Source organism: Psychroserpens luteolus (assembly GCF_021032705.1).
GTDB classification, from domain to species: Bacteria; Bacteroidota; Bacteroidia; order Flavobacteriales; family Flavobacteriaceae; genus Psychroserpens; species Psychroserpens luteolus.
This window is the reverse complement of record NZ_JAHVXI010000003.1, coordinates 57672-288357: the sequence shown is the minus strand read 5'-3', so window position 1 is coordinate 288357 and position 230686 is coordinate 57672. Positions and strand designations below refer to the sequence as shown.

Below are 230686 nucleotides of genomic sequence, written 5' to 3'. Positions count from 1 at the left end.
AACAATTTTGAAAAAGCAGTAGAGTTAAATTATGAAGTGGAAGCTATTTCCAAGTTAGAATATTCAGCGGCTAAAAATCAAGTTTTACAGATTCAGAATAAATTTTTGCAATCAAAAAGTGAATATGTTATTGCTTTACAACAATTAAACTTGTGGTTGGTTTCAGATGAATTTTATACGGTTTCCGATGAAATTATCATAGAAAGTGAATTAAGTGAAAAATTCTTTAGTTTAGAAGCACACCCTTTATATACTTTTTCTCAACTTCAACTCGCAGAAGCAGAAGCAAACTTTAAAGCTGCCAAAGCTGAAAATTTGCCAAAGTTAAACCTTCAAGGTGGTTTGCAAAAAGTAAACGGAAATTCAGGGTTTTATACCTATCAAGCTGGTATTTCCATACCGTTTTTATCTGGTACAACAAAAGCACAAGTTAGAACTGCAAAAATTGATAGACAAATTGCCGAATCAAATATGCAATTTAAGCAAATGGAAGTGCAATCTAAATTTAATCAAGCAAAAGAAAATTACCAAAAATGGAAAACAACTTGGCTGTTCTATAAGGATGAAGTATTACCACTTATTAAAGAACAAAAAACTGGTGCTTTGTTTGCTTATAGAGAAGGAGAGATTGATTACACAGCGTTTACACAACTTATAAAAGAAGCTATTCAATCAGAACTGGAAGCACAAACAGCTTTAGTAAACTATTTAGAAAGTACATTTCAACTACAATATTTTAAACAATAAGACAATGAAAACCCATAATGGGCATTTGGCAAATAATGGTCAATACACATACTAAATTTTAGACAATGAAAAATATAACAAATAAATTCCTCATACTTTTTATAGTATCAATTGTAGCAACTGCTTGCGGAAATAAAGAAAGCCATAAAAAAGGTGATGGTCATTCCCATAACGAAGAACAAAAGATTGAAAAAAACGATGACCATAGCGAAGGCGAAGAAGTGATGCTTTCACAACAACAGTTTGATGCCTTAAAAATGAAAACAGACACTATTTCATTGCGTAATATGAGTGGTTATGTAGAAGCAAATGGCACATTGGAAGTGCCACCACAAAGTGAAGCGGCTATTACGTCTGTTGTTGGTGCAAATGTAGTATCTATAAAAGTAATTGAAGGCGATAAAGTTAATAAAGGTCAAGTGGTTGCATATCTGTCACATCCAAATATTATTCAAATGCAAACCAATTATTTAAATGCGTATAGCGATAGTAATTTTTTAAAGAAGAACTATGAACGTCAGCAAAAATTATATGATGCAGGAGTTGGCTCTGGTGCAAATTTTCAAAAAGCCAAAGCCGAATATGATGCCTCTAAAGCTATGGTAAATGGATTGAAAGCTCAATTGAGACTATTAAACATAAACACGTCATCAGTACAAAAAGGAACAATTGCTCAAAGTATATCATTAAGCAGTCCTATTGAAGGCTATGTGCAAAAGGTAGAAGTAAAAACAGGACAGTATGTTGAACCACAAACTGAACTCTTTGAAATTGTAAACACACATCACGTTCACGCCGACTTAATGGTGTTTGAAAAAGATGTATATAAAGTAAAGAAAGGTCAAAAAGTAACCTTTAATGTGCAATCAATACAAGATGAAGAACTAACAGCAGAAATTTATTCAGTAAGTAAAACATTTGAAGATAATCCTAAAGCGGTACACGTACACGCAGAGATTGAAAACAAAAAAGGCAATTTAATTCCTGGAATGTATATCCAAGGAAAAATCCAAACAGAAAATACACAAACTATGGCATTGCCCGAAAGTGCGATAGTAAAAGAAGGTGATAGGTTTTTCGTGTTTTCAGCAGAAAGAAAAAATAACGATTGGAGTTTTAAGCCAGTTGAAGTGCTTTTAGGAGCAAAAGATGGCAATTGGGTAGCTGTTCAATTTGCAGAAGAACAAGATAAAACCACAAAATTTGCTTATAATAATGCATATTATTTAATTGCTGAAATGAAAAAAGGTGAAACAGAACACGAACATTAGATTATGCAAACAATAGAACAATTATTAGAGTCAAAAGATATTCGCATTACAGCAATGCGTTTGTTAATTTATAAGTTTCTTGCAGAAAAAGAAATTGTAGTAACATTAAGTGATATTGAAAATGCGTTTGAAAAAGCAGATAGAACAACGCTTTACAGAACTATAAAAACTTTTGAAGAAAAGGATATTGTACATCAAATAGATGATGGTACAGGTATTACCAAATACGCTTTGTGCGAACAAGGTTGTAGTTGTGATATAAAAACCGATTTACACTTACATTTCCATTGTAACAATTGCAATGAAACCATTTGCTTAACAGACCATAAAATACCTCAAATTAAAGTACCTGATGGCTTTGTTTCGGAAAATGTAAACTTGGTTGTAAAAGGTATTTGTGATAAGTGTAGTAGATAACAAATGCACTTCCATTGCACTTACTTTTAACTTACTTTTATCCAAAATTAGTGGATATGAAGTTTAATATTAAAATACCTAAACCTCTTAAACAGGCTTATATAGAAGAATTAAAACGATATAGTTTCTGTCTTGAAAATGAGCAGTTTGGTAGTGCTTGGTATCATTTAGAACGCAGTCATATCATAGGTCAATCTTACCCAATAGAACATACCTATTCACATTGGTTAATGCTAAAGTTTGGATTTAGGCAAAAAAATACTAAAGAAGTATTCGGTCAAATTATTAGGTTACTTGTTGGTGGTTGGAAATCATTTATTGACCACGTTTCACTTGGTAACACAGGTGGTGCAAACGTACCACCATTAAAATCTATGCCTATACCAAATGATATTAAAAATTTATTCAATTCAAAATGAAGAAAAAGAAAGTCAATTTAAGAGATATAAAACCAAATTTGGAAGTAGAACATAGTCATGATGATGGTCACGACCATAGTGGTAATTCCAGTAATATAAAAGCCTATATTCCAGCAATTATAAGTTTTACAATGCTAATTATAGGTATTGCATTAGATTATTTTGACGTTTCTTTTTTCAAGGATTGGGTTCGTATTGCTTGGTATAGCATTGCATATTTACCTGTTGGATTTCCTGTAGTAAAAGAAGGTTGGGAAAGCATCAAAAAAAGCGATGTGTTTACAGAGTTCTTTTTAATGTCTATAGCCACTATTGGAGCCTTTATTATTGGCGAATATCCTGAAGGTGTTGCAGTAATGTTATTTTACGCAGTTGGTGAATTATTCCAAAATGCAGCAGTAAATAAAGCAAAGGGCAATATTAAAGCTTTGCTCGATGTACGCCCTAATGAAGCTTTGGTATATCGCAACAATGATTATGTGTCTGTAAGTCCAGAAACGGTTGAAATTGGTGAAAAAGTGCAAATACGTGTTGGAGAAAAAATCCCTTTAGATGGTATTCTACTTTCCGACAAAGGTTCATTCAACACTGCAGCTTTAACAGGCGAAAGTAAACCCGATACAATTTTAAAAGGCGAAAAAGTATTTGCAGGCAGTATTAATATGGATGGTGTTATTGAAATTGAAACCACAAAAGAATTTAAAGATAGTTCCATTGCTCGGATTTTGGATATGGTACAGAACGCAACTGCTCGCAAATCTAAAACCGAATTATTCATCAGACAATTTGCTCGTATCTACACACCAATTGTAGTGTTTTTAGCTATTGGTGTTACTTTTATACCTTACTTTTTTGTAGATGATTATGTATTTAGAGATTGGTTATACAGAGCATTAATTTTCTTGGTAATATCTTGTCCTTGTGCGTTGGTAATTTCAATTCCATTAGGATATTTCGGTGGATTGGGAGCGGCTTCAAAAAATGGAATTTTATTTAAAGGAGCTTCCTTTTTAGATGCTATGACCAAGATAAATATGTTGGTAATGGATAAGACAGGAACGGTAACGAAAGGTGTCTTTAAAATTAAGGAGATTAAGGCAATTAATTGGGATGAAAAAGAATTTATGAAATATCTGATGGCTATTGAAGAACAATCCACACATCCAATCGCTAAAGCCATTTTGGAATATAAAGAAGAAGGTGCAGACTATGAGGCTTCCGAAGTATCTGAAATAGCAGGAAAAGGTTTAAAAGGTATTGTAAATGGTAAAACCGTTTTAGTTGGTAACAAAGCCCTAATGACTGCCAATAATATTAATGTTTTGGAGGAAACAGAAACTATTGTAGAATCTATAGTATTAGTATCTATAAACAATACATTTTCTGGTTATGTGGTGATAGCAGACGAATTAAAAGAAGATGCTAAAGAAACAATTACTGCATTGCATAAAGTAGGTGTCAAAAATATAATGATGCTTTCTGGCGATAAGGATTCCATTACTCAAAAAATAGCTTCCGAATTAAATATAGAAATAGCGAAGGGTGGCTTATTACCAGAAGATAAATTAAATGAAGTTGAAGCTTTAAAGCAAAACTCTGATAATAAGATAGCTTTTATAGGTGATGGTATTAATGATGCACCAGTTTTAGCAGCTAGTGATGTCGGCATCGCTATGGGTGGCTTAGGAAGTGATGTAGCTATTGAAACAGCAGATGTCATCATTCAAACAGACCAACCTTCTAAAGTTGTAAAAGCTATTAAAGTTAGTCGATCAACCCGAAAGATTGTGTGGCAAAATATTATATTAGCATTCGGTGTAAAAGTGATTGTACTAATATTAGGTGCAGGTGGTTTAGCAACTATGTGGGAAGCTGTTTTTGCAGATGTTGGAGTGGCTTTATTAGCCATTTTGAATGCAGTCAGGTTGCAGAAAATGGAATGGAGCTAATAAGCCTAAAAGCAAGACTATTGTCAACGATACTGTCAACCTAAAAATAAAACCCTTGTAAATCAAATGTTTACAAGGGTTTTTGCGGAGAAAGAGGGATTCGAACCCCCGGAGGTGTGACCCTCAACAGTTTTCAAGACTGCCGCATTCGACCACTCTGCCATTTCTCCAGTGTCTCATCAGGTATTCCCTGAATGCGGATGCAAATATAGAACCCTTTTTTATTTCTTTCAAATAAAAATTGGCTTTTTTTAAAGTATTTAATACAACTATAGATTTATTTTATTGTACAAAGGATGTTTAATGTTTATTCTCGCCTTATTTTTGCAGAAATATTTGTAATCAATGACTACTATAGATAAATTGAAATGGCGCTATGCCACAAAAAAGTTTGATTCTACTAAGATACTTACTGAAGACAAGCTCAATATATTAAAACAAGCTTTTAACCTTACAGCAACGTCTTATGGTTTACAAACGATTAGTTTGGTTGTTGTTGAAGATGAAGCTATTAGAGCAGATTTAGTAGAATATTCATACCATCAAAAGCAAGTTTTAGAAGCTTCACATTTATTAGTGATTTGTATTCAAGATGATATTTTAGCGCAGGATGTTGATGAACATTTTGATAATGTGAAAGACATTAGATCTACTCCAGAAACCGTTTTGGAACCGTATCGTAAAGATCTTAAACAGATGATCCAAAATATGACTATTAGCGAACGTCAGGAATGGTCGACTAAACAAGCCTATATTGCTTTAGGAAACTTAATGACGGTTTGTGCTATTGAGAACATTGATTCTTGTCCGATGGAAGGTTTTAGTCCGGCAGATTATGACAGCGTATTAAACTTAAAGGACAAAAACCTTAAATCGGTATTACTTTTACCAGTAGGTTATAGAGCTGACGATGATATGTTTGCAGATTTTAAAAAAGTGAGAAAACAAGTTAATAAAGCAGTTATAGAAATGTAATTAAAAGCTTTTAATGTGTTTTTGATTATGCTATATTTGTTTCAACTTTAATCGCGAAAAGATTCGCATGTATTAAAAATTGCTATGAAAAAAATACTATTTATCTTACTGGTTGCTTTCACAATTCAAGTGTCTGCACAAGATCAATCTAATTGGATCACAAATAACGAAGTCGCTCTTAAACAAGCCGAAACACAGAATAAGCCTATATTGGTTTTTGTGACTAATAACCAAAAAACAGAAGCTTCTGAGAAATTGAAAGCTAACTTTTTTAATGCTGATACCTTCAAGAAGTTTGCTTCAAAGTCAATTCTACTCAAATTAGATATTTCAGATAAAAACTCTACAAATGCACGTTTAGGGATTCACTATACGAAACAAAATGGGGCTCCTGGAGTTGCACTAATTGATAGCAATGGGAAAACAATTAAAGAACCTCTTGTAGTAGATTTTTCAGTGAAAAAAGTGAAGAAGTTTTTGACTTTGTGGAACGATACCTTATAATTAACACATGCCAGGATTTGAATTATTTGGTGACCTAGAGCGTAAAGAGGTTAACGACGTTTTAGATAATGGCGTATTAATGCGCTATGGTTTTGATGGTATGCGAAATGGTCATTGGAAAGCTAAAGCATTAGAAACAGAATTGTCAACAACATTTGATACGAAACACGTTCAACTTGTTTCTAGTGGAACTGCCGCTGTATCTGTTGCATTGGCATCTGCTGGTGTTGGAGCAGGTGATGAGGTAATCATGCCTACATTTACTTTTGTAGCGAGTTTCGAAGCCATTATGATGCTTGGCGCTATTCCTGTATTAGTTGATATTGATGATACGCTCACGTTAGACCCTAAAGCTGTTGAAGCTGCTATAACGCCTAAAACAAAAGCTGTTATGATGGTGCAAATGTGCGGTAGTATGGGAGATTTAGATGCTGTTCAGGCTATTTGTACAAAACACAGTCTCATTTTTGTTGAAGATGCCTGTCAAGCTATTGGAGGAACCTACAATGGAAAACCTCTTGGTAGTATTGGAGATTTAGGTTGTTTTTCTTTCGATTTTGTGAAAACAATCACTTGTGGAGAAGGTGGTGCTGTAATCACCAATAATAAAGACTATTATATCAATGCAGATCATTACAGTGATCATGGTCATGATCATGTTGGTAATGATAGAGGCGCAGAAACCCATCCTTTTTTGGGTTATAATTTTAGGATTTCAGAATTGAATGCGGCTGTCGGATTAGCACAAGTGAAGCGCTTGCCTGAGTTTATTGCTATTCAGAAAAGGAATTACACAATTCTTCGTGACGCTATTGCTCAAATCCCTGAAGTAACTTTTAGAACAGTACCAGAAGGAGGAGAAGAGAGCTATGCCTTTTTAAACTTCTTTTTACCAGATTTGGAGAGTGCAAGAAAGGTCTCAAAAGCATTTAAAGAGCATGGTATCGATGTTTGTTTTCATTATTATGATAATAATTGGCATTATGTAAGAAAATGGGAGCATCTTAAAACTCAAAAATCGTTGTTTCCTTTATCTTCGGAAATTAAAAAAGGACTAGAAAATCTTCAACATCAAACATTTGAGCAATCCGATCACTTTATAGGTCGAAATATCTCGTGTTTGATTAAAATGTCATGGACAGTTGATGAAGTCAACGAAAGAGCTTCTAAAATGGTAGATGCTATTAAAACGTCAATTTAGAAGTTTTAACACATTTCTCTATAGGTGTTGTGTTATTGTATAGGCTGAAAATTAGTACTTAGTGGCTACATTTCATAAATTTCAAAAAAAAATCTATGAAGTATTATTACTATGTCACATGTCTGTTTTTGTGTATGTCTCAGTTGTTGTTCTCGCAACAGATGCCCTTAGACTTTTCTGATACAAATGATGATTTTATTGCATTTGGCAATAGTGGTTTTTCATTTAATACAGATCCACAAGATGGCTCTAATGCCGTTGGGCAATTTTTTAATGATGGCTCAGATGCTTCACAAGGATTTTATATAGATTTAATTCAGCCAATAGACCTAGATGCTCAACAAACCATTAACGTATCATTTTACTCATTTGATCCCAATCAACATAATATATTGCTAAAATTAGAAAATGGCACAAACCCAGATGTTCAAGTTAAAGAAACATTTAATGTGCCTTCACCTTCTAATTGGATAACTATTACATTTGATTTTTCCAATGCACAGTATAGTTCAGATGGTTCAGGAGTTAATGCTTCAGGAATATACAATAGATTAACAATTTTTATTGATGAAGGAACACTTACTGCTGGAACTTACTTAATAGATGATATTGATGATGGTACCGAACCTGTAGACCCTAACGCTTTGGATATTATTTATACAGATTTAGTTTGGTTTGATGAATTTGATGTTAATGGTGCATTAGATTCTAATAAATGGTTTCATCAAACCCAATTGCCTGCAGGTGGCAACTGGTTTAATGGAGAAGAGCAACATTATACTAACCGAATAGAAAATTCATTTGTAGACAACGGATTTTTAAATATTGTAGCCATAAAGGAAAACTTTACAGACCAAGGCGAAACGAAAGCATATACTTCGGCACGACTTAATTCTAAATTTGCGTTTACTTATGGTCGCATTGATGTTCGTGCTAAATTACCTTTTGGTGATGGCACTTGGCCTGCCATTTGGACACTTGGAAAGAATATTAATGAGGCTGGTGCGTATTGGGAAACTCAAGGTTTTGGAACTACGTCTTGGCCAGATTGTGGTGAAATTGATGTCATGGAACACGGTTTGCATAGTATAAATGAAGTGAGTACAGCCATACATACACCATCTAGTTTTGGAAATACGGTAAACACTGCCACTCAAATGTTAGCTGATGTCGCCAATGATTTTCATGTATATTCTATGAATTGGTCTCCTAACCAAATTACATTTTTAATTGATGGTGTTGGATTTTATACGTATAATCCAGCTATCAAAAATACCAGTACATGGCCATTTGATGACGACCAATACCTACTTCTCAATATCGCAATGGGTGGAATTTCTGGAATGATTGATCCTAATTTTACGCAAAGTAGTATGGTTATTGATTACGTGAGAGTTTATCAAAACAGTTTGAGTGTTGATAATGAAATCGCCAATCAGTTTATAGTATCACCCAATCCAGCATCAGACTATATTAACATAGCTTCAAATACTGATATAGATCGTATTGAAATATATGATGTTTTAGGAAAGTTGGTCTTACAGAAAAAAGACGATGTAAAACGTCTTAATATTTCAGATATCGAATCTGGAATGTATATTTTAAAAATCTATTCTGGAAAGCGTATTGCTTCAAAAAAGATAGTTGTGAATTAATAGGTGACGTAATCTACAATTTCCAAACCATAGCCAATCATACCAACACGTTTAGTTTGCTGACTGTTAGAGATTAGTTTTAGTTTATGGATATTAAGATCGTGTAAGATTTGCGCACCAATTCCGAAGTCTTTAGAATCCATCGGAATTCTAGGTGCTTTCACAACTTTACCATCTTCTTGACTTTCTTTTAGAATACTCAAGCGTTTTAACAGATTCATAGATTGTGCTTGTTGATTGATAAAAATAATGGCACCTTTACCTTCAGTATTAATTACCTTAAACATGTCGTCTAACTTCTCATCGGCATTATTGGTCAAAGTTCCTAAGATGTCATTATTTACAAGTGTTGCATTTACACGCGTTAATACAGGTTCATCCTTTGTCCAAGTTCCTTTAGTTAAAGCAATATGAATTTGGTCATTGGTCGTTTGTTGATAGGCTCGCAATCTAAATTGTCCAAAGCGCGTCTCGATGTTGAAATCTTCTTTTTTATCAATTAAAGAATCATGCTCCATACGATAAGCAACCAATTCTTCAATAGAAATGAGCTTAAGGTCAAATTTTTTAGCCACCTCAATCAATTGAGGAAGTCGAGCCATTGTACCATCTTCATTTAATATTTCTACTAAAATACCAGCAGGTTGAAATCCAGCTAATCGTGCTAAATCTACAGCGGCTTCGGTATGACCAGTACGTCTCAATACACCACCATTTTTAGCTTTCAAAGGAAAAATATGTCCAGGGCGGCCTAAATCATGAGGTTTCGTCGTATCGTCTACGAGAGCTTTTATCGTTTTAGAACGATCATGCACAGAAATACCAGTCGTACAACCATGACCTATAAGATCAACAGATACGGTAAATTGTGTATGATGTAACACCGTATTGTTTTGAACCATCATGGTCAAATCAAGTTCTTCACATCTGTCTTCAGTAAGTGGAGCACAAATCAATCCACGACCATACATAGCCATAAAATTGATCATTTCGGGTGTAACGGCTTCAGCAGCAGCTATAAAATCACCTTCATTCTCTCTATTTTCATCATCAACTACAATAATTACCTTGCCTTGTTTGATATCTTCAATGGCTTCTTCTATAGTATTCAATTGTATGTTGGTTGTTCGCTGTGCTGTATTCGTTGTCATTGTATGCTATTTAGAAATGCAAAGATATGGCTTATTTTTTCTATGCTGAAAAGTCTTTAGCTATTTTATTTCGCCTTAAAATATACACATAAGGATAGACTACAAACCCAATAATGTTCCATAACATATGATTAGAACGGTTTAAGTGGTTTGTCAAATTATATAGTTTGCCAAAATTAATGTTAGACAGTACGGCATAGATAAGAAATAGAACACCAGAAACGATCGCTAATTCTTTTGAAGCAGAAGTAATAGCTACAAGATCACTTGATTTAAAGGCAAAATAGAGTATTAATAAAGTAAGACCAACACAGAAGAAAATTAATGCAAATTTCGAATAGGTTCTGTAGTCAGAACGTACAATTTCGAATGCTTCATTATCTACAATTGTGGTTTTACTAGCTTGTACTACCTTCTTTCCAGAATGTTCTTTTAGATCTTCGTTAATTCTTTTCTTTTGAAGGAAATAGAATAAGACATACATTGGCATTCCTAACAAGACAAACATGACTGCATTAGAGATGTTTTTTTTGTCTAGTTGCTTATATAGGTTGGAATGATCTATAAAAGATTTTATTAAAGCAAACAAATAAAATACACCAACGACTATACCAGTTATAAGCATAACTTGTCCTATTTGCGGATAGCCATTATTTCTCAATATAGCACCAGGAAGTGTTAGTATGAGTGTAATGATATAGAGTACAAATGCGAGCTTAGAATTTTCCTCGTAAGAGTATTTGAGTCTTAGAGATTCTTCATAATTATGATCGGTTAGATTACCTCCAAATTTTAGTTCTTGTTCTGTGATTCCTCTAGAGTTTAAAATCGAAAGCGCAGAGTTTTTATATTCAATACCATAGTCATATTGGCGATAATGCTTAACCACATCTATTAGTTTTTTGTCATTGTAACTATTGAGCGTGGTATAAGCATCAGAATCTATTGCTAAGAGCGTGGTATTATAGGTTAGTGTTTTACGTTTAATTCCAAAGAGTCGTTTTAAAGGCTCTAGAAGTCCTTCAGATTCAAATAGAGGTCTATCATTTGTTGCTCTTCGCGTTAAATAAATACTTAAAGGAAACATGATAGCAGTTGATAACCACGTAGCTAATACAGGATTTAACGAATCATCTAATGAACTGTTTTTAGCGAAAATTCCAATAAAGTGATAGGTTAAAAACAGTAAAATAGCAACAACTAACGGTAGACCAATCCCACCTTTTCTAATTAAGGCGCCCAAAGGTGCTCCAACAAAAAACAATATGATACAAGCTAAGCCTAATACATATTTTTCATGAAGCGATTGTACGTGTTTATTACGCCATTTCGTGTTGACCAAGAAATTTTGCTTATTAGTACTAATAATCTGCTTTGTGCTGTTTATAGTATTACCCGCCAAATTGAGCAATTGCATTTTTGTTTTGTCATTAAATAAATTCAAAATATCACCATTAAAGACAGAATCTTTTTTTGGAGACATATTGTTATTTAAGGTTGGAAAGGACGTTCTATTATACAATGTGTTCGCGAAATTTTTTAGACTTTCATCTCGCTTTAGATACAAGCTATCTATCGTGTGATTAAGCTCATTAACATCAAGCATATTATACCTATTCTCATAACTTTTATCGTTAATATCGACATCGTTTAAGCCTTCTAGGTCAACATTGATCGTATACTCTTCAAAGAAACTTTTGGCATGAGGTTTCTTTTGGGATTGTCTTGGGTTTCTTGTAAAGATCTCTTCGTAATAATTTCCGTTATATAAGATCAATTGCAATATATTAGAACCTTCACTACTTTTAAGTTCACCGCTTTCAGAGACGATTACGGTTTTGTTTTTTCCGTTTTTAGCTTTTTTATGAATAACCACATTGGTCAAAAATTGATCATTATCGCCACTTTTGTCCTGTACCTTAATATTGTAATTCCCAATTTCATTAAACTGTCCTTTAGTGATTGCTAAAGCAGGTTTTACCTGAGCGATATTCTTTCTAAGGTTATAGACTCTGTAATTAGCCCACGGAATAACATTGTTTGAAAAGATAAAGGTGGTCACACCTAGTAAAACAATAAAAATACTCAAACTTCTCATAGCACGTTGCAATGAGATTCCTGTAGATTTCATTGCGGCGAATTCATAGTTTTCGGCAAATTGCCCAAACACCATAATGGAAACCAATAAGATAGTAAGTGGTAAAATTAAAGGGATAAGTGTAGGAGTAATGTAAAGTAAAAGTTTAAGGATAACGAACGTATCTAGGTCTTTTCCAGCTAAGTCTCCTATATATAACCAGATTGCCTGTAAAACAAAAATGAACATGAGTATAATAAACACGCTCAAAAATGTCTTTAGGTAGGTCTTTAATATATACCTATCTAATATTTTCATAAAATGGTGGTTAACCTAATCTAGCTTATTGATATAATAATCTTTGTACTTACTTTCGTCAAAAGTAAATAAGGTTTTTGAAATCGGTTCGTTCGTTTTAAAAGAATTAACAGTTAAGGTCGTTTTTGTACCGTTTTTCCCAACTTCAATAAGTCTGTATATGTGCTTCGTTTTAGCATCAATACCAAGGAATACTTCTTTAATCTCAGAATTTGTATCTATAGGATAGAGCTTTACAAACTGAATTTTTCTTCCTCTAACATCTTGAATAATATCCATAGCATAGGTATATCCGTCTTTATAAAACGATAACATCATACTAGGTGTTATTGTATTTTCATCTTCAGAATTATCCGAAGAAATAGTCACTTCTTCATCTTCTGGACTAATGGTATAGAGTTTTTTGCCATCAAATAGCCTTGTGATGCCTAGAATATTAAGTAAATATTTGTCGCCTTCCATAACAACGTCACCTCGTGTCTCCTGTTTTATGTTTTCACTTGAGTTTTCTAAAACATATTTGAAATCTATTGAGATGTTATTATAAGTGTTTACCGTCTCATAGACTTCATTGAGCAAGGTTTCTGCTTTTTTTGAATCTTGAGAAAATCCAAAACCTCCAATTAATAATGCTAGTACTACAACTATCTGTTTCATGGTCTAATGTATTTTTTGCTTTTGCTAAATCTTTTTATGTTTCGTTTGTTAATAATTCATCTAGAGCTACTAAATCTGGAACTAAAACCTGTCGTGCTTTACTACCTTCAAAGCCACCAACAATTCCTGCGGCTTCTAATTGATCTATGAGGCGTCCGGCTCTATTGTAACCTAATTTTAGTTTCCGTTGTAATAAAGATGCTGAACCTTGTTGTGCTGTCACAATAATTTCAGCAGCTTCTCTAAATAGTTTATCTCTATCTTCAATATTATTATCAAGACTTGTGCCACTTTCTTCACCAACGTATTCTGGTAGTAAATGCGCTTCTGGATATGCTTTTTGTCCGCCAATAAATTCAGTGATTCTTTCTACTTCAGGCGTGTCAACAAATGCACATTGGATACGTGTTATATCATTTCCTTGGGTATATAACATATCACCACGACCAATCAATTGATCTGCTCCAGAACCATCCAAAATTGTACGAGAATCTATTTTAGAAGTTACTCTAAAGGCAATACGTGCAGGAAAATTGGCTTTAATGATACCAGTAATCACATTAACCGATGGACGTTGTGTAGCAATAATTAAGTGAATACCTATGGCACGAGCCAGTTGCGCTAAACGAGCAATAGGTGTTTCGACTTCTTTTCCAGCCGTCATAATTAAATCTGCAAATTCATCAACAACCAATACGATGTAAGGTAGAAATTGATGACCGTCATTTGGATTTAGTTTTCGAGCTTTAAATTTAGTATTGTATTCTTTAATGTTACGACACATCGCATTTTTTAGCATCTCGTAACGGTTATCCATCTCAATACAAAGTGAATTTAATGTGTTGATTACCTTTGTGTTATCTGTAATAATAGCATCTTCACTATCAGGTAGTTTTGCTAAGTAATGACGTTCGATCTTATTGAATAATGTTAATTCAACTTTTTTAGGATCAACCAAAACGAACTTAACTTCAGCAGGATGCTTTTTGTACAATAGTGAGGTCAATACGGCATTTAGTCCAACAGATTTACCTTGACCTGTGGCTCCAGCCATTAACATGTGAGGCATTTTGGCCAAATCGACCACAAACGTTTCGTTACTAATAGTTTTACCAAAGGCAATTGGTAATTCCATTTCAGATTTTTGAAATTTCTGAGACGCAATAACAGAGCGCATTGAAACAATAGTTGCATTTTTATTAGGCACTTCAATACCAATAGTTCCTTTTCCTGGAATAGGAGCAATGATACGTATTCCGAGGGCAGAAAGCGATAAGGCAATATCGTCTTCTAGGTTTTTAATTTTTGAAATTCTAACACCTGCTTCTGGAACAATTTCATATAAGGTGACCGTTGGACCAATAGTTGCTTTAATACTCGCAATTCCAATTTTATAGTTATTGAGTGTTTCTACAATTCGGTTTTTGTTTTCTTCAAGTTCCTCTTGATTTATGGTAATCCCTTCAGTATCATATTTCTTCAAAAGATCTAATGGAGGAAACTGAAATTTGCTCAATTCTAATGTAGGATCAAACTGACCAAAATCTTCAACAAGCTTATCAGAAAGATTATCTGTTTCAGAAACTTCTTCTTCTACCGTTTCAATTTGTATGTCTAACTCGGTATCGTTTTTGTCTTCTACTTTAACTTCAGTTTTTAATTGAGGTTCGAGTTCTTTTTTTAGCTCAGGCTCGGGTTTTGTAATTTTGTCTTCTGGAGGCTTTGTCTCTTCTACTGTAAGTTCAAAAGCAGATTTGATATCTTCAGCTTCAGCAGATAAATCATTATCTACAGCGAATGTTTGTTCATTATCAGATGTGTTTAATTCTTTTTTGATATCGCTCTTTGCACGTTTAAATAATTTCACAAACGACTCGCCATTAACGCCAAAACGAATAGCCATATAGGAGATAAGCACAAAAACTAATAATAGAGCGGTTCCTATTTTTCCAATGTAATCTTGAAAAAAAGAATTCATTTCAAAGCCTACTGTCCCTCCAAGGGTATCGTATTTATGAGAGAAAAAACCAAAAAATATAGATAGCCACACTACAATGAGTGTTCCCCAAACCCAATGGCGTCTCAAGCGAGACTTATTGATATCTAATGTTATGTAGATACCAGATAAAAAGACCAATCCAGAAAATATAAACGAAGCGATTCCAAATCCTTTATTAATGAATAAATCACTAATCCAAGCTCCTAATTTATTGAGCCAATTAGAGGCTTCTACCTCTCTAGAAGTGATTTCAGTGAGCGTGCTTTGATCTGCTTTTCCAGTAAAGAAAAAAGATAAAAACGCTATAAACATTAAAACACCGAGAATAATCAATAAACTACCAAAAATCAATTTTTGCTGACTTGATAACTTTAAATTTGGTTTTTTAAATTTAGGTTTGGTTTTAGCTTTGCTTTTAGTCTTGGTTTTTTTCTTCGCCATTGAAGGGTTATTAGTTAAAACAAAAATACAAATTACTAACGTTAAACCTAGAGAGATGTTTTAAATTTGACGCAACCTTTTTTGAAACTTCGCATCTTATAGATATAACTATTAAATTATGAGAAAGTTTATACTGAGTTTTGTTATTGTTTTATCGTTTGTTTTGGTTAGTGCTTGCTCAAGTGATGACGAGTGTTCTCCTGTAATTCTGGAGATTACGAGTCTTGAAGCCGAGTATTCTTGTATCAATACACCTTATCAAATGGATATAGACCTTTCAGAGGAGTTTGTCATCATTAGATCTCAATTTGTATTTGATAATTTAGTGACCGGAAGTTGCATGCCTCAAATTGATTTTGTTGCCTATGATCTCCTTATTGGTAAAAAAGCACTTACAAGTGGTATTGATAATATTGATTATGATGGTCTTGTGAAAAACTGCGAGAACGGTCAGTTTAGCCTCACTGTTACATTTGTGCAGAATGCCACAACAGAAGCTCCAAATTTAACCTATCATGTATTAGTGCCAAAGTTAGACGCCAACGATATTATAAACGTGAGTATTGTTACCATTAATTAATTTAGAAGATCTTAGGAAGATAAATAACTAAGGCAGCTACAGCGGCAGAAATAGCAGCAATAAAAACAGCTCCAGCAGCAATATCTTTTATTTTGCCAATAGTTTTATGTCTATCTGGATGAATAAAATCTGCAATATATTCAATAGCGGTATTCATGCCTTCAAGGCTCATCACTAAGCCGATAAATGCAATTTGAAAGAGCCATTCCGTTCTAGAAATATCAAAGTAGAATCCTGCAATGGTCACTACTATGGCACAGAACACTTGAATTTTTATACTTGCCTCTGTTTTGATTAGATAAACAGCACCTTTAAAAGCATAACCAATACTTTTAAGTCTGTTAATTAAAAAAGATTCTTTTTTTGACATTATTTCAAAGCCTCTAAAGCCGCTTTGTAATTAGGTTCGTCAGCAATCTCCGGAACTTGCTCTGTATAAGTTACAGTGCCTTGCGAATCTACTACAATAACACATCTGGATAAAAGCGCTTCAAAAGCACCATCTGTAAAGTCTAGCCCATAAGATTTTCCAAAGTCACCTGTTCTAAAGTCTGATAAACTCACAACATTATCTAAGCCTTCAGCACCACAAAAACGTGCCATTGCAAATGGAAGGTCTTTAGAGATACATAGTACTTTTGTATTATCTAAATTACTTGCTTCTTTATTGAATTCTCTTATAGATTGTGCACAAGTTTCAGTATCTACACTAGGAAAAACATTCAACACTAATTTATGACCAGCATAATCATTTAAAGATTTGGAAGATAGATCGGTTGCTGTTAATTTAAAATCAGGAGCTTTTGATCCAACGTTCGGTAATGTTCCTGATGTATGTACTGTATCTCCACCTAATGTAACTGTAGCCATTTTTTTGTTTTTTAATGAATGTTAAAATTAAGGATTATTTCAATCTTAGTTGCAAGGTCTTAATAATATTTTGCAATAGTTTAACAGATAAATTATATGATGCAGACTTGTCTAAAATGTACCAATAAGTCCAATCTTATTTGGGCTAAAACTCAAGTTCCAGGAAATTTGCTTTTTCTTTTTTGGATACTCATAAGCGTCTTCTTTAAATAGAAAGTTATCAATACAATCTACTACAATAACACTAATGGCTGCACTCATAGCAATATCGGTAATCCAATGTGAATTATCAATCATTCGAGATATTGGCGGAATTGATCCTACTGTATAAATCCCAATTTTCACCCAAGTATTGTCAAATTGCTTGGCGATAGAATGTGCCATAGTAATAGATAAAATGGTATGACCAGATGGAAATGAGCGAAACTCAGCATCATTAGCATAAGGTTTAAAGGTGAGGTGACCTGAACCAGAGCTTGGCCTGGCTCTACCAAATGCATTTTTACTAATGGTTTGAATTAATCCAGTAGTTATTGAGGAAGAAATAATCAGCACACTAGTTTTTCTAACCTTCTCGTTTTTGGTTAATAATCCAAAACCATATAAACCAGCATTCGCCATAAAGTAATTTTGAGGACTCCCAAAATACCAGCCAAAATCTCTAACAACTTTTGGAAAGTCTTCTTTTTGATTTTGAAAGAAATCACGCATTGGTCTATCTGCCAGTGTTAATGTCGCAGTACCAGCAACAAGAATTCCTAGTTTAGCAAAGTCTTTACCTTTCCAATGGAGTGGTCGTGTTAATGAATGACCAACACTTTTGTAGGTGTATTTAAAATCATACTTTGCTAATTGCCAAATTGATAAAGAATCTTGATGATGTGCGCTGTCAAAAGGTTGCGCAGATGATATATTACTGCAAAGAGAAAAAAGCGCAGTACATAGAATTAAAAATCGAATTTTCAAATTATTAGTGTTTTGAGAGAATATTCATATTGTTTGACAAATCTAATGAATGATTTTTATAATATAAATTATCATACTGATAAAAATCAATAGGCATTTTTGTCAAAATCATAAATCTTCCTGCTATCAGTTATTTATTAGATTATTTTCTGAACACGTTTTTTACATTTGAATATCAAAACTAAAGTTATGGGTAAAAAGTTAAATTTCATCGTGTTAACAGTGCTGGTCATTTTGGCCTTGCTATGTGGTACAGAGTATCAAATTTTGGAAAATGAAGCTAATATTGATTCAGGCGATACAGCTTGGATGATTGTTGCTTCTGCTTTAGTGTTTTTAATGACCCCTGGACTGGCGTTTTTTTACGGTGGTATGGTTAACAAAAAGAGCGTCATTTCTACCATGCTTCAAAGTTTTGTTGCTCTTGGTGTGATAAGTATTTTATGGGTTATAGTGGGTTTTAGTTTGGCTTTTGGTGATAGCTTTTATGGTATTATTGGAAATCCTATGACCTTCTTTTGTTTTAATGATGTTTCGGTGTCTCCAAATCCTAATTTTGCTGGATCAATTCCTTTTTTATTGTTTGCGTTATTTCAATTGAAGTTTGCAATCATCACACCTGCTTTGATTACAGGTAGTTTTGCAGAACGGATACGATTTAGGAGCTATATTTTTTTCATGGTTTTGTTTTCGATTTTTATTTATTCGCCATTGGCTCATATGACATGGCATCCTGATGGTTTATTGAGAAATTGGGATGTACTTGATTTCGCAGGAGGAACAGTCGTTCATATGTCGGCAGGCTTTGCTGCCTTAGCAGCGGCTCTTTATTTAGGTAAGCGTAGAATAAAGATTGAAAAGCCTGCAAATATTCCATTTGTAATTCTAGGTACTGGTTTATTGTGGTTTGGTTGGTTCGGATTTAATTCAGGATCGGCTCTAGGAGCAAATACTGATGCGGTGATTGCATTTGCCAATACTAATATCGCATCAGCCACAAGTATGATTACTTGGTTGTTTTTTGAACGATTTTATAATAGAAAAATGTCTTCGTTAGGCGCATGCATTGGGGCTATAGTTGGACTTGTAGCTATCACACCAGCAGCAGGATTCGTAACTATTGGTCACAGTATTTTTATTGGTTTTATAGCTGCTTTGGTGAGTAATATAGCGATTCAATTAAATAAGAAATCTAAAATAGATGATACTTTAGAGGTTTTTCCAAGTCACGGTGTAGGAGGTATAGTAGGTATGATTCTCACTGGTATTTTAGCAAAAGACGTTGGTCTTATTTATGGCGAATACACAACATTTACGCATCATCTCATTGCGCTAATAGCTGTAGCTTTATTTACATTTTTTGGAAGTCTATTACTATTAAAAATTGTTGATTTAGCCTTGCCATTGCGTGTAAGAGAGGATCAAGAACTTAGAGGGTTAGATCTTTCTCAGCATGGAGAAAATATTGAATAATTCGCAATTAAGATTATCTTAATTCTGCGCCAAGCTGCTTTTCAAAATTAGCTTGTAGTTTATTCATTATTTTATCGATTTGCTTGTCTGTTAGCGTTTTATTTTCATCTTGAATCACAAAACTTACAGCATAACTCTTCTTGCCTTTCGGAAGGTTCTTTCCTTGGTATACATCAAATAGATCAACATCTTTAAGCAATTGCTTTTCGGTTTGCATTGCTATTTTATCAATCTCTTCAAAGGTAGTATGCTCATCTAATAATAATGCAAAATCACGACGTACTTCAGGATATTTAGGAATAGCTTTAAACATAATACTATTATGTTTGGTCATACTGATAACATTATCCCAATTAAAATCGGCAAATAAAACTTCTTGAGAAATACCGAAATGCTTTAATATCTTTTTGCTAATGATACCAAATTCAACCAGTTTGGTTTTTCCTAAAGATAAACTAATGCCTTCGCTAAACATATCATTCTTGATAGGTGAGACTTTGAATTTAGAAATGCCTAAGCGCTCTAATGTACTATTTACTATACCTTTCAAATAAAAGAAATCACTTTTTTGTATGGGCGAATTCCAACGCAAATCACTTTTGTTTCCAGTTAAGAAAATGGACAAGTGTTTATATTCTTCGCGACCATTTTTATAGTTATGATAGGTTTTACCAAATTCATACAATTTTAAATTATCGCGTTTTCTGTTAATATTATAGCTAACGGATTCCAAACCAGAAAACAGTAAACTTTGGCGCATAACACCAAGATCATTACTCAACGGATTTAGCATTTCTACATTGTGTTCTTCTTTTAATTGAGCGCTAAGTTCAACATATTTTGGTGTTGTTAGCGAATTAGACAATATTTCGAAAAAGCCTTGAGCTGTCAATTGATTTCCTATAACATTTTGAAGTTTATAATCTTCAAATTTTGACGTATTAGAAATAGAAGCGTTTAATTTTTCCGTGGTCTTTATATTGTTATAACCATACACACGCAATATTTCTTCAATAACATCTGCTTCACGCTGCACATCGTTTCTATAAGCAGGAACAGTAAGTCCAAGACCAGCTTCAGTGACATTATTTACTTTAATGTCTAAAGATGTCAATATACTTTTAATTGTTTCTCTTGGAATCTCTTCTCCAATCAATTTCTTAGCATTATCAAAACTCAAACGCACTTGAAAGTCTTCAATTTTCTTCGGATAAAAATCCAAAGCATCACTAGAGATTTCTCCACCAGCAATATCTACGATCATAAGCGCTGCTCGTTTCAAGGCATAATCTGTAATGTTAGGATCGATACCTCTTTCAAATCTAAAAGATGCGTCTGTGTTTAAACCATGGCGTTTCGCAGTTTTTCTAATACTTACAGGGTTGAAGTAAGCACTTTCTAGAAAGATACTTGTAGTACCTTCTGAAACTCCAGAATGTACGCCTCCAAATACACCAGCAATACACATCGGTTTTTCAGCATCACAAATCATTAAATCTTCAGCACTTAACTCGCGTTCTACGTCGTCTAAGGTTGTGAATTTTGTGCCTTCAGGAAGCGTTTTTACGATAACTTTGTTTCCAATGATTTTTGCAGCATCAAAAGCGTGTAGCGGTTGCCCTAATTCATGTAAGACATAATTTGTAATATCTACTATGTTGTTCTTTGGTGTTAAACCAATAGCTTTTAAACGATTTTGTAACCAGATTGGTGAATCTTCAACTTTTAGACCTGTAATTGTTAGTCCGCAATAACGTGGTGCCAGCTCATAATCTTCAACATCGATATCAATCTTCAATGTTCTGCTATCCACGTGAAAAGAGCTTACTGAGGGTGTAATTAATTCTGTATTAATATCCTTTTGAAGTAAGCCAGCTTTTAGATCTCGAGCTGTTCCGTAATGGCTCATTGCATCGGCTCTATTTGGTGTTAGACCAATTTCAAAAACATGATCATTTTCAACATCAAAAATATCGGCAGCAGGAGTTCCAACTTTAATCTTTGGATCTAAAACCATAATACCATCATGCGATTTGCCAAGGCCTAATTCATCTTCAGCACAAATCATACCGTGACTTTCTTCTCCTCTTATCTTGCCTTTCTTGATTTTCCAGGCTTCACCAGTTTCAGTGTATAATGTAGTTCCAATTGTAGCTACAGGTACTTTTTGACCAGCAGCCACATTAGGAGCGCCACACACTATTTGTAATGGCTCATCAGTGCCAATCGCAACCGTTGTTAATTTTAATCGATCTGCATTTGGATGCTGTTCGCAAGTCAGTACTTCACCAACAACAATACCTTCTAAGCCACCTTTTACAGATTGGTAACTTTCTATACCTTCAATTTCTAATCCTAAATCGGTAAGTAATTCTCCAGTTTTTTCTGCAGACCAATCCGTTTTTAAAAATTGTTTTAACCAGTTATATGATATCTTCATTATCTTATTTTGTCAATGGGCAAAGATAATAATACTAATAATTTCAAGGCTTCGATTTGCATAAAAATTAAGTGATTGATTTATTTTTTTGCAGAAATGGAACTTTTATCAAACTCTTAACGATTGTCAGTAGATATTTAGATCATCTTTGTAAGAATTATATCTTTGTGGTGACTACACTATTTTAAATTGAAAACGATTATGCGAAAATTACTCTTCTTACCAATTTTATTCATTTTTTTAAGTTGTAATATGGATAGACCAGAAGCCTTAAAAGAAGGTGTTTGGCGTGCAGAATTGCAATTAACTGATACCGAAGTTTTGCCATTTAATTTTGAAGTGACATCGCGTGATGCGCTCAAGATATTTAATGCCGATGAGGTCATCATGGTTACAGATATTAATTATTCTAACGATTCGATTGTGTTTAGAACACCTGTTTTTGAAGGTTATATTGAAGCTGTAGTAAAAGAAGGTATATTGGAAGGTAATTTTATAAAAGAAAGTTTAGACCGTGTGGTGCCTTTTTCTGCGGAGTTTGGTGTTAAAACCCGATTTGATCTGGATAATGAAACGGGATCTGTTGATGCCACAGGAAACTGGGAGACCATATTTAGTCCAGATTCTGAAGATGATAAATACATTGCCAAAGGAATTTTTAAACAAGACGGTTCTAAGGTGACAGGAACCTTTAGAACAACCACTGGTGATTACAGATATTTAGAAGGAGTGATGGACGGTAATACCATGAAATTATCAACTTTTGATGGAGCTCATGCCTTTTTATTTACTGCTGTAGTTAGTGATAGTACAATGAATGGGATGTTTTATTCGGGAAACCATTGGGAAGAACCCTTTACTGCTAAACGAAATGAGACTTATGAATTGCCAGATGCTAATGACCTGACGTTTTTAAATGAAGGTTATGATGCTTTGGAGTTTACGTTCCCAGATTCTAATGGAAAGCAAGTATCTTTATCTGATAATCGATACAAAGACAAAGTAGTAGTGGTACAGGTTATGGGAACTTGGTGCCCAAATTGTTTGGATGAAAGTAAGTACTATTCAGAGTTTTATGATAATAATACCGAAAAGGATATTGAGTTTATTGCACTTGCCTTTGAATATGCGAAAACAGAAGCAAAGGCCTTTGAGAGTATCAAGCGACTAAAAGATGATGTAGGTATTGATTATCCTATTTTATTGGCACAATATGGGACGTCTAGCAAATCTAAGGCGCAAGAAAAATTACCAATGCTAAATCATGTCCTATCGTATCCTACTTCGATATTTATTGATAAAAAAGGGAAAGTACGTAAGATACACACAGGATTTAATGGTCCCGCTACAGGGGAAAAATTTACAGAATTTAAAACAGAATTTATTGGGTTTATTAATGCGTTGTTAGAGGAATAGATTTACCTTTTCAATACTCCATTAATTTTGCGTTTCAAACGGTTCATAATATTGAAACTCAAAACATCACTTACATATTGAAGTTTTCCTTTTTTGTCTAGAATTACATTGTAAGGGTAATGCGGAATTTTGAGGTCTCTAGCCAACACCCTTCCGTTTGGAATGATCGTGAAATCAAATGTGGTCGTTTCTAAAAACTTATCTAGTGACGCTTTACTATCTAGAGCTACAGCAAAGAAAACAACATCTTTATTTTTAAATTCAGCTTTTAATGTATTTAAATCAGGTATTTCAGCTACACAAGGTTTACAATGGATAAACCAGAAATTCATTACAACTACTTTTCCTTTTAAACTTTCGTAGGTATGTTTGTTGCCATTAATATCTTCAAAACTGAGTTCGGTTAATGTTGTACCTTCTAGCCCCTTTCTAGCAGCTTTGTCTTTTTTGTTTTTAGCTTTATAGTTGGCTTGAAATTCGGCCATCTCTTCTTTGGTGTATGTTTTTTTTGCTTTGGTCTGGCCAAAACTGAGATGTAGTGTAAAGCATAAAATGAACGCTAGAATGGCATGATGTTTCTTCATAAATTATCCGTGTATGGTTTCTGATTTTCCGTAGCTTTTAATAAGTTCACCTTCAAAGGCAACCAGTTCCTTCCATCGTTTATCAACGTCAATATCTTGTCCATATTTTCTAGCAAAGCCAATAAATGTTGTGTAATGTCCAGCTTCGCTTACCATAAGGTCATAATAAAACTTTGAGAGCTCTTTGTCTTTTATGCGCTGAGATAAAAGTTTAAAACGCTCGCAGCTTCTGGCTTCAATCATTGCCGAAAACAATAAACGATCTACCATGCTTTGGAGATGGCTTCCACCTTTATTCATAAACTTGTAGAGTTGATTGACGTAATGGTCTTTTCGCTCTCTACCTAAAGTGTAACCACGTTTTTTAATAATTTCATGTACCATTTGAAAGTGCTCAAGTTCTTCTTTAGCGAGTTCTAAGAGGTCAGTAACTAGGTCTTCATATTGCGAGTTATGGGTAATGATAGTGATGGCGTTAGTACATGCTTTTTGTTCACACCATGCATGGTCGGTTAAAATCTCTTCGATATTCTCTTCAGCAATTGTAGCCCAACGAGGATCTGTTTCTAGTTTTAGGTGAAGCATGCTCATAACGATTTGTTTTTTGTAAATATAGAGATAGTTAATTAGTATAAAGAAATGTTAATTAACATTAACACAAACCACTTTAACATGACTGTAACATGGCTATACTGCATTTGTTCATAACTTCAAATACAATTTTAACTAATACAATCAAAATCATGAAAAACAAGACAATTACTGGGCTATTTATGTGCTTGATGCTTTTTGTAAGCATTGACACATTTGCGCAATTAAACACACCGCGAGGCAGTCAGCAAGCAACTGTATCACAACGTATTGGTGTGTCAGATGTTTCTATTACCTATTCAAGACCAAGCGTAAATAATCGAGAGATTTGGGGAAAACTTGTGCCTTATGGCATGAATAATTTAGGCTTTGGAACTGCTACTGCAGCACCATGGCGAGCTGGAGCCAACGAAAATACTACAATTACATTTTCTCATGATGCAAAAGTGGAAGGGAAGTCTATAAAAGCTGGAACTTACGGTTTGCATTTAGAAGTTAAGGCAGATAATACAGCAACTTTAATATTATCAAAAGATGCCGATGCTTGGGGAAGTTATTTTTACGATAAAAAGAATGATGCTTTGAGAGCTACTATTACTACGACTTCTGTACCGCATCATGAGTTGCTTACTTATGCCTTTAATGACATCAAAACTAATTCTGCAACGGCATCCTTGGCTTGGGAGAAGAAAGCATTCCCTTTCGAAGTGTCTTTCGATGTGACTAATATTGTTTTAGACGATTTCAGACAAAAAGCTAAAGGACAAACAGGGTTTCAAAGACAAAACTGGGAGCAAGCTGCTAATTTTGCTTTAAATAACGGAGGTGATCTTAATGAAGCTTTGGGATGGATTGATAAAGCTATCTCTGGACAATTTTTTAGCCAGAAAACATTTAATAATATGGCTATTAAAGCACAGTTATTAAACAAATTGGGTAAGACAGAAGAGTTTGAAGCGGCATTAGATGAGGCTGCTAGTATGGCAAACTCTAACCAATTAAATAGAATGGGGTATCAAATGCTTAATTTGAAGGATAATGATAGAGCGATGAAGTATTTTAAAAAAGCTGTAGAGATCGATCCTGAAAACCCAAATGTATATGATAGTTTAGGAGAAGCATATAAAACAATAGGTGATAAGAAAAAAGCCATTAAGAATTTTAAAAAGGCATTATCTATGAATCCGCCTGCCAATGTGAAAGCAAATTCTGAAAAAAACTTAAAAGAATTAGGCGCATTATAAAGAATTCATCAATCAACTAAATCAATCAAAAACATGCCTTCATGTTTTCAAGCTCAACTTTTCATAAAGAAGTTGAGCTTTTTTTTGAATTAAGAAATATAATTCCAAATATTCTTATACTTACTCAGTTCGCGATAGGTTTTTAAAATAACACCATGTTCAGGAAAACCTAAAGAAGGGTCCTTATCTAGTATTCGTTTAGCATAAAAACGAGCACTTTGCAAAATATCTTTATCCTTAATGATATTAGCAATTTTTAAGTTTAGCACACCGCTTTGTTGGGTTCCCATGATATCTCCAGGGCCACGAAGTTTAAGATCTACTTCAGCAATTTCAAATCCGTCACTAGTTCGTGTCATGGTTTCCAGACGTGTTTTGCTGTCCTGACTCAGCTTGTGGCTGGTCATAAGAATGCAATAACTTTGCTCTGCACCACGCCCAACACGACCTCTCAGCTGATGGAGTTGTGCTAAACCAAATCGCTCGGCACTTTCAATGATCATAACTGAGGCATTGGGTACGTTTACTCCAACCTCAATTACTGTTGTTGCTACCATTATTTGTGTTTCGCCTTTGACAAAGCGTTGCATTTCAAAGTCTTTATCTGCTGGTTTCATTTTACCATGGACAATAGAAATTTGATAGTTTGGCTGTGGGAATTCCCGGACAATACTTTCGTAACCATCCATAAGGTCTTTATAGTCTAAAGCAGAACTTTCTTGGATTAATGGATAGACCACATAAATCTGTCTTCCTTTTTCAACTTCATCACGCATAAATCGCATGACTTTGAGTCTATTTTTATCGTATCTGTGAACCGTTTTTATGGACTGTCTTCCAGGTGGTAATTCGTCAATAATTGAGATGTCTAAATCACCATAAACTGACATCGCTAAAGTTCTCGGAATCGGTGTTGCAGTCATCACCAAAATATGTGGAGGAGAGGTGTTTTTTTTCCATAATTTGGAACGTTGTGCAACTCCAAATCGATGCTGTTCGTCAATAATTGCGAGGCCCAAATTTTTAAATTTAACCTTATCTTCGAGCAAAGCATGAGTCCCAATTAGAATCTGTAATTCACCATTTTCTAATGATTCGTGAATTTTTCTCCTTTCTAAAGTATTAGTTGAGCCTGTGAGTATTTTTATACTGATATTCAATTTGTTAGATAGCTTTTTAAATCCTTGGTAGTGTTGGACTGACAAAATTTCAGTTGGCGCCATTAAACAGGCTTGAAAGTCGTTGTCAAGTGCCATTAATATTGACATGAACGCAACTATAGTTTTTCCTGAACCAACATCACCTTGCAATAATCGATTCATCTGTGCATTGCTTCCAAGATCTTGTCTAATTTCTTTCAATACACGTTTTTGAGCATTGGTTAAATCGAACGGTAAATGCGCTTTATAAAAATTATTAAAATAGTCACCAACAGATTCGAAAGGGAATCCTTTAATTTTCGATTTGTGAATGAGATTTTTTAAAATTAATTGTAATTGAATGTAAAATAATTCTTCAAATTTTAATCTAAATTCTGCACCTGATAATAGCTCTTGATTTTTTGGAAAATGAACGTTAAAAAGCGCATCACTTTTTGGTAATAATTTGAGTTCGGAAATTAGGTGATCTGGTAGGGTTTCAGAAAAGCGTTCTTTGGTTTCTAAAAACAAACTTTGCATGATTTTTATCATCACGCGATTAGTGATGCCTTTATTGGATAATTTCTCTGTTGAAGGATATACAGCTTGCATTGATGATCGCAAATTGTTTTTATGCTCATTGAGTAATTCCAATTCTGGGTGTGGCATATTAAAGACGCCGTTGAACCAGTTGATTTTTCCGAAAATCACATAGGGTGTATTTAATTTTATGCTATCACGAATCCATTTTTGACCACGAAACCAAACGAGCTCTATTCTTCCTGTGTCATCTTGAAAAGTGCCTACTAGTCGTTTGCCACGTTTTTGTGCAACTTCCTTAAATCCTGTGACCTTTCCAATAATTTGAACTTCAGAGCTGTTGCGTTGCAATTCATTAATCTTGTAATACTTTGTGCGATCTAAATAACGATTAGGGAAGAGGTTGATCAGGTCTTGATATGTATGAATGCCTAGTTCGCTCCGAAGTAAATCAGCTCGATTAGGACCTACACCTTTAAGGTAGTCTATTGGAGTTTGTAAATTGGCACTCATTCAGTCAAAATTATCACTTTTTTCTAATGTATTATTATCAATTTTACTTTTTTGGAATTATTATAATCTATACATTGTAAGAAAAAATATTTTAAGCTTATGAAAACTGATTATTTCAGAAAATTTGTTGTCGTTTTTAGTGTCTTGCTGAGTCTTTTCTTTGTTTTTAATTGTAGTAGTGATAGTTCTGATGAAGGTTCTAATTCATCTAATATATTGATTACTGGGTCATTGAATTCTTTTGGAGAAGTTAATGTTGAAAGCAATTCTATTTCACAAAATATTCAAGTCAAAGGAGATAACTTAAATGCAAACTTATCAATTTCTTCAACAGCTAATTTTGAGGTCTCGTTAGATGACGTGAATTTTTCGAATCAGGTAACAATAAATAAAGATATTGTTAACGCAGGAAATCAAATACTGTATGTTAGATTTTCACCGTCGGCTAGTGCATTGGGTGTAATTTCTGGAGAACTGTCAATGCAAAGCAATTCTGCAACAACAAGAACGCTGAATGTAAGTGGTGTGGGTTTAAGTACGGCACCTGTAATTAGTATTAATGTATCTAGTTTTAATTTTCAAGATACACCAGTAGCTCAGCAGTCTGCATCTTCGACACTTTTTATTGATGGAAATAATCTTACATCTGCAATTGATTTAAATGTTACCGAAGGCTTTGAGATATCATTAGATGGTACACTGTTTTCTGATGTGCAGCAAATACCATCAGAATCAGTAAATGATCAAACAACACTATTCGTAAGATTTGCACCAACAGCTTTGGGTAATGCTACAGGAACGCTAAGCTTAATGAGTACTGGAGCAGAAACTGTAGAAATTGCTTTGTCTGGAATAGGAATCCCAGTTGTTTATAATTATCTCACATTTGATAAAGAACGTTTGGCTTTTGGTGGTGGATTTAATCAATCTGCAACTCAAACATTTAATTTGCATGATGATCTAACTAGTATTGAAACGATTAAGATGTATGTGAAACTTACTTGTCCTAATGAAGGTTGTGATGAATGGGATGTGTATGCTAATGTGAAGGTTAAGGATAATGATTCTGGTGAATTATATGAGTTAGGACGTTATATAACACCGTATTGGAACGATAACAGTCAATTAGAAAGAGGGTTTGAGTTTGATGTAACCGATTTTAAATCATTGTTAACAGGCTCGACAGAATTACGAATTAGAACCGAATGTTGGAATGCTAGAGGTTATGAGGTGACTGTGGATTTTGATTATATCGAAGGAACACCAGATTATCCATATTATGCGATATCTAGAGTTCTTGCTTACGATGACTGGTCTAGCTCTGGAGTGCCTTACGGGACAACACATAGTTTAGATTTAGATAAAATGGTTTCTATTCCTGCTAATGCAGAAAGCACGCATTTGAGAACGATTATTTCGGGTTGGGGACAGGCGTCTCCTGCGATTGCTGGACGAACGTGTGCCGAGTGGTGTTTTAGAACCCATGATGTAAAGATTAATGGTGTGAATACATTCCAGCATAATATGGATGCATTAGGTTGTGCGTCTAACCCTGTAAATAATCAAGAGCCAGGGAATTGGCAACCAGATAGAGCAGGTTGGTGTCCAGGGATGGTTGTGCCGTATCGTATTGATAGTTTTGCAACAAATATGGCTGGAAGTACGTTTGATTTTGAGTATCAATATCAAAGTGGCTGGACTAACGATGCTCAAAATGGAAATGCGTTTTATGCAACGTCTACATTTGTGGTTGTCAAAAGTAATACACCAATTAATAAACCTGTGGTAATCGATTAAGCTGGTCTCATTTTTGCAGCATCATACTTATGAAACAATTATGTCTACTTATCTGTTTTTCATTTTTCTTCGGAAATGTAACTGCTCAGCAAACTGAGTATGTTGATTTTAAAACGGTTAAGGTTAATTTGTATAGCGTTAATCATGATTTAGATGAGTTTGGCGGTGAGGCAAATTATAAGTTTGAGATACTAAAGGATGTAGATTCTATTTATCTTGATGCTAAGAATTTTCATCAACATGCTATTGCGTTGGATGGTAAAACGCAATTACATGATTATGATGGGGAGCATATTATTGTTAAGAATAAATTTAAAGCCAATACAATCTATGATTTGAAAATTAATTGGGTTGCTCATAAGCCTAAAAAAGCAATATATGCTTTAGGTGATCAAATCTGGACGCAAGGTCAAGGAAAATATACAAGTCATTGGTTGCCAAGTATTGATGACGTCAATGATAAAGTTGAATTTGATATCTCTATAACATTTGAGAATGGTTATGCGGTTTTGGCTAATGGGATGTTAGTAGAAAAAGTAGTGGGAGATGTTTCTACCAAATGGCAATACAATATGAAAAAGCCTATGCCAAGTTATCTTGTGGCTTTAGTCATTGGTAAGTATGATAAGAAAACAGAAACTTCAAAAAGTGGCGTTCCTTTAGAATATTACTATTATCCTGAAGACTCACAAAAAGTAGAGCCTACCTATCGCTATACCAAGCAAATGTTTGATTTTTTAGAAGAAGAAATCGGATTTCCATATCCATGGCAAAATTATAAGCAGGTTCCTGTGAAAGATTTCTTGTATTCTGGTATGGAAAATACAAGTCTTACGATCTTTTCAGACAGTTTTGTGGTGGATTCTACGGCATATAATGATAAAAATTATATCACAGTTAATGCGCACGAACTGGCACATCAGTGGTTTGGAGATTTGGTCACAGCAACATCTGGTGAACATCATTGGTTGCAGGAAGGTTTTGCAACGTATTATGCGTTATTAGCAGAGCGGGATGTTTTTGGAGATAACCATTACTATTGGCAGCTATTTGAAAATGCGCAAGAGCTTATTGCTCAAGAGACTGCTGGGCAAAGTACCTCATTGCTTAATCCTAAATCGAGTAGTACGACATTCTATAAGAAAGGCGCTTGGGCTTTACATGTGTTGCGAGAGCAGGTAGGAGATGTTGCTTTTAAAACTGCTGTAAAGGCGTATTTGGAAAAACATCAATTTGCGAATGTTGAGACCAACGATTTTATTTCTGAAGTAGAGGCTACTAGTGGTCAGGATTTAACTGGTTTTGTGAATGAATGGCTTCTGGAGTCTAAGCTTCCTGAGGATGCCATGGTCAAAAGCTTAAAGCAATCATCATTCATGCAGGAATATTTTATGGTCGACTGCGAAGCGTATACTTCTAAATGCAAAGACTATCTATCGTCTTATATTTCAGATAAAGCCAAAGTAAAGGTGATCAATCAGATTCCTGATAAAATTGAGGTTAGCGCATTTCAGAATAATTTAGAAGTACGACAGGCTATTGCAAAGTATGTTGGTGAGATTCCTATAGAGCTGAAATTGGCCTACGAATCGTTATTAGATGATAAATCTTATGCAACGATTGAAGCTGCATTGTATAATCTCTGGGCTAATTTCCCGGAAGATCGAATAAAATATTTACAGAAAACCAAAGATATTGTAGGGTTTAACGATTATAATGTGAGATTACTATGGTTAGCGTTACATTTAAATACGGTTGAATACCAACCCGAAAAAAAACAGGACGTTTTGGATGAGTTGATTAGTTATAGTTTGCCTGGTCAACATTTTGAATTGCGATTGAATGCCTTTAATTACCTGAAATTACTAGGAGGCTTCGAACGTAAGTCTATTACAAGTTTGTTGGAGGCAAGAAAGCATCATAACTGGCGTTTTTCAAAATATGCTAAGAACTTATTGGCAGAACTGGAAACAAATGACAATTATAAATCTTTAATAAATACATTAAAAAAGAACTAATTTGAGAGCATTAGTGATATCTGGAGGTGGAAGTAAAGGCGCTTTTGCTGGTGGTGTAGCGCAATATCTAATTGAAGCTGAAGGACGTGAGTATGATATGTTCTTAGGGACATCAACAGGAAGCTTACTAGTGCCGCATTTGGCGGTTAATGATATTGGAAAGCTCTATGATATTTTTACTAATGTGCAACAACATGATATTTTTAGTGTAAGCCCTTTTGTACAGCGTAAAAAAGGGGATAGGGAATATGTGTCGATAGATTTTTTAAATTCACTCTGGCAGTTTATACGAATGAAACGTACGTTTGGAGAGAGTAAGGCGTTGAAACGAAATATTAAACAAAATTTCACTAGAGATGAATATGAGAAGATAAGAAGTACCAAAGAAGATGTTGTAGTAACGGTCTCAAATTTGTCTATGAATCGTGTGGAATATAAATCTATTAAAGAGTGTACTTATGAAGAGTTTTGCAATTGGATATGGATTTCATGTAATTACATTCCGTTTATGTCTCTGGCTAAAGTTGATGGCTATGAATATGCAGATGGAGGCTTAGGTTGTGTGATTCCTATACGCGAGGCTATTTTACGTGGTGCTACTGAGGTGGATGCAGTTGTCTTAGAATCTGAGCAAATGGAACGCACTAAGGTGTTGGGGAAAAATCCATTTTCTTTAATGCTTAACTTGTTTGGGCACCTTTTAGATCAAGTGGAGAAGAATGATATTGTCATAGGAAAACTTGCGGCTAAAAACAGAGGCGTAAAACTCAATTTGTATTACACACCTACGAGTTTGACTGAAAACTCATTGATTTTCAGTAAACGTTTAATGGTAAAATGGTGGGCTCAAGGGTATGATTATGCGAAGCAAAAGCATGAAAACAAAATCACATCCGAATAAAAATTACCAGATATTAGAAACCTCTTCCTTGATAAAAGATAGAGCAGCATCACTTGGAGATCTTTTGTCGATCATGTCAGTTAGAAGTGCTTCCCTGAGTTTATCTGCTGAATCTATTTTTTCCGACAGATTAGCTTTTCTAATCATTTGAATGGTCGCATTTTTTGCAGTAGATGTAATGCTCCAACATTGGTCTGTAACATAGATTTGTTGTGCTAAATTATGATCGAATTCCTGTTCAATATTTGCTATAAGTAAAGATTCATAATCTTCTTTATTTGAGGATGTTGGATTAACTCTTACTAATAATTTTGATGGCTTTACCCTTTCTAAAAATAAAGATAAGCGTTCGTAGGCTTGAAGACGCATTGGTAGCGATTCTTTTTGCAGATCTTTTTGAATTAAAAAGTCACGACGTCTACTTTCATTTTCAACATGTTCTCTAAAAAATAGATAGGCAATTGCTCCAGTTATTAAGGCTGGAATTATAAACATTAATAGATTAACTAACTGTTGTTCCATAATTATAGTTGGTTGTTTTCTTTGAGTTGTAAACTTAATTCTTTTTAAATTATTGTTTTAGCATTTTCCACCTAAATACATGCAATCTTTTAAATCTTGCATAGAGGTATAAGGGACTTTGGTTTTATTGTACATATAAGTGCTAGATAATTCTTTGGATAGATTGTGGTCATCTACATTGACTTCTATATCATCCATAGTAAACTCACAAGGGTGTTCATAGCCAGCAGCATGAGTGATCTCTACAAGCTCTTTTCGAAATGTTTTAAAATACTGTGCCAGTCGTACCGATTTTAAAGTTGGGTCAATTCCATTCTGCAGCCATTTGCTTTGTGTTGCAACACCACTCGGACATTTATTTGTATGGCAAATTTGCGCTTGGATACAACCGATACTCATCATAGCTTCACGGGCAACATTGATACAGTCTACTCCCATAGCAAAGGCCATAGCTGCTTTAGCAGGAAAACCTAGCTTACCACTTCCTATAAAGACAATACGGTCAGATAATCCTTTCTTTTGAAATAATCTATACAAATCTCCAAATCCATAAACCCAAGGCAATGATACATGATCGGCAAAACTTGGAGGTGCAGCACCTGTACCACCTTCGCCACCATCAACAGTTATAAAGTCTGGACCTTTTCCAGTTTTAAGCATGATATCTGTAAGCTCTTCCCACTGGTCTAGTTTACCAATTGCAGCTTTGATACCAACAGGTAATCCTGTTTCCTCTGCGATAGTTTCTATAAAATCTACCATTTCTGGAACTGTAGAAAATGCTTTGTGATTTGGAGGAGAAAGCACAGTTTTGCCTTCTTCAACGCCTCTAATTTCTGCAATCTCTTTGGTGATTTTTGATCCTGGTAGTACACCACCTTTACCTGGTTTAGCGCCTTGAGATAATTTGACTTCAATGGCGCGAACAAAAGGGTTGTCTTCTACAAGTTTTTTCATTTTCTCCATTGAAAATCCGCCATCTTCTGCACGAACACCAAAGTATCCTGTTCCGAAGTGAAACACAACATCTCCACCGTTACTATGGTATGGTGATAAGCCTCCTTCACCAGTATTGTGATAGGCATGTGCCATTTCTACACCTTTATTCATAGATTCTACAGCTTTTGCAGAAAGTGAACCAAAGCTCATCGCAGAGACGTTTATCACTGAAGCGGGTCTGTATGGACGCTTACGTTTATTAAATTCTCCCATTACTTTTGCGCAAGGCAAAAATGATTTGTCAATGGTATTTGGATGGTCGTCACCAATCCTGAAAGGGAACATAGCGTTGTTCACAAAAATATGTTGATGCGCATATATATCTCGATCTGTACCAAAACCTTCGTAGTTATTCTCATTTTTTGAAGATGCATAGACCCAACCACGCTCAATACGATTGAAAGGCAATTCTTCTCTATTATTTGCTACAAAATACTGACGAATTTCTGGTCCAATGCTTTCAAACCAATAGCGAATATGTCCAATTAATGGAAAGTTATGCTGAATTGTATGCTTTTTTTGTAAAATATCACGAATGGCTATTACTACAAGCACAATGATAATCCACATCCACCATGAAATGCTTGATATAAAATTTAGAAAGGTATCCATAGAATTCAATTAAAGGGTAAAGATATTTATTTTAGTCCAAATAGGTGTCCAAAATGTTGATGTCGATAATATTTTTACCAACATAACTTGTTCTATGTTCTGTAGTCTTTATATCTTGAAATTTAAGTTCTCCAAAATCCTTCATTTGTATAAGAGCATGATCACTTTGATGTTGCGAATGCACAACATATACATTGAAAAAGCGTAATCGATCTGCCTTACTGGAATGTTTGTAAATGCCATTAAAAGTTGAAAGCCCACCATAGTCACTAATGTTTAGAAACTTTCCTCTATAAAAAATAAGTGAATCTTTTGGTTCTACAAATGTTGTTATTTTACTTCGAGGTCTCAAAAGAGCGCAATGATTATAGTTGTTTTTTCTAAACACAATTAATGATTTGTCTCTGTCTAAGTTTTCTATCGTGAGTTTATGTTGTGATGACGAACTTACTTCTGGAAATGATTTATAAAAAGGGAAAAATATAGAATTAGTGAGTTCACTATTGATGTCATATGGATATTTGTAAGCTTTCATTATGAGTTGACCTTCAATGTTTTTTAGTACACCATTGGCATCTCTTGTAATGTGTGGTCCATAAAGACTATTAAACGCTGTATAAAAATTATTAACATCTTTTAAAGAGTAAGGTTCAACCTGTTTCTTTTCGTTAAAATGATTAAAGATTGTTGCACCAACTACTGTTATTAATAAAACAGCAATGGTTAAAAGTAGTTGCATGCCCCACTCATTGGACGTTTTCTTGTCGAGAATAACACACGAAATATGATTGTTTATATGTGATTCCACATAACGGTTAATGGCCTCATTATCCAGTTTAGAATTATGAACGGCAATTAAACTCTTGTGATAATGGTCTGCTATTTTTGTTCTTGAATGTACTTTCTTTAATTGTTTAACCAGTATTTCAAGATACTCCTTCGTAACATCTAGTCCATTATTAGAAGCGCAATATGCAATTAAGGCACCAAAACTATTAGATTTAGTATACTTTATGGCTTTTATTTGTTGCTTTGTTTTTAACAGATGAATTGTTGTTACTATTTTATGTCGGAGTATGTTTTGACATTGAAACTTGATATCTTCTGAAAAGAGCCAGTCATTTTTAATTTTATCTAAAGCATAGAAGAACTGGTTAGAATTAATGGCATTTTTGAGTTTCGGAATTAAAATCGCGTTGAGGTAAGGATTTATAAATTTTCTAAAAGCGGTGTCGTCTATATTTAAGGAATCTATTACATCTCGGTCTATTGTTAACGTTTGAGACTCTAAAGGTTTGTCATTTGATAAAAACGACTTCAGCCTCGGGTGCTTTTCGATAATATAAATAAATTTTCGTTTCTCTGGATCCCTTAGGATATCAATAATACTGTGGTTCTCTTCATTTTTAAAATGAGCATCATTAAGCATCGTTTGAGACTTAACAATTTTTTCAAACCTGATAATTTTGATTTCATCAATGTCCAGCAAATCTTCAACAGAAATTTTCAGCTGGTCTACAATAGATTGGTACATAAATTAAAGAGATATTGCCTTTATTGATTTAAATAATCTAATGCCAAATGCGTCATGGTTTTTACACCAAGAAGTAAGCCTTTATCATCTATTTTAAAATCGGGTGTATGGTGAGGAAACGCTTCAGTATTTCCAGGTGTCATACCTCCTAAAAAGAAATAAAACCCAGGAACTATCTCTTGAAAATAGGAGAAATCCTCACCTCCAGTAGTTGCTTTTCTCAAACGTACATTTTTAGCTCCTGCAACCCGTTGCATTGTTGGTAGCATTTGATCAACCAAATCAAAGTCGTTGTATGTTATTGTCGTATTATTTTGAAATGTAATCGTAGCTTCACCACCATAAGCTTTTGCAATTGTTGAAGTCATTTCTTTCATTCGTCGTTCTATAAGTGCTTTCATATCGGGATCTAAAGTTCTAACAGTCCCAATTAACTCGGCACTTTCAGGAATGATATTGAAACGTGTACCAGCAGTTATTTTTCCAACGGTTATGACAGCTGCTTCATCTACTAATTTTGATTCTCTACTAATAATCGTTTGTAAACCGTCTATGATTTTAGCCGAAATTAAAATAGGATCGACACCTTGCCATGGTCGTCCACCATGAGTTTGCTTGCCTTTAACATGAATTACAAAACGCTCGACAGAAGCCATAATACCTCCTTTTTTATAGTGTATGGTTCCTACTTCATAATTAGAACGAATATGTAAACCGAAGATGGCGTCAACCTTTGGGTTATCTAAAACACCTTCCTTTATCATCAATTTTGCACCACCTTCTTCACCAGGAGGCGGTCCTTCTTCTGCTGGTTGAAATATAAACTTTACGGTTCCTTTAATTTTGTCTTTATGCTTTGATAGAATTTCAGCAACACCCATTAAAATAGCTGTATGTGTATCATGACCGCAAGCATGCATGACACCAGTTTTAGTTCCTAAGAATTCGGTTTGCACTTCACTCTTATAGGGTAGGTCATTACGTTCTGTTACTGGAAGGGCATCAATATCAGCTCTTAGCGCCACAACTTTTCCAGGTTGCTTCCCTTTTAAAATGCCTACAACACCTGTTTTTGCTATTCCAGTTTGAACTTCAATTCCTAGCGATTTGAGATGCGCAGCAATCTTTTCGGCAGTTTTATATTCTCGATTAGATAATTCGGGATTTTGATGAAAATGATGTCGCCACTCTATGACTTTAGATTCGATGTCTGAAAAATCATTGTCTAGGTTATTTTGTGAAAAAGAGGTTAAACTTCCAAGGAAAACACATAAAACAAAAAGGTGACGCATACTGAAATGGTTAAAGATTAAGTCTAAAGATATTCAAAAAATAGTTAAATAAATTTTAGATCTAAATTGTTTATAATTATTTACAAAAGCAATGGACAAAACCTAATACAAATAGCTATTTTTATGCTTTCAAAAAACTAATGAATTGGAGAAGTATTTAAGTCAGTTAAACGAGGCGCAATTAGCACCTACATTACAGAAGGATGGACCAATGATCGTCATTGCTGGTGCAGGTTCTGGGAAAACGCGTGTACTGACTTACCGCATTGCATATTTAATGCATCAAGGGGTTGATCCGTTTAATATTTTAGCATTGACCTTTACAAATAAAGCGGCTCGTGAAATGAAAGGGAGAATTGCTGATATTGTTGGAACCAGCGAAGCAAAAAACCTTTGGATGGGAACCTTTCACTCGGTGTTTGCAAAGATTTTGCGTTTTGAAGCTGACCGCCTTGGATTTCCAAGTAATTTTACGATTTATGATACGCAAGATTCTGATCGCTTAATTTCTTCTATTATTAAGGAAATGGGATTGGATAAAGATGTCTATAAATACAAACAAGTACGTTCTCGAATTTCATCGTATAAAAACAGTTTGATTACGGTAAAGGCGTATTTTCAAAACCCAGAACTTATTGAAGCTGATACAGCTGCAAGGCGTCCACGATTAGGTGATATTTATAAAAATTATGTGGATCGTTGCTTTAAAGCTGGTGCTATGGATTTTGATGATCTATTGCTAAAAACTAATGAGTTACTGACGCGTTTTCCAGATGTATTAGCGAAATACCAAGACCGATTTAGATATATTTTAGTTGATGAGTATCAAGATACTAATCACTCACAGTATTTGATTGTAAGAGCCTTGTCTGACCGATTTCAAAACATATGCGTTGTAGGTGATGATGCGCAGAGTATTTATGCATTTAGAGGTGCAAACATTAATAATATATTGAATTTTCAACGCGATTATGATGATGTAAAGGTATTTCGTTTAGAACAAAACTATCGTTCTACCAAGAACATTGTCAATGCTGCCAATTCTATTATTGATAAAAACAAAACTAAGCTCGATAAAATCGTATGGACTGCCAATGAGGAGGGTCCAAAAATAAAGGTGAATCGTCTCATGACCGATGGTGATGAAGGCCGTTTTGTAGCAAGTTCGATCTTTGAAAATAAAATGCAGCATCAACTCAAGGATAGTGATTTTGCAGTTTTGTACAGAACCAATGCGCAATCTCGTTCTATAGAAGATGCATTGCGAAAACGTGATATTCCATATCGTATTTATGGAGGTCTATCCTTCTATCAGCGTAAGGAAATTAAAGATGTGTTGTCGTATTTGCGTTTGGTGATCAATCCTGCAGATGAGGAAGCGTTGAAGCGTGTGATCAATTTTCCGAAGCGAAGTATAGGCCAAACTACTGTCGATAAACTCGTAGTTGCAGCTAATGGTTACAATCGTTCCATTTTTGAGGTGATGAAACATATTGATAAAACTGAAGTCAATGTGAATGCAGGAACCCGAACAAAGCTTAAGGATTTTGTTACTATGATTGAAAGCTTTCAAGTGATGAATCAAACAGCTAATGCTTTTGAATTGGCTGAACATGTTACTAAGACTACAGGTATTATTAGAGAATTTAATAAGGAAGGTACTCCAGAGGATGTGGCAAGGCTCGAAAATATTGAAGAGTTACTCAATGGTATCAAAGATTTTGTTGAAGGTCAAGTAGAAATAGCAGATGCTACAGGAAACATTGCAGAGTTTTTAGAAGATGTAGCTTTGGCAACCGATTTAGATAATGATAAGGGCGATGATGATCGTGTAGCTCTAATGACAATACATTTGGCTAAAGGTTTAGAATTTCCGTATGTATATATCGTTGGTATGGAAGAAGATTTGTTTCCAAGTGCGATGAGTATGAATACCAGGAGCGAACTAGAAGAGGAACGACGCTTATTTTATGTGGCTTTGACCAGAGCAGAAAAGCAAGCGTATCTTACTTATACCTTATCCCGTTATCGCTGGGGAAAATTAATTGATGCAGAACCAAGTCGTTTTATAGAGGAAATAGACGATCAATATTTAGACATTATAACACCAGTTCATGAACCAAGGCAAAACCCAATGTTAAGTGCCGATATTTTTGGTGATGTGGAGCCTAATCGTATTCGTTTTAAAAAACCTATTAAACGTAAATCTGAAACCAAAGCACCTAAGTTTGTTGCTCCTAAAAATTTAAAGCGTGTGTCAAAGAGTTCGCCTTCTGATAACACTAATTTATTTGATGGTAAATTGGCTGTTGGAAATATAGTAGAACATGCACGTTTTGGCAAAGGTGAGGTTGTTAAAATAGAAGGTAAGGGTGCAGATGTTAAAGCAGAAATTAATTTTGAAGTTGGCGGCATTAAAAAGTTATTACTTCGCTTTGCAAAGTTAGATGTACTCGGTTAAAAAAATCACATGAATTTAAAATATCTTTTAGTATTACTCGTATTGGGAAATAGTCTTGCCTACGCGCAACCATTTACCAAAAAATCACTTGAAGCTAGAATGGACGAGAATAAACTTTTTGGCGATTCGTTGAAAATTCCAGTGTATAGTAGTGACATTTGGGGATTTAAAGATGAAGGCTTTCATTTTATAAGCAAAGATGGGAAATGGGCATTAAAAAATACCAATAAGAATAAACTAATCATTCCGTACGATATAGATTCGGTATTAGTTCAATTTAATGCGCCAAATATTAAGAGTTACTCGATAAAACGAAATGGTGTCTGGGAAAGCTATACGTTTAATAAGAAGTATAAAATGAAAAAAGCAAATCCGTATAGTGGATTGGCGCTTTCAAATCGTATGAATGATGTCTACAAAGAAAAAGACTACCTAAGATTTGATGTTATTTATAATGGAAAACGCGGCATAATGAATTGTAAATACGAAACGATTGTGCCATTGCGATATGATTATATCCTCGAATTGTTTGATGCGCTTTCCGAACGTCATAAAGATACATTGTCTTATTTACTTTATAATAATGATAAGGTTGGTATGGTGACTAATAAAGTGATTATTCAACCCAAGTATGACGATATAGGTATTTTCGAATTTAGAGGTTATGATTATGTAGGAACGATGAAGTTAGATTATGAAAAGGATTATTTTGGGACTACCATTAACGGCAAAATGGGTATTATAGATTATAATGAAGAAATTCTAGTGCCACATATTTATGACAAAATAATTTATTGTAAGCCCTATCTTGAAAATGCAACTTTTCCTGACAAGTTTGTTGTTATACAAGGTAGGAAACAAGGTGTAGTTAATATTACTGGAAAGCTTTTATTACCAATGGAGTACGATACCATAGAGTTTGATGAAACTTTTGAAAAACTGGATCATTTTATCGTAAGTAAAAAAGGAAAGTATGGGGTTGTTAATTCATTAAATGAAATCGTAAAGCCACTTACGTTTAGTCGATCTGAAATAGATAAAGATTAATTATTTTACCATAAATACAGAATTGATATGACCTTTACCATCATATTCTTTTACTGGATTATCTGGATCTAAAATCCATTCACCATCAATAATAAATTTGTAGTAGTGTTTACCAGCTGGTAATGGCAATCTGTATTTCCAATACCCACTTTCTGTTCTCTCCATCAAAATAGCACTTTCATTCCAATCGTTAAAAGAACCAGCTAAAATCACACGTTCAGCATTATCGTAGCCTTTTAGTAGAAATGTCACATATTTACCAACATTTATAAGAGAGTTATATTCACCAAATTCATTTTCAACTTTGGAAGGGTTTGAAGGATCTTCTATCCAATGATGACCGTCAATAATAAAGCGATATTCATACTCACCAGGTTTAATGTCTAACTTAAGCTCCCAACCGTTTTCAATTTTATACATTTTAAAGTCACGCTCATTCCATCTGTTAAAAGAACCAGCTACAATAACCTTTTTAGCGTCTTCATAACCTCGTAGTCTAAACCTAACGTTTCCATTATCATCTGGAATAGCAGCTTGTGTAGACATTTTGAGGTTGTATACATTTAGATGCGTGCCTTTTTTTTGAGCTAATTCTATGTTTGCATCAAACTCTGACGGTTCTGCCCAATACTGATTGTTAACTATAAATTTAAATTCCCAGGTAAATTCATCTTTAAAGTCATTGATGTGTTTTCTAAGTTCATAAGTGGTTTCGTTGACTTTTTGCATTTTCCAGTCATACTTCGACCAGTTATTGAACTCTCCTGCAACTACCACATTATCTATTGTTAAATCTTCAAACTTAATTTTTAGTTTAGAGTCATCTTTTGAAAATTTCTCATAATCATGTTTATTAAAGGTAAATACAACATAATTACCATCAAAGCGATAGCCTTTATCTTCTTTTTGGGCAAAAGACAGATATGATACTAGTACTACTGCTAGAAGAATGATATGTCGTATTATTGTTTTCACTGTTTGTTTATAGGGAACTGTACAAAGTAAAGCTTTTCTTTTTTATAATTGATGATGGTACGTTGCTGCCTAAAAAACTCATAACCTAGAACACCATCTAATGAGGTGCCGAAAGCTTCATTCATTTGATTAAGGTTAGTCAACATCGTTTCCATAGGCGCAAAGAAAATCTTATCAGACAGTTTAACACGATACAACTTTCCTGCCAAAACTTCAATTTTCTTACCGCTCGCACCAACTAGCATTAAGCGTTTAGAAGGGTAGAAGTATTTTAAAACTTTTTTACTAATTCTTTTATTGAGTTGATTGTATTCTGCTCCAGTATCTAATCCAAATTTTAATTTTTGATCATTCACATAGGTTTCTAGTACAATGGTATGCTTTTTTAATTTGAAATTGATAGTATCTATAATGGTTTCTAGATATTTCCTATCGTCTAGTTTTTTTCCTTTCGAATCTACCCGAGATAAGGTAATCTGATTAAGATACATGTCAATAAATACCTCATAATCTTTCAAAATATCAAAACCTATGATACCTAGTAGATGTATTTTTTTACTGCTTTCAATATGAGACAAATCAATAACATCGGAGTTTTTATCTTCAACAATTAAATCTTTTATTATAAATTCACGGAGTCGTTTTTCTAAAGGGTTATCAATTATATCTATAACTCCTGATGTTTTTTTATCCTTACTATAAAATGGCTGTCGTGTTTTAAAATGAACTTTATTGAGGATTAATGTTTCAGATCCTGTGTCTATTATAAAATTACCTTTTCGGTCGAGAAGTTCGGCTTCGATCACAATAAGGTTATCAATAAGTTTAAATGGAATTCGTGTGGTATGCTCACTTAAAATTTCAGCTCTAGGAAATGTAATCACCTTAGGCTTTTCTTTTGCAAAGGATTGAAAAGAAAGAGAAAAAGTCAATATGAGAACAAGTACATTCCGCATACTATATAGACGAGTTTTTTTTTGAATTGTTACATGGATTTAGTCTAAATGTGTTTGTGTAAATGCTTTGAGTTTTGTCCATGTATCCAATAACTCTAACCCAACCCAACCATGGCCAGCATCTGGATATAATGTAAACTGATGTGTCACACCTAAGCTTGTTAATCGAGCTTCCATATCAACACCTTGACTCGTTGGGATGAGTGGATCTTGGCCACCATAAAATAAAGTAGTTGGAGGCGCTGAAGCTGTCACTTGGTGATACGGACTTACCTCTTCAAGGAAATTAATTGAAGTGTCAATTCCGAAGGTATCAATAAGCTCTTGTAGCACTGGGTTTTGATTGTTTAAGTATGCTGGATCTGTAAAGTTTGTTGGTCCAACGATACTAGCGACCATTTTGACATCATTTTCAGTATCAAACGCATAGCTCCAAAGCATTGATAGGTGAGCGCCAGCACTAGTTCCTAGAAATCCGATATCATTTGAAATCACATAATCATTTTGATTGGTTTTTAGTAGATTGACAATAGTTGTGATATCTTCAATTTGCATTGGGTATGGAGGATTGTTTTCATCTGCCAATCGGTAATTGATATTTACAATAGCAATATTTGGCAGGTCTTGGAGCATTAAATCTTTGAGCGGATTCATATCTGCTTTATCTCCTGAAGTCCATCCGCCACCATGAACTAAAATCATTACTTTCGTATTAATAGTTCTATTCGCAGGCAAATACAGATCGAAAACCTGATCACTATCAGTTCCGTAGGATACATTTAATTCTTGACGAAACGCTAAAGGCGTATCAATTTGTTCATTTGAAGAATTATCGTCCTCTGAACAAGAAATAAGACTTAAGGATACAAAAATGAATAGGAAAGTATATTTAATAGTCTTCATGATGAAATATTTAATTACTTTGTAAACGCATTTGTAAGATACATATTATGGCTGAATTAGTAAGAATTTATGAAGATAATCCTAACCCTAAGGAGATTATGAAAGTTATAGATGTACTTAAGCGAGGCGGGTTAATTATTTACCCAACAGACACCGTTTATGGTTTAGGTTGTGATATTACTAATATTAAAGCTCTTGAGAAAATTGCTAGAATAAAAGGGGTGAAGCTTGAGAAGTCAAACTTTTCCTTTATTTGTGAAGATTTGAGTAATCTGAGCGATTATGTAAAGCAAATAGATACCACAACGTTTAAAATTCTCAAACGTGCACTTCCTGGTCCTTATACGTTTATTTTGCCTGGATCTAAAAGCTTACCAAATCCGTTTAAGAAGAAAAAGACAGTAGGTATTCGTGTCCCAGACAATAATATCGCTTTGGAGATTGTTAGGCAATTGGGTAATCCTATTATATCCACCTCTATTCGTGATGAGGATTACGTCATCGAATACACTACAGATCCAGAGTTGATTCTTGAGAAATGGGACAATTTGGTTGATATTGTTATTGATGGTGGTTATGGTGGTAATGAGGCTTCGACTGTTATTGACCTGTCTCAAGATGAGCCTTTAATTATAAGAGAAGGCAAAGGAAGTTTAGAGATTTTTTAAGTTAGTCCAATGTATCAGAAAAAAAGCCCAATCTTTCGATTGAGCTTTATTAAATTTATGATAATCTGTGAATTACTCTTCAGCAGATAAGTTTTTCATTTCCTCTTCAATCATTTCATAGAATTGATCAATTTTTGGTAATACAACAACACGTGTACGTCTGTTTTTAGCTCTGTTTTCGGCAGTGTCATTTTCAGCTAAAGGCACATAACTACTACGTCCTGCAGCAATTAACTGACTAGGATTTACGCCTAATTCTTGTAGCACACGAATAATAGATGTTGAACGCTTTACACTCAAATCCCAGTTGTCTACTAACACACCTTTACTGTAAGTGCGACTATCTGTATGACCTTCGATCATTGCTTCAAAATCTGGCTTACTTTGAATGACTTTAGCCACTTTAGCTAAGACATCTTTGGCTTTAGTTGTTACATTATAACTACCACTTTTAAATAATAATTTGTCGGCAATAGAAATAAATACAACACCTTTCTCAACATTAACTTCTATATCTGGATCGTTGATGCCAACCGCTTTTTTCAAACTAGTTACAATAGCTAATGTCACACTGTCCTTTTTAGTTAACGCATCTTGTAAACGTGATATTTTAAGATCTTTTTCTTTTAAACTCTCTAGAGATTTTTCTAGGTTTTCTGCACCTTTTTGAGTTAAAGTTGTTAAGTTTCCTTTAGTATCTATCAAATCCTGATTTGCTTTACGTAAATCGGCTAGCTGTTCTTTCATGGCATCTACACGAGCCAATGCTGCGGCTTTATCAGATAAACAGCTGTTTAACTTTACGGTTGCAGTATTTAATAAGTCCTGAGTTTCTTTTTGCTTTTCTTCTAGTGCCATATATTCTTTCTTAGACACACATGAAGTCAAAATGAACATCCCAGCAACACTTAATAGCATTAATTTTTTCATAATAAAGTTTAATAATTAGTTGTTATTTAACGTATCAAAATTATACAAAAGAAAATACCCTTTGGTGCTCTTTAACTAAACTTTTAACACTTTTATGAACAATTAGAAAGTTAATCTCTTTTTAACAAAGTATGACCATACAATCGACGTTGTTTTGTAGTAGTTTTTTTTCTTCGGAAGTTGTTTGCGCTGTTTTAGGAGTCTTGGTAAGTGTCTGTAAAAGCTGAAATGTGCCTTTAAAACAGCCATGAAGTGTGCCCATTTATGACCAAATAAAAATTTAAGTCCTGCAATCCCATCTAATAGCAACCTCATGAATATAATGAAGAAAAGAGAACCATCTACGTTTTTTGTAATGGTAAACAAGCTGTTCCTGAAATTAAGGTAAGTTTTCTTTGGATTAACAGCGTTGAGTGTTGCACCACCAATATGAAAAACTGTTGAGGTGCCGATATATTTAGCAACATAACCAGCGTTGTATGCACGCCAACATAAATCGATTTCTTCGAAATGTGCAAAATACGTTTCATCAAAACCATTAAGCGCTTTAAAAGTAGATTGCCTTATAAAAAGACAAGCACCTGAAGCCCAAAAAATAGATGTCGTGTCATTATACTGGTCATGATCTTCTTCAATTGTATCAAAAATACGACCTCTACAATACGCATAACCATATTTATCGATAAAACCTCCTGCTGCACCAGCATACTCAAAGTGTGTCTTCTTTTTGTAATCCAAAATTTTAGGTTGGATGATAGCGGTTTTCGGATGACGTTCAAATTCTGTAATAATAGGAGTCAGCCAGTTAGGAGTAACTTCAATATCGCTGTTCAGCAAACAAAAAATATCTTCATTAACATATTTTAGTGCCTCATTATACCCTTTAGCATAACCACCATTAGTTGAATTTTGGATGATATTTACATTAGGAAATTGTTGCTTTAAAAATTGTATCGAATCATCAGTAGATGCATTATCGGCTACATATATTGCTGCATTTTCAGAGTGCTGCACGACCGATGGCAAAAACTGCTCTAGCAATTGCTTTCCATTCCAATTTAATATGACAACGGCTATTTTCATTTGTATGCTGGAATATCTTTCAAGAAATCATAACGCTCATTCTCAATATCCATTACACAATAATAATGATTAATTCCGTTAGTGACCATTAAATAGCTTGCATTTAAAGCTAAATTATAGCGAGCAATTTGATCAAAAGTTGATTGGTCAATCTTGACTTTATAAGACTTGCACTCGACGATGAGGTGGATACTACCATCAGAATTAAAGACAACGATGTCATAGCGCTTTGCTAATCCGTTTACCTTGAGTTCCTTTTCAACATTGATTAAAGATTTGGGGTAGTTTTTATGTTGAATTAGGTACTGAACGCAGTGCTGACGTACCCATTCTTCGGGTTGTAAAACAATAAATTTTTTACGAATCTCATCGAAAATAGAAACTTTATTTTCGTTATTTTTGAAACGGAATGAAAACTTCGGAAAATTGAGTTCTTGCATCAAGACGTATAGAGATTTTCCTCAAAGTTACTCTACTATAATCGAAAACCAAAGCCCATTTAGTTTTTTTGGAATTTGGAATTAATATTTGAAATTTTCACAGTTTGGATGACGTAAAGCAAATAGTTACAGATATTAAAAAAGGTAACATCAAACCCATTTACTTTTTAATGGGAGAGGAGCCTTATTATATTGATGCTATTTCAGAATATATTGAAAATAATATTCTTGCCGAAGAAGAAAAAGGCTTTAATCAGATGGTATTGTATGGTCGTGATGTGTCTGTAGATGATATTATAGGTAACGCCAAGCGCTACCCAATGATGGCAGAGCGTCAAGTGGTTATTGTTAAAGAAGCGCAAGATTTATCTCGTACTATTGAAAAACTATCTAATTATGCTGAAAATCCGCAACCTACAACGGTTTTGGTCATAAATTATAAGTACAAGAAGATAGATAAGCGAAAGGCTTTGTACAAAACCATTAAAAAATCAGGTGTTGTTTTTGAAAGTAAAAAGCTATATGAAAATCAGGTATCAGATTGGATTCGACGTGTCCTATCTGGACAGAAGTATACAATTTCACCTAAAGCATCGCAAATGCTTGTAGAGTTTTTAGGAACAGACCTTAGCAAGATTAATAATGAGTTAGAAAAGTTAAAGATTGTTCTTCCTGAAGGGACTCAAATCTCACCAGAGCATATTGAGGAGAACATTGGAATAAGTAAAGACTATAATAATTTTGAATTACGGAAAGCTATTGGCGAGCGCGATACTGTGAAGGCCTTTAAGATTATCAATTATTTTGCCGATAACCCAAAGGATAATCCAATGGTTGTTACGGTGTCTTTATTATTTAATTTCTTTTCCCAACTTTTACATTTCCATGGTTTGCATGACAAAAACCCAAGAAATGTAGCTTCGGCATTAAAGATCAATCCTTATTTTGTTAATGAGTATGTCTCTGCCGCACGTCATTTTCCTATGCGAAAAGTAAGTCACGTGGTGGCTACCTTACGAGAGTTTGATGTCAAAGGGAAAGGCGTAAATTCTAACGCTGTACCTCAAGGCGATTTATTAAAAGAATTGTTGGTCAGGATTTTTAGTTAAACCAAAACTTTACAATCACACAATCGGTATTGATAACGACTTATTTTACAGTTTTGACTTAATCGTTTTGTCCATAATTTTAAACATGTCTTTTGATTCTTGTGAATCTGTACCATCTTCGTTTTTGGAGTCCTGAAATGAGATAAAGTGCGTTTTTCCGTCGTTGGTATTCAATTCATAGATGTCGTAGCTAAGCTTTGTTCCTATTAAATTGATATCGATACGTTGCCCATCGAGTTTTAACTTTCCAAGTGTTGTACTTTTATCTGTTACTTTACAACTTTCTCTTCCAAATCGTTCAACCATGGCTTGTATAAAAAGATTTAGTGAGATATCGTCTTCATATTCAAAATACATGAATATAAAATCGTTACCGTCTAATGTCCAGTTTCTGTATCCTATATCTTTTTCAAACTCGTATGCGTAGTGTTTTGGATAGTCGAAAACTAGTGCTCCAAAATTGAAAGTGAGATAATCTGATGTTTTTGCCGTAATCGTTTTTCCATCCACTTTAATGGTGCCACCATCTTTAACTTGATATTTTTCTCCATTGACTTCAATATCAATTTTTATTGAAGGTGCTTTACTGTCTTGTGCTGTAATGCATAGGCTAAATGCCAAAATGCATATGATAGTCAACATGCTTTTGTTCATGAGTAAGTATTGAATTAGGTTATTGTCTTTAAAGTGGCAATATAGTGAATGTGAAATAATTTCGGCAGAGAAATGTGAAAGTGATAACTTTTAACCGTTTAGTTGTCTTCAATGTTTATAACAATTTGTCGTTTGTTATGAGTTCGAATACACGAGTTAATTTACTTTTTTAAACCACAAATTTCTAACGCGTCCAGCCGATACTCTAAACCCTGTGAGTTGGTCATTTGTATTTCTTTCAAATATAAAGCTATAACCTCCTGCCAAGAACAGATCATGCTTAGCGGCCGAAATACTAGTGTTACTTGCACGATGATGTGTAAACATGAGTTTTCCATCTTTTATAATAAGATTGTAAGTGGTTTGTAACTCCGGACTGTAGTATTCACCCGTAAATTGTTTAAGATCGGAAAGCTTATAATTTGGTGGTGTAAATTCATACGATAGAATAGGCGCATCATCATTTATTAAAACAGTCATTTTACGTTTTTTGTTTGATTCTGAAAACTTAACTCTTAAATCAACATTTACCCCTAACATTTTAAACTCGTTTGGTGAAATTGGAGCTAGAGCACTTTCGTTTCCTTCGCCTCTGAAATATCTAAGTGTATCGTTTTTCACATAAATTTTGCGCGCATATTTTTGATCTTCATTCCAAAAGTGACCATTGAATTTCTCTAATTCCTTAGATGATAATTTTATATAATCAACATCATCATCTTCTTCAGGTGTATCATCACTTGTACGAGTATCTTTTTCAATAAAATCCTCCAAATAAATATCTGCAACTTGAAGTGCTAAATTTCCCGGATTAGATTGAGCGAGATTACTAAAAACCATGACTGCAAAGTCTTGATCTGGAAATCGTCCCAAATAGCTACGATAACCAGCATCTGCGCCACCATGCTGAATTTGATTTAAGCCTCTATGCGTATTTACAAATTGACCATACGCACCACCAAAGGTTTCTCCATTATTAAGCACTGCTAAGGTGTTCATTTTCTCAATAATTGCTTTATCTCCAACGGTATGTGATGAGAAATTCATTGACCATAATGCGAGATCTTCAACCGTTGTGAATAAGCTTGTGGCGCCTACATTTGCAAAACTTAAAACACTTTTTTTAAATGTATTGTTATTAACATAGTAATAAGAGTAAGCTCTGTTTTTTACAATTTTCTCGTGATCATCATAGAACAATGTATTGGACATTTTTAATGGTTTAAAAATGCGCTCTTCAGTAAATTCGGCAAATGATTTACCTGAAACTCTGGCAACCACTTCTGCTAATAATGTAAACCCTGTATTACAATAGGTGTATTCTTCACCTGGATCAAAATTCAATTCCTTTTGTTGAGCCACTAGTTTTAATATATGTTCTTTAGTGATCACATCATCAAATCGCCATCCAGCTAAGCCTAATAAGGTCCATTGATCGCGCATTCCACTCGTATGTGATGCCAAATGTTTAAGAGTAATAGTTTTTCCAAAATCTGGAACTTCGGGAATATATGTTCTAATGTCATCATCAAAAGATAATTTGCCTTCTTTTTCTAACAGTAAAATAGCGAAGACTGTAAATTGTTTTGAAACCGATGCAATGTGAAAGATTGTAGACGGCGAATTAGGTATGCCATACTCTAAATTGGCACTGCCATAACCTTTTTTAAAAACGATCTTTTGATCTTTCACAACGGCAACAGTAGCTCCTGGTGCATTTGGGTCATCAAAGTTTTTGAAGATAGCGTCAATTTTTAATTCTATTTCACCAGAAACATCGTTTTGTGCTTCTAAGTGTTTTAATGGTACTAACAAAAATGTAAGGACTAATAAAGAACAACGTATTTTAATAGATGTCATGATACTGATGATTTTAGGTAGGTCAACTCAAATATATTTGAGGATTGTTCACTTTAATTTATAGAATTTCAGCAGAACACATTTAGCTGGTAACTAAGTTAGTAAAAGAAAATGAGCTACATAAAGATCTGTACGATTTTATATGCTACTAATTTCTGCATGCACATTCATGATGTTCATTGAGATATGCAATTGTTGCTTCGCACATTTTTTCTAAGGTCTCAATATTTATATCCGACAGTTTTTTTACATAGATACATGCTTTTCCCATTTTAAATGTCCCGAAGTTATCTAAGAGATGTTTGTTTTCTTCGGTAGGAGAGTATACATAAAGAGAGAATGCCGATTTCCGAGGAGAAAAACCCAAAAGAGGCGCATCACCTTCATGTCCGCTAGCATAGATGTAATGATAACTTCCAAAACCAATTATGGTTGGTCCCCACATTTTGGGTTCAAACCCAGACCATTTGCTTAGTAGTTTAATTAGCTGAAAACTATCTGCTTTCTTTTGCTCATTATCAACATATGAATTGATGAAATCGGTTACATTGACTTCTGTTTCGGTTGTTTTATTTTTTGCCATGCTTCGTTAGTTTTTATTTAACCTCAATATATTCTGATGTTCCACCAGATAGATCTCCGTTTAACCAATTCCAGTCGAATCTCAATTTCAATTTGCCATTTTGATCTTTCGAAATAGTGCCTTTAGATTCACCTACTTTTAACTCTCCTTCTTTAGTTAAGCATTGAAATAGGAGTTCGATTTTTGAAGTTTCGATTTGTTTTCCCACTATAAATCCCTCAGAAATAGCTCCTCCCTTATACGTTCCTGTGATAATATTTTCATTTTGAAAATAATGAAAAATCGTTTCATTTGATGATAAACCACTTTTGTTTTCAATGGTTAAAAATTTCTTGTCATTTAAATTCACTTAAGTTATTCTTTAATAAGTTATACCGAGTTTACAGGTGTTTAGTTGTAAGCACTAAGATAATAAAAAGGAGTTAGTCTTTAAGGTTTGATCTTAAAGACACAATCTATTGCGAGCGAAGACATAGTTGATAATTATCTATAATTTAAGCGATTAGTTATTTCCTATTTTTTCGAATAAGGTTAGCCATTTTTCAGCGGCTTGAGCAGAGTATATAAACTGACCGTTTATAATTAATTCATTAATCGTTGAATCTTGGTTTTTTTGTGACCATTGGTAGAGTTTCCCTATTGCCGTTCCTATTTCTTTTCCTGTTTTTTCAGATGGATAACCAATGATGTTTTTAATTTTTCCATTAGAAACAACAAAAATTGCTGGATCATGAACCAAATTGGTAATACCGACACCTCTAAACCAATCATTATTCTCAATTACTTTGCAGAATATAGTGTCTTCTTTTGAATTAATGGATTCTAATTTTAAATGACTATTTAAAGCAGCATCCCATTCCTCAAGTGCACGTATGTCCCTTTTTCCTTTTTTAGTCCAGACACCTTTTAACTCAAATATGATGCTTTCATCATAGAACTCCATGGTTTTTTCAATGTCATGATTGTTATGAGTAGCTATGTACGATTCGATTGTTTTTTGATGGGTTTCATTAGAACAAGACAATACTATAGTCAGACTTAAAATAAAGAGAATTTTCTTTTTCATGACTTACTGTTTGTATGTAAAGTACATTAGTTATTTGTAATAAAACAACTACAAGACTCTATTGCAATAAGTTACAAAATTAAAATGACCTAAAGAAGCGTTTTTAGTTTTTAAAATCACGACCTATTTTGCTTAAGTCCAATTATAGATGAACAAACAATTGTCTATTAGTGGTTATTGTATCTGTTTAGATGTTAAAACCGATATCCAATGCGCAAATGTAAATTTATGGCTGTTTCGTCTCTATTTTTTGTAAATCCAGAATTTTTGGCAAAGTAGTGGATGTAACCAACACCAATTCCAGCTTCATAGTTGAAATGTTGTCCAATATTTCTTCTCATGCCCCAAGTTGGAATAATTGCTAAATTGTCTACGATTCTTGCATCGTCGCCAAATTTTATAAGCAGATCATTAGAGTGAAAAGTTGCTTTCAACGCGAAGAAATTTCCACTATTGTTATCAATTCGTTTTGATTGGCTTAACCGCCTATCTAGATTATAATACCAACGAGGTTCTAATGTAATAGCTGTTGAGAATAGAAAACCTGCATCTGGGTAAAAATCATCATTGTCATATGCATTTAAGCCTAATTCGGCTCGCAGTACTATTTGATTTGAAAGTCTAAATTCATTATAAATCCAAAGTCCTGCATAACCTGTTTGAATTCCGAAGGTTGATTTTTCTACGTTTGATTTTTGCGATGTTTCAGTAATGTTTTGAGAGTTTGCGATACATGTAATTCCAAAAAGGAGTAGGGTCAATACGGTATTTTTCATGGCATTAAAATTTAAAAGATTGACCACAAATCAAAACATTTATCATGATTTAGATTGACCAATAGAAGCGTTGGTACGTTATCATATGTTAAAAAATGAGATACTTATTAAGACTTACTATTTTTATAGTTGGAAGGAGAGAGGCCAGTTTCTTTTTTGAATATTCTATTAAAACTAGTTCTTGATTTAAAACCACATTCGCATGCAATTCCAAAGAGACTATAGTTACTGTAGTGGTCTGATTTGATTTTTTTCTTCACAGCTTCAACACGATATGTATTGATTAAATCATAAAACGTTGTCTTCATATATTGATTCAACATTGTCGACAATGTCTTGTCGGTTGTTGAAATTTGCTGTGCTAATTTTCCGAGTGTTAGATCTTCATCCAAATAAGGATGGTTTGTGTTTAATGTAGAGATTAACTTGTGTTTTAAATGTTCGAATTCTTGTTTCTTTTCAGCTGAAAGCATCTTGTTTTCTGCTTTATTTGACTTCGGTTTTGTATCGTTCTGTAATAAAAAAGAGGGTAGTAATACTTTGGATTGATTGATACCATAAAACCCTAAATAGGATACTAGAATAATCATTGCCAGTACAGAAAGGAAATCAGCATTCCATGTAAAGTCACTAACAATAGATTCATATACTTTAATTGCGAGATCAAGACCTATGATACTAAGTGCAGATATGAGCATAACCTTTATCCAATTAAGATCATATTTGGATAGGTTTGAGTATTCATATTTAGATAATTTTTGATGTTTTAATAAAAATCGTAATGAGATCGTGAGATACAGTAAAAAGTATATATTTTCGGTTCTAATAATAAACCGTACTATGTTTGAATGCGTGTAAGCTAAAGCGTTGCTATGATAGCTATTGAATATCATTGTAGGAATAGTAATGCCCAAAGCAAATAAGACTGCAGGAGTGAAATGGTTTAAATGGTTTTTCACTAAACTCTTTTCTTCTAAAAACAAAGATTTCACATAAAGAAATAATAAAGGCGCCAAAGTAATAATTGTCACATCATTAGGCAGAAAGCATAGTTTAGCAAGCCAGATAATATTATGCAGAAGCGCATAAAAATATAAGGCCACACAAAACAGAAGAGAAAACAGAACAATCAGTATTTTTTGAGATAGTGCTTTTTTCTTTATTCTTAGCAGCTGCACCAAAATGATAGCGTTGATAACAATACCAGTTACTAAAAAGAAATCTAAAATTAAATTCATCAATTAAAGTTTAAATTTTTTTGATGAATTTCAAGTTAGTTTAACAGGATTTTATATTATTAAGCTGAAACTAAACGGAACTAAAAACTATGGATAGTTAATTTGAACACAACTGTTCGTTTAGTCACTTATGTGTTTTGCGTCAGATACGTTATTACTTTAAATTTAGTTGCCAAGACACACCAAATTGGTCTTCGATAAAAGCAAATTTTGTACTCCAGCCATAGTTGTCTAAGGGCATCAAAGCTTTGCCGTTTTCCGATAGTTTTGTAAAGAGCATTTCAATTTCATCATCTGTTTTGCATTCCACAAAATTTGAAACGCCTGGTGTAATCGTCCATTCGTGCTTGATATAACTATCACTGCACATAAACTTACTTCCGTTTAACTCAAATGTTGCAACCATAATTGTTCCTTCTTTGGCTGGACCGTCTTTACCATAGCGTTGCACATCAATAATTTTTGAATTTTCAAATAGTCCTACATAAAAGTTCATTGCTTCTTCTGCATTATTCTCTTGAAATGTCAAAAAAGTTGCAATTTGTTCTGTTTTATATTTTGACGCTTGGTCTTTAAACTTTTTTAAAACATCACGTTCAGCACGCAATGCACTTAGTTCATCATTAGTGTCATTGTTGCTTTTAGAGTTAGAACAACTAAAAAAAAGTAATATAATGCTGAGTAAAGTTATTGTCTTTTTCATATTCTTAGGTTTAATTTTACAGTGTTTCTACAATTTGAATGTTATTTCCACAGGTGTCATTGAAAACGGCAAATTTTACAGTTCCCATTTTAGTTGGTTTTACGCTAAACTCAACACCAAGTTTTATCAGCCTGTCATAATCGGCATCGACATTGTCAACATCAAATTGCGTATACGGAAATCCGGCTTCCATCAAGGCGTCTTGAAAAACTTTACAAGGTTCAAAATGGTTAGGAGCAGGTTCAAGTAAAAGTTCTGGTCCATCCTGCCATTCTGGCGAAACTAATGTTAGCCATCGATTGCCGCCTTCTAATGGGACGTCCTTCTTTTTTAGGAAACCTAATTTTTCAGTATAAAATTTTAAGGCTTTTTCTTGGTCTCTAACTGGAATGCTAATTAGTGTTACTTTCATCTTTTTGATTTGTTTTTAGTTATTTGCCAAAGTTCAGAACTCTAAATCTAATTTGCTTCTCGAAAGTTGCTCTTTTTGAAATGCACTTGGTGATTTTCCCGTTTTAGTTTTGAATAATTTACTAAAGGAGCCTAAACTTTCAAATCCTACAGCAAAACAGGTTTCAGTAACTGTCATTCCATTTTTTAAATTGTCTTTTGATTTCTCAATCCGTTTGTCTGTTAAATATTGTCTAGGTGTTTGTCCGTAGTATCTCTTAAAGAGTCTTAGTAGATGATATTTTGATGTAAATCGGATGTGTGATAAAAAATCCAATTTCAGGTTTTTATCATAATTATTGTCAATATAATTGCGTGTTGCGATTACAGTCTCTATCTGACTATCATTAGAATAACAGATCTTTCTTATGCGCTCTATTTCTGTTTGGTAAAATGTCATTTTACAAGTATAAAGCAAATTGAAAATCAATTCTTATTAGTCCAATTTGTAGCTTCCAAAATCTTATGAAAGATTTCAGTATTTTCATAAATACCAGCGAATGCCTCAGAACCTGGACCATAAGCAAATACCGGAATTAATGTGGCTGAATGCCCTTTTGTAGAAAACGTCCCAGCTACCTCACTATAATCACTATAGGTGCTGCCATCTTCTCTTGTTTTGGTAGAAGCCGATAAGGTAAAACCTCCAGTTTCATGATCTGCTGTTACTATTACTAAGGTGTTACCATCTTTCTCTGCAAAATCGAGAGCCTTTCCAATAGCATTGTCAAAATCAATAAGCTCTGCGATTAGATAGCTCGCATCATTAGCATGACCTCCCCAATCTATTTGCGATCCTTCTATCATGATAAAAAAGTTAGGATAATCTGGATCCTTACTAAGAAATTGCATCCCTAATTCGGTGGCTTTAGGTAAAAAATCACCACGTCCATTGCCACCTATAGAGTCCATGTGAGTCTTTGCTAATAAATACGCCATTTTGGAATAGTCTTTAATTCCTGAAAAGTCATCTAAAGCTGTGGTGTTTATACCAAACCCTTTTGCTTTCAAATCCTCTAATAAATTTTTCCCATCTTTTCGTTCATTAAAAAATCTCGTGCCACCTCCAGCAAAAAAATCAATATCAGATGCGACCATGTCTGCTGCAATATCTTCGTAAAGTCCTCTATTTATGGCATGAGCATAGAAACTAGCTGGTGTTGCATGTTGTATCGATGAGGTAGAAATAACCCCTGTTTTAATATTTTGGGGTGACACAATTTCTACCAAAGTCTTTACTTCGGTAGAATCATCGGCTACACCAATAGCGCCATTATAGGTCTTTACTCCAGAAGCAAAAGCTGTGGCACCTGCTGCAGAATCGGTCACATCTTGTCTTGACGACGAGGTTTTAATAAGTCCGATGGTTTTAAAACGTGCATAATTTGGACTGGTTTCCTTAAAATAAAATGCTGAGGATATTTGCGACAATCCTGTGCCATCACCAATTAATAGAATTACATTCTTTGCCTTAGTTGATGTTTCTTTTTTAACTACATCATTTGTTTTACAGTTAAATAATAGTAGTGATAGAATCAGATAAATTATGCTTTTATGTGTCATGAGTTTATGTTTTAATTGTTGCAAACGTCTTCATACATAGTGTTGGCAAGTGTTATTTTATTTTACTAGTTAATGCCATTTAGCATCTTTACTTCTGGTTATTAGTTGTTTTAAAACCTCTAGATCTATATCTTTCAACTTGTTGATATACAAACATCCTTTTCCCCATTTACATTTGCCTAGTTTTTTTAACAAATCCTCATGTTCGTTAATGTCAAGCGTTAGATACACTGTTAATTTTGTTTTTCTGGGAGCAAAACCTACGTTAAACCATTCAAATTCTTCTTTACCATTCTTTCTCTTATACTTATAATTACCAAATCCGATAATAAAGTTGTCACCCCAAATTTTTGGTTTATTACCTGTTATGTCTTCCATTATGGACAATAACTTTTTTGCATCTTCTTTTTTAGATTCACTTTCTATTTTATTAATAAAAAGAGATACACTTTTATTAGTTTCTTTAGTTGCGAGTCCAGCCATAAGTTTTCGGTTTCAGTTATTGTCAACGTGTTTATGTATGGTTTGTACGAATTAGAATCTGTAGAATTTTCATTCGTAGGAAATCAGTTGTTTAAAGATATAAATTTAAAATTTGGTAGGAGGTAAGTATAAATTATAGGTGTGGTTGTAGGCAGGCATTTATTTTAAGAATCTAATTTGAGGCCTATAAATCACGTCCTTTTCGTTACTAATTCGAATCGTGTTTAGCAGTATTGAAATCAAATTAATAGCATATAAAAGGCCAATAATAATAAAAAATGTGCTTAAAGTAATATGTTTTGCAAGTCCGATTTTTGATATGATAAACGCTACTAAGGGCGTGAAAAACAGAAGTATTGTCCATGTGATTTCAAAATTGATTAAATCTTTCCCTAATGTGTTGATGTTTTTAATCTTACCTTTTTTCGATGTCCAAAGAATAAAAGGAATTAAAATCCCTAGCAATGGAAAGAATAGAAAAGTTAAGGCAGATAGATTGAGGTAGTTTAAATATTTATTATCTTCAATTATCGCCCAATCAATCAACTCATCAAGGTTTACGTTTAATGCATCTGATAATCTTTTAAGAGACTCACCAGTTGGATTTGATTCGCCATTTTCAATCCTCTGAACAGTTCTTAAGCTTAAGCCTGATTCTTCTGCAAGAAACTCTTGAGACATTCCTTTTTGGTTTCTTAATTCTTTTAGTCTTTTAGCTAATTGGTTCCTATCCATTTTTTATAGTATTGTTTTTCAGTTTTAAAGCCTGTTTTTGTCTCATTATTGCAAAGGTAATAGAACCCACTAAAAACCCAGGTATTATTTGAATGAGTGAGCCATAGATTAATTGATTTAATGCTACTTGTCCGAAATTGTCGAAGTATAGTCCATAATGGGTTCCTAATTCCCATTTCGTATCAATCCACCAAGCTACTGCAACAGGAAATCTTGATATTGGGGAATATACTGTTAAGCTTAATAAAAGTAATAATAAGAATCGCTTTTTATCATGAAATTTTATAGACCAATATATAGAAACTCCAATGGTTAACCATAGTAAGCCAATAATAAAAATGTAGTTTTCATGAATACCTATTAGTTCAAGGGTATAGCGAATTGGTGTCAAGAAAAGAGCAATTATAATTGGTGTTCTTGCCAGGAGAAGTGCTTCTTGAAATAGTGTCTTTTGAACTGTGATTTTTTTTTGCTTTATCATCAATGTCTAAATGTTTAATTATATAAAGCAAAAGTAATTCGATTACTACGACATTGATGACGTCATGGTTATGACATCATTACGTCATCTATGCGTAACGCAGTATTTATCTATTTAATAGTGTTTTTATTCATCCTTTATTTTAAGCCATTGCTCATAGGTGACCACTCTTTTTTCTTCATCAGATTTAGGTGTTCCAGGTAAAATTCCAATAAATTCGAGCTCGTGACCATCTGGGTCACTAAAATATATAGATATTGCTGGCATCCAACAAAACACCATGGGTTTCTCTTTTTCATTGTCTAAAAAATTCCAGCATTTTAAATTCCTAGATTTTAAAAACTCGACCGATTCATTTAAAATCCATTCTGGCTCACATTCGAAAGCAAAATGACGAATATCAATGTTTTCTTTTGGTTTTTCCCATAAGCCGAGCATAAACTGCTTATCTTCTCCAATCCAAAAAAAGGCTGTTCTTCGTTCTGCACCATAACGGCATTGTTTCAACCCGAGTGTTTTTGAATAAAACTCAATCGAGCGCTCAAGATCCTCAACAAATAAATGTGTTTCATAGAGTCCTTTTATCATAAATTTATGGTTTTTTTTAAGACATATAATGATCTAGATGCGAAGCTGCATTGGCCATGTCTAAGGTAGTAAAAGAAAACGACCCAGAGGAAAACCTATTGTAATTTTGCATACAAATAAAACAGGTAATTGCTAATATTATATACTTTGTTGAGTTTTAGTCCTTTCTGCAAATTCTTTGAACTGGTTCATCCACTTTTGACTTTGTTGTTTGAATTTATTTGGAAATAGCTTAGCCATTAGCTTAATCATAAACCCGTTGAACTTTGTGTACTCGACATCTGAAGTGTATACTGTTTTGTTATTTCCTATGTCCTTAAAACGCGATGTTTGGGTATTTGTCATGTGGATATGCTCATACAATGCAATTTTTTCTTTTGGCAGATTGGATGAAATAATGGTTTCAATAAGTTCTATTTTTTGTTTTGCATTGATCGTGATTTTAGATTTTGCCCCATTAGTATTTGGCGTACCACTTAAATGTTTAATGCTCTGAAAACCATCTTGCCATTCTTTAAAATAGTGCTCATTGTTCCAAAGTTCAACAACTTTGTCAATGGGTAAGTTTATCTCTACACTACAAGTATATTTCATAAGAACTATTTCTTTTTTGTTGGTTTTGGTTTTAGACTAGATGTATAATTGAAGCTTTTTTCTAAGTATTTTGATAAGTTTTTAAGATCATTGAACAAGGTGTCGGGAACAGCAACATATTCCTTCATGACTCTTCCGTGTTGTACCATTAGTTCGGTGTCAAATGTTTGCAAAAAATCTTCTCTGTCATTTGCAGAAAGCCTTAATCCCATCTTACCATCTTTAGATAAAAAAGAGAACATATGTCCATTTACTGAGGTATAAGGCATTGTTTTTCCTTTTCTTTCAATTTTTGGATTAGATTCAATTAGCGAATCATATTGCTTTTGAGCGTCTTTCATTCTTTAATTTTTTGTACTAGTGAAAACCAATTTCCTGAGTCGTCTTTAAACATTGCTTCTATACCTGAAACACCAGGTTTAGGCTCTTTTATGAATTCAACCCCTTTTTGTTTTAATTCAGCATAAGTCGCATAAATGTCTGTGCATTCGAAAATCCCAAATCCAAATGCTCCTTTTTCAACCAATTGTGTAAGTTGAGAAGCGATTTCTCCAACAAACATTAAACCTGTATTAATAGGAATTAAGGTTATTTCTAGCTCTTTTTGATTTTGTGGTTGAACTGTTAACCAACTTCCTTTGTCACCAACTGGCACGTCCATTACGACATTGAAACCTAACTTGTTGACATAAAAATCACGAGCTCTTTTTTGATCAAGGACAAAAATACTACTGTGGGAAAGTTTGCTAATCATATGTGCTTATTTAAATCAAAGTAAATGACTTTACTTGGTTTTGAATTGTCGAATCTTGCTTTTCAGATTTTCCATCCCAAATATTGCGCATAATCGGATGGAATGAAGTTTAAAGGGTTTTGTTCTATCTGTTTTCTTTTAATTGTTCTCATTTTCGAAAACTCCAATGGCGTCATTAGTTCATTTTTCTTGAATAATTTAATAAATGAACTTGTACTTTCAAAACCAACAGAACTGCAAACTTCTTGTATCGAAATTCCTTTTGATAAAAGCGTTTTTGCTTTATTAAGTCTTAAATAAGTTAAGTATTCAAGAGGTGTTTTATTATAACACTCTTTAAATAACCTGTGAAAATGAAATTTAGAAAAACAGGCCTGATTTGCTATTAGCTCCAGATTAATTTTTTCATGAAAATTGTCATCTATAAACAACTTTGCTTCTATAATTTGCTTGTAAACATAAATCCTTGGAATGGGAGTGGAATTCATTTTGTTTTTTTAATTCAGATGCACAGATATTAAATTTAAGAATATTTTTTGATACATAACCCCTTAATTTTTTTATTGAATTACAAGCATCACATAAAATCAGGATTATTATCAAAGGAAGATTTTTCATAGTTTATAAGTTACTTATTGCCTCTGTGTATACGTTTCCATCTCTTATGAGCCTGTTCTAAATTTGCTTTTTCATTCGACTCCCAAACTTTCAAAAAATTATGCCCACTATTGTTGTAGAAAAGATATAGTTTATTGTTTATAATTTTAAAAGTTTTTGGATCAATTGGATATTTTCCTGGTGGATTTCCGTTTGAATCAGTATTCATTCCTATTCCGTAAGCACAGTAACCTCCAAATTGTGGTAAATATTTTTTAGGATGTTTTACGAATTTTGATTTATTCTTTTCGTTTAAGAAATAATAAATGATCCCTTGATAATTGTATTGATACTTCGCCAAACCTCTCAATGCGTTATTATTGAAATATTCGGTAACATCATATCCATTAACTGCTAAACTATCTTTACCAACATTATAGTATGGTGCTTCCAAATTTGCAAACGTTACTTTTTCTTTTTGTGCAAAATTAGCATTGGCGATAAGAAAAAAAACCAAAGTTACGTATAGACTTTTCATAATAGTTTTAAAAATTCATGAGACTTAAGTCATTAACCTTGTTCAAAATCATTGAGATTTAGACCAGTTGTTTGTAATAATGTGCTTCTTTCGTTCTCTAAAATATAAAAATAAAGGAAGCCCACCTGCAATTCCAAATGCAAAAGTATATATCCAAATAGGTATCATATTTTTGATATCATACTTTTTAGACTCTCTATAGGACCAAATTAAAAATAGAGCAACAATAAATAGTAAGTCTATAATAAATGCAGATGAAATATTATTTGCAAACATTCCATTAAATGTATCTAAAGGCTTGGTATATAGCAAGTAATTTTGGGTTTTGTAAGACTCTATGACGACAAAAATATTAGGAAGAATCGTTCCTAAAACAGACAAAGCCAGATATACTTTTTTCATGTTTATGATTTTAAAACAAAATTATAAATAGCTCAAGTTAAAGTCAATTGACGATTGTCAATAAATTTATCTAGACGTTATTCTTTTTCTAATTCTACTTAATGTTTCGGGAGTAACTCCAAGAAAAGTGGCTAAATGGTATTGAGGAATACGTTGCAGTAAATCTTTATCCCTTTTCATCAGATTTAGATATCTGTTTTCGGCGTTTGACGTGACAAAAGAAGCAATAATATCTTGACACATAATTAGTTCCTCTTCCATCATTATTCTTGCTAAAAACTCAAACTTAGGAAATAGTTCAAGCAGTTTATAAGCCACTTCAAATGAAATTATGGCGAGTGTTGTTTCTTCTAAGGTTTCTAAGTTATGTTTTGACTTACATTGTTTGGTGAAACTCTCATATGAGCTTACAAATGTGTTTTCAGTATAAAAATAAGCCGTTTTTTCTTCGAGACCTACATTATAATATAAGCGTACCAAACCATTAATTACGAAATAAAACTCATTAGAAACTTCATTTTCGGAGAGTAGTAAATAATTCTTGTTAAATGTTTTTACTGGAATATTGGCCTTTATATAATCTTTCTCTTCAGAATTTAAAGCTATATAGTGTTCAAAATGTTTTAAAAGCGTATCTATCATAATTATTCCCAACGCGTTCGTAAATAGCCATTAGGTTAACTAAGAACTAAGTTAGGAAATAAATAACTATTTTTAGATGCTTTCAGGAAAATGAGTATGCATTAATTGAGTTCCTTTACAACTAATTCAATTTGATTTTCAAAAAAAGCAAAACTATTAAAGCCATGTTCTTTAAGATTATCTAGCTGTTTTTTTAAATTTTTAGTTTTTAGTTCTAACGACACACAGTTCCCTTGTGTTCTTAATTGTTGAGCAGAAGAACAAAGCAGATTATAATTATCGTTGCGATTATATAAAATTGCAGTCTTGTTTTTTGTACTTGGTACTTTAAAGTTTTGGTCTTCCAGAATTGAGATTACTCTTTCAAAACCAATTGAAAATCCGCAAGCAGGTATGTCTTCATTTCCTTTGAGAAATTTTCCAATCATCCTATCATATCTACCACCACCAGCAATAGACGATCCAAAGCCATCGGCTTCAATCTCGAAAATTTGACCTGTATAATAACCCATGCCTCGAACAAGTGACAAGTCTAAAACTATTTTGTACTTATCATCAGCTTGTAATTTTACAGTCTCAATGACCCTAGATAAATCATCTAATACCTCTTGAGATATGTTAGGTAACATAGTTTTTAAACTATCTACTGTTATACCTGATTTTGTAGCTTCGGTTACTATAGCCATAAAAGAATTGATACAATCATTAGGAAAATTTGACTTTTCCAATTCTTGCTTTACACCATCAAGACCAATTTTGTCTATCTTGTCTAATATGATAAATACTTTAGTAAAGTCTGCGCTTTCAAATCCCGATTGTTTTGCAAGAGCTTCTAGAATTCGTCTATCATTGATGCGAACTTTAAAATTAGAGAATCCAATTTCTAATAAAGCTTCTGAAGTTGCTAAAATTAATTCGATTTCGGCCAGTATACTATTAAGACCGATTACATCAATATCACATTGAGTGAACTGTCGATATCTTCCTTTTTGAGGGCGTTCTGCTCTCCAAACACTTCCAGTTTGTATGACTTTAAATTCTTTAGGTAACTTTGATCTCTTATTTGCAAAAAACCTACAAAGCGGAACTGTCAAGTCATACCTCAAACCAAGGTCGACCAAATCGTTTTCTGATTGATCGTTAGAAATTTTTAGTTTTTGACCTCTCTTAAGAATCTTAAAAAGCATTTTTTCATTTTCACCACCATCACCACTACTTAATAATTCGATGTTTTCGGTACAAGGTGTTTCGATTTGATTAAACCCATATTTTTTATACACCTTTAGGATTTGACTTATAACATAGTTTCTTAATTCAACTTCTTTAGGAGATAAATCTCTCATTCCCTTGACAGGATTACTATTTATGATCACGTTCTTTTTGTTTTATCTTTTGAGACTACAAATTTAATTATCTTTTTTCTCGTTTAGATACTCAGATAGAAAAGTTTTTAAATCGGTCACAAGCGTTGGTTTTAAACTCATTTCTTCATAAAAATACACATTTGGGTTTTTAGTCCCATCGGCTTTAAAATACCAAAACATATAACCTTGATGCATCATAAACACAACATCTTTTTCGGTGAGGAATATTTCGGCATTATCTTCCTCTAGTAATTCTAAAGCCCATGCTTTTAATTCATGTTTATCGTGAAATAAATCGGTTCCAACCAGTGTTTTTGGGACAACTTTTAAGCATTCTAAGTAAAATGCTTTATAAATAGAAGGAAAGATTAGATGACCTTCTTTTTCCAGAGTGTCCAATTTTTTCATATGGTTTCTTTTTCCAAATTGCATACTAAACGTTTTAAACATTAGTTTTAATTTTGAGAATCAATACTTAATTCGTTGATAGACTCCTGCAATAAAGACTTGTACTTTTTGATATCCTTTTTACGAATGTTATTCCATGCTAAGTTTAGTCTTCTCAATCGTTCAAGACTAGCTATGCAAGTTGGAATTGACTTTAATGAATTTCCTTCTAACTCAAGTGTTTTTAGGGTTTTAAGCGCACAAACAATATCAATTGAGCTTATGTTGTTGTTATTCAACAACAGCCGCTTTAACCCCTTTAAATTCTGAATTTTTTCAGGAATTTCAAGTATATTATTACTGCTTAATTCCAAAAATTCAAGAGATTCTAAGCTTAAAATGACTTCTGGAAATCCTAAATTCTCACACCATCCAAGAGCTAGACTTTCTAGGGTTTGAAGTTTAGAAAACGAATTAGGAATTGAGGTGATTTTTTTACTGTTAGTCAATCTTAAATCTTTAATTGATTTTAAATCGCCTATACTATTTGGAAAAAGAGAGAACTCATAATTTCTAATAAGATTTAAAAAGATTAAATGATCTAGTTTACCAATAGACTCGGGTAAGGTGGTTAAGCCATTATCATATAAATCTAGCGTTTGAAGCATGGTAAGGTTACCTATATTCTCAGGAATTGTTACTAGTTTATTTGAGCCTAAATACAATGCTTTCAGTTCTGAAAGGGTACCAATTTCCATTGGAAGTTGTTCCAGTTTATTAGATCCTAACCACAATTCCTTTAGATTATTTAGAGTGCCTATTTCTTTGGGTAAAACAAGTAGTTCGTTTTTTTCTAATCGTAATTCATACAACCCATTTAAGTTTTCTATTTGAGAAGGTATCTCAGGTATAGAATTTCCATCTAAGGACAAATATTCTAAATTAACTAACTCTAGTATACTTTGCGGGAATGTATCCAAATTATTATTACTAGCATATAATGACGTAAGATGACTAAGTTTTTTTAGATTTTGAGGCAAATAATCTAAATCGTTATCACTAATATTTAGGTCTTTTAGCTTAGATAAGTTGCCAATAGTTTCAGGAATCTCATAGATCTCATTATTTTTTAAAATCAAGACTTCCAAGTTTTCTAATTGTCCAATCCAATCAGGAATAGTAACAATCTTATTTCTAGAAAGATTTAAAAATGTTAGGTTTTTGAATTTAATAAGTTCATCAGGGAATTCGGTTAAGTTTTTCCAACTGATTGATAAATTATAAACTTGTTCTGGGTTTTCTAAGGCTTCTTCAATTGATTTAAAATATCGGCCTTCTTGGGCATGAATTGTAATGCTTAAGAAAACGATTAGAACTGATAGTGAATATTTCATTTATGTTGGTTATTGAATTTGTGGAGTCTGTCGCAAAATTAGTGCCAATGCGTTCGAGTAAGGTTTGTTTTATAATTCTATTATTTTTTTTCTTAGACCAATTCGACTGCTTCCGTCAGAATACCAATTTTCCATTTCTGTAAATGGCTTGTAGCCATGTCTGTCATAAAATCTTAATGTAGGCACTCCTGAGGTCCAGAGCCAAATGTTTTGAACTCCTATCGTTTTTGTCTTTTCTTCTAATGCTTTTAAGAGGTCAGACCCTAGGCCTTGATCGCGATAGTCCTTCTCAACAAATAGATCGGTCAGGTAGAACCAACCAGAATAAGTCTCTCCATTTTTATGGGCCAAACCAGAAGAACAACCAATAAGTCTGTTTTCTTTCAATGCCACAAAGCTTATTTTTTCAGTACTTTCTATGTCTATACCTTCTTCTATTGAAAGGTCATCAAACCCAGAGTTGACAAGTTCAATTTCTTCAGAGGTCAATTCTCTATTTACAATATTTATAGCGTTCATTACTTTTCATTGATCATTTGACTTTTAATATTTATAGTATTCCAATTTTCTTTATTATTCCTTTCAGAATCTAACGGATACACAATATCCTGTGCTTCTCCTAAAAAATCTTTAATTTCAATTCGAATTCGATTTTTTTTACTCTTAATTTTTCGTTTTAAAATTTTGAATTCAAATCCTTCATAAGGCGCTATGCTTTCTTGAAAAGACATATTCTCATTGTGATTTACTATTTCAACATTATTTGAAATCCAATCTTTATTATTGCCCCAATCCCAAGTTGGAATGGTATCATTCCAGTGATCACCTAACAAGCGTTCGCCAAGTTGCATTGATGCGTGTAAATTAATTGTTCCAATTGAATCATTATTTATATATAAGTCAATATATCTATTAATACTATCTGTATTTCTAATTCCTATAAATAGGTTGACTTCATCTTCTATATAAAATAATGTAGTTGAAGGCTTCAAAGTAATTATTTTGGAATCCTCCCAATCTTTTTCTCTCAAAAGACCATCTATCTGAATCTCAATATTAGATTTTAGAGGAATCTCATTAACATCATTGCATGACACTAATAGTATCAATAAAATTAGTGCTATGTATTTTTTGAAGATCTTCATAATTGTACCTAACGTAATTATACGTGGTGTATAATGTTCGAGAACTAAGTTAGCAAAAATGGAATGAAGGATGATTGGATTTCAATAGAAATCCGTAAACCATCATTAAACATTATTAATTATTTAGTTTTTAGATTCATATCATTTAATTTAGAGATTGCAAAATACTGAACACTAAGTGTTTGTGTTGGTCTTGTTGTGTTTTACTAAGATAATAAATTGCAATGACTTACGATTAGGATATGACTGAAACGAACCGGTTAGGGCTTTTTCCTACCTACTTTAAAATCGATATCCAATTCGCAAATGTAGGTTCACAGTTGTTTCACTTTCATTTTCAAGAAACCCGGCTTGTTTTGCAAAGACATATCTGTACCCAATTCCAATTCCGGTTTCGTAGGTGATATGTTTTCCAAGATTTCTTCTTATTCCCCAAGTAGGAATTATAGAAATATCACTTATGACATTAACATTGTCAGTATTTGAAATCACAAACCAATCTGGATGATAACTTGTTTTTAGTGAAATGAAATTTCCACTGTTTCCATCAATTCTTCTTGATTTGCTAACTCTTTTATTCAAATTATAATAGAGTCTGGGTTCGAGAGTAATTACAGGTGTCATTAAAAATCCCGTTCCGTCATAGAAATCACCTCCCCAAATTCCGCTGTCTAATCCAATTTCAGAACGCAATGCAATTGAATTTGTTAATTTCGTTTCGTTATGGGCCCAAATTCCTAAAAATCCAGTTTGTATGCCATACGTTGATTGTTCGATACTTGCATTTTGTGATTTTGCGATTAAAGTTAGTCCGCAGAAAGTTAAAGTGAGTAAAATTCTTTTCATCTGGTTTGTGTTGAATGATTAAAATATTGTAGAATTTATCAAGAATTATACCGTTTTAGAAAATCTAGTAAAACGTGTTTGTGCATCTTAAGTAGTATTGACGTAGTAAGTTAACATAGTAAAGCTGGCCAGAGGGAAATCCGAAGGGCTTTGCTTCCACCAGTTTGTTGCTCTCATGTTCAAATACACATAGAGCTATTGATTAACTATACACGTTTTTAGCTGTTCGTTGTTTTATTTAGTTTTTAGATTCCATATTTTTTTTCAATTTTATTACGTCTATTTTTATAATACTTTCATTTTTCACTTTGTGTTTTTTTTGTAAATATTTGTCTTGAATTGAAATGACTTCCAACTCAATTAATCTTTCTAATTGTTTTGATGATATTTTTAAACAAGCCCGAATAACGGATGATAATTTAAGATTAAAATCAAAAGGATATTTAATCTTAAAAGTGATGATTTCGATGTCAGAACTTAAAATATCTTCTAAAGTTATATTATCGTAGAGTATTTTATATTCAACACTTTTAAAATCTAATTGTATATTGTTTTTTTGTTTTATTTCATTAGAAAATGCATATCTCCAAGCTATTTGAGTCTGATTTTCAGAAAGTTGATTGTATAATTTTTTATTTATTGAACTTGGTTTGATTCTAGAAAATATTGTCATATTAGTTGTATTATCACATTTTTTGCATCTGTAAATCAACCATACGTCTATATTTTTCTTTTGAGCATTTAATCTAAATTTTTCGCTACAATAAAATCTATCATTATGACAATGACTGCATTTTTTTATTAAAAGGGGAGTACTTATCGCTTTTATTTCCCAGGTATATTCGTTTCTCACAATTTATAAATCTGCCTAACATTTTTTTGATTTTATGGACCATTTAATCATTGCTTTTTCAAAATTGAATTATCAAAACCGAAAAACATACGTGATTGCTTTTTATAGCAATGCGACAAAGAATAATTAAATGGAAAACCGATTCGAGTAGAAGATCACTCGAATAAAAAAGTTATTAACCTGTGGTTTCTAAGGTTAATCTTAAGCTAATATAAATTTAAGGGTGTTTCTCAAAATGTTATATGTTGAATATAATAACAAAAATACTATTTTTCTCTTTAGTAGGAAATATCCTGATTTTATCGTTTTTATACAATGGTAACCAATGTGACTAAGTAAAAATAGACCAAGCAATTGGCTATACACGTTGTTGTAACCAGTTTTTTTATTTTTCCCCAAGTCAATACTTTTACTCCTTTCGAGTAATGAATTATTCTTGGATTGTCATTTTTTTATGAATTCAGATTTTAAGTCTCTAAATATTATTATTCTTGGTTTTCCAAAAAACAATGGTCTGTTAAATTGAGTGTGAATACTACCATCGTTGTAATTAAATTCAATTTCTTTACCTTTTAGAACATATGTTCCTGTTCCCCAAGAATCGGATTGAAAAGTTCCGTCCTCGTTTAGAATAAGTTGGTCTCCATTGGAAACTCCAAAAGTTGCAAATTCATCTTCGATATTAGCAACGTACTTTCCTGTAATTAAAAATTTTGGAAAGTATGAGTTGTAAAATATTGTTCCAAGAATTAATACCGTAAGTATTATAAATGTAATTTTTCTGTAATTCATTGATGTTTCGATGTCCTTTTAAATTGGCTACAACGTGTTTGTGTATGGTTTACCTTCGGTGATTATTTTCGCAAGATTGTTTTTTTTCTTTTGCTTAACCAACTGAGCAATTAATTATGTACGTTGTTGTACGTAGTTTATTTATTAATTTGTTTTTTTATAAGTAAAATTTGTCCAAGATGATAGTAAGTATGTTCTATTATTACATCAATGTTTCTATAATAATTTCCATATTTCTTTTCAATAAAATCGCTCAATAGTTTTTCATTATCCATGTCTTTTACTAGTTCTATAAATCTTTCTGAATCAGAACAAAATTTATTTACTAGATTTTTCCAGTCTTGCTGTGATTTAATAGGAGGAGAGTCAAAACTAAATTTGTCTTTTATGTCAAGAGAGCCACCTTCAAGTACTTTTGCTACTCCTTCTATATAGTAATGAATATGAAAAGTGATGTCGGCAATAGTATTAAAATCATCTATTTTCTGAATGGCTTGGTTCCAATCTAAATCAAAGATTTGTTCTTTAAAATTTGTTCCTACAACCCATTTTCCTTCTGTAAGGATTTCTTTAAGCCGATTAACTAAGTATTCATTCAATTTCATTTCAATCAGTAAATTTATTTATTAAGTAGGTTTCTTAAATTACTTACAACGTGTTCGTGTATGGTTTACCTTCGGTGATTATATTCTTAGTACACATAAGCTAGGCAATTAGTTATACATATTGTTACGGCTAGTTAATCAATCTTTAATTTTAATTGAGACATATACCCTCCGTAAAACTCTTTTAATGCCACAATTTTATTAGTATCATTTTTTACAAAATGGATTCTATCAAAAGGCCACCTCTCGATCCAAAACTCACCGTTTCCTAAGTTGTACATTTTTTCCCCATTTTCTATAATTTTGTCAAAAGTATAATATAGATATTGATCTTGTTCATTATAAATTATAAATGCAGTTTTATTTTTTTTATCTCCAGGACTGAGATAACTTCCTGCTAGATTGGAGAGATCCTCATTCTTTAATGGCTTTAATTTATGGTTAGGTTTTTTCTTATCTAGCACAATTAATGCAACTTCAGAGAATATTTGCCTTGCATTGGAAGGTGTATTGTTAGTATTTACCATTGTGACAATAGTAGTTTTTACTTCGGGAAAATGAAACATCATACTGTAAGTTGTTTTATCTCCTCCAGAATGACCAAACATTTTAACTCCTTCAAAGCTTCCATTTTTCACACCCAAGCCATATTCAGAAGAAAATCCAGAACTTAGCTTTGTAGGGCTAATCATTTGTTTAAAAGAATTTTGTGATATAATAGAGCCATTCATCCATTTTTCAGGAAAATAAGCCAAATCAATTGCTGTATTAGTCATTCCGCCATCACCTTTAATCCAGGGCCAGTGTTTTCTTTTCCTAATTACGTCATCTATTAACTCAAAATGATTACTCATTTTTGGATTATCAATGTAAGATGAAATCAGCTCAATATTAAAACCTGAGGGTTCATTGATAATTCGATCAATACTATTTTGAAATGGCATTTTTGTAGCTCTTTCTACTATCATAGCCATTAGTACAAAACCAGAGTTCACGTACTTATAATATGCTCCAGGTTCGAATTCTAATTCTTGCGAATCAAAAAAGTTATAGTAGTCTTCTTTAGTCGGACTTTTACCTGTAGCGACATAAATACTATCGAGCGTTGACGCATACTCTTTAAGACCTGAAGTCATTGAGATTAAATGTCGGAGTTTTATTTTGCTTGCTTGTTCTTTATTTGGAAAATCTGGTAATACATCAGAGAGAGAATCATCCAAGTCCAAAATCCCTTCCTCAACAAGTTTCATAACTAGAGTGGATCCTACTAACTTAGAAATTGAAGCCATTAAAAAATAATGATCATTGTTAGTTGAAATTGTTTTTAACGAGTCAATAAATCCAAAACTGTTATTATATAGCGTTTTATTATCTTTTACAACAGCTATGGAAAAACCCATTACTTTTCCATCTCGGATAAATTTGTTTCCCACAGAATCTATTTTATCCACAATTAAAGTCGACTTTTGTACTAAAGGTTCTTTTTTCTTCTGTGAGCAGTCAAATAAAAGAAGGAAAAAAAGAGTAAATGCGAATATTATGTATTTTTTACTCATTTTCTTCTAATTAGACATAACGTGTTCGTGTAATCGTCAGTTATTGGGTTATATGTTGTTGGCACTTCGTTATCTTTCTCTATACTTCGTTTCATTTCAAATTCTCTTTTTCTTATGTACTACCAATCCTCAAGGGGTGGTTTATTATTTCTCCAGGACCATTCTACATCTTCCATAAACCAATGAAAAGCTTCAATATCAGTTACATTCCAATCTCTAAATCCTCGGACGTTTTCGAACAGTCTATTAGCATTTTCCGCAGTAGGTTGGTTTAAAACCTGATTCATTTCTTTGATCAGGTTTTTGGGTTTGTCATTACATTTTGACAAATATTCGTAAAACCACTTATGATATGGGAAAAACACACGATTGTATGTGAGAATCAACCTCCCGGCAAACAGCACAAGTTGTGATGCTGCGCGGCTTTTCGTATAAATGTTGCCATGTCGTTCTGCTTCACCCATTAGCCAATTCTGAATAAAGGTCATTGAATAGAATTTTCGCATTTTTTGATCACGATCGGCTTCAGGGTATTGTTGGATAGAATGGATGATACTAGCTAGGTCATCTACTTTTGAAAAGGCTATGATTGCGTGATCAAATGCCGATCGGGTGGGTTCATTTCCTCTGTCAACGACTTGCCTGAGGTAATGCATGTCGATGACTTTTCCATCCACAAAGCCACCTGGATAATCTGTTAAGTCTGTTCGGTTGATAAAAAAGTCTCCTGCTTTTTGTTGGTTTTTAAATTCTTCATCTGAGGCAACCACCATAAAATCAATATCTGAATCAGATCTCGCGTATCCTTTGGCAACTGAACCACCAATGATTAAAGCCTCAAACCGCTCATCGTCTTGATATTCTTTCACAAGGTTATTGATTGCACGTTGGTGATGAGGTAAGATATTCGTGTCCATAGTTTTTCAAATTTATATTGCTCAATTTTCTCTTGCTTGCGCTAGTTCGCTACGCTTGTATTCGAGTGCAAGTTGAATGAGCAATTGGCTATACACGTTGTTGTACACTTTTATTAGCTAGTTACTAAGTTCTTTTACATAACTTAACTTATAATTTTTTCTTTTATCTGTAAGAGTTAAGAATTCATTCAAAAGAGAGTTGTATTCTTTCAGTTTTCCTTTGTTTTTCATCCAACCCTTTGGAGTATCCATACCATTGAAATTATCTGTGTCATCATAAAACCAAACTAAAGTTATTTTTCCATATGCTCCAATAGCTCCTCTGCTCGTTTCAAGCGGAAAAGGGTAGTTGCTATCTTTGAGTAATTTTGAAAGTTGTCTTAAAACCTTATCAATCTTATTAAATGACTGTGAACTGATTTTAAATTCAATCATCTCGGCATAAGGAAATTCAGAAACTGACATTTCGGAAACTGTACTCCAAGGAAGAATCATTTCTTTTACATAGTTGAACTTGACATTGACATCAAGCATTGAAATTTCACTTATAGCTTTGTTAAATGCTTGACCAGAATTAGCTATTGTAAACACTTTTCGATAATCACTTAATGTTAGTATGCTTTTTAGGTCATCACTAAAATTAACAATCAAATATTCTCCCTTTTCTGTTTTATAAGTTAACCAATCATATTCATAATCAATTTTGAACTCTTTGGCTTTATCTGCAATTGTTTTTAAATGTTTTTTAAAATTTACATCATCCTCTTTGCTGACATTTAATAAAGTCAATTGAGTGCAAATCTCAATATCCTTTTGAGTTATTGAAGATTGACTAAACCCTAAGTTTGAAATTAGTAATATTAGTAGAAGATTTTTCATTCCTAATAATTGTGCTACAACGTGTTTGTGGATAACTCGTTGCGTTGGTTGGAACTAAGTTAGCAAAAGAAAACGAACCTGAGGAAAATCCGTAGGATTTTGCTTGCACCAGTTCGCTACGCTCGTGTCTGAGTGCAAGCAGGATTAGTAATTAATTATACACGTTGTTGACCATAGTTTTATTTTTTATTAAATTCTTTTAATTCAAAGTAGCACTCTTCACACACTAATTTAATTTTTGCGAATTTTTCAGATTCTTCATTCCAACCATCTTTTTCAACCCTTACTTTCTCACATTCATTACACCAAGCCGCGAAATCATCTTCTTCATCCAATTCCATTCCTCTATACGTTGTAAAAGATTCTTCAAAGCCATTAGCTTTTTTTAAGTTTAAATGTTGACATACGAAAGCAGGTCTTTTAAAACCATGATTTCCACAATCCACAGTTCTTTGTTTCATTTTTTTTACTGCGGTTGAATCTGTTTCTGAATATTCGTGGGTCAACAATTTATAGGTCAATAAATCCTTTGAGTCAGTACAGTATGCTCCCAAACTTTTTATAAATTTTTTAGCAATTGCAACAAATTCCCAGCACTCGTCTTTATCACATTCTATTAATCCTTTTGTGAGTTTTTGATAATTATGGATTTCTCCGAATGATTTTACCTGTAAAGTTTCGTTTTTGCTTTTTTCAATTGAATGCTCATTTTCCCAGCTCCACATCCAAGTATTGGATTTCAGCGAATAAGTCCCAACTGGTACGTATTTAAAGAATACTTCATCCTCATCACTATTGTATAGCCTTAACAGCTCAGATTCTTGATCATAAAACCAATAGGAATATGAATCCAAATCATATTCTGATTTAAAAACGTTTTGAGATTCGCACAATTTTTCAAATTCAATATTAGAAAATTCATCGTAATTTTTCATTCGTAATAATTATGACTAACGTGTTCGTGTATGGTTCAGTTGCGTTGGTTAGAACTAAGTTAGTAAAAAGGAACGAATCATTAGGAAAATCTGTAGGATTTTGCTTGCGCCAGTTCGCTACGCTCGTGTCCGAGTAGGCTATAACTAGCAATTAGTTATACACGTTGTTGGGAGTACGCGCAAATTTCATGTTCATTATATTTAATCATAAATAGATTTTAATCTATCTAAAAGCTGGTTTAGAATTTCTTTATTTAGTTCTAACTGAAAACTTTGAGCTACATTGCTTTGAAGTTTTATTGCATCCATTATGTAATCTTTTTGTTCATTGAAATTGAAGCGTTTCCAAGATTTGTTACTTTTTTTACCATTATGATATTTAAGCAATAATTGAATGTTATTTGGATGATGACTTCCTCGATTTTCAGGATTTAATAGTGCTTGAGCATGGTCAAGATCAAAGTCTAATCCAAAAAAATCCTTAAACGCCTTTTGAATATTTTTGAATTCATCAAATCGATAAATTTCTTGAATCTTTAATTTATCTTTTGCCTGATTAATTATTTCGAATCGAGTAATTGGCTCAATATCTTCACTTAATTCTTTCTCTTGATTACTCTGCTGTTCCTCCTTTGTCAAATATTTGACTTTTCTTGGTCGTTCGCTATCATCAATTACTACATTGTTAAAGTTTCCAGAGGATAATCTAGAAGATATTCTAGCAGCTATTTCGCGTAAACCTGTAGTATCTTGTTTTTGTGCTTGAGCTTCTTTTTCAGCCTTTTCCAATAGATTAGGATAAAGCTCACCAACTCTTTGAGCCCATTCATGAACTGTTGCAAAATCAGTAAATGATTTTAAAGCTTCGGTATATTTTTCATGTATTTTCATTCAAATAACTCTTATAACGTATTTCTTTGTTAGATTAGTAGGCATTACTCCCAACGGTCTCGTATATGAAAAGTAGCGGATTTTACTCATTAACTTTTCGGATTATATCTGACCTCTAATTTATTCATTTTCTTCCTTTAAGCGTTGGCATTTTCAGTCTGTTTGTTTAATTCCTTCTTCTTATTCTCAACGTGTAAGACTACATTTTTTATCACTAGTTTTTTAATTGCTGAAATTAGATTTTCCATTATTTCATAATCTGGTTTGCTATTTTTAGCAGGTAATTGAATGTATTTGTCTTTTGCTACATTCCAGCCTCCTAATTTATTTTTGTATGAATATATCGGTAAATCAGTAACCTTGTTAATGCATTGGACTGCAAACAAGTACTGATTTGGCTTTAATCCATCTTCATTAAAAACCCATTCAATTGCATAAGCATCAGACAAAACTGTAAATTCATTTGATTGGAAATAAGCTCGATAAACATCACTGTTTGAAGGTATAGAAATAACATTCTTCAGAACAGTTGCGCCTTCTCTTGGCGCATAATAGTTTAAACCTTGGTTATTGAAACTAGAGGTGAGACAAGGAAGTGAATGATTACCCGATTGTTGATTTGGTAAATCTTTGGCTTTATAAGGCAACTTAATAGTTTTTATTCTTTGGAAAAGAAAACTCATTTTAAATTCTCTCCACTCAATATTTTCATATTTATTTAAAGTTCTCTTTTCCAGTTCCGTTAAGTGACAATCACTTAACCCATTATCTGAAATATAGTTTTCTAACTTTAGGTTAGTTTTATTTTCTATTTCTGCCACAAAACGCCCCATAAAATCAAAGTCTATTTTGTCGTCTTTAGTAGGTAATTGAAAATAGACTTTCTTAGCTACGCTCCAATGCCTTGAATAGCCTTTGTCTGGAACACATTTTTTCCAAGACGATATGATAAAAAGTAATTCATTTTTTGAATAAGATGATAGAGGTTGTAATACCTTTACATTATCAGCTACACAAAAGTCTTGTATTGCTATATTGAAAGTACGAGTATGGTCTCCAAAAACAATATAGTATGGAATTTCAGAACTTATAATAAATTCAGCTTTCTTATCAGTATATCCAATTATTCCATTATTAGTAGACTCTGAGGAAAACACGGGAATTTTTGCATTACTTACTAAATCTGATTTTGAAAGTTTATTACTTACTTTACATATTTTGAATAATTTATCAAATTTATATTTTCCCCACTCAATGTTTTTCAATTTGTCATTGAGTGGGGTTAGTGCTTTCCCAATTCTTCATCTACTGTACTTTGTTTTAAGATAGTACCAATTTCCCACGCTAAGTAATCGCTTACGGTTTTATTAAAATCTTGCAAATTTGGTTTTGTATCAATCGGTGTTGATTGATTCCAGTCTGCACCATTTTTAGGGTCTATTGTATTTTCATAATATTCTTTTTCTGACAGAATATTTAATTTGCTTTTTCCAAAACGAACTAAGTCCACAATCTCTTGGTAACGTTCTTTTGCTTGGTCAGTATCTTTTAAATTGTTATTTGCTTTTTTTCGGTTTGCTCTAGTGTATCCATCATTAGAGAAGTCAATGAACTTAACCATTTCATCTTTATGATGTTTCTCATTTACTTTAAAAACGTAAATATTTGTCTGAACACTTGATTTGCCTATAAATAAATCAATTGGCATTTTGATACTTGCTAAAAGTGTATGCTTGGAAAGAATTCTTTTATTGTAATCAATTGCTTTACCTTTACCAGCTGAATTTTGAATAATAATTGCTGCATAACCTTTATTCATCATATCTAAAGCTTTCTCAACAAAATTCATCCCATTACCCGATGCTGAATAGGGCGGGTTTAATATAAAGGCATCAGCAGGGAATTTGGTGTCAGTTTTTCCAAATCCATATTTACCATCAAAATCTTTCATTGAGTCGGTGTTCAGAATATTTGAACTACCATCACCCATTAAAATCATATTGAGAATGGCTAACATATAAACACTCGAAAGTAATTCTAAACCGAGTAATTGTTCCGCTTTTATTTGAGCTTCTTTTGTGATAAGTTCATCTGGTGATTGGATAGAGTTTTTTGCATCTATCAACATTTCATTCATTGCAGCAACCAGCAATCCTGCAGAACCTGTAGCAAAATCCCAAACATAAGAGTCTTTGTTTACTCTTGCTAATTTGACTAAAAGTGTGGCAACGTAAGAAGGTGTTAATACAACGTCATTTAACTTGTCTTGTGAGAAACCTAGCCAACCGTACATTTCGTTAAATAACTTACCGGTGAAATCTGTTGTTAATCCAATTTTGTAATAGATACCTAGGTCATCTACAATTTTACAAAACACTCTTTTTAATTGACTTTCTCCATCTACAACTTTGTTTATGTTATTAGTTAAAAGTGTGTTAGATAATGTTCTGACAATAAGTTGCATTTTCTCTTCTGGAAGTTCTTTATGGCTCAAAAAAGATTCAATTTTTTTAATCATTAAATCGCCATCTCTATAACCTCTCTCGGTTGAAGATTTTAAATCTGATTTTTCTAGTGGTGAAACTTTACCTGGAATACCAAGCGTTGCAATAATTGAAGCAGCAACCAAATATACACGGTCATTTTCTCCTAAACCTTTTTCGTTCTGATAAATGTCGTTATTAAGTTTTACAAGACTTTGGTCAATTTCTCTTTCTCGTTGGTCTTTTAATTTGTCAAGTTCTTCCTGAGATATTTGAAGTGTTTTTACAGACTCAATAAAAGCATCAAAATTATTTGGTGCTAAAAATGAAAAGTCAGTATAATCGCCAATTTTTTGTCCTGCTCCTAAATTGTTTTTTGACACATAGTAAACACCAATTTCGTGATGGATTTTTCCTGTCTCATCCTTATGTCCTGTCATTCCGATAGCGATAATATCAGTGTAGCTTGTATGATGAAGCAAGGCGTTTGCGTAATGAACTGCCCCATTTACGGCATACGAGTTGATGTTTTTAAAGTGTGGTTCATTCTTAGAAGTTCTATTTTCAACTTGTCCGTCTTTATCAAGTTTTACGAGTTTATCTTTATATCCTTTGTATTCAATTAGAATAGGGAAGAAGTCTAGGTTTTTGTCTTGAAGTAAAACTTTGGCATCAGGTCTATTTGCTCCTGTTCCTCCATTTTTAGTGAAATAATCAGAAAGAGCTTTGTCAATCTCTGTATTTAAAGACTCTTGTTCAAGTTTGTAGTCTAGTTTATATGATTTTAGCCATCCGTTTGCTAAATCTGCAATATTTGGTTCTATTGATTGTATTTTTTTAGCCATTATTTTTTCTTTCAATTAGTAAGTCTTTGACTTCCACATTTAAGATTTCCGCAATCTTGTATAAGTCTTCCAAACTCGGTTGTCTTTTGTTTTGAGCATAAGAATGTACCATATTGTAACTCTTTCCCAATTGTTCAGCCAACCAAATTTGCTTTATTCCTTTTTGTTCTAAAACCTCTTTTATTCGGTTGATTTTGAATACTTTTATTCAGTCAACTAATGTAGTCAACAATTCTTAAATACTCACTAAATGAGTATAAAAATTATCATTCAATATCAATCAGCGTAGGGGAAAGGCAAGCTGTTTTTATTTTGTGAGGCACGAGAAAAATGAAATGTGCTTGACTGTGCGGTTGACTTTTCAGAGCTTGTGTACAACTAGTTATATAGAGATAAATATGCGCGTTTTTGGGGTCTATAGTCCCGTAAACGTGACCTTTTGTTCTCGATTACAAATTTTCAATCTCCTCTAATACAATCCTATAGTCGTATTGTAAATCTTCATGGAGGTTCACAATCTTTTTCTTTATCGCTTCTATATTGCGCTCATAAATATTGGTTAAGGTGGTATTGCGTGTTATCGACGGTCGCATGGTTTTGAGGGTCCTACAAAAATAGAGGAGGAGCTCTACTTCAGTTTCTTTATTTAACGAATACCTGATATACTTTTTAGTATGGCGTAAGATCTTACGAACACTTTTTTTAATATAGAAATAACTGTCAGTATTGATAAATTCAAATTGCTCGTCTATTTCGGCTTTAACGGTTTCAATATAACCAGCTTCACTGTCGGCTTCAAACAATAAATAGGTGAGGAGTTCCTTATTTTCTTTTTTAAAGCGTGACAAACGCAAACATAGTTCGGCTAATTCTTCATTGGATTTGTGCTTGAGTTCTTTTCGTATCGTTACTACAGAAACAGCTTTCATGATGTGAGTTTTGGCTTGTTGGTTTCTTTGGTCAAGATACTAAAAAAGGCTACCAAACTGGTAGCCTTTTTTACTTTATCTGTGAGATGTATCTATTTACAATCACCATATTCGTCAATAATGGTTTTTAAGTTGCTTAGATTGCTCAAATCAAACTCATTGTTCTTTAAATCGTCACCTAGTGCAGCACAGTTGTCAATAAACTTCGCTAAAGCTGCAGAGATCTTTTCGTTTTTACGCTCGTCAATCATAAAACCTACCTTCTTATCAGCAAACTTTAAAACGTAAGTATCGGCTTCTCCTGGTTTTGATAAGACCATATGACCTTTAGATTCATAAATTACCTCATAGAAATACGAGTTATCAAAGCCTAAATTCCCAGCGTTTGATAATTTTTTAAGTGCATTTCCTTTGGTTTTCATACCATAAAAACATTTCTCTTCATCGTCGTCTGTAGCACAAAATTTGATATTATTTCTAGCTGCAAATTTCTTAGTACGTGGTCGTCCTTTGTCATTTTTGTACTTTACACTTACAAACTTTCCAAATTTATCAATAGAGTTCATATCGTAGAGATCACTTTCTTGCTGAGCAGGATCAAGTTGTAGTTTTTCGAAGATGACATAAACGATTCCTGTATATGTTTTTCCGTCTTTATCGGTTACAGATCCCGGAACACCATAAAGGTTCACGCTATTTTCTTTAGCGACTTTCACCTTTTCTTTATGTAAACGTGCTTTATAGGCTTTGGCTTCACGTCCTAATTTATAGTCGCGTCCCAAGAGCTCCTCCACAAATAGTTGTCCGAACGATCTGGAAAAGCGTCCAGTCATCATGGTTCTTGAGCCATAGTCAAATTCAAATTCTTCATCGGTAAAGGTCTTGGCTTTTACGGTTGTGCAAGTCGAGCATCCCGTTGCTGTTCCAACGGTTATACCATCGAGATCAATAACACTGTAGGCATTATTTCCGTAGACCACACGACCCATAATTCTCGTGCCAGTAGAACCTCCAAAAACGATAGTCCCATCATCTTTTACAAACGCATTGTAACGACCAATTTTGGCTTTACGTTCGGCTTGATCGGCTTTGGCAGATACGACATTCTTCATGTATTTGTCGCTAAGTACTTCACGCTCTTGAGCAAAAAACTCGTCTACCTGTGCCATATCAATACCATCGGAAGTGATTAACCCATATTTAGCACTTAAGAGTTTGATGATGAGTTTTGTCGGACTAAAAGACGTCATTAACACCTCATAAGGAATTTCGGTTTTTTGTCCGCTAGCAGACGTTAATTCCAGCCATTGAAAGCCTTCGGTATTCGAAGCCGATAAGCCTTTAAACACAACATCAAAGGCCTTTTCTCCAGATAATGTTGAGAATAAGTAGTTGTCACGAAGCTCTGTATTTACTTTGGCAACAGCTTTACCATCAAAAGTTACAGTGCCTTTTTTTACTTTGATCTTTTGAGCAAAGCTTAGCATTGGAATGACCATCAAGGCTAATAGAATAATTTTTTTCATAATTTAAGATACATTGAATTTAGTACAGTTGTTTTCAATAGTTTAGAAAACACAGCAGACGAAAATACAATAATTACGCCACACTAAGATTTATACACTATTAATTACAAATTATAATGTTGTCGTATGGCTTTTCTCACTCTAAGTAACCTGTAGATGCCTATAAATAATAAAACGGCAGACACAATAATTAGTATGACACCATAAGATTTTAAATCTGAAAAAAACTCAAGTTTCAGAATCGTAACGCCTGTTCCCAAAAAGACTAGGAATGTTCTAAAATACGCCAAAAAAGTGCGTTCGTTGGCAAGTTTGGTTCGCTCTATGGCCAACCAATCTCTTGTAATAAGTGTGTTTTCTTTTTCCATTATTTTTTTAATCCGTCTAATGAGTACTTACCTGCGCCAGCCAAAAATAGCGCGATAAAGGCAAACAGGTATAATAATGCATGCTCTTTTGTTGCCAGATCATCTTTAGCGTGAACCACAAAAGCCGCAACCATCATGGTGAGTGCCGCTGGTATGGCAGCCCATTTGGTTTTAAAACCAACAATAAGAAGCAATGGTGCTATAACTTCACCAATTAAACATAACAGCAATGATAGGGTTGGTCCAAGATGAATGGGATCTGGGAATTCAGCAGGATTTGACAAATAATTAAATTTCGGAATACCATGGGTGAGCATAAATCCGCCAAAACCCAATCGCAATACCAATAATGCTAAATCTGTATAGTTTTTTTTCATGTCAGATAGAGTTAAGTTAGTTACCTTTTAAAAGATTGACACTTACGGTTGCCAAGTCATTATTTGGAAATTTAGAAAAATAATTCGGATCTGGAGGTAATCCGGCTTCTTTTGCAATCGCATTAAACACATCAACTTCCAAGATGTATTGATCGCTATAACCATGCGTGGCATCATACGCTGTTGCTGCGGTTTTACCAATATGCTTGGCGACCAAACTTGGTTTGACGGTATGCAATTCGATCATTAACAAGCCAAAGCGCTCCACATAAGGTTTCCATTTGGTCAAATGTTCTAAAAGTGAATATTCCACTTGGTTGTTATTAATGCGTTGCCCTAAGGTTGCATAAGCTCCAGTAGACTTACTAACTCGGTCTGTTACAGACTTTGGTGTTTCCCATATACGATTGTGATCTAAAAATGTACGCACATTGAGTAAGTCTTTTAAATCTATATTGTAATCTTCTTTTAAATCGCGAGCTAATATATCTGGCCGACCAATATCACCCCAAATTACTTTTGCCCAAATATCAGCTTTTATCAAATTGGCACGAGTCACTTTTAAGGCGGCTTGGTTAAAATCGGCTCCAACCAAAAGTAAAGGATACTCATCTAACATTTTTCCTCTTATCGTCTGATATTCTATAACATCGAAAATATGCTGAATAAACGCACCATTACCACAACCCATATCCAAAATTCCTTTAGGTTGTTCGTCTATAGGCTTGTTAAAGAGTTTGATGATGACTTCATCTATCACCTTAAAATAGGTCGAATGCGCGCCACCACTTCCCCAAACATTCATTTCACGATGTACGTGCTTTTCGGTATCATCTGGCGACTCAGTTTTCAAGATGTTTGCATTTCCGAAGATCAACTCATCCAAATGGATAAGCGTTGGTAAATAGGAAACTGTCACACCATAAGCGCTAGCACGTTTGGCATAGAACAAGCCTTCATCTGTAAATTGATAGGTATTTTTCTTTTTATTGAACCAACCTAAATGTGCAAAGAAATCGAGTATCTTTTTAAAGCTTTCAGGATCTTTATGATATTCTTCAGCAGTAAATGAAGCCTCCATAAAATATTTGTGAAATAAACCATTTACACCTAATAGTACAATAATTGGCCCAACGATACAGCCTTCGATATGCTTTAGGATTTGGTAGGCTACGGAAGTATCATCGGAACTATCTATATTGAATTTACGTTCATAGGATTGAAATACTTTTTCTAAGGCACTAAAGGCATCAGCACCAATACGTTCTTCTGGAAATCGAACAGAATAGCGCAACAAATTCACAGCTTCTTCATAATGTGGAACTAATTGAAAAGCTTGTGCGCTCAATGCATTTGTTTCATAAATGATCACATCACTTTTATTGTCGATGTGTTGTGTTAACCAGCCTTGAGATGCTAAAACTCGTAAAGCCACATTTAAATAGCCTTCATTAGTATTAAAATTTGAGGTTAATGTTGCGAGCTCAACCTTCTTGTGCTCTAACATATAATCAAGCACTCCTTTTTTGTGTAAGGCAAAAGCCGAAGTTGCAGTTACAATACCGTCAAGATGCCTAAAGATTGTACCTCGTAATTGTTCTTTATCTTGTTTTGAAAGCATGGGCTGATCTGTTTCGTATAAATATAAAAAATCCATCACTAGTGTGACGGATTTTTAAGACGAATTGTTCTGGTTTCTAATTCATTTGAGACTGCTTTCCCAATGGTGTATCAAAAACGGCCTCGTATTGTATGGTTTCTGGTTGATATTTAAAGGTTATTTGTCGGTTGTTCAGATGTTCTAATTCGAAAATAGAATCTCGATTGACGAATTTAAAGCTCACACTACTTTGGGCTGTTTGTTTGGTGATTGTTCCTTCATAAATGCCATCGTTGTCGGTATCGGTAAAGTAAATGGTGTCTTGCCAAGGATTCTCGGTAAAAGGCCCTCTAATACCCACTTTGTAGACATTATCAATTGCGGTCATGTCTACTTTGAAGTGTACTATTTTTAGATGTGTGTCTTGTACACAACCTAACATGAGACATCCAATAATTAAAAGCGTTATATATTTCATAATCTTAGAGTTTAGTATACGTATAGCGATTACGTACAAATTTTTCTGAACCATCGTTAAACTGTACCTCTTTAGTTACAGAGAAGTTATTGCCGTCATAGACATAAGTTTTATAAATTTTAGCAGGTTTGTTGGCGTCACGCCCTTCATAAAAGGTGGTGAGTGTTGTTTTTCCATCTTCGGAAATATGCTTCTTTATAATCTTTTCATTTCCAAAGTAGGCGCCATTCTTTTTCAGTTTGATGGTACTTTTTGAATTAGCTGAAGGTTCATTGTCGTATTGGGTACTCATCAAAATCTTATGGCCTTTGATCTGGATCTGCATTTTCGTCTTTAGGGTTACCTCACGACTGTCACTATAGTTGACATACATGAGCTCGCCTGTCCATTGTGTGTTATCTAATACGTTTAGCTCATCTATAGTTATTGAAGTTTTAGATTGTGCGCCAACTGTTAATGTGATTAATGTAATAGCAATCGTAATAATGTGTCTGTGTAAATGTGTCATGATGTGTTGTTTTTAATATTAGTTATTGTGTTTTAATGTTTTACTGATGAGATAGTCGAGTCCAAAACGTCCAGAGCCCAAATACAAGTGATAGATGCTAACCCAAAGGAATCCCATAGCTGGAAGCATTGCCCATGTGCCTTGTCCCCATTTTTGCATAAATATGGCAACAAGCATGGTACACATGATAAGAAAAGAAGCCAATCTGGTTTGCAAGCCAAAAGCCAAAAGCAAACCACCAACAGCTTCACTAAAAGCACCCATCCAAGCAAAAAATATCGGAGCTATAGCAAAAATTCCGCCGTAGCTCGCTACATCTTCTGGGAACCAAGCGGCGACTTCAAAAAGATCTAAGTGTTGTGATTCGTCTGTCCAAGGCATCCCAAATTTTGAAGCTCCGAAATCGAGAGCCAATAGCATTCCGCAAATAAAACGAATGCTAGCAAATAGCACATCTGCGAACCAATGCTTTTGCGTAAAAGGTGTTGTTAATAACGTAATAATTTTCATAATGCAACTTGTTTGTGTTTGTTGATACAAATGTGCAGCATTATGCGTCGCTGGGCGACTTATATGGTATTCTCAGGTCTTAAATACGATTTGAGACGTCTTAATTGAGTGAGGATTTCAAATATTCGGTAGGAGAGTAGTTGGTTAGTTTTTTAAATACACGATTAAAGGTCGCTTTACTATTAAAACCACATTCTTGTGCTATTCCAAGTAATGATAGCTGTTCGTGTTTATTGTCTTTAAGCATCGATTTAAATGCTTCTACGCGATAGCCATTTACAAAATCATTGAAGTTTTTATGAAATCCAGAATTTATGATTTCTGATAATTGTGCACGCGACATATGTGCTTGTTCGGCCAGATCAGAAAGGTTTAATTCTGGATTGAGATAAGCTTTATCTATTTCCATTAAAGCTTTTACAGTATCAATGTCTGTTTGAGAGATAGCTTTTTGTTCATTTGCTTCCGTCTTTTGCGGAATGGCATCACGATTGGGTGAAAAGCTAAAACTTAGTTTTTTCAGTTTGGTCGTGTCTGTGAAATAACCTCTTATTCCAACGTATAACGTGATGATTGCTACAAATAGATTGAGCCACCAACGATCATCATAACCCAAATCTATATATCTACCAACAACCGATTGAATCGTACTGTATAAGAATGCCAATGAAAATAGTACGAGGAAGCTTAAGATCCAATTCAGCTCTAGTTTATACGTATTTGAGAAAAATTGCATGATCTTTTTTCTATAATTATAGAACAACTGAAATGTGAATGCTAGGTAGAGTAACATATAAGGCGGACTAATATATCCAAGCGCTGTGAGTACAATAGGTTCGTCCAGACTTAATTTTAGAACGCCATTTTGTACAGCGTCAAAACCGGGTTGTAAAGCATCGTAGGTATAGATAGATAATCGGTATATAATGAATGTAAAAGCAGGAGCGAAGTGCCACCAATCCTTTTTGCTGAATTTAAATTTTGAGGTCGTTATCGATTTGACATAAAAGAAAATTAAAGGACCAAGCGCAAACGTGGTCTCTAATAAAAAGTAATTAATCTTAGTCGTTCTAAACTCATTATACCATCCCATAAAACCTACAGTATAACAGGTTTGACTGTAACAGGTTAATAATAAGATAAGACCAAGAAATAAATCTGAAACATTTCCTTTACGCTTATATTTTGAAAGTAACAGAATAGCAAATAGCAACCCTTGCAATACAAGAATTAATAAAGGTAAACTCCAACGGTTAAAATCTGGAAACACTATTGTACTAATTTAGAAAACTAAAATAGTATTATTATCGGAGTTTTGGAAAATCGATAGGGCTCATTTCGTGCATCACGTCATAAACTGCTTCAAAAATATCTTCTGCAGAAGGTTTTGAGAAGTAATCACCATCGGTTCCATAAGCAGGACGATGTGGCTGTGCTGCTAAGGTTTTTGGCTGGCTGTCTAAATACTGAAATGCATTTTGAGTATTTACAATTTCATTTAATATATAAGCTGAAGCACCACCAGGAACATCTTCATCGATTACCATTAAACGATTAGTTTTCGCAACACTTTTTACAATGTCGTGGTTAATGTCAAATGGTAATAATGATTGCACATCGATGACTTCGGCATCAATACCAACTTCTAGTAATTCTTTGGCCGTTTGTTCGACAATTCTAAGCGTAGATCCATAAGATACTAAGGTGATATCTGTACCTTCCTTTACAGTCTCTACTACACCAATTGGTGTTTTGAACTCACCAATATTATTTGGCATTTTTTCTTTTAAGCGATAACCATTCAGACATTCTATAATCAATGCTGGTTCATCACATTCTAAAAGTGTATTATAAAAACCAGCAGCTTTGGTCATATTTCTAGGTACGAGAACATGAATACCTCTTACTAGGTTTATAATACCACCTAGTTGTGAGCCAGAATGCCAAATACCTTCTAATCTATGACCACGAGTTCTAACAATTAAAGGTGCTTTTTGCTTTCCTTTTGTTCTGTATTGTAAGGTCGCAAGATCATCACTCATAATCTGAAGTGCATATAGGATGTAATCTAAGTACTGAATTTCGGCGATAGGTCTCAAACCTCTCATCGCCATACCAATCCCTTGTCCGAGAATAGTTGCTTCTCTAATACCAGCATCAGCAACTCTAAGTTCGCCATATTTCTCTTGTAAACCTTCAAGGCCTTGATTTACATCTCCAATATTACCCGAATCTTCACCAAATATCAAGGCTTCAGGATAGGTATTAAAAATGGCATCAAAGTTATTTCTCAAAATTAATCGTGCATCTACGAGTTCTGCATCACTATCATAGGCTGGCTCAACTTCCGAAGCATTTAGAACAGAAGAATCAGATTCACTGTGTAAATGCGAACTGTATTTAGGTTGCACCTCTTTAATATAACTGTTAATCCAATTTTGAAGAGCTTCTTTTTCGTTAGAATCTTCACCAACAAGGTAGCGCAATGTTTTACGAGCGGCAGACAAGACGTCTTTTCTACCAGGTTCTTTAATCTCTTTAAGATCATTACTAATTTTTGAGATAAACACTTTATTAGCACTAGACTCTGCTACTGTTTCTATTAAATTTATTGCTTGAGCTTGCTCTTCTAAAATAGGCTGTAAATATGCGTTCCATGCCGCCTTTTTACCATCTCTTACACTTTTCTTTATGTCTTTGTCTAAGGCATCTAATTCGTCTTCGGTAGCAATATTGTTATTAACCATCCATTGACGCATTTGCACGACACAATCATATTGCGCTTCCCACTCCAAACGTTCTTTGCTCTTATAACGTTCATGAGAACCCGAAGTAGAATGTCCCTGTGGTTGCGTTAATTCTACCACATGAATCATTACAGGTACATGTTCTTCACGAGCTATTTTTTCGGCTTTTTGGTAAGTGTCTATTAATGCAGAATAATCCCAACCATTAACCTTAAGAATTTCATAACCTTTATTATCATCGTCTCTTTGTAATCCTTTTAAGATTTCAGAGATATTTTCTTTTGTGGTTTGGTGTTTTGCGTGCACAGAAATGCCATACTCATCATCCCAAATACTAATTACCATTGGTACTTGTAAAACACCTGCAGCATTAATCGTTTCAAAGAATAAACCTTCACTTGTACTGGCATTACCAATAGTTCCCCATGCAATTTCATTGCCTTTAACCGAAAACTTTGTGGTATCTATGCCGTTGACATGCCTATAAATTTTTGAAGCTTGTGCTAAACCTAAAAGTCTAGGCATTTGACCAGCAGTAGGAGAGATGTCTGCACTAGAATTTTTTTGTTCTGTAAGGTTTTTCCATTCGCCATTGTCATCAAGACTATGTGTTCCAAAATGACCACCCATTTGTCGACCAGCACTCATTGGATCTGCTTCAATAGAGGTGTGTGCATACAAACCAGCAAAAAACTGTTGAATGTTTAGCTTATCTATAGCCATCATCAAAGTTTGATCACGATAGTATCCAGAACGGAAATCACCATTTTTGAATACTTTAGCCCATGCTAATTGAGGCACCTCTTTACCATCACCAAAAATTCCAAACTTTGCCTTACCTGTAAGCACCTCACGACGACCTAATAAACTGCACTCTCTACTCGTAGTTGCAATTTTATAATCATTTAAGACTTCGTTTTTAAAGTCTTCAAAGGTCATATCGGTAGTGGCTTTGGTTTTTGTGGACATAGTTGTGAATTATATGCTGCAAATTTAACCATTTTTTAGTTATGTTACAACGTTGAATATTGTTATATTATTAAGAATTCATCAAAAAAATAAGGTTTTTTTAGAGAAATTATCAAAAAAGTCAAAAAAAAGACATTTTGATTAAGAATATGTTAATACCATTTTCTTCGGAAAAGACCCAGTAAAGCTTGAGGGTCTACGGTGAATTTTATTCTTATTTTTTGGTCATAATTTGGCTGTCCGATTTCCCAACCTAAATTGGAATATATTGGAAAGTACAACTCAAAATAATCGGTAACCAGGTCTAATTTAAGTCCAGAGTCATAAACAAATGCAGGATTAAGGCCTTTATTTTTAACTAAACCAATATCACCATAAGCTTCGATATATTTCCAAATGGTGGTACTTACATTAGCTGTGGTCATCCATTGGTTTGCAAAGGGTGTTTCTAGTTTTGATTTAAAACCACCTTCAGCAATGATGATTTGCTGACTAAAAATTCCTGACGATTCTGAACGTCCCAAATAATTGTAATCGAAAAGATAATCTGTTGGTCTATCTAGAGCAAAACTGAAATAGTCTGAATCTGCTTCGGTTCTGTTATATAAAAAGGTTCCAGCGAACAAGCGCAAGTTGAACTGCCTATTTGATTCAGAAAGTTTACGATATTCGTAGTTCAAAGAAATTTTTCCAAATTTCTTTGCAAATTGAACATCATAATACCACTTGTTGAAGTTAACCAACCCTGGATTTGAGCTAATATACCTAATGTTAAACACACTGTAATCTGGCTCAAGTAAATCATCAATAATTGCATTTTCACCTACTTCCCTTGAGATACTGAGATAACGTAGGTTTAAAAACTTGGACTTATCAGATCTATAATCGTCCTTATCTCTGAAGAACAATGATAAACTTGGTGTTAGAATAGTTACAAAGGAATCTTCGGCAAATGAATTGTATTTGGCAAAGAGACCATAAGTGATGTTGAAGAGGTCTGTATCTTCAATAAAATGCGTGTAAAAAATATTACTACTTCCTGTTATGGATCTAGATTTTGTAGCATATACTGGTGAGATTTTATAATTCAGCTTTTTTCTTAGAACAGTTTTGTTGTAAAACTTAGCACCTAAGGTCAAGCCATCGTAAATATTTCTAAACTCCACCTGAGGCATTATAAACACTTGATTGTAATTTGGGTCTTCTACATCTTTAATGAGCCTAAATTGAAATGGTTTGTTATTCAAAAAGAAGCCATTTAGCGATCTATAATTATCTCTTAAGTTAAATTCTGGTATCGTATTATCGTAGTTAAGTACAAATTTATCTGTACTGTCTTTAGGAATAGTAAAGGTCTTTAAACCACTTACATTTTCAATCCACGACTTTGATGTGATAGAGTCATTACTTAATGAAAATAGCGAAACAGGCATGTTGTTTTTTCGCTTATTCTTAATTGTAATAGTTACTGAATCTTCGGTTTGTTCGATTTCTTTTATCTTAAAATCAATTTTAGTTCTCGAATCAACATAATCTTTAAAAAACCAGTTAATGTCTTTCGATGTTTTTGATTTTATAAGATTTTCGAAACGATCAGAACTAGTGATCTTTAACTGATTCGTTTTAAGATATTCTGAGATACTATTTTCCATAATATCTTCATTTATGAAATCGTCAAGATATCGTAAACCAATACCAGCCTTGTATTTTCCTGCAATATTGGCATTAAATTTCAATAGAGAATCTTTAGACATAGTTAATGGCTGATCACGATTTGTACGCGCCATTTGCATGAAAAATAAAGTAAACTGATCGTTGTAGCCTAAATCTGCTGCATGAAATGAACGCACACCCCAAACATTAGCTAATGTACCCAGTAGTTTTGTGTCTGGATAATAGATCTCAACATATTTCATTAAGAAATAGATTTGAATACCATCTCTCAACCAATAGTCTTTTCTAGGATTAATCAATAAGGTGTTTTCTAAATAATTGTTTAACGCGGTCTTTAAAAGTTTTAATTCATATTGAAAATTATCAGGAAAAGGTCTTATGAAATTCGGCAATTGATTTAAACCATATAATGGATCTTTCTTATAATCATTCTTGGTAATTAATAATCGCTCGTGAGGATATTCTCCTAAGTGTTCAGTAATAAAACGTGTAATCTTATCAGTAATTATAGCTTTTTCTTCAGCGGTCACACCTTCATTTGAAAGATCGGAAAAAATGGTAAAATTATCGGTTTGTACAAATTTGAAATTTGAAAACTTAGTCAGTATCAAATGGGTATTCACACGATTTTTTCCGTGTAAATAAAATGTTTGATTCTCCTTTGTTTGTTTGATATCAATAGTATTAAGCTCTGATATCAATTGGTAATTGAGAGGAAATTCAATTTGAAAAGTTAAATCGGCTTCCGGTATGTACAAATCATCTAAGTTTTTATTGCTATAGTATTGCCACTTTCCGTTATAAACAGAAGGCGTAATGTACCAATATTTGAGGTCGAAATCTTTTTCAGGAGTGATGCCGTAACCCGTAAAGCTATCGTCTGGAAGCACAAGGTTATAGCTTAGCGTAATATCATAAGATTCGTTAGGGAGCAATGGTTTTTTAAGATCTACTTTTATGATATCTGGATGCTCTTTTAAGGCAGAATGCTCAAGTTCATTATTCGCCTCGTCATACATCTTGGTAATCAAAGTAAAACCACGCTGTTCGCTTTTAGCAAAATGGAATTTATCGTTAAACTCTTCAGTAAAACGTTTGGCTAAAGGTGTCTTTTTTGTAGAGTAGGCATTATTCCAGTTACTTAGATAAATTGTGGTTAAGGTATCATTACTTTCATTTTGATAAACGATACGTTGATTAATCTTTATAGTCTTAGTATACACATCTACAGAAGCACTTAGGTCAATACTATTTTGACCAAAAACTAATGCACTCCATAAAAAGAGATTAATAAGTAAGACATAATTTAGTTTCAATGCGCAACTACAAATTTTAAGGGTTCAAACTGAAATTTAGAGCTCGTAATATAATAGATACCATTTGCAAATGAGGTAGCATCTACTGTTATTAACGAATTTTTAGCGTTAACAGTTTTTACAAGTTGTCCTAGACTATTATATATCGAAAGGGATATATTGTTTTCTAAACTAGGCTTCACTTTAAGTTTTAGAGTTTCATCAACAACGTTTGTGCCAATAATAGTGATTGCATCTTCAACCAAGATTTCATCAACACTTAATGATTGATTGGTTTGGAGTTCTAATGTAACGGGAAGATGGTCGCTAAAATTGTATAATGCGTCTCTAATGGCAAAGGAAAAGTCGGCTCCAGCACAGTCTGACGAATTAATTTCTTGGTTAAAACACTGAAAATTCTCGTTATTTCCGTAGACATCATAGCTATCTAGAACAAATGTCAATTCGGGATTTGAATTCATAAATGCTGATGTCATTATAAAGTCAAAACGATCATCAAAACCTCCAGTACTACCACCAAGCCCTGTTTGAGTACGTGTAGACTGGGTCATCACATCTATAAAATTTGAATTGGTATGCCAGCTTCCAATACGATCTGCAGGATCCTCAAATTTGATAACATTGTTGTTGGCTGTATCTATAAGCTCTTGAAATGCAGGTTCAGAACTTGTGTAAACATTAAAATCTCCTGCTAAGACAATATTACTATTCACAGGAAATGTATCAAGATAAGTAGTTAAATCATTAACCATTTGCAAACGTAAATTTTGGTTGGTAGTACCCTGTGAGGCTTTTAAATGGCAAACAATCACATCTAATATAACTGGATTCGTATTTTGATTTACAGAGTTAAGTCTTAGTCTGTAGTGATTAAAATCTCTAAAAATGGTTGTTACAATGTTTTGACTTTCTAAAATAAATTTAGAACTATCATAATATAGGAGTTGCTGTAGATCATTTTGATTGCTTCCACTATCGTCAGAGGTGTTAAGCTCAAATGTTGCACCTTGGTAGTCTGGATTTATGAATTGGAGAGAACTTAAAATGGTATTTGCTCCATTAACATTATTTAATTCACACACCATAAATAAATCAGGTCTATAATCATCCAATACCAATTCAAGGTATTGTAGACGATTAGGAACTGCATCTTCTAATGGAAAATTAAGTAAGTTATAAAACATAAGTTTAAAGTTTTCTTGCGCAGAAAGGGATTGAAACGTTAATGCGCACGCAAAAACTGTAAGACATAATTTCTTAATCATAGCGGCAATCTTGAAATTTGTTATTATTGTTTGCTTAGAAATTCGGACTTAATCCATATTCTTTATAGAATTTATCAAGTATAGTAATCACTTCCTCACCTGTATCTACAACGTGAATTAAATCTAAATCTTTAGCACTAATATTACTGTGAGCGTCAAGTAGAGTTTGTTTAATCCAATCCATTAAACCATCCCAGAATTCAGTTCCAACAAGGATAATTGGGAATTTTTCTATCTTATTGGTTTGGATTAATGTAATTGCTTCAAAAAGCTCATCAAGTGTTCCAAAACCTCCTGGCATCACAACAAAACCTTGCGAGTATTTCACAAACATGACCTTTCTTACGAAGAAATAATCAAAATCTAAACTTTTATCGTTATCAATATAAGGATTGTCATGTTGCTCAAACGGTAATTCGATATTAAGTCCAACCGATGTTCCTCCAGCAATATGAGCTCCTTTGTTACCAGCTTCCATAATACCTGGTCCACCACCAGTAATCACACCATATCCATGCTCTACTATTTTAGTAGCAACTTCTTCAGCTAGTTTATAATACTTATGATCAGGCTTTGTTCTTGCCGAACCAAAAATAGAGACACATGGTCCAATTTTACTTAGCTTTTCGTATCCATTTACGAATTCGCCCATGATTTTAAAAATTGCCCAAGAGTCGTTTGTTTTTATCTCATTCCAACCTTTGTGATGTTGTTCTTTTCTCATATATGTTTTGTCTTTATTTTAAATTTATGTCAACCTGCTAATTTAGTTCTTTTTTAAGAAACTTTGCAGTGTAACTCTTTTTATCTTTTATGATATCTTCGGGAGAGCCTTTAGCTACTACGTTTCCACCACCTTGACCGCCTTCATATCCAATATCAATAATATAGTCTGCCATTTTGATAACGTCAAGATTATGTTCAATAATTAGAACAGTATTACCTTTATCTACTAATTCGTTTAATACTAACATTAAGACTCTAATATCCTCAAAATGTAAACCTGTAGTGGGTTCGTCAAGAATATAAAACGTGTTTCCAGTATCGCGTTTGCTCAATTCGGTTGCAAGTTTAATACGTTGCGCTTCACCACCAGAAAGTGTTGTACTTTGTTGCCCAAGAGTAATGTAACCTAAGCCAACATCTTTTATAGTTTTAAGTTTTTTATAAATCTTAGGAATATGTTCAAAAAAGTCTACAGCTTCTGAAATGGTCATATCCAAAACATCACTTATCGATTTACCCTTGTAACGAATTTCTAAGGTCTCTCTATTAAAACGCTTGCCCTGGCAAGTTTCACATTCGACATAAACATCTGGAAGAAAATTCATTTCTATCACTCGTAATCCTCCTCCTTGACAAGTTTCACAGCGTCCTCCTTTGACATTAAAACTGAAACGTCCTGGTTTGTAACCACGTATCATGGCTTCAGGTATTTTAGCAAACAAACTTCTTATTTCACTAAATGTTCCAGTATAGGTTGCAGGATTGCTTCGCGGTGTTCTACCAATAGGAGATTGATTGATGTCAATGACTTTATCACAATGCTCTAACCCTTTAATGCTCTTATATGGCATTGGTTTCTTCACACCATTAAAGTAATAAGCATTCATAATTGGATATAGTGTTTCATTGATAAGTGTTGATTTTCCACTTCCTGAAACACCAGTAACACCTATCATTTTTCCTAAAGGGAATTCGACCGAAACGTTCTTTAAGTTATTACCTGTACAACCTTTAAGCTCTATTTTTTTACCATTTCCTTTTCGGCGCTTCTTCGGAACAGGAATCTCTTTCTTGCCATTTAGGTAATCTGCTGTTAGTGTATCATGGGTTAGAAGTTCTTCCGGATTTCCAATGCTTATGATTTCACCACCATATTTACCCGCTTTAGGTCCTATATCGATCACATAATCGGCACGCTCAATCATATCTTTATCGTGCTCTACTACAATAACTGAGTTTCCAATATCTCTAAGTGAAACTAGAGAGTTGATTAGTTTCTCATTGTCACGTTGGTGTAATCCAATACTTGGTTCGTCTAAAATATAGAGCACACCAACCAATTGTGATCCAATTTGAGTAGCCAACCTAATACGTTGTGCCTCGCCACCAGACAATGATTTTGAACTGCGATTGAGAGATAAGTAGTTGAGTCCAACATCTAATAAAAATTGTAATCGGGCTTTGATCTCTTTTATAATTTCTTCGGCAATTTTAAATTGCTTCTCACTAAGATTTTCATTGATAGCATCGAACCATTCCGCAAGATCAACAATATCTTTATGTGCAAGCTCAGCAATATTTAAACCATTAACCTTAAAGTATAACGATTCTTTTCTTAAGCGAGACCCTTCACACGTTGGACATTTCACTTTGTCCATATAATCTTTTGCCCATCGTTTTAAGGATGTGGTTTCGGCATTTTTGTACTGACTTTCAATAAAGTTTGCAACACCTTCAAAATCTATTTTGTATTCGCGAGTAACACCAAGTGTTTTACTTTCCACAGAAAATTTATCATTACCACCATACATAATCATTTGTTTAGCTTCTTCTGGAATGTCTTTGAAAGGGTCTGCTAAACTAAAATTGAAGCGCTGAGCAATGGTTTCAAACTGTTTGAAAATCCAACTATTCTTTTGTGGTCCATGAGGCACTAATGCTCCCGTTTTTATAGAAATCGTATCATCAGGAACTATTTTATTTTCGTTCACTTGATACAGCGTACCAATGCCATTACATGTAGGACAAGCACCTTTTGGTGAGTTAAATGAGAAATTATTTGGTTCTGGGTTTGGATATGAAATCCCAGAAGATGGACACATCAAATTTCTACTAAAATAACGTGTTTCTTCTGTGTCATGATCGAGTACCATAAGCACATCATCGCCATGATACATGGCTGTGTTAATGGTTTCTGAGAGACGTTTATCGTTATCGTCTGAGTCATCAATTTTTAAGCGATCAATAACAATTTCAATATCATGCGTTTTATAACGATCTAGCTTCATGCCTTTTTCAAGGTCACGAACCTCACCATCTGTTCTTACTTTTACAAATCCTTGCTTCGCAATTTGCTCAAATAGCTCACGATAATGGCCTTTACGAGAGCGCACAATAGGTGATAGCACATTGATGCGCTTTCCTTTGTAGCTTTCTTTAATGAGTTCTTTAATTTGCTCATCACTATAACTCACCATTTTTTCACCAGAATTATAACTGTAAGCATCACTAGCGCGTGCATAAAGTAAACGCAAGAAATCGTAAATCTCTGTAATGGTACCAACGGTAGATCGAGGTGATTTACTTGTTGTTTTTTGCTCTATGGCAATCACAGGAGAGAGTCCGTCAATTTTGTCTACATCTGGACGTTCTAATCCACCAAGAAACTGACGTGCATAAGCAGAAAAGGTTTCAATATAACGACGTTGTCCTTCTGCATAAATGGTATCAAACGCTAATGATGATTTACCGCTTCCAGACAAACCAGTAATCACTACCAATTGCTCTCGTGGAATAGTAACATCAATGTTTTTAAGGTTATGCACTCTGGCACCTTTTACCTCAATAGCGTCGTCAAATGTGCTCATATATGGTATTGAAATTATGTGATTAAATAGCAAAGTTGCAAAGGTACTGATTTTAAGCTTAAAATGTAAGCTTGATTCATTTAGGGTTATGTTAAAAGTTTGCTCTAATTTCCATCATGTTTGTCGTTAAAGCTTATTCGTTTTCCTTACCTTGTTTTCCAAAATTTTCATTAAAAACAACTATGGGATTATTCGATTTTTTTAACAAGAAAACTAATAAGAATGCACCAAAGGAACAGTCGTTGGAAACTTCAGAAAATGAACTTTTCAAAGCATTACAACCTTACTATGCTTATCTAATGTGTTATACAGGAATGCAACAGCAAGGTAATTATGCGCCTATTTCTGCTTATGAAAAACCAAATGGCGATATTATTGGCTTCTTATATGTTTTTGATGAAAGTGGTGCTTATTCATTAAATTCTGATACTGTTGTGGAACTTATGGAAGCACGTTTTGAAAAAGAGCTTGCAGTTAACGAGATTAAATCTTATGCGATATTATATCATTCAGAATTTAATGATTCTAATAAAAGTCATAAAGTGGCGCTTGAGGATGATGCATTTAAAGCTATTTCAATTGCTTATAATTTCAGTAATTTAGAGAAAGGACATATCGCTATGCCATATACTTTTGATGAAGAGGGTATTAATTATCATGGATTAACTGGTTACACCAATGAAGAGAATAATACAGTTTTCAAAACGCAATTAGAACACAAGGATTATTTTCAGGATAGAGCAACAATGGAAATTCCAACATGTACAAATGATATTGGACTCACTATAACCAAATCGAACACTCATGGTTTAAATAATACATGGAGTGGGATTTTTGGGTTTAACAGGTTTAATAACAAAGATGGAAGTCAAATTCTTAAAGACTATTTTGCAATGGCTATGACAAAAGCTGAAGGTGATCTAGATAAAGGTATTGTTACGTCTAGCATAGAATTTAAAGATGTTGATTTCAAAGGTGTTTTACAGCGAGGAGAACCAATGACTTTATTGCCAGTTGTTAAAACCAACTATGTGGTTGATGTTGAACATCGTGACATTCAAGAATGGGAAAATGTTGATAACTTAGAAGCCATTGTTTCGGGTAAAGCCAAAAATACCTTTGGTATTTGGTATTATGCAACCGACTATGCAAAGAACAGACAACGCTATCTCACTGAGAAAAAGTTGAATATACACGTTAGCGGAATTGCATTTGTATTAGACATTCATACCAAAGATGAGTCTAGTGAGGTTTCGTATAGTGATGAGTTTACTGCATATTTTCCTAGTAAGGACGTTCCAAATTTTGGCTGCTTTGATTTTATAGGAGAAGTGGAAGATTTCAGAGAAACGAGTTTATTAGATGATGATAGTTTAAAAGGCTATATCATGACTGTAAGATTGATTACCAATGAAGAGGTGAAAGATTTCTTTACAATAGATATCTACGTGACATCAGAGAACATGCGATTTGAAACCTTAACTAAAGGTTTAAAAGTTACAGGAATGTTCCAAATGCAAGGCTGTATTGCTAATTGATAGTTAATTAAACACAATCGGACTTGATGATTTTGTACAAGAATCATCGACGTGTGCCATTGGATTATTTAAAAAACTGATGGCCATTTGAAAGAAACAAGAATTCATGGGACAATGACCATCTGTTGGGAAAATCACATGACTTGAGTTTTTTAATGACTTTGCTGCTTTTTCTGCATTTGAAGGTGGTGTGATAGGATCCCATGCACCACTTACTAATAGTGTTGGAATATCAGAAACGACAACACTCATTTTAGTATTTGAATTGTTTTCAGAAGGCCATAGCTTTATAACCTCAGGATCTGAAGCAAATAAACTTATACCTTTAGCCAAACTCGGATGTTTTTTTTCATCCTTAGCTATGAATCTTTTATTTTTAAACGCGCCTTCGTCTTTAACGTTTACAGACCAATATGCTGCAACATTTATCACACCTAAACGTGATGCAAATGCTTGAATAGACTGAATCACAGACTGTGAATCGTTTGTTTTAAAAGCCATTATAAATGAAGGTACTTTAGCTATAGTTTGTCTATCGTATAATAGTTGTTGAATCAATAATAGAAAGTCTTGCTTATTTATAACAAGCTCGTCTCCATCAATCATAAACGATTGCCCTTTACGATCTAATTGCTTGCAAATGGTTTCAAAATTCTCCTTTAAATTTGGGTATTTACTTGAGCAATTGTCATCATTTTCACAAGTGTCAAATAGCTTTTCTAGTGAACGGTTCAAATTGGTGTAAATATTTTCATAGAGTCTTATTTCCAAAGGAAATAGGCCAGAGAGAATTGATGCTCTGATACTATTAGGATATAATTCCATGTATTTTAAACCCAAACGCGTACCATAAGAACCACCAAATAAATTAAGTTGCTTATAGCCCAAATGCTGTCGTAAAGCTTCTAGATCTTTAGCGCTTTGCGTTGTACCAAATGCTGTATTAAAGTTTGAATTGCTTAAGGATTTCATACACTCAGAACTAATGCTTAAAAGCGTTTCATCTTCGTTGTCTAAAGACAGGTCTGCAGTCATGACTTCTAGAAATGAAGCACTTAAATTTGGGCAGATCTCATTTGAAAATCCGATACCTCTTTGATCATACATGATAAAATCACGATCTGGATCAAGCGCCAGTCCACTAAACACATTAGCATAAGGCAATACACTACCTCCTGGACCACCTTGAATAAAAACGAGAGGATCATCTTTACGGTTTTCAGATTTTGATGCAATGACGATATATGCAATTTTTGTTGTACCATCCTTTTTGGCGTCCCAATTGTTAGGTACATCAACGTAACCACAACGATCATGTGTTATAGTGATTTGTTTTTCAAAAGGACATACATGTTGTTCTTCTTGAGACTGACAGTTAAGTGCAATAAAGCCAAATAGTGTAAAAAATAAATGTTTGAGTTGCATGGTTGTTAGGATTAAAAAACTTTTAGTTTTTGAGTTGGTGATGTTATAAAATTAGTAAATCTTAAGCTTTATTAGTATCATTGTTATGCAAAAATTAACATCAAAACAATAGACGACATATGCAATTATTAGGAATAGGTTCCAGAATTAACCACGGCGAATTTGGAAAAGGCGTTGTGACTAACGTAACTTCAAAGCATTATTGGGTAACCTTTATTGATAAAGGATTAGAAACTATAGATATTGATAGCGATTTTGAAGTGATTGAGGCTTGTGAAGATGATGTAGATACGGTAAGTTTTGCTGAAGTAGAAAGTAGCCTTGTTCATATTTTAAAGCGTTGGAGTGATGTTTCCGAAGTGATACCAATTGCAGATAAATGGAAAGGCGGAAAATTGGTTATGGAGCCAGGCGACACGAGTTTACAAGGAAAGGAATTACCGATTAATCAGTTCTTTCATAAGATTACGATGGTTAGAGATCGCTTGCGTGTGATGGAACAAAAAATTAATTCTAGTAAGAATTTAGATGAACAAGAAAAGATAGATCTGCAACAATATATCACACGTAGCTACGGAAGTCTAACAACGTTTAATGTATTGTTTAAACTGAAATCTCAGCAATTTGTTGGGCAGCGGAGTAAATAGATGTTATGTAGTTTTTCTAAAATAAGCTTTCTTAATTAGAAGTATATATATAACTAAAGGAACTAATACACAGAGCACTACTGACGAGGTTGTATAATTACTTCCAATACTATCAAAGCCTCTTAAAAACTCAGCAGAAGCATCGAATAGAGTATTAGAGAATTCTGAAAAATCTTTTATGAATAGTAATGCTAGCATTGTGATTAGTATAAAGCCTATCTTAAAAAAGTGTTTGCCTCTAATTTTGTCTATAAGGAAAGCCCATGATAATGGGATAATAATAAACCAGATGATGATATTGATCTCTTTATAGCTAAAGCCTGTGATTCTTGATAGAAACATTAAGAGTTTATATGTGAGGTCAAATATCTCTTTCATAAACTCTTTATTTTTTGGTTATTATCTTAGTTTGAAAAGGCAATGATTTTAATACTTTATATAATACAATAACTCGTCTTTAACCATATTAACTAATTCTTCAGAAAATTCATGCTTAACATCATTTAAAGCTATAGTGCCATGTTCACCAAGAGCAAGCGTATCTGTTGGTTTTGATTTATAGTTTATCAAAATTGAAAACCTTGCGTCCATAAAACGTCCATCTTCTTTAGTTGATTTTAACTCAGAAAACTTCTTTTTGAAGGTATTTAAAAAGTATCTATTTTTAATTGTCTTTTGAAACACATTTTCATCATGTTCGGCATACATATATCTTAATTGCATATCTTGAATTGAAATAGGACTGGATATTCCAGTTTTCATAAATACAACATCCATATTGGTGATGTCTCCATCCTTTAGTTCTAATTGTTCGGTTTTAATTCCTTCAATTTCCAATCCTAAAACCAATAACTTATGAAATGTAGGTAACTGCATTCCAGTTTCAGTTGTGGTCCAATCGCTCCATGAAGCTTCCAGTCCGTCAATAGGTAAAATATCTACCCACATTTGATAGCTTGTTGGTTTTCCATTATCATCAAAATGCCATAAATAAGAATCTCCAGGAGTAGAACCACCATTCGTATAGGTCACTAAAAGGGCATCTTTGCCATCTTCCGTTTTTACCAGTCGGCGTTCGACACCTTCATCGAACACTTTGTATGGCGCTACCAACCAAAACGTGTCATTATTAAAAAGATCTTCAGCCTTATGAATATAATCATGAACTTTCTCACCTGTATAGAGTTCTTCAGAAACATAAACCTCAGAATTATCATGATTGGTAAGATCGAGGTTAACTCTAATGTTTTTCCAGTAGACCTCACAAGTGTTTTCAGCTTTATTCCATTTAAAATGATGGCGCTTTTTAAACGTAAATTCAATATAATCGGTTGCTTTATATGCATCATGATTAAGTGCATTAAGCATTCGTACCGCTAATTTATCTGCTGCTAGGCTTTGCTCACCAGTAGGTAGGTCTTCATTGTATTTAAAATACATAAAAGCAAAGAATAGGAGCGAAGGCAGTGTAAAAAAGATGATCACACCTCCAATGATCTTGAGGATTTTTTTTGGTTTTGGCACTTTATATTTTTTTACAAATGTAGGTAATTAGCTTAATCTTTCTTTTATGCCTTTTGCCAACATAAGGGCTGCAGGTTTATAATGTCTAAACCACAATTCTGGTTCAATAAGTTCCAATTCTGAAAGTGCAATATTGCCTTCATTGTCCTCAAAAATATCAACTCTGGCATAGATAGGTAATTCGGCACAGGCTTTTACTGATGCCTCAGCAAAAGCAATTTCTTCATCTGTAGGTTTATAATTTTCAATACTTCCGCCAAAATCATCCTGAACTCTAAAATCACCAGCTTTTGCCTTTTTCAGAATGGCATGAGTAAACATACCATTGAAAACCATCATAGAAATCTCACCTTTGCTAACAATATTATATTGAAAAGGTTGCAACATCATTGCTTCATTAGCAATCAATTCTTGAAAAATAGCCTCATGCTCATTTAAATTATCAAGGTTTAATTTATACGTATGTCTGGCAGCACCAGATACACAGGGTTTGAGTACTGTTTCTTTCCAATTGAGAATATCATGAAGCTGCATTAGTGTTACTTGAGCACCTTTTTCAATGAAATGGCTTTCGGCAATATGAACACCATTACTTTGTAAATCTAAAAGGTAATGCTTATCAATATTCCAACGGATGATCGCTTCAGAGTTTAATAGTGTTGTTTGTTGGGAGACGATTTCTAGCCATTTTGAAAACTCATCGAAGCGATCAAAATAATCCCATGTTGTACGAAACAACACTGATTTGGTTGTAGACCAATCAAAAAACATATCATCCCAAGCGAGACGCAAAGTTTTCAATCCTACTTCTTCCAAAGCGTGATAAACCAAGCGATCTTCATAGTAGACATTGTGTTTATAGTCATCAGTTTTTGAATCGTTGAGGTAGCGGCTATCAGTGAGTATAACCACATCAAAAATTGTCTTCAAATTAGTTGTCGTTTTTATAACCTTTAGGACGCATAGATCTTATAGGTGCTGCAGGTTCAGGCTTTAATTCAAACTCATTATTTCGCAATGCTTTCATAGCTTCTTCGACAGCACGTTCTAATTGTGGGTCTTTTCCTTGAAGTACTAATTTAGGATGCTGAATCACTTCAATATCTGGAGCAATTCCTTCACCTTCAACAGCCCAATTTCCGTCGACATCATAAAATCCGCCACGAGGCGCAACCATACGTCCGCCATCAATAAAGCGAGGTGTATCCCAAGTTCCAACTAGTCCTCCCCACGTCCTTGTGCCGACTAAGGTTCCTATATCTGCCATTTTGAACATGTAAGGCAATAAGTCACCTCCAGAACCAGCACGTTCATTTATGATCATCACTTTTGGTCCCCAAATTCCTGCCATAGGAGTTGTCCATGGTCTATTACTTTCGGTCTTACTATTAAAATATCCGAAGAGCTTACGATTCATAATATCAATCATATAGTCGGCAGCAGAGCCACCTCCATTATTTCGTTCGTCAATAATAGCTCCTTTTTTATCTTGTTGCGAGAAATAGTAGCGATTAAATGACGTGAAACCACCACCACCAGTATTAGGCACATAGATATAGGCTAATTTGCCGTTAGAAAGTTCATCAACCTTACGACGATTGCCTTCAACCCAATCGACGTAACGAAGGTTACGCTCGCTTCTTACCGGTTTAATGAGATGGGTTTTTGCACCATCCATAGAAGGTTTGCTATTTATAGTGATATTAATTTCGCGACCAGCAGTTTGTTCAAGTAGTTGATACGGATTCACATTTGCAGATACATTAGTACCATTAATTGCTAAAATATAATCACCTTCATTGATATTCATTCCAGGTTGAGCGAGAGGCGCTTCGGTACCAGGATTCCAACGTTCGCCAGAATAAATTTTTGTGATTTGATAATAACCATTGGCTGCTTTTATATCTGCACCAATTAAACCAACAGGAACAAAATCTACATTTGGCATATCACCACCAGACACATACGAATGTCCGATAGCAACTTCACCACTCATGATATCGACAACATAATTCAAATCGGTTCTATGACGAACATGATCAATCCATGGCGAATACCATTTATACACATCGTCCCAAGGTGCACCATGTACATTATCTACATAGAGAAAGTCGCGCATATAACGCCAGCCTTCTTTAAAGATTTGTTTGTATTCCTCTTTAGGATTAACCTTAATTTTAAGGTTGGTAGCGATCTTGTCTTTTGAAACATTTGGTTTTCCTTTTGTTCCAGAAATAGCCCATTGTCCGCCTTTATTTATGAGTATAGAATTTCGATCTTCAGAAACAATCATTTGCTGAATACCATCTGCAAAATCTTCAGCTTTATCTTTTTCAGTATCGTAATTATGAATTTTCACACCGTTTCCACCATCAACAGCTTCGGCAACAAAGACATGACCTTTTGGTGCTTTAGCCAAAGCAACATAATTGCCATTAGGCAGACTTAGTGCAACAGCTCTATCAAATAAACCATTAGTATCAATAGTCACAGTTACACCAGTGGCTTTATCTTCTTTTTTATCTTCGGAAGCTTTATCATCTTTTTTCGTTTCTTTTTTTACGTCTTCTTCATCTGTTTTGATATGATTAGGTGCTTTATCAGAAGCACTTAATACGACTGCATATAAACTACGTGTTGTTTCTGGGTCGTACGAACTCATGTCTAACCAACCTGTGGCCAAACCGTAATTAGTACTTGCCAATGTATACAAATACTTTCCAGAAGCATCCCAAACAGGACTAATGGCGTCTGCAATAGGATCGGTAATAGGAATTATCTTTTTTGTATCGACGTTATAGGCATATATAGATTTAAAATTGCTGTTATTTTGTTTGGCATAAGCAATCCATTTACTATCTGGAGACCAAACAGGGTTCATTGAACGGTTAGGGTGAGCATAACCTTCAGTATCGGCCTTAACAGCTTTCTTAGCGTCTAAATTCATGACCCAAATATTGAAATCGGTATCTGTATAAGCAATGTATTTACCATCTGGAGACCAATCTGGTTGAAAGTAAAACGTATTATTTGGGAGTTTGATGCTCGATTGGTTTTGACCATCTTGATCTGCAATAATCATTTGATATTCTCCACTTTTATCAGAAAACCAGGCGATTTTATCCCCTTTAGGCGACCATATTGGAGCACGATCGGCAACTCCCGAAGAGTTCGTTAAGTTGCGCCATGTACCATTTTCTTTTGGTACTGTAAAAATATCACCACGATGCTCAAAGACTGCACGCTTTCCTTTAGGAGAAATGTTAGGATTTGTCAATTGTCTACCAGATACATTTTCCCATCGCGTACGAGAGAAGTTTAAATCGGCTTTAACATCAATGTTTAATGTTTGTGTTGTCCCATTTGAAGGGTTGAGTATATGCAGCATTCCACCTTGTTCATAAACGATCATACTGGAACTAGCATCTAAGCTTTTAACATCGAATTTTTTATGAAACGTTAGTTGTTTTTCGGTTTTTGTTTTTGGATCAAATGACCAAATATTACTGGTATAATCGCGTTCAGACAAATAGTAAACGATACCATTTAACCAAACAGGATACAAGTGACGTTCTTTATCTAATTGAGGTGTTGTTATGAGATCTTTGGTCTTTAGGTTGACGATCCAGATTGGCATGGCTTGACCACCACGATAATTACGCCATTCTGCATCCCAAGACGTGATTGGCGTGTATGCTATATGTTTTCCATCTGCTGAAATTTCACCAAAAGCTGCGCGAGGAATATCCATAGCTTTTGGCAATCCACCTTTGGTAGATACTGTGAAAAATTTATTGGTTTGTGTAGGGCGACCTTCACGATTAGAACGAAATAGAATATCGCCATTTGGTGTCCAGCCTTCAACAAAATCACCTGCAGAGTGGTAGGTAAGTCGTTTAGGCTCACCACCTTGACTTGGAATAATAAAGACATCGAAATTTCCGTCGTATTGCGCTGAGAAGGCAATCCATTTTCCATCGTTGGAGAAGTGCGGACTCAATTCATAACCATCATCACTTGTGAGTCTGATAGCTGTTCCTCCGGAAGTTGAAGCTTTCCATAGGTCATTAGCATAAATAAAGACCACATCGTTTCCATGTAATGTGGGTTGACGTAATAGTTTGGTTTGTGCAGAAGCTACAATAGTGCACATGCCTAAAAAGGCGATGAGTAATCGTTTCATGTTGTGGTTGGTTTTAACGGATGTTAATTATAAACCTAAAGATACGAAAATGAAAAGAGGGTTTTAGTTTGGAATTGTTAAAAAGCATATTAGGGCTGTAAAATCATTTTGCTCCAACTGTTCTGTTCTTTTGTGTATAATTCTCTGTAATGAAATCGATTGCTTTTGAATTCCATAAATTCAATATGCTTTGGATCTATATAAAAACCAGACCAATCATTTGGTTTGGGAATGTCGATATTTTTGAACTCTATTTTTTTCTGTTCAAATAAAGTGGTCAAATCAGCTATATTATCAATTTCAATGCCTTGCTGACAAATGTGACTCACTATCTGAGCCTCTTTATGTCGTCCTTTAAAGTAAGTATTGGCAAGCGCTTGATCAATTTGAGAAGCATCACCTTGAATTCTAATTTGTTGTTGTGTCTCTGGCCACCAAAATGTAAGAGATGCTTTAGGGTTGGCTAGTAATTCTATTCCTTTTCTAGAGGTAAGTGATCCTGTTATCACAAACGTATTCTCAATGATTTCTTTAAGAGATACAAATCTCGAGTTGGGATAGCCATCACTACCTATTGAGGTTAAGCAGCAGGCTGAAGGGAGTTTGGTAGCAGCTATTTTTGTATACGCCGTATGCCATTGTTTAAATTTCTTTAGTGGGTTCATTGTCATATACTTATTATTATATGTTATTTGGTTGATTTTTTCTCTAAACGCTTTCTGGTTCCAATGGCATATGCGATTGATTGGTATTAACAAATTTTTGTTGCATTTTAGACAGATTCACATTTTTTAATACGTTATACTTATTAGTTGGAATTCCTTTTAGATAATAACTGTATAGGTTCTCTAGTTCTCCAGCATTTAAAAACTCTTTATCATTGAACTTTATGTGTTCTGCTTATAGGTCACCAATATCTAAGTGCTTTACCATTTTCTAAATATTCTTTTAAGGATTCGTGAATGAGGTAGTTCCATCCTCCGACAAAATTGTCTCTTTTAAAATCAGGGTTTGTGAATGTTTCGATTCCTTCATGAATGAGCTTTACTTTGGTTTTTTTGCCAACAGATGATAATTCGAAGGTCACAAAAGATATTCCGGGATAGCCTTCATATGCCCATGAGTACTTGAGTTTTTTATTAGGAATAACTTCTAAAACCTCACATAAATGCATATATCGCTTATCTTCCTCGCCACCTTCAAAATGAAACTTACAGCCCACTTCTGGTTTGAAATCGGAGATATCAAAATACCATTGTTTCATTAATTCCTTTTCGGTGATGGCACGCCAAACAAGTTCTAATGGCGCATTGAATTCTTGTTCAATTATTAATGGTTTACTATCCATGATTGTTGTGTTTATAATTTGTCATTAGGTTTAGATTGCAAGTCGTCCAATACGATGTTAAGTTGATTAAATTTCGCTGTCCACATCTTTCTAAAAGGCTCGAGCCAATCGGCAATTTCTGTTAGTTTTTGAACGTCGAGGTTACAGTGACGTTCCCGACCTTCTTTTTTTATAGTGATGACACCACATTCTTGGAGATATTTAATATGTAATGATACTGCTTGTCTGGTCATATCAAACTTATTTGCCAATGCGTTGACATTTTGTGATTCATTTGTAAGCGACATAAGTATGCTTCTTCTTGTAGGATCTGCTATAGCATTGAAGACATCTCTTTTCATAATTTTTATTTAACACGCAAGTGATTACTTGCAAATATATATGAAAGTAATCACTTGCGCAATTATTTCATTAAAAAATGTATTTAAAGAGTAGGAGTATTGTCAATTTTTAAGAGTTGTAAATTACAATTTGAAAATGACTATAGCTTTATTTCTATGACATCATAAGACTACTGGTAGAGGATATACCTGGGTGGTTTTAATCCATTAAGCCGCATATAAACTAACATTTGACCTCTGTGATGCGTTATATGATCAGTTAGTAATAGTAAAATTTGCCTTTTTGTTCTATTTAAGCCTAAATAGTCTAATCTGTCTTTAAGTTTAGTGATGTCAAATTTTGTAATAAACTCTATCGTTTTATCGAAGGTTTTATCGATAGTAGCGATCATTTCTTTTTTAGATTTTTCGTCAACCTTAAGTTCGGTGTCAGTATTCCAATCTCTTGCTTCTCGGTCTCCTAATAGCGATTGGCAATGCCAATCCATAGCCCAGCCAATATGCATTAAATTTTCAGCAAAACTCATTGATTCTGGTGTTGCTTTAAAATTATATTTGTCCTCAGGCATAGTCTCTGCGACGAGAATTAAATATTTCCGGGAGTTTTCCAATCGTTCTAAATAGTCTGTGATAAACTCATTTTGCTGGGCATTAGCCGAAATTGAAAGCACTAGTGTTAAAAAAATAAGTCTGTACATATATGATTAGTATTGTTTGATTAATATTTCGTTGTTAACTCATCTGTAAATCAAAATCCTACAGCGGCATCATCGCCTCTGTAATCGGCACCGCCTTCTAAAGTACCATCATTCAAGATAAGAATGGCATCTACTTTCCCTATTACAGGTGTTCGTGTTTCATTTATTGTATAGCCTAAGTTCTTCAGTTGTTCTAAAAGTGTATCATCAAAACGATTAGGTTCCATTCGTATTTCTTCGGGTAGCCATTGGTGATGAAAACGTGGTGCATTTACGGCGTCATGCATGGTCATTCCAAATTCATGAACGTTGAGTATGGTTTGAAATACAGAGGTAATGATTGTTGAGCCTCCTGGTGTTCCTACAACCATGTAGAGTTCACCATTCTTTTCTACAATAGTCGGTGTCATAGCACTTAGCATTCGTTTTTGTGGTGCAATGGCATTGGCTTTTCCGCCTAGGAGCCCGTAAACATTAGGAACACCAGGTTTACTACTAAAATCATCCATTTCATTATTTAGGAAAAAGCCTAGATTTTCAGCATAGAGTTTTGAGCCATAGGCACCATTGAGCGTTGTGGTAACTGCCACTGCATTTCCAAACTGATCAACAATAGAATAATGCGTCGTTTCGTTGTGTTCTTGATACGAGATGTTGTCTTTTATTTCCATGGTATAGTTAGGCAGTGTTCCATAAGAAATTGAGTCTGAAGGCGTTGGTTTGTCAAACGAAAAATGCTGCATTCGATTGTTGAGATAGGTATGATCAAGAAGCTTGTCTACAGGGATATTTACAAAATCAGGATCACCTAAATAATAGCTGCGATCAGCATAGGCTTGTTTTTCGGCTTCAACCATAACTTGAATGGCTTCTAAGCTGTTTTGACCATATTGGCTTACATCAAAAGGCTCTGTCATTTTCATAATCTGTGCAAGGCAAAGTCCGCCACTCGAAGGCGGAGACATCGAAATGATAGTAAGATCGTCATAGGCAAATCGAATAGGATCGCGCCATTGAGCTTCGTATAGAGCAAGGTCTTCTGAGGTAATAATGCCGCCTTTCTCACTAAGAAATGCCACAAGTTGCTTTGCGGTTTCACCTTTATAGAACTCGTCACGACCATGCTTAGAGATACGTTTTAATGTTTCGGCCAATGCTACATTTTTAAATGTTGATTGTGCTGGCACATCTTTATTTACTAGTGTTGTTTTACCATTAACAGCTGTTATGATGCTATCATATTTCATAAAGCGCTTGTGTTGCTTTTTTGTGACTGTAAATCCATTTTCGGCCAATGCAATAACAGGTTTCAATAGGGTTTCTATGGGAAGACTTCCAAACCTCTCATGAGCCGTAAAAATACCTGCAATGGTTCCTGGAACACCAACAGCGTAAGCACCAACCGTACTTTTATTAGGAATCACATTTCCGAGAGAATCCAAATACATATCACGACTCGCTGCTAAAGGTGCTTTTTCACGATAGTCCAGAGCTCCAGTTTCACCTGTATTAAGACGATAGACCATAAAACCACCTCCTCCAAGATTTCCGGCATAAGGATAGGTGACGGCTAAAGCCATTTCCGTCGCAAACATCGCATCAAAAGCATTACCGCCTTGTTCGAGGATATCACTCCCTATTTTAGAAGCTTCGGCACGTGCAGACACCACCATAGCATTTTTAGTGATCAATCCACGCGTTATGGGAGCTTCCTTTTTACAAGAAAAGATGATACATAAAAATAATATAAAGTAAAGTTTAATTTTCATTTAATAATTGGATTTCGATGTCTTTTAAAGCTGCTTTGGCAAATGCTCTTAGTTCTTCAAAAAACGAGGTGAATTCGGTTTCAAATTCGGTATAAAATTCTTTGAGCTCTACTGTGGCTGTATGCATTCCCGATTTGTTCTGAGTTCTACGGTTCATTCCATCTAAAACCTTTTGAATACCTTCTATCTCAGCGTAACTAAGTAACCAATTGCCAGCAATCATATGCGGCATCATTTTTTGAATACGAGAAGGAAGAATATCAAAATGAATTCCCATAAGATCGTAGAATTTGTCTACGTAATCGGGTAATGGAATATCTGAATAAGAACTCCAATTCTTGGCCAAAAAGTGATCGTACAAGATATCGACGATGACACCACTGTAATGGCCATAATTTTTGTGCAGGCGTTTTGTACTCTGTCTTACTGTTGGGTGAGCATCAGTATATGTATCTATTTGACGATGTAGTAGGATGCCCTTTTGAATTCCTAAAGGAAATTTTTTATAGTGTTTTCCTCTAATACCATCAGCGATAAAATTACCAATAGTAATCAAGTCGTCATCTTGAGATAGATAAATATGGGCTAGAAAATTCATTCAATAAATATATGTATTTTTGAGTTCTAAATGTTTATACTTGGATAGATTACCAAATTTAGATCCCTTACGTTTTATCTTGGCTTCGTTGGTGATGATTTTTCATATTCCGCATCTAAGCAGAAATCAAGGACTTCCATATTTTTCAGATGCTCCCATATTTAATAGAGGGACTGAAGCTGTTTATGTATTCTTTGTTTTGAGTGGGTTTTTGATTATTAGATTGATTTACCGTTATAAGCAACGTGATGCGTTTTCTATTAAGAAGTTTTACATCCGACGCATGTTGAGAATATTCCCTTTGTATTACCTTATTGTTATTTTCGGTTTTTTATTTTATTGGCTCATTTTGCCTGCTTTGAATATGCCGTTTGAAAATAATTATAACCTGAGAGAAGGAATTCTATTGACTACATTTTTCTTACCTAATGTTTTCGGAAAACTATATGAGCCAGGTGGTATTCTAGAAGTGTTATGGTCTATTGGTATTGAAGAACAATTTTACCTTATGATTGCTCCTTTACTTTTCTTTATACGAAAAACCAAAATATTACTTGTATTATCTGTACTTACTATTGTCTATTTTATTGTATTTCATTTAGATGCTTTTCAATTCTTGTATACCTATAGATTTGTGTATTTCTTTTTATTTTCTGGAGGTGTAATCGCTATTTTGGAGGAGCAAAAGCAATTGGAGTTTTTAAAATACTCAATACTAATCCCGATTGTGATAGTAATTGCGATGCTTCTGTATTTTACAACAAATGTGTTTCAATTTGAAGCACGTTGGTTGACTCATCTTGTCACGATGGTTGTATTTTGCCTGTTTGTACACACCTTAGCACATAATAACTTTGGAATAACGATTAAAAATAAGTTGTGGAATCATTTAGGACATATGTCTTATGGCATTTATATGTTTCATGTCATCGCAATGAATATCGTTGTTTTTGTTATGCTGAAAGCTCGAGCTTATGAAATTTTTAATGATACTATAACAATACTTCTAATTAATATATTGACTTTTGTATTGACGATACTTTTTGCACATTTGTCGTATACATATTTTGAAACCTATTTTTTAAAACTGAAAACAAAGTTTAGATAATGACACTTATAAAATCAATCTCAGGAATACGAGGTACTATTGGCGGACAAGTTGGTGATAACCTCACACCAATTGATGCCGTAAAATTTGCTTCGGCTTATGGCACTTGGATCAAACAACAACGTCTTAAAGAAAACTATCGTGTTGTCGTTGGTAGAGATGCACGAATTTCTGGTGAAATGATTCAAAATCTAGTCATGAACACTTTGGTTGGTCTTGGTATTCATGTGATTGATCTTGGTTTATCGACAACACCAACTGTTGAAGTTGCCGTGCCAATGGAGCATGCCGATGGTGGAATTATTCTAACAGCAAGTCACAATCCAAAGCAATGGAATGCATTAAAGCTTTTAGATGCTAAAGGTGAATTTTTAAATGGAGAAGAAGGTGCAAAGATTCTGAAACTTGCCGAAGGAACCGATATGTCTTTTGCAGATGTTGATAGTTTAGGAGAGATTAGTGTAAATGATGCGTATATCGATATGCACATTGATGAAGTCTTAGCTATGGACCTGGTAAATAAAGAGGCTATAGAAAAAGCCAATTTCAAAGTAGTTGTAGATGGTGTGAATTCTACAGGAGGTATAGCTATTCCGTTGTTATTAGAGCGACTTGGAGTACATCCTATAAAGTTGTATTGTGAACCTAATGGTCATTTTCCGCATAACCCAGAACCTTTAAAAGAGCATTTAACAGATCTTTCTGAAGAAGTAGTGAAGGAAGGAGCTGATTTTGGTATTGTGGTGGATCCAGATGTTGATCGTTTAGCCTTTATGGATGAAAACGGAGAGATGTTTGGAGAAGAATATACATTGGTAGCTTGTGCAGATTATGTATTGAGCAAAACACCGGGAAATACTGTGAGTAACATGAGTTCTACAAGAGCTCTTCGTGATATAACCGAAAAGCATGGTGGTACCTATGAAGCCAGCGCAGTAGGTGAAGTTAATGTTGTTAATTTGATGAAGAAAAACAACGCTGTTATTGGTGGAGAAGGTAATGGAGGGATTATTTATCCAGAATTACACTACGGAAGAGACGCGCTTGTTGGTGTTGCACTATTCTTGAGCTTATTAGCCGAAGGAAATAGCTCTGTAAGTGAGTTACGAGCTTCTTATCCTAACTATTTTATGAGTAAGAAGAAGATTCAGTTAACACCTGATTTGGACGTAGACGGGTTATTGAAAACTATGGAAAACAAGTATGCTAATGAAAATCTAACCACTATTGATGGTGTGAAAATAGATTTTGCTAACTCTTGGGTACATTTGAGAAAAAGTAATACAGAACCAATTATTAGAATTTATACTGAAGCACCTACGCAGAAGGAAGCTGATGATTTAGCAGATCGTATTATATCTGAAATCAAGGTAATCGCAAATATTTAGTATCTTCGCAAAAAAGCTTTTTTCAAATGATTTCTACGGAAACTACAGCGTCTAAACCATCTGAACTTGAATTGTATTTCAATCAATTCAGACAACATATTATAGGTGTCAATCAGGAGTTTGAATCTCCTTTTGGAACACAAAAAATCATTTATACCGATTGGACTGCTTCTGGACGCTTGTATAGACCCATTGAAGAAAAGTTGTGTAACGAGTTTGGACCTTTTGTGGCAAATACGCATACCGAAACTACGGTTTCTGGAACAGCAATGACCAAAGCATATCATGAAGCCAAACATATTATTAAAAAGCACGTGAATTGCACAGATGATGATGTGCTCATCGTATCTGGAAATGGGATGACAGGTGTTGTCAATAAATTTCAAAGAATCTTGGGTTTAAAAGTCCCTGAGAACCTTAGAAAGTATACTACTGTTCCTGATGAGATTAGACCTGTAGTTTTTGTGACGCACATGGAGCATCATTCTAATCAAACCTCTTGGTTAGAAACTATTGCTAAGGTAGAAGTGATTCCACCTGATGCTGATGGTTTATTCAGTTTAGAGAATTTAGAAGTCTTACTAGATAAATATAAAGACTGTACATTAAAGATAGCTTCGGTAATTGGAGGTTCTAATGTGACTGGGATACAAACACCATATCATGATATTGCAGAATTAATGCATAAGCATGGCGGCGTGTGTTTTGTGGATTTTGCCTGTTCGGCACCTTATGTCGATATTGACATGCATCCAGAAAATGAACTTCAGAATTTGGATGCTATTTTCTTTTCACCACATAAATTTTTAGGTGGACCAGGGACTTCAGGTGTTTTAATTTTTAATAAGAAGTTATATAAAAACATGATTCCTGATTGTCCAGGAGGAGGAACCGTAAGTTGGACAAATCCTTGGGGAGAGCATAAGTATATAGATAACATAGAAGATAGGGAAGATGGTGGTACACCAGGATTTCTGCAAACTATAAAAACAGCCTTAGCAATAAAACTTAAGGAGCAAATGGGTGTTGCCAACATTCTAGAGCGTGAACATGAGTTGGTGAGTAAAGTATTTAGTGAGTTATCTTCTCAAGATAATTTGCATATTCTCGCAGGCCAACATCAAGATCGTTTGGGTGTGATTTCATTTTATATTGATGATTTGCATTATAACTTAGGTGTAAAACTACTAAATGACCGTTTCGGAATTCAAACGCGAGGCGGTTGTAGTTGTGCTGGGACCTATGGACACTTCTTGTTGCATGTAGATCAGCAAACTAGTAACGAATTGACTAATGAAATATCTATCGGAGATCTTGTGCGTAAACCGGGTTGGATTCGAATGTCCATACATCCAACGACAACTAATGAAGAAATGGCCTATGTTTGTGAGAGTATTAAATCATTAGCAAAACATCATAAAGATTGGTCAAAAGCTTATGAATATCAAGGCAAAACCAATGAGTTTATACATCAATCTTTGGCATCTCAAAAATCTTCTGATGATGAGGTGATTGACTCATGGTTTAAATTGTAAAAAACCATTTCTATAGACACTACAATATATTTCTTTCATAATAGTTTTTGAGTTCCTTACATTAAGAACATACTGTATTTAGTGTAATTGAAGCTTTTTTTTAACTATACCTAAAAGCAAAGTTGTTGTAGGAAAACATTACATCACCTATACATTACCACAACATTATTCTTTTTCACACTACATCGTTGTAGTTGTGCTTATTTTGTATTAATTAAAAAGCACTGAAAATCCTTGATTTTTAAGTATTTCGCAATATTATACATGTTTTTTTGAATTGTATGATTATTGTATAGGTTTTTTTTATTGAATTGCCAAATTCCCGCTGTAAGTTTACGTCATAACAATCAATTATATGACAACAAAACTCTTTTCACTAGTATTCTTACTATTTACAGCATTGACATTTAGTCAAAATGTTACAGTAAAAGGTACAGTTGTAGATCAAGCAACTGGACAACCTCTGCCAGGAGTTAATATTCTGGTCAAGAACACTGCCAAAGGTGCGTCAACAGATTTTGACGGTAATTTCACTATTTCTGATGTGTCTATCAACTCCACTCTAGTATTCACCTATTTAGGATATAAGGATCAGGAGTTCGTAGTTACAGACAGCAACCCAATAACCATACAACTTTTAGAAGACACAGAGTCTTTAGATGAAGTTGTGGTTATAGGTTATGGTACCCAGAAGAAAAAGGAAATAACTGGAGCTGTAGCTGTGGTGTCAAGTGAAACCATCGAAAACTTGAAACCAACACGTATTGAACAAGCACTGCAAGGTCAAGTGGCTGGTGTTAACATTACATCACAATCGGGTTCTCCTGGAGCCGCAGCAACTATTAGTATACGTGGTGTATCCACAAATGGAGATAACAGACCATTAATACTAGTTGATGGTAATGTAATTGAAGACTTGAGTGTTATCAATCCAAATGATATTGAGACGCTCAATGTATTAAAAGATGCTACTGCTGGAATTTATGGCGTAAGAGCTGCAAACGGTGTTATATTAATTACAACCAAGACAGGTAGAAAGAATAGACCTCTTAGTATTGAAATTAATACTTATGCTGGTTTTCAACAAACAACACGCGAGATTCCTTCTTTAAATGCTACCGAATACGCATTGTTAGTAAATGAAGCTTTTGCAGCAAATGGCGAAGATCTTGTTTTTCCCGATGTTTCAAACTTGGGGCAAGGCACAGACTGGCAAGACGAGGTATTTCAAAACGCAGCACAATATAATGTTAACGCAACATTATCTGGAGGAGGAGAAAAGTCATCGTATGCATATGCAGCATCATTTTTGTCTCAAGATGGTATTGTAGGAGGTAGTAAGTCAAACTTTTCAAGATATACACAACGTTTAAATTATGGTTTAGATTTTCTTGAAAATTTTAAATTGAACTCAGGGTTAATTTTTACACATACGAGCAGAAAAGCGCTTGCTGAAAATGGATTAGGTTCAGTATTATTTAACGCATTAAATATGGCACCTACCTTTTCAGTAAGAGATGAAAATGGGGCTTATACTATAGCCGAAGGCTTAGGCAATGAGGTTATCAATCCATTAGCGCAAATCGATAATACCTTCAATAGGTCTTTTGTGGATAAAATTGCAGGAAATATAAGCTTGTCTTATAATTTCTTAGAAAATTTTACTGCTCAAGCTAATTATCAGTTTAATTATTCAGAGGTCGAAAGCAATGTTTTCAATCCTATTGCTTTTTTCGGAAGTGGTAAAGTATTCAACAGAGATAGAAATGAAGTTGTGATCAATAACAATATTTTTAGAGACTATACTTTTGACGCCTTTTTAAAATATGAAAACAAATTTAATGATGTTCACAATTTAAGTCTGCTGGTTGGTACATCAGTATTTAAAACAGAAGGTTTCTTTAGTGGATTTGTTGGGTTTGATATTCCAGGCAACACTGTTGAGAACGCAACTCTCGATCAAGCTTCTGATATACAAAATATTTTCCCTAACGGAAATGCACAGTTTGATGCGAGACTACTCTCGTATTTTACTAGACTACAATATGACTATAAAGGAAAATATCTTCTTTCAGCTGTATTACGACGTGATGGTTCTACCAAGTTTGGACCAGAAAACAAATTTGGTTTCTTCCCATCAGCATCTGTAGGATGGATTATTTCAGATGAGGACTTTTTAAGTGATAGTAATACTATAAGCTTTCTAAAGTTAAGAGGTTCTTATGGTGTTCTAGGAAATGATAGAATACCAGATTTCAGATTTGTATCACTCTTAAATGGAGAAGGTACTTATGTGATAGACGATGAACTTGTATTTGGTACTGCTATTGGAGCTGTATCGAATCCAGAAATACGCTGGGAAAAACAAAAAACATTAGATATAGGAATTGATGCCAAATTATTTAATAACCAATTAGATATTACAGCAGATTATTATAAGAAAAGAACAGAGGACTTATTAATTGTTCCTCAAGTTTCGGGAATTTTAGGTGTTACTGCTCCTGGAGCTACGCCGCCAGTCGTTAATGCTGGTATTGTAGAAAATCAAGGTTTTGAATTTTCAGTAGGTTACAGTAAGGTTGTTAATGACGATTTTAACTATAGTATTAGATATAATATAGCCACTCTAGACAATACAGTTGTAGAAGTAAGCGCAGATGGAGATTTTCTATCTGGAGGTGCATTTGGTGTTGGTCAAGACCCACCAGCTAGAATGGAAGAAGGTTTTCCTATCGGGTATTTCAGAGGTTTTGTAACAGATGGGATATTTCAAAATCAAGGAGAGGTTGATGCTTATCCAACATTAAATGATGCTGTACAAGCAGGTGATTTACGATTTGTAGATATCAATAATGATGGCGTTATCGATGACAATGACAAAACGAACATTGGAGATCCATTACCTGATGCCACAATGGGATTGAATTTTAATTTCGAATATAAGAATTTCGATTTTCAAGCCTATGCATTTGCTTCAGTAGGAAATGATATTGTAAGAAATTATGAGAGAAACCAACCATTAACCAATCGTAGTGTTTATTATTTAGATCGATGGACTGGTGAAGGTACAAGTAACAGCTTTCCAAGAGTGACTTCAGGAGCAAACTCAAACGGTTTGTTTTCAGATTTCTTTGTTGAAGATGGAGACTTCATAAGATTGCAAAATGTACAGTTAGGGTATTCATTATCAGATGAGTTTTTAGAGGACTCAAAAATAACAAAATTGCGATTTTATATATCTGCTTCTAACTTACTTACACTTACAGAATATAGAGGCTATGATCCAACAGCTTCAACTGGAGAGGCTATAGGTGGTGGAATCGATTACGGTTTCTACCCAACTCCGAAAACATTTTTATTAGGTATGAACTTAAAATTTTAATTAAAGATGAAACTAACAAGAATAACATATATAGGTTTAGCACTACTCATTTTTACATCATGTAGTGACGATTTTGTCGATGTCGATTCGCAAGATCAAAATTCTGAAGACTTCTTTAATACTGAAGAAGATTACCAAAACGCATTAATTGGTGCATATGACCTATTGCAATCAACATACTTAAACGTTATGTTGGGAGAAATTGCGTCTGATAACACCTTAGCTGGAGGAGAAAGCGCAATTGATGTTCCAGGAATCCAAGAGGTTGATGACATGATTCATACGCCTATTAATCAGCAATTGAGAGACATTTGGGGATGGATGTACAGTGGTGTTAATCGCGCAAACTATATCATGGAATTTCAAGATAAAACTGATTTCGAAGGAAAAGCAGGTGTTTTGGCTCAAACACGATTCTTAAGAGCATATTATTATTTTGAATTGGTAAAATGGTTTGGAGACGTACCATTTGCTGTTGACAGAAGAATACTTTTTGGCGATCAGTTTTCTATTCCACGAACACCAAAGACAGAAATCTATGCACAAATGGAAGAAGATCTCATTTTTGCTGCTGATAATTTACCTTATGTTCAGGCAGAAACTGGTCGTGTTACTAAAGGAGCAGCCCAAGCTTTATTAGGAAAAGTGTATTTATACCAAGATAAGTTCTCAGAAGCAGCAAATGTTCTGGAAGACTTAATAAATAATGGTCCGCACGATCTCCTCACAGATTACAGTACTATGTTTGAAAATGATAATGAGAATAACATCGAATCTGTTTTTGAAGTACAGTATTCAGATCAAGAAGGTGCAGGTTTTGGATGTCTTCAATGTAGTGAAGGTAATGTAGCCGTTGGATTTAATGGTATAAGAAGTTATACAGGTCCAGTTTTTGAATCGGGATTTAGCTTTAATGTACCGACTCAAGAAGTTGTTGATGAGTTTGAACCAGGCGACAACCGATTTGAAACAGCAATTTTAGATATTGATACTTGGGCCAATGATACTGGCGCTACATTTTCAACCGGGTTTGAGCACACAGGGTATTATAATAGAAAGTATATAGCGCGTCAAGGTGATGCTAATACTGGGGATGCCAACTTAACAAATCCTAATAATTATAGATCTATTCGTTTTGCAGATGTCTTATTGATGGCTGCCGAGGCACTTAACAGAGGTGGAATAGATGATATGAGAGCACAGCAATATTTAAATAGAGTTAGAGAACGTGCTTTTGGAAATTCTGATAATAACGTGACTGCAACTGGAACAACATTAACTTCAGCAATATATCATGAAAGACGTGTAGAGCTTGTTGGAGAAGGACATCACTTTTTTGACTTAGTTAGAACTGGTAGAGCTGCAAGTGAGATAAATGGTTTTCAAGCTGGTAAGCATGAACTGTTTCCAATACCTTCTATTGAAATTCAATTAGCTGGAAATCAATGGGAACAAAATCCTGGATATTAAAAAAACAACTATAAAAAGACATATGATGAAGATTTTAAAATACGTACTGAGTATAGCATTACTTACTGCTATTATCTATGGCTGTACAGATGATGACAATGATACTAACTTTGTTAACAACCTGCCTGCACCATCAAATATTTCATTATTATCAGTGGTGACACCAGATAATTCGGGTTTAGTCACACTAACACCATCAGGTGAAGGTGCGGTAAAATTTGATTTAGAGTTTGGTGACAATTCGGGTTCTTCAGGAGAATTAAATCCTGGTGAAAGTGTACAACATACTTATGAGGAAGGTTCTTATGATGTAGTTGTCACGGCAACTGGTCTTAACGGAAAAGTGACTACAGTGACGCAAACAATAATCGTCGCATTTTTAGCTCCGCAAAATTTAATGGTTACCATTGAAAATGATACGGCAGTCTCAAGGCAAGTTAACGTAACTGCATCGGCTGAGTTTGCTATGAATTATGAAGTGAATTTTGGAGATCCTAACAATACTACTATGATGGCGAATATCGATGAGGGCGTTTCTTTTACGTACGATGAAGCCGGAACCTATACCATTACGGTAACAGCATTTAGCGCGGCAATTGAAACGACAACATATACTGAAGATTTCTTGGTAACAGAAATTTTACAGCCTTTGGCTGGTGCTCCTGTGCCGCCTAGTAGAGCAGATGAAGATGTGATTTCAATGTTTAGTAACACTTATACGCTTGATGTTAATGTGAGTTCTTGGCGATCAGATTGGAGTACAAGTACACTAACAGACTTGCAGATTGATGGTAACGACACTAAGTTTTATGCTGATGCTGATTTTGTTGGTGTAGAGTTTTATGGTGCTGATGCTGTTGATGCTACCGAAATGGAATTTTTTCACTTAGACTTCTGGTCAGTGAATGCAACGACATTTAGAATAAAACTAGTAGATCTTGGAGGTACAGCTACTGAAGCTGAAATCGTTTTTGATGATTTACCACAAAATGAATGGGTGTCCTTAGAGATTCCAATGAGTGATTTTACCGATGCAGGAATGACTTCTATCAGTTCTATACAACAGCTTATTTTTTCTGGTGTACCTGTAGGGACATTTGATTTCTTTATTGATAATGTTTATTTCTATAAATCACCATCTATGGCTCCGACAATTACTGGAACATGGAAAATGGCTCCTGAAGCCGGATCTCTAGGAGTAGGACCAAGTGTTGGAGATACACAGTGGTTCTCTTGTGATGATGTTTGTGTTACTGATAGAGCATGTTATTTTGATGACACGTATTTCTTCGGAATAGATGGATCATTTGTAAATGATTTAGGAGCTGAGTCATGGATCGAAGGATGGCAAGGAGGTAGTGATGGTTGTGGTACACCAGTTGCACCACATGATGGTTCTAATCCTGCCACATATACCTATGATGCAGGTGCTGGAACAATTACCTTAAATGGAACTGGAGCTTATATTGGCTTAGCTAAGGCAAATAATCAAGGTGAATTACCAAATGTTGCTGTTCCAAGTTCGATAACTTATAATGTGACTTTAGTTGATAATAATAATATGGATGTATATATCGAATCTGGATCTGGCGTATTTTGGCAGTACAGATTGGTTAAAGAATCTGAAGCGCCAAACCCATTAGCAGGAACATGGCAAATGGCTCCTGAAGCTGGATCGCTAGGAGTTGGACCAAGCGTTGGAGATACGCAGTGGTTCTCTTGTGATGCTGTTTGTGTTGCAGATAGAGCATGTTATTTTGATGATACTTATGTCTTTGGTGCAGACGGATCGTTTACCAATAATTTGGGATCTGAAAGCTGGATCGAAGGATGGCAAGGTGGATCTGATGGTTGTGGTACTCCAGTAGCTCCACATGACGGATCAAATCCAGCAACATATACGTATAATTCAAGCTCGGGAGAGTTAACTTTAAATGGAGTAGGCGCTTATATTGGCTTACCAAAAGCTAACAATCAAGGTGAATTACCAAATGTTGCTGTTCCAAGTTCAATTACTTATAATGTGACATTAGTAGACAGTAATACTATAGAAGTCTATGTCGAATCTGGTTCTGGTGTATTTTGGCAATATAAACTCGTAAAACTCTAAGCGTAAAAAGATCATGATGACAATAAAAAAAATATTCAATAGCGGCTTATCACTTTTAGTGATGATGACATTATTTACATGTCAAGACGAAGATCAGGAATTTGGTGAGATTACTACGCCAACTAATTTAGTACTTAACTTCGAAGTTATAGGACAGGATTTAATGAATCCTAATGGCGATGGCTCCGGATTTGTCACGTTTAGTGCAAGTGCAGATAATGCCATTACCTACAGATACGATTTTGGAGATAATACCAATGTTGAGGTCACGCCATCTGGTGAAATAACGCACAGATTTAACCTCACAGGACTTAACACCTATAACGTTACTGTAATTGCTTCTGGAACTGGAGGAGTCACGACAAGTACATCAGTTGCTGTTGATGTGTTTAGCGCATTTGATGATCAAGAAGCCAAAGACTTTTTGTCTGGAGGTGCAGGATCGTCTAAAATATGGTATTTAGCGGCTTCTCAACCTGGTCATTTAGGTGTAGGTGGTACGCCAGAAATTTCGGCAGATGCCTTTTGGTTTCCAAGTTTTTTCTCAGCGACACCATTTGAGAAGTGTAATGACGAGATTAGCGATTGTCTATGTGATGATGAATTAACCTTTTCATTAGATGTCGATAACCAATTAACATTTCAGTTAAATAATAACGGACAAACATTTTTTAATGCAGGTCATCAATCTGTAATTGGAGAAGATGCTGGAGAAGATGCTTGTTTTGATTTTGATACGTCAGGAGTTAGTAATGTGTCTTTAGCACCAACTTCTGTAGATTGGTCAGCTGTTCCAGATCCGGACTTTAATCCGAGAGGAACAGTCATGAATTTTACTAACGATGCATTTATGGGCTATTTTGTAAGCTCATCATCCTATGAGATTCTTTCAATAACAGAAAACACCTTATATGTACGAACAATAGATGGTTTAAACCCAGTATTAGCCTGGTATCATAGATATTCAACAGATCCGCCAGACTTAGATTAATTATTATAGTCTTCAGGATTCTTGTCTTTATGTTTCCAACGTTTATGTGTCCATAAGTAGTATTGTGGCGCTTCATAAATTTGTTGTTCGACAAGCTTTAAAAATTGATCCGTGATTTCATAATCTTTATAATCATTTGGATAGTCTGCTAACGTCTCAAATGTGGTTTCATAATATCCGCGTTTGAGGCGTTTTACGCTAAAGAATACAACAGACATATCCAGACGTTTTGCTAACATTTCGGCACCTGTGTGCACGGGCACTCTTATATTCATAAACTCGGTCCAATGAAATGCTTTTTGAGGTTTAGGTGTCTGGTCTGATACAAATCCGTTAATCGTAGAAACCCCTCTATTTTTTAGCCTAATTAATTCAGGAATGGTCTCTTTAGTCGTAATTAAATGGCTATTATATTTTGCTCTAATACGTTTAACTAATCGGTCAAAGTACTTATTTTGTATCCGCTTATAAATTGCATTTCCTCTAGATTTTACATAAGTTTGAAGAATAAATATCCACTCCCAGCTTCCGTAATGTGCGCACATGAGTACAATGCTTCTATCTTTAGCTTCTATACCTTGAATCAATTCGACATTGGTAAATGTGAATCGCTTCTTCATTTCAGCTTCTGAAATCGATAATGATTTGATAGCCTCAACTATCATATCACATAAGTGATGGTAGAATTGTTTTGTAATTAAATTGATCTCTTTAGATTCCTTTTCTGGAAAAACCAGTCTTAAATTATCCTGGACGGTTTTTTTTCTATAGCCAAAAATGCGATATATAAATAGGTATAATACATCTGAAAATGCGTATAGCAATCTAAACGGAAGAATAGATATTAACCATAAAAATGGATAAACTAAGATGTAGATAATAAATTGCATTTTTATATGTTAGATTTGCAGTGGCAAATATATGTAATTAAAGTCTATGGGTAGTTTAGGTGGTTTAAGTTTATTTACAATTATCATTATTGCAGCAAATGTAATAATATCATATAAAGGGTTTGAAGACTATGGTTTCTTCGAACGCTATAAATTTAACGTAGGAGGTGTCAGACGTGGTGAACAGTTTAGAATGTTTAGCTCTGGGTTTTTGCATGCAGATACGACGCATTTATTATTTAATATGATGACACTTTTCTTTTTTGCTAATGCTGTTATTGGCGATTTAGGAGAGCTCGGATTTTTAGTCGTATATGTAGGAAGCTTGGCTTTGGGTAGTTTATTGTCTCTTTACTTTCATAAAAATGAGTACCATTACAGCGCAGTAGGCGCAAGTGGTGCAGTAATGGGAATTCTATATGCGTCTATTTTGTTAGAGCCTCAACGTGGTATTTATATGTTCTTTATTCCATTTGAAATTCCTGGTTATATCTTCGGAATCATGTATCTCTTATATTCAATTTACGGCATGAAAAATCGTGTTGGTAATATTGGTCATGATGCTCATTTTGGAGGTGCCATTGGAGGTTATGTTATTACGCTTATTTTGCAGCCTTCGTTGTTTGAAACTGATCTGCTAATGGTTGGGTTACTGGCTGTACCTATTATTATCTTGTTTGTAATGCATAAATTAGGGAAGATATAAATAAAAAAAGCCTTCAGTCTTTTAAGAGAGAAGGCTTAAATTTTATTGGTGACAGCTATTAGTTAAGCAACTCAGCAATTTTTGCTTCAAGAGCAGGTCCCCTCAAATTTTTCGCTACAATCGTTCCATTTTCATCTAAAATAAATGTCGCAGGAATTGATCTAATATTATAGGCTCTAGCCACAGGGTCATTAAAATAGTTTAAACTTGAGACATGGTTCCAAGTCAGTTTATCTTGTTCGATAGCTTGTAACCAAGCCGCTTTTGGATCTTGTTGTCTTGTTGTACCATCTAGAGATACACCAATAATTTCTAACCCTTTAGAGTGATACTTATTATATACTTTAACAACATTAGGGTTTTCACGTCGGCATGGCCCACACCACGCAGCCCAAAAATCGATAATAGTCACTTTTCCCATAACATCTTTTAATGCCAACGGACTTCCATCAGGCTTAGTCGATGTGAAATCAGGTGCTGGTTTTCCAATTTCTGTGGCACTTAATAGTGCTCTTTGTTGTTGTAACCCAGTTATTTTTGCTTCAATGTTCTTACCAAGTTTAGTGCTTTTAATTGATGCATCCAAACCATCAAAAAGTGACGAAATATTGTCAAGGTCTGGTTGGTTCGTTTTAAATAAATTATCAATTACAACCAATGAGTATAAGCTGCTTTTGTTTTCTTTAGCATAAGCTATAGGCAAGGCTCTCATATCTCTTGTGAGTTGCGTGAACTCTTGAGCTAGCTGACTTTTTACATTCTTATCACTAGTCGCACGAATTTGTTCGTTTAGTTTAGTGGCTTTTGCATTGAGTTCTTCGACTTGTGCATTTAATGACATAAGGTCATCGTTTGCTTTTGTGCCTTTAATCTTTGATTTAGATAAATTAGTATTATCAACATCAATAGTTATGGCTTTGTTTTCAACAATTAGTGGAAGGTCTCCTTTAACACTATTGATATTCAAGTTCCACATTTGAGGTGTCTCAACTTTACCTTCAAATACAAAACGTTCATTCATGACGATAGCAGTATCTACATTAATTTTTCGACCACGTTGATCGGTGGTTTGTAGGTGTGCTCTAATGCCATTATAAACGCCAGGAGCTTCTCCAGTAATTAAATAGGTGTCTCTAACAACTTCTTCAGAACTGCCTTCAGTCTTACAGTTGAACAATAAAACACTTAAGCAAAAAATTGTAACTATCTTTTTCATCATGTAATAATTTTAGTAGTACAAATATAATAAGTTCAATAAAAGAAAATTAATCACATTTATTAATAAAAACTTAAAGAACTCTTCAAATTTATTTTATAAAGCTAAAATTGCAATACTTTTGTAAAAAATATATAGGATGACTCACCAAGATACAATTGTTGCATTAGCTACAGCTTCTGGAAGCGGAGCTATTGCTGTGATACGACTTTCGGGTAACGATGCGATCTCAATTGTTGACAACTGTTTTAAATCGGTTATTGATGGCAAGACTTTGGTAAATCAGGCAACACACACGATTCATTTAGGTCATATTATTGAAGATGGTCGTGTTTTTGATGAAGTTTTGGTTTCTGTGTTTAAAAACCCTAATTCTTACACAGGTGAAGATGTTGTCGAGATATCCTGTCATGGTAGTTTGTACATTCAACAAGAAATTATACAATTATTTCTTCGGAAAGGATGCCGAATGGCAAACGCAGGAGAATTTACCTTACGCGCCTTTTTAAATGGAAAATTAGATTTGTCGCAAGCTGAAGCTGTGGCCGATTTAATCGCTAGTGATAATGAAGCCTCACATCAAGTAGCTATGCAGCAAATGCGTGGTGGTTTTTCTTCGGAAATAGCTAAACTAAGAGAGGAACTACTCAATTTTGCCTCATTGATAGAATTAGAACTTGATTTTGCTGAAGAAGATGTTGAATTTGCTGATCGTTCGCAATTTAAAGAATTAGTGGACAGAATTACGTTCGTCCTCAAACGTCTTATAGATTCCTTTGCCGTTGGTAATGTCATCAAAAATGGAATTCCTGTAGCCATTGTTGGCGAACCAAATGTTGGAAAATCAACACTGCTCAATGCACTTTTAAATGAAGAACGTGCTATTGTATCAGAAATCGCAGGAACAACTAGAGATACTATTGAAGATGAAATCTCGATTGGAGGTATTGGGTTTCGGTTTATAGATACTGCTGGAATTAGAGATACTAAAGACGTGGTAGAAAGCATTGGTATCAAAAAAACGTTTGAGAAAATAGACCAAGCACAAGTGGTTATTTACCTGTTTGACAGCTCCAAGTCGATTTCAGATTTAAAAACAATTCAGGTTGAAATCGAAAAAATAAAAAATAAGTATCCACAAAAACCGCTGTTGATTATTGCTAATAAAATAGATCAGTTAGATGACTCACAATTGGCAGGTCTTCAATCTGAAATAGAAAATATCCAATTACTATCTGCTAAAACAGGATTTGGAGTAGAAGCGTTAACCAATTCGCTTTTGGAGTTAATTAACACTGGAGCACTACGGAATAATGAGACTATCGTGACTAACTCACGCCACTATGATGCCTTATTAAAGGCTTTTGAGGAAATTCAGAAAGTAAAACACGGGTTAGAAACTGGATTATCTGGAGACTTACTTGCGATAGATATTCGTCAAGCCTTATACCATTTTGGAGAAATCACAGGCGAGATTACCAACGATGATTTGTTAGGGAATATTTTTGCTAATTTCTGTATCGGGAAATAATTCTTACTATATCCGAATTCAAATCTTAAGGTAGGAGTTTATTGTTTTGCAAATGATTTAAAATGTGTTGGTGTTTAATAAAACATAAGTACCAGTACGTATAATATACGAGGCGATTCTTATTTAATATCCTTATCTTTTGTTGTAAATTTGTTAGCAATCAACTGTAAAAGTTGATTGTCAAAAATTAGCGCTAGAGATTGTTATGAATACTAAAAAGCACTACTTATATATATTAAAATTTATCGTTTGTTTATTCTTGTTTTCTTCTTCTTTGAGTTATTCTCAAAAACAACAAAAGGAATTAAATATTGATGATTTAAAGAATCATATTCACAATACTTCTGGTGTTCAAAAACTTAAATTATTAGATAGTTTATGCAGGATTACTAGAGATAGAATAGAACTTAAATACGATTCTATTGTTAAGGTAACAATAGAATATGCAATAGAGTTAGATTCATTTGATATTGCTAATAGGCAAGCGGCAAGATTCATTTGGTCTTTAACTAATAGATTAGGAAGACCCAATGAAGGCAAAACTTTTTTTGAAGAGTTTGACGCGCGACAATTGCCAGTAACAGATAATGCATTGCTAGCTAGATTTTATCTTAATGGAGGTGATAGTTATTACTTTTCTGAAGAGATAGAGAAGGCTATTGAAATATATAATTTAGCTTCAAAATATGCCATTAAATTAGAAGACTCAATATTGTACGGAACCTCAAAAAAGTACATTGCCGATGCTTATATACGTACTGGGAATCTTGTTGAGGCTTCTAAAATACTCAAGGAAGTTGAAGACATATATATTAAAACAAACGATACCATACGATTGGTAAATACTAAAAGTTCTAGAGCTGATTTATATAGTATGAATGGATTCTATGATGAAGCAAAATTAGAACGTGATGAAGCTATCGAGTTAGCAAAAATAGTACATTATGAATCAGGATTAATATCTACACTTTTAAATTCATCAATAGACAATAGTAATACAGATAATCATATACAAGCGATTATAAATTTGAACCTAGCTCTTGAATATGCAAAAAATTCAGATGAGGTTAAAAATAGATATGAACCTCATATACTTAATAAATTATTAGAAGAGTATTCTATAGCTGATAGTTTAGGAAAAGCAACCGAAATTCTTAAAGAGATACAACGTAATCCCGAACGTTATACAAAAGGCATTTTTGAGGACGAGCATATAAAAGGCTTATCGTATTATTTTTATGCAAAAAAAGACTTTCCAAAGGCATTAGATTATGCTCAAAAACATTACAATTATCAAATTAAAAATAATGTAATTGAAAATATCAAAGGTGTGCACTATTTACTTTATAGTATACATGAAGCCATGGGGAATTATAAGTTAGCTTTAGATCACTATGAAGAGGCTACAAATATTAATGATTCTATTCTTAGTTTAAAGCGGTCTAAAGCGCTTTCATATTATCAAACCTTATATGAAACCGAGAAACGAGATGCAGAAATTGTATCAAAAGAATCTGAAATTGAAATATTGGATTCAAAAAATAAAATAAAAACACAGTGGATGCTATTTGGAGGAATAGGCTTGTTGGCATTGTTCACAATATTGTATTTATTGCGTTCTCAAAAATATGCCGACTCTAAGCAAATATTGCAAGAGCAGTTTTCTCAAGATTTGATTAATGAACAAGAAAAGGAACGTACACGTTTGGCAAGAGAACTCCATGATAGTGTAGGGCAGAAGTTAATGTTACTCTCTAAACAGACCAAGAACTCTGGAGATTCTAATGTGGAAAATTTAGCGGATATAACTTTGGAAGAGATACGAAGTATCTCAAGAGGTTTGCACCCTTCCAATTTAGAGCGTTTGGGCCTAACGGAATCTATAAATGCATTAGTCTATAATATTAATGCCAATACAGATTTGTTTTTTACAGATGAAATAGACAATATTGACAATATCTTATCTAAAGATGCTGAACTACACACTTATCGAATTATTCAGGAGACGTTAAGCAATATTGTTAAGCACTCTGAAGCGAAAGCGGTAAAAATGAATATTAGTAAAACTGCAAATACTATTAATATTGAAGTAAGTGATAATGGTAAAGGATTTGATAGTGAAACAAAGTATAAGAATATAAGTTTAGGTTTAAAAACCTTATTTGAACGTGCTAAAATTATAGGGGCAGAAATATATCTAAATAGTCAAGTAAATGGTGGAGGCACTAAAGTAACTTTAAATATTCCCATATAGAATAACTAATATGAATGGTATGAGTAAGACTTTAAAGAGTTTATTTTTTATAGTAATTATTTTATGGTTTATACCCTATGAAGTAACAGCAAAAGTAGAGATCAATAAATTATCTAACCAAATATGGAATAAGAGTCAGGTAAAAGATATAGATACTACACGTGTTAAGTTAGAGCAAATGTTAAAGGACGCTACTGTAGATACTACTAAAGCACGGCTCATGTATAGGCTAGGTGTATATTTATGGGAAATAGACTCTTTTAAATCAGAGCACTATTTTATGGAAGCCGTTGAGACACTTAATAATGCTTCATCAGAACACTCAGAGTTATTAGGTGATACGTATAGATATCTAGCAGCTTTGTATACCGATAAAGGCCGTTATACAGAGGCCATGGTACATTACAGTAAAGCTAAAAATCTTCTCGAAAAATATAAAGATTCGATTGCCATTTCAAATATCTATCACAATATTTCAATACTTCACCGATATCAAGGTAATAGGGAAGAACAAAAGCGCAATATTGAAGCTGCTATAGCAATTAATGAAAAGCTTAATGAACCTGAAGGTTTGGGACACAATTATAAAATATTTGGAGAGTTTTATAGTAATCTAAATGTACCGGATTCGGCCTTATTTTACTTTGAAAAATCAAGACATAATTTTAACCTAATAAATGATGAATTTGGTCTTTATAGCCTTAAGGGCATTATTGCAGATTTTTACCTTAAGCAAGGTGACTATAAAAAGTGCATAACCCTATTTAAAGAATGCTTGCATTATTTTAGAAACAAAGATGTAAAAGGTTTTCAGAGTATTTATGCTTCGAAAATAGCTGGGGCTTATATGGTATCTGAAGATTATAATAAAGCGTTAATCTATAATAAGCAATCACTAGATATAGCCTTAACCGAGGATTACAAGCAATGGATATCTGCTGGGTATTTGCAGAATAGTGAAATACAAGAACAACTTCAAAACTATAAACTAGCTTATCAAAGTGCTAAGCTTCATAAAATATATTCTGATTCAGTGTTTAATAAAGAAAACACTCGAAAAATTAAAGAATTGGAGCTTAGGAATGAATTTCAGAAAGAAAAAGAACTTTCGGATGCCCAAATAGAAACTTTGGCTGCTAAAAATAAAGTAAAAACACAGTGGTTAATGTTTGGAGGAATAGCAGTATTAATAGTATTTATAATAGTATACTTGTTTAAAGCAAGAGAATTTGCTAATCGAAAAAAGAAAATGCAAGAAAAATTTTCCAGAGGTTTAATTAAGGAACAAGAGAAAGAACGAGCACGTTTAGCTCGAGACTTACACGATAGTGTGGGGCAAAAATTGATGTTATTATCAAAGCAGAGTAAAACTATTGGAGATAGTAAGATAGAAAGTTTGGCTACTACAACATTAGAAGAAGTACGGGATATCTCTAGAGGTTTACATCCGTCAAATTTAGAGCGCCTAGGGCTTACAGAGTCCATAAATGCACTGGTTTATAATATTAATGCCAACACAGAATTGTTTTTTACAGACAGGATTGATAATATCGATAATGTAATGACTAAGGAATCTGAATTGCATATATATAGAATTATTCAAGAAACATTAAGTAACATTGTCAAACATTCTGAAGCTAAAGCTGTGAAAATGGAAGTAGATAAAATGAAGCATGCAATAAATATTACGGTTAGTGATAATGGTAAAGGCTTTGATTTTGAATCAAAGTATAAGAGTATGAGTTTAGGGTTAAAAACCTTATTAGAGCGTGCTAAAATGATAGGTGCACAACTAAACTTAGATAGTAGAATAGATAGAGGTACTGTGATGACATTGAATATTCCAATTTAAATTATGGATAGAAAAGAAATTACAATCATTACTGCGGATGATCATCCAATGCTATTGAAGGGTTTGAATGATGAGTTAATAACTAATGGCTTTAATATCATCGGGCAGGCTAATAATGGTATTCAGGCTCTAGAACTCATATTAAAATTAAAACCCGTAATAGCATTATTGGATATTGATATGCCTATGCTTACGGGTTTTGAAGTCATTAAGATGGCTAGAGAAAAAGGCTCTAAAACCAAGTTTATTATTTTATCTTTTCATAAAGAAACCTATTATATAGTTCAAGCTAAGACCTTTCAGATTGATGGTTATTTACTTAAAGAAGACACATTTTTTGAAATAGAACATTGTATTAGTGAAGTGTTGAAAGGGAATGTTTACTTCAGTAAATCTATTGAAGAACAACCTTTAAATACAGCTAGTGAAGAGTTAAAACGACTCAACTTATTGACACTTTCCGAGATCAAAATATTAAAATTTATTGCCAAAGGAGTTTCTAATCAAGAGATCGCAGACACATTATCATTATCTATCAGAACTATTGAAAAACACCGTAGTAATATCATTGAGAAACTAGGCTTGAAAAAAGGGAATAATGTATTGACTAATTGGGCTTTAATTAATAGAACTACCATATTTTCTCAATAAACTACGTGTCACTACGTAGTATTTACGAGTCGTCTCTTATTTCGTAACCCTAAAGACGGTCATAACTTGCACATGATTTTAAAATGTAATAATCATGAATGCTAGAACCCCTTTAGTACTATTATGTGTTTTCTTTTTTTGGAGCACAAACATTATCGCACAATGCGATGGAACCAATGACATAATTCAAGATGATTTTGATAATGATCTGCCTTCATTCTTACTGCCGGCAGGTAACAGTTTTACCGCAACGTGTTCTGGTAAAATAGAAGGTATTTCTTTCTGGACTCGTAGAGTAACCGGTGGAACCATAGGAGGTGTTTCCGTTACTTTAGAATTATGGTCGCAACCATTAAGCAGTAGTACTCGAACACTTATCAACTCACAAACTTTAGATCTTCCTTTTAGTGGATCACAACAAGAACATTATTTCCAGTTTAATAATGAATCCTCGGTAAATTCTGGTGAGCTATATGCTTTTAGAGTAGTAAAGAACGATAATGATAAAACAGTAGATTTACGAACGCATGAAGCTACCGATGTTTATCCTGGTGGAGAAATATTTACAGGTAATTTTTGGAATTTCGATCCTATTTCTGAAGATTGGGATATTAGATTTCAAGTACATTATTTAGACGAAGTAAGGCCTATTGCGAATTGCAGAAATATTACAAGAACATTAGGAACTAACGGAACAGTTAATATCTCGCCGTCTAACATTAACAATAACTCAACAGATGCTGACTCTGGTATTGCGTCTTTTGGGATTTCTCAAAACAGCTTTGATTGTGATGATATAGGAGATAATACAGTCACCTTATTTTTGATGGATCAAAATGGTAATAGTGCTAGTTGTCAGGCTACGGTTACCATTTTAGATCAAACAGCCCCAGAATTAACTTGTCCTGGCGACATGACGGTATTTACAGATCCTGGAGTACCAGCAGTGGTTAATTATGATGATATTTTATACGATGATTGTTCTGTTGAAACGCCTAGTGGCTTTGACCTTTTAGGTGTTTGGAATGGTAAAAGCTATTTTCTGTCTCAGAATAGTATTCTACCGAGTCAAGCATATAGCAATGCAGAGTCATTAGGTGGATATGTAGCAACTATAGAAAATGCTGAGCATAATGAATTTATTCGATCTGCAGTGTCTGATGCAGGTCTTGGGTTTGACTTTCTGATTGGATATAATGATATAGATGTAGAGGATACTTTTGTTTGGCATGATCCTAATGCTACTTCTACCTACTCAAATTGGTCAACGGCTGAACCTAATGATGCTGGTGCAGGTGAAGATTATACAACCATGAACGGTGGTGGTAGATGGAATGATCGAAATAATAACAATCCAAAAACGTATCTCATTGAGTTATCTCAATCCACAATAACTCAAACAACTGGGCTTACTTCAGGAAGTGTATTCCCTTTAGGGACAACTACAAATACCTTTGAGGCTACTGATGGTTTTGGTAATGTTGGTACTTGCGAATTTGATGTGACGGTAGTTGAAAATCCATTCGAAACTTTAGTTGAACTTAGTGGTGGAAAACTGACGATTACAGATATTGAAAATGATTCAGATGATCAAATCACTTTATCCAACGATGGTATAACACTAACTATAAGTGATTTGGTTGTGCCAACTGTTTCAGGTTCTGGTGTTATTAAAACAGATGCAACTACGGTTACTGTTCCAATGTCTAATATTACTAATGGTATTGAATTTATTGGTGGTAATGGAGATAATAGTATTTCTATAGATTCCGATATAAATATTAATGGAGACTTTGACATTAAAAATATAAGTGCATATGCACAAAATGGAGCCATTACAATTACAGGAGCTTTTAAAGTTTCTGAGAGTATAGCACTAGATCTTATAATTCAAAGGGCTTTAACGGCAGACAGTTTTAATGTAACAGGAATAAATTCTTTAACCGATCAATCTCCAGGATATCCAATAACTATAACAGGTACTACAAATATCCAAACAACTGAAAATGTCGACATAAGTCTTGGAGCTACAGCACCACATACTTTTGGTGGATTAGTAACTATAAGCGCAGAATCATTTTACGTTGCATCTTCTCAATCTTTAGAACTTGGTACTATTACTTCGACAGATACTGATGATAGCAGAAGGAATGAAATTTATGTAGGTTCTGGCGATTTAACCTTAACAGCAGATATAGTAACAGGCGGAGACTCCGACCTCTATTTAAGAGCGGAGAATACTATTAATAAACCTTCAGGAACCATTACAACAGATAAGCTAGTTTTTGATGGAAGCGATAACGGAGATACAGTAGCTCTATTCTTTGGAAATAATGATATAAACATAATTGAAGTAGAAACTGGGCGTACTATGGGACTCATTGTATTCAATGATATCGATGATATGGAGATTGGTCTATTAACTATTGGAGATGCAAGTCTTTTTGCATCAACTATGAATCTCACGGAGAATACAGATATTCTTAAAAATGGAACAGGGGCATTAACCATAGGTACAGAAACAAGTACAATTAATATTACCAATCCAACAAATAATTCTGTAGCTAATATTGAACATAATGCAGGTTTTGTAGAATTTTTTGGAAGTACAATTACAGTTGAAAAGTTAAACTATCGCGGCGTTTCAGGAACAAGGACGCGATTCTTAGATGGTAATACGACTTTTAATGATTTAGATCTTTCATTAGAATTTGGAACCTTAGCGATACACGCCCCTTTAAATATTGGTTTTAGCGGTATTAATATTGAAGTTTTTGATGAGCTATTAATAGATCGATTTAATAGTGTTTTGTCAGGTGCTGGAACATTTACAGGTACTTCAACAACAGTCGAGTTAGATGGAACTATTGCTCCTGGCAATGGCACAACCCCATCGACATTAACCATACAGAGTGTCGAATTTGATGAAGGAACATTTGCGCCATTTATTGATAGCGATGATGCATTCGACCAATTAAATGTAGTAGGTACAGTCACTTTAACTGATGCCGACTTTGCGCCTACAGGAGGTTTTAGCAATAACTCTGATATAGAAGAGATAATAATTGTGAATAATGATGGTAGCGATGCTATTAGTGGCACCTTCAATGGGTTGCCAGAGGGAAGTCAAGTAAATTTAACAGGTACAAGCGATATTATTACCATAAGCTATGTCGGTGGCGATGGGAATGATATAACATTATCGAGAGATTTGCAAGCACCAGTAATCATATGCCCAGCAGATCAGACCATTGATTGTACTGATGCAGCTACCGTCTTTGCAGCAGGTATTAGTGTAGATACACCTATTGATATTCCAGATAATGACGATACGGGTATTTCGAGTACCGCAAACATTACAGGTATAGATTCTGATTTGGAGGTTTCTATAATTACTGTTCAAGTAGCAATTGACCATACCTGGACAGGAGATTTATCTATTGATCTTATAGCACCTGGAGGAGAAACAGCAGTATTATTTGCTGAATCGCTGAGCGAAAGCAGTAATTTAAATTCTAACTTCCCAATTACATTTACAGATACTGCAGGTGTATCTGCAGATGACATAGGAGAGACGATTGAGAATTCAGAAGCCGCTTGCGAAACAGATAATATTTGCGAATATACAGCGATGGGTGGTGTTGATGCTTTTGCACAGCTTATAAATGCGATCAATACTAATGGAAGTTCATTCAATGGCGATTGGACTTTAAGTTTACGAGATCAAGCTGGTCAAGATACAGGAACATTAGTATCCTGGCAGATCAATATTGAAGCTTTAGACCCTGATGCAGTTCCTGGCGTTATAAATACGGATCCTTCTGCAATGGGAATCCCAACTGCAACCGATGCTTCAGGAACGCCTACAATAACATTTAGTGATGTGTTAGTTAATGGATGTGGTATTTCACAAACGATTACGCGTACTTGGACCGCTACAGATACTTCAGAAAATTCGAGCAACTGTGTTCAAACGATAACAATAACAGATACTGCACCTCCAGTACTCGATTCATGTCCAGAAGATATTATATTCGAATTGGCACCAAGTGATACAGATGCTATTATAACTTACGATTTACCAACAGCAAGTGATGTGTGTGGTGATGTTGCCATTACACAAACAGAAGGCTTAGCCTCGGGAGAGGTTTTCCCAGAAGGTATTACTACAAATACATTCTCCATTACAGATGTCTGTGGAAACGAAACGATTTGTTCATTTACTGTCACAGTTACGTTTCCGGAAACCTTAGTAAGCATCGATAGTGATGTTTTAACTATCGAAGATGTGAATGGTGGAGTTTCTGATGATGATTTCACACTATCTGATGATGGTACTACGTTAACCATTAGCAATTTAACTGCACCGTTAGAAGTTTCTGGAGGACCAGTGTTGGTAGATGATACTACAGTGACTGTAGACATGTCACTGTTCACAGGAGGGATTATAATAAATACTAAAGGCGGAACCAATGCGGTTACTGTTGAAACTTCTTCAGCAACAGCAATTGATATCCAAGGCGATGATACTGCAATTATTGGGCTTGACGCCATCAATACAGGAGATTTAAATATTGTAGGATTTATTGAAATTATAGATGTTGGAAGTGCCATAACAGTTACAGGAGTTTCGACATTCTCAGCTTCCGGGCAAATCGCGTTAAACGATGGTGAAGGGAATCACTCGTTTGGCGGTGCAATCAATATAGACGCCAATAGAATAACATTTTCTGCAGGAGCCAATATTACATTTAGTGAGATTACGATCTCAGCAACTGATCCGCTTCAAAACTTCTTAGTAGCTTCACCTGGTACTGTAACTTTAGATGGTAATGTAAGTGTAACCAATGCCAATACCAATTTATTCATAGCAAGTAACGACGGTATTTTCCAACATAGTGGTATTATTAACCAAGGTTTTTTAATACTTAGAGGAAATGGTTCAGGAACAGCTGTATTAGATCAAGCTAATACTGTTGGGGCAATAGCTGCTGTAAATCCAATCAATACTACAGAAAGCGCATTTACCAATTTGTCTTTTACCAATGCAACGAATACGTTTTTAGCAGACATTGTTGTAGATGAGTTTACGCTAACAGCACCTCAATTTGATTTAGAACCCAATTTTACACTCATTACAAAGCATGGGTCAGGCACCAGTACCTTTAATGCGGATATAGATATCAATAATGGCACAGGAACGGCGGTTTTCAATCATAATGCTGGAACCATTAACTTTAATGGTGCTACCAATGATTTTAGCGGAAGAGTAACCTATAACGGTGCTGCAGGAACCATTACGAATCTAAACAGTGACGTTACAGGTTTTCCTGGAGGTGGTCCTGGCAAAAGTTTTACTTTTGGAACGCTTAATGGTACAGGTAATATAGGTGCAGGAGATATCATAATCAATATTTTGGATGCTGCCAATTTCTCAGGAGAAAATACCTTATTGACTGGGTTACCATTCGTAGAAGGCGCGCTTGCTACCATTTCAAATGATGCTACGATCACTCCTGGAGGAGGAACTACTGGGTTTGATTATACGTTTGACGACCTTCTTATAAATACCGGGGGAACTTTCGCACCTCGTATCGTAGGTGATGGTGTTGGTCCAGGATCTGATTTTGATTCATTAACCACAGATGGAACCATTACCCTTGACGATGCCAATCTAGCACCAACAGGTGGATTTATTGCGCAAATGGCTGGTGATATAACAATTATTACCAATAACGGACCAGATTCTGTATCTGGTACATTCAATGGTTTACCTGAAGGGGCATCGATCTCCTTTGGCAATTACAATGGTATTATCAGTTATGTGGGTGGAGACGGAAACGATGTGACCTTGTCTCCAGATCCGAATAACTTGGTTTCAATTTTAATAAGTGAATACCAACCCGTTACATTTGACGCCGACACACCTCAAACCATAGAATTTAAAGGACCGGCAGATGAATCTTTTAGTGGCGCCTTTGTTATTATTGATGGTGATAACAGTAGAAACGGTAGAGGAGTGGTTACTGATGTGTCAAATATTTCAGGAGACTTTAATGCCGATGGCATACTTACGGTGACCGTTCCAAACTTAACAAACCCAACCCATACAGCAGTATTAGTGAGTTCTTTTAGTGGAACGGTAGATGTGACAGATATCGATACAGATAACGATGGTGTTGCTGATGACTTGTCATCCTTTGGGACCGTATTTGATGCCGTTGGTGTTGGTGATGGAGGAGCATGTTGCCCAGTAAGCGTTACTTATGGTACCGATTTTGGCGGTGTCAATCTATCAAGCATAGGAAGTATTCCTGGTGCCATTTTTAGAGAGGGAAGTATAGGCGACTTTTTCCAAATATCTGCAAGTAATTCTAATATTTACGATAATACAGGCACGGTAATAGATGGTACTCAATTTAATGTAGTCCCTACTGAAGCAGGTACCTACGGACAAATTAATCCATCCATATCTTTAGGTATGGGTACAGATATTTTCGTGACCACATGGAAAACGGATAATTCAGGAAGTAGTGCCGACAATCAAATCACCATCTTTACCGATAGTGATGAGACCTATAGCTATAATATCGTTTGGGGCGATGGGACTTCAAACTTAAACGTCACCGGTGATATTACACATACCTATACAACAGCAGGAACCTATACCATAGGAATTACGGGAACATTCCCACGTTTTATCTCTAACGGTTCCTTCTTTGGAGATGCCGAAAAACTCATTAGTATCGATCAATGGGGTACAAATACTTGGTCTTCTTTTGAAGAAGCCTTTGTGGAGTGTGAAAATATGGAACTATTGGCAACAGACACTCCTGATCTTTCTAATGTGACGAGCTTATACAGAATGTTCGATAATTGTCAAACTCTTACAGGTAATGCGACTATCAACAATTGGAATGTGAGCAATGTACAGAATATGCAGTTAATGTTCGCTTCTGCATTCAATTTTAATCAACCTTTAAACAATTGGAATGTAGGCAATGTTACTAATATGACCAGCATGTTTAATACTGCCGAATCGTTTAACCAAAACTTGAACAGTTGGAATACTAGCCAGGTGGAATTTATGGACTTTATGTTTACAGGTGCATTAGACTTTAATGGTGCAACCGGTAATTGGAATGTCGCCAATGTTACCGATATGAGTTGGATGTTTAATAATGCAGAAGACTTTAACCAAGATTTGAATAGCTGGAATGTAAGCCAGGTACTAGAAATGGACTTCATGTTCTTAGGCGCTACTAATTTTGATGGAAATATTTCCAATTGGAATACAGTTCAGGTAACGACCATGTATGCCATGTTCCAAAATGCCGTAAACTTCAACCAAGATATTTCAGGTTGGAATGTAGGTCTGGTAACCGATATGGGATGGATGTTTAATGGCGCTACAAACTTTAATCAGGATATTTCAGGTTGGAACGTATCTAATGTTGCTGCTGCCAATGCAATGCTTGTCGGAACAGCTTTTTCAATAATAAACTATGATCAACTACTGACCGATTGGAGCCAGTTAAGTCTTCAGAATGATGTTTCTTTCGGTACGGATGCTAGCTACTGTTTTGGTGAGAGTGGAAGGAACACAATGACAGATCCGTCCGGGTTTAACTGGACCATTACAGATAGTGGATTGAATTGTGATTCGTTCTTCATTACAAAGTGGAAAACGGATAATGCAGGAAATTCTGGAGATAACCAGGTTAAGATTACGACCGTGACAAGCGAGACTTACAATTACACGGTGTTCTGGGGCGATGGTACATCAAACTCCGGAGTAACAGGAGATATCACCCATACCTATACAACACCAGGAACGTATACTGTGTCAATTGCGGGTACTTTTCCTCGAATTACTACAAATACACCAAATACACCAGGAGATACCTCAGATAAACTTAAGCTTATTGAGGTCGTACAATGGGGATCAAACCCCTGGACAAGTATGGATTTAGCGTTTAGTGGATGTCGTAATTTAGATGTTACTGCTACAGATACTCCTGATTTGTCAAATGCCACAAGCATGTTCAATATGTTTGCGGATTGCACCAGCTTGGTAGGAACTTCAGCTTTTAATAGTTGGGATGTGAGTACTATTACCGACATGCTTGCATTGTTTTTTAATACAACACTTTTTGATCAGGATATTAGCAACTGGAACGTTTCAGCTGCTGAAACGATGGAGTTTATGTTCATGTTTGCTGATAATTTTAATCAGGATATAAGCGGCTGGAATGTGTCTTCTGTAACTTCTATGGAAGATATGTTCAATAGCGCAACGAACTTTGATCAAGACTTAGGAAACTGGGATATTTCTAGTCTGCAAACGGCAGAAGACATGTTTGCCAATGCAGGGTTATCTACGAATAACTACGATAAATTATTAATCGGATGGAATACCTTGAATACAGGAGAAACACAAATTCCGTCTAACATTACGTTCAATGCAGGTAGCAGTCAATATTGTTTAGGCGAAGCTGCCAGAACAACCTTAACAGACATTACAGGACTTAATTGGACAATTAATGATGCTGGGTCAAGTTGTAATGATGCATTTATTACCACCTGGAAAACTGACAACCAAGGAGGTACTAATGATAATAGCATTAGAATACCAGCTACGAACGCTACGTTCAATTATAATGTAGATTGGGGAGATGGTACGGTAGACATTGGAGTGACAGGACTCATTGAGCATACGTATAGTGCAGCGGGAACCTATGATGTAACCATAACAGGTGACTTCCCTCGTATCCTCTTTAATAATGCCATGCTTATCACTACTGGTAGTTTACAACCAGGTGCCGATCGTCTTAAAATTATAGAGGTCAAGCAATGGGGAACTATTTCATGGAGTACTATGGATAGAGCTTTTTATGGTTGCGAAAATTTAGATGTCACAGCTACGGACTTACCAGATTTAAGTAATGTGACCAAACTTACCCAAATATTCAATAATTGCTACAATCTTGTAGGAACAACCGATATTAACTCATGGGACGTAAGCACTATCGATGATATGCGATCCGCATTTGCCGGTGCAAGGTTATTTAACCAACCTTTAAACAATTGGAATATGTCCAATGTCACACAGATATTTTCAATGTTCACTGGAGCTGAAGTATTTAATCAACCTTTAAATAATTGGAATGTGTCTAATGTTGACAACATGGGATTTTTGTTTACGAATGCCAAAAGCTTTAATCAAAATATAGACAATTGGAACGTATCCAATGTCACGGAAATGACCTCCCTGTTTCATGGCGCAGAGGATTTTGATCAACCGTTAAACAGCTGGAACGTCTCTAACGTAAGAAGTATGAACTCTATGTTCCATGGGGCTATAACATTTAATCAACCTTTAAATAACTGGAATGTTTCTAAGGTCGAGAACTTCATAGAGATGTTTTCTGGAGCATCAAGGTTTAATCAAAATATAAATAACTGGAATGTTTCTGATGCGGAATTTATGTTAAGAATGTTCCAAAATGCCAAAGACTATGATCAACCAATGAACAATTGGAACGTATCTAAGGTAAGATCCATGTGGGGTATGTTCTCCGGAGCAACTATTTTCAATCAACCTATAAATAATTGGGATGTCGCTGAGGTAGAGCAAATGAAAGACATGTTTGCCAACGCTACAGCTTTTGATCAAGAGTTGAGTAGCTGGGACCTGAGTAGTATGGTTTCAGGTAACTTAGGTATGGCTGGCATGTTCACTAATGCTGGAATATCATTAGAGAATTATGATAATACATTAATAGGCTGGGCAACTTTAGATACAGGAGAAACACAAATTCCTACCAATGTTCTGTTTGAAGGCGGTAGCAGCCAATATTGTGCGTCAGAAACCCAGAGACAAGATTTAATAGATACTTATGGATGGACTATTGATGATAGTGGCCTCAATTGCCCAACAACAATTTACGTCGTACCATACGTGTATTTGCAAGGTGCAGCCTTGAACCCAAATGCTGGTGAAGAAAACTTAATGCGTGATGATCTTCGTGTGGCTGGACTATTACCTATAACATCCCCTTATGGAGACGGAGCAACAGTAGATGCCTCGGTGTTTGTTACTACGGGTAATGATGCCATAGTTGATTGGGTTTGGGTAGAATTACGAGATAAGGATAATAGTACAATCATAGTTGCAGAAAAATCAGGATTATTACAACGTGATGGCGATGTACTAGGTACGGGTTTAACGGCACTAAGTTTTGATTTACCTATAGATGATTACTACGTGGTGATAAAACATCGTAACCACTTGGGAATTATGAGTGCTTCCACGGTGTCTTTATTTACAAGCCCCCTTGTGGTAGACTTTACCGATGGTAGTGTGCCTACTTATGGTACCAATGCCCAAACGACCTTAGGGATGCCAATAGGTGTCCAAGGGTTGTGGGCTGGTGATGCCAATGGTGATGATATTATACAGTATTCGGGCGGATTTCCGGATACATCTGGTATTTTATCAACGGTGTTAAACGATGCTACTAACTTTCTTGGTTTACCTACACATCAATCTAGCGGATATTCCAATAGTGATGTCAATATGGATGGTATTATACAGTATGCGGGTTCAAATTCAGAGCTACCATTTATACTACAAAATGTATTTAGTTACCCAGGTAATTTCTTAGGCTTGAGTACTTGGCCTATCAATGCACAGTTACCAACTAATTTATCGCGTTACATGGAACTTCGAAACCAGTATGAAAATAGTAAAAATTAAGCCCTATGTCTAAGCAAGTAAAAAATAATAACAAATTAAATAGAACAAAAATGAAACCAATAACCCCTTTAAAAATGATAGTGATACTAACACTGACTATGCTATCAACAAAAAGTAGATCCCAAAATTATGATTTTGCCTTGATACAGAACAGCGATTATAATTTCACATTGGCCGCAGTGTCACAATTTGATTCAGGTAGCTTCGAGCCTCGTACTCAGTCCTATGGATTTGTATTGGTCTTGCCTGATGGTTTTACCATAACTGTAGACCAGGTATTACCTTCAGGAACCAATGAAACAGTGACACCTATTCCAGGAACTAATGTAGCCGGATTAGATGCAAGCATGGCAGATAAGGACTTGTTTTTAATTACTACCGATACTTCAGGCGGCACATTAAGTGCCCATGGGAGTGGTGAAACAATCCCTTTGGTAACGTTCACTGTAAACGGAGCACCAACCTCAGGAGAGATAAGGTTATTAGAGAACGACTCAAATTTAGCGAGTCATCCAGCAATAAATGGAGCTTTAGATGCTTTTATACAGGCAGATATAACCGATGATGCAACCGTAAATTTTACCAATGAGTTTAATATGGTAAGTGGGACGAATGCATATAGCTTTGAAACCTTGTCAACAGAGGAGATAGATGCAGAAATATTGAATATTAGTTTATATCCAAACCCAGCAAAGGACGAGGTATACATAAAAGGAAATACGAATGACCTATCGGGCATTGAATTATATGATATCAATGGAAAACAAGTATTGGTACAAACACATTCTTTTGAGCGTATAGACATTAGCCAATTGGAGTCAGGTGTGTATTTGGTAAAGCTCAAAAGTATTGCAGCATCAAGTAAAACAATTAAGTTGGTAAAGCATTAATAGGATGAAAGCTTATTTGAGACGATATAAATTAGAATTATTTCTAGTGACATTTTACATATTAGCAGGGTATATAAGCTATTTGATTTTTTACTAAGACATTCTAGAGTTATACAATTTATAAGCTTAGATGTATAGTAAAATAAGAAATCACTCTCTAATGATTGATAGCTAAAACCTCTTCTTTTGAGGCAAGAGGTTTTGATAGACCCATAGCTGCAATATTGCTATGGGTTCTATTTTTTAAATGAGAATGGTAAAAAAAGCACAATTTAGTCATTGGGATTATTTAAAAGGGGTAATAATACCAATGAGTTGTGCCTAGAAACTTCTTGTCGTAAAGACAATAGGTTTTATAAAGAACCCATAGCACGGGAAGGTTATGGGTTCTGTTTTTTGAAATTAGTAGAATCGAACGTCATGTTTGTATCAATCCAAAAATGGTTTAGTTGTATGCCTAATTTGGATGTTTTTGATTCTTACTGTACCAAATTTGTATCTTCAACATTCAAGTTCTTATAAAATCTATAATCTCATTTTCTGTATTGTGCAGTAACTGTTTCCAATTAATAATATATTGCTGTACGTTTTCTTCTGAAATACGTAATTAAGGCTTAAAATCAATTTTCTCTAACACTGCATTCATGACTTCATCTGTTTCAGAGTTGATGTCCTTAATACTCAATGGAACTGATATGTCTGGTTTAATAGTTGTCCAATTAGCATGCTTATCTTCAACAATATATTCATTTCGTACCAGTGGAATCTGGATTGTCATTTTTGAGTGCGGTAATTCGATATAAGCAATGCCTCCAGAGTCGCCATGATAACCTCCACCGCAGTCTTGCCCAATTATTAACCCTCTCTCATTATTATGAAATATATTCGCAAACAATGCAGCAGTAGAGAAAGTAGCTCGATTAATGAGTAAATATACAGCTCCTGTAAATACGGTTTCACTTGGTTGAACACTATGGTCTAATGCCATATCAAGTTTAAATTCTTCACCAAATTTTAATGTTGGTACTGAGGTTAAGGTTTCTTCAATATCTTTATTGAGAAGGTATTCATCAAACGAAAGTTGTTTAGTTTTTAAGAAACGCCCATTTAATGCTTTGAACGGCGTTGATGCAAAATAGCTATATACTACAGCTGCATTATCATCAAATCCTCCGCCATTATCTCTAATATCTAAAATCAGGTTTTTTATCCCTCGTTTCTTGCAATTACGCACGAGCCTTTCCAAGATTTTTCGAAGTTTTTTTTCCCCATCTTGATCTCCGAAAGTAACAAATCTAAAAACTGCTGTTTTCCTTTTATCATCATATGTAATTGAAAAAAGGTCTTTGTCTTCCCTTTGGTTAGAGGTTTGTCTACTTTTTTTAATCTCAGAAGCGCTCATTGCTTGAACAGTGACCTGCTCCTCAGATATTTGATTAGGTTTAATACGGATCTTGTATTCCGTTGGAAATTTAAAGTAATAGGTTAAGTAAGATCGAAACTCAGTATTCATTCTATGGTATTTAAAATGATTATTGTTTCCATCTGCGCTGTGGAAATTTTTAAAATCAGTAATAATTTGTTTTGCTGAAACTCCATTTATTGAGAGTATTTCACGTTTTGGTTTCAATAATTCAGAATCCGAATAGTTGTTCTTGATATAAATTTTTTCATTTAAAAAGGTTATTAGAATTGGGATATGACTTTTTTCATTTGCCGCAGCATCATAAAAATCGTTTCCAATATATGCTCTTAAATGACCATCATGAAAAAATGAAAGTGCATTACCAATTTTTAAGTAGAAACCTGAAGTGCGTTCAGGTTTCTTAAAACTTTCTTCGACTTTTTTGAAATGAGCGTCTATTTCTTCTTCTGTTCGATGGACACTTAATATTGGACAAGCTTCTTCAAGTATGTTCCTTAATATCTTAAAATCTTCTCGTTGTTGTTCAGGAGAGACAAAGGTATCAACACTTTGTGCTGTACAACTATGAATTATCAAGTATGCTATCGTTAAAATGTAAAGTAAGGTATTTGAAATTTTCATGCAGTTAGTATTGACACATATTTAAAACACCTATTCTTTAATAATCCTATTTAATAATGCTCTGGCCTCGCTATTACTGGAATCAATAGACAACACTTTGTTCAAGTTTTCCTTGGCTTCTTCTATGTTTTTTAATTTCAGTTGAATCTCACTAAGTAGGAGTAATGACGGCACGTGCTTCGCATAATATTCCAAGTTGACTCCTAAAATAGATGCTGCCCAACGGTCTTTTTCCTCTTCCTTGTAGAGATAGTTGGCTAATGCATAAGGAACGCCAGAATAGTCTTTTACTGCAGACTTTGGATCAGTCAGTAAATGGTAATACAACAATAGCGCTACATTAATATTTGTTGTTTTGTAGAGATTGACGATTTCAGTTTCCACATCTTTAAATAGATAGTTTTTAGCAAACTGCAAGGATGGGTCAATGCCTTGTTTATAGTCGGAAAAAGTCAATGGTGTTTTATAATGTAACCAGACAGAGGAACGATTAGATAAACCTGTCCAGTCGTGATGTTCTCTAACAGAGATTCTAAATGTCAAACCACTATTGGGTAGAGAAAACCGCTGAGAATCTCCAATATGTTTAGGTTTCCCACCTAATTCTTCACCTATAAATAGCACATTAAAGTCTTTTTCAAGATCCATAGCAAGCATTATGGACGCAGAATAGGAATGACGACCAATAATCACAAATACGCGCCCGAAATCGGATATTTTTGACCAGCGTTGTAGTGCCAGTTTAACAGCTCGATTCATATCTGAAGAGCCACCACGATTATGTCTAAGATCAAGTATGATCTTTTCTGCATTTTTTTCAGTAGCTGTTGCCATAGCTTCATTCATAAATATCCCAAGACTTTTTTCTGGATGATGAAATAGATAATTTATTTTGATATAGAACGATTTATCTTCAGGATTGAAATCGTACCAGTAGTATTGGTCTACTTTTGTGTAGAATTCATCGTTTGTTACAATTTTCCATATCCCATTGTCGGTATTCTTAAGCCATTTGGGTTTTGATATATTGTGCTTAGTCAAATAATCAATCCAATTACTGTCATTATTGAATTTAATCGGTTTTATAATGACCTGATCATCATTATGAAAGGTTAGTTTAATACTGGTTTTAGAGTTAGAGATGCCCTCAGCATATAGAAGTTCAGCAATGGAAAGATATGAAGGTGCCAAAAGATTAAATGCAGATTCATTTTCATAGGATATATAAGAAGACATTCTTTTGATTGCTTCTTCTACTGTATAATCTCCAATATGTGTGAGTCTTTTTCCTAATAAACTAACGTTATATAAAGTGGTACTTTCTACATATATACCGTCAGAAAATTTAACAAACCTAACAGGTAATGTTGAAAACATAGCGATATTCTCTTTAGGTCTTTTTTCTCTTAGATGACCTAAATAGAGCCCTAAATGATCATTATTTACTGGAAGACTAAATCGGGTATGACCCCATTTTAATAGCGCAGTCAATTTAGAAAACTCACATATTATTTTTTCATCAGAATAAGTTGCGATCTTTTGCCTTATATCTTCGCTTAAACTATCTATAGTCTTTTCCGAAACCGTTGTATACGGTTTGTAATGTTCCGTTTTTATAGTGTTCACCAAGAAGTCTAAATCCTCTATCCATTCTTGAGTTGATAACTTACTTTGTGTTGTTTGTCCAGTTAGTATCGTTACATTAATTATGAAGAATAGCAGAAGTATTTTTTTATGATAAATAAGTTTCATTTAATCTGTATCGTATTTAGGTTGAATTGTAAATCTAAGTAGACGATTTAGAAAAAATCTACTATATAATTATGTAGGAAATAAAAATTTTAATCTTTCAACTTTACAAATAGAGCAAACAGTATCAATGGAATATTTAATCACTATGGGACTAATCAATGAAATGAATTGTTCTTCTGAAAATTGGCTGGAGAAGTCCCAGTAATTTTTTTAAACCACGAATAAAATGTGGAAGGAGAATTGAAACCAACATCGAAACCGATAGAGGATACTTTTTTATTGCGATAATCTTCAGAAGTCAATAATCTTTTGGCTTCTTCAATGCGATAACCGTTGATGACATCAGAAAAACTTTTTTTGTAGTACTTATTAAGTAGTTCAGATATATGATGAGAAGAAATATTAGTTTCATTGGATAGTTGGCTAATCTTGTAATCTTCATTTAAATAGGATTGGTGTTGTTCTAAATGAGAAATGATATTGGATAATAGGAGCTGTGCATCATTTGCATTTAAACTTGAACCCGAATACATTTTCGAAATATTTTTATCAAAATTTTGCATGAATGAAGATGCATTGAATCCTAAATATCCAATGGCATAAATAAATAAACTTATCAATAATGCCAATGCAAAGTCTATGATTATGGGATGATTTGAGAGTGTCATTCTAACCCATAAGTTGATGAGAGCGACGAATGAAAAGACACTAAAAAAGGTAATTATTAGTCGAAGTAGTTTTAGAGTTTCGTACTTAAATTTTGAAGTTTGGGATTTTCTTCTGATTCCATAAAAAACAAACAGGTAAATACTATAGAATAGAATAGATACAGTATTTAATGTTGCAATAAAGGTACCCAGAATATCCCATTTCCAAAGAAGACTTGTAATATCTTCAGATGTATTGAAATTTAAATACAGAGGCAAGAAGTATAAAACAATTAGAATAAAAGGCACAAGGTGAATAACATCTTTTAAGATTACTTTTCCGAAAAAGCGTTTCACATAATAAAATAGAAATGGTCCCAACAAAAGAGGGATTGGTCTATAGATATAAGTGAATATACTGTGTTCATTAAATAAGTCGTTCCAATGACCAACCCAGAACAACATTATAATAGAGAATACTACAATGAAGGCACTTAAAAAGAAATCAATTTGTTTATTGTTTTGATTTTTACGTGTCGCAATCAAAAAGCTCAAAAAAAAGCCTTGCACTGCAATGCATAGAAATATAATCGTCCAAATTTTCAAATTCCCCATAACAACATAAGGTTACTTTAAATAATGACACGGATTATCTAAAATTGTTACAGAGAATCTTTAAAAAGGTGCTGTTGCCAATATATTAGTAGTAGAAAATAGTAGGAACAAGATTTTTCCTACTAGAGCGTAATTACAAGCCTTTATCAATAGCTATCACATTATTTCAAAGGTTTATTTAGACACCAATTTTAGAAAAAACATGGTATCGAATTCAGGTATATATACCTATTGTTTGACATTATGCAATGCTATACCTTTGAGATGACTCCCAGTTCAGCCAAGCTTAGATCTTAATAATTACAACAGTATTTAGTCTATAAAAATCATCTTTATTTTACTTGATAATTTATAAAGTAATTCTAGGATTTTTTTGAGACACTATTATCAAAAGTAAGTGGTGTTAAGACTTATTCTTGTGGTAGATTAAATAGTAAAAGACTAATACATTCAAGTTTAAATAAATTAAAAATTATGTACCAAAAAAAGCCTTACTTATCACAGCCCATTCCTGGGAACGGTGAAATATTTCATGTAGAGCATGACCCTGTTGATCCGTCGGCAACACAACCATGGAGCGGACTTGTTCCGAAGTGTACCTTAGAAGATCATGATCAATGCAAATATTTTCCGGCGCAAACAGCGAATATTATTGTAGATGAAGTTTATGAAAAAATACGAATTAAAAGTAATAAATGGATTGAAATGGCTTGTGATGAAGCTAGAGAATCGATAGGGGAAGAAGGTGGACCATTTGGAGCAGTAATTGTTCAAATTGATGATGACACTCAAGAAATAATACGGTATTGGAAAAACCATAATCAAGTGACGGCCATAAATGATCCAACCGCTCATGCCGAAGTGATGACCATTCGTAGTGTTTGTGCATCCCTAGGTGTATTTGATTTATCTAAAATAGAAAAGGAGCATTCAAAATTACCTCAAAAAGGCGCAACCTCTCATTGTGTGATTTTTAGTTCTGCAGAGCCTTGTCCTATGTGTTTTTCGGCCATTAGTTGGGCCAGTTTGCAGCACATGTATTTTTCTGCGACACGTTATGATGCTGCAGTTCAAGGTGTCAATTTTTCTGATGAAGAAATTTATAATGAACTGTCTAAACCCTATTATCAAAGGCAGATGAAAGTATTTCAATGTAGCACTCCAAACTCACTTGATGCTTTTAATACATGGAAAGTTGTACCTCACACTGATTATTAACCTGAAAAACTAAAAACATTATTTCAAATGGAAACGAATTCAAAATTTAACTGGAAAGATCATATCTCAATTGTTGATTCAAGTTTAAACGCAGAAGCTATTGCCAATGTCATTAAAGTGGATACAGAAATGCTGGCGCATATGGACGATTTACAAGATAAAGTCCAGGCCGACTTGACAAAATTCCAACCTGTAATTGTTGCTCAATTCACACCTGGTGGTGGAAAATTCACTTTAGTTAGAAATGAATATGGTGAAGAGGCAAGATATACTGTAGAACCTGTTGCAAGACTGTTTTATATGGCCAAATCTATTGCTCATGCACCTCTTGGTATTTTTGGATGTTTTGGCCCCTATAGTACAGATCCTAAAAATCAAGGCTGGAGAGCACCAATGGAAGATTATCGAAATGTATTGGCAAAAGCCTTATCAACAATAGACGATATAGATGTTGAAGAGGGCTATCAAATTGATGACACATTAAAGAAGAAATTGGTGTTAGATTTAAACAATGTTACTGGTGAATTTGATGATGCACCACCACATGTAGATGAAAGTACAGTTGTACCTCATATTATAAAAGTAATGAAAGATTTATTGAAATCTTCAATTGATTTTGTCGATAACACAGCTTTGAAATTAAGTGATGACGAATCTCCTGCAGAAGTATTTCAAAAATGGTGTAATATGTCCAGTGATGATAATGATAATCCAGATGATACACTTTATAAACTTATTGTACAATCCCAAGTCATTGCAGCATCAACTCAGCAATTAGGGATAAGTTCATTGATGAAAACATGGAGAAACACATTTTCAGAAGAAGATTGGAAGAATTTATATGTTATAGTGCAAGGAGAATGGGTAACTCGAAAATTAAATTCAATTGCACAATGTATTTTACCTGAGATGGCAGATAAAGAAGAAGCCTTAGATGAACATCTTTTGATTGTTACCAACCTTACAGATGTAGACCCTGCCTTACATTTTTTAGCTAGAATCTTAGAAGATAGATCTGCTGCAGCTATGATTCTAACTGATCATAGTCAGCCAAGAGATGACCTATCTGGTCAGGTAGATTTATTAGGTCCGGTAATGCAAGATGTTGTATGTCCACATATGAGTGCTTCTAATAAAGCACCAGCGACGTCCGATACATGTCCTCATTAAAATAATCAATACTAGTTATATGGAAGCTTCTGAGTATAAAAATAAACTCACGTTCTATCTCGATGGTAAAAAAATGACACTATTTAAGGTGTCTCCTAAAATGCGATTGATAGATTTTTTACACTTGCCTGAGATAGGTAAAGGCGGAACTAAAATTGCTTGCGGACAAGGAGGTTGTGGTGCTTGTACAGTGATGCTAACGAGTTATGATAGTGCTCAATGCAAAATGATTCATCGTGCAATTAATGCTTGTTTACGTCCACTATCTTCTTTGGATGGTACATTGATTACAACAACTCAAGGTATTGGAAATGTCAAAACAGCCGTAGATGAAGTGCAATGGACTATTGCAGCTAATAATGGATCGCAATGTGGTTATTGCACACCTGGTTTTGTGATGAATATGTTTACCAGAATGCAAGAAGATGCAAAACCTACTTTAAAGGAAGTCGAAGATTTGTTTGATGGTAATATTTGTCGATGTACAGGTTATCGTCCAATCTTAGATGGTTTTAAAAAACTAGCTTGTGATTATAAGCCGCCTAAGCATATACCCGAAATAAAATTAGATCCAAACTATAAACCAAAGGAAGCACCTCATTCTACAAAGGTTACCATTCCGAAAGGCTTTGTTCAGTATATGGAAAACCCTGAAAGCATTCATTTTTCAAATGATATGTATAACTATTTCAGGCCAACTATAGCATCACAATTATTTGATTTATTGGATAAATATGGTCCAGTTGGCCCTAATCTTCAGTTAATGAGTGGTAATACAGCCGTTGGAATTTATCCTACCAAAGCTAATTATAATGAATCCTACCAAGATCCTAAATGTAGTATTGATATTTCTAAAATAACCGAACTCCAATCTGTTAAGTCAACCGAAAGCAGTCTTACAGTAGGAGGGCAAATTACGCTGTCTCGATTTTTAGAAATACTTCAAACTGAAATAGAAAAGCAAGACAAAAATAAATCTAAAGGTTTGATAGCTTTAAGCGAACACCTTCATAAAGTGGCGAATCTCCAGGTACGAAATGAAGCTACTTTGGCTGGGAATATTTTTATTGGAACCAATAAAGGGTTTCTTTCCGATTTAGTATTGGTGTTAGCAACACTTGAAGCGACAGTGACTGTAAAAACCAATAATGAAACGTTTACTTTTCCTATTCTTGATTTACCAAAAGCTTCAGAATTAAGTAAAAATGCGTTTTATTATTCAATAACAATACCGTTTACTCAAACGAATGATTATATCAAGACTTTTAAAATTCGACGACGTGTAGAAGATTGTCATGCCATTGTAAATGCTGGATTTAGAGTTACATTTAATGCTAAAGAGGAGATCGCCTCAAGTCGTTTTGTAGTAAATGGTATTCATGCAGATTATAAGGATACATCCGAAGGATTGAAGTTTACACCAATATTGTTATCTAGTGTATCTGAGGCATTAATAGGAAAGGAATGGAACGAAGATACATTAAGCCATACACTGCATCATATTGCAGATGAAATTAAAAGCTATGCACCTCCAAAGAACGATTCAAATGAAAGCATAGAAATAGACCAAATATCATTTTCATACCGCCAACAATTAGTATCCTCTTTATTCTACAAATTTTTTATTGCTGTATGTAAACAACGTGATATAGAGGTGCCAGCAAAAATAACGTCTTTAAACAATCCTTTAAATAATGAAGTTTCATCTGGAATTCAGTTTTACAATTCTTATGAAGAAGAGTTGCCTGTATCTGCTCCGTTTGTAAAGCTTTCAGCTTTTATGCAAGCTACTGGTGAGGCCATATATACCTCAAGTGTACTAACTCCTCCAAATACCTTAGAAGCAGCTTTTGTGTATAGTACTATTTCTAGAGGAACTTTTCATTACTGTTTGCCTAATAAGAAAAAAGTAGGTCTGCAAGAGTTAATAAACTTTCTAGACAATAAGTATTTGGGTTTTGTTGATTTGATTACCTATAAGGATATTCATAGCGATAATCAAATAAATAATTGGGGAGGAGCTGGACTTGATGATCCTTTATTTGTGCCTTCTGAAGATGATGATATCCCATCAATAATTCTTGAAAAAGGAGAACACTCCGATATTTTTTCTCCTAGAGAAATATCTACAATAGGAGCACCTCTTGCTATTGTTTTAGCAAGTACAGAAACACAATCAAATACCATTGCCGAATATGTTAGACAACATTGTATAGTATATTCTGAGTATCCTGGTATTTATATTGAAGAAGCCTTAAAAGAGAAACATTATTTCCCTCAGGCACCTAGTACAAATCCAGGTTTAACACATATAGAGGAAATGCTAAGACCTGGTAGTAAACAAGATGTTATAAATACCTTAGAAAAACATATAAGTGGTAACGTCAATTCTAAAAAAGGTTTTGCTTCTGGAAAACAATCTACAGGATATCAAAACCATTTCTACATGGAAACCATGACTGGTCTAATTATTCCGGGAGAAAATAAAGACATGATACTGTATTCTACAACGCAAAATTTGGCAGATGATCAGAGTGTGGTTGCCAGTATACTTGGCATAGACGCTTCCGACGTAAAAGTAGTTGTACAACGATTGGGAGGCGGCTTTGGAGGTAGACAATCTCGTGCACGATTTATATCGGGTCCAATTGCTATCGCTTCCAGTAAGCACAATTGTCCAGTACGTTTAAAAATGACTCGAGAAACGAATTTTATTATGTGCGGAAACCGACATCCTTTTTATGGTCATTTTGCAACCCAATTTGAACCATCTGGAAAAATAACAGGTATGGTGATGAACTATGTTTCTAATGGAGGAAATACATATGATCTGTCGTTTCCAGTGATGGATTTATCAGTATTAAGTGCTGATAACGCCTATAACATAAAAAACTTAAAAGTCACAGGAAATGTGTGTCAGACTAATGAGATTAGTAGTACAGCATTTAGAGCCTTTGGTTTAGTACAAAGTATGAATATACTTGAAGAGTGTATTGAAAAAACAGCTTTTGAATGTGGTATAAGTCCGGAAAAACTTAGAGAATTGAATTTGTATAAAGATGGCCAAGTTAAATGGGGCAGTTTTGAAATTACAGACTGGACTTTAGATGTTTTAGAGACGTATGGCTTTGATAAATCAACACTACACAGTTTAAGGGCTTTGCAAGGCGAAACTTATAAAGATGAACTTGAATTAGAAAAGGCCATTAACACACATAATATTGAAGCTTTCATTGGGCCATCAAATATTGATAGACTTATAACTCTAAAAGATTTTAGTACCACATCTTATGATTATACGCCTTATTTAACAGGGCTAAAGTGGAATAATATTAATCAGATATGGACAGATTTGAAGACGTCTTCAGATTTTGAAAAAAGGAAAACAGATATTAATGACTTTAATGCCAATAATAAATGGAAGAAGAGAGGAATATCTATGATTCCTTTAAAATATGGTATTTCATTTAATGGTCCGAGAGGAGCTTTAAATCAAGGTGGTGCATACGTTCTTATTTATTCTGGAGATGGTTCAGTTTTAGTGCATCATGGAGGTGTTGAAATGGGACAAGGTATTCAAACTAAAATGGCACAAATAGCGTCTAAAACCTTAGGGATACCTATTGAGTATATTAAAATGGCAGAAACAAATACAAATATTGTTAATAATGCTTCTGCTACAGCGGCATCAACAGGATCAGATCTTAACGGTGGAGCTGTTCAAAAAGCATGTATGGCATTAAGAGCGCGCTTAGAGCAGATGTGTGTTGAGCTTGAAGAAAATGCCTTGTATTTTGCTGAATCAGATGAAGGAGATTCTGAAGATGTTTTAAAGGTTAAAACTATTGTGCGTAATTGGAGAGATCATTGGTCTCATGTATGGCCATTGATTATTGAATGGGCTTATACTAGTAGAATAAATTTGAGTGAATCAGCCAGGTATAGAGCGCCTCATCATGAAGTTGTAGATAATACACATCCAATTGGAAGACCATTCTTTTATTTTACTTACTCAGCAGCAGTAAGTGAGGTTGAAGTAGATATCCTTACGGGAGAATTTGAAACTAAGCGTACTGATATCTTATTTGATCTAGGAAAAAGTCTTAATCCATTAATAGATGTTGGTCAATTAGAAGGAGCATTTATCCAAGGATTAGGTTATTTAACAACCGAAGAATTAATTAAACAAGGGCCAAAAGAAGCTCCAATAAAAGGGATTCCAAAAAACGCAATTACCTCAGTGAATACCTGGGATTACAAACCACCTGGAGCAAAATCCATTCCTACAGATTTTAGAATTTCAATTTTTGATGACAGATTAACACCTTCAGAAAGACTTGACCCAAAACTGGCAGCAAGAGCAGTCAAATCATCTAAAGGTATTGGAGAGCCACCATTAGTTCTTGCAAATTCAGTGTTCTTTGCCATCAAGCAAGCTATACTAGCTTTTTACAAAGAAGTTGGATATGATGGATGGGTAGAAATGACAGCACCAGCTACAATAAGCAAAATTCAAACAGCTTGCCATGTAGCATTAAAAGATATGACTCTTAAATAAACATTTGTAAAAATAAAGATATGACAACATCAAAACCAACACCAGTAATTTTTAACCATAGTGCCGCTATAGATGATTTTGTTTCAACTGCAGTACTAAGCTCAATGCCAAATATTGAAATAAAAGGTATCGTAGTAACAAATGCAGATTGTATTGCAACTCCTGCTATGGACACATCAAGTAAGGTCCACCAATTTCTCGGTTTAGATAAAAAAGGCATTCCATTAACCTTAAGCATGTCGCGTGGATGGAATGCTTTCCCATGGGCTTATCGAAAAGATTGTATTACCATGGGAACCATAGAATCTCTATATCCTTATAAAAGCCATGTAGAACCTCCTTATCAATCGGGAGAAGAAATGATAGAGACATTATTATTGGAAGCAATGATAATGCAAGACCCTGTGGTTGTATTAGCAACAGGTCCAATTACGGCAATTACTAACGTTCTAAAAAAACGCCCAGAACTTATTAAAGGTATTAAAGATGTTATTTGGATGGGTGGAGCGATATTTGTTAAAGGAAATCTCTATGACAAAACAGTGTCTATACCACGAGAAATAGCAAATGATAAAGCCGAATGGAATGCGTTTTGGGACCCTTTTGCTGTTAACGAAATGTTCGATCGGTTTAGTGGTGTGCATATGTTTCCTTTAGATATCACAGATAAAGCAAAGATTACTGATAAATTCAAAACAGCTTTGGCTTCTCAAGCAAAGACGTATAATCTGTCACAATTTGTTAGCGAGGCCTATGGCTTGGTTAAGGATGAACCATTTTATGAAATGTGGAACACTTTAGCCACTTGTTTTTTAGGAACTTCTGCAAGTACAATATTTGCTGATCCTGAAGAAATATCATTAACAATAGACGAATGGGGCAATGATACTCAAGGTTGGATCCATCAAATGGAAAATAGAAACCCCCAATCTGTGTATTTCAATATGAAAAATTCAGATGCATTTTATGATTATGTTTTGGGACAATTAAAAATGAATGTTTAGAGCTATTGCAGTAGCTGTAAAAAAATAAACCAATCTTATGAAAAACACTATTGTATTATTAAGTTTTTGCCTTTGCATATTAAGCTGTAATAAGCCTAAAGAAAAATCTGATTTTGAGGCGACATCTGAGTTCTATGAAATGATGATAGAAAAGAATGACATTGCAAAGCTTAATCAATTTTTTACTAACATGCCCAAAGGTGGGGATATTCATCATCATTATACTGGATCTATATATGCTGAAACTTATTTGAATTGGGTAAAACAGAAAGATTGGAGAATTGATAGTTGTAGTTTAAAAATAATTACTGACAAAACTAAAGCTGAAACCTGCAAATTACTTACAGTAGACGAAGTTATAGAGAATACAATGCTTTATAGACAATTATTAGAGCTGTGGTCTGATTTAGATTTTGGTAATCATAATCATTCTGAACAACCGCCAGATTTACAGTTTTTCAACACTTTTGGTTATTTCGGAGCTGTTTCCGATGAATATATGGATGTAGGACTTAATATATTAAAAGAAAGAGCCATTAACGAAAATGTCTCATATATAGAGACTATGCTAAGTGCTGTTGGCGTATCTAGTGAGGACTATTTTTCTGTAGATAATAATTTTAATGCCTTATTAAGAAAGGCAAAAACTCAGCAAGAAGTTGATAACATATTGAAAGATATAGACTCGATATATTTTAATAATAAATCGTTTGATGAGGAGATTGTTGAGTTTGTAGATAAGTTCACAAAAGATCATAATGGTATAGATACTGAAAATTTCACAATGCGATTTCAAAGCTATGGTGTTAGGGTATTAGAGCCGTTACAAGTATATACAGACCTTCTTTCGGCATATGTTGCAGCTACAAAATCACCGCTACTGGTAGGTGTTAATATTGTAGCTCCTGAGAATAATCATACTGCTCTTAAAGACTATACACTGCACATGCAAATGTTCAATTATCTAAAAAGAAAACATCCAGATGTTAATAGAGCTTTACACGCAGGAGAATTGACTTCAGGGATGGTGAGACCTAAAAATCTATTATTTCACATTAACCAAGCCTTAGACATAGCTCAAGCTCAGCGAATAGGTCATGGAGTTGATTTACCATACGAAAAAGATTCTTACGAATTATTATCAAAATTAAAGGACCAATCGGCAATTGAAATAAATTTAACAAGTAATAAATTTATACTTGGTGTTGAAGGGAGAGAACATCCGTATTTAATTTACTCTAGTTTTGAGGTGCCTTTGGTTATTTCAACTGATGACTCTGGTGTCTCAAGAAATAATTTATCTAATGAATATATGCTATTGGCTTCTACTTATAAACCTTCGTACGAAAAAATAAAAGAGTATGTCTATAACAGTATACATTATTCATTCATGAATGAGAATGATAAGAAGAAATCTCTAAATACATTAAATGAACAATTCTTAGAATTTGAACATAAAATAGCTGAACAGTTAAGGCATTAATTTTATTTGCTAAAATTGATTTATGACGAAAATCATTTGTATAGGTTGTAATTTACTATTTATATAAACCATACAAAATCGTATATTGTACACAATTCAATTTTCTAGCTACAGATGTCAATAATTCGAAATGTACTAATTTTTATCAGTTTTTCAATAGGTGTTCTTGCTAGTGCGCAGGAAATCCTACCTATACAAATCTATCCACCCGATGTTTACAAGGCCGAAACTCAAAATTGGTCTATTACTCAATCCGACAATGATTACATCTATGTTGCTAATAATATTGGTCTATTAGAGTTTAATGGCGCCGAATGGAAGTTATATGAAACTCCTAATCAAACCATATTGCGTTCGGTTAAAGCTGTTGGAGATAAAATATATACAGGCTGTTACATGGAGTTCGGCTATTGGGAACGTAATAGTTTTAATCAATTAACCTATACGTCATTATCTAAAGATCTTCCATCTCCAATGATTGAAGATGAACAGGTTTGGAATATTATAGCTTTAGACAAGTTTATAATATTTCAATCTTTAGATAGACTCTATAGTTATGATACAAATTCGAAAGAATTCAAAATTATTAGTTCTGAAACAACCTTGACTAAGATGGTTGAGGTCAATAATACTATTTATTATCAAAAATTGGATCAAGGAATATTTAAAATCGAAAATGGTAAAGAAACATTGTTTTCAGATGATGATATTCTAAAATCTAACAGAATTATAAATATTTTTAATATCGATGGCCAATTTATCATACAAACTAATCAAAAAGGATTTTTTGTATATGATAATGACCAATTGTCTAAATGGAATATACCAGCCAATGACATCATTTCAAATCTTACAGTATATAGCAGTGTTAGGCTAGAGGATGGAAGTTTTGCAATTGGCACGATTTCCAACGGAATTATTAATCTTAATAAAGAAGGAAACATATCGTATGCATTGAATCAAAATAACGGACTGTCAAATAATACAGTGCTTTCTGTTTTTGAAGATAAGAACGATAATATATGGTTGGGCTTAGATAATGGAATTAATTGTATTAATAGTTCATCACCATTTAGAGTATATGATGATAAAAAAGGTCAATTGGGTGCTGTACATGCAGCAAAAGTCTATGATGATAAATTGTATTTAGGGACAAATCAAGGACTTTTTGTTAAACCTCTCAACTCTTTAGAAGAATTTAAACTTGTAGATGGTACCAAAGGTCAGGTCTGGTGTCTAGAAGTTTATGATAACACACTCTTTTGTGGTCATGACCTTGGAACTTTCGTAATTAACGAAACAGGTATACAGGAAATATCAGATATTGATGGGACTTGGAGAATAAAACAAGTGCCTAATAATGAAGATTTATTGTTGAAAGGGAGTTATGCTGGTTTAAGCGTTTTACAAAAGGTTAATAATGAATGGCAGTTTAGAAATAAGATTGACGGGTTTGATATCTCATCTAAATTTTTTGAACTACTCGATAGTAGTCAGGTGTTTGTAAGTCATGAGTATAAAGGCGTTTTTAAATTGGATATTAATGATGATTACACTAAAGTATTGAAGGTGAAAAAGGAAAGTTCTGTTAAAAAAGGACTGCACTCTAGTTTGATTAAATATAATTCAGATGTATTGTATGCCTACAGTCAAGGGATTTATTCTTACGATGTTTCATCTAATTCATTTCAAAAAGACACCATCTTAAGTAAGGTTTATAATACAGAAACGTATGTATCAGGTAAATTGGTCAATACGCCTAATAAACTTTGGAGTTTTTCAAAAAGAAATGTCAATTATATATCGCCTGGACTCCTTAGTGATACACCACAAATTAATAGAATACCATTATCTAGTGAGTTAAGGGAGAGTTTAACAGGCTATGAAAATATTATTCCTATTGACAATCAAGAATATCTTATTGGAACATCATCGGGATATATTATTGTAGACTTGTCTAAGATGAGAAACCAATCCTACCGTATAGAAATCAACTCCATATCTAATTATGCATTGGATTCTGAGAGTAAAATGATAGAACCTACTACTAAAAGTGAGTTTCATAATAAGAATAATAATTTCGGATTTACATATAGTATTGCCGAATTTGATAAATTTCTAGAGTCTGAATATCAATATAGACTTGATGGAAACTACAATAAATGGAGCTCATGGTCCAGTTCTCCTTCAGAATTATTTAAAAATTTGCCTTTTGGTGACTATACGTTTTATGTAAGAGGTAGAGTAGGTAATCAAATGACTGATAATGTGGCCGAATACTCATTCACGATAGATAAACCATGGTACTTGTCCAATTTTATGGTTTTTCTTTATGTACTGTCAATAATGACGTTCTCAATTATTATGCATAACGTTTATAAAAGAAATTATAAGAAACAGAAAGAGAAGCTAATTATAGAAGCCGAGCGAGAATTAGAGCTTAAAGAATTAGAGAATGAACAACAACTGATGTCGTTAAGAAATGAGCAGTTAAAACAAGATATAGATAATAAAAATCGTGAGCTGGCTATATCAACTATGAGTCTAATTAAAAAGAACGAGTTTTTAAATAACATCAAAGAAGAACTCAAAAGTGTCAATGAAACTGAAGGTTTAAATCCAGTGATTAAGATTATTGATAAAAACCTAAACAATACAGACGATTGGAAATTTTTTGAAGAGGCATTTAATAATGCTGATAAGGATTTCTTGAAAAAAGTAAAGGCAAAACATCCGTCATTAACACCTAATGATCTTAAACTTTGTGCATATTTGCGGTTAAATCTGTCTTCAAAAGAAATCGCTCCTTTACTAAATATTTCATCACGAAGTGTAGAAGTTAAACGCTATAGACTTCGAAAAAAAATGGAATTACCACACGAGTCTAGCTTAACAAATTATATTCTAGAAATTTAGTCACTATACACTTGGCTATTTCACCTATACAATTCCTATACATTTAGGTTTTTTTAACAAATTACATCGTTGTAGTTGTATTGTTTAACGTAGTTTTAATATGTGTTAAACAGAACGATAACTGCGTATTTCGCAAAAAATGGACGTTTTTTTTACGATGTATGTTTTTTGTTGAGGTCATTTTTAGCATTTTATTAATATGTAGGATTACATTTACCTATCAAGTATCCTAAAAAGGTGTGGTAAGATTTTCCAAATTGAAATGAAGAGGTTTTTAATCAAAACCATAAAGCCCAATCCTTTAATTACTAACTTAAAAACAACTAAATGATGAAGAACAATTTTCTTGTACTCTTTCTTTTCCTAGTAACATTTTCAGTTTTAGCTCAATCAAACAACGTTGTTGTTGATAAAAGTAATGACGGAATGAAATTAAAAGTGGATGGAAAAGATTTCATGGTCAATGGTGTCAATTGGGATTATGTACCTATTGGGACAACAATTACAGATGCTGGTATTTGGGCAGAGTCTGATGACGTTATTAGAGCTGCTCTAGATGGCGAAATGCCATTACTTAAAAATATGGGAGTTAATGCCATAAGAACATATGGGCTTCCTCCTAAATGGATTACCTATATCTATGAAAACTATGGTATCTACACGATGCTTAATATTACGTTTGGTGCTTATGGTTTAACAATTGATGGTGCCTGGACTCCACAAACCAATTATGCAGATCAAGCCACCAGAGAAATCTTGATGAAAGAAGCAAGAGATATGGCAAATACTTATAAAAATACACCAGGACTATTATTATATATGATAGGTAATGAAAATAACTATCATTTGTCATGGACTGGTGCAGAAACCGAAGCCATTCCCATTGATGGTGCCGAAGACCCTAATAAAATTGCAGCAGCTCGCGCTTTATATAAAGCATTCAATGATGCAACTCTTGAAGTTAAGGCTATAGACCAATCTCATCCAGTTGCAATTTGTAATGGAGATTTACTGTATATAGATTTGGTAAAAGATGAGTGTACAGATATAGATATATATGGTACTAATATGTATAGAGGTGTTTCGTTTGGTGATGCTTTTCAAGAAGTTAAGGATAAATTAAACTTACCAATCCTATTTGCAGAATTTGGTGGTGATGCATTTAATGCACGTGATAATCAAGAAGATCAATATTCTCAAGCCTATTACAATGTTGGAAATTGGAAAGACATATATGAAAATGCGTCTGGAATGGGTAAGGCTAATAATTCTATTGGTGGTTTTACATTCCAATTCAGTGATGGTTGGTGGAAATATAAACAAACTGAAAACTTAGATGTTCATGATAATGTTGCTGTTTGGCCAAATGGAGGATATAGTAGAGATCAAGCAAAAGAAGGTGATCTCAATATGAATGAAGAGTGGTTTGGTATTTGTGCAAAAGGACCAACAGATGCTAGAGGATTATACACATTATATCCTAGAGCTGCTTATTATGCGCTTAAAGAAGTACATAAATTAGATCCGTATAACCCTGAAATGACTCCAGAGTTCATGTCAAATTACTTTAATAATATTGAATTAATGGACGCTGTACTCAGAGCAAGAGGAGATAAAGCTGCTTTAGGAGGCGGCGGAAGTCAGAAAATAAGAATTAGTAATCTAGGTGCTCGTTTTACAACATTTAGTACAGGTGGGAGTTTGATAACTACTCCTGAAACTGAAGACCCAAATGCCAATGTGTTTCCTAATCAATTAGGTTTTGATCATATGCAGTCGTATTTCGTTGGAATTGAAGGTAATCCAGCACCAAATATGAGAGCTAATTTAAACTTTAATATTTTGGGTAATGTAGCAGAAAACCCAATTGATGAAATATTTTATGAGAATGTAGGTAGACCAATTACTGTTGTTGGCGTTGAAGGAGGAAATGATTTAGATGTAGAAATCGATGACTTTAACAGACTAAGAGTTTATAATGCTGAATTCGAATGGAATACAAAATATGCTGATATTAAAGGTTTTTACAGAACTGGGCATTACCATTGGGGATATGAAGGCGATTTCTTCGGATTGTATCCTGAAGCTAACTATGGTCCAAACTTAGATATTTATAATGGTGAGATACTTGGGATGGAATTCAACGGTAAAGGATCTCTTAATGGTTTAAAAGCGGCATTCGGACCTCAATTATGGTGGGGAGCTAATCCAACCGCTTTATTGAAGTATCAACGTAAAGTTGGTAATTATGAAATTACTGGTATATACCATAGAGATATTGAAACCGATTTAGAATTTGATGAAAACGGTCAACGTGTATTGGATGCCAATCAAGTGCGAAGTGGTATTATACCAGCGTGGCCAACAGAACGCGCAACACTTGTTGTAGAAAGAGATTTTGGAAAAGTAGGAGTGACACTCGGGGCAATCTGGGGTGGAAGTCCATTAAATGGTAGTACATATCAAGATATCGACAACGGAGAAGTTGTATTAGATCAAGTACAAGGCAAAGACAATTGGGGTGCTAAAGCAAAAATCACTTATGGAGGTGGTAAGTTTAATTGGTATGCTCAAGGTGCTATCATGGGCTTAGTTGCTAATGGTGGAGCCGATCAAACTCAAACCTTCACGGGATGGAAATTGAGAGATTCAGGTAGTGGAAATGTGTCTAGTATTTTAAGTGGTTTTACATATACAATTGGCGATTTTCAAATTGCACCAAACTTTATGTATCAAAAACCGTTAGTTGACCCTATGCCCAACGGTGGTGATGCACCTGGGAGATTAAGAAATGTTATTAGCGATCCTTTCGCGGTAAGAAATGGTAATAGAGAAACCACAGGAGCTGAATTATTACTTACCTACGATCCAACGCCTGGAACATGGATGTATTCGTGGGATAATGATAGAGCCGAAGACGCTAAATTTGCAATGAATTTAGGATTTGTATTCCGCCACCTTCCTACAACAATGGATGCTCATATTGGTTTCCAAGCTAATCGTACATTTTTTGCATTCCCAACATCAGTACCTGCTGACGACTTATGGGAGCTACATTCTAGAATGGTATCTAAAATTAGCCCAGAATTAGGGTTGATTGGTAATTTCTACTACGGAAATGGACAAGCTAATGGTGATAGTGATAGAACAATTGATCGTTTTGGCGCAGATATCAGAATGATTTACAAGAAAATGAGTCTACGAACACATGTAAAAATTAATGATTGGGGACCTTTCGATTACCATAGGGATTTTAACTTAACATTCCCATTACAATTAATGCTAGACGTTTCAACCTCATTGGGTAAACCAGATTGGTTTATTCTACCAAGTACACGAATTGGAATAAGAGGAACATGGAGAGCTCTAGATCAATTCTCACCAAGGTATTCTCCTACGAACACATTTACTGATGACTTTCCTCCACAACCAATATTAAGTCCAGCTGGATTTCCTGATGGTTCGGAGTGGGAGATTAGAACCTATGTACATATCAATATTGGAAAATAAAAACGAAACAATGAAAACAATGAAATTAATCAAATTAAACAATACATTCTTATTAGGATTGATTCTAATTCTTACTTATGGATGTGAGAGAGATATTTCTGATGACGCAGTTCCAGCTACATTTCCCACTATAGGTGATATTTTTACAGATACACCAATAGGACTTACAGAAGAGTTTTTTAATTCGTTTGACCCAGCTGCAGGTGCAAATGTCAATGGTTTTGGTACTGATAATGGTGAAGCTTTTGAAGGAAGCATATCAATTAGAATAGATGTACCTGCACCTAATGATCCAGACGGAGGGTTTATAGGCGGAATTTTTGAAGATGCTGGAGCGGGTAGAAATTTAACACAATATGATGCCTTAACGTTCTGGGCTAAAGGGTCTACAACAGGTATTGTTGAAGCAGGTTTTGGAACCGATTTTGTAGAGGATAAATACGCTGTAAGTTTTCCTAATGTTCAATTATCGACTGATTGGAAAAAATACATAATCCCTATCCCAGATCCTTCTAAGCTTCTTCAAGAAAAGGGAATGTTTCTCTTTGCTGCTGGAACACAAAGCACAAATGGTTTTGGATTTACATTTTGGATAGACGAACTACGATTTGAAACCCTAGGAACTCTAGGTCAAGAAGTACCCCAAATCTTTAGTGGTGCTTCTCTTGTACAAGAGGCTTTTGTAGGTTCTACTATTCAGGTTTCAGGAACTTCATATACCGTTAATTTACCGACAGGCATCAATCAAACAGTTAATGCAGCTCCTAGTTACTTTGACTTTTCATCTTCTAATGAATCTGTAGCAACAGTTTCAGAATCGGGTGAGATAACAGTTATTGGAGTAGGTACTACTACTATTACAGCTAGTGTTGGTGCTAATTTAGCAGAAGGTTCTTTAGAACTCACATCTAATGGTCCATTCCCTAGCGCGCCTATTCCAACTAGAGACCCTGCAAACGTTGTGTCGCTCTTTAGTGATGCATATACAAATGTTCCTGTAAGACACTATAATGGTTTCTTTCAATTTGCAACTACACAAGGTGGTGCTGGAGCAGATCCTAATAATGTTGATTTACAAGTGCCTTTACCAGGAGGTGGACTTGATAATATTATAAACTATACAATGCTAAACTTTGTTAGTATTGGAACTTATGAAACTGTGTCTTTAGTTGATATAAGTGCAATGTCTCATTTACATGTAGATATTAATATAAGAGAAGCTATCGATGGTGGTGATTTTATAAGATTATCTCTTGAAAGTGGAACAGGTACTGGTTCTACTACTAGTGGGGACTTTATATTGAATTCTACTGCTTTAGGAAATACTGACGAAAATGGTTGGTTAAGTCTAGACATTCCAATTTCTAACTTTTCAGGATTTTCAGACCTTGCTAATTTAGGACAACTATTCTTCGTTTCAGATGCAACTATCTCAGATATATGGGTAGATAACGTATATTTTTACAATGAATAATGGCTATAATTTATAAACAAAAGAACATGAAATATATAAAATCATTTAACAAGATAAAATTAGTGCTATTATTTATGGTAGCCCTATTGATAAGCGCTTGTAATACTGACGAAACTCAGGAAGTAACTCAACTTAATAACCTAGTGATGCAAGATGAGTTTGATATAGATGGTACTCCAGATTCGTCAATGTGGACTTATGATATTGGAGATGGAACCGCTCAAGGATTACCAGCAGGTTGGGGTAATAATGAATTGCAATATTATACTGATAGACCTGAAAATGTAACTGTAGAAAATGGATTATTAGTATTAACGGCAAGAGAAGAGGCTTTCGAATCCTCAAATTACACCTCTGCTAGATTAACCACTCAAGGCTTATTTGAACAGCAATATGGTCGCTTTGAAGCTCGAATTCGTTTGCCATATGGAAAAGGTATCTGGCCGGCATTTTGGCTTTTAGGTAACGATTGTGATCAAAACCCATGGCCACAATGCGGAGAAATTGATGTCATGGAATATGTTGGTAATCGCCCTACTGTAGTCTTTGGTAGTGCTCATGGTCCAGGGTATAATGCTGGAGATGCATTAACTAAAGAATACGAGATTGAAAATGATCGTTTTGATACAGGATTTCATGTTTTCGGAATAGAATGGGGACCTAACTATATCAATTATTACGTCGATGGAGATTTATATCAAACTTTAACTCCTCAAGATGCTGCAGAAGAAGCAATTGGAGTAGAAGAGGGAGCTCCTCAAAATACTGGTGAATGGGTGTTTAATCGTCCGTTTTACATTATTATCAACATGGCTGTAGGTGGATCTTTACCAGGTGCTCCTAATGCAGAAACAGTTTTTCCACAGCGCATGTATGTGGATTATGTGAGAGTGTACAATTAATTTAAATATAAAAACATGAGATTTTTAAAATATAAAATAAGTATCATAATCGTAACAATTTTTTCCTTTGGATTAACAAGTTGTGAAGGTGATGGAGGTGCTGGAGAAGTTATAGAATTAGATGCAAGATTTCTAAGCAATATTGATGTAAGAACTATTTCGTTTATTAATGTATCAAACGATGCTGTAAATTATTCTTGGGATTTTGGCAATGGAACATCATCTACATTAGCAGAGCCATCTGTAACTTATGAAAATGGTACATATACAGTAACCTTAACTGCATTTGATATTAATGGCAATGCAGATACATTTCAAGAAACATTTGTTATAGATATTCCTGTTTGTACCGATGAATCTGCTGAGAATCTTGATCCTGCAAATGGAGATATAAATTGGACGTTCTTAGATGCTAATGGAAATGCAACATTTGACGCTTTCGGAAATACTGCTGGTTTTATAGTTGATAACCCTGTAATAGATGCTGTAAACTCAAGTTGTAAAGTACAACGATATGAAAAAACTACAGGATGTCAAACCTTTGCTGGACTTGGTGTTGGTTTAGCAACTTCAATAGATTTTTCTACAACATCTAATAAAACGTTTACAATGAAGGTTTTAGCAGAAACTCAAATTACTGAAGTCACCCTTCGTTTAGAGTTTATGCCATTTCCAAATACTGAGCCTTCTCAAGATAGAGTTGCTAATATCACTCAAATCGGAGAATGGCAAGAACTTACTTTTGATTTCACAGATGTCCCTACAGGAACCTTTCAGAGTATGATCATATATTTTGAAAGAAACGCAGATTGTGATGGTGACATTTACTACTTTGATGAAATAGTTCAACAATAAATACCAATACAGCTTACAAAGCATGATAACCGAAGCAACTTTAATGGAAAATAATATTTCTAAAGAAAAAAAAGTCAGATTAATAGATTTAGTTATTGATAATGAATCTTATTACAAGATTTCTAATAGTGATGAAATTCGTCCTTTTTTTATGAGTATCGTCAGTGATTCTAATCACTGGATGTTTATATCGAGTAATGGAGGACTAACGGCTGGACGTAAAAATTCTGAATATGCTCTATTTCCTTACTATACAGATGATAAGATTACCGAATCTGCTGATATAACCGGAAATAAATCAATCTTCAAAGTTCATAAAAATAATCAAGAGTTCATGTGGGAACCACTGGCTATTAGATCTTTGGGTAGGTATTCTACAACTCAAAACTTGTATAAGAATAGATATGGAAACAAAATTATTTTTGAAGAGATCAATCATGACTTAGAGTTAATATTTAGATACCAATGGAGCTCTAGTAATAAGTTTGGTTTTGTAAAAAAATCTAAATTAATTAATACTGCTACAGAATCTGTAAGTATAACATTATTAGATGGTATTCAAAATATTTTGCCAGCAAGTATTGGTAGTGATATTCAAAACCAATCTAGTAATTTAGTAGATGCCTATAAACGAAATGAGCTAGAAGAGTCAACTGGACTTGGAATCTATGCACTTAGTGCTATTCTTGTTGATAAAGCTGAAGCAAGTGAAGCATTAAAAGCAAATGTTGTTTGGTCATTAGGTTTAAATAACCCTAAGTATTTACTATCGTCATTACAACTAGATGCTTTTAGGTCTGGTCAATCTTTAACACAAGAAGTAGATGTTAAAGCTGAAAAAGGGGCTTATTTTGTTTCTACGGAAATAGAATTACTAGCAGATTCTTCTAAAGAATGGATGCTAGTCGCTAATGTTAATCAAAATCACTCAGATATTGCGTTGTTGTTAAAGAAAATACGCGAGGATGATACATTAGTCGATAAAGTTAATGAGAACATTGATCATGGTACTAAACGATTAGTGGAGTTGAATTCGGCATCAGATGCCATTCAAGTGTCTGCAGATAGTTTAAGAGATACGCGTCACTTTTCTAATACGCTATTTAACATTATGCGTGGAGGAATTTTTGATAATGGTTATCAAATTGAAAAATGGGATTTTAGCAACTATCTTCACAATGCAAATAAAAAAGTTGCACGAACATCTGAAGAAATATTAGATACCCTTCCAGAAGTGTTTTCTTTATCAGAAATACAAGAAATAGCATACAATAGTGATGATAAAAACTTTAGACGCCTTTGTTTAGAGTATATGCCATTAAAATTTAGTCGTAGACATGGCGACCCAAGTCGTCCTTGGAATAAATTTTCAATTAATACAAGAAGTGAAATTGATGGATCTAAAATTTTAGATTATGAAGGCAATTGGCGAGATATCTTCCAAAACTGGGAAGCGCTAGCACACTCATATCCAGAGTTCATTGAAAGTATGATTCATAAATTTTTAAACGCAACAACATTTGATGGCTATAACCCATATAGGGTAACAAAAGATGGTTTTGATTGGGAAATAATTGAACCAGACGACCCATGGTCTTACATTGGATATTGGGGAGATCATCAAATTATCTACTTACTTAAGTTTTTAGAATTTATTAATAGCCATAACCCAGATAAATTAGAAAGTTTCTTTACAAAAGATCTATTTGTCTATGCCAATGTACCTTATAAAATTAAGCCATACGCAGACTTACTAAAAAATCCAAAAGACACCATCGTTTTTGATGATGCATTAGATCATAAAATTAATGAAGAGCGTGAACAATTAGGCGCAGATGGTGCCTTACTTCGTGATGAAAACAGATTTATAGTTAAAGCAAATTTTATTGAAAAAATATTAGTGACATCTTTGGCAAAACTATCAAACTTTATTCCCGAAGGTGGTATTTGGATGAATACACAACGTCCCGAATGGAACGATGCAAATAATGCTTTGGTAGGTAATGGAATATCTATGGTGACGCTTTATTATCTGCGTAGATTCTTTAATTTCTTTGAAAAGTTACTTACAACGACTAGTATTGATCAAGTAGACGTTTCTGTTGAGCTATCTGAATTCTTCGATTCTGTATTAAATACCTTCGAAAATAATAAAGACTTATTATCAGCAGCGATTAATGATACAGATAAAAAAATAATATTAGATGGTTTAGGAAATGCAGGTAGTAAGTATAGAACTCAAATCTATAACCATGCCTTTTCAGGAAGAAAAACAGCACTTTCGATTAATAGATTGAAGGATTTTGTAACAATTGGTAAGTCTTATTTAGAGCATTCAATTAAAGCTAATAAGCGTTCTGATAATTTATATCATGCTTATAACCTCATGACTGTAAATGCAGATAACTCTATTTCCATTTCTTATTTAAGTGAAATGTTAGAAGGTCAAGTGGCTGTTTTGAGTTCTGGTTATTTAAAAGCTACAGAAACACTAAATGTCTTAAATGCATTAAAACAAAGCAAGCTTTTTAGAGAGGATCAATACAGTTATATGCTGTATCCTAATAAAGAACTTAAAGGGTTTTTAGACAGAAATACGATTCCTGAAGATGCCGTTTTTTCATCAAAATTATTCCAAGAATTGTTAAAGGATGGAAATGTTCAAATCATCGAAAAAGATGTTAATGGCGACTATCATTTTAATGGAAACTTTAAGAATGCTAGCGACGTTTCTTTAGCGTTAGAAAATCTTTCAGGAACAAAATATGAAGCACTTTTAGAGTCAGACACTCCAAAAGTGTTGCAAGCTTTCGAAGAGGTGTTTAATCATAAAGCGTTTACAGGAAGATCTGGAACATTCTATGGTTATGAAGGGTTAGGATCGATCTATTGGCATATGGTTTCAAAATTATTACTGGCTGTACAAGAATGTTGTATAAAAGCAGTAAATGATGACGAAAGCGAAGCTATAATCGGGCAATTACTAGAGCATTTTTATGAAATTAATGAAGGGATTGGCGTACATAAGTCTCCAGCACTATATGGTGCTTTTCCAACCGATCCATATTCGCATACACCAGGAGGAAAGGGAGCACAACAGCCAGGAATGACAGGACAAGTTAAAGAGGATATTTTGAGTCGTTTTGGAGAACTAGGAATATTTGTTAAACAAGGACAATTGCTTTTTAACCCTTGTTTATTGAGAGAAGAGGAATTCTTGACAGAATCTAAACTCCTTAACTATGTTGATGTAAACAACAACTGGAAGTCAATAGAACTTGAAGTTGGTTCCTTAGCTTTTACATATTGCCAAGTGCCTATAATTTATAAAATGGGATATGAGAATTGGATTGAAGTAGAAACTACTAAAAGTTCACAAAAAACGCTTAACAGCTTGGTTCTTGATAGAAACACTAGTAACGAGATTTTTGCTAGATCAGGTTTAGTAGAGCGCATTACCATAAGTATTAATAAATCAATTTTAAAGTAAAAAATATCAAACACATGAAATTGAAAGTAAATATCCTATGTGCAATAATTATTTCAATGATCATGTCATCTTGTAATCAAAACCCAAAATCTAACAAAGACATGCAAAGAGGCAAACAAATGACTGCTAAAGAGATATTAGGAAATCCTAATTATTTAGCAATATCTTATGGAGGTTACCGCGAAAAATCTAGAGATAGTCAGCCAACAATTAAAGAACTCAAAGATGATATGAAGCTATTGTCTGCAATGGGTATCAAAGTATTACGAACATATAATGTACAACTTCCGCATGCTTCAAATATTTTAAAAGCGATTACAGAGCTTAAAAAAGAAGACTCAAATTTCGAGATGTATGTGATGTTAGGTGCATGGATTGATTGTCTAAACGCATGGACAGATCAACCAGTAGATCATAACGTTGAGAGTCCTAATAATGCAGCGGAAATAGAAAGAGCTGTAGCTTTGGCTAATAAATACCCAGACATTGTTAAGGTTTTGGCTGTAGGAAATGAAGCTATGGTCAAATGGGCAGAAAGCTATTATGTGCAACCTAACGTGATATTAAAATGGGTAACACATTTACAAGAATTAAAGACGCAAGACAAACTTCCGAAAGATTTATGGATAACCAGTTCTGATGATTTTGCATCATGGGGAGGTGGCGAAGACCAATATCATGTTGAAGATCTAGAAAAATTAATCAAAGCCGTAGATTATATTTCGATGCACACCTATCCTTATCACAATTCACATTACAACCCTGAATTTTGGGGAGTCCCTGAAGCCGAAGATAGTCTTACAGATAGTGATAAGATTCATGCTGCAATAGAACGTGCTATCCAATTTTCTAAACGTCAGTACGATAGTGTTACTAATTACATGAAAAGCATCGGTGTTAACAAACCTATTCATATTGGAGAAACAGGATGGGCAACAGTGTCTAAAGGGTTCTACGGACCTAATGGCTCTAGAGCAACAGATGAATACAAACAAGGTTTGTACCACAAACTCATGAGAGAATGGACGAATACTGCTGGAATTTCGTGCTTCTATTTTGAAGCTTTTAATGAACAATGGAAAGATGCACATCATCCAAATGGTTCTGAAAACCATTTCGGATTGTTTACGATTGATGGAAAGGCAAAATACCCAATATGGGATTTAGTAGATGATGGTGTTTTTGATGGGTTAACGAGAAATGGTAATCCAATAACCAAAACATATAATGGTAATAAGGCTGCTTTGATGGAAGATGTTTTAGTACCTCCAGCTCTAGACGAAATAATGGCAAATCGATAGATATGTCAAATAAAAAAATCAACAATGAAAACCGTAAGCTACATTTTTTATTCCCTTTTAGTACTAGTTATGATAGGTTGTAACGAAAAAAAAGAAATAGGACAAGACTTGCTTGAAGTTGAGATTTATGAAACATCAGCAAGCGGAAATCAGCTCACAAGAATCAATGAAGTTTCAACGACAGATTCTTTGCCTGTTTTAAAAATTAATCCTGATAAAAAATTTCAAACTATTACTGGCTTTGGAGGTGCATTTACTGAGTCTTCTGCTTATTTGTTAAACAAATTAAGTAAAGCCAATAGAGATAAAATATTGAAGGCTTATTTCAGTAGAGAAGGAGCAAATTATTCATTAACGCGAACGCATATGAACTCCTGTGATTTTTCGTTGAGTCAGTATTCGTATGCACCTGTTGAAGATGATATGATGTTAGAACATTTTACTATCAAAGATGATATGGATGATCTTATTCCAATGATAAAAGAAGCTATGGCAATCTCAGAAGATGGCTTCGATATTTTTGCGTCGCCATGGACAGCACCACCTTGGATGAAAGATAATAAGGAATGGGTTGGCGGAAAATTATTGCCTAAATACTATGATACTTGGGCCTTGTTCTTTTCAAAATATGTAGATGCTTATGAAGCCGAAGGCATTCCAATTTGGGGTTTTACTGTTGAAAATGAACCACATGGAAATGGAAATAACTGGGAAAGTATGCACTTTACTCCAGAAGAAATGACCGATTTTGTACAGAATCACTTAGGACCGAAACTCGAAGCCGATGGTAAAGGAGATAAAATCATTTTGGGTTATGACCAAAATAGAGCAGGCTTGAAAGAATGGGTAGATGTCATGTATGCTACTGAGGAATCATCGAAGTATTATGATGGAACAGCCATTCATTGGTATGAAAGTACTTACGACTATTTCCCTGACGCTTTGCAATACGCTCATAACAAAGCACCTGATAAATATTTAATTGAAACTGAAGGCTGTGTAGATTCTGAAGTTCCAAAATGGAAAAATGATATCTGGTACTGGTCAAAAGAAGCTACCGATTGGGGCTGGGATTGGGCAGCAGAAGATGAGAAATATTTGCATCCTAAATATGCACCTGTTAATCGTTATGCGCGAGATATTATTGGATGCTTAAATAACTGGGTTGATGGATGGGTCGATTGGAATATGGTTTTAGATAGACAAGGCGGACCTAACTGGTTTAAAAACTGGTGTGTTGCTCCTATTATTGTCGATCCAGATGCAGACGAGGTCTATTTTACACCTATTTATTACACCATGGCGCATTTCAGCAAATATATGAGGCCAGGAGCTGTGGTGATTGATGTTGAAAACCCAGATAAAGACTTGATGGTAACTGCTGCAAAAAACCCTGATGATTCTATTGCAGTAGTCATATTTAATGAAGGCGAAACCGCCAAGAATTTCACGTTAAATTTAAATGAAAGCAATGTAAATATTAAAATAAACGCACAAGCAATTCAAACAATTGTAGTGCCTAAGTCATAAAACACTAACTAAACTAAACCACTATGTCAAAAATTAAAACAGCCGCAAAAGATAAAGTCCCAGTTGGACAAAAAGCAGCCTTTGGAGCAGGTCATTTTATATTGAATATATTACCAGGTACTCTTGGTGTTTTTATTCAGTTTTTCTTATTGACGGCTTGGGGTGTTGATCCGTTATGGGCTGGGCTTTTAGGTGGTTTACCAAGAATATTCGACTCAATTACTGATCCAATAATGGGTTTCATCTCTGATAATACAAAATCGAGATGGGGACGAAGACGACCTTATATTTTTATTGGAGCAATTATAAGCGGAATACTTTTCTTTTTAATGTGGCAAATTGATGATAATGCATCCCAATCTTATATTATTTGGCATGTAATGATTCTTCAATTATTATTTCTTATTGGTAATACAATGTTTGCAACACCATTAGTAGGTCTTGGATATGAAATGACTTCCGATTATAATGAACGTACACGGTTAATGGCTTTTTCTAATACTATGGGGCAAATTGCTTGGATGATTGTACCATGGTTATATGTTATTATTCCTGATACAGACACATTTAATACGCAAACAGAAGGTGTTCGTACAATGGCTCTTATTGTTGGTGCCATGTGTGTTGTTTTTGGAATACTGCCAGCATTATTTTGTAAGGGTATTGATTCTTCTCATATGGAGAATAGAAAAGAAATTACATTTAAGTCGTTAGCATCAAATATGAAAGATTTATGGCAGGGTATTAAACAAGTCACAAAAAATAAACCTTTCATGAAATTATGTGGAGCAACGTTTTTAGTGTTTAATGGATTTCAGCTTGTAGCGGCATTTGGTGTTTTCATTATTGTGTTTTATATGTATAGTGGAAGTTATGAGATGGCTGGTACTTGGCCTGCTTGGTTCAATACCATTAATGCTATTATTACAGCATTTATAGTTATCCCAATTATTACAAGAATGGCTAATAAATGGGGAAAGAAAAAGGCGTTTATAATCTCAACTGTGTTATCCATCGTTGGCTATGTTTTGAAATGGTGGGGTTTTGATAAAGAACTTAATAATAAATTTAATCAAACGGGATTTGGTGAGAGTTTAAATTCTGGAGTTAGTTCCATTTTCGAATCTCTAAATCCAGCTCTTGAAAGTATTGGAATGTCTTGGTTCAGTATTGATCCAGGTAGCGATGTACCATGGCTCATATTTGTACCAATTCCATTATTTGCTTTTGGTATGGGAGGTTTGTTCACTTTAATGATGTCTATGACGGCAGATGTTTGCGATTTAGACGAATTGGAGAATGGTATGCCTCGTAAAGAAGGAACGTTTGGAGCCATCTATTGGCTGATGGTAAAAATTGGTCAGTCTATAGCTCTTGTTTTGGGCGGTGTAATTTTAAGTATTGTAGGATTTGACCCTAATGTTACTGAGCAATCTATAGAGACTATGAACAATCTTAGAATAGCCGATATATTGGTTCCATCGTTAACTGCAGCACTTGCGGTTTGGGTAATGTGGAAGTATAATCTAAATGAAGATAGGGCTAGAGAGATAAAGAAAGAACTCGTTGAACGACGAGGAGAACTATAACTATAAATTTAAAGTTTAAATGTCATATAGAGACGAAGAATATCACGCGTATAATGGAATTAATTTCGCAGAACACTCAGGAATTGATTTCGGTAAATATTCACTAGAAGAATTAAAAACGTTGTGGAGAGCAACACTTAAAAAAGGAATGCATGGGATCTGCTTTAGTATGTATGAAGATGGTCAGGAACCTGGTGACATCATAACCGAAGAACAGGTAGAAAGACGTGTAAAGATACTAAAGCCCTATTCGAAATGGATTCGTTCATTTTCTTGTATAGAGGGGAATGAGCATATTCCACGTATCGCCCACAAGCACGGTATGAAAACGCTAGTAGGTGCGTGGTTGGGAGATGATAAAGATGATAATGAAAAAGAAATTGAAGGACTCATTCAATTAGCAAAAGAGGGCGTTGTTGATATTGCTGCTGTTGGTAATGAAGTACTGTACAGAAACGATTTGTCACTAGACGAATTGTTAGACTATATACGACGGGTCAAAGAGGCTTTGCCAGATATTCCTGTGGGTTATGTCGACGCCTATTATGAGTTTTCGGTACATCCTCAGCTTGTAGAGATTAGCGATGTCATACTTAGCAATTGCTATCCGTATTGGGAAGGCTGCCATATTGATGGCGCGCTACATCATATGCAGCAAATGTTCGGACAGGCATCGGATGCTGGACGTGGTAAAAAAGTAATCATTACAGAGACTGGCTGGCCTAGTCAAGGCGGTAGTTTGAAGGGGGCATTTTCTTCCGAAGAGAATGCTATGAAATATTTTATCAATACTCAGGTATGGGCTAAAAAAGCAGGTATTGAGGTGTTTTATTTCTCATCATTTGACGAGTCATGGAAAACTGGCGATGAAGGTGATGTTGGAGCCTATTGGGGACTTTGGGATAAACACGAAAAATTAAAATTTTAAAGCAATTGGTTGATGGGAGAGCTATTATAAATGCTTAAAAGTACAACATTCAAAAAAGTGAGCAATACATAGCGAAAAACAAACACAACATTACCACAACACAATAGTTAATAAAATGCTAAATAAGACTTTGTTAATATTTTGAAACGTCTTGAGTCCGCTTTGTTTAGCGGATTTGAAGACATAATTAAACAAAAAGCAAATTATTTGTGTTTGTATGTTTTTTGTAGCGGTGTGTTTTATGATAATCTCAATAGATAGTGCTTAAATTTATGAAAATGAAAAATACCTGATATAATTTTTAAATAATTACTAATTCTAATATATATAACTATGAAAAAAATTACAATTTTAATCTTTTTATTAGCCTCGGCTATTACGTTTGGGCAATCTTTGCCTGTTGATTATGAAGATACAACGACGACTGCATCATTTCAATTTGGTACTTTAGGTTTTGCTAATATTGCAAATCCTGATGTAAGTGCAGGAAATATGTCTGCTCGAGTACTACAAGTAGATAAACTTGTTGGAGCTAACTGGTTTGCAGGTTTTGGATATGAAACACCAGGATCACCTTTAATTGACTTGGCGAATGGAACAGCGTTTACAATGAAAATTTGGTCAACGAAAGCTAACCTTCAATTAAGATTTCAAATCCAAATAGGATTAAGTGGAGAGCCAACTTACAATAGAGATGTTGTGGTTGCTAATGCGAATACATGGACCGAAGTTACATTCGATTTTTCTGATCAACCAGGTCTTACAGGTATGGAACAGTATTCTACTTTGGTAATACAACCAGATTATGACCCAGCACTTGAAGGCCCTGCTGGTGATGGTGTTTTGGTTACTGAATCTGGGACGTATTACATTGACGACATTGTTCAAGTAGGTGCTCCAGAGCCAACGTGTATGGATGGTGTTCAAAATGGTATGGAAACTGGTGTAGATTGTGGTGGTCCTGATTGTCCAACCTGTCCTGAGACCTGTGATGATGGAATCCAAAATCAAGATGAGACTGGTGTAGATTGTGGTGGTGCTTCTTGCCCTGCTTGTCCACCTGCTGGTCCTACAATGGCCGCTCCAGAATATCCTTCTACGGGAACAGATCTTTATGTTTACAGTGGTTTACCAGGTAGTAGTGTTGGTAACTTTAACTTCTACGCGTTTGGTAACGTAGGCGTTCCAGAAGTAGATATTGAAATGAATGGAAATAACGCCGGAAAAATTGAAGGTGGAGGTTTCTTTTTCTATGGTGCACAATGGGATGCTGAAGATTTAGTTGCAGGAGGTTATCAATTTGTACACATAAACTATTATGCAACGACGACAACTGAGTTTAATTTCTTCCTAATTGATGCCACAGCTGGAATTGGTGGTGGAGCTGCTGAAGAACCTAGATATAGATTTGGTGGACCTACTCCAGATTCCCCAATTGTAACTGGGTCTTGGCAGAGTGTATTTATTCCATTACAACATTTCTTAGATCACACACCATCAAGTGGTACTTATGATTTAAATGATATATTCCAATGGAAATTTGATGGAAATGGAGAGGTTTATTTTGACAATATATTCTTTAGTACGTCTAACACTTTAGGTGCAGAAGAATTTACTAGAAATGAGTTTTCTGTATTTCCTAATCCAACAACAAACAATTGGACAGTTATAGGTACTCAAGATATCGAGTCTATTCAAATTTATGATGTTTTAGGAAAGCAAGTGGTTAATGTAACTCCAAATGCAAATGAAACTCAGATTGATGCATCTAACTTAAAAGCAGGATTATACTTTGCAAAAGTTTCTTCTGCTACGGGAAGCAAGACAATCAAATTGGTTAAAAAATAATGCTTAACTAACTAATATTTTTTAAAAGCCACATTTGCTAGTTGCAATGTGGCTTTTTTATTAATGTCAAAATGCTTAAATGATTATATTGAAATATCCCTTTCTAATCAAAATAAAAGCAATTATTTTTATATCGGAATTATACCTTTCTTATTTTTAATTTTATGGTAACATTAAAACAATTAGCCGAGCAATTAAATGTATCTGTTTCTACAGTATCAAAAGCATTGCATGATAGCGACGAAATTAGCCCTGACACTATAGAACGAGTAAAGGCTCTTGCTAAGTTTTTAAACTATAAACCAAATAAGTTAGCTTTAAGTCTTAAAAACAGTAGAACTAATACGATTGGTGTAATTATTCCTAATATTCTTAATCATTTTTTTGCAAAAGCACTATATGCCATAGAAATGCAGGCCAGTAAACAAGGCTATAATATTATCACTTGTGTTTCCAATGAAATGCAATCCAAAGAAATCAATAGCCTCCAATTATTATCTAATGGTAGTGTTGATGGTTTTATTTTATCCCTAGCAGAAGAAACACAAGTGGCTAATAATGTCGACCATATCAATGAGATATTGCAAAAAGATATTCCAGTAGTATTATTTGATAGGGTTTCTGAAGATATTAATTGTGATAAGGTTATTATAGATGATTTTGGAGCTGCTTATGAAGCAACTAAGCATTTACTTTCTGAAGGACGACAACATATTGTGCTTGTGAGTAGTATTGATGAGTTAAGTGTTGGTAAACTCAGGGCAAATGGGTATTTGGCAGCCTTAAATGAGGCCTTTGATTATAAGAATGAACCTAGTATCATTACCATTGAAAACGATAAATCAATTGAGGATGGCGTTGATCAATTATTCAATAAATATCAATCGGTTGATGGTATTATTTCTATTGATAACACCTCAGGTGTCATTGCGCTTCAAAAGGCACTAAAACTAAATTATAATGTACCAAGTGACTTGTCCATAATTGGATTTTCAGATGAGAATGTACTTCAATTCACCAATCCAAAATTGTCTACTATCTCACAGCATACTGTAGATATAGGTAAGGCTTCGGTCAAATTGCTTTTAAATCGTTTAAAGGATAAAGGAACCACCAAGAAAACAACAAAAACAATAAAGACTAATCTCATCTTAAGGGAAACTACCAAATAGTTTTATTCGGAAATCTTATTTTAAATACAAACTACTTATAATTTATAATTAGATTTGCGTTCATGGATATCTCACAAGTTTTTGGATACTTTGGAGCACTTTTAATTGGCCTTGTTTTAGGATTAATTGGAGGAGGAGGGTCTATTCTAACGGTTCCTATATTGGTGTACTTAATGTTTATAAACCCAGTCACTGCAACGGCTTATTCACTTTTTGTGGTTGGAGTATCTTCTGTTTTTGGCACATTTCAGAATATTAAAAAGGGATTAGTAGATTTTAAAACTGCTATTGTATTTGCAATCCCAGCATTTATTGCTGTGTACCTTACACGAAAGTTTTTAGTGCCAGCAATCCCATCGGAAATTTTTACTATCGGAGATTTTACACTGACCAAGAATGTAGCTATTATGGTCTTTTTTGCTATTGTTATGTTGTTGGCTTCAATTTCAATGATAAAGGAAAGAAAAGTTGCGGTAGATACATCTTCCGAAGATGTAAAATTTAATTATCCGTTAATCACTATTGAAGGTTTTGTTGTTGGTGTATTAACAGGAATTGTTGGTGCTGGAGGAGGGTTTCTTATTATACCTGCATTAGTGCTTTTAGCAAAATTACCAATGAAAAAAGCTGTAGGAACCTCACTTTTAATTATTGCAGTAAAGTCCCTAATAGGTTTTATTGGCGACATTGAGAACCTAAATATAGACTGGGCATTTTTACTCATATTTACAGCGATTTCTGTAGTTGGGATTTTTATTGGGACTTATCTTTCCAATTTTATTAATGGTAAAAAATTAAAAAAAGGGTTTGGATGGTTTGTACTAATTATGGGAGTCTATATTATTCTAAAAGAACTATTATAGCATGGAAAAATTAGATGCGTCTTACTGGGATAACCGATATATAAATAAAGAAGACCGTTGGGATTTAGGAGAAGTGTCACCGCCAATCAAGACTTATATTGACCAGCTCAAAGATAAATCTTTACGTATTTTAATTCCTGGTGGCGGTAATTCTTATGAAGCCGAGTATTTGTTTAATCAAGGATTCACCAATGTTTATGTCATCGATTTATCTAAAACAGCTCTCAATAATATAAAGAAAAGAGTGCCTGAATTTCCTGATGACCATTTAATTCAAACTAACTTTTTTGACTTAAATATGCCTTTTGATCTCATATTGGAACAAACGTTTTTTTGCGCACTTGACCCAAGTCTTCGGTCAAAATATGTGACGAAGATGAGCGAGCTTTTAGTTGATAAAGGTAAACTTGTAGGATTATTATTTGATCAACCTTTAAACGACGATAAACCTCCGTTTGGAGGAAACAAAGTACTGTATCTATCTTACTTTAAAGACGTCTTTCATATTAAAACGATGGAGTTGTGTTACAATTCTATTTCTCATCGACAAGGTAATGAGCTATTTTTCAGTGTAATAAAAAAATAATATTTAATGTTTTTCGTTAAAAAAAGTGGTGTAGCTGTAACATTTTAAGAAGACTTGCGTCCAATAGGTGTTCAATCAAAACATCATCACAATGCGACAAGATAATCAACTTATAGTACTTACACATTTGAGTCAGTTGCTTACATTTTTAACAGGATTTGGCGGACTTATAGTTCCGTTGATCATTTGGGCTACTCAAAAAGAAAATGTGTATAGAATGGATCAAGAAGGCAAAAATATCGTCAATTTTCAATTGAGCGTATTAGTATATAGTTTAATTTGTATTCCTTTAGTATTTGTATTAGTTGGCGTTTTTGGATTAATAGTATTAGGTATACTATCGTTTATATTTCCAATTATAAACGCTATTAGAGCAAGTCATGGAGAATCACCAAAATATCCTTTATCTCTTAATTTTATTAGTTAGTTATTTTACATAGGGATAAATGAAAACGCTCACTTTTTTAAGTGAGCGTTTTTTAGTTATAGTATATACACGCACAATAGTAATTGGGTGTTTTTACTTGGTTTTTTAATGACATTACTTATTAATTTAGGACATCATTTTAAATATTAAATTATGGCCAAAACTGTTTCTACATCTTCTGCATCCACTGTTAAACCTAAAGTTGATAAAACTTCAGATACAACAAAACCCGGAATTTCTCAAGACATTATTAAAGAACTAAGTGATGAAATAAATAATATGTTGTCTTATGCAGTTTACAACGGAATTACTATAAATACTGAAATTAATTCTCTTATTCAAAACAGTAGTGTTGACGATCTAATTAATGCTCATAATTTATTGTGTAAGAATGTTGCACCTGCTACACCAAAATCTATTAAGTATACTAAAAATTTACATTCAGAAGATAATAGTAAAATGATATTAAGTCGATTACCATTGGTTAGAAACCTCATTATTTTGGCATTGGTATTCTTGGCAATTTTCATTATTACTGGAACGTCATCTGCTGTAAACAATGATTCGCTCGACAAAGGAATCATGAATAACCATGGAGAACAATTGCTTTTAAATATTGGTTATTTGTGTGCTATTTCTGGTCTGGGCGTCGTATTTTATTTATTAAAAAATGTAAGTAGTTCGTTAAAAAAAGGAACATTGTTACCTGAGGAATCCATAGAATATATGGCTCAAATAGTACTTGGTATTATTGCAGGTTTAGTATTATCTGAAATTTTATCAGTGTATATCACTAATCCTGACAATGTTAATTTATTCAATAAAAGTGTCTTGGCGCTCATTGGAGGATTTTCGTCAGATGCATTGTTTAGTATGCTTCAAGGTGTTATTGATAGAATTAAATCAATTTTTATTCCTGCTAGTACTTCATAAAGCATAGTTTATGTATTGTTAATCAAATGTCGACTAACTACAGTATCATAGATAATTTGTAAGTGTTCAATTTTTAATTCCTTATTAAAGGAAATGATATCAACAACATCAAAATTAACTGTAGCCTCTGTTTTTAAAACCCAATGATAATTGAAATGTAAGGCGAGTTTGTTGGATTCATGATCATCAAAAATGCCTTTAAGCTCTAGTTTCGACGAATTCGTATCGTTTTGTAAAGATGTATAAAATGCATTCGCAGGTTGATGACCATAAAGCGGTGAAGATACAGTTCCGGTTTCAGAAAATAAATCAACAATACGCTCTATATCACCAAGTTCAAGGTACTTTAAATAGAGTTTTGCTATGGATGTTCTTGTCATAGTTATAAAAATAGAAAAGCCAATAACTAGAGGTCATTGGCTTTTATAATATATGTTTTTCGTGACTAGTTATTTAGCATTACAGGCATCACTAACATCGTTACTTTTTCGCCATCATCTAAACCATCAATAGGAGTCAAGATACCAGCTCTATTAGGCAAGCTCATTTCTAGTTGCACTTCATCAGAGTTTAGGTTATTTAGCATTTCAGTTAAAAAGCGTGAGTTAAACCCAATTTGCATATCATCACCTTGATAATCACAAGTTAAACGTTCTTCGGCTTTATTTGAGTAGTCGATATCTTCAGCAGAAATATTCAACTCGGCACCAGCAATTTTTAAACGTATTTGATGCGTCGTCTTATTTGAGAAGATACTCACACGACGAACAGAGTTTAAGAATTGTGTTCTATCTATAGTTAATTTGTTTGGATTTTCTTTAGGAATAACCGCTTCGTAATTAGGATATTTCCCATCTATTAAACGACAAACAAGCACAGAATTTTCAAAGGTAAACTTAGCATTCGAATCGTTGTACTCAATAGTAACTGCATCATCGTTTGCTGCTAAAATTCCTTTTAAAAGATTTAAAGGCTTTTTTGGCATTATAAATTCGGCAACTTGATCTGCTTTAACATCACCACGTGTATATTTAACTAATTTGTGAGCATCGGTTGCTACAAATGTTAAACCTTCAGTAGAGAATTGAAAAAAGACACCACTCATTACAGGACGTAAATCATCATTACCTGCAGCAAAGATGGTCTTGCTTATAGCTGTAGCTAAAATATCACCAGCTATTGTGGTTGTACTTGGATTATCCAATTCTACAGCTTTTGGAAATTCATTCCCATCTGCATAAGCCAAGGCATATTTACCATGATTAGAACTAATCTCAACGGTATTGTTATCTTCAACCACAAAGGTTAATGGTTGCTCTGGAAACGTTTTCAAAGTATCGAGTAATAAACGTGCTGGTAATGCAATACTACCATCGTTATCACTTTCAACATCTAAACTTGAAGACATTGTCGTTTCTAAATCACTTGCCGAAACTGTTAGTTTTGAGTCTTTTAACTCAAATAAGAAATTATCTAAAATCGGTAGTGTATTCGAACTATTGATAACACCTCCTAAAACTTGTAATTGTTTAAGTAAATATGTACTGGATACTATAAATTTCATACGTTCTTCTAAAATTTTTACAAAATTATCACAACAAATTGTGCAATACAAATATATCTTAAAGCTATTGTTTTATAAAACAAACTTATTAACAACTCAAAGCTTATAAAAAAGGGCATTTTAGACCTGTTTTTTGGTTATTTAGAGTAGCGTTTTCTTCTAAAATATTTAAAAGCAAAACCAAAAAGACCTAATATTACAAGAGGTAAGGCAATATTTACAATTTGCCATTTGGATTTTTGGTCTTCAATTTTTTCAGAATCTAAGAATGCCAATTTCACCTCTTTTGTACGAATGTTTATAAGTCCGTCATCATTCAAAAGGTAGTTCACAGCATTTTCTAGAAACTCTTTATTTCCAAATTTGCGTTTGGTCAAAAATTCGAAACCTAATTCTTGAGGTCTGTTTTTTATAACCTCATTTTTAATCACATCACCATCGGCAATAACAATCATCTTTGTGGCAATACTTTTGGTTTTATCATCAGAAACCTTAAACGGTTTGATACGTTTATCGTACACAGAACTAAACTCTCCTTCGAGTAGAACGGCTAAGGTTTGATTTGGTTCTTTGTACTCTTCAGGATTGGGTTCTTGAGTAACCACATCTAAACTAATTTCTCGCGGCACACCTTGTGTTTTTGATAATTGAGAACTTCTTAGTAAAATCGTTTTATCAATGGTGTTTTTTAGTGTATCTATCTGACTCGTAAAATCAAATTTTACGGGATCTAAGTTGGTCGTTATGGGATGATTTGGGTTACTGGCTGCTAATGGCGAGTATGGCCATTGTACTGGCTGAAACTGGGCATTATTGCCTTCACCAATGGCTAGAGGAATAGGTGCAGAGTACAAATCGTTAACAATAACAGGGTTAATACGCACACCATATTTAAAAAAGAAATCGTTAAGGTTGAGATCCTTCATAATAGCCACAGCAGTTCCAGCTCTGTTGTTCAAACTATCTCTATCCATAACAATACTCTCGGTGAGCCATAGGCTTTTACCACCATTCATGGTATATTGATCTAATACATATTTCTCTTCTTCGGAAAAGGCCTCACTTGGTTTTGCAGAAACAATAAGATCATAATTCCTAATGTCTTGCAAGGTTTTTTTAGGGTTGCTAGCTACACTATCTAAAGTAAATGGTGCTAGAAAATAATGCTCTCCTAATCGTTTAAGGAAATCGGCAACATATATATCTTTTAACTGACCATTACCTCTTAAAATGGCTATCTTTTTCTGCTTTGGAGTGACTAACTTTTTAAAAGCTTCAGCAAAGGCATACTCTAAGTTTTGAATTGAACCATTGACCAATTCCTGATCTGTGGCTCCAATTTTATTTTTTATCAACGGAATGATAACCGTTTGCTCATTATAACTGGCTAATGCCCAGGGAATAATAAGTTCTTGAGAGGTTTTGCCGCTTTCCTTAATATTGATTTGAAATGGTTGCAAGCCGCGCTGTGTTAGTTGTTGTAGGATTTGATTGCGATTTTTTTCATCGGCTAACGGATTCATGAACTCAAAGTTGACATTGCTATTGTAAACTGTGAACTCTTCAAGTAGCTGTTGTGTCTCGTCACGTAGTCGTCTAAATTCTGTTGGAAAATCACCTTCCAAGAACACGTCAATAATTAAAGGTGAATCAACATCTTCAATAGTTTGTAAAGCCTCATTAGATAAAGTATAGCGTTTATCTTTCGTTAGATCAAAACGTTTATAGACTTTGCTCGATATGACATTAGCAGCAATAATTGCGACTAAAACGATGGCAATTGTGATGATATTTTTTTTAGTCTTTAGCATCAAATTTTATCTCTTCTTTATATGTTGATATCGCACTAACTTTATCGTGTTCAAAAACAATTTCAACGCATTCTTTTTCGGTATTAAAAGCGCCAGGTTCAATACCCAAGCTATAGTTCCATCTGTTAGAGTCATGGTCTTTTTGAGCCTCGTCCCATGATAACCATTCATACGTTCCCAAAAGGGATTCAATGTCGCTTTTTGGCTGTCCGATTAAAATTTCCGAAGTAATCATATCATCAGATAATTCATAACGTAATGCAGGTTTCTCTATCCACAATTCTGAAGAAAAATATTTTTGATGGTGATAGTTACTAAAAATATTTACCATCGGGTATACAGCATAGAAATAAGCAAAAGGCGTAATCGCTAAACTCACTAAAAAGGTCAGCCATTTGCGACGATCTATTGTTTTTACAAACAGAAAGATTAGTACAAAAACAATGCACATCATAATGACTAAAGGAGCTGTAATAATCATTTGTTTGCGCGTTTAATGTTTAGTTTAGTGAGTACAATAAATAAAGCCGTGATACTTAAAAAATAAATGATGTCTCTGGTATCTAAAACACCTCGACTCATACTTTTAAAATGAGACTCCATTCCTAATTTTTCAATATATAGGGTGTCTCCAAAAAGGTTGTAATTGGACAAGCCCTCAAAACCAAAATAGAAAAAGAAACAAATAAATACAGCAATGATAAAGGCTACGATTTGATTGTCGGTCAAGCTAGAAGCAAATACGCCAATAGCAGTATAAGCAGCAACCAGAAAGAGCAATCCGAAATATGACCCCATCACACTACCAACATCTAAGTTGCCTTCAGGATTTCCAAGCTTAGAAATGGTATAGACATATAGTAATGTTGGAATTAAAGCAATAATAATTAATACAAAAGCACCAAGATATTTTCCAAAAACGATATTGAGATGACTAATAGGCTTAGTGAGTAATAACTCCAAAGTACCTTGTTTCTTCTCATCTGCAAAACTACGCATCGTTACAGCTGGAACTAGAAATATGAGAATCCATGGCGCTAATAAAAAGAAAGTTGATAAATCGGCAAAGCCATTATCAAGAACATTAAATTCGCCTTTAAACAGCCATAAAAACAAGCCGTTAAGTAATAAAAATACAGCAATAACTAAGTATCCAATAGGAGAGGCGAAGAAGGTGTTTATTTCTTTTTTTAGTATGGCGAGCATTATTAGTTGTTAGGGTTTTCTAGTTTATTTTTCATCAAAGATATTAAACCATGTATAGTTACACCAAAAAATACCATATAAAGACTCAGGCGAGTGAGCGGTCTTTCGATATCTTCGGTTGGGAGTTCTGTGAAAAATGCATAAATCACTAAGCAGCTAGCGATGATAATTGTCACAGAACCAAATGATTGCACTTTGTTTAAGAATTTATGTTTTCGAGGTTTCATATATGCACCAAGAGCGACATTAACCAAACCAAATAATAAAATATAAAGGTGTCCAGCTCTAAATAAAGCTCTATTCATAAGTTCCATATCTTTTAGATGGTCATATTTATGGTGCATGTATTGTCCAGTCAATAAAAAAACGATAACGATTATAATACCAAAAAAGAGATGAAATCTTCCAAACATATTTAGCTATTTAATATCAAATCTAATGTCGTCTAATAGTCTTACTTGGTCAAGTACCTTGCATTCTAAGTTGGTAATGTATACTTGATCACCAGATTTTACTAGTGCGATTAATTTCTTTGTCTCTTCTGAAGCTCTATTACCTATATTTTTTGAAATCCCAACAGAAGTTGTCCCTCTAACCACCATCATTGTATAGGATGTGATACCAAAATTTATGCAAGCATATTCACTATAGGAATCAAATTTACCAATGCTAAAATGTTTTTTAAATTTTTCTTCGGAAATCGAGCCTTCTTCTATACCTGCCAGCGTAGGAATAGGGTCGGGAAAATCAATAACTCGATATATTTTTTTAGTAACAAAGACAGTGTCTTTCTGTTTTATCTTGTAGAAATTTATAACGAGTTCTCTACGTTCTGTAGAAGGTATAAGATTAAAGTTACAATCTCGATAATATTCTATTTTAGCAGCATCACTTTTAATAACAACATCGGCACATTTGGTATTTTCTATGGTTGCTTTAATAGGATTGCTAATCCCTCTTATTACAATATTTTGCAACGACATTTCTAATGACACTTCTTGGGCAAACGTTATTTGCACAACTAATAATAAGAACAAGAATTTGGTCATAGTTGATAGTTTATTCCAGTGATTCCAATTTATCTACACTCCAAGCTTCTGGTTTAGCATTGAACAACGGTTTTGTTTTTGCCCAAACACCTTTAAACAAGTTAGACTGTCTATAATTTTCTAAATCGGCTTCGGTTTGCCAATAACTATACGTAAAAAAGACGTTTGTATTGTGTTTGTCACGATAGAGTTCTAAAAATTCACAACCATCAAAAGCTCTAATATGGTGCTTATTATCTTCAAAATTAGAAAGGAATTCTTCAATTTTAGAAGCATCAAAGCTCATTTTTACAATTCTTACAAACATAGCTTAAGTTTTTGAAAAATTAATAGTGACTGTGTCCATCACTTTAAGTCCCATAAGACTTGACGCACTACCAACAGTAGCATTATCACTTTTGTAAACTGCAATTTCTAAATACCCAGACGAATTAAATACAACCAAACCTTTGCCAGCATCGTAACGCTTATCTTCAGGAATTTCAAAATTAATGGCATCGCTGTATTTGTCGTATATTTTTTTGAACTTATAGCTACGTGCCGAAATTTCATAAGCACGAGTTTTTTGCACACCTTCAAAAAATTGACGTTTGATGTTGGTGATTACATTGCCGTAGTTGTCAATATAAATAACACTTCCAATAATTTGATTCTTTTCATCATTAACGAACGGAATCAAATTTTTAATAGGTTTAATTGTATTGATTAGTTTTCCAATCACTTCTAAGGTACCACCACGAGCAATATGACAAGCGACATTCACAAACACATCCAATACAGGAAAACTGGTGGCTACACGATCATGAATATTTATTTCAACAATTTTTTGCGGCGCAATTTCAGAGCAGATCATACTCATGATCCCATTATTGGCACAAATGAAATAGTGATCGTCTAATTTTACAGCAATATGTTTGTTTTCAGGATTGAGCTCAGAGTCAATACCAATCATATGAATGGTGCCTTTAGGAAAACTGCTATATGCATTCTGAATAATATAAGCCGCTTCAGCGACATTAAATGGCGCTACCGAATGCGAGATATCAACAATTCTCACATCAGGCAATTCACTATAAATAGCACCTTTAATGGCACCAGCAAAGTGATCTTTTTCACCAAAATCGGTTGTTAATGTGATGATTGCCATAGGTTAGCTGCAAATAAAGTTTAATTGATGTTTTCCTTTTTTTGATCTTAAACAAAACTGTTAAAAACTAATCATATTTTAACCTTAGGTAAACCTACAGAATAAAATAGTTTAATTATTTTTGATTAAGATGATATTAAAATGAAGCTCATTTTGTCTCATCACAAAACTAATAAAACAAAACAGATTAATTTATAATTCCCATCGCTTTTGAACGAACTTATTTTAGAACTAGAAGAAATTACACCCAAAGAATTTTTTGGAGCTCAAAATGCCAACATCGTACTACTCAAAAAATACTTTCCGAAACTTAAAATTGTAGCTAGAGGTAACAAAATAAAAGCTTATGGCGACGAAGATTTACTTGAAGAATTTGATCGTCGTATGAACATGCTCATGCAACATTTTGGCAAGTATAATAAAATAGATGAAAATGTGATTGAGCGTGTATTGACAAGTCAAAGCAGTGATGATTACACAACCTCAGAGCAAAGCGGTGAAACTATAGTCCATGGCGTTAATGGAAAGATTATAAAGGCGCAAACTGTGAACCAGCGCAAGTTGGTTGAGAGCATGCGTAAAAATGATATGGTTTTTGCTATAGGTCCAGCTGGAACAGGTAAAACCTATACAGGAGTAGCTTTAGCGGTTCGTGCGTTAAAAGCAAAAGAGGTTAAACGTATTATTTTAACGCGTCCTGCAGTTGAAGCAGGTGAGAATTTAGGATTTCTTCCTGGTGATTTAAAAGAAAAGCTAGATCCCTATATGCAACCCTTATATGATGCACTTCGCGATATGATTCCTGCTGAGAGATTGGCTAGTTTTATTGAAAATGGAACCATTCAAATTGCACCTTTGGCATTTATGCGTGGACGAACATTAGACAATGCTTTTGTGATTTTAGATGAAGGTCAAAATACGACGCATGCACAAATGAAAATGTTTTTAACACGTATGGGAAAAAATGCAAAGTTCTTGCTTACAGGAGATCCTGGTCAAGTTGATTTACCACGTCGTACTATTTCCGGATTAAAAGAAGCCTTACTTGTGCTTAAAAATGTAGATGGTATTGGTATGATCTACTTAGATGATAAGGATGTGATTCGTCATAAATTGGTGAAGAAGGTCATTGCAGCTTATAAAAGTATAGAAAATAGAGATTAATTTTTTAATAAGAAGCTATTCCAGCTTTCGGCAGTCGCTCTCTGCGAGGAGCTTCAACAAATGCCTCAATCTGGGCTAGGATTTAAGTAATAATAAAAACAAATTGTTCAGTCGTGGCAAATCAGAACCATACCATAACAGCATCCAATTTCAATTTCCCCAACCAAAAAAGTGTCTATAAAGGGAAAGTAAGAGAAGTTTATAACATCAACGATGAAGAGCTTGTCATGATCGCGACCGATCGTTTATCGGCTTTTGACGTGGTTATGCCTAAAGGGATTCCGTATAAAGGGCAAATCCTCAATCAGATTGCAACAAGTATGATGAAAGCAACAGAAGACTTGGTGCCTAATTGGTTAACAGCGACTCCAGATCCTAATGTAGCTGTCGGACATTTATGTGACCCCTTTAAAGTAGAAATGGTGATTAGAGGTTATATGTCTGGTCATGCAGCTCGTGAGTATAAAGCTGGACGACGCTTGTTGTGTGGCGTAGAAATGCCAGAAGGCATGAAAGAAAATGATAAATTCCCAGAACCTATTATCACACCAGCTACTAAAGCAGAAATGGGAGATCACGACGAAGATATCTCACGTGAAGATATTTTAAAACGAGGTATTGTTTCCGAAGAAGATTATGTCGTACTTGAAGATTATACACGTAAATTATTTCAACGTGGTACAGAAATCGCTGCGTCAAGAGGACTAATCTTGGTAGATACCAAATATGAGTTTGGTAAAACAAAAGAGGGTAAAATAGTACTTATCGATGAAATCCATACACCAGATTCGTCGCGTTATTTTTATGCCGATGGTTACCAAGAGCGTCAGGACAACAACGAAGCACAAAAACAACTGTCTAAAGAATTTGTGCGTCAATGGTTGATCTCAAATAATTTTCAAGGCCTAGAAGGACAAACCGTTCCTGAAATGAGCGATGCATATATTGAAACTGTTAGTGAACGTTATATTGAGCTTTATGAGAATATCATGGGCGAAAAATTCGTTAAAGCTGATGTATCTGATATTCAAAGTAGGATAGAGGCTAATGTTCTCAATTATCTTAAATCTTAAGGTATTCAAATTAAAAAAGGAACCAAGTCTGGTTCCTTTTTCATGAATTAATTATTTAATTATGTGCAGTATTACTATTCTATAATAATGCGTTTATTTATGATTTGACCATCATTTTCAATGCTCAAAATATAAACGGCACTTTCTAGAGTCCCAAAGTGTAAGCGTTGATTAAATAATCCTCCATTGTTTGCGTAGGTAAGTTGATTTATAACACGACCTCTCAAGTCATATAGTATAATATTAACATCTTTATTGTTTTGTGTGCTAAAAGAAACATTTAATTCGTCTTTAGCTGGATTAGGCCATATCGCCAGAGAATCTGATAAATTAGCATCTTCAACACTTAATGTTGTTGTTCCGCAAATCTCTAGATCAAAGTTTAGAAATGTACCGCCATCTTCAGTAGGAAAACCATCGGTAATTGTTAAAACCCAATCACCTACGGTACTTTCATCGTTAAAGGCAGATAATACTTCTGCTGGTTGAACAGTACCACCTACGGCAGGAGCAATAGTACTACAAGACACTGGGCCAGCAGCCTGATCATCAAAAGTGACGTTGATGTCATTTGTACCATCATCACAGGTGCTATTGGCTAATAATGTTACAGATGTACCGTTTGGAGATGTTAATACTAACTCTATATCTCCAGCCCATGTATGTGAAATATTTATTGTCATATTTACATCCGAAATTGTGATGTCATCGGTAATGTTAAGTGTAGATGTAATAACATGTACTGAATTACCTGCGCCTGGAATGTTCAAATTGTTTTCCGAAGAATTATAATTTGTACATGTCACGTCGGCTGTTGTAAAGCTTCTTGTTGCTGAATAAGAGGATTCGCCACAACTATTTGCAGCTTTTACTCTCCAGAAATATTGTGTGTTTGCGGTAAGTTCTGGAGTCGAAAATGTCGTGCCATTAAACGTACTTGAAGCAATGATCGCTGTGAATGCTGCATTTGTTGAAAGTTCTACCGTGTAACTTGTAGCATCTGTAACAGTATTCCAAACTAAATCTGATAATAGCGGAATATCTGTGGCATTGTTAGCCGGACTTACAAGTCCTGGTGTATTTGGAGTGGCTCCTTCAATAATAAGTTCGACATCTATAGATTTGGTTACAATACCAGTTCCTGTTACTGTAATCATATAATTTCCAGCAGAAATACTTCCTAAGTTATTTACTGTAAATGTCGTTGTACCTGTATCACTTAAACTAGTCGGACTAAAACTTCCCGATGCTCCAGCTGGTAAATTTGATGCAGAAAATACTGTAGTATCTGTATTTCCACCTGTAGCTGTATAGTTAATAGTATAATTAACAGAATTGGTTGATTCACAAATATTTTCAGAAGAATTTGAAGCTGCTAATACAAAGTCTGGAGCCACGCTGCAACTAACAACGTTAGGTTTAAATGTAGATTCTATAGACATGACATAAGCTTCCATAACAGTTGTTTGTCCGTTACTAAACATAATCATACAAGCATCGTCAGTATAATCCATAAAACTTTGAAATAAGCGTTGCTCACCTGCAGCACAAGCAGGAGAAGCGCCTAAAGTTGGGCATCCACCACTTGGATTACTTTGATTAGGTGTATCTGCAATATTATCATCAGTGGCACAACTACCCGTAAAAACATGATCTAAATTATAGAAATGCCCAAGCTCATGAGTTACTGTACGACCTAAATTAAAAGGTGCTCCTGGAACGATACCAGAATTTGGGCAACCAGCACCAGAACCGAAAGCACCTAAGTTCATTGTTACAGATTCACCTGCAGCAATATTTCCAGGAAAAGGTGAGAAGCCTAATAAACCTCCACCAATATCTTTTACAAGAAAGTTCATGTAACCTGCCCAATTTGCATCGGTTTCTCCTCCATTTCCAAAATTATATCCAATGGTTACGGCTGGACCGCCTTCAACCATTTCAGGATCTAATCCTGTAGGATGATTCATTGTAGCAATACAAAACAAAACATTTGTATTACCAGTTGTAGTATTTGTACTTGTATAAAATGGCGCTGCAGCATCCCAACCTGAAATATCTGCATTTGTACCATTAAAATCTTCATTTAAAATATCAATTTGATTTTGGGCTAAAGCTTCGAGACATGCGCGATCAGATTCGAGACCAGAAGGGAAGTGAACAGCGACAGGAATGATAATAGGATCCATTCTTCGATTAGACTGTCTTGCTTCAAGGTTTAATGCTAATTGAGCTTTAAATTTAGCCTGTGTTTTTATGTATTGTCTAGCGTATTCTGGGTCTTGCATTTTTTCCTGCATAAGTTCAACCATACCGCAAGAACGCTGGGCATTTACTAATGTTCCTATACATAGGAAAAGCACTAGGAGAGGTAGTTTTAGATTCATCAATTTTTCTTTTCTAGGTTTATACTATTATTAACATGTATAAATGAATTTACCCTAAAAAAACTTTCAATATTTAATCAAATTGATAAATAAAACATAAAAATAATTCACTATTCTGAATTTATCTTATGGGATAGTAATTAGTTGTAAATGAGAAACTCCAAATAGTGAATTTAATACATGGTATTTGGATTGGCAGATGTTTTTGGAATTTGTTGTATAGCATCCCAATGCTCGCAAATTTTTCCGTTTATATCAAACCGAAAAAAATCCATTGTGACATACTGGTCATTTCCAGGCCAAGTTTGATGTGTATGGAGTGCTACCAAATTGCCTTCAGCAATACATCTTACAAATGCTATAGATTTATTGGGATACTCATTTTGCATACGATCAAAATAGTCAATAAAACCTTGTAAGCCATCAGCAACATCGGGATTGTGTTGGATGTATTCATTGCCAACATACAGTTCTATTGCCTTTTTGGGTTGTCCTTCATACGCCATTTTATAAAAGGCAATGGCGTTCGTCTTGTTTTGCTCTAGATTCATATCTTAATTTTTAAGCGCTCTTACCAATTTTCTTACACCTTTATAAATAAAAGCATTGGTCTTTACATAATGAAACGAAATAATACATACCACAATTATAAATAGAAATGCGCCGAGTATTGCTTGTGTTGGATTCAATGCTTTTAAAAAGAAATGTTTAAGTCCGACTCCTGTGAAACTTCCAAAGATGATTATAAAGTGTATCACATAAATTGACAAGGTTTTTTGTCCAATTTTCCCAATTAATGATCCTTTTAAAAAAGGCTCAGCAGCATAGAAAACTCCAAATATCAACAATACATTTCCAAAGCGTGTAAAGAGATAATTAAAGTAAGCTGAAGATTTGAAAATTTCAATATCTGTCCAATAATGTAAACGCATTAAAAACCACGAAGAACAATCGATTAGGAATATACCTGTGATAAAAAATGAAATTACGGTAACTAATCTGAATCGTTTTTTATGGACATGAGAATAGAATATAGTAGCGAGAAAGCCTCCAAAAGCAGTGTAGCCAAACCATGGCAAAATGGTGAAAATAGAGCCGTAACTTTTAGTCATATAGTTGGCAAAGGCGATTGGTACATTACTAAAATTCCATGACTGATATATAGGTTCAGTTAAAAAGCACAAGCAACCCATAAGAAATAAGAGTATAGATAAAAGTCTTACATGTTTCCGAAGTAAAACGTAGCATCCAATAAGTATAATAAGGGATAAACCTATACATTGCAAAACGTCTACAACAAAGAAATAGGATTTAAAGTCACCGCGTAGCCATCCAAAAATATCAACACGAAGTAAATACCCAATACCAATTAGTAATAAACCTCTGTATAACCCTTTTTTAATTCTAGGGTAATCATCTCCTTTATGTTTGGCTCTTAAAAGTAAATATAAGAATACCAATCCAGAGATGGTGAAAAATGTTGGAGCTGTAATACCCCGAAAATAATACCATATTTGATAAACCATGTTTGACGAATCTCGGTGTATAGGATTGAGAAGTGTGTCTATAAAATGACCTTGAAGCATCATTAAAATTGCAAATGCACGTACGGCATCAATAAAAAAGATTCGGTTGGTTTTCAATAGTTAGTCGATTTGTATAAATATACTTTTAATTTTTCAGGTGTACTAAATTGAAAGTAATATCTTAGAAGGCAAATTTAAGATTGTAAATGGAACAACTCAATTCGATTTCTGAAAAATTTTCGTCCTTAGCGTGGGGAATTCCATTACTTGTTTTACTTATTGGTGGTGGACTCTATTTATTAGTGTTGTCACGTTTTTTACCGTTCCGTTTTTTTGGTCATGCTATAAAAGTACTAAGAGGAAAATATGATGACCCAAACGATCCTGGAGAGATTAGCCATTTCAAAGCCTTAACTACCGCACTATCTTCAACAATAGGCATGGGTAACATTTCAGGTGTAGCCTTAGCTATTGCTGTTGGTGGGCCAGGCGCTATGTTCTGGATGTGGATTAGTGCAGTTGTTGGCATGTCTACAAAGTTTTTTACGTCCACCTTAGCCATTATGTATAGAGGAAAAGATAGTAATGGTGAATTGCAAGGCGGTCCTATGTATTTTATTAGAGAAGGTTTAGGGAAGAATTGGAAATTTTTAGCGATTATGTTTTCAGTTTTCGGAATGCTCGGCGCATTACCTGTGGTTAATGTTAACCAATTAAAACAAGCCATTAATGATATTGTTTTAATTCCTAATGGTGTGGAGGTAAGTCTATCTACTAACCTTATCATTGCTGCAGTTTTGGTTATTGTGACAACCATTGTTGTTCTTGGCGGATTAAAACGTATAAGTTCTATTGCCTCTAAAATGGTACCTTCTATGGTAATCCTATATTTTATTTTAGTATTGATCATATTGGTAATTAACTACACCGAAGTCCCTAAGTATTTTATGATGATTTTTACAGATGCTTTTGATGCAAACTTTATGAAAACCGAAGGAAAGAAAGATGTCATTGGAGGTGTTTTAGGAGCACTCGTCTTATTAGGAATTAAACGCGGTGCTTTTTCAAATGAAGCAGGAATTGGTACAGCACCAATGGCGCATGGAGCAGCAAAAACAGATGAGCCTGTACGTGAAGGTTTGGTAGCCATGCTTGGTCCAGTTATAGACACGCTAATAGTATGTACATTAACTGCATTAGCTATTTTAGTAACTGGTGTTTGGAAAATAGATGGACTTAATGGTGTAAGTTTGACGGCCTCGGCTTTTCAAAATGCAATGCCTAGAATTGGACAATATCTACTCATGATTTGTGTGTTTATTTTTAGCATCTCATCCTTATTTTCTTATGCTTATTACGGAAAGAAATGCATGTCTTTTTTAGCTGGAGCACACAACAAGCAGTATTACAATTATTTCTACATTTTAAGTATTATTTTGGCGGCTACCACTGAATTTGAAGTGATGATCAACTTTATTGATGGGATATTTGCGTTCATGGCCATACCTACGATGCTAGCCACTATTTTATTAGCTCCTAAAGTCGTGAAGGAGTTGAAGATTTATATACATAACTTAAAAACAGAAAAGCCAAATGATCGATAAAAGCAGCAGTAAAAAACGTACTAGAGAAAAAGCATATTGGAGAGAAAACATTAAGTATGTCTGTATCCTTTTAATTATATGGGCCTTAGTTTCATATGGCGCAGGAATAGTTTTTAAAGATGAACTTAATAACATAAAAATGGGAGGTTTTAAACTTGGTTTTTGGTTTGCTCAACAAGGTTCAATGTATGTATTTGTTATACTCATTTTTATTTATGTACGAATCATGAATAAGCTAGATAAAAAATATGGTTTTGATGAATAGTGAATCTGCAGAATCAATATTGGATGTGCAAAGTTGGACTTATATTTTAGTAGGTATAACTTTTGCACTTTATATAGGAATCGCAATTTGGTCAAGAGCGAGTTCAACAAAAGATTTTTATGTTGCTGGAGGCGGTGTTTCGCCTTGGGCAAATGGAATGGCTACAGCTGCCGACTGGATGAGTGCAGCCTCATTTATATCAATGGCCGGAATTATATCATTTGCAGGGTATGATGGTGCAGTATATCTTATGGGTTGGACAGGTGGTTATGTGCTTCTTGCATTGTTGTTAGCTCCTTACCTTAGAAAGTTTGGAAAATTCACGGTTCCAGATTTTATAGGAGATCGTTACTATTCTAATACGGCTCGTATAGTGGCTGTAATTTGTGCATTGCTAGTGTCGTTCACTTATGTGGCAGGACAAATGAGAGGCGTAGGTATTGTATTTTCTAGATTTTTAGAGGTAGATATTAATACAGGTGTTATTATTGGGATGCTTATTGTTTTATTTTATGCTGTTTTAGGAGGAATGAAAGGGATCACTTATACACAAGTTGCACAATATTGTGTTCTCATTTTTGCATTTATGGTGCCAGCTATTTTTATTTCAATTCAAATGACAGGAAACCCAGTACCTCAATTAGGATTTGGAGGCGAATTAAATGATGGATCTGGAATGTATTTATTAGATAAATTAGACGGTTTAAGTACAGAACTTGGTTTTTCTGAATACACCGAAGGAACAAAGTCTACAATAGATGTTTTTGCTATTACGCTGGCATTGATGGTTGGTACAGCAGGCTTACCACATGTGATTGTTAGATTCTTTACAGTTAAAAAAGTAAGAGATGCACGCAAATCTGCCGGAATAGCATTGTTACTAATTGTTATTTTATATAGTACAGCTCCTGCGGTATCTGTTTTCGCACGAACAAATATGATTGAAACAATATCAGATAAGCCTTATACAGAAGTTCCTCAATGGTTTAAAAAATGGGAAACTACAGGTTTAATAACGTTTACCGATAAAAATAAAGATGGTAAAGTTCAATATTTAGCAAATGAAACTAAAAATGAACTCATTGTTGATAATGATATCATGGTGCTTGCAAATCCAGAAATAGCAAAACTTCCTAATTGGGTTATTGCTTTAGTTGCTGCTGGTGGTTTGGCAGCAGCCTTATCGACAGCTGCAGGATTATTATTAGTGATTTCAGCATCAGTATCCCATGACCTTATAAAAAAGGTTATTAATCCAAAAATTACAGAAAAAACAGAGTTAAGAGCTGCTCGATTGTCTGCTGTTGGAGCTGTATGTATTGCTGGATATTTTGGAATTAATCCACCAGGATTTGTAGCAGCTGTTGTAGCTCTCGCTTTTGGATTAGCAGCTGCGTCATTTTTTCCTGCAATTATCCTAGGTATTTTCTATAAGAAGATGAATAAAGAAGGAGCTATAGCTGGAATGATAGTTGGTATTATAGCCATGCTCTTATATATGATAAAATATAAATTAGGTTGGTTTGATGAAGTATTACCTGATAAAAGTGAATGGTGGTTTGGAATTTCACCTGAAGGTTTTGGTAGTATTGCAATGTTACTTAATTTTAGTGTATCAATTATTGTCATGAAGTTTACAAAATCACCTCCTGAAAATGTACAAAAGATTGTTGAAGATATTAGAATTCCATCTGGTGCAGGAGATGCTATAAATCATTAATATATGAGTAATTACCATATTAAAAACCTTGAAGAATATTTTCAAGTCTATCGGAAGTCTGTTAGAAACCCAGAGTTGTTTTGGGAAGAAATTGCCGAAGAACATTTTATGTGGCGCAAAAAATGGGACAAGGTGCTACAATGGGATTTCTCTAAACCTGAGGTCAAGTGGTTTAATGGTGGGAAATTGAACATTACCGAAAATTGTATTGACAGACATTTGCATACCAGAGGTGACAAAACGGCTATTCTTTTTGAGCCCAATACTCCAAATGAAGGTGCTCAACATATTACATACAAACAGTTGCATGAACGTGTTTGCCGATTTGCAAATGTGTTAAAAGAACAAGGTGTTAATAAAGGAGATCGTGTTTGTATTTATTTACCAATGATTCCCGAATTAGCGATTTCAGTTTTGGCTTGTGCTCGTATTGGTGCTATACATTCGGTCGTATTTGCCGGATTTTCTGCACAGGCTTTAGCAACTAGAATCAATGATTCAGATTGTAAAATGGTTATCACTAGCGATGGGTCTTACCGAGGCGCCAAAACAATCGATTTAAAAGGAATTGTAGATGATGCCTTAGAGCACTGTTCATGCGTAGATACAGTTTTAGTCGCTAAACGCATACAATCTGATGTCAATATGAAAGAGGGTAGAGACCATTGGCTGCAACCACTTCTTGATGAGGCATACATCGATTTCCCTCCTGAAGTGATGGACGCCGAAGATCCGTTATTCATTTTGTATACTTCTGGATCAACAGGGCAACCCAAAGGGATGGTGCATTCTACAGCTGGTTATATGATCTATAGTGCCTATACTTTTAAAAATGTATTTCAGTATAAAGAAGAAGATGTGTATTGGTGTACAGCCGATATTGGTTGGATCACAGGGCATAGTTATATTGTTTATGGTCCTTTAGCTAATGGAGCAACGACTGTCATGTTTGAAGGTGTGCCAAGTTATCCAGATTTTGGACGCTTTTGGGAGATTGTAGAAAAGCATAAGATCACACAATTTTATACAGCACCTACAGCGATTAGGGCTTTAGCAAAAGAAGGCGTTTCTCATTTAGAGAAATATGACCTATCCTCTTTAAAAGTTTTAGGAACGGTTGGTGAACCTATTAATGAAGAAGCTTGGCATTGGTATGATGATAATGTAGGCAAGAAGAAAGCACCTATTGTCGATACGTGGTGGCAAACCGAAACAGGAGGTATTATGATTACACCTATTCCATTTGCAACACCAACAAAACCAACCTATGCAACCTTGCCATTTCCAGGAATTCAACCCGCTTTAATGGATGGAAATGGAAATGAAATAAACGGAAACCAAGTAGATGGTCGTTTATGTGTGAAGTTTCCTTGGCCTAGTATGGCACGTACCATTTGGGGAAATCATCAACGTTATAAAGACACGTATTTTTCGGCATTTGAAAAGATGTATTTTACTGGTGATGGTGCTTTACGCGATGAAGTTGGATACTACAGGATTACAGGTCGTGTTGATGATGTGATTATTGTATCTGGTCATAACTTAGGTACAGCTCCAATTGAAGATGCTATAAACGAACATCCAGCAGTAGCCGAAAGCGCTATAGTTGGTTTTCCTCATGATATTAAAGGCAATGCTTTATATGGTTATGTGACTTTAAAAGATACTGGTGAAGGTAGAAATCATGATAACCTGAGGAAAGAGATCAACCAGATTATTACCGAGCAAATTGGACCAATAGCTAAGTTGGATACCATTCAATTTACTAACGGACTTCCAAAAACACGTAGTGGTAAGATCATGCGTCGTATCCTTCGTAAAATTGCACATAAAGATGCCGATAACTTAGGAGATATTAGTACGCTTCTTAATCCAGAAGTTGTTCAAGACATTAAAGACAATGCTATGTGATTTGGGCATTCCCTTTTGCTTAAAAAAGCAAAACGTCGCGCTCTCACCAGTCGTTATCAAAGATGAGCTCCAACAATGGCTCCATCACTAATGCGGTATTTATTAAGCTTCAAAGATGATGCGTCGTCTTCGTTTTACAGCTAAAAACACCAACAACGACAAGATTCCAAAAATGGAAAACCCAATAAATAAAGGGAGTACTGAGGTTTTGACAAAACTTCCGATATAGTTCGCTATAGGAACGGCCATCACAGTAGACACAAATCCGTTTATTGCTGCACCAATACCTGCAATATGACCTAAAGGCTCCATAGCCAATGAGCGTAAATTTCCGAAGAGAAAGCCTACAGCAAAAAATTGTAATAAGAAAAAGGTGATGAGTACACCTACACTAGGATTGTTCCCAGAATAAAACAGAACCACATACAAAATCGAAATGACTGCATAAGCAATGGTAGCTGTATAGGCTATATTAAATGCACCAAACCTAATTACGAGTCTGCTATTGGTAAACGTAGCAAAGCCAACCGAAAAGGCTGTACTTGCAAAAATATAAGGGAATATATCACCTAGTTGGTATTGCTCTTGAAATATTTGTTGAGAGGTACTAAGGTATACCATAAATGATCCTGTAATAAAACCAGAAACAAGTGTAAAAGCAATAGCCTCTCTATACCGTAAAAATTCTTTAGTTCCAGAAATAAATATGGACGATGAGAATTTAATTCGGTTGGTTTTTTCTAAAGTCTCTGGTTGGCGTCTCCAAAACCAAAGCACAATGATTAAACCAATAATTAGGTTAGCATTAAAGATGGCTTGCCAATTGAAAAAATCGAGTAATAATTGCCCGAAAGTAGGCGCAACAATGGGAACCAAAATAAAGAACATCACAATGATGGATAGTATCTTAGCCATAAAATCGCCACTATAAGTATCTCTAGTCATAGCAATTGCGATAGTTCTAGGCGAGGAGAGACCTATGCCTTGTAAGATTCGCCCAAGAATCATCATGTCTAAACTCTTTGTAGTCACACAAATAATACTGGCGATTACAAAAACTCCAAAACCAAAATAGACCATAGGTTTTCTTCCGAAGCTATCAGATAAAGGACCAAATACTAATTGCCCGAAACCTAAACCCAAAAAGATCATCGTAATTAATAGTTGATTATCGCTTGGATCACTCACGTTTAATGTGTTTCCAATTTCTGGTAATGCAGGCAATAAAGCATCAATAGATAAGGCAACAATAGACATCAGTGATGCCATGAGTGCAATAAATTCAAATTTAAAGGTTGGTTTATTTTGCATTGCGCAAAGATACTAGGATTACTTTTATGAAAAGGGAATGATTTCATAAACTCCTCTTAATTATTTTTTGCATAAAAAAACTCCCAATTTCGGGAGTTTTCATTATGTTAAATACTAATTGATTTTATTTCTTTCGCGTATAGGTGATTTCCATAGTTTTCATTTCCTCTTTACCTACAATCATATACATTTCGAAATGGTGCTTGTCTTCAGAGATATGCGTCAATATTTGTTTGATGCCCATATCTTTTCCAGACATTGGGTCGGTCATAGTGCCTTCGGTAAGTAAGATCTTTCCTGTTTCATCTAAAGTACCTTTCATAATCATAATACCACTTCCCATATTATCTATCCATGTATTGATAAACTCCTTTTTAGAATTATCATAACCAATCATACCTTCACCTTTAAAAGGCATACCCATCATATTTCCGGAATGCGTAGATCTTTGGTAAAGACCATTCATAATCATTTCATTTTTTGTAGACATTTTTGAAGCAACAGGTGGTTGTGATGGATCCATCCACATTTTTACATCACCATTCCATTCGCCATCAAAAGAAGACAGCCACTTATGATATTTTCCTGGCGTCATATGTTCTTGCCACGCTTTCATCTCTTCTGGTGTTTGCGCATATCCATTGGCACAAAACACAAGTAATACTATTAATACGAGTAATTTTTTCATATTGGTAAGGATTAGAATTAATACTTATAAAGATATTAAAATTATTACGAACAGCTGTTAGATGTTGTTGATGTTGGATTTTTTAATTAATAAATCTTGATAATTAAGACGTATTATTATTTAAAATATATTCTAAATCTTTGTATCGAAACATTAGCGATTATTGTATATTTTTATAGAATCATTTTATAACTAAACTCAATATGCTTACAGATACATTAATAAAATTGTATACCAGAGATTTAAACCAATTAAAAACAGAAGTCAGTTTATATACAGATGAAAAAAAGCTGTGGTTAGTAACAAAAGACATATCTAATTCTGCTGGAAATCTATGTTTGCATATCGTTGGAAATCTTAATCATTTTATTGGAGAGACCATTGGTAATTCGGGATATGTAAGACAACGTGATTTAGAGTTTTCACTTAAGGATGTGCCTCGTGAAGACTTAATCAAACAAGTAGATGATACCATTATTGTTGTTTCAAGGGTGTTAAAAGGTCTTACAGAAAGTGATTTACAAAAAGAATATAAACGCCGTGTATTTGAAGATACTATGACCACCGAATACTTTCTAGTGCATTTAGTAATGCATTTATCTTATCATTTAGGGCAAATCAATTATCATAGACGATTACTAGATTCATAATGACCAAAAAAATTAAAATATATACGCTATTCATACTTGTTCTCTTTTCGTGCAGTAAGAGTGACATTGCACCATCGGCAGGAGACTCCACCTCAGAAATCGATACTATTGACAATGTGTCTGTAGTTGCGAGAAATTACCTTAATCAGGTGATTAATATTATGCAAGACAACTCGATTAATAAATACACAATTGATTGGAACAATTTAAGAACCGAAGCATTTACAGAGTTAGAAAACAATGCACAAACCATACAAGATACTTATCCAGGAATATTAAAGGCTCTTGAGTTATTAGGTGATAATCACAGTTTTTATATTGGTTCAAATGAGCAATATGTGAATCCAAATAGCGTCATCTGTGAAGGTACGGCATTTGATAATGTTGAGGTTCCAAGTCATATTGGTTATGTAAAAGTCTCTAATTTTAATGGTTCTGCTGGCAGTGATGGTATTGCCTTTGCCGAAAATATACGGACTCAAATTCAATCTCAAGACGGACTCAATATAGAAGCTTGGATTGTAGATTTAAGAGCAAATACTGGTGGAAATATGTGGCCTATGCTAACAGGAATTGGACCTGTTTTGGGTAATGGTACATCTGGTTATTTTGTTGATCCAGATCAAAATGAAATCGCATTTGGGTTTGACAATAATTCATCATTTATTGACGGAACAGTAGTGATGTCGTTAGAACCAGCGTACGAATTGGCAAATCCAAATCCGAAAGTTGCTGTCTTATTAGATAATGGTGTGGCAAGTTCTGGCGAGGCTATTGCCGTTAGTTTTATTAGTAGACCAAATACGAGAACATTTGGAGACTTTACTTGCGGGCTTTCAACCGCTAACACGCCATTCACCTTGAGCGATAATGCTAGACTTCTCCTTACAACCCATTATTTTGCAGATAGAGATTTAAATGTATTTGGAGAGCAATTAAGCCCTGACCAATTTAGTGCTACAGAAGCTGCGTTAACAGAGGCTATTAACTGGATAAATAATAATTAAATAATGAATTTTGATCACTTTAAAATCAATCTATTACAACCTACAGAAAGTGAAGCGTTTTTCAATTTAATTGATAGAAACAGAGCTCGTCTTGAGGATTTTTTTGCAGGAACAGTAGCGAAGACCCTAACATTAGAGGATACTAAGAACTATTGTTTAGAAATTGAGCAACGTATTCAAAATAAAACCTATATGCCTTACATGGTTATTGATCTCACTACTAATTTGTTTGTGGGACTGGTAGATGTGAAAAATATCGATTGGAATGTGCCTAAAGCAGAATTAGGCTTTTTTATAGATGCAGAATATCAAGGCCAAGGGATTACAACAAAAGCTGCTACTTTAGTTATTGAGCATATTATTGCAGAGTTTAAATTCATTAAGCTTTTGTGTCGCGCTAGTAGCAGAAATAATGGTAGCATCGCTGTGATTTTAAAAAGTGGTTTTGAATTAGAAGGCGTGATTCGGAATGATTATAGAACTACTAAAGGCGAAATTGTAGATTTAAATTATTATGGACGCGTGTTTTAACAGTTTGTGTTAAACACATGCTAAATCTATAGCTCTATCACTTGTGATGTTTAACTTTAAAGCATAAAACACTTCATATGAAAACTAAGTACTATTTGTTCTGCGTTTTATTATTCGCGGCATATTCATCCTTTTCCCAAGACATATCTTTTGAAGATTATAACCCAAAATCAACGCTTGTTGTTCCAGGAAAAATTATTAAAAAAGCAAAGTTTCCGTTTATTGATGTTCATGGTCATCAATATCGAATGCCTACTCAAAATTTGAGCCCAGTTGTTGCTGCCATGGATACATTAAATATGAAGATCATGGTCAATTTAAGTGGAAGAACGGGAGATGATCTTATACAGTCGGTTGCAAATATTAACAAGAATTTCCCAGGTCGCTTTGTTGTATTTTGTAATATCAATTTTGAAGGAGCAGGAGCAGAGGGTTGGATTGAAGAGAAGGTAGCGCAGTTGCGCGAAGATGTAAAAAATGGTGCACGCGGACTCAAAGTGTACAAGAGTTTGGGGTTGAGAAATACAGATGTTGATGGTAAGCGTTTGGCTATTGATGACCCAAGATTGAACCCAATCTGGAAAACCTGCGGAGAATTAGGAATTCCGGTGTTGATTCATGCTGCAGATCCGAAGTCATTTTGGGACGAATTTGATGGTGATAATGAGCGATGGCTCGAATTAAAAACACATCCACGTCGCAAACGTGATGCTAATAATCCAGCACCTTGGGAACAAATTATACAAGAGCAACACAATATGTTTAAAGCGCATCCAAACACGACATTTATCAATGCACATATGGGCTGGTTTGCTAATAACTTAGGGCATCTTGGTAAATTATTAGATGAGATGCCAAATATGAATGTTGGCATTGGTGCTATTATAGCCGAATTGGGCAGACAACCTCGCTTCGCAAAAGCTTTTTTTATCAAATATCAAGACCGAATTCTATTCGGAAAAGACAGTTGGAAACCCAATGAGTTTCCAACGTATTTTAGAGTTTTGGAAAGTGCTGATGAATACTTTCCATATCATAAAAAATACCATGCCTTTTGGCCGATGTATGGTTTAGATTTACCAGACGAAGTGCTTAAAAAAGTGTATTACAAAAATGCATTGCGTATTGTCCCAGGTTTAGATAAAAGTTTATTTCCAAACTAGCATAATCTCTTACTTATGTTGGTCAATTAAAATGGGATTGCCATCTGGATCTGTGATCATAAATGATGCTTTACCGTCTTTTTTATCCATTCCTGTTTTCATAACAACAGGTAAGTTTTTAGAGGTTGCTATTTTATATAGTTCTCGCGCATCTATAGGATTAAATGTAATGGTATTGTTTGGAAACATCCCTTGGAATAATCCAATTTTTGAATTGCCATCTGATAAAACCACCCAGTTTTGATCTAGGTTGCCTTCTAGTTTTTTAAATCCTAACTTTTTATAAAAGGAATAGGAGGCTTTGATATTTTTAACGTTAAGAGATAATGATAGCTGACCTAATTCGTTGGTTTTTTTTGCTTTTGAAAGCTTCCAAGTATACGATCTATTTACAGTCCATTTTTCATTGGCATCAATAGTAAATGAACTCACTTTTAGTGTATTTGGTTTTAAGCTAGACCGATGTCCGTGAGTTTTAGAAACTCCAGAAGGGGTTGTAAATACCTGTGTTAATTCGGTTTCGCTATCCGATATTTGTTTTAACGGACCAATACCAACAGTGCCATCGCTTCCATATTGTAATAGTATACCCTCGTTTTTTTTAAAATCCCAGTATTGTCTAAACTCCCAAAATGGACCAACTTTTTTGTCGTCAATATAACCATAGAGTTCACCAATTATAGACGTTTTTCCAATGCCCCATTTCCAATCCATAGCGTAGCTTGTCATAGGTTCATTTTCATTTTTATATTCAGCATTATCAGCAACCCAAGTCCCAATAGAACCTTCCATGTTCTTTTGGAACCATTCAGGAATAGTATTTGAGGTTTGCGCCAGAGTTTGCGATATACATAATAGTAGTATAAATTTCATTGTGTTTTTCATAAGTTTAAGTTTTATTTATTGATTGTTTTCGGCCATTTTTTGCCAATTGTCTAATAAAAAATTGGAATCTTTCTTGGCTTGTTTTTCTCCTAAATTCAGAAATAAACCACCTAAGAATGCATTTTTAAACTCATAGCTCATGTCTATGGTAATTTTAGTTTTGTTAGGACTAATAGCATCTATTTTCCAGATTGCAGAAAGAGATTTGAAGGGAAGAGGATAGTCTTCCTTTTGTGTATTAACTTCAAAACCAAATTCTTTTTCGGGAATCCATGAGGTACAAGTCTCTTCCCAGCTATTTCCGTTTTGATCTGCACATATACGTTTTAAACCTAGTCCTTCTCCTTCTATTATTTTAACATCGTCAATGCCAGCAGCAGTGACTTTGTGGTAATTGCCTACATCTGATATGATGCGCCACACTTTAGCTTTTGGAGCCTCAACAATGCGTTCTGAAATAAAGTGATTAATACCTTTTGCTTTTGAGTATTGTATGCTGCCATAAATTAATATGATGACAATTAAAGCTGTAATAATAATCGAAGTCCATTTTAATATTTTGCGTACCATTTGAAAAATAATTTTGATTTAAAATTAGAGGATTGCTGCGGTGTTTTTTAGTAAAAATGGGCACGCTTAATTAATTGAAACCGATTGATTGGGTGCAAATCATAAAAAGCTATTATCAATTAATAAAGGCTTACTATATTGCATTAAGTTTTTATTATGGATAGTTTAGGAGCATCAGCATTTGTACTTACATTCTTATTAGGGGGAACCATTCTAATTGGACTTTTTGTAATAGTGGTATTATTTAGAGCGAAATCTCTGGGAATTTCAAGATGGTTTTTAGCAGCACTATTATTTTTTCTGATTTTGCATTTAGATACGTTTTTGCTTTTTACTACTGAAATCATAAAGCAATACCCAAATCTATTAGGTCTTAGTTATCCTACTTTATTTCTTTTAGGGCCTTCTTATTTTTTGTTTGTAAAAAGTTTTAATACCAAGCGATTTACTTTTAATAAAGTGGATATGTTGCACATGTTGCCATTTATAATTGCATGTATTGAGCAGTTTAGTTATTTAATGCAGCCAACAGCCGCTAAGGTCAATACTATTAATTATTATTATAAAAATATACCAGATGGAAATGTTACGTTTATAGAATGGCTATCTGCTAACCTATTTATAATTCTATTTTTAATTTATGTTGTTGTTTCATTAAAAGTAATTAAGTCAAAATTTAATGGTAATAAGTCGATACTCAACCGTATTTCATGGACCTTAATTGTTCTATGTGTATTTTACATGATATTTCAAACAGGGTTTTTAATTACAGGGGTTTCTGCTATTACTACTGAAATTGTATTAGCAAGTTTAATGGCTATTACAATACTGCTTTTGAGCTATTCGGTAGTGGATATAAAAGATGTGTTCTCAAAAAAGAAAACGAAGTATGAAACATCACCTTTAAATAAATCTGAACAGATTTTAATAAATGAAAAGCTGACTCATGCTGTTGCTATAGAAAAAATGTATCTTAAGACTAATCTAAAGATAAAAGACTTATCTGTTGCTATTGATGTGCCTTCTCATCATATTTCTCAAGTATTGAGCGAACATATGAATATCTCGTTTTATGATTTTATCAACTCATACCGAATAGAGGAAGCCAAGCAATTATTTAAAAAAGGAACAGCATCAAAGCTTTCAATACAAGCTATTGGAGAAGAATGTGGGTTTGGCAATAAAACAAGTTTCTATAGAGCGTTTAAAAAATTCACAAATGAAACTCCAAATTCCTATTTCAGTAAAATCGTAAAAGAACTCTAACAATTGATGTTACAATGGAATATTTCCATGTTTGCGTTTTGGACGATCAACAACTTTATCTTCTAGCATCGCAAAGGCTTTTATCAGCTTCCTTCTTGTGTTCTTTGGAAGAATAACTTCATCAACAAAACCACGTTCTGCTGCGCTATATGGGTTTGCGAAAAGCTCAGCATATTCAGCCTCTTTCTCTTTCCATTTCGCTTCCTTATCTTGGGCAGCGTTTATATCCTTTTTAAAGATGATTTCCGCAGCACCTTTAGCTCCCATAACTGCAATTTCGGCACTAGGCCAAGCAAAATTCATATCACTACCTATATGTTTTGAGTTCATAACGTCATAGGCTCCTCCATAAGCTTTTCGTGTAATTACAGTTACTCTTGGCACTGTAGCTTCGCTAAATGCATAGAGTAATTTTGCGCCATGCACGATTATACCATTCCATTCTTGATCTGTGCCTGGTAAGAAACCAGGAACATCTTCTAGTACAAGTAAAGGAATATTAAAACAATCACAGAAACGTACAAATCGCGCTGCTTTTTTTGAGCTGTTTACATCCAGTACACCTGCTAAAAACATAGGTTGATTAGCTACAATACCAATACTACGACCACCTAAACGAGCAAAGCCAACAATAATATTTTCAGCATGATCTTTATGAATCTCATAGAAAGAATCTTCATCTATGATACCTTTGATCACATCATGCATATCGTAAGGTTTATTAGCGTTGTCAGGAACTATTGTAGATAAGCTATCTCTTATTTCGTCTTGTAGGTCGTACGGTAAAAGCTCAGGGCTTTCTGTGTTATTTTGAGGTAAGTAGCTTAACAAGGTTTTTACATCCTCTAGGCATTCAACATCGTTTGATGATGTCTTATGGGCTACACCAGATTTTGTTGAGTGTGTACTTGCACCACCAAGTTCTTCGCTTGTAACCTCTTCATTGGTTACAGTTTTTACAACATTTGGTCCCGTGACGAACATATAACTCGTGTCTTCTACCATAATGGTGAAATCTGTCATAGCTGGCGAATATACAGCACCTCCAGCACAAGGACCCATGATTGCTGAAATTTGCGGAATGACACCAGATGCCTGTACATTTCTGTAGAAAATATCTGCATAACCACCAAGAGAACGAACACCCTCTTGAATTCTCGCGCCTCCAGAATCATTTAAGCCAATAACAGGTGCTCCAACTTTTACGGCCAAGTCCATTATTTTACAGATTTTCTCTGCATGAGTTTCCGAAAGAGAACCACCAAATACAGTGAAGTCTTGTGCAAATACATACACTAAACGTCCGCCAATAGTACCATAACCTGTAACAACACCATCACCATAAAATTTTTGGTTTTCCATTCCAAAATCTTTTGTTCTATGGGTTACCAAAGCTCCTATTTCTTCAAAAGAACCTTCATCTAGAAAATACATTACACGTTCACGTGCAGTGAGTTTTTTCTTTTGATGCTGCTTATCAATTCTAACTTGTCCGCCTCCTAAATAGGCCTTTTGTAATTTGTCGTTTAGGGTTTTTATTTTTGAATCCATAGAAAATGGTATGTTATTGAATGATTTATTTTAAACTGAATTTAATTTGGAATACGCAAAAGTTTTTGCTCTTCTAAATAGTGTTTTACGGCAACAAGTGCTGCAATTTTGGCTTCAGTTTTTTGCTGATCGATTAAATCCTCTGGCGCATAATAACGTTTCACAAAATGAGTATCGAAGTTTCCACTTCTAAAAGCCTCATGCTCACAAACGTAAGTTCCAAAAGGCAAAGTTGTTTGGATTCCTTCAATATGATAATCGTCAATAGCCTTCAGCATTAGAGATATAGCTTCATCACGTGTATTTCCGTAGGTAATAAGTTTAGAGATCATTGGATCATAATAGATAGGGATTTCCATGCCTTGCTCAAATCCATTATCTACCCTAATACCTTTTCCTTTAGGAAGTTTGTAGGTCTCAAGAGTTCCAACGCTAGGTAAAAAATCATTTAGAGGATCTTCGGCATAAACACGTAATTCTAAAGCATGACCATGAATTTCAAGATCGTCTTGCTTTAGAGCTAATACTTCACCACGAGCCACTCGAATTTGAAGTTCTACTAAATCGGTATTAGTAATAATCTCTGATACGGGATGTTCAACTTGTAAACGTGTATTCATTTCAAGAAAATAGAAATTGTGAGTATCGTCCAACAAAAATTCTACGGTTCCAGCACCAACATAATCGCAAGCTTCAGCAACTCTTACAGCTGCGTCTCCCATTTTTTGTCTAAGTTCGGGACTTAGTACACTTGATGGCGCTTCTTCAACGACTTTTTGATGACGTCTTTGAATACTGCATTCACGCTCAAATAAGTGGATGATATTACCATGTGTGTCTGCCATTATCTGTATTTCAATATGGCGAGGAGACGTGACGTATTTTTCAATAAATACAGAACCATCACCAAATGCATTAACAGCTTCGCTAATAGCGCGATCCATTTGAGATTCAAATTCCTCTTCCTTTTGTACGATACGCATTCCTTTTCCACCACCTCCAGCAGAGGCTTTTATCAATATTGGAAAACCAATATCTTTTGCAATTTTTTTAGCTTCTGGGATGTCTGTAATAGCTTCATCTGTTCCAGGAACCATTGGTATATCATAAGCTTTAACAGCCTCCTTTGCAGCTAGTTTACTACCCATGACTCTAATAGCTTTAGACTTTGGGCCAATAAATGTAATGTTGTTTGCTTCACAAAGTTCGGCGAAATCTGCATTCTCACTTAAAAATCCATAACCTGGATGAATACCATCAACATTTAAGCGTTTTGCAACCTCTATAATTTTATCACCTAGCAGATACGATTGATTAGAAGGAGCTTCGCCAATAAGTACAGCTTCATCTGCATATTTTACATGGGGAGAATGTCTATCAATAGTTGAATAAACAGCTACTGTTTTAATACCCATTTTTTTTGCTGTACGCATGACGCGAATTGCAATTTCTCCACGATTAGCTACTAATATTTTTTTCATTTTATTCGAATTCTATGAGCAATTGATTTTTTTCTACAGCATCACCTTTTTCTACTGAAATAGATTTTATGACACCATCTCTAGGAGAGGTTAGTACATTTTCCATTTTCATGGCTTCCAAGATTAAAAGCGTATCATTTTCGCTAACCTCTTGACCATTCTTTACATTAATTTCAAGAATTAATCCAGGCATTGGTGCTTTAATATCATTAACAACTTTAGAACTGCCTATTTCGAATCCCATTTCTTTTATTAATGAGTCTAACTCATTTATAATGTTTATGTTGTAAATGTTGTTATTAACCTTTACTTGAAATTCTTTTTTATTAAAATCTGATCTAGTTATTTCAGTTTTGTAAGATGAATTCTCATGTAAAACATGGTGTTCGCTTGCTGAAGTTTTGATGCTGTTGAGTTGGGAGCTTTCTGTTTCTGAAATATCAAAATCGAATGTTGAATTGACATTTACCTTAAAGGATTGACTCATTAAAATGGATTTTTTATTCGCAGTAAAGGTAACGAATTATAACGTTTTCGTAACGGATTATTTTTAGCAAAATAATTAAAATACATTATAGGAATTATAAACCATTTTTTGGATTGAAATGAGAATTCTCCTGATGTGTTTTAATGGCTTTATGTGATAATATAATACCCAGAATAAGCGATATAAATGCGCCAACCCATATACCAGGTATAAAATCTATAAATAAGAAGAAGTCATAAAAACCATGAAACGTGACGGCCAATAATAATCCAAAGAGGTTGAGTTTGATTCTGTTTTTTGAGAATTTTGCTTTTCCCATAAAATAGCCCATTAAAATACCAAATGTGGCATGTGCTGGAACAGCAGTAAAAGCTCTCAAAATACCAGTAGCATAACCACCTTCCAAAACATAAAGTATATTCTCTGTAGCTGCAAAGCCCATTGATACCATGACGGCGTACATAATGCCATCAAAAGGTTCGTTAAAAGCTTCTTTTGGCTGAGAGAAAAACCTAACAATTATATATTTGCTAAATTCTTCAGTGAGCCCAACAACTAAAAATGCTTTTACAAACTGTTGAGGCACGCTAAACTCATCTTTAAGAGGAAGTATGATGTCAAACCCAACATAAATTATGGTTGTAATAATAATACTTAGTATGGCTCCTAATAAAAAGCTTGCCAATAAAAGACCTTTCGGTTCCCTGTCATATTTATCTTTATAATACACATAGAGAATAATTATAAAAATAGGAGCAATGGCGAGTACAAGTAAATTGATCATGAATGAAAAGTAGTAAAAATTATTCAGCTAGGTTATTTTTAATGGTTTCTAAAACGAATTGGTAGTAGGTTTTGTTACTAGATATGAAATGATTATTCATATCGCTATGTTCTAGTTTCTCATTGAATTCTGACATAGTAACAAATTTTAGGGCTTCAACTTCGTTTAGGTTTGGAGTGAAATCACCTATGTCTAAGTTAAGCTTTACGATGAAGGTATTGTGGAACTCATTATCAATAATGCCGTTTGAATACGATTGAAAACAATCAAAAACGCCTATTTTAATGAGTTGTTCTTCGGAAATGGAAATACCAATTTCTTCTTTTGTTTCTCTAATAGCAGCCTGTTCTATGGTTTCACCTGCATCTACATGACCTGCGACAGAAACATCCCATAGCAATGGGCAAATCAGTTTTGAAGCAGCACGTTGTTGAAGTAGAATTTCACCATCTGAAGTAAAAAACCATATATGTGCTGTATGGTGAAAATGTCCCTTAGAGTGGATTTCAGATTTTGAAGCCGAAACGCCAGTTAATTTTCCTTTTCTATCAGCGATATCAATATAGTCTTCCATACTATTAGAGTACAGATTTAATGCAATTAACTAAGGTTTCAAAATCGGATTTAGTATTGTAGAAGTGGCAGGAAATCCGAATGAATTTACCTCTAAATGATACGTAGATCTGCTGTTCTTGTAATGCCGCTTTAAGTTTCTTGATATCAAGACTTTCAGGCAGTTTAACACCAAACAAATGATGTGTCCTATAATCTGGATGTTCAATTTGACAACCTAAAGCTATTAATTGTTCGGTAGCTGATAGAGAAATAGATTTACAATACTCTTGAATGGTATTCGGTTTCCATTGAATCACTTGTTTCAGTGCTTCGATTTGCATTTTCACATAAATGAAATTACCGCTTTCACCTACAGCATATCTATTGGCTAGAGGTTTGTAGCGTGCTTCATAATTAGTAAGGTCAGCTAATTTTTCACTATTCAGTCGATTGGCCCAATTGTTTTCAATAGGTTCTCCGTTATCAAAATAATTTCCATAATACGCATAAGCACATCCATAAGGACCAAAGAGCCATTTGTATCCAGCACAAATCAGCGCGTCTGGTTGGATTTCTTTAATTGAAAACGGATAAGCACCTATAGTCTGACTACCATCCACAATTAATAATGCATCATGCGTCCTAGTTTTTGATCGTATAGTTTTTAAATCGAAAATGGTTCCATTAGACCAATGGATATTTCCTAAAGCCACAACAGCAGTTTTATCGGAAATGGCGTCAAGAATGTCTTTGTTCCACTGTTTGCCATTATCTTCTATAAGATTTGGGCTAGCTATGGTTCTAATTTTTGCATCATAAGTTTCAGCAAGTTTTCTCCAAGCATAGATATTACTCGGAAACTGCTCTTCAATAACTAAGATCTCATCATTGGGATTGAGTTTGATATTGTTAGTAACAGTAGCCATTCCGTAGGAAACAGAAGGGATGGTTGCTATACGTTCAGGTTCATCAGTGTCAATGAGTTTTGCAAATAAATGCTTGAGTTCAGTTACAGGATCAAAAAAATCTGAAACTGGAATTGTATAGGGTTTACTTTTTTGGAGTACGGCATCAAGGCCAGCTTTCTCAATAGCTTTAAAAGAAGGAGAGAGGCTCGCTATATTTAGATAAGTAACGTCTTCAGGAATACTGAAAAGGTGTTTTTGATGTTGAATACTCATAAGCATTTATTCAAAGTAAGAGAATGTATCTCCATCTTTAATTTTAAGAAGTGTTTCATAAATCATTTTAATGACATTTTCTACATCATCACGATGCACCATTTCAACGGTTGTGTGCATGTAACGCAATGGTAAAGAGATCAATGCAGAGGCAACACCTCCGTTGCTGTAAGCAAAAGCATCTGTGTCTGTACCAGTGGCTCTAGACAAGGCAGAACGTTGGAATGGTATTTTCTTTTCTTCAGCAGTATCTGTTATTAAATCACGTAATTTTTGTTGTACTGCTGGTGCATAGGCGACAACAGGACCTTTACCAATTTGTAAATGACCTTCTTTCTTTTTATCGATCATTGGTGTTGTTGTATCGTGTGTAACATCAGTGACTATCGCTACATTTGGTTTGATGGTATCGGTTATCATTTGTGCACCACGCAATCCAATTTCCTCTTGAACAGAGTTAGTGACGTATAATCCAAAAGGTAATTTCTTCTTATTTTGTTTTAGTAAGCGTGCCACTTCGGCAATCATAAAACCACCCATTCGGTTATCTAGTGCGCGACAAACAAACTTATTTTTGTTTAAAATATGAAAGGTGTCGGGATATGTAATCACACAACCAACATGTATTCCTAGTTTTTCGACTTCTTTCTTATTGGAGCAACCGCAATCTATAAAAATATTGTTTGGTTTTGGTGGTTCTTCCTTTGCACGACTTCTTGTATGGATAGCAGGCCAACCAAATACGCCTTTGACAATCCCTTTTTTAGTATGGATATCTACAATTTTACTTGGTGCAATTTGATGATCACTTCCTCCATTCCTAATCACATAGATCAATCCGTTATCCGAAATATAATTTACATACCATGAAATTTCATCGGCATGACCTTCAATAACTACTTTGTACTTAGCTTCTGGGTTGATTACGCCAACTGCCGTTCCGTAGGTGTCCGTAATAAACTCGTCTACATAAGGTTTTAGATAGTCCATCCAAACCTTTTGACCGTTCCATTCATAACCTGTAGGAGCTGCATTATTTAAATATTTTTCAAGGAAATCGAGTGATTTTTTATTTAGGATACTTTTTGATGCCATAGATATGTTGTTATTTGTATTTCTGTAAAAATAAAAGGATTTATTCAGTATTAAAATGTTACTCAACTAAATTTTGTAACAAAATGAACTATTTTTACACTTATCACCTTATAAATTTAATTTTAAACAAAAACAGATGAAGCTAGTCATTAAAGATTTAACAAAAACATATAAAAATGGTGTCAAAGCTATCGATAATCTTAATCTCGAAATTGGTACAGGAATGTTTGGTTTACTAGGTCCAAATGGAGCAGGAAAATCATCACTTATGAGAACGATAGCAACATTGCAGAGTCCAGATTCTGGTTCAATTATGTTTGGAGACATTAATGTTTTGGAAGATAAAATGGCACTCAGAAGAATTTTAGGATACTTACCACAATCGTTTGGTGTGTATCCAAAAATGTCTGCTGAAGCTTTACTGGATTATTTTGCGACTTTAAAAGGTGTTGCTTCAAAAAGTGACCGAGCTGCATTGGTTAATGAAGTTTTAGAGATCACAAATTTATCAGATGTGCGTAAAAAGAATGTTGCAGGTTATTCAGGAGGAATGAAACAACGCTTTGGTATTGCACAGTTATTATTAAATAGCCCTAAACTTATTATTGTAGATGAGCCTACTGCAGGTTTAGATCCAGCTGAAAGACATCGTTTTCTAAATGTACTTCGCGAGGTAGGAACCAACTGTACTGTGATTTTTTCGACACATATTGTTGAAGATGTTAAAGAACTATGTAATGAAATGGCTATTTTAAATGGTGGACGTATTTTGAAGCATTCGACACCTTCAAAAGCTAGAGAAGAGCTTAGTGGGAAAATTTGGACCAAGATTATTGAACGTGATAATTTAGAGGAAAATGAAGCTAAATACAATGTGTTGTCTTCTAATTATAATGAAGATAATACGCTAAACATTAGGGTGTTTTCAGATCAATTACCTGATGCCGATTTTAAATCAGCCGAGCCGCAGTTAGACGATGTGTATTTTATAGCGTTACGACAGGATGAACCTGTTTTAAGCTAATTGAAATTTATTTACATCTAAAAAAATACACTATGTTTTCTACTATATTTTTTCATGAATTGAAGTACTGGTTAAAAAAACCTGCCTTCTATATTTATATGGCAATTTTCTTTTCTTTGGCTCTATTTATTTCTGCAGCCAATGCAGGAATATTCGATAGCTTAACAGTTACGACCGGTTCATCTAGAACTGTAAATTCACCGTTCGGCATTGCTAACTTATTTATTTCATTAACCATTTTTATTTTCTTTTTATTTCCATCAATTATTGGTGTATCAGTATATAGAGATTATAAGAGTGATATGCATACTATTTTATATTCATATCCATTTACAAAAAGCAGCTATTTATTTGCCAAATTTTTTAGCGCAGTGCTTATTGTAACTTGTGTTGTATTAACTATTGGAATTGGAATGTTTATTGGGTATCGATTGCCAGGAACCAATCCTGATTTGATCACTACATTTGATTTCAAATCTTATTTTAATGCGTATTGGGTATTCATTTTACCAAATATATTATTATTTGGGGCTATTGTTTTTGGAGTTGTTACGTTTACAAGAAATATAGCGGCTGGATTTATAACTGTTATTTTACTGTTATTTGTCCAAGGCGTGGCCGAGAGCTTTTTATCAGATCCAGAGCATAGATATATTGCTGCCTTGGCTGACCCTTTTGGAGGAGCGGCTATGCAATATTATACTAGGTATTGGACCGTTGCAGAGCAAAATGAGCTGCATATCCCTATAAAAGAAGTTATTATATATAACCGTTTGATTTGGTTGGGTGTGTCCTCAGTTGTGTTTGCTTTGGTATATAGATTCTTTAAGTTTAGCCAAAATGCTATTACATTTTCGCTCTTTAAAAAATCACAAGGTGTACGTTCTACAAAACGCAATTTTGGAGGTATTACAAGAGTTAATTTACCTAAAGTTAATTTTGATTACTCTTTTCTGCAAAACCTAAAAAACACATGGAAAATATCTAATGTAGAATTTAAATATATTGTTAAGAGCTGGCCATTTATTAGTATCGTATTGGTAGGTCTTATTATCGTATTAATAGCGCTTGCAGACTTAGGAAACCCTTTTGGAACACCATCATATCCTAGAACATGGCGTATGTTACAAGGCGGAGGTGCATTTGTAATTGCTATCAATATTTGCACATTTTTATACGCAGGAATGTTAGTCAATCGTAGTAAGATTGCAAAAATGAATGGTATTGAGGACGTGACTCCAATTCCAAATTGGTCACTGTTTTTATCAAAATTTATTGCCATTGTAAAAATGCAAATGCTGTTGTTAACAGTTATTATGATATCAGGAATTTTATTTCAATTATATAAAGGATATTATGATATTGAGATAGGGTTATACATTAAAGAATTATTCGGTTTAAAACTCATTAATTATGTAATTTGGGCTTTCTTAGCGTTATGGATTCAAACTTTGATTCGAAACCCATATTTAGGTCTCTTTGTCTTATTGGTTATTGCAATTGGTATCCCATTCTTGAGTTTAGCTGGTATAGAACAACCTATTTTAAAATATAACGAAGGCCCTGGGTTTGGATTTAATGACATGAATGGATATGGAGATTCCCTAGGTCGTTACTTGCTGTATAAAAGCTATTGGGTTCTTGGAGGATTAGTATTGATGGTCATCGCTGGCTTGTTTTGGGTTAGAGGGTTACCACACTCGTTTAAAGAACGTATTAAAATTGCAAAGTCCAGGTTTAAAGCTCCAGTTGCTATCACATTTTTAGTATTGCTTATTGGCTTTTTGTCTTTAGGTTTTAGAATTTTCCACGAAACAAATATTAAGAATGAAAGCTATTCTTCAAAAGAGCGAGAGCAGCAACGTGTAGAGTGGGAGAAGCTCTATAAAAAATATCAAGATGTTGCCCAACCGAGAATAGTTTCGGTAAAAGCTAACCTGGATATTTTTCCGAAGACAAGAGATTTTAATGGGTCTGGAGAATATCTCATGGTCAACAAAACGGATCAAGTAATAGATAGTATTTTCTTAAACCATAATAGCTATCCAAGCACATTTGAATTTGATAGAGCTAATCAACTCGTATTAGAAGATACCTTGTACAACTTTGATATTTATGAATTAAAGCGTCCGTTGATACCTGGTGATACCATGAAGTTGCATTTTACAGTCAAAAATGAACCTAATACAATTTTAAGGCGTAATTCTCCTGTTATTGAAAATGGAACATTTCTTAATAATTTTCAGTTATTTCCAAGTTTGGGTTATGATGGGAGTAATGAACTTAGAGATGACAAAACGCGAAAAAAATATGATCTACCTCCTAATGCATTGCGACCTCATCCAAGTGATTCATCTGCCTTAGGGAACACCTATATTTCCAAGGATAGTGATTGGGTCGATTTTGAAGCTACAGTGAGCACGAGTGAAGATCAAATCGCAATTGCTCCAGGTTACCTACAGAAGGAATGGGTAGAAGATGGTCGCCGTTATTTTCATTATAAGATGGATAGTAAAATATTACATTTCTATGCGTTTAATTCTGCTAGATACGAAGTAAAACGAGACAAATGGAATGATGTCGATTTAGAGATCTATTACCATAAAGGTCATGAATACAATCTCGATAGAATGATGCGAGGAATGAAAGCATCATTGACTTATAATACAGAAAATTTTAGTCCGTATCAACATAAACAATTACGCATTATAGAATTTCCAGCTGGTGGGTTTGCCCAGTCATTTCCAAATACAATCCCTTTTTCTGGCGACGCAGGTTTTATTGCCGAGGTTGATGATAGTGAAGAAGGAGGTGTAGATTACACTTATGCTATTACAGTTCATGAAGTGGCGCATCAATGGTGGGCACATCAAGTGATTGGTGCAGATGTTTTGGGAGCGACCATGATGTCTGAAAGTTTATCGGAATATGTATCATTAAAAGTTCTTGAGAAGGAAATTGGAAAAGAACAAATGCGCAAATTTTTAAAGAAAGCCTTAGATGATTATCTAACATCGAGAACCTTTGAGAGTAAACGAGAAAAACCATTAATGTACAATGATGGCCAAGGTTATATACGTTACCAAAAAGGATCATTAGTGTTATATGCTTTGAGCGATTATATTGGAGAGGATGTACTTAACAATGCACTTAAAACCTATGTAGAGAAAGTGAAATTTCAAGAACCACCTTATACAACATCAATAGATATGGTCAATCATGTTAGAGCAGTCACTCCAGATAGTTTGCAGTATGTGATTAAAGATATGTTTGAAACCATTACGCTATACGATAATAGAGTTCTTAGTGCTTCTACTACTGAAATGGATAATGGAAAATATAAAGTTGATATCGAATTTAACGTGAGTAAATATCGAAATAATGAAAAAGGAAAACGATACTATTCTGAAGTTGGTAGAGACTCAATTACGTATTTGCCAGAAGGAAAAGATAAACCATTATTATCAGTGCAACTAAAAGATTATATCGATATTGGTATTTTTACCGAAGATGATATCGATGGAAAGAAAAAGGAACGTGTCCTATATTTAAAGAAACATAAAATCACAGAGATTAATAATAGACTGTCTATTATTGTTGATGAAAAACCTACCGAAGTTGGTGTAGATCCTTACAATAAGTTAATTGATACACGTTCTGACGACAACCGACAGAAAATAAATTAGTAATACTAACAAAATTGAGAAAACCCTTAAATAAATCATTTATGGGTTTTCTTTGTTTGTATAATTTAATTATAATATTAACACGAAATAAAGGTTTATAAACTAACAAATAATTAATTTTGATGATCTAAATGGAATGGTTTTGGCAGTAAACTTACATATGAGATTAGTAGTATACCTTTTAATATGCTTTCCGTTGTGTCTTTTCGCTCAGGTTGAACCTGTTGAAAAAGACTCTACATTGGTACAGTATATCTATGTAGAAGGTGACTCTATTGTAAAAGAAGCTATAGACCTAAAGGAAGTTTTAGTACTTAATAAGATTAATTTTTCAGATCGAGAAGAACGTAGACAGTACTTAATCTTAAAACGAAAAACTTTAAAAGTATATCCTTATGCTAAATTGGCAGCCGACCGTTTGATTACCTTAAAGCAGCGTCTGGAAACACTTGAAAAAAAGAGAGATAAAAAACGCTATGCAAAGAAAATTCAAAAGTATATTGAAGATGAATTTTCTGCAGAGCTCAAAAAGCTCACGCGAACTGAAGGTCAGATTCTCGTTAAATTAATTCACCGACAAACTGGGAAAACAACATTTCAGTTAATTAAAGAATTACGCAGTGGTTGGCGAGCCTTTTGGTTTAATAGTACAGCTAACTTGTTTGATATTTCTCTTAAACGTGAGTTTAATCCAATGGAGATAAAAGAAGATTTCTTTATTGAAGATATCCTAGAACGCGCGTTTCAAGACAGGATTCTAGAACGTCAAGAACCAGCTATCGAATTCGATTACTACGACTTATCTGATAAATGGTTAAAGAATAAATCAACAGCCGAAATTAAAAACTAATGCGTATACAATCGCCTCTAGAAGAACGCTTAAATGCATGGAGTCATGGGATTGGTGCTGCACTTGGAATTGCAGGTTTGGTGCTACTCATTGTCTTTTTAAAAGGAGAAACACCTTACGGACTCTTTAGTGTTATCATTTACGGCATCTCAATTATTGTTTTGTTTTTGGCTTCTACATTTTATCATGCCGTAAAAGGGGATAAACGTAAGCATTACTTTCGAATCGTTGATCATATTAGCATTTATCTACTTATTGCAGGAACCTATACACCTGTGCTACTCATCATGTTGTCCGACAGTTTAGGTTGGGTGCTCTTTTGGGTGGTTTGGGGAATTGCTGCTTTTGGAGTAATTCTAAAACTATTCTTTACAGGTAGATTCGAAACCTTTTCCACATTATTATACCTCGTTATGGGATGGTTAATTGTTTTTGACTTCTCTACCTTAGCCGATAGACTAGACACTAACGGATTGTACTTGTTATTTGCAGGAGGACTGCTTTACACAGTGGGAATCGTTTTTTATGCCATTGATAAAATACCTTATAACCATGTGATTTGGCACTTATTTGTATTAGGAGGTGCCATTTGCCACTTTTTCATGGTGTACTTTTTCGTTATTTAAACATGTTGATCGATTAATACGGCGTTGCCATCAGGATCGAGCATTACAATACTTGCAGGACCAGAAGTCGACTCATCTGCCTCGCGTTCTAATTTTACATTCTGAGATTTAAGATGTTTTTGAATGGCTCTTACATCATCAAACTCTTCTAGTGTAGTGGCATTTTCATCCCATCCAGGATTGAAGGTCAGGATATTATTTTCAAACATGCCCTGAAATAGACCTACTAAGGCGTTTCCGTTTTTCATAATGAGATAATTGCGTTCTAGATCTCCAGCAAATACACTAAACCCTAAGGTTTCATAAAAAGCCTTAGACGCGTGAATGTCTTTTACGGCCAAGCTAATTGAAAATGCACCGAGTTTCATAGTCTTTTGTTTTAGGTTGATGCTTAAAGATATAAATTTTAATCAATTTAATAGCTCTTCAATTTGAAACGAAAGCATAAGTGATTAATCGCTTATTATATCACGATACTCCTCAAAGAAGGCTTCAAATTTACTCATAGTCTCATTAAAAAACACCATCACCTCTTGCCACGAGTTCTTATTGTGAATAGATACCTTATGGTTTAAAGGTAAATAGATTCTAGAGATTTCTTTACCATTATCTAAGTAGAATTCTTCTTCGAAGTAAACTTCAGGTAAGTAATCTTCTCTTAAAATAGACTGTAATGATTGCAGTTTTTCCCAATAGATAATACGATTTTCTAAATCGTCTTCTAAATCTAAAGCTACCAATGCTTTCTTTGTGTCGAAATGAAATTTGAATGAAAATCCTTTTATTTTGGTGTCATATAAAATCCACTTTCTTGGAAATGATTTTCCAAAACTGGTCCAAAATTCTTGGCGGAGTAGACGGCTTTCTTCCTTTGAAAACATAAAAACTAGATCAAATACGCAATACCAACACCTAAAATAATTGCCACTAATTTTGAAAGATTGAATTTGTGACCTTCACTACTTTCAAATAAAATAGTTGTGGAAATATGAAAGAATATACCAATCACAATAGCATTTATCATGTTGAGGTATTCGGTATTAATGCTTGTAGCGTTAGAAATATAAGTTCCTAATGGCGTCATAACTGTAAATACAGTTAAGAAGATAACCATCTGAAGTTTACTATAACTAGACTGCAATAAGAACATCGTCAACAATATGGCAATAGGGATTTTATGTACAAGTACACCATAAACCATATCGTTATGCTGATGAATTGGGAATCCTTCTAAAAAACTATGAATACACAAGCTTATAAACAAAAGCCAAGGGAATGCGGTTTCATTTTTATGGATATGAACATGACCATGCTCGGCACCTTTAGAGAAAAACTCAAGAATGATTTGTAATAAGATTCCGCACATAATGAACAACCCTGTTTGCTTGGCTTCTAAGTGCTCATAGACTTCGGGTAATAAATCAAAAAGTGTGAGTGCTAATAAAAAAGCACCACTAAACGATAGAAGTAATTTGGTATAAGTATTTCTCTGTTGTTTGAAAATAACAACAACTATAATACCTAACACTACCGCATATACTGGAAATAAATATGTATTCATTTATATTATTTAAAAACCATGACTAAACGCTCAGATGTTTTATCATGAAACTTTCTAAGCTTGTAATCTCCAAAAACGTCTAATAAGTATACACCTGCTTTTTCAAAAAGCGCTTCAAAATCGTTTAGGGTAAATGCTTTTACACGTTCCTGAAATTGAAAATCTTCACCTTCAGTAGAAAAAGAGATATTCTTAACTATATAACCATCTTTAAGACTTCTTTTTTGATGAAAATCGATACCTTCAACAGTTTTTACATTTTCAGTAACAAGGTTATCAATCACATAATCACTATTCATAAAGTCGATTACACCAAATCCAAACTCGTTGAGGTTGGCCTTTATAGCTTCTATGGTTCTTAGATTATCTTCTTCATTTTCGAAATATCCAAAACTGGTAAATAAATTAAAAACAGCATCAAATTGTTTTCTGTAAGGTTTGCACATATCATGAACTTCGAAATGAAGTGTGTCATTCTCAAACTGCTTTGCAAACTCAATACTATTTTCAGATAGATCTACACCAGTGACATTGTAACCCAAACTATTGAGATATACAGAGTGTCTTCCTTTTCCGCAAGCTAAATCTAAGATATCTCCTTGCTCTGGGATATTGAGGTATTCTGTGAGATTATCCATAAACACCTGAGCTTCATTGTGATCCCTATCTTTATATAAAATATGATAGAATGGCGTATCAAACCATGAAGCATACCAATGTTGTGTGTCTTTTGTCATATTAACTTTCTAGTTAAATAAGAATCTCATTTTTAAATCTTCTTCTAAGCCACAAAAATACTTTATTTTTGCAATCTATTAGTCGTACAGCATGGAGAATAATTATAAAATGGTTGCAAAAACCTTGTATGGTTTTGAAGATTTATTGGAGCGAGAACTCATTCAATTAGGCGCAATGGAAGTTAAAAAAGGCGTTAGAAATGTGAGTTTTGTTGGTGATAAGGGGTTTATGTACAAAGCTAATCTAGCATTGCGCACTGCTATTAAAATTTTAAAACCTATAAAAACATTCCGTGTTTTAAACGAGCAAGATCTCTACGATCAAGTCTATAAAATGTCCTGGAGTAAACATTTAAAACCAACAGGTAGTCTTGCTGTTGATGCTACTGTGCATTCTAAAGCATTTACGCATTCCAAATATGTAGCATTGAAAACAAAGGATGCCATTGTAGATAAATTTAGGAGTACCGACGGGCAACGTCCTAATGTAGACTTGCGCTTTCCTGATTTAAAAATCAACGTGCACATAGATCGTCAAGTATGCACTATTTCTTTAGATACGTCTGGAGAGTCGTTACACAAACGCGGTTATAAATCTGCAACCAATATCGCACCAATTAATGAGGTTTTGGCAGCAGGCTTAGTGATGCTTTCAGGTTGGGACGGACAGTCAGATTTTATGGATCCCATGTGTGGTAGTGGAACGATTTTAGCTGAAGCAGCAATGATTGCTTGTAATATTCCTCCAAATTTGATGCGGAAAGAATTTGCTTTTGAACGCTGGCAAGATTGGGATGTAGATCTGTTTGAAAAAATTGAAGAATCTCTGCTTAGTAAAACTAGAGACTTTCATCATAAAATGATTGGTTACGATAAATCACCAAGTGCTGTGTCTAAAGCGAAGGCTAATATTAAAAATGCGCATTTAGATGAGTTTATTACTATTCAGCATGAAGACTTTTTTAAGACACAAAAAGCAGGAGACAATAAATTGCATATGGTATTTAATCCGCCATATGGAGAACGCTTAGATATTGATATGGAAACGTTTTATAAAGAAATAGGAGACACGTTAAAGCAAGGATATCCAGGAACAGACGCGTGGTTTATTACGTCTAATTTAGATGCTTTAAAACATGTTGGTTTGCGTCCTTCACGTAAAATTCATTTATTTAATGCTAAATTGGAGTCCCGTTTTGTGAAATACGTTATGTACGAAGGAAGTAAGAAGGGTAAGTATATGAATAACTAAATACACTAAAATAATGAAACAACATATAAGTCTAGCTCTGTTACTGTTTATTTGCGTGATGTCTTACGGACAAGAATTAAAATGTAAAGAATTTAAAACAGGCACTTTTATTATTCCTGCTACTGATGTCGTTCCTGTGTCAACTCTAAAACGATCTGAAACATCTCAATTCGAATCCATCTCAAAAGATGATTTTATGGTGTTGGATATTGAATGGATTGATGACTGTAATTACATCCTAAAAACGAATGTTGAAAAAACGCCTGCAAAGCGTATTACAGATATTGATAAAGCTATCGATAAAAATGGAGGACTAAGAGTAGAGATGCTTAGAACAGTAAATGACACCTTGTTCTTTAGAGCTAAAGCTACTTTTAATGGAAAAGAGTATCCAATAGATGGTTATCAAATAAAAGTTAGTGATGATTACTAGTGGCAGGTTCACTTTAAATAGTGGCACTTTAATTATTCTATCGGTTTTACAATATTAGGATAGGTTTCAAAAAGAGTCTTGACAGTTTTTGCTATATGTGACTTTAGTTTGGCGTCAGATGTATTCATATTACAAGGCATTGATGCTTGCCAAATGATTTGATTTTTCTCCAAATTTGACATATAAATGATTAATGTTTCGTCGGTATATGTTTCTGTTTCTATAGTACATTCTCTCCAGTAGTTAAATTCACTAAATTCTGAACAATCTCTAAAGGTTGCGGTTTCTTCTGAAATAACCAATCTAAATCCAACTTGAACGTCAGGATTAGTGCTATCAACAATTAATCCTAGATTTTCAACTTGTGAAGACACTTCTTGAGATAAATATTCTCTTATGCTAGCATTATCGTAATCTGGATAATTGGAGTGTTCGACCAATAAATCGTCTTCACAAATAACAAAAGTGCTGTGGCTATTAAAGTCCTCATCAATATCATAGTCAAAAACTATTGATGATGTTGCTGCACAGCTTACAATAAGTAAAAATATAAATAGATAAGGTAATTGAAAGGTTTTCATTGGATACACTTTATGAGATTTCTAGGACATAAAGGTCTATATACTTACAGAAAAATACTATGATATATATCAGTAGTTAGTTGTCTTCTTTTTCTACAACTACCTTTTTATCCTTTTTGTAAATAGGTATCATATAAGACACGGTGTAACCAAATCCAATTCCAAATCGTCCGCTGTCATAGGTTCTATTGAATCCTGGAACATAAAGGTTTTCAAAATCTGAAGGTTGATCTTCACTAAGCATTCCTTTTAATTGAACATTTAGTCCTGCGTAAAAGTTTGTAAATAACTCAGCTTTGAGTCCGATAATTAATTCCGCCCAAATAGCTGTAAGTCCATTAAACTCTCGCTCAGTATTATCAGTAAAAGGCGCTTCCCAATATTGGTCTGTGTTAAAAATGGTGATACTATTTTGAGTTTGACTAAAACTACTCACACCAACTCTAAATCCAGTATAAATCATGTTTTGCATGTCTAACCAGTTTTTGTAAGTGTTGTAATCTACACCAGCCTTGAAATAACTTCCTTTGGCTGTAACATCTAGAAAATCATTTGTAATTCTGCGCTCTTCAGTACCTAATTCTCCAGCTATATATAGTTTTTTAGTTAGTCTGTAATCACCGTTAATTTCAAAGCCAGAATAATCATCATCTATAGCAGCGCGTACTAGTTTTCCAATATCACCTCCAAGTCTGAGGCCATACTTTTGCTTATAGACAAGGGTGTCTGTTGTAGTTTCGTTGGTTTCTGTTTGTGCTAGTGATGTCAATGGAAGCAACATCACGATTATCATACTAATGATAAATAATAATCTGTGCTGCATTTTCATTGTCTATGGTTTCGTTTACAATTTCGGTATTGGTAATCCAGATTTCACTATCCACTTCTCTGGTAATACCACCAGTTGGGCCAAAGTTGAAAATACTTTTATAGCCACAAGCTCTAGATACGTATATAAATTCAGGAGTATATTTAATTTCTATAATGTCTATATTAGAATCGTTATTAGGATCCATATTGTCAGCAAAATCAGCATCTTTTTCAAGTTGAAATCGCGTTATAGTTTCTTCACCTTCTTCTTGAAATCGTAATGGGAGCACAATAGAGTCTGTATTAACTCTACTTAAAATAGGTGTTTCTGAAAACGGTAGACCATCATCACCCAGACCTTTAATTTCCAATTGTCTTACATCTTTAAAATTGTTTTGATTATTGACATCATAAAACCTAATGATAAGATGTGGTGTTGTAGCTGTGCCTTCAGCACAAATATCGTCGCGTTCACAACTCCATACAATAAATGTGGTGAGGATTGTTATGCTAAGTAGTACTATAAATCGTTTCAATTCTTTTCAGTATTTGCGTTTAATGCTTTTCTAAAAGCAAAACGGTCTCAATATGAGCCGTATGTGGAAATTGGTCCACCAAACTCAATTTTTTAACATCATAACCAGCTATCGTCAATTGCTCGACGTCTCTTGCCTGTGTTGCTGGATTGCAAGATACATAAACCAAACGTTCTGCATTTAGGTTTATGATTTTTTTAAGCGTTTTTGGTGTGATTCCTGCTCGGGCAGGATCCAGAATTATTGTTCTAATTTTATTAATATATTCTGGGTGTTCACTTAAAAACTTGCCAACGTCTGCAGCATAAAACTTTAAACCGTCTATATTATTGCGTTTGGCATTTTCTTTTGCATCTTCTATTGCAGATGCAACGATATCTACACCAATGATTTTTGTGTTATGAGCCTTAGATGCTATAATTTGTCCGATAGTTCCTGTGCCACAAAAAAGATCGAGTACAACCGAATTATCTATAGCCTCTTTTTTTTCAAGAGCATAGTCAACTACTTTTGAATATAGTTTTTCTGCAGATTTTGGGTTGGTTTGAAAAAAGCTCTTCATACTAATTTCAAAATTCAACCCTAACAACTTCTCAACAATTTTATCTTTTCCATGAATGAGTGTTATGCTTCCAGAAGTAGCAATCGTTCGATCACCAATTTCATCATTTATGGTATGTAGTAATCCAGCAAATCGTTCTCCGAAAATATCAACTAATAGGCTCGCAAATTTATTTAAATCGAACTTATCCAACTCATAAGATGTAGTTACTAGGTTAAATAATAGTTCATTGGTTTTATATGATTTGCGAACGACAAAATATCTAAAGAAGCCTTCTTTTTTTGGACCATGCCATGGTGATAAGCCAGTACGTTCACAGTACTGTCTAATACGTTTTAAATTATCTTCTACAGCCTTATCAAATAACCCCGAATCTTTATTTAGATTATCTCCCATCCACCAAGTGCCTCGTCTTTTAAAACCAAGAGTGAATTCGTCAATATCTGTTTTTTGAGCTCTGTCATATCCAATGGCTGAAAAACCATATTCCATTTTGTTTCTGTAGTGAAACACATTGGGAGAGCTTATAAATTCATCAAATAACGATTCAATATGCTCTACTTTTCCAATACGTTTAAATAAAGATAAAGTACTCTCTTTTTTGTATTTGTGTTGCAATTCTATAGGAAGCTGAATATATGGCGCTCCTGGAATATCTTGAAAAGGTACCTCGACCTCATCTTCAGATGGTTTTAAAACTTCAATAAGTTTGCATTCAGCATATTTTTTGCTGGTTTTTTTCACCTGTCCCTTAACTAATTGACCAGGCAGTGTATTGGGAACAAACACTACAAATTCACCATGCTCATTTCTTATTCGAGCAATCCCTTTACCTCCAAAGGCATAGTCTTCAATAAGCAATTCAATTATTTGTCCGCGTTTTACAAATTTATTTCGTTCTCTTCGAGGCATTATATATCAGAATTTAATGTTTGCAAAATTAGAAAAAGTTATGGTTTGAATGTCTTAAACCCAAACAATAGTTATTATTTTTATTAATAAATGAACCTTTTTAGGTTTTCTACGTCTTTAGAGTATGAAAGTCATTAATATTCATAAACGAAAAATTAGTCAGCCTAAAGAAAAGGTGTCTCTTTTATTTAAAACCTTAGCCACTTCTAATGATCAAATTTGGCCTTATAGGAAATGGCCATCCATGCGATTTAAAGAAGGGTTAAAGTTAGGAAGTAAAGGCGGTCACGGAAGAATTCGTTATACAGTTGTTGAGTTTAATGACCAAAGTTTTGTCAAATTTAAATTTACACAGCCAGATGGATTTTATGGGACTCACGAACTATCTATTAATGCTGTTAGTGAGAATACTTCAGAAATCATTCATAAAATTGACATGAAGACATCTTTAAAAGCTAGCGTACTTTGGGTATTTATGATTAGATGGTTGCATGATGCTTTAATTGAAGATGCTTTTGATAATGTAGAGAATTACTTTTCCAAAGAGAAAAAAACAACATCATATAATGTTTGGGTGACGTTATTAAGAGCGTATTATAAAAGTACCTCATTTAAAACAAAACACGCTTAAGTGAAAAGAGACAAATATTTAGACGCTAAACTAGTAGAAGATTATAAGAATGGTGATGACAATGCTTTGGCTATGTTAGTAAAACGATGGCATCTGGTATTTTGTCAAAAGGCTTTTTGGATTCTTAAAGATCCCGATTTGTCAAAAGATATTGCTCAGGACACCTGGCGAGTGGTTATAAACAAAATAGAAGCGCTTAATAACACAAGTAGTTTTGGTAGTTGGGCCTTACGTATTGTTTGTTCTAAATCTTTCGATGAATTGCGAAAGCAAAATATAAAGCGGTCAAAGACAAACGAGTTTGAAAAGACTCTTATTGCAGATGATGAGATCTATACAGAAAATGAACCAATAAAGAAGATGCTTATAAAAGCTATTAATGAGTTGC

Annotated in this window: 197 protein-coding genes and 1 tRNA gene (2 of these 198 only partly in view); 76 read left to right on the top strand and 122 right to left on the bottom strand. The window is 34.3% G+C overall.

Annotated elements, in window-relative coordinates:
• The 5 genes from KWG70_RS10175 to KWG70_RS10155 all read left to right on the top strand — a co-directional run.
• On the top strand, nucleotides 1-747 hold the 3' portion of the coding sequence (locus KWG70_RS10175) for a CusA/CzcA family heavy metal efflux RND transporter (protein WP_230935913.1). It extends 3588 nt beyond the left edge of the window; 747 of the gene's 4335 nt are visible here — the last part of the coding sequence; its start codon lies off the left edge, out of view; its stop codon occupies nucleotides 745-747.
• A gap of 65 nt (nucleotides 748-812) precedes the next feature.
• Nucleotides 813-2018, top strand: a complete 1206-nt coding sequence (locus KWG70_RS10170) for an efflux RND transporter periplasmic adaptor subunit (protein WP_230935912.1) — start codon at nucleotides 813-815, stop codon at nucleotides 2016-2018.
• A gap of 3 nt (nucleotides 2019-2021) precedes the next feature.
• A complete protein-coding gene (locus tag KWG70_RS10165) occupies nucleotides 2022-2435 on the top strand; it encodes a Fur family transcriptional regulator (RefSeq protein WP_230935911.1) in 414 nt (137 codons plus the stop codon).
• 56 nt (nucleotides 2436-2491) lie between these two features.
• Nucleotides 2492-2854 (top strand): DUF3703 domain-containing protein, encoded by a 363-nt coding sequence (locus tag KWG70_RS10160; protein ID WP_230935910.1) that lies wholly within the window; start codon nucleotides 2492-2494, stop codon nucleotides 2852-2854.
• A complete protein-coding gene (locus KWG70_RS10155) occupies nucleotides 2851-4803 on the top strand; it encodes a heavy metal translocating P-type ATPase (RefSeq protein ID WP_230935909.1) in 1953 nt (650 codons plus the stop codon). The genes KWG70_RS10160 and KWG70_RS10155 overlap by 4 nt, the downstream gene beginning before the upstream one ends.
• Nucleotides 4804-4888: 85 nt before the next feature.
• On the opposite strand, the gene KWG70_RS10150 is transcribed toward KWG70_RS10155, so the two are convergent.
• A tRNA-Ser gene (locus KWG70_RS10150) sits at nucleotides 4889-4973 on the bottom strand.
• Nucleotides 4974-5148: 175 nt separating this feature from the next.
• Here KWG70_RS10150 and KWG70_RS10145 point away from each other — a divergent pair.
• The 4 genes from KWG70_RS10145 to KWG70_RS10130 all read left to right on the top strand — a co-directional run bounded on the left by KWG70_RS10145 (nucleotide 5149) and on the right by KWG70_RS10130 (nucleotide 9138).
• Nucleotides 5149-5778: an NAD(P)H-dependent oxidoreductase gene (locus tag KWG70_RS10145; RefSeq protein WP_230935908.1), complete on the top strand. Its 630-nt coding sequence runs from the start codon at nucleotides 5149-5151 to the stop codon at nucleotides 5776-5778.
• 84 nt (nucleotides 5779-5862) lie between these two features.
• Nucleotides 5863-6282: a thioredoxin family protein gene (locus KWG70_RS10140; RefSeq protein WP_230935907.1), complete on the top strand. Its 420-nt coding sequence runs from the start codon at nucleotides 5863-5865 to the stop codon at nucleotides 6280-6282.
• A gap of 7 nt (nucleotides 6283-6289) precedes the next feature.
• Entirely contained in the window at nucleotides 6290-7483 is a 1194-nt protein-coding gene (locus tag KWG70_RS10135; protein WP_230935906.1) for a DegT/DnrJ/EryC1/StrS family aminotransferase, read from the top strand.
• Between the two features lie 95 nt (nucleotides 7484-7578).
• Nucleotides 7579-9138 carry a family 16 glycosylhydrolase gene (locus KWG70_RS10130; RefSeq protein ID WP_230935905.1) on the top strand — a complete coding sequence of 520 codons (1560 nt, stop codon included), beginning with the start codon at nucleotides 7579-7581 and terminating at the stop codon, nucleotides 9136-9138.
• On the opposite strand, the gene ribB is transcribed toward KWG70_RS10130, so the two are convergent.
• From ribB to KWG70_RS10110, 4 genes are read right to left on the bottom strand one after another with little or no spacing between them, the layout of a single operon-like run.
• The gene (gene ribB, locus KWG70_RS10125) at nucleotides 9135-10289 is read right to left on the bottom strand and encodes a 3,4-dihydroxy-2-butanone-4-phosphate synthase (protein ID WP_230935904.1); all 1155 of its coding nucleotides are present in this window, start codon (nucleotides 10287-10289) and stop codon (nucleotides 9135-9137) included. The genes KWG70_RS10130 and ribB overlap by 4 nt on opposite strands.
• 40 nt (nucleotides 10290-10329) lie before the next feature.
• A complete protein-coding gene (locus KWG70_RS10120; RefSeq protein WP_230935903.1) occupies nucleotides 10330-12684 on the bottom strand; it encodes an LptF/LptG family permease in 2355 nt (784 codons plus the stop codon).
• A gap of 15 nt (nucleotides 12685-12699) precedes the next feature.
• Nucleotides 12700-13341 carry a LolA family protein gene (locus tag KWG70_RS10115; RefSeq protein ID WP_230935902.1) on the bottom strand — a complete coding sequence of 214 codons (642 nt, stop codon included), beginning with the start codon at nucleotides 13339-13341 and terminating at the stop codon, nucleotides 12700-12702.
• A gap of 34 nt (nucleotides 13342-13375) precedes the next feature.
• Nucleotides 13376-15781, bottom strand: coding sequence for a DNA translocase FtsK (locus tag KWG70_RS10110; RefSeq protein ID WP_230935901.1), 2406 nt, complete (start codon nucleotides 15779-15781; stop codon nucleotides 13376-13378).
• A 118-nt stretch (nucleotides 15782-15899) separates the two neighbouring features.
• Between KWG70_RS10110 and KWG70_RS10105 the strand changes: the two genes are divergently transcribed.
• Nucleotides 15900-16361, top strand: a complete 462-nt coding sequence (locus KWG70_RS10105; RefSeq protein ID WP_230935900.1) for a hypothetical protein — start codon at nucleotides 15900-15902, stop codon at nucleotides 16359-16361.
• Nucleotide 16362: 1 nt separating this feature from the next.
• On the opposite strand, the gene KWG70_RS10100 is transcribed toward KWG70_RS10105, so the two are convergent.
• The 3 genes from KWG70_RS10100 to KWG70_RS10090 all read right to left on the bottom strand — a co-directional run bounded on the left by KWG70_RS10100 (nucleotide 16363) and on the right by KWG70_RS10090 (nucleotide 18197).
• Nucleotides 16363-16731 carry a diacylglycerol kinase gene (locus tag KWG70_RS10100; protein ID WP_230935899.1) on the bottom strand — a complete coding sequence of 123 codons (369 nt, stop codon included), beginning with the start codon at nucleotides 16729-16731 and terminating at the stop codon, nucleotides 16363-16365.
• Nucleotides 16731-17231, bottom strand: coding sequence for a thiol peroxidase (tpx, locus tag KWG70_RS10095; protein ID WP_230935898.1), 501 nt, complete (start codon nucleotides 17229-17231; stop codon nucleotides 16731-16733). Before tpx ends, KWG70_RS10100 begins: the two co-directional genes overlap by 1 nt.
• Before the next feature lie 111 nt (nucleotides 17232-17342).
• On the bottom strand, nucleotides 17343-18197 hold the full coding sequence (locus KWG70_RS10090; RefSeq protein WP_230935897.1) for a phosphatase PAP2 family protein: 855 nt from the start codon (nucleotides 18195-18197) through the stop codon (nucleotides 17343-17345).
• Nucleotides 18198-18386: 189 nt separating this feature from the next.
• Between KWG70_RS10090 and KWG70_RS10085 the strand changes: the two genes are divergently transcribed.
• On the top strand, nucleotides 18387-19670 hold the full coding sequence (locus KWG70_RS10085; protein WP_230935896.1) for an ammonium transporter: 1284 nt from the start codon (nucleotides 18387-18389) through the stop codon (nucleotides 19668-19670).
• 13 nt (nucleotides 19671-19683) lie between these two features.
• On the opposite strand, the gene pheT is transcribed toward KWG70_RS10085, so the two are convergent.
• A complete protein-coding gene (gene pheT / locus KWG70_RS10080) occupies nucleotides 19684-22110 on the bottom strand; it encodes a phenylalanine--tRNA ligase subunit beta (protein WP_230935895.1) in 2427 nt (808 codons plus the stop codon).
• A gap of 201 nt (nucleotides 22111-22311) precedes the next feature.
• Between pheT and KWG70_RS10075 the strand changes: the two genes are divergently transcribed.
• On the top strand, nucleotides 22312-23526 hold the full coding sequence (locus tag KWG70_RS10075; protein ID WP_230935894.1) for a peroxiredoxin family protein: 1215 nt from the start codon (nucleotides 22312-22314) through the stop codon (nucleotides 23524-23526).
• Nucleotides 23527-23528: 2 nt separating this feature from the next.
• Here KWG70_RS10075 and KWG70_RS10070 read toward each other — a convergent pair whose 3' ends face one another.
• Together KWG70_RS10070 and miaE are read right to left on the bottom strand one after the other, a co-directional pair.
• Nucleotides 23529-24110, bottom strand: coding sequence for a peroxiredoxin family protein (locus tag KWG70_RS10070; protein WP_230935893.1), 582 nt, complete (start codon nucleotides 24108-24110; stop codon nucleotides 23529-23531).
• Nucleotides 24111-24113: 3 nt separating this feature from the next.
• On the bottom strand, nucleotides 24114-24695 hold the full coding sequence (gene miaE / locus KWG70_RS10065; RefSeq protein ID WP_230935892.1) for a tRNA-(ms[2]io[6]A)-hydroxylase: 582 nt from the start codon (nucleotides 24693-24695) through the stop codon (nucleotides 24114-24116).
• Nucleotides 24696-24853: 158 nt separating this feature from the next.
• Between miaE and KWG70_RS10060 the strand changes: the two genes are divergently transcribed.
• Nucleotides 24854-25945, top strand: a complete 1092-nt coding sequence (locus tag KWG70_RS10060; protein ID WP_230935891.1) for a DUF2911 domain-containing protein — start codon at nucleotides 24854-24856, stop codon at nucleotides 25943-25945.
• 89 nt (nucleotides 25946-26034) lie between these two features.
• Here the strand turns inward: KWG70_RS10060 and recG are convergent, their stop codons facing one another.
• Nucleotides 26035-28137: an ATP-dependent DNA helicase RecG gene (gene recG / locus KWG70_RS10055; protein ID WP_230935890.1), complete on the bottom strand. Its 2103-nt coding sequence runs from the start codon at nucleotides 28135-28137 to the stop codon at nucleotides 26035-26037.
• A 99-nt stretch (nucleotides 28138-28236) separates the two neighbouring features.
• On the opposite strand from recG, the gene KWG70_RS10050 reads away from it, so the two are divergent.
• The 3 genes from KWG70_RS10050 to KWG70_RS10040 are packed head-to-tail and all read left to right on the top strand — an operon-like array spanning nucleotide 28237 to nucleotide 32853.
• Entirely contained in the window at nucleotides 28237-29934 is a 1698-nt protein-coding gene (locus tag KWG70_RS10050) for a peptide-N-glycosidase F-related protein (protein WP_230935889.1), read from the top strand.
• Between the two features lie 29 nt (nucleotides 29935-29963).
• On the top strand, nucleotides 29964-31952 hold the full coding sequence (locus tag KWG70_RS10045; protein ID WP_230935888.1) for a M1 family metallopeptidase: 1989 nt from the start codon (nucleotides 29964-29966) through the stop codon (nucleotides 31950-31952).
• A 1-nt stretch (nucleotide 31953) separates the two neighbouring features.
• Nucleotides 31954-32853, top strand: a complete 900-nt coding sequence (locus tag KWG70_RS10040) for a patatin-like phospholipase family protein (RefSeq protein ID WP_230935887.1) — start codon at nucleotides 31954-31956, stop codon at nucleotides 32851-32853.
• Nucleotides 32854-32856: 3 nt separating this feature from the next.
• Here the strand turns inward: KWG70_RS10040 and KWG70_RS10035 are convergent, their stop codons facing one another.
• The 4 genes from KWG70_RS10035 to KWG70_RS10020 are packed head-to-tail and all read right to left on the bottom strand — an operon-like array spanning nucleotide 32857 to nucleotide 37812.
• Complete coding sequence (locus tag KWG70_RS10035) at nucleotides 32857-33375, bottom strand: DUF7935 family protein (protein WP_230935886.1); 519 nt, start codon at nucleotides 33373-33375, stop codon at nucleotides 32857-32859.
• A gap of 57 nt (nucleotides 33376-33432) precedes the next feature.
• Entirely contained in the window at nucleotides 33433-34986 is a 1554-nt protein-coding gene (locus tag KWG70_RS10030) for an FMN-binding glutamate synthase family protein (protein ID WP_230935885.1), read from the bottom strand.
• 31 nt (nucleotides 34987-35017) lie between these two features.
• A complete protein-coding gene (locus KWG70_RS10025; protein WP_230935884.1) occupies nucleotides 35018-36520 on the bottom strand; it encodes a hypothetical protein in 1503 nt (500 codons plus the stop codon).
• 20 nt (nucleotides 36521-36540) lie between these two features.
• The gene (locus KWG70_RS10020; protein WP_230935883.1) at nucleotides 36541-37812 is read right to left on the bottom strand and encodes an amidohydrolase; all 1272 of its coding nucleotides are present in this window, start codon (nucleotides 37810-37812) and stop codon (nucleotides 36541-36543) included.
• 145 nt (nucleotides 37813-37957) lie between these two features.
• Between KWG70_RS10020 and KWG70_RS10015 the strand changes: the two genes are divergently transcribed.
• Together KWG70_RS10015 and KWG70_RS10010 are read left to right on the top strand one after the other, a co-directional pair.
• A complete protein-coding gene (locus KWG70_RS10015) occupies nucleotides 37958-40273 on the top strand; it encodes an ATP-dependent helicase (protein ID WP_230935882.1) in 2316 nt (771 codons plus the stop codon).
• A 9-nt stretch (nucleotides 40274-40282) separates the two neighbouring features.
• A complete protein-coding gene (locus KWG70_RS10010; protein WP_230935881.1) occupies nucleotides 40283-41320 on the top strand; it encodes a WG repeat-containing protein in 1038 nt (345 codons plus the stop codon).
• Here KWG70_RS10010 and KWG70_RS17970 read toward each other — a convergent pair whose 3' ends face one another.
• Genes KWG70_RS17970 through KWG70_RS09995 form a run of 3 tightly spaced genes read right to left on the bottom strand, consistent with a single transcriptional unit; the run spans nucleotide 41321 to nucleotide 44169 of the window.
• Nucleotides 41321-42295: a hypothetical protein gene (locus KWG70_RS17970; RefSeq protein ID WP_230935880.1), complete on the bottom strand. Its 975-nt coding sequence runs from the start codon at nucleotides 42293-42295 to the stop codon at nucleotides 41321-41323.
• Entirely contained in the window at nucleotides 42292-43251 is a 960-nt protein-coding gene (locus KWG70_RS10000) for a pepsin/retropepsin-like aspartic protease family protein (RefSeq protein WP_230935879.1), read from the bottom strand. Before KWG70_RS10000 ends, KWG70_RS17970 begins: the two co-directional genes overlap by 4 nt.
• A gap of 39 nt (nucleotides 43252-43290) precedes the next feature.
• A complete protein-coding gene (locus KWG70_RS09995) occupies nucleotides 43291-44169 on the bottom strand; it encodes an alpha/beta hydrolase (RefSeq protein WP_317206757.1) in 879 nt (292 codons plus the stop codon).
• Between the two features lie 32 nt (nucleotides 44170-44201).
• Between KWG70_RS09995 and KWG70_RS09990 the strand changes: the two genes are divergently transcribed.
• Nucleotides 44202-44822: an L-threonylcarbamoyladenylate synthase gene (locus KWG70_RS09990; RefSeq protein WP_230935877.1), complete on the top strand. Its 621-nt coding sequence runs from the start codon at nucleotides 44202-44204 to the stop codon at nucleotides 44820-44822.
• Nucleotides 44823-44894: 72 nt separating this feature from the next.
• Here the strand turns inward: KWG70_RS09990 and KWG70_RS09985 are convergent, their stop codons facing one another.
• From KWG70_RS09985 to KWG70_RS09975, 3 genes are all read right to left on the bottom strand, one after another.
• Nucleotides 44895-45752, bottom strand: coding sequence for an OmpA/MotB family protein (locus KWG70_RS09985; RefSeq protein ID WP_230935876.1), 858 nt, complete (start codon nucleotides 45750-45752; stop codon nucleotides 44895-44897).
• A 102-nt stretch (nucleotides 45753-45854) separates the two neighbouring features.
• Complete coding sequence (locus tag KWG70_RS09980; protein ID WP_230935875.1) at nucleotides 45855-46835, bottom strand: glycosyltransferase family 2 protein; 981 nt, start codon at nucleotides 46833-46835, stop codon at nucleotides 45855-45857.
• A complete protein-coding gene (locus KWG70_RS09975; protein ID WP_230935874.1) occupies nucleotides 46832-47275 on the bottom strand; it encodes a type I restriction enzyme HsdR N-terminal domain-containing protein in 444 nt (147 codons plus the stop codon). The genes KWG70_RS09980 and KWG70_RS09975 overlap by 4 nt, the downstream gene beginning before the upstream one ends.
• A gap of 104 nt (nucleotides 47276-47379) precedes the next feature.
• On the opposite strand from KWG70_RS09975, the gene holA reads away from it, so the two are divergent.
• Nucleotides 47380-48384, top strand: a complete 1005-nt coding sequence (gene holA / locus KWG70_RS09970; RefSeq protein ID WP_230935873.1) for a DNA polymerase III subunit delta — start codon at nucleotides 47380-47382, stop codon at nucleotides 48382-48384.
• Nucleotides 48385-48429: 45 nt separating this feature from the next.
• On the opposite strand, the gene KWG70_RS09965 is transcribed toward holA, so the two are convergent.
• The 53 genes from KWG70_RS09965 to uvrA form a co-directional block, all read right to left on the bottom strand.
• Nucleotides 48430-49038 (bottom strand): hypothetical protein, encoded by a 609-nt coding sequence (locus tag KWG70_RS09965; RefSeq protein ID WP_230935872.1) that lies wholly within the window; start codon nucleotides 49036-49038, stop codon nucleotides 48430-48432.
• Nucleotides 49039-49194: 156 nt separating this feature from the next.
• A complete protein-coding gene (locus KWG70_RS09960) occupies nucleotides 49195-50898 on the bottom strand; it encodes a serine hydrolase domain-containing protein (RefSeq protein WP_230935871.1) in 1704 nt (567 codons plus the stop codon).
• Between the two features lie 148 nt (nucleotides 50899-51046).
• On the bottom strand, nucleotides 51047-51481 hold the full coding sequence (locus tag KWG70_RS09955; RefSeq protein WP_230935870.1) for a DUF1801 domain-containing protein: 435 nt from the start codon (nucleotides 51479-51481) through the stop codon (nucleotides 51047-51049).
• 13 nt (nucleotides 51482-51494) lie between these two features.
• Nucleotides 51495-51830: a lipocalin family protein gene (locus KWG70_RS09950; RefSeq protein WP_230935869.1), complete on the bottom strand. Its 336-nt coding sequence runs from the start codon at nucleotides 51828-51830 to the stop codon at nucleotides 51495-51497.
• Nucleotides 51831-51983: 153 nt separating this feature from the next.
• Nucleotides 51984-52547: a hypothetical protein gene (locus tag KWG70_RS09945; protein WP_230935868.1), complete on the bottom strand. Its 564-nt coding sequence runs from the start codon at nucleotides 52545-52547 to the stop codon at nucleotides 51984-51986.
• Nucleotides 52548-52741: 194 nt separating this feature from the next.
• Complete coding sequence (locus tag KWG70_RS09940) at nucleotides 52742-53323, bottom strand: hypothetical protein (protein WP_230935867.1); 582 nt, start codon at nucleotides 53321-53323, stop codon at nucleotides 52742-52744.
• Nucleotides 53324-53430: 107 nt separating this feature from the next.
• Complete coding sequence (locus KWG70_RS09935; protein WP_230935866.1) at nucleotides 53431-54561, bottom strand: helix-turn-helix domain-containing protein; 1131 nt, start codon at nucleotides 54559-54561, stop codon at nucleotides 53431-53433.
• A 154-nt stretch (nucleotides 54562-54715) separates the two neighbouring features.
• Nucleotides 54716-55264, bottom strand: coding sequence for a VOC family protein (locus tag KWG70_RS09930; RefSeq protein ID WP_230935865.1), 549 nt, complete (start codon nucleotides 55262-55264; stop codon nucleotides 54716-54718).
• Nucleotides 55265-55280: 16 nt separating this feature from the next.
• Nucleotides 55281-55676, bottom strand: coding sequence for a VOC family protein (locus KWG70_RS09925; RefSeq protein WP_230935864.1), 396 nt, complete (start codon nucleotides 55674-55676; stop codon nucleotides 55281-55283).
• Between the two features lie 33 nt (nucleotides 55677-55709).
• A complete protein-coding gene (locus tag KWG70_RS09920) occupies nucleotides 55710-56114 on the bottom strand; it encodes a helix-turn-helix domain-containing protein (protein WP_230935863.1) in 405 nt (134 codons plus the stop codon).
• A 26-nt stretch (nucleotides 56115-56140) separates the two neighbouring features.
• Nucleotides 56141-57277, bottom strand: a complete 1137-nt coding sequence (locus KWG70_RS09915; RefSeq protein WP_230935862.1) for an alkaline phosphatase — start codon at nucleotides 57275-57277, stop codon at nucleotides 56141-56143.
• 69 nt (nucleotides 57278-57346) lie between these two features.
• Complete coding sequence (locus KWG70_RS09910; RefSeq protein WP_230935861.1) at nucleotides 57347-57760, bottom strand: DUF1801 domain-containing protein; 414 nt, start codon at nucleotides 57758-57760, stop codon at nucleotides 57347-57349.
• A gap of 159 nt (nucleotides 57761-57919) precedes the next feature.
• A complete protein-coding gene (locus tag KWG70_RS09905; RefSeq protein WP_230935860.1) occupies nucleotides 57920-58495 on the bottom strand; it encodes a helix-turn-helix domain-containing protein in 576 nt (191 codons plus the stop codon).
• Entirely contained in the window at nucleotides 58488-58976 is a 489-nt protein-coding gene (locus KWG70_RS09900) for a hypothetical protein (protein WP_230935859.1), read from the bottom strand. The genes KWG70_RS09905 and KWG70_RS09900 overlap by 8 nt, the downstream gene beginning before the upstream one ends.
• Nucleotides 58977-59102: 126 nt before the next feature.
• Nucleotides 59103-59564 (bottom strand): VOC family protein, encoded by a 462-nt coding sequence (locus KWG70_RS09895; RefSeq protein WP_230935858.1) that lies wholly within the window; start codon nucleotides 59562-59564, stop codon nucleotides 59103-59105.
• 138 nt (nucleotides 59565-59702) lie between these two features.
• Nucleotides 59703-60158 carry an SRPBCC family protein gene (locus tag KWG70_RS09890; protein WP_230935857.1) on the bottom strand — a complete coding sequence of 152 codons (456 nt, stop codon included), beginning with the start codon at nucleotides 60156-60158 and terminating at the stop codon, nucleotides 59703-59705.
• 5 nt (nucleotides 60159-60163) lie between these two features.
• Complete coding sequence (locus tag KWG70_RS09885) at nucleotides 60164-60499, bottom strand: hypothetical protein (RefSeq protein WP_230935856.1); 336 nt, start codon at nucleotides 60497-60499, stop codon at nucleotides 60164-60166.
• The gene (locus KWG70_RS09880) at nucleotides 60496-60912 is read right to left on the bottom strand and encodes a VOC family protein (protein ID WP_230935855.1); all 417 of its coding nucleotides are present in this window, start codon (nucleotides 60910-60912) and stop codon (nucleotides 60496-60498) included. The genes KWG70_RS09885 and KWG70_RS09880 overlap by 4 nt, the downstream gene beginning before the upstream one ends.
• Before the next feature lie 62 nt (nucleotides 60913-60974).
• Nucleotides 60975-61400, bottom strand: coding sequence for a helix-turn-helix transcriptional regulator (locus KWG70_RS09875; protein WP_230935854.1), 426 nt, complete (start codon nucleotides 61398-61400; stop codon nucleotides 60975-60977).
• Between the two features lie 140 nt (nucleotides 61401-61540).
• Complete coding sequence (locus tag KWG70_RS09870) at nucleotides 61541-62047, bottom strand: YHS domain-containing (seleno)protein (RefSeq protein WP_230935853.1); 507 nt, start codon at nucleotides 62045-62047, stop codon at nucleotides 61541-61543.
• A 48-nt stretch (nucleotides 62048-62095) separates the two neighbouring features.
• A complete protein-coding gene (locus tag KWG70_RS09865; RefSeq protein WP_230935852.1) occupies nucleotides 62096-62449 on the bottom strand; it encodes a DUF2834 domain-containing protein in 354 nt (117 codons plus the stop codon).
• A gap of 66 nt (nucleotides 62450-62515) precedes the next feature.
• Nucleotides 62516-63091: a Crp/Fnr family transcriptional regulator gene (locus KWG70_RS09860; RefSeq protein WP_230935851.1), complete on the bottom strand. Its 576-nt coding sequence runs from the start codon at nucleotides 63089-63091 to the stop codon at nucleotides 62516-62518.
• A 101-nt stretch (nucleotides 63092-63192) separates the two neighbouring features.
• Nucleotides 63193-64464 (bottom strand): histidine--tRNA ligase, encoded by a 1272-nt coding sequence (gene hisS / locus KWG70_RS09855; protein ID WP_230935850.1) that lies wholly within the window; start codon nucleotides 64462-64464, stop codon nucleotides 63193-63195.
• 33 nt (nucleotides 64465-64497) lie between these two features.
• Complete coding sequence (locus tag KWG70_RS09850) at nucleotides 64498-64863, bottom strand: SMI1/KNR4 family protein (protein WP_230935849.1); 366 nt, start codon at nucleotides 64861-64863, stop codon at nucleotides 64498-64500.
• A gap of 47 nt (nucleotides 64864-64910) precedes the next feature.
• Nucleotides 64911-66236 carry a leucine-rich repeat domain-containing protein gene (locus tag KWG70_RS09845; RefSeq protein WP_230935848.1) on the bottom strand — a complete coding sequence of 442 codons (1326 nt, stop codon included), beginning with the start codon at nucleotides 66234-66236 and terminating at the stop codon, nucleotides 64911-64913.
• 69 nt (nucleotides 66237-66305) lie between these two features.
• A complete protein-coding gene (locus tag KWG70_RS09840; protein ID WP_230935847.1) occupies nucleotides 66306-66755 on the bottom strand; it encodes a GNAT family N-acetyltransferase in 450 nt (149 codons plus the stop codon).
• The gene (locus KWG70_RS09835) at nucleotides 66755-67381 is read right to left on the bottom strand and encodes a hypothetical protein (RefSeq protein WP_230935846.1); all 627 of its coding nucleotides are present in this window, start codon (nucleotides 67379-67381) and stop codon (nucleotides 66755-66757) included. Before KWG70_RS09835 ends, KWG70_RS09840 begins: the two co-directional genes overlap by 1 nt.
• 282 nt (nucleotides 67382-67663) lie before the next feature.
• Nucleotides 67664-68227 carry a hypothetical protein gene (locus tag KWG70_RS09830; RefSeq protein WP_230935845.1) on the bottom strand — a complete coding sequence of 188 codons (564 nt, stop codon included), beginning with the start codon at nucleotides 68225-68227 and terminating at the stop codon, nucleotides 67664-67666.
• Between the two features lie 238 nt (nucleotides 68228-68465).
• On the bottom strand, nucleotides 68466-69080 hold the full coding sequence (locus tag KWG70_RS09825; RefSeq protein WP_230935844.1) for a DUF1062 domain-containing protein: 615 nt from the start codon (nucleotides 69078-69080) through the stop codon (nucleotides 68466-68468).
• 444 nt (nucleotides 69081-69524) lie between these two features.
• The gene (locus KWG70_RS09820; protein WP_230935843.1) at nucleotides 69525-69872 is read right to left on the bottom strand and encodes a hypothetical protein; all 348 of its coding nucleotides are present in this window, start codon (nucleotides 69870-69872) and stop codon (nucleotides 69525-69527) included.
• Between the two features lie 137 nt (nucleotides 69873-70009).
• The gene (locus tag KWG70_RS09815) at nucleotides 70010-70477 is read right to left on the bottom strand and encodes a DUF1572 domain-containing protein (protein ID WP_230935842.1); all 468 of its coding nucleotides are present in this window, start codon (nucleotides 70475-70477) and stop codon (nucleotides 70010-70012) included.
• Between the two features lie 134 nt (nucleotides 70478-70611).
• Nucleotides 70612-71910 carry a serine hydrolase domain-containing protein gene (locus tag KWG70_RS09810; protein WP_230935841.1) on the bottom strand — a complete coding sequence of 433 codons (1299 nt, stop codon included), beginning with the start codon at nucleotides 71908-71910 and terminating at the stop codon, nucleotides 70612-70614.
• A gap of 242 nt (nucleotides 71911-72152) precedes the next feature.
• Nucleotides 72153-72950 carry a nucleotidyltransferase family protein gene (locus KWG70_RS09805; protein WP_230935840.1) on the bottom strand — a complete coding sequence of 266 codons (798 nt, stop codon included), beginning with the start codon at nucleotides 72948-72950 and terminating at the stop codon, nucleotides 72153-72155.
• Between the two features lie 117 nt (nucleotides 72951-73067).
• A complete protein-coding gene (locus tag KWG70_RS09800; protein ID WP_230935839.1) occupies nucleotides 73068-73829 on the bottom strand; it encodes a hypothetical protein in 762 nt (253 codons plus the stop codon).
• A 179-nt stretch (nucleotides 73830-74008) separates the two neighbouring features.
• Entirely contained in the window at nucleotides 74009-74764 is a 756-nt protein-coding gene (locus KWG70_RS09795) for a DUF6882 domain-containing protein (RefSeq protein WP_230935838.1), read from the bottom strand.
• Between the two features lie 201 nt (nucleotides 74765-74965).
• Nucleotides 74966-75655, bottom strand: coding sequence for a hypothetical protein (locus KWG70_RS09790; RefSeq protein WP_230935837.1), 690 nt, complete (start codon nucleotides 75653-75655; stop codon nucleotides 74966-74968).
• 137 nt (nucleotides 75656-75792) lie between these two features.
• Entirely contained in the window at nucleotides 75793-76920 is a 1128-nt protein-coding gene (locus tag KWG70_RS09785; RefSeq protein ID WP_230935836.1) for a restriction endonuclease subunit S, read from the bottom strand.
• A 17-nt stretch (nucleotides 76921-76937) separates the two neighbouring features.
• Complete coding sequence (locus tag KWG70_RS09780) at nucleotides 76938-78998, bottom strand: HsdM family class I SAM-dependent methyltransferase (RefSeq protein WP_230935835.1); 2061 nt, start codon at nucleotides 78996-78998, stop codon at nucleotides 76938-76940.
• Nucleotides 78976-79176: a helix-turn-helix domain-containing protein gene (locus KWG70_RS09775; protein WP_230936067.1), complete on the bottom strand. Its 201-nt coding sequence runs from the start codon at nucleotides 79174-79176 to the stop codon at nucleotides 78976-78978. Before KWG70_RS09775 ends, KWG70_RS09780 begins: the two co-directional genes overlap by 23 nt.
• Nucleotides 79177-79432: 256 nt before the next feature.
• Nucleotides 79433-79912: a hypothetical protein gene (locus tag KWG70_RS09770; RefSeq protein ID WP_230935834.1), complete on the bottom strand. Its 480-nt coding sequence runs from the start codon at nucleotides 79910-79912 to the stop codon at nucleotides 79433-79435.
• Between the two features lie 92 nt (nucleotides 79913-80004).
• Entirely contained in the window at nucleotides 80005-81438 is a 1434-nt protein-coding gene (locus tag KWG70_RS09765; protein ID WP_230935833.1) for a hypothetical protein, read from the bottom strand.
• Nucleotides 81439-81542: 104 nt separating this feature from the next.
• The gene (locus KWG70_RS09760; protein ID WP_230935832.1) at nucleotides 81543-81806 is read right to left on the bottom strand and encodes a DUF202 domain-containing protein; all 264 of its coding nucleotides are present in this window, start codon (nucleotides 81804-81806) and stop codon (nucleotides 81543-81545) included.
• The gene (locus tag KWG70_RS09755) at nucleotides 81806-82183 is read right to left on the bottom strand and encodes a DoxX family protein (RefSeq protein WP_230935831.1); all 378 of its coding nucleotides are present in this window, start codon (nucleotides 82181-82183) and stop codon (nucleotides 81806-81808) included. The genes KWG70_RS09760 and KWG70_RS09755 overlap by 1 nt, the downstream gene beginning before the upstream one ends.
• Before the next feature lie 16 nt (nucleotides 82184-82199).
• A complete protein-coding gene (locus KWG70_RS09750; RefSeq protein ID WP_230935830.1) occupies nucleotides 82200-83840 on the bottom strand; it encodes a class I SAM-dependent methyltransferase in 1641 nt (546 codons plus the stop codon).
• A 40-nt stretch (nucleotides 83841-83880) separates the two neighbouring features.
• Nucleotides 83881-84261, bottom strand: a complete 381-nt coding sequence (locus KWG70_RS09745; protein ID WP_230935829.1) for a CBM20 domain-containing protein — start codon at nucleotides 84259-84261, stop codon at nucleotides 83881-83883.
• A 4-nt stretch (nucleotides 84262-84265) separates the two neighbouring features.
• Nucleotides 84266-84769: a hypothetical protein gene (locus tag KWG70_RS09740; protein WP_230935828.1), complete on the bottom strand. Its 504-nt coding sequence runs from the start codon at nucleotides 84767-84769 to the stop codon at nucleotides 84266-84268.
• A gap of 18 nt (nucleotides 84770-84787) precedes the next feature.
• Entirely contained in the window at nucleotides 84788-85279 is a 492-nt protein-coding gene (locus tag KWG70_RS09735; protein ID WP_230935827.1) for a DoxX family protein, read from the bottom strand.
• A 100-nt stretch (nucleotides 85280-85379) separates the two neighbouring features.
• Nucleotides 85380-86549 (bottom strand): helix-turn-helix domain-containing protein, encoded by a 1170-nt coding sequence (locus KWG70_RS09730; RefSeq protein ID WP_230935826.1) that lies wholly within the window; start codon nucleotides 86547-86549, stop codon nucleotides 85380-85382.
• A 34-nt stretch (nucleotides 86550-86583) separates the two neighbouring features.
• Nucleotides 86584-88995 (bottom strand): alpha-ketoacid dehydrogenase subunit alpha/beta, encoded by a 2412-nt coding sequence (locus tag KWG70_RS09725; RefSeq protein WP_230935825.1) that lies wholly within the window; start codon nucleotides 88993-88995, stop codon nucleotides 86584-86586.
• A 152-nt stretch (nucleotides 88996-89147) separates the two neighbouring features.
• Complete coding sequence (locus tag KWG70_RS09720) at nucleotides 89148-91985, bottom strand: gluzincin family metallopeptidase (RefSeq protein WP_230935824.1); 2838 nt, start codon at nucleotides 91983-91985, stop codon at nucleotides 89148-89150.
• Entirely contained in the window at nucleotides 91982-93250 is a 1269-nt protein-coding gene (locus tag KWG70_RS09715; protein ID WP_230935823.1) for a T9SS type A sorting domain-containing protein, read from the bottom strand. Before KWG70_RS09715 ends, KWG70_RS09720 begins: the two co-directional genes overlap by 4 nt.
• A gap of 34 nt (nucleotides 93251-93284) precedes the next feature.
• The gene (locus tag KWG70_RS09710; protein ID WP_230935822.1) at nucleotides 93285-93974 is read right to left on the bottom strand and encodes an LOG family protein; all 690 of its coding nucleotides are present in this window, start codon (nucleotides 93972-93974) and stop codon (nucleotides 93285-93287) included.
• Nucleotides 93975-94011: 37 nt separating this feature from the next.
• On the bottom strand, nucleotides 94012-96843 hold the full coding sequence (uvrA, locus tag KWG70_RS09705; RefSeq protein ID WP_230935821.1) for an excinuclease ABC subunit UvrA: 2832 nt from the start codon (nucleotides 96841-96843) through the stop codon (nucleotides 94012-94014).
• Between the two features lie 182 nt (nucleotides 96844-97025).
• Between uvrA and KWG70_RS09700 the strand changes: the two genes are divergently transcribed.
• Entirely contained in the window at nucleotides 97026-98381 is a 1356-nt protein-coding gene (locus KWG70_RS09700) for a hypothetical protein (RefSeq protein WP_230935820.1), read from the top strand.
• A 3-nt stretch (nucleotides 98382-98384) separates the two neighbouring features.
• On the opposite strand, the gene KWG70_RS09695 is transcribed toward KWG70_RS09700, so the two are convergent.
• Entirely contained in the window at nucleotides 98385-99806 is a 1422-nt protein-coding gene (locus KWG70_RS09695; protein ID WP_230935819.1) for an alpha/beta fold hydrolase, read from the bottom strand.
• Nucleotides 99807-99925: 119 nt separating this feature from the next.
• On the opposite strand from KWG70_RS09695, the gene KWG70_RS09690 reads away from it, so the two are divergent.
• A complete protein-coding gene (locus KWG70_RS09690; RefSeq protein ID WP_230935818.1) occupies nucleotides 99926-100453 on the top strand; it encodes a hypothetical protein in 528 nt (175 codons plus the stop codon).
• A gap of 3 nt (nucleotides 100454-100456) precedes the next feature.
• Here KWG70_RS09690 and KWG70_RS09685 read toward each other — a convergent pair whose 3' ends face one another.
• The 10 genes from KWG70_RS09685 to KWG70_RS09640 form a co-directional block, all read right to left on the bottom strand.
• Nucleotides 100457-100831 carry a hypothetical protein gene (locus KWG70_RS09685; protein ID WP_230935817.1) on the bottom strand — a complete coding sequence of 125 codons (375 nt, stop codon included), beginning with the start codon at nucleotides 100829-100831 and terminating at the stop codon, nucleotides 100457-100459.
• A gap of 48 nt (nucleotides 100832-100879) precedes the next feature.
• The gene (locus KWG70_RS09680) at nucleotides 100880-101977 is read right to left on the bottom strand and encodes a hypothetical protein (protein WP_230935816.1); all 1098 of its coding nucleotides are present in this window, start codon (nucleotides 101975-101977) and stop codon (nucleotides 100880-100882) included.
• Nucleotides 101978-102004: 27 nt separating this feature from the next.
• On the bottom strand, nucleotides 102005-102907 hold the full coding sequence (locus tag KWG70_RS09675) for an ATP-grasp domain-containing protein (RefSeq protein WP_230935815.1): 903 nt from the start codon (nucleotides 102905-102907) through the stop codon (nucleotides 102005-102007).
• Between the two features lies 1 nt (nucleotide 102908).
• Entirely contained in the window at nucleotides 102909-106160 is a 3252-nt protein-coding gene (locus KWG70_RS09670) for a S41 family peptidase (RefSeq protein WP_230935814.1), read from the bottom strand.
• A gap of 89 nt (nucleotides 106161-106249) precedes the next feature.
• A complete protein-coding gene (locus tag KWG70_RS09665) occupies nucleotides 106250-106918 on the bottom strand; it encodes a pyridoxine/pyridoxamine 5'-phosphate oxidase (protein WP_262910625.1) in 669 nt (222 codons plus the stop codon).
• Between the two features lie 149 nt (nucleotides 106919-107067).
• Nucleotides 107068-107508, bottom strand: a complete 441-nt coding sequence (locus tag KWG70_RS09660; protein WP_230935812.1) for an SRPBCC family protein — start codon at nucleotides 107506-107508, stop codon at nucleotides 107068-107070.
• A gap of 11 nt (nucleotides 107509-107519) precedes the next feature.
• On the bottom strand, nucleotides 107520-107849 hold the full coding sequence (locus KWG70_RS09655) for an ArsR/SmtB family transcription factor (protein WP_230935811.1): 330 nt from the start codon (nucleotides 107847-107849) through the stop codon (nucleotides 107520-107522).
• 170 nt (nucleotides 107850-108019) lie between these two features.
• A complete protein-coding gene (locus tag KWG70_RS09650) occupies nucleotides 108020-108547 on the bottom strand; it encodes a DinB family protein (RefSeq protein ID WP_230935810.1) in 528 nt (175 codons plus the stop codon).
• Between the two features lie 50 nt (nucleotides 108548-108597).
• Nucleotides 108598-110316, bottom strand: a complete 1719-nt coding sequence (gene ggt, locus KWG70_RS09645; protein WP_230935809.1) for a gamma-glutamyltransferase — start codon at nucleotides 110314-110316, stop codon at nucleotides 108598-108600.
• Nucleotides 110306-110914, bottom strand: a complete 609-nt coding sequence (locus KWG70_RS09640; RefSeq protein ID WP_230935808.1) for an acyl carrier protein phosphodiesterase — start codon at nucleotides 110912-110914, stop codon at nucleotides 110306-110308. The genes ggt and KWG70_RS09640 overlap by 11 nt, the downstream gene beginning before the upstream one ends.
• A 40-nt stretch (nucleotides 110915-110954) precedes the next feature.
• Between KWG70_RS09640 and KWG70_RS09635 the strand changes: the two genes are divergently transcribed.
• The 7 genes from KWG70_RS09635 (at nucleotide 110955) to KWG70_RS09605 (ending at nucleotide 122898) form a co-directional block, all read left to right on the top strand.
• Nucleotides 110955-112022, top strand: coding sequence for an acyltransferase family protein (locus KWG70_RS09635; protein ID WP_230935807.1), 1068 nt, complete (start codon nucleotides 110955-110957; stop codon nucleotides 112020-112022).
• Nucleotides 112022-113410 (top strand): phosphoglucosamine mutase, encoded by a 1389-nt coding sequence (gene glmM, locus KWG70_RS09630; RefSeq protein ID WP_230935806.1) that lies wholly within the window; start codon nucleotides 112022-112024, stop codon nucleotides 113408-113410. The genes KWG70_RS09635 and glmM overlap by 1 nt, the downstream gene beginning before the upstream one ends.
• A gap of 26 nt (nucleotides 113411-113436) precedes the next feature.
• Nucleotides 113437-114945: an aminotransferase class V-fold PLP-dependent enzyme gene (locus KWG70_RS09625; protein ID WP_230935805.1), complete on the top strand. Its 1509-nt coding sequence runs from the start codon at nucleotides 113437-113439 to the stop codon at nucleotides 114943-114945.
• Nucleotides 114946-115300: 355 nt separating this feature from the next.
• Complete coding sequence (locus tag KWG70_RS09620) at nucleotides 115301-118327, top strand: SusC/RagA family TonB-linked outer membrane protein (RefSeq protein ID WP_230935804.1); 3027 nt, start codon at nucleotides 115301-115303, stop codon at nucleotides 118325-118327.
• Nucleotides 118328-118333: 6 nt separating this feature from the next.
• Nucleotides 118334-119797 (top strand): RagB/SusD family nutrient uptake outer membrane protein, encoded by a 1464-nt coding sequence (locus KWG70_RS09615; RefSeq protein ID WP_230935803.1) that lies wholly within the window; start codon nucleotides 118334-118336, stop codon nucleotides 119795-119797.
• 25 nt (nucleotides 119798-119822) lie between these two features.
• A complete protein-coding gene (locus KWG70_RS09610) occupies nucleotides 119823-121907 on the top strand; it encodes a hypothetical protein (protein WP_230935802.1) in 2085 nt (694 codons plus the stop codon).
• Nucleotides 121908-121920: 13 nt separating this feature from the next.
• On the top strand, nucleotides 121921-122898 hold the full coding sequence (locus KWG70_RS09605; RefSeq protein WP_230935801.1) for a PKD domain-containing protein: 978 nt from the start codon (nucleotides 121921-121923) through the stop codon (nucleotides 122896-122898).
• Here KWG70_RS09605 and KWG70_RS09600 read toward each other — a convergent pair.
• The gene (locus KWG70_RS09600) at nucleotides 122895-123788 is read right to left on the bottom strand and encodes a lysophospholipid acyltransferase family protein (RefSeq protein WP_230935800.1); all 894 of its coding nucleotides are present in this window, start codon (nucleotides 123786-123788) and stop codon (nucleotides 122895-122897) included. The genes KWG70_RS09605 and KWG70_RS09600 overlap by 4 nt on opposite strands.
• A 46-nt stretch (nucleotides 123789-123834) precedes the next feature.
• Here KWG70_RS09600 and KWG70_RS09595 point away from each other — a divergent pair, with 46 nt between their 5' ends.
• Nucleotides 123835-124494, top strand: a complete 660-nt coding sequence (locus KWG70_RS09595; RefSeq protein ID WP_230935799.1) for a rhomboid family intramembrane serine protease — start codon at nucleotides 123835-123837, stop codon at nucleotides 124492-124494.
• Between the two features lie 58 nt (nucleotides 124495-124552).
• Here KWG70_RS09595 and KWG70_RS09590 read toward each other — a convergent pair whose 3' ends face one another.
• Nucleotides 124553-125710 carry a TlpA disulfide reductase family protein gene (locus tag KWG70_RS09590; RefSeq protein ID WP_230935798.1) on the bottom strand — a complete coding sequence of 386 codons (1158 nt, stop codon included), beginning with the start codon at nucleotides 125708-125710 and terminating at the stop codon, nucleotides 124553-124555.
• A 139-nt stretch (nucleotides 125711-125849) separates the two neighbouring features.
• On the opposite strand from KWG70_RS09590, the gene mnmE reads away from it, so the two are divergent.
• The 6 genes from mnmE to KWG70_RS09560 all read left to right on the top strand — a co-directional run bounded on the left by mnmE (nucleotide 125850) and on the right by KWG70_RS09560 (nucleotide 143647).
• Entirely contained in the window at nucleotides 125850-127241 is a 1392-nt protein-coding gene (gene mnmE / locus KWG70_RS09585) for a tRNA uridine-5-carboxymethylaminomethyl(34) synthesis GTPase MnmE (protein ID WP_230935797.1), read from the top strand.
• Between the two features lie 274 nt (nucleotides 127242-127515).
• Nucleotides 127516-129495, top strand: a complete 1980-nt coding sequence (locus tag KWG70_RS09580) for a sensor histidine kinase (RefSeq protein ID WP_230935796.1) — start codon at nucleotides 127516-127518, stop codon at nucleotides 129493-129495.
• A 19-nt stretch (nucleotides 129496-129514) separates the two neighbouring features.
• Nucleotides 129515-131347: a tetratricopeptide repeat-containing sensor histidine kinase gene (locus KWG70_RS09575; RefSeq protein ID WP_230935795.1), complete on the top strand. Its 1833-nt coding sequence runs from the start codon at nucleotides 129515-129517 to the stop codon at nucleotides 131345-131347.
• A 3-nt stretch (nucleotides 131348-131350) separates the two neighbouring features.
• Complete coding sequence (locus KWG70_RS09570) at nucleotides 131351-131998, top strand: response regulator (RefSeq protein WP_230935794.1); 648 nt, start codon at nucleotides 131351-131353, stop codon at nucleotides 131996-131998.
• Between the two features lie 94 nt (nucleotides 131999-132092).
• Nucleotides 132093-142757, top strand: coding sequence for a BspA family leucine-rich repeat surface protein (locus KWG70_RS09565; RefSeq protein ID WP_230935793.1), 10665 nt, complete (start codon nucleotides 132093-132095; stop codon nucleotides 142755-142757).
• Nucleotides 142758-142807: 50 nt separating this feature from the next.
• A complete protein-coding gene (locus KWG70_RS09560) occupies nucleotides 142808-143647 on the top strand; it encodes a T9SS type A sorting domain-containing protein (RefSeq protein ID WP_230935792.1) in 840 nt (279 codons plus the stop codon).
• Between the two features lie 607 nt (nucleotides 143648-144254).
• Here KWG70_RS09560 and KWG70_RS09555 read toward each other — a convergent pair.
• The 3 genes from KWG70_RS09555 to KWG70_RS09545 form a co-directional block, all read right to left on the bottom strand.
• Nucleotides 144255-145694 (bottom strand): S41 family peptidase, encoded by a 1440-nt coding sequence (locus tag KWG70_RS09555; RefSeq protein ID WP_230935791.1) that lies wholly within the window; start codon nucleotides 145692-145694, stop codon nucleotides 144255-144257.
• 30 nt (nucleotides 145695-145724) lie between these two features.
• Nucleotides 145725-147446, bottom strand: a complete 1722-nt coding sequence (locus KWG70_RS09550) for a hypothetical protein (protein WP_230935790.1) — start codon at nucleotides 147444-147446, stop codon at nucleotides 145725-145727.
• A gap of 155 nt (nucleotides 147447-147601) precedes the next feature.
• Nucleotides 147602-148708 carry a helix-turn-helix domain-containing protein gene (locus KWG70_RS09545; RefSeq protein ID WP_230935789.1) on the bottom strand — a complete coding sequence of 369 codons (1107 nt, stop codon included), beginning with the start codon at nucleotides 148706-148708 and terminating at the stop codon, nucleotides 147602-147604.
• 474 nt (nucleotides 148709-149182) lie between these two features.
• On the opposite strand from KWG70_RS09545, the gene KWG70_RS09540 reads away from it, so the two are divergent.
• The 21 genes from KWG70_RS09540 to KWG70_RS09440 all read left to right on the top strand — a co-directional run bounded on the left by KWG70_RS09540 (nucleotide 149183) and on the right by KWG70_RS09440 (nucleotide 182465).
• Entirely contained in the window at nucleotides 149183-149926 is a 744-nt protein-coding gene (locus tag KWG70_RS09540) for a nucleoside deaminase (protein WP_230935788.1), read from the top strand.
• Nucleotides 149927-149953: 27 nt separating this feature from the next.
• On the top strand, nucleotides 149954-151096 hold the full coding sequence (locus tag KWG70_RS09535; RefSeq protein WP_230935787.1) for a hypothetical protein: 1143 nt from the start codon (nucleotides 149954-149956) through the stop codon (nucleotides 151094-151096).
• A gap of 19 nt (nucleotides 151097-151115) precedes the next feature.
• Entirely contained in the window at nucleotides 151116-155654 is a 4539-nt protein-coding gene (locus KWG70_RS09530) for a molybdopterin cofactor-binding domain-containing protein (RefSeq protein ID WP_230935786.1), read from the top strand.
• Nucleotides 155655-155674: 20 nt separating this feature from the next.
• Entirely contained in the window at nucleotides 155675-156658 is a 984-nt protein-coding gene (locus KWG70_RS09525) for a nucleoside hydrolase (RefSeq protein ID WP_230935785.1), read from the top strand.
• 37 nt (nucleotides 156659-156695) lie between these two features.
• The gene (locus tag KWG70_RS09520; RefSeq protein ID WP_230935784.1) at nucleotides 156696-158141 is read left to right on the top strand and encodes an amidohydrolase family protein; all 1446 of its coding nucleotides are present in this window, start codon (nucleotides 156696-156698) and stop codon (nucleotides 158139-158141) included.
• Between the two features lie 114 nt (nucleotides 158142-158255).
• Nucleotides 158256-161057 carry a helix-turn-helix and ligand-binding sensor domain-containing protein gene (locus tag KWG70_RS09515; protein ID WP_230935783.1) on the top strand — a complete coding sequence of 934 codons (2802 nt, stop codon included), beginning with the start codon at nucleotides 158256-158258 and terminating at the stop codon, nucleotides 161055-161057.
• Nucleotides 161058-161387: 330 nt separating this feature from the next.
• Nucleotides 161388-164567, top strand: a complete 3180-nt coding sequence (locus KWG70_RS09510) for a glycoside hydrolase family 2 TIM barrel-domain containing protein (RefSeq protein ID WP_230936066.1) — start codon at nucleotides 161388-161390, stop codon at nucleotides 164565-164567.
• A 19-nt stretch (nucleotides 164568-164586) separates the two neighbouring features.
• Nucleotides 164587-166041 carry an Ig-like domain-containing protein gene (locus KWG70_RS09505; RefSeq protein WP_230935782.1) on the top strand — a complete coding sequence of 485 codons (1455 nt, stop codon included), beginning with the start codon at nucleotides 164587-164589 and terminating at the stop codon, nucleotides 166039-166041.
• Nucleotides 166042-166067: 26 nt separating this feature from the next.
• Entirely contained in the window at nucleotides 166068-166943 is an 876-nt protein-coding gene (locus KWG70_RS09500; protein ID WP_230935781.1) for a glycoside hydrolase family 16 protein, read from the top strand.
• Nucleotides 166944-166958: 15 nt separating this feature from the next.
• On the top strand, nucleotides 166959-167798 hold the full coding sequence (locus KWG70_RS09495) for a PKD domain-containing protein (protein ID WP_230935780.1): 840 nt from the start codon (nucleotides 166959-166961) through the stop codon (nucleotides 167796-167798).
• A gap of 22 nt (nucleotides 167799-167820) precedes the next feature.
• Nucleotides 167821-171288 (top strand): hypothetical protein, encoded by a 3468-nt coding sequence (locus KWG70_RS09490; RefSeq protein WP_394801631.1) that lies wholly within the window; start codon nucleotides 167821-167823, stop codon nucleotides 171286-171288.
• A gap of 62 nt (nucleotides 171289-171350) precedes the next feature.
• Nucleotides 171351-172589 (top strand): glycosyl hydrolase family 17 protein, encoded by a 1239-nt coding sequence (locus KWG70_RS09485; RefSeq protein ID WP_394801633.1) that lies wholly within the window; start codon nucleotides 171351-171353, stop codon nucleotides 172587-172589.
• A 24-nt stretch (nucleotides 172590-172613) separates the two neighbouring features.
• Nucleotides 172614-174119 (top strand): glycoside hydrolase family 30 protein, encoded by a 1506-nt coding sequence (locus tag KWG70_RS09480; RefSeq protein WP_230935778.1) that lies wholly within the window; start codon nucleotides 172614-172616, stop codon nucleotides 174117-174119.
• Nucleotides 174120-174142: 23 nt separating this feature from the next.
• Nucleotides 174143-175708, top strand: coding sequence for an MFS transporter (locus KWG70_RS09475; protein ID WP_230935777.1), 1566 nt, complete (start codon nucleotides 174143-174145; stop codon nucleotides 175706-175708).
• Nucleotides 175709-175727: 19 nt separating this feature from the next.
• On the top strand, nucleotides 175728-176636 hold the full coding sequence (locus tag KWG70_RS09470; protein ID WP_230935776.1) for a glycoside hydrolase family 17 protein: 909 nt from the start codon (nucleotides 175728-175730) through the stop codon (nucleotides 176634-176636).
• Nucleotides 176637-176969: 333 nt separating this feature from the next.
• On the top strand, nucleotides 176970-178484 hold the full coding sequence (locus KWG70_RS09465; RefSeq protein WP_230935775.1) for a T9SS type A sorting domain-containing protein: 1515 nt from the start codon (nucleotides 176970-176972) through the stop codon (nucleotides 178482-178484).
• Nucleotides 178485-178648: 164 nt separating this feature from the next.
• Complete coding sequence (locus KWG70_RS09460; protein WP_230935774.1) at nucleotides 178649-179656, top strand: LacI family DNA-binding transcriptional regulator; 1008 nt, start codon at nucleotides 178649-178651, stop codon at nucleotides 179654-179656.
• Nucleotides 179657-179718: 62 nt separating this feature from the next.
• Complete coding sequence (locus tag KWG70_RS09455) at nucleotides 179719-180519, top strand: sulfite exporter TauE/SafE family protein (RefSeq protein ID WP_230935773.1); 801 nt, start codon at nucleotides 179719-179721, stop codon at nucleotides 180517-180519.
• Between the two features lies 1 nt (nucleotide 180520).
• Nucleotides 180521-181105, top strand: a complete 585-nt coding sequence (locus tag KWG70_RS09450; RefSeq protein WP_230935772.1) for a methyltransferase domain-containing protein — start codon at nucleotides 180521-180523, stop codon at nucleotides 181103-181105.
• A gap of 91 nt (nucleotides 181106-181196) precedes the next feature.
• Complete coding sequence (locus tag KWG70_RS09445; protein WP_230935771.1) at nucleotides 181197-181532, top strand: DUF4870 domain-containing protein; 336 nt, start codon at nucleotides 181197-181199, stop codon at nucleotides 181530-181532.
• Between the two features lie 153 nt (nucleotides 181533-181685).
• A complete protein-coding gene (locus tag KWG70_RS09440) occupies nucleotides 181686-182465 on the top strand; it encodes a hypothetical protein (RefSeq protein WP_230935770.1) in 780 nt (259 codons plus the stop codon).
• A gap of 8 nt (nucleotides 182466-182473) precedes the next feature.
• Here the strand turns inward: KWG70_RS09440 and KWG70_RS09435 are convergent, their stop codons facing one another.
• The 9 genes from KWG70_RS09435 to KWG70_RS09395 form a co-directional block, all read right to left on the bottom strand.
• Entirely contained in the window at nucleotides 182474-182845 is a 372-nt protein-coding gene (locus tag KWG70_RS09435; RefSeq protein WP_230935769.1) for a nuclear transport factor 2-like protein, read from the bottom strand.
• Nucleotides 182846-182910: 65 nt separating this feature from the next.
• Nucleotides 182911-184029: a DNA polymerase III subunit beta gene (gene dnaN, locus KWG70_RS09430; RefSeq protein ID WP_230935768.1), complete on the bottom strand. Its 1119-nt coding sequence runs from the start codon at nucleotides 184027-184029 to the stop codon at nucleotides 182911-182913.
• Nucleotides 184030-184166: 137 nt separating this feature from the next.
• Nucleotides 184167-185840: a gliding motility-associated ABC transporter substrate-binding protein GldG gene (gldG, locus tag KWG70_RS09425; protein WP_230935767.1), complete on the bottom strand. Its 1674-nt coding sequence runs from the start codon at nucleotides 185838-185840 to the stop codon at nucleotides 184167-184169.
• Nucleotides 185827-186321, bottom strand: a complete 495-nt coding sequence (locus tag KWG70_RS09420) for a hypothetical protein (protein WP_230935766.1) — start codon at nucleotides 186319-186321, stop codon at nucleotides 185827-185829. The genes gldG and KWG70_RS09420 overlap by 14 nt, the downstream gene beginning before the upstream one ends.
• The gene (gldF, locus tag KWG70_RS09415; RefSeq protein ID WP_230935765.1) at nucleotides 186318-187046 is read right to left on the bottom strand and encodes a gliding motility-associated ABC transporter permease subunit GldF; all 729 of its coding nucleotides are present in this window, start codon (nucleotides 187044-187046) and stop codon (nucleotides 186318-186320) included. The genes KWG70_RS09420 and gldF overlap by 4 nt, the downstream gene beginning before the upstream one ends.
• Before the next feature lie 2 nt (nucleotides 187047-187048).
• Nucleotides 187049-187459 carry a hypothetical protein gene (locus KWG70_RS09410; protein WP_230935764.1) on the bottom strand — a complete coding sequence of 137 codons (411 nt, stop codon included), beginning with the start codon at nucleotides 187457-187459 and terminating at the stop codon, nucleotides 187049-187051.
• 6 nt (nucleotides 187460-187465) lie between these two features.
• Nucleotides 187466-188095, bottom strand: a complete 630-nt coding sequence (locus tag KWG70_RS09405) for a GldM family protein (RefSeq protein ID WP_230935763.1) — start codon at nucleotides 188093-188095, stop codon at nucleotides 187466-187468.
• Nucleotides 188096-188105: 10 nt separating this feature from the next.
• On the bottom strand, nucleotides 188106-188402 hold the full coding sequence (locus KWG70_RS09400; protein WP_230935762.1) for a putative quinol monooxygenase: 297 nt from the start codon (nucleotides 188400-188402) through the stop codon (nucleotides 188106-188108).
• A gap of 3 nt (nucleotides 188403-188405) precedes the next feature.
• Nucleotides 188406-189242 carry an SAM hydrolase/SAM-dependent halogenase family protein gene (locus KWG70_RS09395; protein ID WP_230935761.1) on the bottom strand — a complete coding sequence of 279 codons (837 nt, stop codon included), beginning with the start codon at nucleotides 189240-189242 and terminating at the stop codon, nucleotides 188406-188408.
• 210 nt (nucleotides 189243-189452) lie between these two features.
• Here KWG70_RS09395 and KWG70_RS09390 point away from each other — a divergent pair, with 210 nt between their 5' ends.
• Both KWG70_RS09390 and KWG70_RS09385 read left to right on the top strand, forming a co-directional pair.
• A complete protein-coding gene (locus KWG70_RS09390; RefSeq protein WP_230935760.1) occupies nucleotides 189453-190406 on the top strand; it encodes a PhoH family protein in 954 nt (317 codons plus the stop codon).
• Nucleotides 190407-190519: 113 nt separating this feature from the next.
• Nucleotides 190520-191479: a phosphoribosylaminoimidazolesuccinocarboxamide synthase gene (locus KWG70_RS09385; protein ID WP_230935759.1), complete on the top strand. Its 960-nt coding sequence runs from the start codon at nucleotides 190520-190522 to the stop codon at nucleotides 191477-191479.
• Nucleotides 191480-191553: 74 nt separating this feature from the next.
• Here the strand turns inward: KWG70_RS09385 and KWG70_RS09380 are convergent, their stop codons facing one another.
• The 3 genes from KWG70_RS09380 to KWG70_RS09370 form a co-directional block, all read right to left on the bottom strand.
• A complete protein-coding gene (locus tag KWG70_RS09380; RefSeq protein WP_230935758.1) occupies nucleotides 191554-193866 on the bottom strand; it encodes a zinc-dependent metalloprotease in 2313 nt (770 codons plus the stop codon).
• A gap of 173 nt (nucleotides 193867-194039) precedes the next feature.
• A complete protein-coding gene (locus KWG70_RS09375; protein WP_230935757.1) occupies nucleotides 194040-194417 on the bottom strand; it encodes a nuclear transport factor 2 family protein in 378 nt (125 codons plus the stop codon).
• A 3-nt stretch (nucleotides 194418-194420) separates the two neighbouring features.
• The gene (locus KWG70_RS09370; protein ID WP_230935756.1) at nucleotides 194421-195509 is read right to left on the bottom strand and encodes a heparan-alpha-glucosaminide N-acetyltransferase domain-containing protein; all 1089 of its coding nucleotides are present in this window, start codon (nucleotides 195507-195509) and stop codon (nucleotides 194421-194423) included.
• Nucleotides 195510-195598: 89 nt separating this feature from the next.
• Between KWG70_RS09370 and KWG70_RS09365 the strand changes: the two genes are divergently transcribed.
• From KWG70_RS09365 to acs, 4 genes are read left to right on the top strand one after another with little or no spacing between them, the layout of a single operon-like run.
• On the top strand, nucleotides 195599-196996 hold the full coding sequence (locus KWG70_RS09365) for an alanine/glycine:cation symporter family protein (RefSeq protein WP_230935755.1): 1398 nt from the start codon (nucleotides 195599-195601) through the stop codon (nucleotides 196994-196996).
• Nucleotides 196986-197261 (top strand): DUF4212 domain-containing protein, encoded by a 276-nt coding sequence (locus KWG70_RS09360; RefSeq protein WP_230935754.1) that lies wholly within the window; start codon nucleotides 196986-196988, stop codon nucleotides 197259-197261. The genes KWG70_RS09365 and KWG70_RS09360 overlap by 11 nt, the downstream gene beginning before the upstream one ends.
• 19 nt (nucleotides 197262-197280) lie before the next feature.
• Nucleotides 197281-198981: a sodium:solute symporter family protein gene (locus tag KWG70_RS09355; protein ID WP_230936064.1), complete on the top strand. Its 1701-nt coding sequence runs from the start codon at nucleotides 197281-197283 to the stop codon at nucleotides 198979-198981.
• Nucleotides 198982-198984: 3 nt separating this feature from the next.
• Nucleotides 198985-200892, top strand: a complete 1908-nt coding sequence (gene acs, locus KWG70_RS09350; RefSeq protein ID WP_230935753.1) for an acetate--CoA ligase — start codon at nucleotides 198985-198987, stop codon at nucleotides 200890-200892.
• A 102-nt stretch (nucleotides 200893-200994) separates the two neighbouring features.
• Here the strand turns inward: acs and KWG70_RS09345 are convergent, their stop codons facing one another.
• Both KWG70_RS09345 and KWG70_RS09340 read right to left on the bottom strand, forming a co-directional pair.
• Complete coding sequence (locus KWG70_RS09345; protein WP_230935752.1) at nucleotides 200995-202203, bottom strand: multidrug effflux MFS transporter; 1209 nt, start codon at nucleotides 202201-202203, stop codon at nucleotides 200995-200997.
• Nucleotides 202204-202327: 124 nt separating this feature from the next.
• Complete coding sequence (locus tag KWG70_RS09340) at nucleotides 202328-202891, bottom strand: DUF1579 domain-containing protein (RefSeq protein WP_230935751.1); 564 nt, start codon at nucleotides 202889-202891, stop codon at nucleotides 202328-202330.
• A 203-nt stretch (nucleotides 202892-203094) separates the two neighbouring features.
• On the opposite strand from KWG70_RS09340, the gene KWG70_RS09335 reads away from it, so the two are divergent.
• From KWG70_RS09335 to KWG70_RS09320, 4 genes are all read left to right on the top strand, one after another.
• Nucleotides 203095-203541, top strand: coding sequence for a DinB family protein (locus KWG70_RS09335; protein ID WP_230935750.1), 447 nt, complete (start codon nucleotides 203095-203097; stop codon nucleotides 203539-203541).
• Nucleotides 203541-204548 (top strand): S41 family peptidase, encoded by a 1008-nt coding sequence (locus KWG70_RS09330; protein WP_230935749.1) that lies wholly within the window; start codon nucleotides 203541-203543, stop codon nucleotides 204546-204548. Before KWG70_RS09335 ends, KWG70_RS09330 begins: the two co-directional genes overlap by 1 nt.
• 3 nt (nucleotides 204549-204551) lie before the next feature.
• Nucleotides 204552-205079 carry a GNAT family N-acetyltransferase gene (locus tag KWG70_RS09325; RefSeq protein WP_230935748.1) on the top strand — a complete coding sequence of 176 codons (528 nt, stop codon included), beginning with the start codon at nucleotides 204552-204554 and terminating at the stop codon, nucleotides 205077-205079.
• Between the two features lie 77 nt (nucleotides 205080-205156).
• Nucleotides 205157-206242, top strand: a complete 1086-nt coding sequence (locus KWG70_RS09320; RefSeq protein WP_230935747.1) for an amidohydrolase family protein — start codon at nucleotides 205157-205159, stop codon at nucleotides 206240-206242.
• A 9-nt stretch (nucleotides 206243-206251) separates the two neighbouring features.
• On the opposite strand, the gene KWG70_RS09315 is transcribed toward KWG70_RS09320, so the two are convergent.
• Together KWG70_RS09315 and KWG70_RS09310 are read right to left on the bottom strand one after the other, a co-directional pair.
• Nucleotides 206252-207127 (bottom strand): VOC family protein, encoded by an 876-nt coding sequence (locus KWG70_RS09315; RefSeq protein WP_230935746.1) that lies wholly within the window; start codon nucleotides 207125-207127, stop codon nucleotides 206252-206254.
• Between the two features lie 15 nt (nucleotides 207128-207142).
• On the bottom strand, nucleotides 207143-207697 hold the full coding sequence (locus KWG70_RS09310; protein WP_230935745.1) for a type II toxin-antitoxin system RatA family toxin: 555 nt from the start codon (nucleotides 207695-207697) through the stop codon (nucleotides 207143-207145).
• Between the two features lie 156 nt (nucleotides 207698-207853).
• Between KWG70_RS09310 and KWG70_RS09305 the strand changes: the two genes are divergently transcribed.
• The gene (locus KWG70_RS09305; RefSeq protein ID WP_230935744.1) at nucleotides 207854-208963 is read left to right on the top strand and encodes a helix-turn-helix domain-containing protein; all 1110 of its coding nucleotides are present in this window, start codon (nucleotides 207854-207856) and stop codon (nucleotides 208961-208963) included.
• A 9-nt stretch (nucleotides 208964-208972) separates the two neighbouring features.
• On the opposite strand, the gene KWG70_RS09300 is transcribed toward KWG70_RS09305, so the two are convergent.
• The 7 genes from KWG70_RS09300 to KWG70_RS09270 all read right to left on the bottom strand — a co-directional run bounded on the left by KWG70_RS09300 (nucleotide 208973) and on the right by KWG70_RS09270 (nucleotide 216097).
• Nucleotides 208973-210514 carry an acyl-CoA carboxylase subunit beta gene (locus tag KWG70_RS09300; RefSeq protein WP_230935743.1) on the bottom strand — a complete coding sequence of 514 codons (1542 nt, stop codon included), beginning with the start codon at nucleotides 210512-210514 and terminating at the stop codon, nucleotides 208973-208975.
• 41 nt (nucleotides 210515-210555) lie between these two features.
• Complete coding sequence (gene accC / locus KWG70_RS09295; protein ID WP_230935742.1) at nucleotides 210556-211995, bottom strand: acetyl-CoA carboxylase biotin carboxylase subunit; 1440 nt, start codon at nucleotides 211993-211995, stop codon at nucleotides 210556-210558.
• A gap of 1 nt (nucleotide 211996) precedes the next feature.
• Nucleotides 211997-212482, bottom strand: a complete 486-nt coding sequence (locus KWG70_RS09290; RefSeq protein ID WP_230935741.1) for an acetyl-CoA carboxylase biotin carboxyl carrier protein subunit — start codon at nucleotides 212480-212482, stop codon at nucleotides 211997-211999.
• Between the two features lie 94 nt (nucleotides 212483-212576).
• The gene (locus tag KWG70_RS09285) at nucleotides 212577-213263 is read right to left on the bottom strand and encodes a PrsW family intramembrane metalloprotease (RefSeq protein WP_230936063.1); all 687 of its coding nucleotides are present in this window, start codon (nucleotides 213261-213263) and stop codon (nucleotides 212577-212579) included.
• 22 nt (nucleotides 213264-213285) lie between these two features.
• Nucleotides 213286-213840, bottom strand: a complete 555-nt coding sequence (locus tag KWG70_RS09280) for an NUDIX hydrolase (RefSeq protein ID WP_230935740.1) — start codon at nucleotides 213838-213840, stop codon at nucleotides 213286-213288.
• 4 nt (nucleotides 213841-213844) lie between these two features.
• Nucleotides 213845-215002, bottom strand: coding sequence for an aminotransferase class V-fold PLP-dependent enzyme (locus KWG70_RS09275; protein ID WP_230935739.1), 1158 nt, complete (start codon nucleotides 215000-215002; stop codon nucleotides 213845-213847).
• A 6-nt stretch (nucleotides 215003-215008) separates the two neighbouring features.
• On the bottom strand, nucleotides 215009-216097 hold the full coding sequence (locus KWG70_RS09270; protein ID WP_230935738.1) for a M42 family metallopeptidase: 1089 nt from the start codon (nucleotides 216095-216097) through the stop codon (nucleotides 215009-215011).
• A 136-nt stretch (nucleotides 216098-216233) separates the two neighbouring features.
• Between KWG70_RS09270 and KWG70_RS09265 the strand changes: the two genes are divergently transcribed.
• From KWG70_RS09265 to trhA, 4 genes are all read left to right on the top strand, one after another.
• Nucleotides 216234-217121 (top strand): ABC transporter ATP-binding protein, encoded by an 888-nt coding sequence (locus KWG70_RS09265; RefSeq protein WP_230935737.1) that lies wholly within the window; start codon nucleotides 216234-216236, stop codon nucleotides 217119-217121.
• A gap of 32 nt (nucleotides 217122-217153) precedes the next feature.
• Entirely contained in the window at nucleotides 217154-220807 is a 3654-nt protein-coding gene (locus KWG70_RS09260) for an ABC transporter permease/M1 family aminopeptidase (protein WP_230935736.1), read from the top strand.
• A gap of 160 nt (nucleotides 220808-220967) precedes the next feature.
• A complete protein-coding gene (locus KWG70_RS09255) occupies nucleotides 220968-221657 on the top strand; it encodes a DUF4294 domain-containing protein (RefSeq protein ID WP_230935735.1) in 690 nt (229 codons plus the stop codon).
• Complete coding sequence (gene trhA, locus KWG70_RS09250; RefSeq protein ID WP_230935734.1) at nucleotides 221657-222283, top strand: PAQR family membrane homeostasis protein TrhA; 627 nt, start codon at nucleotides 221657-221659, stop codon at nucleotides 222281-222283. Before KWG70_RS09255 ends, trhA begins: the two co-directional genes overlap by 1 nt.
• On the opposite strand, the gene KWG70_RS09245 is transcribed toward trhA, so the two are convergent.
• From KWG70_RS09245 to KWG70_RS09230, 4 genes are all read right to left on the bottom strand, one after another.
• Entirely contained in the window at nucleotides 222280-222651 is a 372-nt protein-coding gene (locus KWG70_RS09245) for a VOC family protein (protein ID WP_230935733.1), read from the bottom strand. The two genes, trhA and KWG70_RS09245, sit on opposite strands and share 4 nt — an antisense overlap.
• Before the next feature lie 84 nt (nucleotides 222652-222735).
• Nucleotides 222736-223164, bottom strand: a complete 429-nt coding sequence (locus KWG70_RS09240; protein WP_230935732.1) for a DUF4268 domain-containing protein — start codon at nucleotides 223162-223164, stop codon at nucleotides 222736-222738.
• A 5-nt stretch (nucleotides 223165-223169) separates the two neighbouring features.
• Nucleotides 223170-223844, bottom strand: coding sequence for a ZIP family metal transporter (locus KWG70_RS09235; RefSeq protein ID WP_230935731.1), 675 nt, complete (start codon nucleotides 223842-223844; stop codon nucleotides 223170-223172).
• A gap of 5 nt (nucleotides 223845-223849) precedes the next feature.
• Nucleotides 223850-224581, bottom strand: a complete 732-nt coding sequence (locus KWG70_RS09230; protein WP_230935730.1) for a class I SAM-dependent methyltransferase — start codon at nucleotides 224579-224581, stop codon at nucleotides 223850-223852.
• Nucleotides 224582-224672: 91 nt separating this feature from the next.
• On the opposite strand from KWG70_RS09230, the gene KWG70_RS09225 reads away from it, so the two are divergent.
• The gene (locus KWG70_RS09225; RefSeq protein WP_230935729.1) at nucleotides 224673-225833 is read left to right on the top strand and encodes a THUMP domain-containing class I SAM-dependent RNA methyltransferase; all 1161 of its coding nucleotides are present in this window, start codon (nucleotides 224673-224675) and stop codon (nucleotides 225831-225833) included.
• A gap of 13 nt (nucleotides 225834-225846) precedes the next feature.
• Nucleotides 225847-226266: a hypothetical protein gene (locus KWG70_RS09220; RefSeq protein WP_230935728.1), complete on the top strand. Its 420-nt coding sequence runs from the start codon at nucleotides 225847-225849 to the stop codon at nucleotides 226264-226266.
• Nucleotides 226267-226298: 32 nt separating this feature from the next.
• On the opposite strand, the gene KWG70_RS09215 is transcribed toward KWG70_RS09220, so the two are convergent.
• From KWG70_RS09215 to rlmD, 4 genes are all read right to left on the bottom strand, one after another.
• Nucleotides 226299-226847, bottom strand: a complete 549-nt coding sequence (locus KWG70_RS09215) for a DUF4136 domain-containing protein (RefSeq protein WP_230935727.1) — start codon at nucleotides 226845-226847, stop codon at nucleotides 226299-226301.
• Nucleotides 226848-226923: 76 nt separating this feature from the next.
• Nucleotides 226924-227670 (bottom strand): DUF6048 family protein, encoded by a 747-nt coding sequence (locus KWG70_RS09210; protein ID WP_230935726.1) that lies wholly within the window; start codon nucleotides 227668-227670, stop codon nucleotides 226924-226926.
• Nucleotides 227642-228193 carry a DUF6452 family protein gene (locus KWG70_RS09205; RefSeq protein WP_230935725.1) on the bottom strand — a complete coding sequence of 184 codons (552 nt, stop codon included), beginning with the start codon at nucleotides 228191-228193 and terminating at the stop codon, nucleotides 227642-227644. The genes KWG70_RS09210 and KWG70_RS09205 overlap by 29 nt, the downstream gene beginning before the upstream one ends.
• 19 nt (nucleotides 228194-228212) lie before the next feature.
• Nucleotides 228213-229667: a 23S rRNA (uracil(1939)-C(5))-methyltransferase RlmD gene (rlmD, locus tag KWG70_RS09200; protein WP_230935724.1), complete on the bottom strand. Its 1455-nt coding sequence runs from the start codon at nucleotides 229665-229667 to the stop codon at nucleotides 228213-228215.
• 124 nt (nucleotides 229668-229791) lie between these two features.
• Here rlmD and KWG70_RS09195 point away from each other — a divergent pair, with 124 nt between their 5' ends.
• Together KWG70_RS09195 and KWG70_RS09190 are read left to right on the top strand one after the other, a co-directional pair.
• Entirely contained in the window at nucleotides 229792-230298 is a 507-nt protein-coding gene (locus KWG70_RS09195; protein ID WP_230935723.1) for a hypothetical protein, read from the top strand.
• Nucleotides 230299-230686, top strand: the 5' portion of a protein-coding gene (locus KWG70_RS09190) for an RNA polymerase sigma factor (RefSeq protein ID WP_230935722.1). 164 nt of this gene lie beyond the right edge of the window; 388 of the gene's 552 nt are visible here — the first part of the coding sequence; its start codon is at nucleotides 230299-230301; its stop codon lies off the right edge, out of view. It begins immediately after the preceding gene.

Bases quoted from the DNA above. Each gene is read 5' to 3' on its own strand.
- KWG70_RS09520 (WP_230935784.1), top strand. From the start codon at position 156,696: ATGAAAAACACTATTGTATTATTAAGTTTTTGCCTTTGCATATTAAGC.
- KWG70_RS09515 (WP_230935783.1), top strand. From the start codon at position 158,256: ATGTCAATAATTCGAAATGTACTAATTTTTATCAGTTTTTCAATAGGT.
- KWG70_RS09320 (WP_230935747.1), top strand. From the start codon at position 205,157: ATGAAAACTAAGTACTATTTGTTCTGCGTTTTATTATTCGCGGCATAT.
- KWG70_RS09210 (WP_230935726.1), bottom strand. From the start codon at position 227,670: ATGCAGCACAGATTATTATTTATCATTAGTATGATAATCGTGATGTTG.
- KWG70_RS10050 (WP_230935889.1), top strand. From the start codon at position 28,237: ATGAAAACTGATTATTTCAGAAAATTTGTTGTCGTTTTTAGTGTCTTG.
- KWG70_RS09905 (WP_230935860.1), bottom strand. From the start codon at position 58,495: ATGGATAGGAACCAATTAGCTAAAAGACTAAAAGAATTAAGAAACCAA.
- KWG70_RS09305 (WP_230935744.1), top strand. From the start codon at position 207,854: ATGGATAGTTTAGGAGCATCAGCATTTGTACTTACATTCTTATTAGGG.
- KWG70_RS09915 (WP_230935862.1), bottom strand. From the start codon at position 57,277: ATGACACATAAAAGCATAATTTATCTGATTCTATCACTACTATTATTT.
- KWG70_RS09340 (WP_230935751.1), bottom strand. From the start codon at position 202,891: ATGAAAAAATTACTCGTATTAATAGTATTACTTGTGTTTTGTGCCAAT.
- KWG70_RS09260 (WP_230935736.1), top strand. From the start codon at position 217,154: ATGTTTTCTACTATATTTTTTCATGAATTGAAGTACTGGTTAAAAAAA.
- KWG70_RS09510 (WP_230936066.1), top strand. From the start codon at position 161,388: ATGAAGAACAATTTTCTTGTACTCTTTCTTTTCCTAGTAACATTTTCA.
- KWG70_RS10025 (WP_230935884.1), bottom strand. From the start codon at position 36,520: ATGTACCAATCTATTGTAGACCAGCTGAAAATTTCTGTTGAAGATTTG.
- KWG70_RS09225 (WP_230935729.1), top strand. From the start codon at position 224,673: ATGGAGAATAATTATAAAATGGTTGCAAAAACCTTGTATGGTTTTGAA.
- KWG70_RS10035 (WP_230935886.1), bottom strand. From the start codon at position 33,375: ATGGAACAACAGTTAGTTAATCTATTAATGTTTATAATTCCAGCCTTA.
- KWG70_RS09310 (WP_230935745.1), bottom strand. From the start codon at position 207,697: ATGGTACGCAAAATATTAAAATGGACTTCGATTATTATTACAGCTTTA.
- KWG70_RS09805 (WP_230935840.1), bottom strand. From the start codon at position 72,950: ATGGACACGAATATCTTACCTCATCACCAACGTGCAATCAATAACCTT.
- KWG70_RS09455 (WP_230935773.1), top strand. From the start codon at position 179,719: ATGGATATCTCACAAGTTTTTGGATACTTTGGAGCACTTTTAATTGGC.
- KWG70_RS10140 (WP_230935907.1), top strand. From the start codon at position 5,863: ATGAAAAAAATACTATTTATCTTACTGGTTGCTTTCACAATTCAAGTG.
- KWG70_RS10030 (WP_230935885.1), bottom strand. From the start codon at position 34,986: ATGGATACCTTTCTAAATTTTATATCAAGCATTTCATGGTGGATGTGG.
- KWG70_RS09215 (WP_230935727.1), bottom strand. From the start codon at position 226,847: ATGAAAACCTTTCAATTACCTTATCTATTTATATTTTTACTTATTGTA.
- KWG70_RS09975 (WP_230935874.1), bottom strand. From the start codon at position 47,275: ATGCAAGAACTCAATTTTCCGAAGTTTTCATTCCGTTTCAAAAATAAC.
- pheT (WP_230935895.1), bottom strand. From the start codon at position 22,110: ATGAAGATATCATATAACTGGTTAAAACAATTTTTAAAAACGGATTGG.
- KWG70_RS09795 (WP_230935838.1), bottom strand. From the start codon at position 74,764: ATGAAAAATTACGATGAATTTTCTAATATTGAATTTGAAAAATTGTGC.
- KWG70_RS10075 (WP_230935894.1), top strand. From the start codon at position 22,312: ATGCGAAAATTACTCTTCTTACCAATTTTATTCATTTTTTTAAGTTGT.
- KWG70_RS09220 (WP_230935728.1), top strand. From the start codon at position 225,847: ATGAAACAACATATAAGTCTAGCTCTGTTACTGTTTATTTGCGTGATG.
- KWG70_RS09930 (WP_230935865.1), bottom strand. From the start codon at position 55,264: ATGAAAAAGACAATAACTTTACTCAGCATTATATTACTTTTTTTTAGT.
- KWG70_RS09895 (WP_230935858.1), bottom strand. From the start codon at position 59,564: ATGATAAAAGGACTCTATGAAACACATTTATTTGTTGAGGATCTTGAG.
- KWG70_RS09230 (WP_230935730.1), bottom strand. From the start codon at position 224,581: ATGACAAAAGACACACAACATTGGTATGCTTCATGGTTTGATACGCCA.
- KWG70_RS09460 (WP_230935774.1), top strand. From the start codon at position 178,649: ATGGTAACATTAAAACAATTAGCCGAGCAATTAAATGTATCTGTTTCT.
- KWG70_RS09765 (WP_230935833.1), bottom strand. From the start codon at position 81,438: ATGAAAAAAATTATTCTATTAGCCTTGATGGTCATTCCAATGCTAAGC.
- KWG70_RS09640 (WP_230935808.1), bottom strand. From the start codon at position 110,914: ATGAATTTTCTAGCCCATATTTATCTATCTCAAGATGACGACTTGATT.
- KWG70_RS10060 (WP_230935891.1), top strand. From the start codon at position 24,854: ATGAAAAACAAGACAATTACTGGGCTATTTATGTGCTTGATGCTTTTT.
- KWG70_RS10170 (WP_230935912.1), top strand. From the start codon at position 813: ATGAAAAATATAACAAATAAATTCCTCATACTTTTTATAGTATCAATT.
- KWG70_RS09195 (WP_230935723.1), top strand. From the start codon at position 229,792: ATGAAAGTCATTAATATTCATAAACGAAAAATTAGTCAGCCTAAAGAA.
- KWG70_RS09955 (WP_230935870.1), bottom strand. From the start codon at position 51,481: ATGGCAAAAAATAAAACAACCGAAACAGAAGTCAATGTAACCGATTTC.
- KWG70_RS09840 (WP_230935847.1), bottom strand. From the start codon at position 66,755: ATGAACGCTATAAATATTGTAAATAGAGAATTGACCTCTGAAGAAATT.
- KWG70_RS09570 (WP_230935794.1), top strand. From the start codon at position 131,351: ATGGATAGAAAAGAAATTACAATCATTACTGCGGATGATCATCCAATG.
- KWG70_RS09820 (WP_230935843.1), bottom strand. From the start codon at position 69,872: ATGAATTACAGAAAAATTACATTTATAATACTTACGGTATTAATTCTT.
- KWG70_RS09575 (WP_230935795.1), top strand. From the start codon at position 129,515: ATGAGTAAGACTTTAAAGAGTTTATTTTTTATAGTAATTATTTTATGG.
- KWG70_RS09960 (WP_230935871.1), bottom strand. From the start codon at position 50,898: ATGACATCTATTAAAATACGTTGTTCTTTATTAGTCCTTACATTTTTG.
- KWG70_RS09800 (WP_230935839.1), bottom strand. From the start codon at position 73,829: ATGAAAAATCTTCTACTAATATTACTAATTTCAAACTTAGGGTTTAGT.
- KWG70_RS09735 (WP_230935827.1), bottom strand. From the start codon at position 85,279: ATGAAAATTATTACGTTATTAACAACACCTTTTACGCAAAAGCATTGG.
- KWG70_RS09935 (WP_230935866.1), bottom strand. From the start codon at position 54,561: ATGAATTTAATTTTAGATTTCTTTTTAGTAACTGGTATTGTTATCAAC.
- KWG70_RS09500 (WP_230935781.1), top strand. From the start codon at position 166,068: ATGAAATATATAAAATCATTTAACAAGATAAAATTAGTGCTATTATTT.
- KWG70_RS09650 (WP_230935810.1), bottom strand. From the start codon at position 108,547: ATGTACAGACTTATTTTTTTAACACTAGTGCTTTCAATTTCGGCTAAT.
- KWG70_RS09910 (WP_230935861.1), bottom strand. From the start codon at position 57,760: ATGGCTGGACTCGCAACTAAAGAAACTAATAAAAGTGTATCTCTTTTT.
- KWG70_RS09835 (WP_230935846.1), bottom strand. From the start codon at position 67,381: ATGAAGATCTTCAAAAAATACATAGCACTAATTTTATTGATACTATTA.
- KWG70_RS09475 (WP_230935777.1), top strand. From the start codon at position 174,143: ATGTCAAAAATTAAAACAGCCGCAAAAGATAAAGTCCCAGTTGGACAA.
- KWG70_RS09410 (WP_230935764.1), bottom strand. From the start codon at position 187,459: ATGTTTGGAAGATTTCATCTCTTTTTTGGTATTATAATCGTTATCGTT.
- KWG70_RS10070 (WP_230935893.1), bottom strand. From the start codon at position 24,110: ATGAAGAAACATCATGCCATTCTAGCGTTCATTTTATGCTTTACACTA.
- KWG70_RS10130 (WP_230935905.1), top strand. From the start codon at position 7,579: ATGAAGTATTATTACTATGTCACATGTCTGTTTTTGTGTATGTCTCAG.
- KWG70_RS09270 (WP_230935738.1), bottom strand. From the start codon at position 216,097: ATGGCATCAAAAAGTATCCTAAATAAAAAATCACTCGATTTCCTTGAA.
- accC (WP_230935742.1), bottom strand. From the start codon at position 211,995: ATGAAAAAAATATTAGTAGCTAATCGTGGAGAAATTGCAATTCGCGTC.
- KWG70_RS09550 (WP_230935790.1), bottom strand. From the start codon at position 147,446: ATGAAACTTATTTATCATAAAAAAATACTTCTGCTATTCTTCATAATT.
- ribB (WP_230935904.1), bottom strand. From the start codon at position 10,289: ATGACAACGAATACAGCACAGCGAACAACCAACATACAATTGAATACT.
- KWG70_RS09345 (WP_230935752.1), bottom strand. From the start codon at position 202,203: ATGCAAAATAAACCAACCTTTAAATTTGAATTTATTGCACTCATGGCA.
- KWG70_RS09495 (WP_230935780.1), top strand. From the start codon at position 166,959: ATGAGATTTTTAAAATATAAAATAAGTATCATAATCGTAACAATTTTT.
- KWG70_RS09850 (WP_230935849.1), bottom strand. From the start codon at position 64,863: ATGAAAAAATTGGACACTCTGGAAAAAGAAGGTCATCTAATCTTTCCT.
- KWG70_RS09335 (WP_230935750.1), top strand. From the start codon at position 203,095: ATGCTTACAGATACATTAATAAAATTGTATACCAGAGATTTAAACCAA.
- KWG70_RS09315 (WP_230935746.1), bottom strand. From the start codon at position 207,127: ATGAAAAACACAATGAAATTTATACTACTATTATGTATATCGCAAACT.
- KWG70_RS09660 (WP_230935812.1), bottom strand. From the start codon at position 107,508: ATGGATAGTAAACCATTAATAATTGAACAAGAATTCAATGCGCCATTA.
- KWG70_RS09885 (WP_230935856.1), bottom strand. From the start codon at position 60,499: ATGAAAGACGCTCAAAAGCAATATGATTCGCTAATTGAATCTAATCCA.
- miaE (WP_230935892.1), bottom strand. From the start codon at position 24,695: ATGCTTCACCTAAAACTAGAAACAGATCCTCGTTGGGCTACAATTGCT.
- KWG70_RS09985 (WP_230935876.1), bottom strand. From the start codon at position 45,752: ATGAAAAAATTAATGCTATTAAGTGTTGCTGGGATGTTCATTTTGACT.
- trhA (WP_230935734.1), top strand. From the start codon at position 221,657: ATGCGTATACAATCGCCTCTAGAAGAACGCTTAAATGCATGGAGTCAT.
- KWG70_RS10100 (WP_230935899.1), bottom strand. From the start codon at position 16,731: ATGTCAAAAAAAGAATCTTTTTTAATTAACAGACTTAAAAGTATTGGT.
- KWG70_RS09255 (WP_230935735.1), top strand. From the start codon at position 220,968: ATGAGATTAGTAGTATACCTTTTAATATGCTTTCCGTTGTGTCTTTTC.
- KWG70_RS09280 (WP_230935740.1), bottom strand. From the start codon at position 213,840: ATGGAAGACTATATTGATATCGCTGATAGAAAAGGAAAATTAACTGGC.
- mnmE (WP_230935797.1), top strand. From the start codon at position 125,850: ATGACTCACCAAGATACAATTGTTGCATTAGCTACAGCTTCTGGAAGC.
- KWG70_RS09685 (WP_230935817.1), bottom strand. From the start codon at position 100,831: ATGAAAGAGATATTTGACCTCACATATAAACTCTTAATGTTTCTATCA.
- KWG70_RS09240 (WP_230935732.1), bottom strand. From the start codon at position 223,164: ATGTTTTCAAAGGAAGAAAGCCGTCTACTCCGCCAAGAATTTTGGACC.
- KWG70_RS09275 (WP_230935739.1), bottom strand. From the start codon at position 215,002: ATGAGTATTCAACATCAAAAACACCTTTTCAGTATTCCTGAAGACGTT.
- KWG70_RS09325 (WP_230935748.1), top strand. From the start codon at position 204,552: ATGAATTTTGATCACTTTAAAATCAATCTATTACAACCTACAGAAAGT.
- KWG70_RS09505 (WP_230935782.1), top strand. From the start codon at position 164,587: ATGAAATTAATCAAATTAAACAATACATTCTTATTAGGATTGATTCTA.
- KWG70_RS10020 (WP_230935883.1), bottom strand. From the start codon at position 37,812: ATGCGTCACCTTTTTGTTTTATGTGTTTTCCTTGGAAGTTTAACCTCT.
- ggt (WP_230935809.1), bottom strand. From the start codon at position 110,316: ATGAAAATTAAACTTTACTTTATATTATTTTTATGTATCATCTTTTCT.
- KWG70_RS09595 (WP_230935799.1), top strand. From the start codon at position 123,835: ATGGGTAGTTTAGGTGGTTTAAGTTTATTTACAATTATCATTATTGCA.
- KWG70_RS10000 (WP_230935879.1), bottom strand. From the start codon at position 43,251: ATGCGGAATGTACTTGTTCTCATATTGACTTTTTCTCTTTCTTTTCAA.
- KWG70_RS09300 (WP_230935743.1), bottom strand. From the start codon at position 210,514: ATGGATTCAAAAATAAAAACCCTAAACGACAAATTACAAAAGGCCTAT.
- KWG70_RS09590 (WP_230935798.1), bottom strand. From the start codon at position 125,710: ATGAAAAAGATAGTTACAATTTTTTGCTTAAGTGTTTTATTGTTCAAC.
- KWG70_RS09980 (WP_230935875.1), bottom strand. From the start codon at position 46,835: ATGAAAATAGCCGTTGTCATATTAAATTGGAATGGAAAGCAATTGCTA.
- KWG70_RS09540 (WP_230935788.1), top strand. From the start codon at position 149,183: ATGTACCAAAAAAAGCCTTACTTATCACAGCCCATTCCTGGGAACGGT.
- KWG70_RS10155 (WP_230935909.1), top strand. From the start codon at position 2,851: ATGAAGAAAAAGAAAGTCAATTTAAGAGATATAAAACCAAATTTGGAA.
- KWG70_RS09990 (WP_230935877.1), top strand. From the start codon at position 44,202: ATGGCTGAATTAGTAAGAATTTATGAAGATAATCCTAACCCTAAGGAG.
- KWG70_RS09490 (WP_394801631.1), top strand. From the start codon at position 167,821: ATGATAACCGAAGCAACTTTAATGGAAAATAATATTTCTAAAGAAAAA.
- KWG70_RS09715 (WP_230935823.1), bottom strand. From the start codon at position 93,250: ATGATTAAGAAATTATGTCTTACAGTTTTTGCGTGCGCATTAACGTTT.
- KWG70_RS09480 (WP_230935778.1), top strand. From the start codon at position 172,614: ATGAAAACCGTAAGCTACATTTTTTATTCCCTTTTAGTACTAGTTATG.
- uvrA (WP_230935821.1), bottom strand. From the start codon at position 96,843: ATGAGCACATTTGACGACGCTATTGAGGTAAAAGGTGCCAGAGTGCAT.
- KWG70_RS09420 (WP_230935766.1), bottom strand. From the start codon at position 186,321: ATGATTATTACAGCTCCTTTAGTCATTATGATGTGCATTGTTTTTGTA.
- KWG70_RS09235 (WP_230935731.1), bottom strand. From the start codon at position 223,844: ATGAATACATATTTATTTCCAGTATATGCGGTAGTGTTAGGTATTATA.
- KWG70_RS09940 (WP_230935867.1), bottom strand. From the start codon at position 53,323: ATGAAAAATACCGTATTGACCCTACTCCTTTTTGGAATTACATGTATC.
- KWG70_RS09740 (WP_230935828.1), bottom strand. From the start codon at position 84,769: ATGACACATTTACACAGACACATTATTACGATTGCTATTACATTAATC.
- KWG70_RS09555 (WP_230935791.1), bottom strand. From the start codon at position 145,694: ATGAAAATTTCAAATACCTTACTTTACATTTTAACGATAGCATACTTG.
- KWG70_RS09755 (WP_230935831.1), bottom strand. From the start codon at position 82,183: ATGAAAAAAAACTATACAGATTTAGCATTATTGGTATTGCGATTGGGT.
- KWG70_RS09365 (WP_230935755.1), top strand. From the start codon at position 195,599: ATGGAACAACTCAATTCGATTTCTGAAAAATTTTCGTCCTTAGCGTGG.
- KWG70_RS09860 (WP_230935851.1), bottom strand. From the start codon at position 63,091: ATGATAGATACGCTTTTAAAACATTTTGAACACTATATAGCTTTAAAT.
- KWG70_RS09900 (WP_230935859.1), bottom strand. From the start codon at position 58,976: ATGATAAAGCAAAAAAAAATCACAGTTCAAAAGACACTATTTCAAGAA.
- KWG70_RS10165 (WP_230935911.1), top strand. From the start codon at position 2,022: ATGCAAACAATAGAACAATTATTAGAGTCAAAAGATATTCGCATTACA.
- KWG70_RS10045 (WP_230935888.1), top strand. From the start codon at position 29,964: ATGAAACAATTATGTCTACTTATCTGTTTTTCATTTTTCTTCGGAAAT.
- KWG70_RS09870 (WP_230935853.1), bottom strand. From the start codon at position 62,047: ATGAAAAGTCTATACGTAACTTTGGTTTTTTTTCTTATCGCCAATGCT.
- KWG70_RS09395 (WP_230935761.1), bottom strand. From the start codon at position 189,242: ATGGCAATCATCACATTAACAACCGATTTTGGTGAAAAAGATCACTTT.
- KWG70_RS10110 (WP_230935901.1), bottom strand. From the start codon at position 15,781: ATGGCGAAGAAAAAAACCAAGACTAAAAGCAAAGCTAAAACCAAACCT.
- KWG70_RS09565 (WP_230935793.1), top strand. From the start codon at position 132,093: ATGAATGCTAGAACCCCTTTAGTACTATTATGTGTTTTCTTTTTTTGG.
- KWG70_RS09750 (WP_230935830.1), bottom strand. From the start codon at position 83,840: ATGGATTTTTTATATTTATACGAAACAGATCAGCCCATGCTTTCAAAA.
- KWG70_RS09440 (WP_230935770.1), top strand. From the start codon at position 181,686: ATGGCCAAAACTGTTTCTACATCTTCTGCATCCACTGTTAAACCTAAA.
- KWG70_RS09700 (WP_230935820.1), top strand. From the start codon at position 97,026: ATGGGATTATTCGATTTTTTTAACAAGAAAACTAATAAGAATGCACCA.
- KWG70_RS09445 (WP_230935771.1), top strand. From the start codon at position 181,197: ATGCGACAAGATAATCAACTTATAGTACTTACACATTTGAGTCAGTTG.
- KWG70_RS09615 (WP_230935803.1), top strand. From the start codon at position 118,334: ATGAAACTAACAAGAATAACATATATAGGTTTAGCACTACTCATTTTT.
- KWG70_RS09525 (WP_230935785.1), top strand. From the start codon at position 155,675: ATGACAACATCAAAACCAACACCAGTAATTTTTAACCATAGTGCCGCT.
- recG (WP_230935890.1), bottom strand. From the start codon at position 28,137: ATGAGTGCCAATTTACAAACTCCAATAGACTACCTTAAAGGTGTAGGT.
- KWG70_RS09535 (WP_230935787.1), top strand. From the start codon at position 149,954: ATGGAAACGAATTCAAAATTTAACTGGAAAGATCATATCTCAATTGTT.
- KWG70_RS09560 (WP_230935792.1), top strand. From the start codon at position 142,808: ATGAAACCAATAACCCCTTTAAAAATGATAGTGATACTAACACTGACT.
- tpx (WP_230935898.1), bottom strand. From the start codon at position 17,231: ATGGCTACAGTTACATTAGGTGGAGATACAGTACATACATCAGGAACA.
- KWG70_RS09530 (WP_230935786.1), top strand. From the start codon at position 151,116: ATGGAAGCTTCTGAGTATAAAAATAAACTCACGTTCTATCTCGATGGT.
- KWG70_RS09485 (WP_394801633.1), top strand. From the start codon at position 171,351: ATGTCATCTTGTAATCAAAACCCAAAATCTAACAAAGACATGCAAAGA.
- KWG70_RS09545 (WP_230935789.1), bottom strand. From the start codon at position 148,708: ATGGGGAATTTGAAAATTTGGACGATTATATTTCTATGCATTGCAGTG.
- KWG70_RS10135 (WP_230935906.1), top strand. From the start codon at position 6,290: ATGCCAGGATTTGAATTATTTGGTGACCTAGAGCGTAAAGAGGTTAAC.
- KWG70_RS09945 (WP_230935868.1), bottom strand. From the start codon at position 52,547: ATGAAAAAGAAAATTCTCTTTATTTTAAGTCTGACTATAGTATTGTCT.
- KWG70_RS09600 (WP_230935800.1), bottom strand. From the start codon at position 123,788: ATGCAATTTATTATCTACATCTTAGTTTATCCATTTTTATGGTTAATA.
- KWG70_RS10105 (WP_230935900.1), top strand. From the start codon at position 15,900: ATGAGAAAGTTTATACTGAGTTTTGTTATTGTTTTATCGTTTGTTTTG.
- KWG70_RS09920 (WP_230935863.1), bottom strand. From the start codon at position 56,114: ATGACATTTTACCAAACAGAAATAGAGCGCATAAGAAAGATCTGTTAT.
- KWG70_RS09760 (WP_230935832.1), bottom strand. From the start codon at position 81,806: ATGGAAAAAGAAAACACACTTATTACAAGAGATTGGTTGGCCATAGAG.
- KWG70_RS09745 (WP_230935829.1), bottom strand. From the start codon at position 84,261: ATGAAATATATAACGCTTTTAATTATTGGATGTCTCATGTTAGGTTGT.
- rlmD (WP_230935724.1), bottom strand. From the start codon at position 229,667: ATGCCTCGAAGAGAACGAAATAAATTTGTAAAACGCGGACAAATAATT.
- KWG70_RS09880 (WP_230935855.1), bottom strand. From the start codon at position 60,912: ATGATTAGCAAACTTTCCCACAGTAGTATTTTTGTCCTTGATCAAAAA.
- KWG70_RS09695 (WP_230935819.1), bottom strand. From the start codon at position 99,806: ATGCAACTCAAACATTTATTTTTTACACTATTTGGCTTTATTGCACTT.
- KWG70_RS09465 (WP_230935775.1), top strand. From the start codon at position 176,970: ATGAAAAAAATTACAATTTTAATCTTTTTATTAGCCTCGGCTATTACG.
- KWG70_RS09290 (WP_230935741.1), bottom strand. From the start codon at position 212,482: ATGAGTCAATCCTTTAAGGTAAATGTCAATTCAACATTCGATTTTGAT.
- gldF (WP_230935765.1), bottom strand. From the start codon at position 187,046: ATGCTCGCCATACTAAAAAAAGAAATAAACACCTTCTTCGCCTCTCCT.
- KWG70_RS09435 (WP_230935769.1), bottom strand. From the start codon at position 182,845: ATGACAAGAACATCCATAGCAAAACTCTATTTAAAGTACCTTGAACTT.
- KWG70_RS09405 (WP_230935763.1), bottom strand. From the start codon at position 188,095: ATGACCAAATTCTTGTTCTTATTATTAGTTGTGCAAATAACGTTTGCC.
- KWG70_RS09845 (WP_230935848.1), bottom strand. From the start codon at position 66,236: ATGAAATATTCACTATCAGTTCTAATCGTTTTCTTAAGCATTACAATT.
- KWG70_RS09400 (WP_230935762.1), bottom strand. From the start codon at position 188,402: ATGTTTGTAAGAATTGTAAAAATGAGCTTTGATGCTTCTAAAATTGAA.
- acs (WP_230935753.1), top strand. From the start codon at position 198,985: ATGAGTAATTACCATATTAAAAACCTTGAAGAATATTTTCAAGTCTAT.
- KWG70_RS09450 (WP_230935772.1), top strand. From the start codon at position 180,521: ATGGAAAAATTAGATGCGTCTTACTGGGATAACCGATATATAAATAAA.
- KWG70_RS09265 (WP_230935737.1), top strand. From the start codon at position 216,234: ATGAAGCTAGTCATTAAAGATTTAACAAAAACATATAAAAATGGTGTC.
- KWG70_RS10010 (WP_230935881.1), top strand. From the start codon at position 40,283: ATGAATTTAAAATATCTTTTAGTATTACTCGTATTGGGAAATAGTCTT.
- KWG70_RS09625 (WP_230935805.1), top strand. From the start codon at position 113,437: ATGATTTCTACGGAAACTACAGCGTCTAAACCATCTGAACTTGAATTG.
- dnaN (WP_230935768.1), bottom strand. From the start codon at position 184,029: ATGAAATTTATAGTATCCAGTACATATTTACTTAAACAATTACAAGTT.
- KWG70_RS09620 (WP_230935804.1), top strand. From the start codon at position 115,301: ATGACAACAAAACTCTTTTCACTAGTATTCTTACTATTTACAGCATTG.
- KWG70_RS10085 (WP_230935896.1), top strand. From the start codon at position 18,387: ATGGGTAAAAAGTTAAATTTCATCGTGTTAACAGTGCTGGTCATTTTG.
- KWG70_RS09790 (WP_230935837.1), bottom strand. From the start codon at position 75,655: ATGAAAATACATGAAAAATATACCGAAGCTTTAAAATCATTTACTGAT.
- KWG70_RS09890 (WP_230935857.1), bottom strand. From the start codon at position 60,158: ATGAAATATACTTGTAGTGTAGAGATAAACTTACCCATTGACAAAGTT.
- KWG70_RS09470 (WP_230935776.1), top strand. From the start codon at position 175,728: ATGTCATATAGAGACGAAGAATATCACGCGTATAATGGAATTAATTTC.
- KWG70_RS09375 (WP_230935757.1), bottom strand. From the start codon at position 194,417: ATGAATCTAGAGCAAAACAAGACGAACGCCATTGCCTTTTATAAAATG.
- KWG70_RS09865 (WP_230935852.1), bottom strand. From the start codon at position 62,449: ATGAAAAAAGTATATCTGGCTTTGTCTGTTTTAGGAACGATTCTTCCT.
- KWG70_RS09710 (WP_230935822.1), bottom strand. From the start codon at position 93,974: ATGAGAAAAGAACAACATCACAAAGGTTGGAATGAGATAAAAACAAAC.
- KWG70_RS10160 (WP_230935910.1), top strand. From the start codon at position 2,492: ATGAAGTTTAATATTAAAATACCTAAACCTCTTAAACAGGCTTATATA.
- KWG70_RS09815 (WP_230935842.1), bottom strand. From the start codon at position 70,477: ATGAAATTGAATGAATACTTAGTTAATCGGCTTAAAGAAATCCTTACA.
- KWG70_RS09965 (WP_230935872.1), bottom strand. From the start codon at position 49,038: ATGAACAAAAGCATGTTGACTATCATATGCATTTTGGCATTTAGCCTA.
- KWG70_RS09360 (WP_230935754.1), top strand. From the start codon at position 196,986: ATGATCGATAAAAGCAGCAGTAAAAAACGTACTAGAGAAAAAGCATAT.
- gldG (WP_230935767.1), bottom strand. From the start codon at position 185,840: ATGCTAAAGACTAAAAAAAATATCATCACAATTGCCATCGTTTTAGTC.
- KWG70_RS09925 (WP_230935864.1), bottom strand. From the start codon at position 55,676: ATGAAAGTAACACTAATTAGCATTCCAGTTAGAGACCAAGAAAAAGCC.
- KWG70_RS09330 (WP_230935749.1), top strand. From the start codon at position 203,541: ATGACCAAAAAAATTAAAATATATACGCTATTCATACTTGTTCTCTTT.
- KWG70_RS09655 (WP_230935811.1), bottom strand. From the start codon at position 107,849: ATGAAAAGAGATGTCTTCAATGCTATAGCAGATCCTACAAGAAGAAGC.
- KWG70_RS09245 (WP_230935733.1), bottom strand. From the start codon at position 222,651: ATGAAACTCGGTGCATTTTCAATTAGCTTGGCCGTAAAAGACATTCAC.
- KWG70_RS10145 (WP_230935908.1), top strand. From the start codon at position 5,149: ATGACTACTATAGATAAATTGAAATGGCGCTATGCCACAAAAAAGTTT.
- KWG70_RS09605 (WP_230935801.1), top strand. From the start codon at position 121,921: ATGATGACAATAAAAAAAATATTCAATAGCGGCTTATCACTTTTAGTG.
- KWG70_RS09875 (WP_230935854.1), bottom strand. From the start codon at position 61,400: ATGAATTCCACTCCCATTCCAAGGATTTATGTTTACAAGCAAATTATA.
- KWG70_RS10120 (WP_230935903.1), bottom strand. From the start codon at position 12,684: ATGAAAATATTAGATAGGTATATATTAAAGACCTACCTAAAGACATTT.
- KWG70_RS09830 (WP_230935845.1), bottom strand. From the start codon at position 68,227: ATGAAAAGAATTTTACTCACTTTAACTTTCTGCGGACTAACTTTAATC.
- glmM (WP_230935806.1), top strand. From the start codon at position 112,022: ATGACACTTATAAAATCAATCTCAGGAATACGAGGTACTATTGGCGGA.
- KWG70_RS09610 (WP_230935802.1), top strand. From the start codon at position 119,823: ATGAAGATTTTAAAATACGTACTGAGTATAGCATTACTTACTGCTATT.
- KWG70_RS09380 (WP_230935758.1), bottom strand. From the start codon at position 193,866: ATGAATCTAAAACTACCTCTCCTAGTGCTTTTCCTATGTATAGGAACA.
- KWG70_RS09670 (WP_230935814.1), bottom strand. From the start codon at position 106,160: ATGAAACGATTACTCATCGCCTTTTTAGGCATGTGCACTATTGTAGCT.
- KWG70_RS09770 (WP_230935834.1), bottom strand. From the start codon at position 79,912: ATGAAAGCTGTTTCTGTAGTAACGATACGAAAAGAACTCAAGCACAAA.
- KWG70_RS09725 (WP_230935825.1), bottom strand. From the start codon at position 88,995: ATGTCCACAAAAACCAAAGCCACTACCGATATGACCTTTGAAGACTTT.
- KWG70_RS10115 (WP_230935902.1), bottom strand. From the start codon at position 13,341: ATGAAACAGATAGTTGTAGTACTAGCATTATTAATTGGAGGTTTTGGA.
- KWG70_RS09690 (WP_230935818.1), top strand. From the start codon at position 99,926: ATGCAATTATTAGGAATAGGTTCCAGAATTAACCACGGCGAATTTGGA.